Source organism: Hymenobacter seoulensis (genome assembly GCF_054780535.1).
The window spans coordinates 460,689-691,374 of sequence record NZ_BAAGWD010000001.1 but is presented as its reverse complement, the minus strand read 5'-3'; the positions used below and the strand labels follow the sequence as shown (position 1 = coordinate 691,374).

Genomic DNA, 230,686 nt, shown 5'->3' with positions numbered 1-230,686 from the left:
ACTAATCAGCAGCAGGTGGCTAGCAAGTATTGCTGGTGCTAACCCTGCGCCCCGCTTGCCGCCGTTGGCTTTATCATCTAACCTTCTGCACGCCCACTGCTAATGTGCCGGTGTGCACGATACCCCAGCTACCCCATGATACGTCATCTGTTTACTTTGATTTGGAACCGTAAGCGCTCCAACTTTCTACTCATGGCCGAAATCCTCTTGTCGTTTTTCGTCCTGTTTGTGATTAGCTCCTTGCTGGTCAGTAACCTTTACAACTACCGGCAGCCCATGGGCTTCTCGTCGGAAAACGTGTGGGAGTTTGATGTAGACCCGGGCCAGGATACCACTGACCGCAAAGCCACGCTACGCCTGCTGGTGCAGGAGCTGCAGGCCACACCCGGTGTCGCTGCCGTTACCTGGACGAGCTCAAACACTCCCTTCTCGTTCAGCAACATGAACACCGATGAGTACCGCTACAAGGAAACGAAGGCCCCGCTTACCGAGGTATATGACGCCGACGATGACATGGTACGGGTGCTAGGCCAGAAAGTAGTGGCCGGCCGCTGGTTCGACCGCCGCGATGATGCCGCCACTAGGCCCTCGGTGGTTGTAAACCAGAAGTTTGCGGAGGCAATGTTCGGGGAGGAGCCTGCGGTGGGCAAAATACTGACCAATGAGAAGCACGACAAGCAGTGGCAGGTAGTAGGCGTAATTGAGGCCTACCGCTCCGGTAACGACTTTGCGGCCAATGAGCCAGCCATATTTCTGCGGCGCGTGTTGCAAGGCGCCGGCGATGTTGGTCATTTGGAGATGCCTATTCTGCTGGTGCGGGTGCAGCCGGGTAGCGGTGCCGTGCTGGAGCAGCAGCTGGTGCGCAAAATAAAGCAGGTAACCAAAGGCTGGGATGCCAACGTGAATACCCTGGAAGAAAACCGCCAGGACAAAATGAAATTCATGCTGACGCCCCTGATTGCACTCGGGCTGGTTGGCTTATTCCTGATCCTGAACGTGGCGCTGGGGCTGTTTGGTGTGCTCTGGTACAATATCAATCAGCGCAAGGCTGAAATTGGGTTGCGCCGGGCCTTAGGGGCCACCGGTAATAATATTGGGCGGCAGTTTTTGGGCGAAATGCTGGTAGTGACTACGCTGGGCGTGCTAGGAGGGCTGGTGCTGGCCATACAATTTCCGCTGCTGGGCGTGTTTGGAGTGGCATCCACGGTGTATGTGCAGGCCATGATTTTGGCTACTGTGCTGATATTTTTGCTCACGGCAATTTGTGCTTGGCAGCCCAGCCGCATTGCTGCCGGCATTCACCCAGCTGTGTCATTGCGGGAAGAGTAAAGCGCTTCCTTCTGTTTTTAGGCCCCGAGTTGGTCTGGTTTTGAAATGCAGTTTTGCTGCAGCAGGGCCTTCAATCTTTCGCGCCAAATTCCGTCCTTCGCGCTCTACACTATGATACTGATTGTTGACGACGATGTGGCAATACGCACTTCGCTGGGGCTGCTGCTGAAACAGGCAGGCTACCCGGCGAAGGGCGTTGCCACGCCCGAAGAAGCCCTACTCTTTGTGCAGGAAACGCCGCCGCGCCTGGTGCTTATGGATATGAACTACTCCCTGGATACCTCCGGCCAAGATGGCCTGCGGTTGCTAGGGCAGGTAAAGCAGGTAACCCCTCAGGTACCCGTCATCCTGATTACCGGCTGGGGCTCTATATCCTTGGCTGTGGAAGGCATGAAAGCGGGCGCTGCGGAGTTCATCACCAAGCCTTGGCACAACGACTCGCTGCTGCAAACCATCCGGACTATTCTGAGCCTGAGCGAGGCTGAGCCCGAAACCGACCCTAGTGCGCTCAGCCGCCGCCAGCTTGACAAGCAGTATAACTTCCGGAATATTGTAGGCCAGGATGCGCGCCTGCTGCACGTACTACGCAGTGTAGGCCAGGTTGCCGCCACCGATGCCTCCGTACTGATTGAAGGCGAATCGGGAACGGGCAAGGAGCTGATTGCCGAGGCCGTGCACCAGAACAGCCACCGCCGCCGGCAGCCGTTTGTGAAAGTGAACCTGGGTGGTATATCAGCCTCGTTGTTTGAAAGCGAAATGTTCGGCCACCGGCGCGGAGCCTTTACTGATGCTAAAACCGACCGCCAGGGCCGCTTTGAGCTGGCCAATGGTGGCACCATCTTTCTGGATGAGATAGGGGAGTTGGACATGGGCAGCCAGGTGAAGCTGCTACGCGTGCTGCAGGACCGGACCTACGAAGTGCTCGGTGACAGCAAGCCGCGCCGCTTGGATATCCGCGTAATTTGCGCCACCAACCGCAACCTGGCCGAGATGGTGCAGCAGGGGCGCTTCCGCGAAGACTTGTTCTACCGCATCAATCTGATTACAGTACGCCTTCCGGCCCTCCGGGAGCGGCCTCAGGATATTCCGCTGCTGGTGCAGCACTTTGTAGATGGCCTGCGTGCTACCTATAATCGGGCCTCGCTGAAAGTAAATACCCGAGCCTTGCACTGGCTGCAGGAGCAACCGCTGCCCGGCAATATTCGGGAACTGAAAAACCTGGTGGAGCGGGCAGTGCTGGTGAGCGGCAAAGACGAACTAGGCCCCGAAGACTTCCAAGCCCAGTTTCAGCGCGTACCCGTGCGGCAACCCGAGCCCGGCGAACTGCCCGAGCCCGGCACCATCACGCTCGATGAGCTGGAGGCCCAAATGATAAAGCGAACCTTGGAGCATTACAGCGGCAACATCAGCCGCGTAGCCAAAGCCCTGGGCCTGAGCCGCGGCGCGCTCTACCGCCGCCTCGAGAAGTATGCCATTCCGTTTGACGCAGAATAGCGCGTCGAAAACATTGTCATGCGGAGCTTGCGACAGCAAGTCTACTGAAGCTAATCCAGTTGCTTAGCTTCAGTAGACTTGCTGTCGCAAGCTCCGCATGACGTTCTTTGGGTTAAGATCATAGCACCAATTTCCCTTGCATGGCCCTACGCGTTAAGTTTATCCTGTTCGTGGTTATCATTCATGCCGTGCTGATTGTGCTGGCCGCACAGGTAATGCGCACGAACGCGCCATTGTTTGTGGGGCTGGAGGTGCTGCTTGTCATCAGCATTATTCTCACGGTGCAGCTCTATAAAGGGTTTGTGCGGCCGTTTCATTTGATTGCGGCCGGTACAGAGGCTATTCGCGCCAAAGATTTTTCCATGAAGTTTGTGCCGGTGGGCCAACGCGAAATGGACCAGCTCATTGATGTGTATAACCACATGATTGACGAGCTGCGCAAGGAACGCGTTACGCAGCACGAGAAAAGCTACCTGCTGGAAAGCCTGATTCAGGCCTCGCCCGCCGGTGTGTTGCTGCTCACGTTTGATGGGCGCATTGAAGGCGTAAACCCAGCCGCTGAGCGCATGCTGAGGTTGCCTGCCGCGCAGCTGCTAGGGGAGCTGCCCGCCCAACTGCCCGGCGACTGGGGCCAAGCACTAGGTCACCTTTCCGAGCAAGCCCCTCAGGTAGTGCGCCTTTCCGGCATTCAGACGTACCGGGCGCACAGCTCCCGCTTCGTAGATCGGGGGTTTACGCGTCGGTTTATTGTGTTGGAAGAGCTAACGCAGGATTTGATTCGGCAGGAAAAGCAGGCCTATGAGAAGCTGATTCGGATGATGTCGCACGAAATCAATAACTCTATCGGCGCTATTAACTCTATTCTGCAAAGCTTCCATTACTACGCGCCGCAGCTCCGACCCGACGACCAGCCCGATTTCACGGAGGCACTGGATGTGTCCATCAACCGCAATACGCACCTAGCCAACTTCATTGCCAATTTTGCCAACCTTGTGCGCCTGCCCCTGCCGCAGCGCCAGCCCACCGATGTGCATGAGCTGCTGCGCACTATTGAGCGCCTCATGCACGTGCAGGTAGAGCGCCGTCGCATCCGGTGGCACTGGGAGCTGGCTGCCGGCCCCATGGTAGTAGACTTGGACCCCATGCAGCTGGAACAAGCTGTGCTCAACATCTGCAAAAATGCCCTCGAGGCGATTGGGGAGGAAGGCAACGTATGGGTACGCACTACCCAGGAGCCCGCACAGGTTATCATCGAAAACGACGGCCCGGGCATTGCGCCCGAGGTGCAACGCCGCCTCTTCACGCCCTTCTACAGTACCAAGCGCGACGGCCAAGGCATCGGCCTCACGCTCATACGCGACATTCTGCTGCAACACAACTTCACCTTCAGCCTAGAAACGCAGGAAAATGGCCGGACGGCGTTTACCATCCGGTTTTGAATAAGTGTGGGGCTAGTAAAGCAGGACTGAAAAGCTACTCCAGGGTTATACGGCGCATCTGCTTGCCATTCCGCACCAGGTATACTCCGGGCTTCAGGTTGGGTAGTTGCAGGCCTTCTATATCATAGGCTGGGCGGGCGTCGCTGATTACAAGGCGGCCCATGGTGTCAAACACCTGTACAGGCTGATTCGGCTCTAGGCCAGCTGCCCACACGGTGCCGCGGCTGGGGTTGGGCCATACGGTAAACTCGGCAGCAGAGCGGTCCTGGAGGTTGGTAACACGGGTAGCGAAAAAGCGGTCAGCGAAGTAGTCATAATAGGCAGCTCCGCCGGGTACTTCCGTTTCTCCCAGGCGAATGGCCGGCCCTTTGAAGGTGCCGGCAACCAGGGCGTCACCTTGGGGAGTCAGGGCGATGCCTAACCCCGTGTTTTCGCCCTTTTTATTGCCTCCGCCCCCAAGTGCCCAGCGCCACGAACCGGCCGCATCAAGCTGCGCTACCAGCACGTCCGACTTGCCCACGGAAGTCAGTACCGGCAAGTTTCCAAAAGGAACCCTAGCGCCGCTAAAGGAGCCCGTGATGGTTACGTTGCCCGCTTGCCCCAGCGCGATGCCCATGCCTAAGTCATTCTCCGGTCCGCCGCCGCGCACCGCCCACTGCCAGGCACCATTCGTAGTGAGCTTGGCTACCACAACGTCGTTGTTGCGGTCGGGTTTGGGAAGATTCGTAGCACCGAAGGCAGCGAGCTGTCCCGCTACGTTGCCCACCACATACACGCTGCTCGCGGCCTTATCCACTACAAGGTCGTTGCCCAGGGTTCGGGCTGTGCCACCACCTAGTACAGCCCATAGCCAGTTGCCGGCCGGGTCCAGCTTCGTCAAGAACATGCTGCTCCACTCACCGGTTTTGCGGAGGATGGTAGTTCCAAATCGGCCATAGTAGCCTTCTAAACTTCCGGTTACGTACACATTGCCGCGGGCATCGAGGTCGATACCATTGCCGAAGTCGTAGCTACCCTGGCCGCCTTCCACCACTGCCCATAGCCACTCGCCACTAGGGGCCAATTTGGCCACAAACACGTTGTAGGCGCCTTCATTAAAAACGGTAGTAGAGCCAAACTCAACATGATAACCGCGCAGGCCACCTGTTACATACACATTGCCGGCGGCATCCACTACTAGGTCGTTGCCGTAGACAAAGTTATTGGAGTTGTCGCCCAGGGTTTGAGCCAGTTGCAGCCACTGGCCGTTGGCATCCAGCTTGGCCACAAACAGGTTGATGTTGAAGTGCGGGTTTTGAATAGCATAGGCGCCAAAATCGCCTTGCCAACTGTCCGTGTTGCCCGTGATGTAGAGGTGGCCGGCCGCATCTAGCGTAATGCCATTGCCGATATCCTCGCCGCGGCCACCTGCCCGCACGGCCCATTGATATACTCCCTCAGCATTGAGCTTTGCCACGAAAACATCGTAGTCGCCGACAGAGGTGAGGGTAGTAGCGCCTAGGGTCAGGGTTTGCCGGAAAGTGCCCACCACATAGGAGTTGCCGGCCGCATCGGTAGCCACGCCGCGCGCTTGTGCCTGTTGGCTGTAGTCTTTCGGTTTTTCACCGCCCGAAGCCCAGGCAAAAGCCGGAACCTGTGCAACCACAACTTTTGACAGCAGCAAAAAAACTCCTAGAAAAATAAAAACGATACGTAGAGGTTGCGACATAACCTGCCTAAGAAAGAGTGAAAGTATAATACACGCTGAATTCGCTAGGCTTACTAATTACTCTTATTCCAGTAAATCAGGAAGATAGTATTGGGTAGCTAGCGCCTCAGGCGCTGCTATATATGATTACAAATATAATGCCTGCTCGACAGTAGGATTGGCTAGGTCAGAGCAGTTAGGCAACCGGATTACTTCTTTTTGGCAGGAGCAACCGGTTTGCGCGCTGGTGCTGGTTTAGTGGCGGGAGCGGAGGTGCCTTCAGCTACCTGCTGCCCGTTGCGGAAGGTTTTCTTTTCGCGCACCGTTGTGCCATCGGCCCCAAAATACCTCCACACGCCGGTTTCCTTGCCATTTCGAAAGGCCCCTGAAACCTCAGTGGTGCCATCTTCCCGCAACTGACGGAAGGCACCAGTCTTCAGGCCCTTCACGTACGTTGTTTCTGCTTTGAGCTTGCCGGAGGAGTAGTACTCCTGTCCTAGGCCGGTAGGTTTGCCTGCTTCGTACACCAGCTTACTTTGTACTGTGCCGGTAGGGTAGTAGGTGAGCTGCTCGCCCGTTATTTTGCCGTTCACGTACGTTTCTTGCTTCTGCACTTGCTTGCCGCCCGGGTGGAAGGTGCGCCACACGCCGCTTGGCTGCCCATTTTTGTACTGCTGTTCCTCTTTGGGCAAACCATCCTCAAAGTAGCTCGTAATTTTCCGGTCGCGGCCTTGGTTGGCGTACTCTATCTTCTGCTGCACCTTCCCTGATTCGTAAAAGTCTTGCTGAGTGCCCACCAGCACGCCCTGCCGGTAGGTTTGGGTGCTTTTCACCGCCCCGCTTTCATAATACGATTTTGCCGGCCCATCGAGGTTGCTGGTGCCGCCCGCTAGGTTTTTGGCTTGCTTGGTCAGGTCGTCGCCGAGCGGGTTCTTCACGGCGCGGCCCACCAAGGTAGCAGGAGCGTAGGTGCCTTCAGTGCGGAGCTTGCCGGAGCGGTAGTAGCTGCGGTAGCTACCTCGGCCTGTTTTATCGGCCTGCACGTCGGTTTCTACTTGGCCGTTGTCGTAATAGGTTTTGTAGGGGCCAGCCAGCAGGCCTTTGCTATACAGGCCTTCGCTCTGAAGTTGGCCGTTTTCAAAATACGTTTTGGCCGGCCCATTTGCCTGGCCATTCTGATACGTAATTTCCGCTTTGATCTTGCCCGATGGATATAGCTCGCGGATGGCGCCAGCGGGCTGCCCATTGTTCAGGGTGGTTTCCAGCTTTACTTCGCCGCTCGGGTGGTAATAGCGCAAGGTGCCGGTGGGCTGGTCGTTTTCGTAAGTGCCTTCCTGCGCCAGTTTGCCCGAGTCATAATACGTTTTGAACGGCCCCTGACGCACGCCCTGCTGGTAAGTTACTTCCAGCCGGCGGCCTCCGTTCGGATGAAACTCAACGTACGCCGAGTCGCGCTTACCATCGGAATAGCGCGTTTGGGCTTCTAGCTTGCCCGAATAGTAAAATCGCTTGTACGGGCCTTGCATTACGGTATCGGCGGCCACCAGGGCCGAGAAAATTTCCCGTTTGTGCGTGTTAGTCGAGTCGAAGTAGGTAGTAAGGCGGCGCAGCTTTTGGGCTTGGGCCGAGGAAGCAGCTAGTAGCCCCAGTGGGAGCAACCAAAGAAAACGTTTCATAGCGGCAAGAACGAAAGATTAGCGGAGATAGTGCAGACTGCAACGTAGGCCGGCGTAGCATGCTTACAACCTTCGTGCCCACTGCCGCGCACGAAAAAGCCCCGCCGCAAAACTGCAACGGGGCTTTTCTAAAAAAGAGAGACCTAGTACGCGAGGCTTAGAGCTTTTCTAGCACGAGGCTGCTAGCGCCACCGCCGCCATTGCAAATACCCGTCACGCCAATTTTGCCGCCTTCTGTCTGCAGCACGTTCAGCAGCGTGGTCACGATTCGGGCACCGGAAGCACCTAGGGGGTGGCCCAACGATACGGCACCGCCATACACGTTAACCTTTGTGCCTTCCAGGTTCAGCAGCTTGTTGTTAGCCAGTGACACCACCGAAAACGCCTCGTTGATTTCGTAGAAATCAACCTCCGACGCCTCAACGCCGGCATTTTTCAGCGCTTTCGGAATGGCTAGGGCTGGCGTAGTAGTGAACCACTCCGGTGCCTGTTCGGCATCGGCAAAACCACGAATCAGTGCCAGGGGCTTCACGCCCAACTGCTCAGCTTTTTCACGGCTCATTAGCAGCACAGCAGCAGCGCCGTCATTGAGGGTAGAGGCGTTGGCCGCCGTTACCGAGCCTTCTTTGGTGAAAGCTGGCTTGAGGTTGGCAAACTTAGCGAAGTCGGCTTTGGTGTACTCCTCGTCGTCTTCTACCACCGTGCTCTTGCCGCGTACCGTTACCGTTACGGGAATGATTTCATCCTTCTTCTTGCCGGCTTTCGCAGCCGCAGCACTGCGCTCGTAGCTCTGCTGGGCAAAGGCATCCTGCTCCTCGCGGGTGATGCCGTAATGCGCAGCCGTAGCATCGGCAGCGTTGCCCATGGCGTAGTCGTGGTAGGGGTCCCACAGGCCGTCGCGCACGAGGCCGTCAATCATCTGGCCGTGGCCATATTTAGCGCCGAAACGAGCTTTATCGAGGTAGTACGGCACATTCGACATGCTTTCCATGCCACCAGCCAGAATCACATCGGCCTGGCCCAGCATAATAGCCTGGGCGCCGAACATAATGGCTTTCGTGCCCGAAGCACACACTTTGTTTACCGTGGTGCATTCCACAGTATCGGGCAAACCTGCTTTTTTGGCTGCCTGACGGGCCGGAGCCTGACCAAGGTTAGCCGAAATAACATTGCCCATAATTACCTGCTGCACTTCGCTGGCATCAACGCCGGCTTTTTCCAGAGCACCCTTCAGGGCAATGGCACCTAGCTCCGTTGCCGACAGCGTAGACAAGCTGCCCCCGAAAGAGCCGATGGGCGTCCGGACCGCGGCCACGATTACTACTTCTTTGATTTGCATAAAACGAGTGGGTGGGATTGGTTGAATTCAGGTTCAAAGGTAGCCGTTAGTCCAGACATGCCCGAAACGTACCCTCAATTTTGCGGGCACCTCTTAGGCACTTTAAGCCCGGGAGAGGGGTAGTGGAAAGCTACGCGCCTCACGGCTACTACCAGCCGGGCATATCTTTTTCCTTGGGCTTGGTTGCTTTGCGCGGCAGCTGCTGCAAATATTGGCGCTCGGTGGCTTGCAGCGCGTCCAAAATTTGGCGGGCCTGGCCGGTACTGATGTTCATTTGCTGTAGTCGTGCTCGTTGGGTCTGCATGTTGGCCTCGGCATTGCTGGCAGCCTCGGTGCCTCCGCGCCGACTGGTGCCACCAGTTGCTTCCTCACCTGTTTCCTGCTGGCTTAGCCCCCGCACCGAGCCTGGCTCTTGGCCTTGTGCTACACTGCGTTGCTCACCGGCTCCCGGCCGGAAGCTACCATTTGCTGATGAACCCGCGGCAGAAGACGGCTGACGCGGGTTGCGCTGCCCAGTGGCATCAGGCTCCGCCAACGACGCGTTGCGCGGGTTCTGAGGTTGCGTGGGGTCATCAAGCTGGCCCTTCTGATCAGCTCCGGCCCGCGAAGCCGCTGTCTGCTGCTCCTGTTGCTGCGGTCCGCCATCAGTGCCGGGCGGAGGCGGTGGCAGCTGGGGCTGCTTGGCTTGGCGGGCTAGGTAGTCACGCAGCAGCTCGTAGTTCTGGCGGGCATCGGAGTTAGTCGGATTCGCCAACAACGCCTGGCGTAGTAAACTCAATGCCTGTACAAAGTCCTTGCGGCCCGCCGCTAGGCTAGCCAACTGCTGCAACGCCACACTCCGGATAAAAGCCGATTTACTGGTTGATAAGCGGCTATAGTAGCTCTGGGCTTCGGCTGTGCGGCCCGTTTGAGCCGTGGCGTGCGCCAGGTTCAGCCACACGGCGTCCTCTTTGGCGCCAAGTGTAATGGCCGCTTTCTTATAGGCCGCAGCAGCGGTTGTATAATCTTTCCGAGCAAACGCTTGGGCGCCTTGTTGCACGGCTTCATTGCGGTCATGAATGCGCGTGAGGCCACCCCAGGTGCTTAGCAGTAAAATTCCTCCTAGTACTAGGTTTTTCACGGACGAATCACTTTTACAGTTATCAGGACATCCAGTAGCATAAGCACCAGCGCTACTACTAAAGGATAACGGTAGCGGTTATCCGCCACCGAAACAGTACGAACCTGCTCGGCCTGGCCTTCTAAGCGGTTCAGGGCATTCAGCAGTAACGGAAACTCGTTGCGTTGGTCAGTGAGTTCAAAATACTGCCCGCCCGTCTGCTCGGCCAACCGGCGCAGGGGGGTAGGGTTGAGGCGGCTTACGGCTTCGCGGCCCCTAGGGTCGCGCATGTAGCCTCGCCCCCCGGTTTGCGGAATCCGGCTTCCTTCTGTTGTTCCGACCCCTAAAGTAAACACCCGCGCTCCCGAGCGAGCCAGTACCCGCACCGTGGGCTCCAGGTTTTCGCCAAAGTCTTCACCATCGGTTACCAATACTACCGCCGTAGCGCGCGTGGGCACTGCTGGAGCGGCAGCAGGAGTGAGGGCCTGTAAGCGGGTCAGGACCAGTTCAAGCGGCGGAACTAAGTCCGTGCCGCCCGCGGGAACCAGAGAAGTCTGCAACGTCGTCAGAAAAAGCTGTAGGGCTGCTTGGTCGTAAGTGAGGGGGCATTGCACGTAGGCTTCGCCGGCAAACACAATCAGCCCCAGCCTATCAGCTTGGAAGCGGCTGGTAAGGTTGGCGAGTTCGGCCTTTACCTTCTGCAGGCGCGACGGCGCCACATCCGGAGCATCCATCGAGCGGGAAAGGTCTACCAGCAGCCATACATCTTTGCCGGCAGTACGCACTGGGCGTTGGGTAAGCCCATAGGCGGGCCCCAGAATAGCTACGCCTAGTAACCCAAAATACAGCAGCCGCAATCCCAGTTTCCAGCCTAACCGCCAGCCGCGTTGACCCAACGGAGCCGCAAGTCGGCGGGTACGCAAGGCATAACCGAGGTACAATAGAAAAAAAAATACAGCCGCCACCCCCTCGGGGATGCCCGGTGTGTAAGCCCAGTTTAGCACCACGGTAACCACTTATTCCTCACAAGATAAAGTCTTAAAAACAGTAGTCTGTACTAAGTCAAATTTGCTTCCAAAACGAAGTGTAAGCCTCACTTTGGATCGGCAAGATGGAAGATATTTTTTTTGAAAAACGTTTGTTTGTCCATTCTGCTTGTATATTTGCACACCTTTTAACCGGAAAGGCATTCCACCTGGAGAGGTGGGTGAGTGGCTGAAACCAGTAGTTTGCTAAACTGCCGTAGCTCTAAAGGCTACCGGGGGTTCGAATCCCCCCCTCTCCGCTTTGTGCATATTGTTTTTTGATTGCCGATAGTCTAGTCTACGCCTTTCAAACTTCAATTTTTTCGGGGTGTAGCGTAGCCCGGTATCGCGCCTGCTTTGGGAGCAGGAGGCCGCAGGTTCGAATCCTGCCACCCCGACCAACACAATAGCCGTCAGCCCACCTCTGGGGCGGGCGGCTATTTGTTTTTGACCCCGTAGCTCAGTTGGATAGAGCAGCTGCCTTCTAAGCAGCCGGTCATTGGTTCGAATCCAATCGGGGCCACGGTGCTAATTAGCCACTTAACTTTAGAGTTAAGTGGCTTTTTTTGTTGCCTTTGCTTAACACTTGTGGTGTTTAGTATTCCGCGCTCTGCTTAGTTGAAATGAAAAAGCAGGCTTTCCTTAACTGCAAGGGAAAAGTTATGATTGAAATGCCGCTTTTTCCAGTGGTTTGCTTGCGTTAATTCTTGCACTCTAGGCTCTATTTATTGTAAAAGGGAGGTAGTACATTTGAGAAAATAGCAAATTGCTGACAGGTCGGTTCTGGCAGCAGCTGTAGTGGCGCATCACGCCAGATTTTTCAGCGTTGAATGCGTTCAGCTTTTCTCATACCTCTACTTCCCATGAAGAAAACCTTACTACTTTTTTTTGCCGGCAGCCTGCTAATGGCGGGCAACGTCAAGGCGCAATGGGTTAAGCAGCGTTTTTCGTTCTCAGTAGATAGCAATGTGGCGCTGTACACCGATGCGATTGACAATAACACGGCCTGGGCCTTGTCTAATAGGTTTTTAAGCCGTGCATCGGCAAATGAAGTTGCCAAAACATTCGATGGTGGACAAAACTGGACGGTATTTCCGGTAACTGGAGTTGACCCGCAAACGGAAATTATTCAGAGCTTGTCGGCCGTGAGTGCTACTACCGCCTGGGTAGTAACCTTACCAATAAGCATTGGTCCGGGACGAATCCTGAAAACCACCAATGGTGGCTCTACTTGGACTGTGCAGACGGATAAGCTTTTTATCGGCGAGTACAGCTATGCTAATACCATTCACTTCTTTAATGCCAATGATGGGGTAGTGCTAGGTGACCCGGATGGTCTGAATGGCGGAGGGATGGAAATCTACTATACCTCAGACGGTGGCACAACTTGGACTCGTTCCCAAAATGTGCCTATTGGGACGGAAGGAGAGTTTGGCACACTATATCCGCCGGCGGTGTTTGGCAACTCTATTTGGATAGCCAATGACGAGGGCGACATCTTTCGCTCAACCGATAAGGGCGTGACATGGAGCGTAACGCGTGATGTGGCTCCGGACCCCATCGAGAATCTGGCGTTTCGGGATGCGCAGAACGGACTAGCCCTCGTCAGCGACACAAGTGGTACCAAACACAAACTGTTCGGTACTTCTGATGGTGGCGTTACCTGGGCCTCCAAAACTTATTCCGGGCCATTGCGTGGATTCGGGCTTACTAGCGTGCCGGGTACTGGCAACTATCTGTCCGTAGGAGCCCTTGAGTCGACAGGAGATATTGGCTCTTCTTACAGCCGGGATAATGGCCAGACCTGGCTAAACATTGAAAGCAACACGCTGCACCTGTTTGTAGATGCGGCAGGTCCTACTGCGGTTTGGAGCGGTACACTTAATCCTGACAACGGCTACGGCGACGGAGTCAATAAACTGGTGAGCACGGTACTGCCTAACCGCACGGCTACGCTGGTTGCCGGTGCCACCTTGGTGCCTAACCCGAGTGCCGACGGCCGGTTTGAGCTGCAGTGGCCCAGCGCGGCGCATCAAGGCGAGGCCGTGCTGACCGTAACAGATGCACTAGGACGGCAGGTAATACGGCAGCAGCTGAACGCTAGCCAGCTTAAGCAGACCAACCTCAATTTGGGGCAGCAGAAAGCCGGGATATATGAGGTGAAGCTGGAGTCGAAAGCAGGGGTGAGCCACCTGCGGGCCCAGGTGTTGTAAGAGCTGTTTTGAGCAGATTTCAGAAGCCGCCGCTACTTAGGTACCGGCGGCTTTTTTTATGTGGGAGTTACTGGTCAAATCGGCCTTATTGCTGGCAAAAACCGAATATTTTCGGTATCTTTGCCTACTTACGCACTAAGCGCTGAACCAACCGCAACATGAGCGAAACTAAAGAGAAAAAAGCCCCCGCCGAGTACTCCGCCAATAGCATTCAGGTACTCGAAGGGCTCGAAGCCGTGCGCAAACGCCCCTCGATGTACATCGGGGACACCGGTATCAAAGGCTTGCACCACCTCGTGTGGGAGGTAGTTGATAACTCCATCGACGAAGCCCTGGCCGGTCATTGCGACACGATCCACGTAACCATTAACGAAAATAATTCCATCACCGTCCGCGACAACGGCCGTGGTATCCCCGTTGATTTCCACCAGAAAGAAGGCCGCTCGGCTCTGGAAGTGGTAATGACGGTACTGCACGCCGGTGGCAAGTTCGACAAGGACAGCTACAAGGTGTCGGGCGGTTTGCACGGGGTAGGTGTGAGCTGCGTGAACGCACTCAGCCAAGACCTGAAAGTGACCGTACGCCGCAACGGCAAGATGTACGAGCAGGAGTACAAAATTGGTGCTCCCCAGTATCCTGTGCGCGAAATTGGAGAGACCGAGGAACATGGTACCCAGGTTGAATTCCTGCCTGACTCCACCATCTTCACGGAGTCAGTGTACAAGTACGCTACCATTGCTTCGCGCCTGCGCGAACTGGCGTACCTGAACCGTGGCATCCGGATTACGCTCACTGACCGCCGCGAACCCGGCGAAAACGGAGCCGAGTTCCTGGGTGAAGAGTTTTACTCTACGGGCGGCCTAGCCGAATTCGTGCAGTACCTCGACGGCTCGGAGCGCCATGCGCTCATGCCGGCTCCTATTCACGTAATCAGTGAAAAAGGCAGCACCCCGGTAGAAGTAGCCCTGCAGTACAACGACTCGTACCAGGAAAACATCTTCTCCTACGTTAATAACATCAACACCCACGAGGGCGGCACGCACGTAGCCGGCTTTCGCTCAGCCCTGACCCGTACCCTGAAGGCCTATGCCGACAAATCGGGAAAGCTGGAAAAGGCGAAAGTGGAGATTTCAGGCGAAGACTTCCGGGAAGGCCTCACGGCCGTTATTTCCGTGAAAGTGCAGGAGCCGCAGTTTGAGGGCCAGACCAAAACCAAGTTGGGCAACAACGAGGTAAGCGGTGCGGTAAACACTGTAGTGGGCGAAATCCTGAGCCAGTACCTGGAGGAAAACCCCAAGGAAGCCGGCATCATCGTGGAGAAAGTGATTCTGGCCGCTAAGGCCCGGATTGCAGCCCGCAAGGCCCGCGAGATGGTGCAACGCAAATCGGTGCTGGGTTCTACCTCGCTGCCTGGTAAGCTGGCCGACTGCTCGGAATCGGATCCGGAAATCTGCGAAATCTACCTGGTAGAAGGTGACTCGGCCGGTGGAACTGCCAAGCAGGGCCGCAACCGCGCCTTCCAGGCTATTTTGCCGCTGCGGGGTAAAATCCTGAACGTGGAGAAAGCCCAGGAGCACCGCATTCTGGAAAACGAAGAAATCCGGAACATGATTACGGCTCTGGGCGTGAGCTTTGGGGTGCAAGCTGACCTAGAGAAGGGAATTGAGGCCGACGCCAAAGCCCTGAACACGGCTAAGCTGCGCTACCACAAGGTCATCATCATGACCGACGCCGACATCGACGGCTCGCACATCCGGACCTTGATCCTGACCTTCTTCTTCCGCTACATGCGGGAGCTAGTAGACCGCGGCTATATCTACATTGCCCTGCCACCACTTTACTTGGTGAAGCGCGGCAAAGAAGAGCGCTACTGCTGGACCGAGGACGAGCGGATGCAGGCCCAGGAAGACCTAGGCCGCGGCAAGCCCGAAACCGTGAACGTGCAGCGCTACAAAGGCCTAGGCGAGATGAACGCCGAGCAGCTCTGGTCTACCACCATGCAGCCCTCTACCCGTTCGTTGAAGCAGGTAACTGTTGAATCGGCTGCCGAGGCTGACCACTTGTTCTCCATGCTCATGGGGGATGAGGTAGCGCCTCGCCGCGACTTTATTGAGAAAAACGCCAAATACGCGAAACTCGACGTGTAATTGACTTTTCGAAAAGGCCCGCTGCAAAGCGGGCCTTTTTTTGTGCCTAACTTTTCCAATATGAGCCAGCGACAATTGATTTCTTCGGGCGCCCCTTGGGAGGCAATTGTAGGCTACTCGCGGGCAGTGCGCGTGGGCAACCTGGTAGAGGTAGCCGGTACCACGGCGCAAGATGGTGCAATAGTAACCGGTGGCCCAGATGCCTACTTGCAGGCCAAACGTACCCTAGTAAAAATAGGGGAGGCACTGCAGGCCGCAGGTGCGTCGTTGGAGCAGGTGGTGCGTACACGTATTTACCTGACGAATATGGCCGACTGGGAAGCCGTGGGAAAAGCTCATGGTGAAGTGTTTGGCAGCATTCGGCCGGCTGCTACGATGCTGGCAGTTAAGGCCCTGATCAGCCCTAGTCTTCTGGTTGAGATAGAAGCAACCGCTATTATTCCGGATTAACCATACTTGTACGGCCGTTTGCTCGTATTTTGTCCGGTCTTTCTTCCTTAGCATGAAATTATTCAAGTCCGCCGACCTCATTCGCAAAAGCAAGTACATCAGCCGCGACCTGAGCTGGCTGCGCTTTAACTACCGCGTGCTCGACCAAGCCCGCGACGCTGGCCGCTCGCTCTTCGATCGGCTGCGCTTCATGGCCATTACCAGCAGCAACCTCGATGAGTTTTTTATGATTCGGGTTGGCTCGCTGTATAACTATATTGATTACGGTAAGGAGCGCGTCGATTACTCGGGGCTGCGGGAAATGCCGTTTCGGCGGAAGCTGCTGGATTTTGCCCACCGCTTCATCAACGACCAGTCGTTAACGTACCTCAATGAGCTGAAGCCGCTGTTTGAAAAGAATGGCTTCAATGTGCTCAAGATGGAGGAGCTGACGGAGCTGGAGCTGAAAAAGGCCGATGGCTACTTCAAGAACACCATCTTCCCGCTGCTCACGCCCATGGTCTACGACTCGTACCATGGCTTCCCGCTGATGATGAACCAGATGCTCATCTTCGGGGTCGTGACGCTGGCCGGTGGCGGGCTTGATGGCAGCAGCGAAGCCGAGCGCGGCCAAGACCGGCTCACCTTCGTGCAGATTCCGCAAAACCTTTCGCGCTTCTTTGAGCTGACGCGCAAAGACAAAGTCATCTTCGTGCCGATTGAGGAAATTGTGCGAGCTAACCTGCCCAAACTGTTTCGCAACGTCGAGATTCTGTCGGCTAACTTGTTCCGGATTACCCGCAACGGCGACTTCACGCTGGAAGAGTCGGACGACATTGACGTAGACTTTATCAAGGAAATCCAGCTAGGGCTCAAAACGCGCAAGAAAGGCCGCGTGGTACGCCTGGAGGTGGAGCCGAATGCCTCTGGATTGCTGATGCAGGTGCTGCGGGAGCGGTGGAATATTGACAATGGCAACGTCTTCGTTATCAACTCGCTGATTGATATGAAGGGCCTGTTACAAATCCTGAAGCACCCCAACTTTCGGGGAAAGGGTTTCCGCCAGCCAGCTGCCATAACGCCGCTAAGCCTGCCAGAAGGAGCCGAGGACAACCTCTTCGACTACCTCAAAACGCACGATGTACTGCTGCATCACCCCTACAACAACATCGACCCCGTGGTGCGCCTGCTGGAGCAAGCTGCCGAGGACCCGCACGTACTAGGCATCAAGCAAACCATTTACCGCCTTGCCGACGATTCGCGCGTGACGGCGGCGCTACTAAAAGCGGCCGAAAACGGCAAGCACGTGTCGGTACTGTTTGAGGTGAAGGCCCGTTTTGATGAGGAAAGGAATATTCGGGAGGGCGCCAAGCTGGAAAAAGCGGGCTGCTTCGTCATTTATGGGGTGAGCAAATACAAGACGCACACCAAGATGATGATGATCATCCGGAAGGAAGGCGAGAAGGTGACGCGCTACGTGCACATCGGCTCCGGTAACTACAACGAGCAGACTTCCCGCATCTACACCGACGTAAGCCTGCTGACTACCAACGACGTATATGGCCACGACGTGTCCGAGTTCTTTAACGTAATCACGGGCCACTCGCAGCCCGATGATTATGAATACCTGATTACGGCGCCCAAAGACATGCGCCAGCAGCTGATTTCCCTGATTCGGGAGGAGGTGCGCAACGCTAAAAAAGGCCTGCCCAGCGGGATTGTAATGAAGATGAACTCCTTGGAAGACAAGGAGATGATTGACGAGTTCTACAAGGCTAGTAAGGCCGGTGTGCCGATACGGTTTATTGTGCGGGGCATCTGCTGCCTGCGACCGGGCCGCGTAGGACTCAGTGAAAACATTGAGGTGCGCAGCATCGTGGGCGACTATCTGGAGCACGCGCGTATGTTCTATTTCCATCAGGCCGGACACCCGAAAGTATATGCTGGCTCCGCTGACCTGATGGTGCGTTCCTTCGACCGGCGTATTGAGGCGCTGTTCCTGATTGCGAATCCGCAGCTGGCCCTGGAGGCCATCAATATTCTGTATTTCAACCTGAAAGACAACCAGAATACCTACGTGATGCGCGAAGACGGCGCGTACATCCGGCGCCAGCCCGCGCCTGACGAGCCGATATTCAACGTGCACAAGGAGTTCTACCGCAAGAGCTTCGCGCAGGTAGCCGAAACGCAGCTGTTCGATGAGTGGCTGTCCTGCTCAACCATTCGCACATCGTCGGCCGAGGACAACAGCCAACCGTCTGACCCCGCTGGTGAGGAAGTAATGGCGCCAAACGAAATAGTAGCCGCCACTACCCTGGAGCAGGAGCCCGACGCGGAAGCGGCCTTGGAGTAAGGTTTGCGGCCCTGCGGCACCTAGTACTTTTTACATATAAAACCGCCCATCTTCTGCGCCTACAGGGCATTCAGAAGATGGGCGGTTTGGGTGTATAGCAAGCCTAGTAAAAGGCCGGGCGCTTATTCTACTTCCGTGGGGCGGCTTTGCATGGCTGGTTTCGGGCAACCGGGCGTGTGATCGTCGGAGGCGCGGATTTCGTCGAAGTGCTCTTCGAATAGCGTTTGCAGCATGCCATCCTTTAGGCCAATATCCGGCACAATCATCTCCTGGATTTTCGCCCATTCCATGGCCGACAGATAAATGTGGCCGGCTGGCACAATCACATCGGCGCGGTCGGGGTTCAGCAACGCCACATTCACGCGCTCATCCATCGTCATGCTAGTGAGCTGCTCGAGTATGGTGGCGATGCGCTTGCGGGTTACAGGCTTATCGAGCTGGGGCTGGGCCAGGCTGTAGAGCTTGTTGATATTGCCGCCAGTGCCAATGGCGCGCGATACATGGTAGCGGCGGCCATTCTCGGTTACCCACTCTTCCATGCGCTGCCAGGTTTCGCGCATGGCCTCGGTGCTGAGGCCGGCTTCTTCCTGCTGCATGCGCCGGATGCTGCCCACCTCAAACGACTGCGACGCGACTTTGCGCCGGTTGTGGTAGATGTTGAACTCGGTGCTGCCCCCGCCCACATCAATGTGCAGGTAGTGCTTTTTGTCTTCGAGCAGGTTCTCAATGACGCGGTTAATGTACGCTGCCTCGTCCTGACCGTCGATAATGCGGATGTCGATGCCTAACTCCGCACGAATGCGGGCGGCTACTTCGGGGCCGTTTTCGGCGGTGCGCATGGCGGAGGTGGCGCATACCAGATAGTGGTTAGGCGCTACGTCGTGCACTTCCATCAGCAGTTTCAGAGCGTGCAGAAACTTAATGAACTTGTCTTGCTTTTTGGGCGAAATACGGCCCGAGGCAAATACATCTTCACCGAGCCGCAAGGGGTAGCGCACATACTCCACTCGCTTCAGCCGGTACCGGTCGCCGTAGTGGAGTACTGCCGAAATCTGGCACCTTACAGCGTTGGATCCGATATCAATGGCGGCCAGTTTCAGGAGCGGGTAGTCCATGCAGTAATGAAGTGTAACGGAAGGATGACGACGTAAATATAGCCGTTCAGGTCAGGTAGGCCACCTGGTTGGGATAGTAAGCAGAAGTTTGATTTGGCTTTACAGCAAACTGCTACCTAGCAAGACGTCGGCAACTTGCTAATTATCAATCCGAAAACCTAGCCCGAACTGAATCAGGCCATTTTCCGGGGACTTCTGGTACGATACCGACAGGGCCAGCTGATCGGACACTGGCGCGATGTAGAAGCCCGCGCCATACCCATCGTGCCAGCCATCCGGCGAGGAGCCCTTATAGTACACACGGCCTTTATCATAGAAGCCAAACACGCCGTAGGAGAAAGGCAAAAAAGAGGTTTGAACGCGACCGAGGGCTAGGCGCAGCTCCGTATTCAGGTACAGGCTGGCGTCGCCGGTGAAGCGCGTGCGGTAGTAGCCGCGCAGGTTTTCGCGCTGGCCCAGGCTAGTGAACTTGTAGAACGGAATGTCATCGTCGTTGCCGTAGTTGCGGCCGCCACCGCCCTTCACTACCAGGGTCATGGGAATGCCAAGCCGCGCCGTGCCGTAGTATTCCGCGAAGCCCTGCGTGAGGCCGAAGTTGCCCTTGTTGCCATTTAGCTGATGATATGTGTCGTGCTGCACGAGAAGGCGCACGCCACGGCGGGCAAAGTTCTGCCGGTCGCGCAAGTCTACATCCAACAGGGCGTTCACTCCAATCAGACGTTGAAAATCAACGTTGGGGATGCGGTCGTCTGGCACGGGCAGTTGGCCGCGTTCCAGCTGACCCAGGTAGCTGCTACCGGCATAGCTGGCAGTATATTGCTCGTAGCTGGGGCCAATGCGGAACAGGCTGCGCTGCCAGAACTGGCGCTCCGTAAATGCATTCAGTGTGAAGCCTTTGTAGCGTGCCTTGTAGAATTTATCGTCGTAAAGGTCTTGGTCTTTTTGCGTGTCGTTGCCTAGGCCGAAGAAGTTGTAGAACGGAAAGAAATTGCCGTACTCAGTGCGGGCGCCCACATCCCACTTCTTGAAGGCGTAGCGGTGGCGCGTAGCCAACGAAACCTGAAAGTTGCCGCCGCTTGATCCGCGAATGTCGAAGGAATACAAGTTTTTAAAACCAGGTTTGCGGAAGCCCTGGCGCACAAAATCGGCACCGGCACCCACTCCAATACCATCGTTGGCATTCACAATTACAGTTGAGCGGGGCTTGTAGCTATTGTACTCAAACGCCTCCCGGTCGTAGCGGTTTACGTCGGGCCGCGTGGAGGTTCGGTTGTCGCTTTCGGAGCCTAGCTTCAAGTCGGTGTCTGGCACATCGTACACCTTCGTGAGCGTGCGAAGGCCGCTTACCTGGGAGTCATCCGTAATCTGGTCCTTGCCCTTGCCACCCACAATCCTAACCAGCACGCTCTGGCGGGCAGAGCCAGTTACAGTAAACACATCCTTACCATCCAAGCCGTACAGGCTGATTTCCTGGGTTTCTTGGGGCTTGAAGGTGCGGTCGAAAAGTGCGTCGCCTGCCGGCTCGTTGCCTTCTTTGGCTTTATCGAACATCTGCACCCGCACCTGGCCATCGGGCTGGCGCTCTACCCGGAATACTTCGGCTTTGTTAGAGCCTACTACATCCACGCGCTTTGCCAGCAACAGGTAGTAGGTATCCAGCGCCTTTGGTAACTGCTGGGCGCGGGCTTTGAGCTTGCGGTTGAGCTCGTCGGTAGAAAGGGGCTTTAGCTCGGGCGGGAGGGTAGCCGTTGCTTCATCAATGGCGGCGGGCGTGATGCGCTCCTGCATGTAACGGGCTATGTCCTGCCATTGCTCGCGGCTCAGGCTCTGCAGCAGAAACCGGTCGAGGTGGCGGGCCGGCCAGTTTAGGCTTTTCATATCATGGAACTCGCCCTGGAAATCCTCAATGCTGGGCACGGCCCACTCGCGGTTGGCCAGGTACGTCAGCACGCCGTTCCATTTCGTGAACGACTGGTCCCGGTCGCGGGGAATGGGCTTGTACACCGTTTGTTTGCCTTGTTTGTAGCCAGCCCATTTCCAGTTGTCTTCGTGCTTGCCAAAATCGGCCACCAGCATATCGAAGGCACGGGCGCGGCCCAGGGCTACGGCATCAATACGGTTGTCATTGTCTTTGTAGAGCTGGCGGAAAAAGCTGAACGAGCGGCGTACGTCATCGGCGCCGCCAAAGCCCGGCAGGTTGGGCTTGGGGTCAACGGGGCGGTCTTCCAATGTGCCCAACAGGCCGGCATATTCGGCGCGGTAAGGCCCTAGCTGATTGTTATCGGGCAGCACAAACAGGCGCGGCCGCGCGTGCAAAATATCCGTCTTATCGAGCAGGGAACCAGTTACTAGGGCCGAATACGGATGAGCAGTAGGGGTAATATCACGCAGGACATCGGCCGCAAAAGAGTTGCGCAGTTCCGGGGGCAGAATGCGCGTCACGTCTTTGTCCACCGAGCGAAAAACATATTCTGAGGAGTCGGCCGCAATTAGTTTAAGCGAAGTTGTCTGGCGCCCACCCCCGCGGCCAAACGGGCGCAGGCCGCCTTTTTCACTAGCTAGGTTCAGGGTCTGAACCTGCACGGGCTGCGTCCAGGAAGTACGATAGAGGTCACCAAGCCAGAAGCGGGAAGAGCCGGTGCCGGCGTATTGTTTGCCCGCTGCTAGCGTTTGCGTAGGCTGAAAGGGGGCGTCGGGTTTGGTGGCCGCGACACCTTTCGGCGCCGAAGGGCACTCCGGGATAAAGCTGTTCACTGGCACATTCGACAGCCGGGGCTGCTGGCACGCCGACTGGAACAGCGTGGCTGAGTAGGCTTCGCGCGCCGTAGTTCCTTCGCCTGTGAACGTATAAAAGGTGGTTTTTACCGTGCCGTCCTCGTAATACTCAAGTTGGGAAAAGCCTTCGGCTGATGCATTGAACTGGGAATTGTGGTTAGTCCCGACGTGCTGTTTCTCAGCAAAGGACCCCGACACCAGATGGTAGCTGCCCTCGGCCTTCGTTAGCTGCAGGCTGAAATCATGGGCGGCCGCATACACCGCACCAGGGTGTTCTTTCAGCGTATTGAGTATCTCTTTCTGGAACTGCTGATAGGCGGGGTAGGCCATGTCGCGCGGCGAGCCTACATTTTGGCGGTAAGCAGCATAGAGCGTACCTGCCACTGGCGGCAGCAAGTGCCGACTCAGCGGCATGCGGCCACCATACACGCCGTTGCTGAGTACAGGCTGATGACCAATCAGCAGCACATTGCGGCCTTTGGTATCATCGAGCACATCCTGCAGCTGTTCCCGAAACTCCTCTTGAGTCAGGGTTTTGCAGTCGGTATCGGGAGCTTCGGGCCGGTCAAAGGGGTGCGTCCACCAGGGGGTGTTAATGGCTACCAGGCGCACCAGGGGCGCGACATCTATAATTTCGGGGCCGGGGCAGCCGCCGGTTGGTACGAAGGCATTCTGGCCGGGCAGCTTTTCCTCAATATACTTTTCTAGGCGACGTACGCGCTTCAACCCATCGGGGCCGGAGTTAGCCCAATCTTTATCACCGGGCACAAAGTAGAGTTTGCCGTTGGGCAGATTCTGCACTAGCGCAAGTAGGGCATCAATGCGCGCCGTCTGGCTGGTTTGGGTTGAGTCTTTGGGGCTGCCTAGGCCTTCATTGCCAGCAATGTCGCCCAAATGAACTACCGTGAACGGAGTTGTCTGGCGGACCAGGGTCTCGCGCAGGGTCTGTAACCGGGCAGGAGAGAGGGTAGAAGTGGCGGTGTTGCCAAGCAGAAATACGGTGTGGGCCGGCGCCGTTACCTGGGCTGCAGCCGTAAGAGAGGCTGTTAAGGCTAGGCTGGTCAGCAGGGTATGCGGGTAGCGTAGAGGCATAGGAGGGGAGTAGTAGAGCTTGTTCTACGGATAAGCTTGCTTTCAGATTTAATCCGGCTTTAATTTCTGAAACCGGCACCGTAGAGCTTACTGACAGCCTCAGTTTCACCGCTCCGTCAGCCTAGTAAGCAGACCACCCAAACGGCCTCATCACCGTTGCAGGTCTGCCTTATGTGCGTCGTAAGGTGGTGGCTACTTTCGGAACGCCTGTGGTAGCCGGCTCGGAAATGAAGAGCAGGTTAGGCCGAGACGTTACCGGCGGCCGACTGGGGTCAATGATATAAATAGGGGTAGCGGGATGTACGTAATTTACTAGGCCCGCCGCCGGATATACCTGCAGGGAAGTACCCACCACCAGAAATACATCGGCCCTAGCGGCTTCTTCAATGGCCTGCTCCATCAGCGGAACGGCCTCGCCAAACCACACAATATTGGGCCGGAGCTGATGACCTTTTTCGCAGTGCTCGCCCAGGTCAATCCGGTCGGTTTCCATCGGATAAATCAACTGGTCGAAATAGGAGCTGCGGGATTCGAAGAGTTTGCCGTGTAAGTGCAGTACCCTTGTTGAGCCGGCGCGCTCATGCAGGTCATCTACATTTTGCGTTATAATTACTACCTCGAATTCGTCCTCCAAGTGAGCCAAAGCCAAGTGTCCGGCATTGGGCTGAGCGGCTCGGGCGGCAGCGCGGCGCTGGTTGTAAAACTCCAGCACTAAGCCCGGATTTTTGGCCCATCCTTCCGGAGTGGCTACGTCTTCTATGCGGTGCCCTTCCCAAAGCCCATCAGAGCCTCGAAACGTAGCCAACCCGCTTTCTGCTGAAATTCCGGCCCCGGTCAGGGCTACCAGTTTTCGTTTCATAGCTGCCTAGTGAAGTTCAAGTTGACAGGACGATACTTGGGCCCCGAGGGTTTTTGTTTCACGAAGGGCTAGGGTGCTGCGTTATTCAAACCGGCCCAGTTCCTGCCGCCGAAACGTCCATTCCGGGGTGCTGACTTGGCTGGCTGTAGGATCGAGCAGAAACCAGGCGCCGAGGCCAGTGGTATCCCACAAGTTCTGCAATACGTGCATCTGCTGAGCGGGCATGTAGCTTTGGGCCAGCAGCGCAATGCGGCGGCCCGTGCCAACTTGCGTAGCCACATCCAGCACCAGCACTGCATGGCCCGGCGAGCCGCCCCGAATCAGCACGTCGCCGGGCTGCACCGCGGCCAGAGGTACCGGCGTCAGCTCCCGGCTCAGCGACAAGGTGCCAGCATACGTGAAGATCTGGTCGAGGTAGCGCCGGAACGTTGGGTGTGTAGGCGCTTCTTTTGGCCGTACCGCAGGCAGTACTTTTTCGCCCTTCACCTGGAAGCCTGTGCCCTGGTACCAATCCTGAAACCGAATGTCATGGCCGCTGGTAAGGTGGAAATGTACTAGGTCGGGGTTCTGGCTAAAGAGGTACTCCGCCCGCAGTCTGATGACGGCATCGGCGCACTGCTGTAAGTCACGAGTACCTACATCCAGGTTCACTACAGCCGCATGCACATCCTGGCGGTCTTTGGGCTGCCCATTGTAGAGCGAAACCGGCGTGCCAGCGGGCAGCAATGGCAGGAAACGGAGCCAGTGCCCGAAGGAGCCGGGCTGCACCGCAACCCGCTGGTAGCCGTTGGGCACAGTAAAACGAGCCACCACCGTCTGGCGCGAGTTGTACTGCCCAGCCGGCAGCCAGCGGTAAGCGGGCGTACTGGGTGGAGTAGGAGCAAGCGGAAATGAAACGGCTGCATCACCTCCAAGTACTAGGCCGCAAACGGCACCAAACCTCCCTAATACACTTCTCAATTTCATACAGAAAATACAGTATAGTAATCAGCTAATGAAACGTAGCAATCAGCTAGTTAGTACGTGGTAATTTATCATAAAAAAACGCCTCTACTTGCACAGTAGAGGCGTTTGCACTAAATATAGTAAGAAATCTATTTAACCTTGCCAGTTGCCTTCTTGGCCGTAGTTCCAGTAGCCTTTTTGGCGGCTGGTTTCTTAGCAGCGGGCTTCTTGGCGGCAGTTGCTTTTTTCGCCGGCGTATCTGCTTTCTCGCTGGCTTCCGGAGCGGCTTTTTTGGCGAATCGTCCGCCCTTAGCAGGTTTGTCGGGGGTAGCGGCAGCAAGTTCCAAGCAACGCTCTAACGTCAGATCAGCCGGCTCTTCGCCTTTCGGAATCTTCACGTTTTTCTTGCCTGCCACGATGTACGGCCCAAACCGTCCATTGAGTACCTGTATCTCAGGGTTTTCCGGGAATTCCTTGATAAGCCGCTCGGCGTCTGCTTTGCGCTTGGCCTCAATCAGGTCAACAGATTCCTGGGCCGTGATGGTGTGCGGGTCCTGCTCTTTGGTGAGCGAGTAGAACTTGCTGTCGTGGCGGATATAGGGCCCGAACCGACCTAAGGCAGCCGTCATGTCCTTGTCCTCAAACTGGCCTACTATGCGGGGCAGCTTAAACAATTCCAGGGCTTCTTCTACCGTGATGCTTTCGATGAACTGGCCTTTCCGCAGGCTGGCGTACACGGCCTTTTCCTCCGAGCCTTCCTTCGGTTCAATCTGAACATACGGTCCAAAACGACCTAAGCGCGCCGTAATTTTCTGGCCCGTTTCCGGGTGCGTCCCGATTTCGCGGTTGCTGCCCAGCGTGCTACGCTCAATATCTTGGCCACGCTCCACTGTTTCATGAAACGTGCCGTAGAAACCCGCCAGCATATCGGTCCAGAGCTCCTGCCCATCAGCAATGCGGTCAAATTCGTCCTCAACCTTTGCTGTGAACTGATAGTCGACAATCACGGGGAAGTGCTCAACCAAGAAGTCGTTCACAACCATGGCCGTGTCCGTTGGGAACAGCTTGGCTTTATCAGCACCGTAAGTCTCGGTTTTCACTTCGGTTTTCACCGCGTCGCCCTCCAGCGTCAAGACGTGAAACTTGCGTTCCTTGCCTTCTCTCGTGTCTTTTTCTACGTAGCCACGCTTCTGAATCGTGCTGATAGTAGGAGCGTAAGTAGAAGGACGACCAATGCCCATTTCCTCCATTTTCTTCACCAAGGAAGCTTCCGTGTACCGCGCCGCCGGCGCCGCAAAGCGCTCCGTAGCTCGCAGTTGCTGCAACGGTAGTTCCTGGCCCACGCTCAGCGGCGGCAGCCCCCGCGAAAACGACGATTCGCCGTCCTGTTCATCCTCGTCTTTCGACTCGGCATACGCTTTCAGGAAGCCTTCAAACGTGATAACCTCGCCGGTTGCCGTGAGGATAACGCCCGGCTGCGTACTGATGCCAATAGTAGCCACGGTGCGCTCAATCACAGCATCGGCCATCTGCGAGCCGAGGGCCCGCTTCCGGATCAAATCATACAGACGCTGTTCCTGCGAATCGGAGCCCGCTTTCACCAAAGCGAAGTCGGTGGGGCGAATGGCTTCGTGCGCTTCCTGAGCCGAGGCTGACTTGGTTTTGAACTGTCGGGTGTGGGCGTACTCAGCACCGTAGGCGTCCGTAATGGCGTCTTTTGCCGCCGCCAGTGCGTCCTGCGACAGGTTCACGGAGTCCGTGCGCATGTAGCTGATCTTGCCCGCCTCGTATAGCTTCTGCGCTACACTCATGGTTTGAGCTACCGAGAAGCCTAGCTTCCGAGAAGCTTCCTGCTGTAGAGTAGAGGTGGTAAACGGCGGAGCGGGGCTGCGTTTGCCAGGCTTTTTCTCCAGGTTCTCAATGCGGTAGGCCGCGCCAACACAACGCGCCAGAAAGGCCTCAGCTTCTTCGCGGGTTTTGTATCGGGTAGGCAGTTCGGCTTCCAGCACCGCGCCACGCCCGGCGTCAAACTTAGCCACTACGCGGTACGCCGATGATGTTTTAAAGTGGCTGATTTCCCGCTCACGCTCTACAACCAGCCGCACTGCTACCGATTGTACCCGGCCGGCCGAAAGGCCCGTCTTTACTTTTTTCCAGAGTACTGGGCTCAATTCGAAACCCACTAGGCGGTCAAGCACGCGGCGTGCCTGTTGGGCATTCACCAGATTCAGGTCTATTTCCCGGGGTGAGGCAATAGCGTTGAGAATAGCATTTTTGGTGATTTCGCGGAAGACAATCCGCCGCGTCTTGCTATCATTCAGATTCAGAGTTTCCGATAAGTGCCAGGAAATGGCTTCGCCCTCACGGTCATCGTCACTTGCTAACCATACGGTGTCTGCTTCTTTGGCCAGTTTTTTCAACTGGCTGATTATCTCACGTTTATCGGCCGAAACTACATACGTGGGCTTAAAGCCATTGGCAATGTCGATGGCATTGTTATCCTTGGGCAGGTCGCGCACGTGGCCAAAGCTAGACTTGACAATGAAGTCCTTGCCCAGGTAGCCTTCTATAGTTTTGGCTTTGGCCGGAGATTCGACGATGACTAAATTTTTGACCATAGGGGTGGGATACGCTAGGCTTGTTTCGATAGGAAACGGTCAGGGCAGCGCAAAAGTTGAATTTTGCCGCAAAGATGCTGGAATAATCCGGCGTACCATGAGTTGCTCAGCAATATGCACTTTCTACACCTTATAATAAGGTAGCAGGTTTGGCCTGCCAGAGCAGCAACCACTTCAGATTCCGCGGGTTAGTGATTTTGACGAAGTTTTCAGGAAGTATGGCGTCAAAATGCCTCTATCTGCTACCTTTGCTTATTCTGGAACCATGCCTTTCAAGGTTCCGTTTGTGCATCGCCTCGCTTTCGGGGTTTCGCCACCACTCTGCAGTTTATGGCATCAGCTAAGACGCCCAAAACCACCCGCCCGGCAAACGCCACGGATGATACTCTTGAATCGGCTGTTGACGCAGCTATCAACGGCAATGGAACGCCTACGCGTTCCAATGACAACCTGACGCGCAAGCGTGGGGCCGCTGATTCTATGCATTACGCCCAGGACTCTGATTATGTAAATGATCAGCTTAACCGCGTATTGTATGCGCTCGACGCCTTTAAAAAAGGCGACGTCTCGGTTCGCTTAACCAAACAGAACGACGACATCTTCGCTGAAATAGCCGAAGCCTACAACTCCATGGTGGAGATGATTGGTGGGGTAGGCGGCGAGGTGTCGCGCATTTCGAAGGTGGCTGGGGTAGAGGGTAACCTCAAAGCCCGTGCTTCCGCTGATAATGCCGCCGGTTTCTGGCGCGACATGATCAACAATATCAACGGCCTCGTTGACAGCATTGCCGTTCCGGTATTGGAAGTAGGCAAAGTACTGAAGAACATCAGCAAAGGAAACCTGGATGAAACCTTCCAGATTCCGGTGTCCGGTGACTTCAAAGTCATGGCCGAAACCATCAACAAAACCATCGATAACCTGAACCTGTTCGCCGGCGAAGTAACCCGCGTGGCGCAGGAAGTAGGTACGGAGGGTAAACTAGGTGGCCAAGCCAGTGTACCAAACGTAGGTGGTATCTGGAAAGAACTGACGGACAACGTAAACTACATGGCCTCGAACCTGACTTCTCAGGTGCGAGACATTGCTAACGTAGCCACCGCCGTAGCCCGCGGTGACCTGAGCCAGAAGATTACGGTAGATGTAAAGGGCGAGCTGCTTCAGTTGAAGCAGAACCTGAACCAGATGGTGGACTCGCTCAACCTGTTTGCAGGCGAAGTAACCCGCGTGGCGCAGGAAGTAGGTACTGAAGGTAAGCTCGGCGGCCAGGCTAGTGTACCAAACGTGGGTGGCGTATGGAAGCAGCTAACGGACAACGTAAACACGATGGCCTCGAACCTGACGCTTCAGGTGCGGGATATTGCCAACGTAGCAACCGCCGTAGCAAAAGGTGACCTGACGCAGAAGATTACGGTGGACGTGAAAGGTGAGCTGCTGCAGCTGAAGCAGAACCTGAACCAGATGGTGGACTCGCTTAACCTGTTTGCTGGCGAAGTAACCCGCGTGGCGCAGGAAGTAGGTACCGAAGGCCGCCTTGGCGGCCAGGCTTCGGTACCGAACGTGGCGGGCGTGTGGAAGGAACTGACGGACAACGTAAACTACATGGCCTCGAACCTGACCCTACAGGTACGAGACATTGCTAACGTAGCCACCGCCGTAGCAAAAGGCGACTTGAGCCAGAAGATAACGGTAGATGTAAAGGGCGAGCTGCTGCAGTTGAAGCAGAACCTGAACCAGATGGTGGACTCGCTCAATTTGTTCGCCGGCGAAGTAACCCGTGTAGCATTGGAAGTAGGTACCGAAGGTAAGCTCGGCGGGCAAGCTAGTGTGCCAAACGTGGCGGGCGTATGGAAAGAACTGACCGATAACGTAAACTACATGGCCTCGAACCTGACCCTTCAGGTGCGAGACATTGCTAACGTGGCCACGGCCGTAGCCCGCGGCGACTTGAGCCAGAAAATGACCGTGGATGTGAAAGGAGAAATCCTGGAGCTTAAGAACATCCTCAACCAGATGGTGGACTCGCTCAACATCTTCGGTGACGAAGTAACCCGCGTGGCGCGTGAAGTAGGTACCGAAGGCCGCCTAGGTGGCCAAGCTAGTGTGCCCCGCGTAGGCGGTACTTGGAAGGAGCTGACGGATAACGTAAACACGATGGCCTCGAACCTAACCTCTCAGGTGCGAGACATTGCTAACGTAGCAACCGCCGTAGCAAAAGGCGACCTGACCCAGAAGATGACAGTGGATGTAAAAGGCGAGATTCTCGACCTCAAAAACATCCTGAATCAGATGGTGGACTCGCTCAACATCTTTGCTGGCGAAGTAACCCGCGTAGCGCGTGAAGTAGGTACGGAAGGTATTCTGGGCGGTCAGGCCAATGTGCCAAGCGTTTCGGGTACTTGGAAAGACCTTACCGACAACGTAAACACGATGGCCTCGAACCTAACCTCTCAGGTGCGAGACATCGCCAACGTAGCAACCGCCGTAGCCCGCGGCGACTTGAGCCAGAAGGTGACAGTTAACGTACGCGGCGAGCTGTTGCAGCTGAAAGAAAACCTGAACCAGATGGTGGACTCGCTGAACACGTTCGGCGACGAAGTAACCCGTGTAGCGCGTGAGGTAGGAACGGAAGGTCGCCTTGGTGGCCAGGCCGTAGTACCCAACGTACGTGGCACCTGGAAAGACCTAACCGACAACGTAAACACCATGGCGGCCTCGCTGACCTCTCAGGTACGAGACATTGCCAACGTTACCTCCGCGGTAGCCCGCGGTGACTTGAGCCAGAAGGTATCGGTAGACGTTAAAGGCGAACTGCTGGATTTGAAGGACAACATCAACGTGATGGTGGACTCACTGAACGTGTTTGCTGGTGAGGTAACCCGCGTGGCGCAGGAAGTAGGTACCGAAGGCCGCCTTGGCGGCCAGGCCAATGTGCCGAACGTATCGGGCGTGTGGAAAGACCTGACCGACAACGTAAACACAATGGCTGCAAACCTGACAACGCAGGTACGAGGCATTGTGAAGGTAGTAACAGCAGTATCGCAAGGTGACTTGACCCAGAAACTGACCCTTGACGCGAAAGGCGAGGTAGCAGAACTGGCCGAAACCATTAACCGAATGGTGGACGACCTGAACCGACTAGCCGTGGAAGTTAGCCGCGTAGCCAAGGTTGCAGGGGTAGAAGGCAAACTGACCGAGCGGGCCACGGTAACCGACGTATCGGGCTCGTGGAAAGAACTGGTAGACACGCTGAACGGTCTTATCGAATCCATTGCCTCGCCGGTACTGGAAGTAAGCCGCGTGGTACGTGCCATTTCGGAAGGTGACTTGACGCAACAGGTAGAGATTCAGACCACCGGCGACATTCGTGCCATGGCTGACGCTCTGAACCTTGCCGTAGATAACCTCAACGAACTGCTCGGCGAAATCAACGAGTCGTCGCAGATTGTAGGGGAGTCGTCGGAGGAAATGGTGGTGAAAGGGCAGGAGATGAGCCGGGTTACGGTTGACGTGGCCTTGGCCATGCAACAGATGGCGGAAGGTGCTCAAAACCAAGCTCTCAAGACCGATCAGGCCTTTAAGCTGATCGAAGAAATCATGCAGGCCACTAAGGAAACTGCTGGTAAAGCCGATGTCGGTATTAAAGCGGCAATCCTGGGTGAGCAAACCTCACAGCTTGGTCTGAAGACGGTAGCGGAAGTGGTGAAGAACATGGAGGAAATCAGCTCAGCTGCCGCCCAGACTTCTAAAACCATCGAAGTACTTAGTACCCGTTCGCAGGAAATCAGCAAATCGCTGGGCGTAATCACCGATATCGCTTCGCAAACCAACCTGCTGGCACTGAACGCTGCTATTGAAGCAGCCCGCGCCGGGGAAGCCGGTCGTGGTTTTGCGGTAGTAGCCGAAGAGATTCGCAAGCTGGCCGAAGGCTCGCGCAAATCAGCGAACGAAATTGCTACCCTGGTAGAAGACGTAAAGAAGGATACAACCTCTGCAGCATCGGCTATCAGCACCATGGAAGGCCGAGTGTTAAAAGGGAAGAACGCTACGTTCGAAGCCAGCTCGGCCTTTAAGAACATTGCTACCAGCTCTGGTGAAACGCTACGCACTTCTCGCGACATTCTGACGGCTACCGAGGTGCAAAAGACCTCGATTGGCGACGTAGTGAAGTACGTAGAGGAAGTAGTAGCTATTGCCGAGCAAACAGCATCGGGTACGCAGCAGGTAGCAGGCACGGCCAAGCAGCTCTCCACGAGCATGCAGGAACTGACCACCAGCAGCCAGAACCTGACGGATATTGCCGATGACCTGCAACTTGGTTTGTCTGCATTCCAGCTGATGGAAGACGTAGAGCCGGAGCCAGAGCCGGAGCCAATTCGTCGTCGGGTACTAGCCCGCCGCGGGGTTCCAACCCCTCCCGCACCAGTAACGGCAGCTACTACTCGCCAAAATCGGCGGGCTACTGCTGCAGCTGAAGCTGCGGTGGCTCCCGCCCGCAAATCTGCCCGACGGGCCAAGCAAGCAGGCACTCCAGAGGTTACCACTCAGGAGCAAGCGCCAGTTGCGGAAGTCCGGAAGGGTAGTGTCCGTCGGGCCGCTGCCAAAAAGGCGGCTACTGAATCAGATGCTGCAACTGCTGCCAAGGAAGCGCCCAAGGCTCGGCGCACGAAAAGCAAAGCTCAATAAGTCTTGTATCTGAGCTCAGGGCCACAAACATAGAGTTGTGGCCTTGGTGCTTGCGTTATCATATCAGGCATGCCTGAGTCAGAAAAGAACGTCAAACAGGATCCGATTATCCAGCTCATTGTTTTCCGGCTGGGTGGAGAGGAGTACGGCATCCGCATCGAGCAAGTAAAGGAGGTAACTATTACCCCCGAAATTGCCCGTATGCCTAAAACGCCGTCATTCGTGAAGGGAATTGCTAACCTGCGCGGCGATATTATTGCTGTCATCGACTTAGAAGAGCGGTTCCAGCTACGGCCCGGAGGAGAGGAAATGCCCTCTACTTCCTACACTATGGCTATTGAGGCCAAGGATTATACCATCGGTATTATGGTGCGGGAGGTACCGCAACCCCTTTCCATTCCGATGTCTATTATTGAGAAGGCCCCGGAATTTATCCAGGACATGAATATTCATGACAAGTATATCGAAGGGATTGCCAAGGTCGAGAGCCGTATTATTGTTGTTCTAGATATGCTGAAGCTGCTCTCGCCGTCTGAAATCATGCTATTACAGGCCAAAGCGGAATCTTCTACTACCAGCACCCGTACAAAAGCGTAGTTCAGACGTACTGTTCAGCTCCTTTTTCCTCATTCTGCATTCCGCTTTCTTCATGAAAAACCGCATCCTCATCGTCGACGATTCCTTCTACATGCGTACGATGCTTAAGAATATGCTTACCGACGCCGGTTACGAGGTGGTAGGAGAAGCAGCCAATGGGCAGCAGGCTATGGAAATGGCTTTAGCTACTAAGCCCGACCTGATTACACTTGATGTTATTTTGCCCGATAACACTGGCCTTGATGTACTGAAAGGCATCCGCCAAGAGCAGCCAGATGTGAAGGTAGTAATGTGCTCAGCTGTTGGGCAGGAAGTAATTGTAAACGAAGCGTTGGAAAGTGGTGCTACTGCCTACATCGTCAAGCCTTTCTCTGAAGAGAAAGTACTAGAGATTGTAACCAGCGCCCTGCAAGAGTCTGACTCCGAGCCTTCCTAGTACCACTGCTTTGCTTACGCCCCGTAGCCCTGTTAGGTGGCGCGAGGTTTTTCAATACGCGTTTTCACTCTAGTGTCCGTTTTAGCCCCTCCTTTTACGTTACTGCTTGGCACCCTGCCCACCTTCGTGCGGGCAGAGCTGATGCGGCTGTTAAGCCCGGACCCAGACCTGTCTGTGGCCGGCATTGCTGCGTCAGTAAAGGAGTTGCCGGCATTAGCGCGTAAGGTACGGCCGGGGGTAGTGCTCGTGGGGGAAGATTCTCTGCTAAGCCTGGAGTTACTACAGCGTCAGTTCCCGGTTCCTGTACTACTATACAGCACTAGGCCTCCGCTACCGGCCATGCTCCGCGAAGCAGCCCGCCTAGGGGTGTATGACTACATAACCGCCGCCCCCGTAGCCGGAACCGAACTGGCCGAATGGCGTCGCTTGCTAAAGCGAAAACTGCTGGCGGTCCGGCCCAAGCTGGTCGCCCCAAAGGCTCATATACCCACAATCCGTCAAACGATTCTTCCCCTGCAGCCTAAAGGCGTAGTGGTACTGGGTGGCTCAACCGGGGGCGCTCCGGCCGTAGCCGCTATTCTGCGGGGTTTGCCTGCTACCTTTCCATGGGCGGTGCTGGTGGCGGTGCATCTGCCCGAGCATTTTACGGAGTCATTAGTTGAGCGCTTGCGCCGGGCTAGTGCCCTGCCCGTAGTAGCTGCAACCAACGGAAGTCGGTTACAGGCCGGCCAAGTAATAGTAGCACGCGGGGGGCAGAATATGGTGATGAGCGCAGTGACAGACAGTCCGTGGCCGGGTTGGCAAACGCTATTTGCCAACGAAACGACCCTCGATGTGCCCTCAATCGACTTACTGATGCACTCAGCAGCCCGCACTGCAGGCCGTAATGTGCTGGGTGTGGTTTTAACGGGTCTCGGCCAAGATGGTACAAAAGGAGCCGGTACTATTCGTCAGCACGGCGGGGTGGTAGTAGCACAAGACGAAGCCTCATCAGCAGTTTTTGGCATGCCCAAAGCGGTTGTTGCTGCAGGCAACACTGATGCTGTGTTACCACTATCTGATATTGCCGGGTACATTGTGCGCCACGCGCAACCGCATAAAGCGGGGCTGCTAGGTCGCTTTTCTTCGCTTTCTCAATCGGTAACCGCACGATGAAATCGAGAGAGCAAGAGTACCGCGAAATCTTCATGGCTGAGGCGCTCGAGTATTACGACGCCATGAGCCGCCACATTAGTGAGCTGGAGCGCAACCCCACGGATGAGCCTGCGCTGAATGAGCTGTTCCGGCTCATGCACAACCTCAAGTCCAACTCCCGGGCAATGGGCTACAACCCCATTGGCGAGCTGGCCCATCACATGGAAACCATCTTCGGGCTGATTCGCAGCAAGGAGAAAGCCTTTACTGGCTCCGTTGTACCAGTGCTCTTCAATGGCATTGATACAATTGGGGAAATGATCCGGGCCGTTGGTGCTAATGAGGAACTACCCCAGGTAAATCGGCTGATGGAAAACCTCGACCTTCTGGTACGGGGAGAAGAACCAAACTTAGAAGCGGAGGAAGAAGAGGAAGACGCCACGCGTAAAATTGAGCTTTCCGACCTGGTGTACATCCAGATTCGCAAGCTTGACCATTTGCTTAACCTAGTAGGAGAGCTGATCATTGACCGTGACCGGGTTCTGACGCTAGCTCAGGAAATCGGCAACCCGTCTTTGATGACGGCTGCAACCCATCTTTCGCGTATTGCCGACGAGCTGCAGTACAGCGTGATGGATGCGCGACTGGTAGGGGTGGGTTCTCTGTTTAATAAATTTCCGAGGGTAGTACGAGACGTTGCGAATACCGAGAAGAAGGATGTAGAACTGACGGTGGTTGGGGAAGACATTCAGATTGACCGGAATATTCTGCAGATCATTACCGATGCGTTGCTGCACTTGGTGCGTAACGCTATTGGCCACGGACTGGAAACACCCGAAGAACGAAAAGCAGCCGGCAAACCAGAACAAGGTCACCTCACACTTTCAGCCCAAGCCGAGCGCGACGATGTACTTATTCAGGTGCGCGACGACGGCAGGGGCATTGACGTAGCCAGTGTGCGCCGCAAAGCCATTGAGCGGGGCTTAGTATCCGCGGAAGTTGCCCGAACCCTGAACAATGAGGCCGTGCAGGCTTTCTTGTTTGAGCCGGGTTTCTCCATGGCCAGCGAGGTAACTGAAATTTCGGGCCGGGGCGTTGGCCTTGATGTGGTGAAGATTGCCATTGACTCACTAGGCGGTCAGCTGCGAGTAGAGTCCGTACTAGGGCAAGGCACGACCTTCTCGTTAGTGCTGCCCACTTCTATTGCGGTTAAAGGCGCGCTGCTGTTTGAGCTTGACCAGCGCAGCTACGCTATTCCGCTTATGCACACCGATTCGGTGGTGTCCTTGATGCCACGGGATTTTAACGTAGTCGGCGGCGTGCTGCTGACGCGGGTGCAGGATGAAAACGTGCCGGTGGTTTCGCTGCGCCGTTTGCTCCACAACGGCGACGGGCAATTAGCGCCTGCCACCAAAGAAGACCTTACCGGTCGTCAGGATATCATCATTGTCAACTACAGTAACCGCCGGCTGGGCCTGATCGTTGATCGATTCCTGCGGCAGCAGGATATTGTGGTGAAGCCAATGAGTAAACCGCTGGATACCATTGACTTGTTTGGCGGCGTTACGCTGTTGGGTAGCGGGCAAGTGTGCCTGGTGCTCGATGTACCCGCGTTAACTCGACTGTTTCTAGCCAAACGACCGTAATTCACGTATTGCAGACCTGTAGCGGCCGGCTTCGGCTTGCTGCTCTTTCAAATAACTCCTATGGATTTGCACATGACGGAACTGGAGCGGGATATAATCCGCGAAATCCTGAATATCGGACTGGCTCGCGCCGCCGATTCATTCGCGGTTATCGCCCAGGAGAAGGTGTTGCTGGAAGTGCCCAATCTGGATATTGTTTCCGGTAAAACTATCCTAGAAAAGGTGCGCGACCTGCAGTCAGGCCACGTCATCATCCAATCCGATATTCGTGGCGACTTCAACGGCACGACCCTCATGTTTTTCTCAGGGCAACACGTGCAGCGGCTTTCGCGCGTGTGTCTGCGCATGAATACTTCCGATTCCACGCAAATCGATGAGATGCAGGAGTCGTTGCTGCTGGAAATCAGCAATATAATTACCGGAGCGCTGGTAACCCAGTTGGCCAATATTCTGAAGGCCAGCATTTATGGCGCGCCACCTAAGCATCCGCGCGGCGATATGGCCGAGGCCCTGAACAGCCTGCTCCTGAACCGCCCCATGGTGCAGCCGCTTATCTTCTCGGTAGTCACGCAGTTCTCGGATAAAGAAAATTCTGTAGAACTGCCCCTGATGATCTTCTTTGACCGCGACACGTTCGACAAGATTTTGGACATTATCCGTACCTACGATTTTATGGGCGGGCAGCAGGCCGGTTCGTAAATTTGTCAACGCCACGGTTCCGGGCACTTTGTAGTGGCTCCTGACGCCAGGTAGTACGCCAGAATGGCGCTACTACCTGAGGTGCGGGGGCCACTGCCGTTTCTGGTCCATTCATTCCTTCTCCTCTCACTTCATTTGTATGGCTACTTCAGCTTCTTCTCTGGAAGAAAAACTCGCCAATTTTGACCCAAACGCCCTCGGCGACACTGCCGGTGGCGTGTTTGGGCTGCCATTTACGCCTGCTGAAGCGCAGGTAATTATTGTACCTGTACCATGGGAAGTAACGGTATCGTATCGGGCTGGTACGGCTGCAGGCCCGGAAGCTATCCGGACGGCATCGTTGCAGGTTGATTTGTACGACCCAGATTTGCCAGACGCTTGGAAAATGGGTCTGGCCATGGAAGAACCGGATGCCAAAATAGCCGCCGAAAGCCTGGAGCTACGCCCCATGGCGGAAGAGTACATTGGGTGGCTGGAAGAGGGAGAGCCCGAAGAAACCCACGCTACCTACTCGGTGGTACCCAACCGCCTGAACCAGCGCGGTGAGGCCTTGCTAGGGTGGCTTAAAAAGAAAACCGGTGCTCTGCTTGATGCCGGCAAGGGGGTAGTAGTATTGGGCGGCGACCATAGCACGCCGCTTGGCTATCTGCACGCGCTGGCGGAACGCCACGAAGAGTTCGGTATTCTGCAGATTGATGCCCACTGCGACCTGCGCCCCGCGTACGAGGGCTTTGAGTTTTCGCATGCCTCCATCATGTACAATGCCCTGAAGCTGCCGCAGGTGAAGAAGCTAGTGCAGGTGGGCATCCGCGACTATTGCCAGCAGGAAGCAGAGTTCATTCAGCAGAGCAACGGCCGCGTGGCCCTGTTCGCCGACCGGTTTCTGAAGGCGGAAATGCTTGGCGGTAAGTCGTGGAAGAAGGAGTGCAAAAAGATTATTGCCCAGCTTCCGCAGAAGGTATACCTCAGCTTTGACATTGACGGGCTGGACCCCAAGCTTTGCCCCGGCACGGGTACGCCCGTTCCCGGCGGCCTGGAGTTTGAGCAAGCTCTATACCTGATCCGGATGGTAGTACGCTCGGGCCGCACTATTATCGGTTGCGACCTGAACGAAGTAGCCCCCGGCGATACAGAGTGGAATGCCATTGTAGGAGCGCGCTTGCTGTACCACATGGCCAACTGGATGGGCGTTTCGCAAGGACGCACGAAGGCCATTGAAGTGGAGAAATAAGGTGCTACACTTGCACAAGGTGGGAGGCAGCCGAAGAAGAGAGAAATTCGCTCTTTTTCGGCTGCCTCCCACTTTTTTCTGCTTATTACGTACAATATTCAACTCCCTGAATTCTGTACTTCTCTCACCTAACCTCGTTTGTGCCTTATGGGCTTCATTCTCAAGTTTATCCTGTCGGCCATTATCACATATGTGCTGGCCAAATTTCTGCCGGGCTCCCATATTGATGGGTTCACGGATGCCATCATCCTAGTGATTGTGCTGGCCATTCTGAATGCGGTGGTCAAGCCGATTCTGAAGATTATTGGCTTGCCCATCACCATCCTGACGTTGGGACTTTTCCTGTTTGTCATCAATGCCCTTATCGTCATGCTGGCCAGCTACCTGCTTTCCGGCTTTGAGGTGGATGGCTTCTTCTCGGCCCTCATTTTCAGCATTGTGCTGTCACTGGTAACCTCGGTTATTGATATGGTTACGGACCGCGGATAGTACTAGGCCCTGATAAACGACAAACCCCGACTAGTTTAGCGCTAGCCGGGGTTTATCGTTTATCGAGGCCTAGTAAATTGCTTTTTACACAAGTTCTTGCGGCGCCTGGGCGGCCCGTCTGCGGCGCAGCATACGTACAACCAGCAGCAACACGATACCCAGCAATAGGAGGGGCCACGCCGTAACAAGAGCGAGTACCAATCCTGTCATCAGTTCCCAGCCGTTGTAAAACGACGCAGCAAGCCGGCTTCGGAAGGAAAGCACCGGCGCCTCTGGGGCGGGCAACGTCAGGATTTGGAAATAGGAGAGGGTGATGGTGGAGTAGGCCACTTCATCATTGAGCGTTTTCAGGCGGCTTTCCGTCGACTCAATGTCTTCCCTGGTTTCCCCAATCTTGGCCTCGATTTCCAGGATATCAGTTATTTTTTTGGCTTGGCTAAGTAGCGCAATATAGCGCTGCTCTACGGCGCGCTTGGTACGCAGCCTAGCCGACACATCTGCATGCTCAGCCGTCACATCGTCGGTGCTGAGGGTTTTGGACTCCAGCGTGCCTAGTCCGTTAAGGCGCGCCAGCAGGGTTTGAAAGCGCGACGGAGCCACCCGAATTTTCATCTGATGATTCCACCGCCCATTCTCCCGGACTTCAGAGGCTTGTTCTACAAAGGCACCTAGAGCCTGCGTGAGGCTGTCCATACGCGCATTGGCACGAGGCAAATCTTCCACCCGAATGCGTACATCGGCATGGTACACCAGCTTCCGATTGGCTGCCGGCACAGCCGATGCTTGGGCAGCGCCGCTAGCAATGCTCTCTTGCGGGGGCGGCCCGGGAGCTTCCGGGGCAGCAGGAGCAAGAGGAGGAGCTTCAAGTGCCATCACCTGAATGTTCCGGTCTTCTTGTGGGGCTTGGGCTCCATCTTTGTTTTCTTGCTGGCCGCTGCAGGCCGTTAAAGCCGCGCCGGCCAGCGCTGCCAGTAACCTCGTTCGAATACCCATAGTACTATCTGAAATAGAGAACAAGAATCCCCACTAGCTGCCATCAGGTGGATAACGGCACTAGATTCTACTTTAGTATCTGGTTTTTAAGATGCACGGGCGGCAGCGGGGTAGGCCGAAGCCGCTGCGCCACGCCGGTGCCAGCGGTAAGCAGCCCACCCGGTAAAGCCTAACAGCAGAGGCCAGCAATACGCCCCAATTACCAGCACCGAGCCTAACAGGTGCCAGCCAACGCTCCATCCTTCCTGCAGACGCATAAAAAGCGGCGTGGCCGTCGAAAGGTCAGCAGCGCTACGAGGCTGGAAATACGTGAGCTGAAGTGTTGCCAGGGCAGCTTGCTGCGCCAAGAGGTGGGCTTCAGCGGGAGGGTAGTACGAGGTAGTAGTGTCAGCCAAGGTAGTAGCACTGGCACGTAGCTTCGCTAGCTCGGCCACAATGTCCCGGGAACTGAGGTCCTTGCTGTGGACGGTGCCAAGCTGGGTTAGAGCGGCCGTGAGGGCTAGGAACTGCGCAGATGGAACCCGGACGGTGAGCTTCTGCTGATGGCGTCCTGCATCTGTGGTTTCATGGGCATCGGTGAGGTAGGCGCCAAAATGGGTTAGGGTGCTGTCGAGGCCGAATGTAGCTCGTTTGAAATCGGCCACTTCTAGCTCCATTTCGCCCAGGTATATTACCGGGTGCCCGACCGCTCGCCACAAGCGGGCAAGCGGTACATCAGAGGCAGGTGGGCTTGCAGCTGAGGCCGGAACTTGTGCCGCTGTGGCCGCATGTGGAGCGGGAAAGGAAGAATCAGAATCTGCGGACGCGCACTGCGTCAGCATCAGCCCCAACAGTGGGAGCAGATACACATACTTTTTCATCGGATAGGAGGGAAGAAGAATGGGATGAAAAAAGCTGCGCAGCTTCTGGCGGTTTATACCCGGGGGCTGATAACGTAACCCAGCGGCACGTCCTGAAAAACGGCGAAAGTGTTTCCCGGCCGCTGGCCATAACCTAAAACCGCCCGACCCTTTAAGAAAAGGCCGGGCGGTTTAGGAGAAGGTAGGGGGTAGTAACTAATAGGCTAGATGCGCCGAATGTGGGCCCCCAGCGCCGTGAGGCGCTTATCAATGTTTTGGTACCCGCGGTCAATCTGCTCCACATTTTCAATCACGCTGCGGCCATCGGCCGAAAGCGCAGCAATAAGCAACGCTACCCCGGCGCGAATATCGGGCGAGGTCATGGTGATACCGTGCAACTGATTGCGCTTGTCGAGGCCGATAACGGTTGCACGGTGCGGGTCGCAGAGAATGATTTGCGCGCCCATGTCGATGAGCTTGTCCACGAAAAACAACCGTGACTCAAACATTTTCTGGTGAATAAGCACCGTGCCTTTGGCCTGAGTAGCCACCACCAGCAGCACGCTTAGCAGGTCGGGCGTGAGGCCAGGCCACGTATGGTCCGAAATAGTCAGGATGCTGCCGTCGAGGTAGGTAGCAATTTCGTAATTGTCCTGCGCCGGAATGAAGATATCGTCGCCGCGGAATTCGAGCTGAATGCCCAGCTTGCGGAACGTATCCGGAATTAGGCCCAACTCCTGAATCTGACAATCCTTGATGGTGATTTCCGAACCCGTCATGGCCGCTAAGCCAATAAAGGAGCCGATTTCAATCATATCGGGCAGCATGCGATGCTCCGTGCCACCTAGGCGCTCCACGCCTTCAATGGTGAGCAGGTTCGAGCCGATGCCGTTGATTTTAGCGCCCATCCGCACCAACATTTTGCACAGCTGCTGCAAATACGGCTCGCAGGCGGCATTGTAGATGGTGGTTATTCCCTCGGCCAGTACAGCACCCATCACGATGTTGGCGGTACCCGTTACGGAAGCCTCATCGAGGAGCATGTAATTGCCCTTCAGGCGGCCTTCGGTGCTGATGCGGTAGAAGTCTTTACCCTCCAGCGTGAGCTTACCGCCTAGCTTCTCTAAGCCAACGAAGTGCGTATCGAGGGGGCGGCGTCCGATTTTGTCGCCGCCGGGCTTGGGTAGCTGGCACTTGCCGAAGCGCGCCAGCATGGGCCCCAGAATCATCACGGAGCCGCGCAAGGAGCGGCCCTGCGCCACAAACTCCTGCGTATCCAGGTAGTCCAGGTGCACGTCATCGGCCTGGAAGCGGTAGGTATCGTTGGCGAGCTTGCCCACCTTTACGCCCATATCCCGCAGAAGCTCGATGAGTTTGTTGACGTCGCGGATGTCCGGGATATTGGAAATCGTAACGGGCTCATCTGTGAGCAACACGGCACACAGAATTTGGAGAGCTTCGTTTTTGGCGCCCTGAGGCACGATTTCACCTTTCAGCGGCTGACCGCCGATAACTTCAAAAGAGGCCATGAAAAAGGGAGCTGGTAGCGGTAAGCTAGTAGCTGTTGGCTAGTGTAAAAGAAAAAATACGCCGGACTGTGCTCTGCTGCTTTCAGGATGTACCTAAAAACAGCGCGGCTCCTTATTGCGGTGGTTGTTGTGGTTCTTGGCGGCCTTTTTTGCCACCACGCCGCTGTTTGTCGCGGCGGTTATTGTTGTTGCCACCTCCGCGGCGTACGTCTCGGTCCTGCTGTTGGCGGGGCTGAGGCACCACAAACGGCGCGGGCCGAGTGCCAGCGGCAGGCATTGAAAATTCAAACAGATTCTGGGCTTCTACCTGGTCGGCATCTAGCACCAACTGTCCGCCCGATAGCTCTTTCAGGTGCTTCAGAATAGTGACATCCTTGGCGTTTTCCTTGTTGTGCGAGCGGTACAGGAACTTCATGGTGCGGCCAATGACAATGGTTGCCTGCTCACGCTCCGCTGGGTCTTCAATGGTCAGGGCTTTCTCGATGAGCTGGTCAACGGCGCGGCCATAGGCGCGAAGCTTGGGGCCTTTGCTGGGGTAGGCTACTCGCTTAGGGGCTGGCAAATTGGCTTGGGCTACCAGCGGAAATGGCGCATCTACGTCCAGCTCGCCATCAGCCATTTCAAAAATATGATTCCATACTTTTTGCTGGGAATCAGGTTGGTCGCGGAGGGCGGGCTGAATGCGGAAAATAAGCTGCACAATTTGCTGTGCCCGGCGCGTACGCTCGGCACGGTCTTCCACGTCGCGCAGTTGCTGCACGAGCTGGAAGGTGCTCTGGCCGTACTCACGCTGGAGCAGCTCGTGCTTATGAAGAGAAGGTAAGGTCATGAAAATGGTATTCGGAGGGCCAAATATACGCCAAACCTTGCCCCTTTGGCATCCTATTTTGCACAGGAAGGCCAGCGGCAAGGTCAGGCAAGAAGGAACGACGGGCTACAGCCGCGCTGCAAGTATCTAAAGTAACGCGAATATGGCAATTTGGGTACACCTCCAGGTAATCCACCGGCCCACGGAGTACTTGAGTTCCTTACAAATAGCAACACAGTATTCCAAGGGCCGGCGGTTTCAGCTCCCGGCAGGGCTAGTGTACCCGCAGCTTGGCAAAGCTGAGCAGCAGGGTTTTTTCGCCTACTTCCTCAAATAAGATAATGGCCTTGGTAGAGCCTGATACCGTTTCTAGCTTAGAAACGGTACCAAACCCAAACTTGGGGTGCTCCACGCGCTGCCCGGTTTGCAGGTTACTCGTGTCGGAGGGCTTGAAGTCGGCGGGAGGAGAGTACTTGGTAGCTACAGTTTTGCGTGGCGCCGGCGGTACTAGGTTGCTGCGCCGCTCAAACACGTGTCCAAACGGCGACTCACCCGGGCCAGCACTGCCAACAGGGCCCGCCGAGAATTTGAAGTCGACGTATTGTGGGTCGATTTCATCCAGAAAGCGACTTTTCTCGCAGCTGCGCAGGTTGCCCCACTGGTAGCGTGATGTGGCATAGCTCAGGGTCAGCTTCTTCTCTGCTCTGGTAATGGCCACGTAAAACAGGCGACGCTCTTCTTCCAGGTCAGCCCGCGAGGTAATCATCATCTGGCTCGGGAAGAGGTTTTCCTCCATACCCACGATGTACACGTTCCGAAACTCCAGGCCTTTGGCCGAGTGAATCGTCATCATGGTCACCTGCTCACCCTCGCTCTGGGCATCCTTCGTGTCGGCATCGGTTACTAGGGCAATATCCTGCAGGAAGGAGCCTAGCGTTTTATCCTCGCGCTCTGGGTCTTCCACGAAGGCCTTGATGCCGTTGAGCAGTTCCTGAATGTTTTCGTAGCGGGAAAGTCCCTCGATGCTTTTATCGGCATAGAGCTCCTCAATCATGCCGGAGTTTTTGGCAATGAACTTGGCCGCCTCAAACGCGTCGTCCTTCGCGGCTACCGCCGTGTAGGCCTTAATCTTCTCGGCAAAATCGACAATGGGGTTGGCGGCGCGCGTTGGCAAGAACTGGTCGGCGTTGGCTACCACTTCCCAGATGGTGTGGTTCGATTCCTCAGCCGCGTTGATGAGCTTGGCAATGGTCGTATCCCCGATGCCGCGCTTGGGGTAGTTGATAACCCGGCGCAAGGCCTGCTCATCATTGGGGTTTACCGTCAGGCGCAGGTAGGCTACTAGGTCCTTGATTTCCTTGCGCTGGTAGAAGCTCAGGCCGCCCACAATCTTGTACTTGATGTTGAGCTTGCGCAAGGATTCCTCCATGGCCCGGCTCTGGGCGTTGGTGCGGTACAGGATGGCAAAATCATCGTACGACAAGTGGTGGTTCATCTTGTCCTCGTAGATGCTGTTGGCCACCAACTTGCCTTCCTCGTTATCCGAAGCGGCCTTCAAGACCTCAATCAGGGGGCCTTCCTCGTTATCCGAGAATACATCTTTGCGCAGCTGGGCCTGGTTGTTTTTGATAACCGAGTTAGCGGCCCGCACAATGTTCTTGGTAGAACGGTAGTTCTGCTCCAGCTTGAACACCTGCAGCTCCGGGTAGTCTTTTTCAAAGTTCAGAATGTTCTGAATATCAGCGCCCCGGAAAGCGTAAATGCTTTGGGCATCGTCGCCTACCACGCAAATGTTCCGCTCCTTGGCCGCCAGCTTGCGCGCAATCAGGTACTGCGAGTAGTTGGTGTCCTGATACTCGTCGACCATCACGTACCGGAACATGTTCTGGTATTTGTTGAGCACATCCGTGTGGTCCTTGAACAGCACGTTGGTTTGGTACAGCAGGTCGTCGAAGTCCATAGCGCCGGCCTTGAAGCACCGGTTGGCGTACTGCTGGTAAATCACGCCGAGCTTAGGGCGCAACGCGGCCTCGTCATCCTGGCGGATAACGGGGTCGTTGAGGTACTGCTGCACCGAAATCAGCTTGTTTTTCGCGGCTGATATCCGCCCCAGTACCATGTTTGGCTTGTAGAGCTTGTCGTCGAGCTCCAGCTCTTTCAGAATCTGCCCAATCAGCGTTTTGCTGTCCTGAGTGTCGTAGATGGTAAAGGAGCGAGGGTAGCCGATTTTATCGGCCTCGGAACGCAGAATGCGGGCAAAAATGCTGTGGAAGGTGCCCATCCAGAGGTTTTTGGCGTTCGGGCCTACTACCTTCTCAATACGGGCGCGCATCTCTTTGGCCGCCTTGTTGGTAAAGGTCAGGGCCAGGATATTGAACGGGTCAACGCCCTGTTCCAGCAGGTTGGCAATGCGGTACGTGAGCACCCGGGTTTTGCCGGAACCGGCGCCTGCTATAATCATGCAGGGGCCGTCGATTTGCATCACGGCAGCCGCCTGCGAGGGGTTCAATAACGAATGATAATCAAGTGCCATGCGTGTCAGTCAGATCGGAAACTAAGCTTTTTGGCTTGTTAGCAAAGGTAGGGCTTTCGGGTGGGGTAGCGAAACGCCGAAGGGGTAGTACTTCGCCTCCACTGCGGCTCGGCGCAAAGAACAGCGCGGTTCAGCCGCAAAAGGCCCCTAGTCCTAACCAAAGCGCCGACAGATTCGTTGCCAGCGGTTCTGATTCTTACGCTACTGCTGGCCCAAACGCCAGACAACCAAACCGCACAGCATAAGCCACTCTTGTATCTTCGTGCGGTGAATGCTGCTGCTACCCCCGCTAATCTGGTCAAGTTCCCGATTTCCTTGCTCTGCCTTTCCAAAAGCTGGGGCGGATTAGAGCTCAATACTGTGCGCTTTGCTGACTGGATGCAGCGCCGCGGCTGGCCCGTACAGATTATCACGCTAGAAGCTTCACCTATTGCCGCCCGAGCCCAAGAGGTAGGCGTGCCGGTTGTGTTCCTACGCAACCCCTGGAAAGCGGCCGACGTTCCGGCCGCCGGGCGCCTAGCCGGTATCCTGCGGGCTTTCGGCACCCAGGTGCTCTTGGTCACCCGCAACGGCGACCTGGGTTTGGCAGTGCTCTGCAAAACTCTGCGGCTGCCTGCTCTACGGGTGGTGTACCAGCAGCACATGCAGCTGGGCCTGCCGAAGCGCGGACTCCTGCACACGCTGCGCTACCGCGCCCTCGATGCCTGGCTTTCTCCGCTACCCGGCCTAGCGCGGCAGGTGCTGGAAAAAACCTGCCTCGCAGCCAATAAGCTGCATGTGGTGCCGCTGGGCATCGAGCTAGAAAAGTTTGCCGATCCGGCCCTAACCCAAACGCAAGCTCGAGCGCAACTCAACCTAACGTTGCCCGATGATGCTGTGCTACTAGGCCTCATTGGCCGCTTTGATGAAGGGAAAGGGCAGGATTTTGTGGTAGAAGCGCTGGCAGGGCTGCGCCAGCAGTATCCGCAGCTGCACTTGCTGCTGGTTGGCGAATCGACCCGCAACGAGGGCAATGCTTACCGTGAAGCCGTTCTAGGCAGGGTTGAGGCATTAGGCGTAGCTAGTGCCGTGCATGTGCGAGAGTTCACGCCCCATCCGGAGGTAGCGTACCGCGCTATGGATATTTCTATCACGGCTTCCGTTAACGAAACCTACGGCATGGTTACGATTGAGGCCATGGCCACGGGGCTGCCCGTGGTTGCCTCTGCCGCCGGGGGCACACTGGAGATAGTAGAAGACAACAAAACCGGCCTGCTATTTCCGCTGCGCGACGCTGCTGCTTTCGCGCAAGCTATCCGACGGTTGGTGCAGAATAAAGACCTAGCAACACAGCTTGGTCAGCAGGCCCAGGGCCAGGCGCTGGCTACTTACTCGCACCACCGCCAGTGCGAGCTGACGGAGAAAGTGCTGTGGGCGCTGCGGTAATTCAGGTATCTTTGTGCCTTGTTTGCTCGCCCAAGAAGGCACCAGCAGCTGGCAGTAGGTGTTAGCACCCATTGGGCTAGGAAACCCGAGCAAACAGTAGCACATGATTCAGATTCAGAATACCCTGATTTCCGACGACGTTCGGGATAATTTTTTCGTTTGCAACCTCGAAGCCTGCAAAGGTGCCTGCTGCGTAGAAGGTGACCTGGGCGCACCCTTGGAGGACGACGAACTGCAGATTTTGCAGAACGAGTACGAAGCCATCAAGCCGTTCCTTACCGAGGCTGGCCGTCAGGCTATCGAGGCGCAGGGCCTCTACATCAAAGATTGGGAAGGCGACTACAGCACTACCACCATCAACGACCGGGAATGTGCTTACGCTTTGTATGATGAACGTGGCATTCTGAAGTGCGGTATCGAGCAGGCCTACCTGGCGGGTGCTACTAGCTTCAAAAAACCCATCAGCTGCCACTTGTACCCCATCCGGATTACCAAGTATGAAGGCTTTGAAGCCCTCAACTACGACCGGTGGACGATTTGCTCACCCGCCTGTTCCTTTGGCGCCAGCCTAGGGGTGCGCGTGTATCAGTTCCTGAAAGAGCCGCTTATCCGCAAATACGGCGAAGAATGGTACGGCGAATTAGTGCACGAAATCGAGCATACTTCTCCTGAAGTGTAACACACCAATACTGTAGCAAAAAGGCCGGCGCACATGCGTCGGCCTTTTTGTTGTGTTGCCGATAGCCGGCAGTCAGTATGAACTTAGGGTAGAGCGGTTCGGCTTCTGGTAGGGGCTAGTGGTTGGAAAGAAGTTGGGTGCAAAAAAGGGCTAACCACTTGGCTAGCCCCTTTCTGGGAATCACTCACATGTGAAGCTTCAGGCAATTACTGCCACGTATCGGTCCGCGTTTGCGTAGTGCCCGATGGGGTGAAGGTGCGGTTGGAGCCGCCTTCATAGAGCACATTGCCGGCGCCATCTTTACGGATGTATTTGTACTGCACTGAAACGCCGCTGGTCAGGTTCACGGTGCCGCTCCACTTCGGATAGGCCGCGCCGCTGAGCTTGATGGCATTTGACGTGTTCCAGCTGCCTAGCTGAGCCGTGCTGCCCACCACGTACACATCCTGGCCCGATACCGTGTTGCTATAGGTCACGTTAAACGTCACGGCCGTGGTGCCCGTGGTAGGAGGAGGCGTAGTGCCGCCTACCGTGCCGGGTACCCATACGGAGTAGCTGCGCGCATTTACCGGGAATACGCCGTAGCCGTTGGCATCAGTCGTAATGGTGCTGGTGCTGTTGCCGGTTTTGTCGGTGAGGGTTGCGCTCTTGAAGGGGGTAGTAATACCCTTGGTGCGCGCTGAGCCGCCATCGTTCAGCAGCATGAGCAGGCCGGCGTGCGTGGCATCGCCCGAGCGGGAGTAGGCATACACATCGGCGTCGTTTACGCTCGTGTACTCAAAGCCGGTGCCGTAGGCATTAGCCCGCCGAATTTCCGTGAGCTTCTTGATCTGGGCGCCGAGGCCGTAGTTGTAGTAGTCTTTGTAGAAAACGCAGGGGTAGCCTTTCTCGCGAGTCAGGATGTAGGCGTAGGCCAGCATCTTGAGATTGGTAACCGGCGAGTAAAGCGCACCAGGGTGGTCGGTGTCGTGGTTATCTACAAAGGAAACCGACAGCGGGCCATTGGCTTCGGTGAAGCCGGCAAACTGCAGGCCGCGCATATCCCAGCTGCCATTACCGTTGCTCATGTCGGCAAACGTGTAGTGCAGCGGTACATCGAACAGGCTGGTGCGGCCACCGGTAGCGGCGGCGTAGTTTTTCAGCTCGTTCAGGTCGCGGAACCAAGCTTCGCTCACGGCAAAGCGGGTGCCCTTCACGTTATCCAACCACCGGTTTATGTAGCTGGTCTGAATGTGCTTGGTAGCGTCCAGGCGGTATCCATCTAGGCCAAGCTTGTTGGTAATCCAGTTACCCCACGTGATGGTTTCGTTGGCGTTATTTACGTCGGCATACCGGATTTCGGAGCCTAGCAGGTTATCGTACGCGTCGCCGTTGGCGTAAGGCTGGAAATCGTAGGAGTACCACTGATACCAGCCATTATTAGGAGCCTGCTGGGTAGCGCTGAAGTTATACCAGTGCCACTTGTACGAGCTGTAGGTGTTGTTGCGGCCAGGGTACGTGAAGCTGGTGTACACGTTGTACTGGTTGTTCGCTAGCTCCTGGTTATCAGCAAAGGTCAGGTGGTTCATCACCATATCCTCGTACACCTGAATGCCCTGGTTGTGCAGCGCCGTTACCGCCGACTGCAGCTGCCCGATGGTGCCATAACGCGTAGGGATGGTGCCTTTCTGGTTGAATTCGCCGAGGTCGTATCGGTCGTACACGCCGTAGCCTACGTCATTCACGCTGCCGCCTTTGTAAGCCGGTGGTATCCAGAGAGCTGTGATACCGGCTGCCTTTAACTCAGCTGCCTTCGAACCAAGGTTCTGCCACCATGAGCCGGCGGGGTTACTGATGGGTACATCCCAATAAAAACCTTGCATCATTACGCCATTCGCAACAACGGCATTGCTGCTGGTGCTGGCTGTAATTGGGGCCGGGGGAGCCGGCGTGGCTACCTCTTTGTTGCAGGCCGAAAATAGCGTGCCCGCAGTCAGTAGCCCCCATAGGGCCACCACTGATTTTGTTTTCATTCGAGTGGGTGTTTTGGTTGGTAGTAGAAGAACAGTGCAAGTATAGAGGAGCTCAATATTAAATATGTAATACTATTTTGGCTATTCGAAAATTAATAGTGAGTGGTTACTAACCTGAATTTGACCGGTTTTTTAAACGGATTGATGCTTTATTATCCTGTTTTAGTCAATTATTAGTGCAACTTACAAGCAGTAATGTTCTGTTTGCAATCAATGGTGTTGTGTTGATTTAGTGCAATTTATGCTTGACAACAAAAAAGGGTCTGACCCCTATGGATCAGACCCTTTTTAGCTTCTTAAGGAAGTGCCTCTTACAGCTCCGAAAAGTCGAAGGAAGTTTCCAGGAATTTGGTGGTGAAGTCTCCGGCCTTGAACTGCTCGTTATCCATGAGCTTAAGGTGGAACGGAATGGTTGTCTTAACGCCTTCTACCACGAACTCCGACAAGGCGCGCTTCATCTTCACGATACACTCCTCGCGGGTTTGTGCTACCGTAATGAGTTTGGCAATCATCGAATCGTAGTTTGGCGGAATCTGATAGCCCGCATACACGTGCGTATCTACGCGTACACCATGGCCTCCGGGGATGTGCAGCACCGTGATTTTGCCGGGTGAGGGGCGGAAGTTGTTCGCCGGATCTTCAGCGTTGATGCGGCATTCCATGGCGTGCATCTTGGGCGTATAATTCTTGCCCGTAATCGGAATGCCGGCGGCCACCTTGATTTGCTCTTTAATCAGGTCGTAGTTGATAACTTCTTCCGTCACGGGGTGCTCCACCTGAATGCGGGTGTTCATCTCCATGAAGTAAAAGTCGCGGTTAGCATCCACCAGGAATTCGATGGTGCCTACGCCTTCGTAGCCGATAGCCGAGGCGCCGGCAATGGCCGCGGCACCCATCCGCTCACGCAAATCATCCGTCATGAAAGGAGAGGGGGCCTCTTCTACCAGCTTCTGATGGCGGCGCTGAATGGAGCAGTCGCGCTCCGAAAGGTGGCACACATGGCCGTACTGGTCGCCGCACACCTGAATCTCAATGTGACGGGGCTCCACCACGAACTTCTCCAGGTACATGCCATCGTTGCCGAAAGCTGCTTTGGATTCAGTGCGGGCGTCGTTCCAGGCCTTCTCAAACTCGTCTTCGGAGTTGATAATGCGCATACCGCGTCCGCCGCCGCCGGCTGTGGCCTTCAGGATAACGGGGTACTTAATTTCGCTGGCTATTTTCTTGCCTTGCTCTACGGAATCAAGCAGACCAACCGAGCCTGGAATGCAGGGCACCCCAGCTTTGATCATGGTGGCTTTAGCCGAGGCTTTATCACCCATCTGATTAATCATCTCGGGCGTGGCCCCGATGAACTTGATGCCGTTTTCCTGGCAAACCCGCGAGAACTCCGCGTTTTCCGACAGGAAGCCATAGCCTGGGTGAATGGCGTCGGCGTTGGTGATTTCAGCCGCCGCAATCAGGGTAGGGATGCTCAGGTAGCTTTGGGCGGAGCTAGGAGGCCCAATGCACACGGCTTCATCCGCAAACCGAACGTGCAGGCTTTCCTTATCGGCCGTCGAATACACGGCCACCGTTTTGATGCCCATTTCCTTGCAGGTCCGAATTACGCGCAGCGCAATTTCGCCCCGGTTGGCAATCAGTATTTTTTTGAACATGAGTGGGGTCTGGGGGCTAGGGAGCGTGGGGTCTTGAGGAAAAAGGGAAGGGCCTTGCGGAGTTAGGGCTAGCCTTGTAACAAGCGTAAACCCTACTTCCCCAAGACCCCAAGACCCCAATCAATTACATTGGCTCAATCAGGAACAGTGGCTGATCGTACTCCACGGGCGAAGCATTTTCTACCATTGCTTTTACCACACGGCCAGCCTGCTCTGCTTCAATTTCATTGAACAGCTTCATGGCTTCGATAATGCAGATCACCTGACCTTTTTCTACTAGGTCGCCTACCTGCACAAACGCCGGCGAGTCGGGGCTGTTGCTGCGGTAGAAGGTGCCAATCATCGGGGCTTTCAAGGGCACATAGTTCCCACCGGCAGCTTCTGCAGCCGGAGCCGCAGGAGTTGCTGCCGGAGCAGCTGCGGGTGCCGGAGCTGCTGCCGCGGCCGGAGCCGCTGGGGCTGCGGCCGGAGCCGGCTGAGACATCATCCCGCCGCTTACCACTTTCGTGTTGGGCTCGCGCTGAACCGAGATTTTAAATTCGTCGGTTTCGATGTTGACTTTGTTCAGACCCGACTTGGCAATGAAGTCGATGAGTTCCTGGAGTTCTTTGGCTTTCATGGGGGCGACAGTGGGCTTATTGGGCTGCTTACTTGACTCTTTCGACATAGGAGTAGTCGCTTGTCTTGATGCGAATTTTGGTGTCGGTATCAATAAACAGCGGCACCTGAATGCGGGCCCCCGTTTCTACAATGGCGGGCTTGAGCGTGTTCGTGGCGGTATCGCCCTTTAGGCCGGGCTCCGTGTACGTTACCATTAGCTCCACCGTGGTGGGCAATTCGGCCGTAAGGGGCTGCTCTGTTTCGGCGTGGAACAAGATGGTAACTACCTGCCCTTCTTTCATCAGGTCGGCGAAGGGGACCATAGCTTCGGGCAACACTACCTGCTCAAACGATTCATTGTCCATGAACGTGTAGCCGTAGTCGTCCTTGTACAGGTACTGATGGGGGCGCTGCTCTACGCGGGCAGTTTCCACTTTCACCCCAGCATTGAAGGTGTTATCGAGTACGCGGCCGGTTTTAATGTTGCGGAGCTTGGTGCGCACAAAAGCCGGGCCTTTGCCGGGTTTTACGTGCTGAAATTCGGTGATGACGTGCAACTCGCCGTTGTAGTTCAAAACGAGCCCGTTGCGAAAGTCTGCGGTCGTGGCCATGGTGGGAAAGAGAAATTAAAAGAAGAAAATCCAAAGAAAAGTCTGGTGGAAACGACCGGCTCAGCTCTGCATCTTCAACATTCAGAAAGAGAGTTACTAGGGTGGAAACGCAACGTGCCGTCCCGAAAAGTTGGCGGGGCGGCACGTCGGGAGTGCAAGTATAGAGGTTTTCTGGTTTCGCGCCGCCGGAATTAGGCAGCCACGGGTCCAGGCTTCGGATCATACGCCCATTTCAGGTACAGCGCACCCCAGGTAAAGCCGCCCCCAAAGGCCGCAATAATGAGGTTGTCGCCTTTGCGCAGCTTCGACTCGTAGTCGGAGAGGCACAGCGGAATGGTACCGTTGGTGGTGTTGCCGTACTTATGAATGTTGAGCATCACCTTTTCCGGGCCAATACCAACCCGGTTTGCCGTAGCATCAATGATGCGCTTGTTGGCCTGGTGTGGCACCAGCCAATCAATAGTTTCAGGGTTCAACCCATTGCGGTCCGCTACCTGCGCGGCCACATCGGCCATGTTTTTTACAGCGAACTTGAAAACAGCTGCGCCTTCTTGGTGCACGTAATGCTCCCGGTTTGCTACTGTCTCCGCTGAGGGCGGGCGGCGGGAGCCACCAGCTTTCTGGTGCAGATACTGTTCGCCATTGCCATCAGAATGCAGTTCCTGGTCGAGCAGGCCTAGTCCCTCCTGGTTGGGTTCCAGCAACACCGCGCCGGCGCCATCACCGAAAATGATGCAGGTAGAGCGGTCGGTGTAGTCGATGATGCTCGACATTTTGTCGGCGCCCACCACAATTACCTTTTTGTAAGTGCCGGTAGCTATAAACTGTGAGCCCGTCGCCAGCGCATACATAAAGCCTGAGCAAGCCGCCTGCATATCAAAACTGAAGGCTTTAGTAGCCCCCACCGCGGCCGAGATGATGTTGGCAGTAGCCGGAAACACCAAGTCGGGAGTAGTAGTAGCGCAGATGATCAGGTCAATGTCGGCGGCCGAGTTGCCGGTTTTAGCCAGCAGCTGCTCTACTGCTTTTATGCCCATTACGGAGGTTCCCTGGTTGTCGCCCTTCAGAATGTGCCGCTCCTGAATTCCGGTTCGGCTCATAATCCACTCGTCAGTTGTCTCGACCATTGTTTCGAGCTCCTGATTAGTAAGCACGTAGTCGGGCACGTAAGAGCCGACTCCGGTGATGGCAGCGGTAATCTTCATTAGAGAGGGAACGGAAAACGCGGCAAAAGGAAAAGTCCGGCTCAGCTGCCGGACTTGTGTCGCTCTTAAGATTTAAAGGTGGCCTTTATCTGGTCGGCGATGCCAGAGCTAGCCATTTGGTACCCTTGCAACAGCATGTTGCAGATAGCTTGAGGTGTGCTTACTCCGTGCCCGATGATGGCATTATCGTTAATGCCCAGGATAGGAGAGCCCCCAACAGCTTCGTAGTTGAACTGGTCGAGGAAGGGGTCGTGGATGTTCTTTTCGGCGAGGATGTCGTATACCGACTCTGCCATTTTGAGTACCACGTTGCCGGTAAATCCGTCGCAGACAATAACGTCCGCTTTGTCATTAAATAAGTCGCGACCCTCGATATTTCCGATGAAGTGAATGTGCGGATTCACTTTCAGCAGCTGGTAGGCAGCCTGCGTATTGGCGGTGCCTTTGCCTTCTTCTTCCCCCAGGTTCATCAAGCCAACTTTAGGCTTTTCGATGCCTAGTACATGCTGGGCATAGAGGGAGCCTAACTCACCAAACTGCTCCAGCATTTCGGGCTTGCATTCAGCGTTAGCACCTACATCCAGCATGATGCCTAGGCCACCGTGCGTCTTGGGAACAAAGTTAGCAATGGCCGGGCGCATAACCCCCGATACCGCCTTCACGCTGAACATAGCTCCCACCAGCATAGCGCCAGTATTGCCCGCTGAGCAGAACGCTTCTACTTCGCCGGTGGCCAGCATGCGATATCCAACAGCAATGCTGGAATCTTGCTTTTGCTGGTAGGCTTTTGCCGGGTGCTCGCCCATCTCAATGATTTGCGAAGCAGGTACTAGTAAAAGGTCGGTAGCGGCAGCACCATGTTGGGCTAGCAGGGGGCGTACGGCGTCTTCCTGGCCGATGAGCACTATCTGAGCCTTACCGGCTAGCGCTTGAGCGGCCAGTACGGCTCCATCGACGGCGGCCTGAGGAGCAAAATCGCCCCCCATTGCGTCCAGGGCTATCTTCATGAACGGAGAATCAAAGAGGTCCGGGAGAGAAGCTATGCGGGGCACCAAAGCTCCGGATTATTGCCTACCTGCTGAAGCAGCTAGGCAATAATCCGGAGGCCAATGGCATTACCGCCGCATAGGTAAGAAAGCGGCTAGCGAACGACTATTCTTCGTCGTTGTCGGTAGCGACCGGAGCAGCTACGGGAGCGTAGTCTTTGATGGCTACTTTACCGTTCAGGTACAGGTCACCGTCAACTACGTACGCTTTGTGACGCAGGTGCAGTTCGCCGGTCGTCGAGCACATAGTTACGGCTTTCGGAGTCAGTTTGTAGTGGCTACGACGTTTGTTACGGGTAGCGGAGGAGGTCCGGCGCTTAGGATGTGCCATGGTTGAAAAGGGAAATTAAAAGCAAAGAGAAAATTTACAAACGGAAGTCAGCAGGGCGCGCGTCTAGTTGAGGTTGCGCAGCGCATTCCAGCGCGGGTCGTTGTCGTCATCCTCGTCATCTTCGCCTTCCTTACGGGTAGTGAAAATGAGTTTGGCGTCGGCATCGGGGTTTTCATCGGGCTCATTCTGGAAGCGCGGGTGCAGCTTCTTCATGGGCAAGGCCAAGCCGATGTAATCAAAGAGGTGTTGGGCCAGGGGCAGCGTCTGGGTATCGGGCGTGATTTGCAGCACGTTGTCGTCCAGCTCCAGGTTCTGGTCGCCGAAGCGCACCAGCAGCTGCTCGTGCGCTTCCACCTTCTGGTCAAACTCATCCAGGCTACGGTCGCAGATCTGGCGCACGGTGCCGTGCAGGTCAAAATCCACGGTGATGAGGCGCTCGGTTTTGGTAAGCGTCACATCGGCCTGAACGTTGCCATCCGGAATGAGCTCCTGGTCAAACTGCTCAAAAAAAGCCTTGTCCAACGTAAACGCGAAGTGGTGCGTTTTGTCGGCCAGACGGGCAATGTTGATATCGAATTTAGGATCCTTCTTCACGGCTAATTTGTAGCAGGGGGCAAAAGTAGAAAGTTTTCCCCGTTTTGTAAAAGCAGAAGCGCTGTAGAGAGGCCGGCTAGGCGTTTTTAAGAATGAAATCTGGCGGAATGCCCAGTCGCTCATACAACCGCTTGGCCAGATCCAGGGTTACACGGCGCTTTCCGCTCAGGATTTGCGAAAGGCGACCCGCTGGTACTTCCAGCAACTCAGCCAGCTCCTTTTGCTTGAGCCGCATCTGTTGTCGTTTCAGCTCAATCATTTCGGCCAAGGAGGTTGGAAGGTTGGGGATGGGTAGTAAGCCCAACTGGCCTTCGTACATATCAAGGGCCGCAATCAGCTCTCTAAACTCGGCCTCCAGTGTTGCATTCCCCTCAAAACCAGCCGCCACCAATGCATCCAGGCGGCGCAGGGCAGTTCGGTAGTCAGCGGGAGTGTGAAGCGTCATGTAAACAGAAGAAAGAACAGCAACCGCTGCTGTACCCAGGATTGGTGGCTGCAAACTTACCAGCATTATTCCAAAACCACAAACAATGTTTCGATTTTGGAAAGAATCTTTCCGAAAGCGTTAGAATGTGTGGTGCAGTTGCTGAGGTTCCAAATCATACAAACCGCTCCGTCTGCTGTTCAGAGCCGAAGCGGTTTGAATGATTTGGAGGACTAGTGCTGGCTATTCCTGCCGGCCACCACGTGGGGCAGGCCCAGGTATTAGGGGCTTAATTTCGGCCAGGGCTTTGCGTTGGCGCACTAGGTCGCAGGCCATATACAGGGCTTCCCGGAAAGACGTTTCGTCGGCCTTGAACTGGCCCGCCAGGCCATAGGCAGTGCCGTGGTCGGGAGAGGTGCGGATGACGGGCAAGCCAGCCGTGAAGTTGACGCCGCGCTCAAAGGCTAGGGTCTTAAACGGTATCAACCCCTGGTCGTGGTAGAGGGAGAGTGTGGCATCAAACTGCCGGAACTGGCCGGTGCCGAAGTAGCCATCGGCTGGGAAGGGGCCGTAGGTAAGGTGGCCTTCCTGCTGAAACTGCTGCAATACCGGTGTAACGGTTTCGGCTTCTTCGGTGCCTAGTAAACCGTTTTCGCCAGCGTGCGGGTTTAGCCCGAGCACCGCAATGCGCGGCTTCTCGATACCGAAATCCTGCTTAAGGGAGTTCAGCAGAATGCGCAGTTTGGTAGTGAGCAGTTCCTTGGTAATACGGCCCGGTACATCCTTTAGCGGTATATGACCCGTGACAGTGGCTACTCGCAGGTCTTCGCTGGCCAGCAGCATCAGGCTTTCTTTGGCTTCAAAGAATGAGGTCAGAAACTCGGTGTGGCCGGGGAAGCGGAAGTCATCGGCCTGGGTGTTTTCCTTGCTGATGGGAGCCGTAACCAGAGCGTCGAGCAAGCCGGCTTTCAGGTCGCGGGCAGCGGCCAGCAGGCTCTGGCGGGCTGCGGCACCGCTGGCAGCGCTGGGTTGGCCGGGCGTGAGCGAGTAGTCTTCGTCCCAGCAGGTAACAGCATTGTGCTTGCCGGGCGCAATATCCGCGGCTTCGCGCACCTGCCGGAACGTGAGCGGCTCGTGGGTTGCGTCGGCCGGAAAGTCGTCGAAGAGTACAGTGGCCGTGCCGTACACCACGGGCGTGCAATACTTCAGCAGCCGCTGATCAAGAAAGGTCTTATATATGATTTCCGGTCCGATTCCGGCCAGATCGCCGACGGAAATGCCAATGCGTGGAAGCATGGGAGGTAATTAGGATGGAGGGAACAGGTGAGAGCCGGTTACTAGGCCCGCTTTTTCAGGAACTCATACGTGAGGCGCACGGCCGTGCCGGTTCCACCTTTACCACGGTACGAGTCGGGGGCGGTGAGGAAGGCCGGCGCGGCAATATCGAAGTGAACCCACGGGTAGCTCTCCGTGAAGCGCTCCAAAAACTTGCCCGCTGAAATGGCGCCGGCTTCGGCTTTGCCCATGTTGCTGAGGTCGGCAATGCTGCTCTTGATGTGGTCGGCGTATTCATCCCACAATGGAAACTCCACGAGGCGCTCGTGGGTGGTGTTGCCGGCTTGCTTTAGGTCCTGCATCACGTTTTCCTCGGCGGTGCCCATAAACACAATGCCTTCCTGGCCAATGGCACGAGCTGCTGACCCAGTAAGCGTTGCATAATCGAGTACCAACTCGGGGTTGTATTTTTTGGCAAACGCCAGGGCATCGGCCAGAATCAGGCGACCTTCTGCGTCGGTGTTCATTACTTCCACCGTCAGGCCGTTGTACATGGTAATCACGTCGCCGGGGGCCAGGGCGGGGCCGCCGGGGCGGTTGTCGGTGGCCGGTACCAGGCCAATTACGTGCAGCGGAACCTGGTTTTTAGCCAGCGCTGTGAGTACACCTATTACCACCGCCGAACCGGCCATGTCGCACTTCATCAGGTCCATGCTGTTGGGCGTGGGCTTTAGGCTAAGTCCGCCCGTGTCGTACACTACGCCTTTGCCCACCAGCACAATCGGCTTGGCATTGGTGGCGCCGGCGGGCTTGTACTCCATAATGGTGAAGGTAGGCGGCTCGGGGGAGCCCTGGTTTACTGCCAACAGGCCACCCATGCGCAGGGACTCAATGCGGACAAAGTCCAGCACCTCTACCTGAAAACCGGCCGCTTCACCGGCTTCCTCGAAGCGCTGGGCTAGCTGCGTAGCATTGAGGTGGCTGTAGGGCATGTTTACTAGGTCGCGGGCCAGATATACCCCTTGCAAGATGTTGTCTAGCTCCTGCACTTTTTCGGTGCTCAGGTGCGGGCCCACCAGCGTAATAAGTTGGAGGTCGTGAGCTTTTTTCGATTTCTCGTCAGTTTTGTAGCCTTCGAACTGATACGCGGTCAGGGCGATGCCTTCGGCCAGGGCTAGGGCCCCATTGGCGGTCAAGTCGTTAATAAATAGCTCCGGGACTTTATCGGCTTTCAGGCGGGCGTGCAACTGGTGCCCGGCTTTGCGCAGGGCTTCGCAGGTTAGTGCTTCCGTCTTTTTCTCTTCTGCCACCACGTAATAATGGCGGTGCGTGTACTGGTTCACGCTGATTAACTTCTCATCGGCCGTGAGCTGGGTTGCCACGTAGGTGCGGGCTGCCTCGGGCAAATCGGCGGCGGCGCTGATGGGTAGTTCCTTGGTACCGGCCGGCAGAATGAATACGGTATCCGCAAAGGAGGGAAAATCGGCGGCGTATGCGAGGGATAAAGGCATGATTCTAAGTCCGTAAAGCCAGCTGCTACCCCCGTTTGCAGCGCAAAGCGCTGAGAAACGGCCGCTGCCGGCGTATCTTTGGGCGTGAAGGTAGGCCACTTTGGGCATATCCGCTACCTGCTCTCACAAGCTGCGCGGTTGCCTTCTGCAAGCACCCTAGCAAAATCGTTGGGGAACAGCATATACGCGAGAAGGTCTTCCTCCAGCACCCGCTGACGGCCACGTTGTCGGTCAGGCCACCCATTTAATTTTACGCGCATGGATTCCGTCAGAGCCAAAAAGCACCTCGGGCAGCACTTTCTCAACGACCCCAACATTGCCCGCAACATTGTGGAAGCCCTGCGCCTGCCCGATGACGTTAAAGAGGTGCTGGAAATTGGCCCCGGTATGGGCGTGCTCACCCAAACCCTGCTCCAGCACCCCGAGTACGAAACGGCGGTGGTGGAAATTGACCGGGATTCAGTGGAGTACCTGGGCAAGCATTTTCCGGCGCTGGCGGGGCGCATTTACTCCCAGGATTTTCTGAAGATGGACCTAGGCAAGCTCTATGACGGGCGGCCCATCAGCATCATCGGTAACTTTCCCTACAACATCAGCTCCCAGATTTACTTTCAGGTGCTAACTCACCGCCACCAGGTGCGTGAGTGTGTAGGCATGATTCAGAAGGAAGTAGCCGACCGTTTGGCCGAGGGGCCAGGCTCCAAAACCTATGGTATTCTGAGCGTGCTGCTGCAGGCGTTTTACGACATCGATTACTTGTTTACGGTGCCGCCGCACGTGTTTAGCCCGCCGCCCAAGGTGCAGTCGGCCGTCATTCGCCTCACCCGCAACCAAACCCAACAGCTGGCCTGCGACGAAAAGCTATTCTTCCAGGTAGTAAAGCAAGCCTTCCAGACGCGCCGTAAAACGCTGCGCAACGCTCTTAAGCCGTTCGGTATGCTTCCAGAAACTACCACTGACCCCATTTTTGATAAGCGCGCCGAGCAGCTCAGCGTGCAGGATTTTGTGGGCTTGACGCAGCACGTTCAGGAGCACAAGGCAGCCTAGTAAAGAAGTTTTGAAATAAATGGAGCTAGCAGCACTCCGAAGCAAAGCATCAACCTCAGCCTTTTAATGGCTGAAGCCAAACGTATAGATCTAAAATGGTATGAAAACCAGCTATTGGCTTTTTTTGGTTTTTTTCTGCCTAGCTATTTTTCAACCGTTTATCACGACAGGCACCAATAAGCTGATCCATAATTTTCTTTCAGACCGAGCTAAGCTTCGGCTTGAAAAATCAGTTCAGGCAGTATTCCTATTTGTGACCAGCTTTTTGGCTCTGCTCGGTATAGTAGTGCTGTTATCTGGGCAATGGAATGGCCGAATTCTAGAAATGTCGATTTCTGAAAATTGGCTGTTTTCCATTAGCCTGGCCTCCGTGTTTGTTACTGTGGTCCGACTCATTAAAGAAAGGGACACTTTCAACAGAAATCATTAGTTCATCTTTCCTGGCTCTACCGTTTACTATGTCTCTCTGCCTCGTCATCGACGAAATGCACCCGAGCTTGCCTGATTTGCTGCAGGAGTTGGGCGTGGAGCTTCACTACCGGCCTGATTTGCGCCCCACGGAAGTAGCGGCGGCGCTGGCGGCGCATCCGTACGATGGATTGATTGTGCGCTCCAAAGTGCGCGTAACGGCCGCGCTGCTAGCCAACGGGCCGCACTTACGCTACGTATGCCGGGCTGGCGCTGGGGTGGATAACATTGACGAAGAGGCCCTGGCTGCGGCTGGTGTAACGCTACTCAACGCACCTGAAGGCAACCGCGACGCCGTGGGGGAGTATGCTGTGGGTCTGTTGCTGGCTCTGTTCCGAAACATTGTACGCGCCGACCGCGAAGTGCGGGCCGGAGAGTGGCGCCGAGAGGCCAACCGAGGCGAGGAAATAGGCGGCAAAACCATCGGGTTGCTGGGCTACGGCCATATGGGCAAAGCCTTTGCCCGCCGCCTGCAGGCCTTCGACTGCACCGTGCTAGCCTACGACCACGACCCCAACGTGGAGCTTAACCACTATGCCACCCTAGTAAGCTTAACGGAGCTGCAGGAGCGGGCCGAGGTGCTGAGCCTGCACATTCCGTATTCGGAAGCCAACCATCATGTGGTAAACGAAGAATTTCTGGCGGGCTTCCGCAACCCGTTGTGGTTGCTGAATACGGCCCGCGGCGAAGTGCTAGACCACGCGGCCCTGGTGCAGCGGCTACGAACCGGGCAGGTGCGCGGCGCGGCCCTCGATGTGCTCGACAATGAAAAGCTTGCAACCCTCACGCCAGCGCAACAGGCGCGCTTTGAGTACCTGCGTACAGCCCCAAACGTTGTGCTGTCGCCGCACGTGGGCGGCTGGAGCTTCCAGAGCTACGAGCGAATCAACCAAGTGCTGGCGCGGAAGCTACGTGAATTTCTGCGAGGCTAGGGGAGTTGCGCCGGGTAAGAGTGCTTGGCAGGGCACGCGCATTATTTGTCCGGTTTTCGTATATTTGCCTAAACCTGTTCGGGGAGAACGGCCAGCCACGCTGGCCGTTCTCCTTGTTTTTTGAGCTTACATCACCCCACCATGTCTACTATCAACTACTACACTCCGGAAGGTCTTCAGAAGCTGAAGGATGAGCTTCAGGACCTCAAAATCCGCGGCCGGGCCAAAGCAGCAGACGACCTGCGCGAAGCCCGTGACAAAGGCGACCTGAGCGAAAATGCTGAGTACGACGCGGCCAAGGAAGCTCAGGGCCTGCTCGAACTCAAAATCTCCAAGCTGGAAGAAATCGTGGGCAACGCCCGCGTACTCGACGAAACCAACCTTGACCTCACCAAGGTGCTCATTATGAGCAAAGTGAAGCTCAAGAACTTGAAGAACAACATGGTTCTCGACTACACTTTGGTGGCGGAAGAAGAAGCGAATCTGGCGGCTGGTAAAATCTCCGTGAAGTCGCCCATCGGCAAAGGCCTGCTAGGCAAGTCGGCCGGCGATACCGCCGAAATTACCGTGCCCGCTGGCAAGCTGCAGTTTCAGATTCTGGAAATCAGCCGGTAGCGGCGAAATTGTGAAGTCGTGAAACGGTGAGTTACCTGTTTCACCGCACAGAATACACAAAAAAGGGCGAGGCTACGGCTTCGCCCTTTTTGCGTTTTGCCTCGTACTTTGGCTGAACTGAAAGGCGGTTGCTGCTGTAGCCGCTTGCCTACGTTCCTGTTCCACCTCTACTTCACCTTCCTTCATGCCTTCTATTTTCTCACGTATCGTGTCGGGTGAACTGCCTGCCTACAAAGTAGCGGAGGACGACCACCACCTGGCGTTTCTGGATATTACGCCCCTAGTAGAAGGTCACACGCTGGTAATCCCGAAAAAGGAAACCGACTATATTTTTGACTTGCCCCCGGCTGAGCTAGCCGCTTTACACCTGTTTGCGCAACGCGTAGCCAAGGGTGTGCGCGCTGCCGTGCCGTGCAAGCGCATTGGGGTGGCAGTTATTGGGCTGGAGGTGCCGCATGCGCATATACACCTCATTCCGATGCATAACGTGTCGGACATGAACTTCGCCAACCCTAAAATAAAGGTAGCCGAGGTCCGCATGAAGGAGCTGGCAGCGGCCATTGCCGCGAAAGTTCCGGCTGCAGAGCATGGCCATGAGGCAGCTTCTTTGGCGCCTCTGGATACCAAAGGCGGCCGCGAAACCACCGAAGTAAATGAGGCTGCTACCCCTGCCAAGGCTGGCAACGATGCCACACTGGAGCAGCTGCAGCACCTCACCAAGGGCCTGGTATTCATGAGCGAATCGGATGCGCCGCTGGAGCCCGTTATCTTTGATGCGCCCGTCGGCGGAATGACAGATGCCGCCCTGGCCAAGCTAGCCGGCGCACCTGCTGATGCCAAAGTAGAAAAACAGGAGCTTACCTATTTTCTGCGCAACCACACCGCCGACAATGGCGTGCTAGGCAACCCCGAGCAAGCCAACCGCTTTAAGGGCCTGCAGATGTACCTGAAGCAGGAACTCAACAACGTGCAGGTGTACCGGTTAGGCAGCGGCCCGCAAGTGCCCGTGCTGGTGCTGGGCGAAGCGGAAGGGGGCAAGCTGGCCGGATTCAAAACTGTACTCACGGAGACCTGATACGACTAATCAATCCCTAGGTCAGCAAAACGCCCAAACCTTTCAGAAGGGATTTGGGCGTTTTGCTGACCTAGGGATTCAAATTATGTGAAGTAGCTAGTTGCCGTGCCCACTCTACTAGGCCGGCGGGGGCAGCAAACCGGGTTCTGGCTTTTTGCGCTTATCCTGCCTGCGGATGCGGTTTTCCTGCTCGAACACCTTGGTGAGCACCATGAAGTAGGAGAGGAGCAGCGGCCCCAGCACCAGGCCCAGAATGCCAAAGATTTCCACGCCGAGTACTACCCCCGCCAGCGTCACCAATGGGTGAATATCGCCCATGCGGCGGGCCAGCACAATGCGCAGCAGGTTGTCGATGTTCATGATGACCACTACGCCCACAATGAGGATGCCCACGCCCTGGCCCGTGTGCCCCTGCGTAAGCTTAATGATGGCTGCCGGCCCCCATACCAGCGGCGTGCCCAGCACCGGTATAAACGCCATAAAAAAGGCCACCACGCCCCAGAACAGCGCATCGGCAACGCCGAAGATTTGCAGCGTGATGCTGGTAAGCAGCGCCTGCACCAGCGCAATAATGGCCTGCCCCAGCACATTAGCATTCACGTTGTTTTTCAGCGAGTCGCCGAGCTCGTGCATGGTGCTGGGCCGAAACGGTAGGTAGCGCCTGAGGCCCCGCAAAAATCCCGCTTCCTGCACAAACATGAAGTACAGCGTAAACAGCATCAGCCCGATAATGACGGTGAAGTGCAGCAACCCGCTGGCCAAGGACGGAATCCGTTGGCTGAGCCAACTGACACTTTGCTGTAACAAGGTGCGCACGCCTTGCTCGTTAGTGAAGGTGTAGCCGGTCTTCTCCTCGATTTTGTGCAGCACGGCCATAATCTGGCTGGTGTCTTGGCCGTAGGTTTTGATGCGGTCAATCAGCATCAGGCTCAGGGCCATGAATGGCAGAATTATGACGACAAAGGAAAACACCAAGATGCCGATGGTGACTACCTGCCGGTTCCAGTGGCGCCGGTGCACCAGCCCCACAAACCACGGCCGAAACACCACGAACAGAATACCGGCGCCCAGAAAGGCCGTGATGTAGCTGCCCAGCCCCACCAAAATCAGCACGGCTAGGCCTACCAAGCACAAAATCAGTAAAATGTACTGCTGACGGGCGGTGTAAATGTTTTCGGAGGAGGGAGGCATGAATCGGCGCTAAACGCGAAGGGTGAACCAGGCGGTAAAATACGGATTCGTGCTGCCATCAACACACAAAAACGCCCCTTACTGGTTCGGAAGAGGCGCTATATATCGTATTTCCGTAGTATTTACTTTACTCTTCAACCCCAGAGCGCCGGGCCAAGGCCGCTACGGCTAGCCCCATCAGGGCAATAAGGGCAAAAGAAACCCGCAAATTGGTGGCTCCGGCCACCAAACCAATAACGGGCGGCCCGAGCAGAAATCCGGCAAACCCCACCGTGGTAACCGCTGCCAGCGCCACCCCCGGCGACATGGTTTTCGAGCGGCCCGCAGCCCCATATACCAGTGGCACCACCGAAGAAACCCCAATACCTACGAGCATAAACCCGATAGTGGCCGGTATAAAGCTAGGAAATAGCACCGCTATCAGCAGCCCGGCGGCTTCTAGCAACCCGCTTAGTACTAGGGTGCGTTGGCGGCCAAACCGGTCAGCAAACCAGTCGGCCACAAAGCGGCCGCCGGCCATGGTGCTCATGAAGGCGGCAAAGCCCACGCCTTCCAGCGAACTATCGGCCTGAATGACTTTGCGGAAATACACGCCGCTCCAGTCGAACATAGTACCCTCACAGAGCAACGAGCAGAACGCCAGCACTCCCAGCAGCAGCAACGACTTGTCGGGCAGTACGAAAATGGGGGCATCAGCATCGCGCGGAGCATCGGCGGGCAGCAGGTACGGCCGGGCCAGCACCACGCCCGCCACTACCAGGGCGGTTACAAGCAGAAAGTGGGGTAGTGGGGCTACATTGTTGGCAATGAACAACGTAGCCAGCGCCGCACCGGCAAAGCCCGCTAGGCTCCACAAGCCATGAAAGCTGGCCATAATGGACTTGCTGTAGAGCGCCTCCACACCCACGGCCTGGGTATTGATGCTGATGTTGGCCATGTTGCTGGCCAGCCCGAAAAACGCCAGTGCTACCATAAGCAAGGGCGTAGTGCTGGCTAGCCCCAACAATGGCAGAAAAGCGGCGTAGAGCAGCAAGCCCACAATGGTCAGCGGGCGGCTGCCAAAGCGTGCTACCAGCCAGCCCGTGAGCGGCAACGAGGCGATAGAACCCACCGGAACCGCTAGCAGTACCCCGCCCAGCCCCGTATCGGAAAGGCCTAGCTCTTGCTGCACCGTCGGGATGCGGGCCGCCCACGTCGAGAAGCACAGGCCCTGCAACAGAAACGCGACGCTAACCGCCAAGCGGTGCGTGCGCCGGGGGCGTAGTTCAGGTATCGGAAGAGTTTGAGTAAGCATGGGTAGAAAGGGCGAAGCACCGCCGGCTGGTCAAAAAAACACCCATCTAGCCCCTGTGCAGGAGCAAGATGGGTGGGAGATAGGTCAGAGAAGTGCAGGAACGACGCAGTGGGAGGCGTCGGCTGCAAAGGTCGGGAAAATGTGCGGCTTACTTAGTATCCGCAACGGCCCTAATGTACGCGCGGCCCACAGGTTGTGTTGCTGAGGAGCTGTGTCTGAGGTTATTGTTGAAAGATTAGCGCACTGCGCCAGCATCCACTTGGGCTTCCAGCTTTTCTTGTATCGCCAGCGGTAGTTTGCTGAGCAAGTCAAGGCCTGAGGCAGCTTCAATAGCATCTACGCTCACGCGGTATTGGCTCCAGTCGGGACTCACAGATTGGTCGTTGGGGGTGTCAACGGCCAGTATGCGGGCCTGGCCGGTAGCAATTCGCTGCAAATCGTTGGAGCCTTCGGGTAAAATCACGAGCACCTTCCAGACGCGAGCCGGCACCGTTACCCGGCCCTGGTCGATGGTCGTCATGCGGCCGTTCTGGCCAGTGCCTCCTTTGCCATAGCTACCCATGATAATGTACACTTCCTTCCCCTGCTTTACTTGGCCCCGGGTCCATTCTTCCAGGCCGCTCCAGGTGCGCTGGTTGTTGTTGCCAGCCTGCGGAATCATGTTGGTCATCAGGAAGGTAGCCGAGTTGTCGTCGAGCTCCGTGGTGCGGTCGGCGCTGGGGCAATTATGGCCTTTATCGAAGCCCGAGCCCGTGTAGGAGCTGCGCGAAACCTGATAGAACTGGCGGGGCAAAGCCGGGTCGGGGCGGAAGTCATCCTGGCGCGGGGCCGAGCCCATCCAGGCCCGGTTTAGGTGCCAGCTTACCCAGGTGGGTGTGCCGCGCTGGGCATTGTAGCCGATGGTAAACTGGGGCTTGACCAGCAAATAGTTGGTAGGCATGTTCACATCGGCGGTTGCGCCGCTGGGGTTGCCTAGAGCCATGTTGTCGTCGCGGCTGGTTACCACGGCTTCGGCCTGGGCCGTGGTGGCGGAGGGCAGGCTGGAGGATGTCGTGGACTTTGGGCTGGGCGCGGGGCTAGTAGCGCCCGTTGCTACCGAGCCGCCCGCTACCGCCGCGCCGTTGGCGGCTTCTAGGGCAATGTCATCAATGTTCAGGCGGCCCTTGCCTGTATCCGTTTTCCTGATTTCCAGCCGCAGCGCACTAGCTGCGCCCCCCTGAAAGGTTGTTACGATGAGTTTGGGTCCACGCGCCTGCACGGGCTGGCCAATGCGGCGGAAGGTTCGGCCGCCATCTACGCTCCCCCACAGCTCCCAGGTGCTAGCGGGGTCAGAGCCGTAGGCGGCGCTTTTAATCCGGATGGTTTGCACGCCCTGAGGCGCATCGAAGTTCATGCGCAACCGGCCCTGGCCGCGTAGGCGGGCTGCGTGCTGGCCGTTTTTGTGATCTTGGTCGGAGGAGCCAATCAGCGCATCCTCAAAATGCCAGGAGCCAGAAGCCAGGGTTTCATCCCCAGCAGAATATGCGCCTTTCTCCGCGCTTTCAAAGGTTTCCTGAAAGCGGCTGCCGCTTTGGCTGACGGTGCTAGCCCCAGACTCCACCAGAATGGCGGGCGGCCCGTCGTTGGCAGCGGCGGAGGGGCGGGAGGTAGTTTCAGAGGAGTTGGAGGAGCAGCCTAGGGTAGTAAGGCTAAGCAGCAAGCCAGAAAGCAGGAGCGAGGAGAGGCGGCGCATGTGCGAAGTAAATTAACGAGGCGAATGTAGCGGAAGCCGCGGGTTTTGACGAACAGTTGAGGCGGGTTCCGGCTCGTCATCAGGCTGGGTGCGGCCTTCAACTGGGGTTTTTCGCCCTCGGTTAGGGAAAGATTCCTATCCTTGCGGGTGCTGGCTGCGTAGGCACTAGCTGCCTCCAACCCTGAAACTGGCCCGGCTGCTACCCCTTTGACGGGCCGCAACCGTCTGGCTTCTCATTCCATCGGTATGACCAAAACCGTTTTTATTGCTTCTGCCGAGCCCTACAGCGGGAAGTCGCTCGTGGCATTGGGTCTCGTGAATTTGCTGCTCGGGCAGGCCCAGAAAGTAGCGTACTTCAAGCCCATAATTGCCGCCGCCGAACCTCAGGACCCGCATATTGCTACCATCCTCAGCTACTTTAAGCTACCGCAGGCCTACGCCGATACCTATGCCTTCACGCGGCCCGAGGCCCTGCGCCTCATGGAAGATGATGCCCAGGGCGAGCTGATTGATACCATCATTCACAAATACAAGCAGCTGGAGGAGCAGTACGATTTCACGGTAGTAGAAGGCAGCGACTTTCTGGGTCCTGGCACTGCATTCGAGTTCGACGCCAATGTGTCTATTGCCAAAAATCTGGGCGTGCCGGTCATCATGATTATTTCCGGTGATGGCAAAACCACCGCCCAAATCGTGAGCTCCGTCCTGACGGTGCTGCGCAGCTTTGAGGCCCGGGAGGTGCAGGTGCTGGCGGCTGTGGCCAATCGGGTGCCTAGTGCCCAGGTAAACGACGTGCGCGAACTGCTCCGGAACCAGCTGCCCGCCGAGTTGCTGCTGGCCGTAATTCCGGAAGATAGCAACCTGCTGCACCCCACCATGCGCGAGATTCAGCAGGGCCTGCAAGGGAAGTTGCTCTTTGGCGAGGCCGAGCTCAGCAACCAGGTAGATAACTACGTGATTGGGGCCATGCAGCTGCCCAATTTCCTGAACTACCTCAAGGAAAATGTGCTTATTGTAACCCCCGGCGACCGGGGCGATATTATCATTGGGGCGCTGCAAGCCAACTCCTCGGCCAGCTACCCAAGGGTGGCAGGCTTGGTGCTCACGGCCGGCTCCGTGCCCGAAGAACCGATTCTGCGGCTGATTGAGGGCTTGCCGGCGGTAGTGCCTATTCTGGCCGTCACTACGGGTACGTTTGAGACCAGCACCCAGATAGCGGCTATCAAGTCGCGCATCAGCTCCGAGAACCCCCAGAAAATTCAGCTGGCCATCCAAACCTTTGAGCGGCACATGGATGTCCGAGCCCTGCAAGAGCGCATGGCCCGTTACCAGCCTGAGGGAATTACGCCGCACATGTTCCAGTACCGGCTGCTGCAATGGGCCAAAAGAAAGCGCCAGCACATTGTACTACCCGAAGGAAACGACGACCGGATTCTGCGCGCGGCGGCGCTGCTGCTGCATCAGAATATCGTCGACTTAACCATATTGGGTAATCCGCAGGAGGTAGCGGCTTCCGCCAAACGACTAGGCCTCAACCTGCCGCAAAACGAGCATTTGCAGGTGCTCGACCCCGTGCATTCTGACTATTACCCCGGCTATGTGCAGGCGTTTTATGAGCTGCGCAAAAGCAAAGGCGTGAACGAAGACATGGCCCGCGACCTGATGCGCGACGTCTCATACTTCGGGAGCATGATGGTGCAGCAAGGCCACGCCGATGGCATGGTGTCGGGGGCGGTGCACACCACGCAGCACACCATCCGGCCGGCCCTGCAGTTCATCAAAACCAAGCCAGGGGTGTCGGTGGTATCGTCGGTATTTTTCATGTGCCTGCCTGACCGCGTGGCTGTGTTCGGCGACTGCGCCGTGAACCCTAACCCCACGGCCGAGCAGCTCGCTGAAATTGCCATTTCATCGGCTGAAAGCAGCCAGGCTTTTGGCATTGAGCCGCGCATTGCTATGCTCTCGTACTCCTCGGGCACCTCAGGGGCCGGCGCCGATGTAGAGAAGGTGCGCCAGGCCACGGAGCTGGTTCGCCAGCTGCGGCCCGACCTGAAAGTAGATGGCCCCATTCAGTACGATGCCGCCGTGGACCCCATCGTGGGTCGTCAGAAACTGCCCGACTCCGAAGTAGCCGGCCAGGCCAGCGTGCTCATTTTCCCTGATCTGAACACGGGCAACAACACCTACAAAGCCGTGCAGCGCGAAACCGGCGCTTTAGCCATTGGCCCCGTATTGCAAGGCCTCAACAAGCCCGTCAATGACCTCAGCCGTGGCTGCACTGTTGATGATGTGTTTAATACCGTGGTCATTACCGCCATTCAGAGCCAGCAGGGGTAGCAAACAAGGCGCAGGGGGAAGGTCGGTGGGTACACGCTTCCCAGCGTACTTTCCTTTAGCTTGCTGCCCAAATTACCCTAGTACCCCATTTTTGCAACCCAAACAGAGCACTCAACACACCCTATGCCTTCAGGACTTTTTGCTTTACTAGATGATATTTCGGCGTTGGTGAAAGTCAGCGCGGCCAGCCTCGACGATGTGCCGGCGCAGGTAGCCAAAACCACCGGGAAGGTTTCCGGCATTGTAATAGATGACACGGCCGTTACGCCCAAATATGTTGTGGGCCTTGACCCCTCCCGGGAGCTATCCATCATCTTCCAGATTGCCAAAAAATCACTCATCAATAAGCTGCTTATTCTAAGTCCGGCGGCCTTGGTGCTGGGGTATTTCGCTCCTTGGGCTATTACGCCCATTCTGATGCTGGGCGGGGCGTATTTGTGCTATGAGGGGTATGAGAAGGTGCATTCCATGTTCAGCAAGCACCACGAGGTAGATCCTGAAAGTGAAAATGTAAAAACGATTACCCCGGAGGAGCTGGAGCAGGAACGCGTTGCAGGCGCCGTCAGAACCGACATTATCCTGTCGGCCGAAATTATGGCCATTGCCTACAGTCAGGTAACCGGCCAGCCGATTGTGAACCAGATTGTGGTGATGGCGGCCGTGGCCGTATTTATAACGGTGGCCGTGTATGGCTTTGTGGGCATGATTGTGAAGGCCGATGATTTTGGTGTGCATCTGGCCAAGGATAAGCACGGCCCCGCCACCCAGAAATTTGGCCGGGGCTTAGTAAAGTTTATGCCGCATTTCCTGCAAATTCTGAGCTACGTAGGCACTGCCGCCATGCTGTGGGTGGGTGCCGAAATTATTGCCCACGGCATTCCGTTTACCGCCCACTTACTGCACGACCTGGAAGAAGCCCTAGCCGATATGCCGGCAGTAGCCTGGCTGGCCAAGGCCCTAGCCTGTGGTATTGGCGGACTTATCCTGGGTTTCTTTATTGACCAAGTGGTTCGGCTGGTGAAAAAGGTACTGCCAAGCAAAAGCTAAGGGCACTTACACTGCCGCGCGAAACCGGCTCTCACGTTACTTTCCGCATGAACATATTTGTTGTTAACTCCGGTAGCAGCTCCATTAAATATCAACTGTTTCGGTGGCCCACGCAGCAGCCGGTGTGCAGCGGGCTGGTGGAGCGCATTGGGTACTCCAATGCCGTCATCACGCACAAAGTATTTAGCTCCGTTGCCACTCCCGATGCGCCTCAGGAAGTCCGCAGAACGCTGGAGTTGCCCGACCATGAGGCCGGCCTGCGCGAAGTAGTGGCCCTGCTAACCGACCGGGAGCAAGGCGTACTGCGCGACCCCGCCGATATACACGTGGTGGGGCACCGCGTAGTACACGGCGGGGAAAGCTTCGCGGCTACTACCATCATTACCGATGATGTGAAGGCGGAAATCCGGCGCTTGTTTGCCCTGGCCCCGTTGCACAACCCCGCCAACCTAGTGGGCATTGAGGTAGCGGAACGCATTTTCAAGCAGGCCCGGCAGGTAGCCGTGTTTGATACGGCGTTTCACCAGACCTTGCCCGAACCGGCTTTCCGCTACGCTCTGCCCGAAAAGCTGTACACCGAAGAGCGCATCCGGGTGTACGGCTTCCACGGCACCAGCCACCAGTACGTGGCAGCTCAGGCTACTAGCTACTTAGGCAAGCCCAATGCCCGCCTGGTTACGCTGCACCTCGGTAACGGCTGCAGTGCCGCCGCCGTGCGCGCCAACCGCTGCCTCGATACCAGCATGGGGTTTGGGCCACTCAGCGGCCTAGTGATGGGCACCCGCACCGGCGACCTAGACCCTTCTATTGTACTTCACCTGATGGGACAGCTTGGTTACACCGCCGAGCGAATCAGCACCCTGCTCAACAAGGAAAGCGGCATGCTCGGCCTCACGGGCTTTAGCGATATGCGCGACATCACGAAGGCCCGCCAGCAAGGCAATGCCCGCGCCGCTTTGGCCTACGACCTGTACGCGTACCGCATCCGCAAGTACATTGGCGCCTATGCCGCCGTGCTAGGCGGGCTCGATGCCTTGGTGTTTACGGCCGGGGTAGGAGAGAACGACGCGTTGGTGCGGCAACTGGCCTGCGAAGGGCTGGAGTTTCTCGGGATTGAACTCAATGAGCAGGAAAACCAGCAGCGCCGCCCCGGTCTCCGCGAAATTAGCCCCGCAGGTGCCCGCGTGAAGGTGCTGGTAGTGCCTACCAACGAGGAGCTGGAAATTGCCCGGCAATGTGCGGAACTGCTGGCAGGGTAGCGGTCCTTACCCCCGCAGAAAGTCAGGGTACACCTGCAGGCACACGGGCGCCTGCAGCTCCACGCTGGCGCCGGTGGGGGTAAGGCGGCCGGTTTGGGCATCAGCAAAATATGTCACGATGGTATCGGACTGCTGGTGCGCTACTAGCACAATGCGGCCGCTGGTGTCGAAGGCAAAGCTGCGGGGCGTTTTGCCGGGCAGCATTACGTGTTCTACCAAGCGCATGCGGCCACTACCCTCCTCCAGGCTGTAAACCGCCAGGCTGTTGTGGCCGCGGTTAGAGCCGTACACAAACTTGCCGTTCGGCGAGACGTGCACATCGGCGCAGGCATTCCACCCCGAAAAGCCCTCGGGCAGCGTCGAAATGGTCTGGATTTCAGTGAAAGTGCCCTCAGCGGCGTTGTACGCCAGAGCCGTTAGGGTGGAGTTCAGCTCGTTGATGAGGTAAGCGCGGGGCTGGGTAGGATGGAAGGCAAGAATGCGCGGCCCCGCACCAGGCTTGGCCTGAAAAGCCGGCGTGGGCCGGATCTGCCAGGTGCCACGGGCGGCATCCAGGGCGTAGGCGTACACGGTATCGGTGCCTAAGTCCACGGCAAACACAAACCGTCCGGCGGGGTCGGGCAGCAGGCAGTGAGCGCGGGCATGGGGCTGGTCTTTGTGCGGGCCGCTGCCGGTGTGCTGGCCCGTAGCCGAGGCCGGTTGCAGGCGGCCATCGGGCCCAATGGGCAGGGTGCCAACCGAGCCGGTACCGTAGTTGGCCACCAGCGCGTTGCGGCCCGAGGCATCGAGGCTGATGTAGCACGGAATGGTGCCCGCCGAGGCCTGCTGGTTTAGTAGCGTTAAGCCGCCGCTCTGCTTATCAATGGCAAATGCACTCACGCCTCCATTAGGCGTGCCCTGAAAATTATCAACTTCATTCACGGCGTAGAGGTAGCGGCGCCGGGCATCTACGGTCAGAAACGAGGGACTGGCTCCGCCTTTGGCGCCCGTTACGCGGGTTAGCACTCCAGTATCGGGGTTGAGGCGGTAGAGTACAATATTTTCCTGGTCGGCGGGGCCATAGGTGCCCACATACACTAGGCTAGATTGCCGTGTGGCACTAGCCCCCGTGCGGGCGCAAGCCGCCAGCAGGGCACTGCCAGCTAGCCCAAATCCAAGGGTGTACAAGAAATTGCGGCGGCTAGGATTGGATACGGACATAACAAGTAGGAAAGGTGAGCACGGGAAGTAGGATCAGTAGCGTAAAAATGAGGATATAAATGCAACAATGCCTAGTGTGCCGCAACGCCTGGTAGCAATCCGCGTCCTTGGGCGCTACCTTGCTACTTAGCGTTTTTCCCTTTGCCGCCTCTATGATAAAACAACTACCCTCCCGGCTGGTGCTGGCCGCTGCCTTGGCGGGCGCGTCGGTGCTTAGTGCCTGCAACTCCTCCGATAAGCCCACTTCCGGCACGCCCGAAACCGTTGATGCGGACTTCGACCGGTACAAGCAGCGCTTCATTGACTCCTTGTGGTATTATAACCCCGAGTGGGCCTCCTCGGCCGGCTACCACCGCTACGATTCTCTGCTGGTGATACCCACGGCCGGGCGCCGGCAAACGGAAGCGGCGGCTTTGGCGCGGCGCCGCCAGGAAATGGAAATCTTCCAGGTCGAAAAGCTTTCTACTAACAACCAAACCGACTTCCGCCTGCTGGAAAACTACCTGCAGTCGGCCCGCTTTTACGCCGATACGCTCCGCGACTGGCAGTGGAACCCGGCGGGCTATAACCTGGGCTCCTCGGTAGCCGAAATCCTCAATGGCCGCTACCACCCCCTGGAGCGCCGGCTACTGGCCATCAGCAACAAAATAAGCCGCTCGGCCGATTACTACGAGGCCGCTAAGCAAAACATCCGGACGCCCACCCGCGAGCACACCAACCTAGCTATTCGGCAAACCAAAGGCGGGCTGGAAGTATTTGGGAAAGCGCTGCAAGACTCGGTAGCGAAATCGGGCCTGACGGCGGTAGAAAAGAAAGACCTAACCGACCGCATTGCTACTACCAGAATGGTGATGGATGGCTACCTGCGCTTTTTGCAGCAAGAGGTGCTGCCGGCCGGTAAATTCCGCAGCTTCCGCATTGACAAGCCGCTCTTCGACCGCAAGTTTGCCCTGGATATTCAGTCCAGCTACTCCGCCGATGAGGTGTACCGCAAAGCCCAGCAGCACCGCCAAGAACTGCTCCATGACATGGGCAAGCGCGCCGCACGGCTCTGGCCTAAATACTTCCCTGGCCAGCCGGCACCTACTGACTCACTGGCTCTTATCAAGCAGGTTATCGGAAAGCTTTCTGAGCAGCACGCTACCCCCGCTGGCTTTGTGCAGGCCGTACAGGACCAGATGCCGACGCTTGTAAAGTGGGTGGATGACCATAAGCTGCTCACCCAGGACCCTACCAAGCCGTTGGTTGTCCGTGAGACGCCGCTGTATATGCGCGGTAGCGGCGCTGGTGCCAGCATCTCGGCGCCCGGCCCCTACGACAAAGCAGCCAATACCTACTACAACATAGAGCCCCTCACGGGCTGGCCCGCCGCCCAGGCCCAAAGCTACCTGCGCGAGTACAACCAGTACACGCTCCAGATTCTTAACATCCACGAAGCCATTCCGGGGCACTATACCCAGCTGGTGTACGCCAACCGCAGCCCCTCGCTGGTGAAGTCGATTTTTGGCAACGGTGCCATGATTGAGGGCTGGGCCGTGTACACCGAGCGCATGATGCTGGAAAGCGGCTACGGCGGCAACACCGACGAAATGTGGCTGATGTGGGACAAGTGGAATATGCGCGTGACCCTAAACGCCATCCTCGACCATGAGGTCCACGTCAACAATATCTCGGAGCAGGCCGCCGTGGCTATGCTGCAGCGCGATGGTTTTCAGGAAGAAGCCGAGGCCCGCAACAAGTGGCTGCGCGCTACCCTAAGCCAAGTGCAGCTCAGCAGCTACTTCACGGGCTCCTCTGAAATCTATGATTTGCGCGAAGAGCTTAAGAAAAAGCAAGGCGCTGAGTTTGACCTTAAGCGCTTTCATGAGCAGTTCCTGAGCTACGGCAGCGCCCCGGTAAAGTACATCCGGCAGATGATGCAGAATAATAACTAGTGCGCCTGCCTTCTCGTTAAAAAACCAAAACCAGCCTTGGAAAGGAATTTTCTGGGGCTGGCTTTTTGTCTGCAGGAGAAACCTCCACGTCGGCTTTTTTACGCAGCTGATCCTATGATTCTCCACCACTACCTGTTGCATGAAAGTTATTGACACCAACGATGAGGGCCTGCGCACCCTCGTCCACGATTTCCCCCGCGTACTAGCCAAGTTCACGTCGAAGAACTGTCCGATTTGTGACCTGCTGACTCCGCCCTTCGAGAAGATGTCCGTTGACCCTCGCTATGGCAATACCACTTTTCTGCGCCTGAATTCCGACGAAAACCCGGTGGCTCGCAAAATGATGGCTACGAAAGTGGCTCCGTTTTTTGTGGCCTACTGCCGCGGCCGCCTCACGGAGTGCGACACGCTGCAAACCGAAGAAGAAGTACAGCTGATGCTCACGAAACTGCAAAACTGCTCTGATACCACTTTATAACGCCGCCGCACCTAGTGTTTACTAGGGTGCACTGGGCCGCGAAGCCACATTGGGAAACCCGATGTAGTTTCGCGGCCATGTTTTTTATCTTATCTAAAGTTCTGGATTTTTTGCTGTCGCCGGCGGTGTGGCTGGTGGCACTGCTGGTGCTAGCGGCCCTGTTGCGGACTTCGCGCTGGGGCAAACGCTTGCTGCTGGCGGCGCTTGGGCTGGCCCTGGTTTTCACGAATGGTGCGCTCATCAATGAGGTAATGCTGGCCTGGGAAGTGCCGCCGGTGCGCCTCTCGAAGCTGGGCCACCACGATGCTGCTGTGCTGCTTACGGGCATAACTGGCGGGCGCAAAGCCCCCCACGACCGGGTATACGTAACCCAGGGCGCAGACCGCCTGCTGCACACCCTGTGGCTGTACCGGGCCGGGCGCGTGCGCGACATCATAGTTTCGGGTGGCTCCGGGGCTTTATCTGGGGTGAAAACACGCTCCGAGGCCGAGGAACTCCGGATTCTGTTGCGGCTGGCTGGAGTGCCGCCCCAGGATATTCTGCTGGAAACGGAAAGCCGCAATACCCGTGAAAACGCCCTGAACACTAAGGCCCTGTTGGCCCGGCACCCTGAAATCAAGTCCATCGTGCTGGTTACCTCCGCCTTTCATGAGCGGCGTGCCCTAGGGTGCTTCCGGAAGGTAGGCCTGCGCCCGGTGGCTTTCCCGGCCTCGTACTACTCCACTGACCGCCAACCAACACTTTCCTACTGGTTGGTGCCTAGTGAAGAGGCCTTCCGACTATGGAGTATACTGCTGCACGAACTATCGGGGTATGCTGTGTACCGCCTGCTAGGGTACGCCACGTAGCCAACCGTTGCTCCTGGTTCTGGCCTTATACCGGGCTAGTGGGTTGGGCGTGGTGCTGCAGCCACTGCTCAAACTCTGTGGCCACAATGCGTTGCCCTGTGATACCGGTGCTGGCATCAGAAGCCAGGAACATAATGGGCCGCGCCAGTACGGTGGGTGGCAATAAGGTGCCGCGCTGCTCAAAGCTCTCGGGAATCATGCCGGTTTCGGTGGCGCCGCCGGGTAGCAGCATGTTCACATCAATGTGAAAGTCGCGCAGGTCTTCGGCCATAATCAAGGAAAGCGACTCGGCACCGGCGCGGGAAGGTCCGTAAGGAATGAAGCCTTTGCGCTTCATGGTGTCGTGATTCATTGAGATGTTCACAATTTTTCCCCGGCCCTGGGCTACCAGCAGCGGCGCAAAGCCTTTCGCCACCAGAAAATAGCCCGTCAGGTTGGTGTCGAGCAGGTCGCGGAAACCGGCGGCGCTAACTTCATAAAACGGCTGCGGGGTCGTGAGAAAATTAGGGTTGACGGTGCGCATCCCGATGCCCGCATTGTTCACCAACATATCTAGCCCGTCCCAGTTTGCGCGCACCCACTCCACGGTAGCCGCAATAGAGTCTTCGTCACGTACATCCAGCACGCGGGCCGATACAGGGCCTGGCAGGTGCTCAAGCCGAGAAATAGCCTCGTCGAGGGAGTGGCGGCTGCGGGCGGTAATCAGGACGGTGGCGCCGGCTCCGGCTAGGGCCTGCGCCATGGCAAACCCCAGGCCGCTAGAGGCACCGGTAATAACAACTTTCTTTCCAGTAAGTGAGGTAGGCTCCATGCGGTAAACTTGGGTAGAAAGGGGGAAGGCTCGGTATCTGTACGATAGGGAGGTGAGCGGAAGATGTACCAGGCCATAAACTTTTCCGGCCCGCCCCAGGTTTTACCAGCTTCCGCCGCACACTAGAAGCACACGTTGGCCCTTGTTGCCTAGGGTATGTTACGGCATCAACCCTAGCGCGCGCAGCGGGGCCCAATGCTGTACTCGGCATTCTACCTTGATTTACATCCATGACTACATCTCAGCTAGCCAATCTGCCACTTTCTGTGCTCGATCTGGCGGCCATTTTACAGGGCCAGACGCCCGCCGATACCTTCCAGCATAGCGCGCAGCTGGCCCAGCACGCCGAACAGTGGGGCTACACCCGCTACTGGCTGGCCGAGCACCACAATATGGCCAGCATTGCCAGCTCCGCCACCGCCATCCTGATTGGGCATATTGCGGGCGCCACCTCTACTATCCGGGTGGGCTCGGGTGGTATTATGCTGCCCAACCACGCCCCGCTGGTAGTAGCCGAGCAGTTCGGGACGCTGGCCTCGCTATACCCGGGCCGTATTGACCTGGGGCTGGGCCGGGCCCCGGGCACCGACCAGGTAACGATGCAGGCCCTGCGCCGTGACGCCCGCAACTCGGTCAACGACTTCCCCGAAAACGTGCAGGAGCTGCGCACGTATTTGTCGGCGGAAAACCGGACGGCCAAGGTGCGCGCCGTGCCCGGCGAAGGGCTGGATATTCCGGTGTGGCTGCTGGGCTCCAGTACATATAGCGCGCAGCTAGCGGCCATTTTGGGCTTGCCGTTTGCCTTCGCCAGCCACTTTGCGCCTATCTACTTAGAGGAAGCCCTGCGCCTGTACCGCAGCAACTTCCGCCCCTCAGCGCAGCAGGCCACGCCGTATGCCATGGCCTGCATTAATGTTATTGCCGCCGACACCGATGCGGAAGCCGAGCGCTTGGCTACCTCCTTCTATATGTTTGCGCTAGGTATCATTCGGGGCACAACCCACCCGCTTCAGCCACCCATTGAGACGATGAATGGCTACTGGACCGACTACGAGGAAGCCGCCGTACGCCAGATGATGACTTACGTGTTTGTGGGCGGCCCCGAAACCATAGCCCGCAAGCTCGACGCCTTTATCACCAAAACCAAGATGAGCGAGCTGATGGTGGTGTCGCACATTTTCGACCCTGCCGCGCGCTTGCGCTCCTATGAAATTCTGGCGGAGCTAAAAGGGCAGGTGGCGGCGCCGTTAGCTGCTGCGCAGCCAGTGGGCGCCTAGCCCTCACACAGCCGCAAGCTGGCTTTGCGCTAAGCGCCACTATACCAAAACACCCGGCTCTGTAGTCGGGTGTTTTTTGTTGGGGCCGAGGCGTGGGGTTTGACTTGCTCCGGAGGCTAGTGATAGGCGGGGCGTGCCGGTTTCGGGGTGGGAAGTTTATCCAGCGCCAGAATCTGGTCGCGGTAAGATGGGGGCAGCAGCAGGGTTTTCACCCATTGGCTGAGGGTTAGGTGCTGGGTGTGGCGGTACAGCGGCACAATGGGCTGTAGCCAGGAGCGGGAACCTAGCTGGAGCAACTCCCGCACTAGTTTGGGCGCCACCAGGCGCTGGCCTTGCAGCAACAAATGGTAGCGTAACGGGCCCAGGTGTTTTCGGTATTGCTGGTACAGGTCGGTGGTGAAGCGGCTGGGCGCTAGGTCCTGGGTGAGGTGCAACTCTCGGTCAGTGAGCCAGGCAGAGTAGGTAGTGGGTAAGTCCGGAATGCCCATGCGCTGGCCAACCCGCCCAAATACCTCAAACACTTCCGCCCGTTCGGCCACCGTCATGGGCCGTTCCAGCAGCTCAAAGGCCCGAATGGAATAGTCGATGAGCATGTATAGCACGTCGCGGTAGGCCCAGTCCGGAATGCGCTGGCCCCGCTGCGCTTCTACAGCCCCATGAATGGCCGCAATGGTGTCAATAGCCCGCTCGGCGCCGGCTCGGTTGGCAAACACAATCTGGCGGGCGTACTCTACGGTAGAGAACAGTCGGGCCAAGGGGTCGGCGGGAAGGCGGCCCGTGAAGTACAGCCAGTCAACGGCCTTGTTCACGGCAAACTCGGCGGCGGCGCCGGCAAACACAAACAACACAATATCGGCCTTGCCCCAAATAGTGCGCACCACCGAATCTTTCGCAACGAAATACTCCATATTCTTCTACCTGCTTCTGAAACTACCAACACCAACCCATTACAGTAGGTGCTTATTCTGAATGGGATGAGTGAGTTGTTTAGCTATATCCGAAGTAAGCCCATCATGCAGATCCAGCAGTCGGCATGACATTCCTGTGGTTAAGTGTTCAACTTATTTTAGTTATTTGTTGTATTGCAAATAACTTTGAATTGCAAAGTAAACATAATATTGCCAGTTATCTATCCGCTTATCATGGTTAGTAGAAATAGGGTTGGGTATGGGCTGCTCCTGGCCCTGACGATGGTGCTGGGCCTGGCATCTCGCCGGTTCGGGGCATCACTTCCTGCCTGGGTAGCAGCCTATGCCGGCGATACGCTATGGGCACTGCTGGTTTTCTGGCTGGTGGGAGTTTGCTGGCCTCGTTGGCCTAGTAAACGGGTTGCGGTGCTGGCTGCCGGGTTTGCCGTTGCCATTGAGTTAAGCCAGCTCTTCCAGGCGCCGTGGCTACGTGCGCTGCGGCACACAACGCTGGGCAGCCTGGTACTAGGCCATGGCTTTTTGTGGAGCGACCTGCTGTGCTACGCAGTGGGAGTACTCGTTGGGCTAGGAGCAGAGCGGTTGTGGCTGCCCGAAAATGCAAGCCAAACTCCGTCATAATCAGGCAGCCGTACGCCAGTGGTGAGCAAGTGGCCTAGCGAGGGGCCTACTAAAAACAGAACGTCATTCCGAGCGCAGTCGAGGAATCTCGCGTGCTGATGTTGTACTGGTAAATCAACATCAGCACGCGAGATTCCTCGACTGCGCTCGGAATGACAGTTACTTTGGTAACGTCAGTTAAGCGAGATGCTTCGGTCCTTGGCTGAATGCGCTGCTGCTCAGCAGGACAATACTACTGCACGCGAGATAGAGCAGATGAAGCTCAGGAAGACCAGCGGCTTCCTACATGTTACTACCCCCGCCTGAGCCGCCAAGTGGCCTCGGCTGGGGGCAAGGGGTTTGCACAACTGCGGGGGCTAGTACTTACTCCACTTTTTTCTTGGCTTCAGGAGCGCTTTCCTTGGCTATCCAAACTGACTTTTGGTTGACGAACTCCCGAATGCCCAAGTGAGAAAGCTCCCGGCCGTAGCCCGACTTTTTCACGCCGCCAAACGGCATTTCCGGCGCTGACTTCACCATGCTATTCACGAACACCGCGCCGGCCTCTACGCGCCGCGCCAGCTCTTGGCCGCGTTGCACATTGCGGGTCCAGATGGAGCCACCCAGGCCAAAGCGTGAGTCATTGGCCAGCCGGATGGCATCATCGGCGTCTTTAGCTTCCAGAATAATGGCCACGGGCCCGAAGAACTCCTCTTCGTAGGCGCGCTGGCCGGGCTTCACGTGGCTAAGCATCATGGGGCGGAACAAGGCCGTGCCAGGCTTGCTCTGGCCGCCATACAGCTCCACTTTGGCGCCTTGCTTCACGGAGTCTTCTACCTGCTTGGTGAGCTCATCGGCCAGGTCGGGGCGGGCCAGCGGGCCGTATTGCGTGCTTTCCTCGAGCGGGTCGCCGGTGCGGAACGCGAGTAGGTGCGTTTTCATTTGGGTCACAAACTCCTTCACTACCTTCTTTTCCACGATAAACCGCTTGGCCGCAATGCAGCTCTGGCCGGCGTTAATCATGCGGGCCTGGGCGGCAGTTTTGGCAGCCAACTCCAGGTCGGCATCGGCCAGCACAATAAAGGCGTCGGAGCCGCCCAGCTCCAGTACTGTTTTCTTGATTTCGCGGCCGGCCGTAGCGGCCACCTGTGCACCAGCCGGCTCCGAGCCGGTGAGCGTTACGGCCCGTACCCGGTCGTCTTCAATCAGCTTACTTACCAGGTCGGAGCCGATGAGCAAGGTGCGGAAAGTGGCAGGAGGGAAGCCGGCGTCGTGGAAAATCCGCTCCAGGGCCAGGGCGCACTGCGGCACGTTAGAAGCGTGCTTGAGCAGGCCCACGTTGCCGGCCATAAGGGCGGGCGCGGCAAAGCGCACCACCTGCCAGAACGGGAAGTTCCAGGGCATTACGGCCAGCACCACGCCAATGGGCTCGTGGGCAATAAAGCTGAGCTGGGCTTCGGTCTTGATTTCTTCGTCGGCCAGAAACTGCTCGGCGTGGTCGGCATAGTAGTCGCAGGTGAGGGCGCATTTCAGTACCTCAGCCCGGCCATCTACAATAGGTTTGCCCATTTCAATGGCCATCAGGCGGGCCAGCTCATCCTGCCGCTCGCGTAGCAGGTCGGCGGCGCGGTGCATCAGGCGGCTGCGGTACGAGAAGGGGGTAGTGCGCCACTGGCTGAAGGCACGGTGGGCCTGGCCCAGAATGCGCTCTGTTTTAACCCAGCTAAAGGCACGAAAGCGGCGCTCTACGCGGCCGGTGTAGGGGTTGAAAGATTCAATGGCCATAGGAAAAGGAAAGGAATAGGAACTTAAGTGAAAGAGTAGCAACCGGTAAGCCAGCCCTGCTAAACAAGCCTGCTAGGCCAATGGTTAAGCTCAACCGCGGCAACTTCGGCCCGGCAAGGGGCGTAGCAGCAGAACGATAGCGCTTACTATATACTTTGTTCTGTAGCAGCGCGCCGAAATTTAGCTTTATCCTGTACTTTCGTTCCATCTGTGGGGCGGCTACCTGCCGCCTTGCCTCCCTTAGCTGCTGCCCGTGTCTGTTCCTACTCCTGAGTCGGCTGCCCTTGAAACTGAAGTTCTGCTTGTGCAACGTTTGCGCGACCGGGACGAGGGCGCTATGACCATCTTCTACGACAAGTACTCCACAGCCCTTTACGGCGTGATACTGCGCATTGTAAAGAAAGAAGAAATTGCCGAGGACGTGTTGCAGGAGGCCATGGTTAAAATCTGGCACTCCTTTCCCTCCTACGACGCCAGCAAAGGCCGTTTGTTTACCTGGGTGATGAACGTGTGCCGAAATTTAGCCATCGACAAAATCCGCTCGCGAGAGTACCGCGTAGGTAGTCGTACGCAGCCCATCGAAGAAAGTGCAGCGCTGCGCCAGGCCGCCGAACCTTCGTTCCGGCCTGAGCACATTGGTTTGCAGGAAATGACGCGCCAGCTGAATCCGGAGCAGCGGCAAATCGTGGACCTGCTTTATTTCGGCGGATTTACGCAAAGTGAAGTGGCAGAAGAACTCAGTCTTCCGCTGGGCACCGTGAAAACCCGGGCCCGGGCGGCTATCAAAGTACTCTCTAAACTGATTCGGTAATCGTGAACATACAGGAGTATATCGAATCTGGTATCCTTGAGGAGTACGCCCTGGGCGTGCTTAGCGAGGCCGAGCGCGCTGACGTAGAGCGCGTCGTACGGGAACACCCGGAAGTTTCCCAAGAACTCAGCAACATTACCCTTACTCTAGACGCCTACGCTGAAGCGCATGCCATAACGCCTCCGGCTGGTATGCGGGAGCGGGTGCTACAAGGCTGGCAGCAGGCCATTCAGGCAGCGCCGGTGCCCGTAGCGGCAACGCCCCGCATGGTTGCCTCGGCTCCCGAGCCTAGTGCCCCAGTAGCACCGGCTCCCGGTGAGGCTGTAGTACGCCAGATGCCTGTGGAAGACGCCGGCCGCTCTCGTACCCGCTGGATGATTGCTGCCTCGGTAGCCTTGCTGGTGCTGAGCGCCCTAGGCAACTACTTGCTCTATAACCGCCTGAAACAAACTGAAGCCAGCCTCGAAGTAGCCCAAACGCAACAGTCGCGCTACGCGGCTACCCAGCAGGCGGCCCTCAACGAGCGTGACCAGCAACTAGCAGTACTGCGCAGCGCGGCTTTCCGGGCGGTGGAGCTGAAAGGCACACCCAAAGCCCCCGAGGCCTTGGCCCGCGTGTACTACAACGCCAAGACGAAAGCCGTGTATGTGGATGTCCGCAACTTGCCTGCCCTGCCCTCCGGCAAGCAGTATCAGCTCTGGGCTCTTGATAATGGCAAGCCCGTAGATGCCGGGGTGCTGGCCTCTACTACCGCCGCCGGCGACAGTATTCAGCAGATGAAAGACATTGCCAGCGCTCAGGCCTTTGCCATGACGGTAGAGGATGAAGGCGGGGTAGCATCACCCACGCTGAGCACCATGACGGTTATCGGCAACATCTAGCCTAGTGGCTGATTAGCACTACAGCGAGGAGCAGGCAGCCCAGGCAGCCTGCTCCTTGTTTGGCATAAGGAGTGCTGTTTTGGTGTATCTTCCGGCCTACTTTACTCTTATTCCCGTGCACGGAACCATCTTCACGCTCTTAAAACGCTATGTTCAGACGCAGTATGACCATAGCACCTGGCTGCGGCTACTAGAGGCTTCCGGGCTGTCGGCTACCGACTTCGACCACAAGGAGGTGTACCCCGATGAGCACATGTACCGGTTGGTAGGAGAGGCCGCTGTCATGACGGGCCTTTCGGCCGACGAGCTCCACGAGAAGTTTGGCGAATACTTAGTGCCAGACCTGATGTACATGTATCAGAAGCTGGTGAAGCCGGAATGGACCACTCTGGATATGCTAGAGCACACAGAAGGAACCATGCACAAGCAGGTGCGCAGTGAGCACGTGCAGAATGCGCCACCCGTACTGAACGTAACCCGCGTTTCGCCCGATGAACTGTTTATCGACTACGTGTCGGCGCGGCGTATGGGCGCGCTGGCCGTGGGCATTGTGCGCGGCATTGCGGCGCACTACGATGAAGCCGATGCAATACTGGTAGAACCCACCACCAGCGAAAATGGCGAAAAAGTCCGGATTCGGGTGCGGCGCATAAAACCATAGGTTGGGTTTGCGCTTTGCAGTGGGGTAGTAGCTTACGCTGCACCGGGCCGGAAAATCCAGTTGCTGCAGTCCTTCCGTTTATCTTCTAAAGCACACGTTTTATGAGCACGTATTATAACCCCGCCGACTTGGCCAAGTTTGGCAACATCACGGAGTGGCAGCCTGAAATGGGCAACAAGTTCTTTGCCTACTACGCCGAAGTATTCAAGGACGGCGCCCTCACGGAGCGCGAAAAATCCCTGATTGCCCTGGCCGTGGCACATGCTGTGCAGTGTCCCTACTGCATTGATGCCTACACCACCGACTCCTTGCAAAAGGGTGCCGATGAAGCCCAAATGATGGAAGCCGTGCACGTAGCCGCGGCCATTAAGGGCGGCGCGGCGCTGGTACACGGCGTGCAGATGATGAACAAAGCCAAAGAGCTGAGTATGTAATAACCACCGGCGAAGAAGCCTGCGATGGCAAGAATACCGAACCGGCTCCCTCGTTAAGTAGTTAGTAACTCATGACCAAGTCTCTTCAGGCCCGGCACGCCCCGCTCTCCGATACGGCCTACCAGCTCACTGTGCTCACCCAGGCCGATGTGGAAGGTGCGTATCTGCCTTCCTTTGCCAGCAAGCTGCGCGAAAGCGGCCTGCTGCCGTTGCGCGCCACGGGCCTGAGCGTGATGCAGCTGAACGTGGGCAAAATGTGCAACCAAACCTGCCGCCACTGCCACGTAGATGCCGGGCCCGACCGCACCGAAATCATGACCCGCGAAACCATGCAGCTGTGCCTGGATGCGTTGGACCAAACAGAGATTGAGGTAGTAGACCTGACGGGTGGCGCGCCCGAAATGAACCCCGATTTCCGGTGGCTGGTGGAGCAGATATCGGCGTTGGGGCGCGAAACCATTGTGCGCTGCAACCTCACCATCATTGTGGCCAACCCCAAGTACCACGATTTGCCGGAGTTTTTTGCCCGGCACCGGGTGCGGGTGGTTTCGTCGTTGCCGCACTTCTCGGCCGGCCGCACCGATGCCCAGCGCGGCGACGGGGTGTTTGAGCGTTCCATTCGGGCCCTGAAAATGCTGAACGCCGTGGGCTATGGCGTAGAAGGATCGGGCCTGAGTCTGGACCTAGTGTATAACCCGTCGGGGGCGTTTATGCCCGGCAGCCAAGCCGGCCTGGAGCGCGAGTTTAAGCAGCGGCTGGGGCGGGAGCATGGCATCGTATTCAACAACCTGCTCACGATTACCAACCTGCCGGTCAGCCGGTTTCTGGAATATCTGCTGGAAAGCGGCAACTACGAAAGCTACATGGCCAAGCTCGTAGATGCCTACAACCCCGTAGCGGCCGCCAACGTCATGTGCCGCACTACCCTCAGCATTGGGTGGGATGGGCAGCTTTATGACTGTGACTTTAACCAGCAGCTAGACCTAGTAGTGGAAGCCAGTGCCCCGCAGCACATTCGCGACTTTGCTTACGCGCCTCTTGCTGAGCGTGCTATTGTCATCAATCAGCACTGCTACGGCTGCACGGCCGGCGCCGGCTCCAGTTGCGGCGGCGCTACCACCTAGTAGCAGTGCCCTACCGTGCTTACCCATCTTCGGTGGCTACCTATATGAAGCGAAGCACCAGCCTGCTGCTGGGGTTTCTGCTGACTACGGCCCTTACGGCCTGCGGCCAACAGAAAACCGACGCACCCCAAACCCCTGCCATGTCGGCGTACGACCAGATGCTGCGCGTGCTTTACAAGCAAACCGTGCCGGTGGTGCAGCCCGCCGCCCTAGCCCATGATTTGCAACAAAGCCCCCAACAAGTGCTGCTCCTGGATACGCGCAGCCGCGCCGAGTTTGGCGTAAGCCATCTGCGCGGCGCCCGCTTCATCGACTACGACCATTTTCGGGAAACCGACCTGCGCCAGATTTCGCGCACCCAACCGATTGTGGTGTATTGCACCGTAGGAGCACGCAGCGAGCAGGTAGGAACTTGGTTGCAGGAGCAGGGCTTTCGGAATGTGCGCAATTTGTACGGGGGTATTTTTCAGTGGGTGAACGACGGGCTAGGGGTTGTGAATGCGCAAGGTCCTACCACCAAGGTGCACCCGTATTCTGTGCTGTGGCGCCCTTGGCTGAAACAGGGCGTCGCGAGCTACGAGTAACGACGTATCCGGTTTACTAGGTACTTCTCGTCATTAAACCTGTTCATCTTCAGCTCCTGTTACCGCTTCCTTGCTACAACGTGCTCACCTTATCTTGTTTGCCCGGTACCCGGAGCTGGGGCGCGTAAAAACCCGGTTGGCCGCCGATATTGGCGCGGAAGCAGCTTTGGCCGTGTATAAGGGGCTAGTAGCGCACACGCGGGCCCAGGTAGCTCCGCTGGATGTGCACAAAACTGTATGGCTGGCTGAGGCCGGCCCTTTGGCTGACTGCACCGAGCCCTGGCCTGACTACGAGCAGCAACCTCAGCCGCCCGGCGACCTGGGAGCCAAAATGCAGGCCGCTTTCACCCACGACTTCGCCCGCCAGGCTACGGCAGTAGTTATCATCGGTACTGATTGTCCGGGCCTGACCACGGCTCATGTAGCGGAAGCATTTGCGGCCTTGCAAACCCACGATGTGGTGCTGGGCCCGGCCCTGGATGGCGGCTATTACCTGCTCGGAATGAAGCACCTGTGGCCGGAGCTGTTTCAGCAAAAAGCCTGGAGCACCGATACGGTACTCGCCGATACCTTGGCCGATGCCGCCCGCCTGGGGCTGCGGCCCTACCTGCTGCCCGAACTACAGGATATCGACACCGGTGCCGACCTGCTCGCCTGGCAGCAGCAAACTAAGCAGAACATTTAGGGCCGGTTTGCGCGTATTGTAGCCCACTCACTCGTACGCCGATCCTCTGCTTCATGCGCCATGCCTTCCTCGTATCTGTTACTTTCCTGACTGCCTCCGGGCTGCTTTCCTGCCGCCCGGAGCCGGAGCAGAAAGCGGCAGTACAGCCCGCGTCGGCACCTTTGGCAAGCCCGCTAACGCAGCGGGGTGGGCCGTTTCAGCAGCAGTGGGCTATGGATAAGCTCTGGGAAGATGGCAAAGCCGAGGTAGCCACCTATGCCGCTGAGCGCATGATATATGGTGAGGCCCGCCAGTTTGAGTACACCCTGATTACGGTAAAGGAAGAGTTTAATCAGGAGTTCAACGTCAAGACGGATGATTACACGCGCAAAGACAAATTTCCCGTTATCAAGGTCAACCAGTTTTGCAGCATTCCTACCGATAAGTACCCGTATCACTTCCTGACCTCGTTGTTCTTTCGGCGCGACCAGCCCATTCAGCTGCACAAGCTGACCAGCTCCTCGCAGGAGTGGTGCGGCAACACGTTCAAAGCCGTATCCGACAACGGGTTGCAGTATCAGCAGAGCTATTCTTCGTACTGGGATGGGCAGGGCACCGGCCAGCGCCAGCTGCGCCGTGATGCCCTGTTTGAGGATGCCTTGCCGTACACCTTGCGCACGCTTCGCTTTGCACAGAAGCCTACATTCACTACCCACATCTACGAGCTGCAGCAAACCAACCAGGCCGCCGTGCCCCGGCTCTACAAGGCCCAAATTCGCACCGAGGATGCCCAGACGGCTGATACGCCGCAGCCCGCTTGGCGTGTAGTAGTAGTGCTTGATGAGAAAAAGCAGAACACGTACTGGTTTGCCAAAGAGTACCCCAACCTGCTGCTGCGGCAGGCCACCTGGGACGGGCGCTCATTGCTGCTGAAGCAGGTAAGCCGGTACGCCTACTGGTCTCAAACCCCACCCGCCATCGCTCCTCCGGACACAGCTACGGTACCTGATCGGGCCTCCTGAGGCTAAACCGGCCTTGGCGCCAATCGAGGCCTAATACGCCCAGCACTACCATATACTCCAGCCCCACCAACCACAGGTTCTCGGTGTAGGTGCTGGTTTGATACGCAGCATACGACAGCCCCACCACTCCCGACCATACCAGCGCGTAGCGTAGCCGGGTAAACACGCTTAGCATCACCAGCGGCGCGATGTACCACGGATGTACAGTTGTGGCCAGCAGAAAATACAGCGTGAGCAGCAGCAGTAAGGCCCGCGGCAACGAGGCCCAGCTGGGGCGCCGCTCCAGGAACGCTATGGCCAGTCCGCCTGCTGCCGTGGCCAGACCTAGTGCTGGCCCTAGGCTTGCTATTGTGTTGTACCCTTTCAGCCACTGTCCCACGGCCCGGAGCAGGTAGTAAAAACTGGCATTAAACTCAAACGAGCGGAAGTACAGGCTCAGGCTGTTGCCAATATGGCGGCCCAGCTCCGCGGAAAGAAAGGGCGCAAACAATACCACCAGCCCAGCTCCCAAGGCTACTACAAACAATGCCAGCCCGCGCCAGCTCAGGCGGCGCAGCAGTAACGGAAGTAGCAGCAGCGGCAGCAGCTTGGTGGCAACCGCCAGCGCCAGTGCGCCGCCCGCTGCCGCCCGTTGCCCCCGCGCCAGCAGCCAGAACACCAGGAGCAGAAAGCAGATGACCAGTGCCTCGAAGTGTACATTGCCAGTCAGCTCTAGTATCACCAGCGGATTAAGCAGGTACCACAACGCCTGTTGCTGAGGCAATCCGAACCGCCTTAGCAGAGCTAGTAACAAGGCTGCAGAAGCAGTTTCAACCAGCAGAATTACTAGCCGTAACACCACCACAAAGCCCTGCTCAGAAGTTGGAAAAAGCGTGGCTGCCAAGCCAAATACCGCTTGGCACACCGGCGGATATACGGAATAGTAATGTGGTGAATTCAGGCGCGGATACCAGTTGCGCAACTGCTCCAGAACGGCAGGTGGCACGGCTCCTGTACTAGTTGTCGTCTGGGGTTCAACCGCTTTATCAATCAATTCATCGGGCCGAAACTGGAAGGGATTCAGGCCGTGCGTCACGAGAGTGCCATCCCAGCGGAAGCGGTGATAATCGTCGGAGAGCTGGGGTAGCGCCGGGAGCCAGAGCAGGCGCAGAAGCAAGGCCAGTACTAGGCCTTGGCGGAGCGGCAACTCGCTTTTTACTAGTCCAACATACGCCCCAAAGGCCACGGCCACTAACCCTAGCAGCAAGCCAAAACTGGTGCGCGGAGTGGCATACGCCAGCAAGCTGTAAGCGCCCGCACTCAACACAATCAGCAGGCTGCGACTAGCAAAGCTCACGGGCAAGGCAATAGAAGGAAGTGGAAAATCAGAAAGAAACCCTGCCGAGAGGCATCAGGCCGCGTGGCGCCAGGAGTAGTAAAATACCAGACCGTAACCCGTGGCCAGCAGCAGATGCGTAGGCAAAAGCCCGTACTCCTGCAGGTAGATGCCCGCCCCGATGCCCCCCACAAAGTACAAAAACAGCAGCCCCTCTAGCAGCGTGAGGCCACTGCGCAGCCGGCTGGTGCGGTACCGGGTTTGCCAGGCACTTTGCCCCTGGAGCAAGCCTAGCTTCGGGGTGCGGATAAAGGCCGTGCGCTGACCCATAAACCCCAGCACCACGGCCCGTGCGTTGTGTAGCCCCAGGCCCATGGAGAAAGCCAAAAACAACAGCAGGTGCGCCACAAACCCCGGCCCCGAGCGAAGTTGCCGGTCGAGAGCGGCGCGCTGCCAGGCGGTCCGGAAGTAAAACACCAGGGGTACTAACGTAACCAGAAACAAGGAGGCCATATAGAACGCCGGCCGCAGCTCCGGCACCCGGGCCCGCACCACCACGAGCGGCACACTCAGCACCGATAGTAGCAGAATGGCCACGAATACTGAGCTGTTCAGCAAATGGAACGTAGCCTGCAAACGGGTGCGCCACGGGAAAGCAGAGCGCCACACTGCGCCCAGGTGCTTGCGGGCGGTTTCAGCGCCGCCCTTGGTCCAGCGGAACTGCTGCGACTTAAGGGCATCCATGGCGGCCGGCAGCTCGGCGGGGGCCGCTAGGTGCGGTAGGTAGCGGAAGTGCCAGCCCCGCAGCTGGGCCCGATAGCTCAGGTCTAGGTCTTCGGTTAGCGTATCGGCGTGCCAGTTGCCGGCATCCTCAATGCAGGCGCGGCGCCAGATGCCGCCCGTGCCGTTAAAGTTCAGGAAATGTCCGCCGGCTTCGCGGCCCACCTGCTCCACGTAGAAATGCGCATTTAGCCCAAACGCCTGCAGCCGGGTGAGCAGGGAGTCCTCTTCGTTCAGGTGGCCCCACCGCGTTTGGACCACGCCGGTGCGCGTGTGTTCCGCGTCATCCAGAAAGAAGTGCGGCACTGCCTGGCTCAGAAAATCGGGCGGGGGCACAAAGTCGGCATCGAAAATGGCAATCAGCTCCCCATCGGTTAAGGTCAGGCCATGGGCTAGGGCACCGGCCTTAAAGCCCGTCCGGTTGGGGCGCCGCACGTGGTCGATGCACAGGCCCTGGGCCCGGTAGTGCGCCACACGGGCCGCGGCCAGCGCCACGGTTTCGTCGGTAGAGTCATCGAGCACCTGAATATGCAACCGGTCGGGTGGGTAGCTCAGGGCCGCGCAGGCATCAATAAGGCGTTCCACTACATACAGCTCATTGTAAATAGGGAGCTGAACCGTCAGGCGGGGCCAGGTAGCTGGTGGGGCCGGGGTGGGGTGGGGAGGAGCCGCATACGCTTGGCGTGCCAGTCGCGTAAGCTGCCACTGTGCCACGCTAAATCCCAGCAGCAACAGCAGGCACAGGCCATAGAGCACTACCAGCAACAGGGACAAAACAAGCATTACGCGAAGAGAAGTAGAACTAAAGAAGCGGGTTGTAGCCGGGGCAAGGGCTAGTGAAGCAGAAAGGGCACAGGTTATAAATACCGGAAAATCGTCCAGAGAATTTTATAGCCAGCCCCCAGCGTCCCCTTCACCGTGCCTGAAACTTTACTGACCCCAATGCGGCGGCGGTAGCGCACCGGCACCTCGGTGCAGCGTAACCCCAGCTTCGCGGCTTTTAGCTGCATTTCTACTGTCCAGCCATATGTGGTATCCTGCATGCCAATACGCTGCAACGCCTCCCGCCGGATTGCCCGAAATGGCCCCAGATCCGTGAACTTGGCCCGGTACAGCAGGTGCAGCAAGCTAGTGGCCAGCCAATTACCGAAGATTTGCTGGGGCAGCATGGAGCCGGATTCCCGCTCACCCAGGGCCCGCGAGCCGATTACTAGGTCGGCTTCCTGGCGCAGCAGCGGCGCTACCAGTTGCGTCATATCGGCGGGGTAGTCGGAATAGTCGCCATCCAGAAACACCACAATATCAGGCTGCTCCGGAGCCGGCCGGTTAAAGCAGCGGGCCATGCCGGCCAGGCAGGCGTGGCCGTAGCCGGGGCGCGGCTCGTGCACTACCGTAGCGCCGGCCGCCGCCGCCACAGGCCCCGTCTGGTCTGAGGAGTTATTATCCACCACAATCACCTCCCGCACCAGCCCGGCCGGAATTTCAGCCAGCACCCGGGCAATGGATTTCTCCTCATTATATGCCGGAATGATGACGTCGATGACGGGGGGAAGCGGCGCAGTAGAGACGGTCATGAAATTACAGCTTGAGCCCGCAAAGATGCGCAACTGTGCTGCTTTCCTCTTCACGACGCGCCCACAAACCTACTGGGCTCGTCAAATGAACTGCGTCGTAATGAAACAAGGCAACATTTTCTAGAGTTAGTATTATTGAACCTTGCGCATATGGCGCACTCTGGACCTCGCTATTGAGTGTTCGGGCTTACCATTTGTACGTTTGTGGCTGTTGCAGAGCCCTTGCTCTTGTAAGGCTACCAACTAGTACCCCACGAGTTTACTGCCTTGCCATTACCTGTTGTTATGAACACATTGCCTGATTCCCTTATTCCGCCCGACGACCAAGAGCGGCTCCAAAGCCTGCACTACTACCAAATAACTAACACAACCCCCGAGCGCATTTTCAACGAGTACGTGGAGCTGGCTGCGCAGGTGTTTAACCTGCCAATTTCTTTGATTTCACTGATTGATGAGCACAAGGTCTTTTTCAAGGCCAACCTAGGTTTGCCTGGCCTGGAGCAGTTACCCCGCACTGATAGCTTGTGCTCGGCGGCCATTCTGCAGAATCAGGTGCTGTCCTATAAGGATCTGAACGAGAATAGCTGCCGCCTGATTAACCCCGATACAGCTCAAGAAGCGGGGTTGCGCTTTTATGCCGGCGCTCCGCTGCACATGCCTGATGGCAGCAACATTGGCACCATGTGCATCATTGGGCGGGAGCCACGTGAAATTACCCCCGGCGAGGAAAAGCTGCTGATGGCTCTAGCGGAATTGGTTAGCCTCACCATCTCGCTGCGCCAATACTTTCTTTCCAGCAACCGGGAATCAGACTGGCTCGTGACGCAGGCCGAGATTCAGGAACTGCTGCACGACCAGGCCGCCATGGTCCGCTACCTCACTGCCCGCCTCGGAACCCTCACTTACAATGCGGCGGAGTTGGAAGCGGCTCAGAACCGGCTGACCCCGTTGCGCAACCTGCTCACGAAGCGGCTGGCGGAGTTTGCCGGTGTCCTGACCGAATAATCTGATTATCCCTCGTATTTCCGATTCATGTCCGGTTTGTTTCAGAGCGTATTGGAGCGCGCCCGCCAGGAAAAAAAGCTGTTGAGCCTGCGCACCAGTCATACTGAACCTGGCCGCTTTGCCATAGGCTACGTGTTAAGCTTCTCAGAGGAGGTGGTGATGCTGCGCGTCATCAACCGCGACGGGATGCCCACGGCCATCCAATCGTTCAGTATGATGGATGTGTTTCAGCTGACCTTTAACGACCAGTACACCCGGCACGTAGAGTTCAAGGCCGATAACCTGGATAAAGTGTACGGCGGCATGAAGTCGCCGGCTTTCCTGGACGAGCCCGACCTAACGATGCAGCTGATGCTGGAGCGGGCCCTCCAGGCCGGGCAGCTGGTGAATGTGTACACTCACCTGGGCCTGAATTACTACGGTTACGTGCGCCAGTTAAGCCCGGAACAAGTCTTGTGGAGTGCTTCAGCGAGTACGGCACACCCGATGGGCTGACTGTATTTCGCCTCGAAGACATCCGCAATTTTATCTGGAGCAACGAGGATACCCGCGTGCTGGAACTACGCCTGAAACAGAGCGGCGCCGCCCAAGGCTAGCCCCTCCCCAGCCTCAAACCCCTGGGTACTGAGCGCAGGCCTACCAACTCTTTCCCTATGTCCAAATTCTTGTTCGGCCTAGTATTCACCCTGGTGCTACTGGCTTCCACTGCACAGGCTCAAACCGCAGCGCCCGCTTCCTTGAACGCTACCCTCGAGGGCTACGAGTACCCGTATCCGGTAAAGTATTTGTCGCTTTCTCTGGAAAGCCAGCCGGTGCGCATGGCGTATATGGAGGTAGCGGCCGGCCGCAAAGCCAACGGCCGCACCGTGGTGTTGCTGCACGGTAAAAACTTCTTCGGAGCCTACTGGCGCGAAACCATCAAGGCCCTGGCCGCAGCCGGATTTCGGGTTGTAGTACCCGACCAGATTGGCTTTGGCAAGTCAGATAAGCCAGTAATTCAGTATTCGTTTCATCAGCTGGCCCACAACACCAAACGCCTGCTAGATACGCTGGGCGTGAAAAAGGCCGTGATTGTAGGCCACAGCATGGGCGGCATGCTGGCCACGCGGTTCGCCTTGCTGTACCCGGAAATCACGGAAAAGCTGGTGCTCGAAAACCCCATCGGGCTGGAAGACTACCGCCTGGGTGTGCCCTTCCAGACGGTTGACCAAACCGAAGCCACCGAGCTGAAAAGCTCTGAAGAAAGCATCCGGAAGTACCACGCCACATACTACCCCCACGGCTACCCCAAAGCCCATGACGAGTGGCTGCTGCCCCTGGCCGCCCAAACCCGCCACCCCGACTTTCCGAAGGTTGCCCGCGCCAACGCCCTCACGTTTCATATGATTTACCAGCAGCCCGTGAGCTACGAGTTCAGCCGCGTAACAGTACCCACGCTGCTCATCATAGGGCAGGACGACCGTACGGTGGTGGGCAAAGGCCTGATTAAAGACCCGGCGGTACTTGCTAAAATGGGCCAGTACCCAGAGCTAGGCCGCCGCACCGCCGCGCAAATAAAAGGTGCCAAACTGGTTCCACTAGCCGGTGTAGGCCACATTCCGCACCTGGAGGCACCCGCCAAGTTTCAGGCGGCGCTGCTGGCGTTCCTGAAGTAAGAGCTACTTCCGATTGGGGTACGATACTTCACTCACGCACCGAAAGCCAATAGTAGGCGCTGGGCCGCTGTAAGTGCCGCGCGCTTTAATGGTACAGGCTTCCAGCGAATCAAGGTAGCTGCCGCCTTTTGTGACTCCGGGCTCTTGCACCATTTCCGCAGCGTTGCCGAGTTGATGAAAGAGGCCAAACGGAGAGGCCGCATAGGAATAAACATAAACGGGAGTGGGCGCTGCAAGGAAGTAAGGAGCGGTTAAGTCTCGGTGCTGAATAGTAGGAAGTAGCGGTTTTCTACGATTAAATACCTGAATATCCTTTTTAATCTGCTGCACCGACTCAGGGCTCCGAGACCGGGTTTTTAAGTATAAGGCCGCGTTAGGATTCACCTGAACATTCTGTTCCAAGCATGTAGTGCCAAAGGGCTGTCCCGAAACCGCACCGGCTGCATATTCCCATTCGGCCTCAGTAGGAAGCCGGTAAGTCACGCGCACATAATCGGTGGCCAAGGTATCTGGTAATGTATTGGCGCGGTTGGGCTGGCCTTGCCAATAGGCAGTAGTAACTTGGTTGCTTCGCCACTTGCAGTATGCCTGCACCTGCTCGTAGCTGATGCCAACCACCGGGTAAAAATGATAGAAGGGATTAAGGAAGTAGTCCGGTACTGGTAAGGCCGATTTGCTGGGCCACATTTGTGCTGCTAGCGCTGCTTTTCCCTCAAATTCTAACCGACGAATGAACTGTTGCCAGGCTAGGTTGCTTACTTCTGCCTCATCTGGCCGAAACGCCACGCCTGCCAGCAGTACATTGCCTGGGGCGAGCAACGTATTACTAGGCAAGGCTTTAGCGCTAGCCTGTAAACGGGCTAGGGTATCCTTGGTAGTAAACCGACATGCAGCCATTTTAACTACCTGAAAGTCAGGTAGACCTTTGTAGGCGCGCTGGAGAGGGCCTTCTATATCAATGGGGCCCGGTGGAAGGGGTTGCAACTCTTCATCGGGCCAAGCGGTAAGTCCTTGGCCAATAATAGCTAAGCCCGTGTCGGGGCTATAGCGGCCTGGCATGTTACTGGAGGGCGACACTGCTACGCAGCTCACTACTAACCCAGTGATCAGCAATGAGAAGGTATAGGAAAGCAAAATTCGCATAAGCGAAAACTACGGGTTTAACTTAAAATCCGTAGGCTTTCGGCCGAAATAAGCTGCGAGCCTTGGTAGCGGCCGTCCTGCGGGCCGTTTTCGAGGTTGAGTACGCCTCGGGGGCAGACGGTGCTGCACACGCCGCAGCCCACGCACGCCGCCCGAATGATGGGCTCGCCGCGCTGCGCATATTGCTTTACATCAATACCCATTTCGCAGGCGTTAGAGCAGTTACCACAGGAAATGCACTGGCCGCCATTGGTAGTAATCCGGAAGCGAGAAAAGTGCTTTTGCAGCAGGCCTAGGTAGGCTGCCATGGGGCACCCAAAGCGGCACCACACCCGGTTACCTAGCAGGGGGTAGAAGCCCACGCCAATCACTCCCGAAAAAACGGAGCCAATAGCAAAGCCATAAAAGCGCGAAAGGGGCTCGGTAATGGGTTGCAGAAACGGCGCCGCACCCGAAGCTCCCAGCCACAGCAGCGCCGTGAGCAGCACAATAAACACCAAAATGGGGTAGATAAGCCGAACTTCCCAGCGCCAAGCGTTGCGGCTTTTATCGGAAAGATGCCGGTAAGGGTCGCCGGCAGTTTCGGCCAGGCCGCCGCAGCCGCACACCCACGAGCAGTACCAGCGCTTGCCGTAGAAGTAAGTGAGTATCGGCGTGGCCACAAACGACATGACCGCGCCCCAGAACACCATGAACACGCCCAGCCCAGGTCCGCCATCTTTCAGCAAATAGCTGACGGTGCCCGGAAACAGATAATCGTATTTCAGGGGCCAGAAGTAGCTGAAGTAGTATTCGGGTTTTTGCAGGGCTAGTAGTAAGCCGGGCAGCAGAAAGGCAAACCCCAGCTGGAAAAACATCACCGATACCGTTCGGATGCGGTGGTAAGGGGAGTGGCGGTATTTCCAGAGGGCGCGGCCGCCCATTACTAGCACAGCCAGCGTGTAGAAGGTGCCGTAGAGAAACCACTGGTCGGAGGGGCGGTGGCGCAGGGCGTGGCTGGCGGGGTCGAGGGCGTGTACTAGCTGGTTGAGTGGGCCGAAGTTGCCCTGGCCATCGTCGGAGCTAAACCAGTACAGCACCACATAAAACCCCGTGAGTACTACCGCCGTCAGCCAGGCCAGCGCGCCACGGCCGGTGCTGGAACGTAGCCACAGGTTATCCTGGCGCACTCCGGCGGGCTGTCGGCCAAACTTGAACGCGGCCCAGCCCAGGGTTCCGGCACTGAGCAACCCTAGGGCCGCGTAAAAGCACAACCGGGCCCGCACGGCATCGGCATCAAACGCCACAGGTAGCAACAGCAGCAACCCCAGGCCCACCAGGGTCAGGAGCAGCTTTTCAGCGGCTGATACCGGAGTAAGCGGCGCCGCTTCCGATGGAGCAAGAGTACGAGTCAGCATACAGTAGCGAGAGCAGGAAAGGGCAGAGAGGTAAGCCAAGCAGAACGAATTCCGGCAATAGCCTACGGCGGTTGGGCAGGTTGAGAAGCCTAGTGATGGTGGTGCTGGTGCGGATCCTGGGGCTTGCCAAACAGGTTCAGCAACGAGCCGAAAATGTAGAGGCCCAGCCAGCACAGGTACAGCCAGTTGTAGCCCTCGGGCTGAGGCTGTTTCAGCAGACTGATAATTAGTTGCGCGGCCCCACTCATGACAGCGCCCACTAGGGCTATGTACTGAAAGCTGTTGAGGGCGCTGGGCCGATAAAGTTTAGAAAAATCCATGCGGAGCAAGAAATAGAAAAGCCTAGGCCGAAAGATACACCAAACCCAACGGGCGGTCAGGAGTTCAGGGCGCGGAAAGAAAACAACCCTTTGCGGCGACGCAACACTACCTGGTGCTGCGGAAACTGCTGGTTGAAGGCTACCACAATAGCCGCTTCGTAGGTTCGGAAAAACTCGGGGTCGAAGTTGGCGGCGCCCAGCTGAGCCAGCACGGTGGTTACGGGTGTTTGGGCGCGCAACCACTGGTCCCATACGTCGTGGCGCTGACGCAGGCCCAAGGCATTCATGCCCGTTACGGCCAGGCTAGCATCGGCCTTAAAGTTCAGGCGCAATAGGTGCTGGCCGTTGGGGTGTTGCCAGCAGAATGTGTGTTCACCCGTAGGCAGTTGCGGCGGCACGCGGCCATAGGTCTGGAATTCGAGGTCGAAAAACTTAGCCGAGTTGTACCAGGGGCCGCGCTGGTAGGGGGTAGGCTGCCCGCAGATGGTGTGTGCCACCGTTTCGCCTTGGTGGCGGCCGGTGTACCAGAGCTGCTCCACGGCTGCTTCGCCTGCCGGCAGAAAGCGGTGCTGGGCACAGTCGCCGGCGGCGAACACATCCGGCTGGTTGGTTTGCAGCAACTCATCTACCAGAATGCCCCGGTCGGTTTCCACGCCGCCCGTGCGCGCTAGGGTCACATTCGGCTCAACCCCCACGGAAAGCCCCACCCACTGACACGCCATTTCCTGGCCCGCAGTGGTACGTATGGCCCGCACGCGGCCGGCCGCATCCGGCAGTATTTCAGCTAGCTCAGTAGTATAGTGCACCTGGATATGATGCGCCCGCAACTGCCGATGCACGAGCGCGGCTTCCTCGGGCGGCAGCACCGAGCCCCAGTAATGCGTGTCGCGCACCAGTAGCGTAACTTCTATGCCTTTGGCGCTCAGCATCTCGGCCAGCTCCACACCAATCAGGCCACCACCTACTACCACCGCCTGCCGCACGCCATGGGTTTCGCGCGTCATCCGTTCCAGATCAGGCAGCGTTACTAGGCCCTGCACCCCGGCCAAGTCCTGCCCTGGCCAGGCGGCGCGCCGGCCCACGGAGCCCGTGGCTAGCAGCAGCTTGTCGTACAGGATACTAGCCCCCGTACTGAGCTGAACCGTCTTTTGCTCCGGCACAAAGCTAGTGGCCGTGGCGTGCACCAGCTCCAGGCGGTTTTCTTGCCAGAACCAGTCTTCGTAGGGCTTGATATCCTGGAGGCGCATGTGGCCTAGGTACACGTACATCAGGGCGGGCCGGGAGATATGGTGCGGGCTTTCCTCCGATACCAGCGTAATGCGGGCTTCGGGGTGCAGACGCCGGGCCGTGAGGGCGCACGTAACGCCCGTGATGCCGTTGCCGATGATGACCAGATGCATGAAAGCAGAATTATAAAAAGCGGGTAGCTCGCCAAAGCTACGCCGTAAGTCCGGAAGTGGTTCTGGCTGGCTCAGAACTCCAACCTCGGGTAGCAGCAGCCGTACAGGTATAGTATCCACCACTTAAACTGACCCTTGCATGATAACGCCGCAAAACGAAGTCGATAACGATAATGAAAACCAGAACCTGGCGGAAAATACCGCGAACGTAACTCCTTATAACGAAGAGCAGGAAAAGGAGAAAGAGTTTAAAAAGATGATGAGCAACGGCAAGGAAGCCAACGACCCGACGGCGTTTCGCCACACCGGGGCCCGCGGCTACACCCAGCGCTCCGACCAGAAAGACCAGCTCGAGAACCTGCACATTAATGGAGCCGAAGGCGTGCCGCAGGGTGGCAACGAGCACCACGAAGCAGGCGAGCAGGCTAGCGGCCCCGGCTTCGAAACCGAAGGCAGCTATGAGCTGGACCACAAGCTCCGGACCCGTGACCAGGAGTTCGGCGAATCGGCCCCGAGCGGGCCGGCTACCCCAGTGCAGGAGTAAGCCCCGGCCAGCCAGTAGCATACCCCAGCTTACCGCAAACGCCCGTTAGGTTCCAGTAATGGGAACTTGACGGGCGTTTGGTTGCAGAATGTACCTGAAAAAGTGCATTAGAATGCCTAATTGGCAAGAAAACAAATTCCAGAAAGAAGAAATTGAAATTAGGTTAGTGGCAGATTTTGCTTTTATCTTTAAGGGCCGATGCTGTTTTTGTGGCCTTTTAAACTCCAGTTGAAGGTGCTTTGGCAGGTTTCGGTGGTGCAATTCCCACTCTGCTCTTTTTTTAATCAAACCCGGTATGGATGCCAACACTACTACCCCTATTGAAGACCAAGATCAAGCAGCTCAGGAGCTAATCAGCGAGGAAGAAGAGCTTTCCTCCGGCAACAGCCGCCTGGCCCTTATTGTCGGCGCTATTTTGGCGTTGGTTATCCTGGGCTACGTGCTGCTGCCCGCCCAAACTACTCGCCGTATTGCTAACGCTATGCCCATTATGGAGCTGGGCGAAGCTACCGTAACGGGCACCCGCATTAAGGAGGAGGCGCCGAAAGAAGCGGCCGCTGACCAGGAGGAAGACGAGGACAAAACCACCCAAGACGACAAAGAGAAGCTCTCGGCAGCTGCCAAGGCCGCAGCGGCGAAGGCGGCAGCGGCTAAGAGCCCAACCGGTGGGCCCGCTGCTGCTCCTGCCAATGAGCAGCAGGAAGCCGTGGCTGCGCCCGTGGCCGTAGAGGCAGTACCCGAGGCTCCGGCCGCCGTGGAAGCCGCGCCCGCCAACGTAACCGTTTCGGGCCGCATCCTGGACGAAAACGGCCGTCCGCTGGCCGGCGCTACGGTTATGCTGAAAGGCTCGCGCAAAGCAACCGGCACTGATGCCAACGGCAACTACAGCCTCGAGCTACCCGCCGGCGACAACACGCTGGTGTATGGCTACGGCGGCTACGAAGACCAAGAACTGCGCACCCGTAACGTGCATACGCAAAACGTAACCCTGGTTCCGCGCGAAGGCGCCAAGCGTCGTCGTCGCTAGGTCTGGTTAAGCCACAAACCCTAAAAAAACCCGCTGAAATAGTTTCAGCGGGGTTTTTTAGGGTTTGTGGTGTTTTTATGCCCTAGTCGGGAGCATTATCAGCGAAGCGCTTGCGGAATAGGAAGTAGACCGGCACGCCCAGGGCAACTAGCAGCAGCCCACGCCGCGAAAACTCTGCTGTGTCGGGAGCTACCAGCAGGATAATACAGAACGCTGAAGCCAACAGTACATAAATACCTGGTAGCACAGGGTACCCCCAGGCCCGGTACGGGCGCGGCGCCTCAGGGCGGGTGCGCCGCAGTACAAAAATGCCAATGATGGTAATGACGTAAAACAGGATTACCGAGAACATAACGTAGTTCAGCAGCTGGCCATATGAGCCCGAAAGGCACAGCAGGCTGGCCCATAAGCACTGCGCCCACAACGCCCGGCTGGGTACACCAGCGGCATTTAGGCGCGCAAGGCCTCGGAAAAACAACCCGTCCTTCGCCATAGCATAATAAGCGCGGGCGCCGGAAAGAATGATGCCGTTATTCGCCCCAAAGGTGCTCAGCATAATCAGCACGGCCAGCACAATGGCGCCAGCGGGCCCGAGCACGTGTTCGGCCACGGCGGTTGCTACCCTATCATCGGTGGCATACATGATGCCCCGGCCCGCTAGGGTAGTAGCATCGGGTGAGCCAGCGAGCGGCAGCACCAGCAGGTACACAATGTTGGAGAGGATGTACAGGGCCGTTACGATGGCCGTGCCTAGGGCCATACTGCGCACCAAGGTCCGCTCGGGGTTTACAATTTCTTCTCCGGCAAACCCAATGTTGTTCCAGGAGTCAGAGGAAAACAAGGAGCCCGTCATGGCCATACCAATGGCTACTACCAGCCCCGACATGCTCAGGGGCATCGGAGAAAAGGACATGCCAGGGGCGGGGTGGCGCACCGCCGTCCACATATCCTGGAAGTTGGCCTGCACCGCCTCGGCATTCAGGCCCAGGGTAAGGCCGCCCAGAATAAGCAAGGCCAGCGCCACCAGCTTCGTGGAGCCCAGCACGTTCTGGATCAACTTACCGGCCCGCACGCCCCTGGCGTTGATGGCCGTGATGCCGATGATGAGGATAATGGCCAGCAGTTGCACGCTGCTGAACTCAAAGGTGTAGCTGCCGATGCCGGGCAAGGAGATAGGCTCTGCCTTGAAGAGCACGTTCTTCACGCTGAACCACGGCATGAGTACGCCGGTAAACTTGGCAAATGCTACGGCTACGGCAGCAATAACCCCCGTCTGGATGACCAGAAACAACGACCAGCCATAGAGGAAGGCCACTAGTTTGTTATAGGCCTCGCGCAGATACACGTACTGGCCGCCTACTTTCGGGAACATGGAAGCCAGTTCGCCGTAACTGATGGCCCCCGCCATGGTAATCACGCCGGTCAGCAGCCACACCACCAGCAGCCAGCCACTGGAGCCAACCTGCCGCGCAATGTCGGCGGAAACGATAAAAATGCCGGAGCCAATCATGCTCCCCGTCACAATCATGACGGCATCAAACAGCGTAATGGCCCGCTGAAATTGGCCTTGTTTCTCAGACATACAGGAAGAGTAGGAAGTGTTTCAGGCCGGAAGATAGAAAACTGGCTTCCAAACCTGGGCTTTACCGTACAGCTACTTCGTCTACTCCCGCCCGAATCCCTATTTTTGCCCGCCCACCTTTGGTTTCTGCATGTCGCAACGAGTACTGGTATTCTTAACGGGTCTGTTGCTACTAACTGCCCTGGGCTCGTATGTGTACTACCGCCGCACCGTGGCGCGCGTGCCCGTTGACCCCTGGTCGTTGGTTCCGGATAATGCCGTGCTGGTGGCCGTCACGCGCGACCATACCACGCTGGTACGGCACCTGAAGGAAACCCAGCTCTGGGACAACCTCACGGCCGTACGCTACTTCCAGCAAGTTGAGGACAACCTCGTCATGGCCGATAGCCTCACGGGCGGGCGCAACGTGGTGCTGCGTTTCCTAGGCCGAAAGCGGGTCTTAACCTCCCTGCACGTGATGGGGCCCGGCCGGTTTGATGTGCTGTTTCAGGTACCTATTGGCAGTGTACGCGAATACCGGCAAGTGCGCAGCCTGCTGGAGGGGCTGGGCCGAAGCGGCAGCTTTCAGGTAACCACCCGCGAGTTTCTGGACCAGGTACTTACCGAGGTACGGCCCCGGGAAGGCGGTGAAGGCGTTACCATACTCAACTACCGCAATCATTTGCTGCTGAGTGCCAGCCCCACGTTGGTAGAGGCCGTGGTTAGGCGTCTGCAAACTCCCGACGCGCCCACCGTGGCCGCTGAGTTTCAGAACACCGACTACTTTAAGCTGCGCGATGTAGATGCCACGTTGCTGCTGAACCAGCGCCGGCTACCTCACTTGCTAGGGGTGTTTTTCCGGCAAGAGCTAGGTTCCGAAATGACCTCCATTGCCAGCTTGGCCCGCAACGAAATGACGGAAATGCGGCTGGCCGGCAACAAAGTAGCCTTCACGGGCTTCGCTAACCCCGAAACCACCCGCGACGGCCTGCACCAACGCCTGGTTGGGCAGCCCGCCCAACGCCTGCATATGGCCGAGGTGTTGCCCCTGCGTACGGCCCTAGTGGTGCACCTGGGCCTTGGCAAAGCCGCCGTGCTGCGCGGCCCCCGGCCCGCACCCACCCCTGCCGACTCGCTAGCGCCGGCTGTGCAGCCACTGCTCGATAGCCTCACGGCACAACTTAGCCAGGAGGTAGCATTATGCTATCTGGCTACGTCCTCGGCGCGGGTGCGCCCCGGCAAGCTGGCCATTGCCTACACCGCTACCCCGGCCCAGCTAAGCATTCTGTTGGGGCAGCTGCGGCGCCTAGTAGGAGAGAGCCCATCGTTTGTGCGGGTGGGGCCTTACCAGATATACAAGGCTGGTGTGCAAGAGCTGCCGCAGCAACTGCTGGGGCCTATGTTTAAAGGGTTTGCCCAGCCCGTGGTAGCGCAGGTAGGAAACTACGTGGCCTTTGGCGATGACGAAGCTGCGCTGCGCCAGTGGCTGACCGATGTAGCCGCCGGCGAGGTCTGGACCCGCTCCCCAACGCAGGTAGCCTTTCTGCAGGAAACCCAGCCGCTGGCCCGCCTGAGCGTGCTCATGGACACCCGCAACTGCTGGAACCTGCTGTTGCGTGGCTTACAGGAAGAGCGCCGGGCCGGGTTGCTACGCAATGAATCCTTGTTTAAGCGCTTTCCTCAGATCTCTTTGCAGTGGGTGCCCGCCGCCAACGAGCAGGAGCCCGATGCGCAGTACTTCACGCAGTTTGTGCTGCGGCATCCGGCGGTAGGGCCCGCCGTAGCCCGCCCCCAGAATCCGAACGGTACGGGCAGCGTGCTGGATTTTAAACTGCCCCTCAACAGCTCGCCGGAGCTGGTAACGGTAGCGGGCGCCAAGCTGCCCGGCGTGCTGGTGCAGGATACGGCCCAGGTGCTGCACTACGTAACCCCCGACAACGTAGTAGCCTGGTCTGATACGCTGCCCGGGCCGGTGGTGAGCTCTCCGTACCGCATGCCGGGCGCAACAGGCTTTCTGCTGGCTACCCCCAACCAACTATTTCAATACAACAACAGCGGGCAGGTGCAGCCAAATTTCCCGCTGAACCTGCCAGATACGGTGCGGGCTACGTCCTTGAGCGTATCGCCGGCCAGCGGCAAAAGTCCGCAGCGGCTGCTGGTGGCGGGTGCCAGCGGCAACCTGTTCCTTTACGATACGCGGGGGCGGGCATACCCCGGCTGGCAGCCCAAGCAAATGGAGTTCCGGCTGGCCTCGCCGCCCCAGTACCTTACCATTGATGGCCGCGACGTGGTAGTGGTGTTGCTTGAGAATGGCTACATCTATGCCCTCGACCAAAGCGGCAGCACCTACCCTGGCTTCCCGATTAGTGTAGGGGCGCGGCTAGCCGGTGGGGTGCTGGTAGAGGCCGGCACTACCTTGCGCCGCACGCGCCTCACGGTGGTCAGTCAGCACGGCGAGCGGGTCAGCTTTACCCTGAGCGGCGATATTGTAGCTCGCAGCCGGGTAGCCACCTGGAGCCGTACTTCGGTATTTCGGCTTATTCCAGATCAGCAGCAGCGTAGCTACGTAGTGGTGCGCGAAGAAGGCGGGCGACTAGCCCTATTTAGCGCCTCGGGTCGGCAAGTGCTCAGCCAGACGTTCGTGACCTCGGCGCCGCGGTCGGTGCAATTTTTCAGCTTTGGCGCCGGGCGGGAGGTATATGCTCTCACCGAAATTGGGCCGGGCAAGGCATACCTCTACGATGCCCGCGCACGACTCATTGGGGGCCAGCCCTTCGATAGCACGGTACCCCAGGTTGGGCTCACCCACGACCCTAGTACGAATGTGTATCACCTTTTCCGGGTAGTGGCCAACGAGCTCCGCCGCACCGATGTACGCTTGGAGCAGTAGCTGAAAAGCCCAAGGCGGTTCGCGGAATTTACTACCCTAGTAAAACCTGCAAACCGCCTCGGGCTTTTGTCTTTTTAGCGCCTGGAAAGCCAGCCTTTTCGGTAAAAGTACGTGAGCTGCACTATCACAATAAGTGTCAGGACGCCCAGCAGAACCGGATAACCCCACGGACTGTACAGCTCCGGCATGTTGAGGGGGTTGATGCGTCCGTCGGGGGTTTCGCGCTGGAAGTTCATGCCATAGAGGCCCACCACAAAGCTGAGCGGAATAAAAATGCTGCTGATAATGGTCAGGACTTTCATGACCTCGTTGGCGCGGTTGCTCTGGTCCGACATGTAGAGGTCGACGAGGCTGCTCACGGTTTCCCGGTAGCTTTCGGCCAGGTCGAGGGCCTGAATGGCGTGGTCGTAGCAGTCCTGAAAAAACACCTTGATTTCCTCGGGCACTTCCTCCTCCGACATCCGAAGCAGCTCCGCAATCTTTTCCCGCTCCGGATACACGAGCCGCCGAAAACGAACAATATCCTTCTTGATGCGCAGAATCTGGCTGAGCACGCGCCGGTCGGGGCGGCCATGAAAGATGCTTTCCTCCAGCGTTTCCAAGTAGTCGCCGATGGCGGCCATGGTGGGGTAGTAGTGGTCGAGCACTACATCGGTGAGGGCGTAGGCCAGGTACAGCGGCACTCGCCGCCGGATGGAGCTGCGGCCCGAGCGTAACCGCGCCCGCACCGATTCTAGGCAGTCTTCGTAGTCATCCTGAAACGTGAGCACGTAGTTGTCGCCGGTGAAAATAGACAGCTGGTCGTCGTCAATATCGAGGCGAGGGGTAAACTCGGTCATGCGCGAGACCAGAAACAGGCCGTGCGTGGTTTCCTCCACCTTGGCCCGCTGGTAATCACCCAGCACGTCTTCCATTTGCAACGGATGAATTTCAAAGTCATCCTGAATGCGCTGCATCATGGCCAGGTCGTCGTAGCCCCGGATGTCAATCCAGTGTTTCAGCTCCGGGTGTTGTCGGAAAAAGGCCAGCAGCTCATCGTAGCTGGCATATTGGCGCTCTTCAAAAAACGTCTCGCTATAGGAAATCAGAACCAGGCGGGGCGGAAGCGAGTCCTCCCGGATAACTAAGGTGCCGGGGCGCTGGCCTACCTGCTGTTCCCGGGCCTGGCGCGTGGCGTCATGGTCAGCAACACCGCGCCCATGCAGCGGCCCTTCCTCGTCATCGTCAGGAGGGAAGGGTACGAAGGGCGCCTGGGGCGGAGCAGAAGAGGTGGAAGGGGGAGTCATGGGTAGAAAGCGGTAACCAAACAGATGAGGCAGTTTACGGGATTCAGCTTAAAAAGCGTTGTGCCGGGCCTGGTAAATTACGAGGGTAGCGGTAATGCCTGGGGTGGATGCGCGTCCGGTACCTAGCTTGCCTAGGGTAGCAGGGGCCGTAAACCTAGGCGGCCACGCTGGAAATAGTGGTACTTTCGTGCTCCTCTTCGCATAATTGCCCTGCTGTTGTTACCTCCCGCCGATGCTGCCGCTGTTGTGCCGCTACCAGGCCCGAACCCAGCCCACCTCTACGGAGTACGGCTCCTGACGGGCCTGGCGCAGCTGCCCGTCCGGCCCCTAGCATATACCCCTTGGCTATACCTCATGCCGGCTCATTTGGCCCGACAGCAGAGCCCCGGCGAGCGGCTGCATTTCTTTCTGGAAGATGAGGAAGCGAACCTTACGCTGGCACAGCTGCACGTATTTCTGAGTGCCGATGGCCAGCTTGGCCGAAGCCCCTGGCAAGCACCGTTCGGGGCCATTCAGGCGGCGTCGCAGGTATCGGCTGAGGTGTTGACGAGGTTTCTGCAGGAAGTTGAGCGTCAGCTAGCTGCTCGGGGCGTACGCCGCCTCACGTTGCGCCCCCACGCCTTTGCTTACGACGCGCCCGCCAGTGCCAGGCTTACGCAGGTGCTGCAGCGGTTGGGCTATGAGGTGGTACTGGCCGAAATAAACAACCACTTGCCGTTGCAACGCGACTTTGCGCAGCACCTGCACCCCTCAGAACGTCGGCGGCTGAAAAAGTGCGAACGACATGGCCTGCGGTTTGAGCAGGAGCCACCCCTACTTCTGCCTCTGGCCTACGAGTTTTTGCAGCGGTGCCGGGCTGAAAAAGGGCAGGACCTTTCGCTGCCACTGGAGCGGCTACAAGAGCTGTTTCGGGAGTTTCCTGATAACCATTTCCTGTTTTCGGTGCGCGATGCACAGGGTGAGTGGGCCGCCCTCACGGTTGCCATTCGGGTGAACGAGGAGGTGCTGTATAATTTCTACCCGGCTAGTCCGCTGGCTTACAATGCGTTTAGCCCGGTGGTGCTGCTGAATGCTGGGCTTCATGCCTTTGGGCAGGCTAGCAACATGCGCCTGCTCGACCTAGGAACCTCTACGCTGCCCGAGGGCCTCAACCAGCCGCTGCTGCAGTTTAAGCGCCATTTAGGTGGGGTGCCCAGCCTGAAGCTCACGTTTGAAAAGCAGCTGCGATAATATGCACTCGGTTTGAGCCTTTGTACGGCCTAGAGTGTAGGCAGCTGATTGAAGCAGGAGAGGTTTGAGCTGGCAGAAGGGCTAGTGCGGTCAGCGCGGCGTTGGTGCCTGTGCTATCTTGCAGCTCATGGCCGTTCCTGTTGCTCCATCTACTTCTCAGCCTGAAACCCGCGCGGCCGTACTAGGGCGCTTCCTGCGCGGATCGGTAGGCTCCGGAGTGGCAGTAGGAGCGCGCGCGGCCGGTGCGCTACTACTGAACAAGCTACTGGCCGTGTACGGCGGCCCGGGCGGACTCACGCTGCTGGCGCACTTCCAGAACCTGATGGCTTTGTTTACCACGCTGCCCAACGACGGGATTCATGTGGGCGTGGTGAAATACCTGGCGCCGCTACGGCCGGGCTCGGGCCGGTACCGTGCCTGGTTGGGGGCGGGGTTGGTGCTGAATGCCGGGGCTTTGCTGCTGGGTGCGCTGGCCTTGCTGCTGCTGCCAGGTCCATTGGTAGGCGTATTCCAGATGAACTTCGCGTGGACCTTGGGCCTTTTGCTGGGGCTAGTGCTGCTTACCGGGCATGCGTTTGTGGTATCGGTGTTGCTGGCGGCTGGGCGGCTGCAGGCGTATGTAGGACTTACGGTGCTGCTGAGTTTGCTGGGCCCGGCTGCAGTAGCGATGGTACTGGCCGGTAAGGCCTCCATCCCGATAGCGCTGCTAGCCTACCTGTTGGCCCAAGGCCTTACGCTGGGGCCGGCCTTGGTAGTGGCGGGCCGGGCCAAGCTGTTGCCCCCCTTGCGGGGCCGCGTAAGCCGTCAGACTGTGCGCACGCTCGGCCGGTTTCTGCTGATGGCTTTGAGCGTACTGCTTTTCGGAAAATCTATTGATTTCAGCTTGCGCGAAGTGCTTATCCGGCAACTCGGACTGGCGCAAACCGACCTCTGGCAGGCCGTGGCCAAGCTTTCTGATAACTACACCATGGTGTTTTCGGCGGTAATGGGCAGCGTGTACTACCCCCGGTTGGCCGCGCTAAGCACCCAGCCGGCCTTGCAGCGCCAGCTGGTGCGCACCGTGCTCAGTGCCCTAGCGGCTATCCTGGCCGTGGGGCTGGGCGCGCTGTGGCTGGTGCGGAGCTGGCTGCTGCCACTGCTGTTTGATGAGCGCTTTGCCAAAGCCGGCTTCCTGTTGGCACCCCAGTTGCTCGGCGATTGGGCCAAATTCCTGACCTGGACGCTGCTGTTTCTGATGATGGCGCAGGCTAAGGTGGGCCGATATGTGGCAGTGCAGGCAGGCTCGGCGGTGCTGTATGCTGCGCTGCTGGCGGTGTTGCTGCCCCGCTACGGCTTGCTAGGTGCACCCCTGGCGCATGCGGCCCGGTTTGGGGTGCTGCTGGTAGCTAGCGCTGTTTATTTTCGCGGATATCTGCGCCCCTGATGCATGGCTAGTTTCCCCGCTGCTTCTGAGCTTTCTGCCAATTCACCGCTGCCACTGGTTAGCATTGTGGCTACCTGCTACAACCACGCGCCCTTCCTGCGCCCTGCCCTCGACTCCATTCTGGCCCAGACCTACCCCAATATTGAAGTAGTGCTCCTGGATAATGCCAGTACCGATGGTAGCGCGGCCATTTTGCAGGAATACGCAGCGCGTTACCCCCACTGGCATCTCCAACTGCTACCCGAAAATATAGGCCTGTGCCGGGCTTTCAACCTGGGCTACCGGCGCACTTCCGGAGAATTTGTCGTTGATTTTGCTACCGATGATGTGCTGCTTCCTGAGCGCCTCACCCAGCAGGTGGCCTTGTTCCAACAGTTGCCGCCGCATGTGGGGGTAGTGTATTCCGATGCTGAGCTGATTGATGAGCAGGGCCGGCACCTGCGCTACCACATCCGCCGCGAGAACGGCCGCCTGTTTCCGCAGCCGGCTTCCGGGGAGGTGTTTGCCGAAGTGCTGCGGCGCTATTTCATTAGCACGCCTACCATGCTGATGCGCCGCGCTACCCTCGATGCACTCGGTGGTTTCGATGAGACGTTGTATTATGAAGACTTTGATTTCTGGGTGCGCGCCGCTCGCGACTGGCATTTTCAGTTTCTGGATGCCGTAACTACCCAAAAGCGGAAGCACCCGCAGGCCATGTCGGGCACGGCCTACCGCCCCAACGACCCGCACCTGGATTCTACGGTAGCTACCTGCCGCAAAGCCCTGGTGTTGTGCCGTACCGCCGCAGAACGGGAGGCGCTGGCCGTGCGGGCACGCTGGGAAATGCGCCAGTGCGTGCGCCACGGCAGCCATGCACACGCGCTGCAGTTTGCGGAGGTGTTGCGCCAAACCGGCTACTTCACCTTGATTGATCAGCTAGTACCCGCCTGGAGCCGCTGGCGTAGCTAACAGAGCAAGGCTTACTGGATCTGGTACAACGCCACGCGCCCATCCTGGGCTACTAGCCGCCGACTTGGAAACTTCGCCAGCACTTCATCCGCCGTATAGCGAATCACGTTAGGCACCAAATCATCATTACTGAGAATAGCGCGGTTGAGCAGGAGCCAGGTAGGGCGGCCAGCTACCGGCCGAAGCGTGTCGTAGGCAGCGTAGGGCAGAAAACGCAGCCCGGCCGGCACCTGAAAGCCGTAGGAAAAATCGTAGTTACGCAGCAGAAAGTCATCGGCCAGCACCACGCCGCCCGCTGCACCGCGTAGCTCGCGCTGCAAGAGCCGGTGCTGGGCAAAGTACTCCGAGCGGCTGGGTTTGGTAACAAAATACGCGGGCCGGATGCTCAAACTCAGCGCCAGTACTAGCAGGAAAAGTCTGGCAAACCCGGTAGTGCCCGGCCGCAGCCAGGGAAACCGCAGCGCGTATCGGCCACCAAGCAGCGCCACCGCCACCAAGTACAGCCCCGGCAGTCCATACAGCACCGAAAGGCTATTGTGCAGCCAGGCTGCCGCCGCCAGCAGCCCCAGCGTCAGCCAGCCGGCCCCGCGCCCCGTCCGGACGAATTGCTCCGCTCCGAAGCCAGCGGCCAGGCACAGCGGTGGCAGAATGGGCGTGAGCATGCGCGGCAGCAATGAATTGGGGTTGTAGTAGGTGAGGGAGGTGCTGCCTACCCAGTACAGCGCCAGCGAAGTGCCCGTCAGCGCCACCCAAAACCGCACCTCACTGCCCTGACTTTGACGCCATTGGCTGGCGGCTCGTACCGCCAACAGCACCGCAATGCCCAGCCCAATACCCACCAACATAGCCAGCGGCTGCCAGGTGATGCGGGCCCACAAGTCGGAGCGGCCGAGGGAGTAGTTATGGTGCTTGAGCTTTTCGTTGGTGTGCTCTACCACGTGCAGCGGGTACAGCGCGTCGTGGGCTACCAAATAATAGAAAGCAAAGTATAAGGCCAATAAGACAACGCCCGCTAGCAGACTGGCACTCCAGAACCGGAGGTGGCGGCGGTACCATACGTCGCGCACCAGCACCAGCGCATAGAAGGGGAGGTAGTAGGCAATGGTTTCCTTGCTGAGCAGGGCTAGGAAGCTGAGGAGGGCAAAGCCAATACCCCAGCCCACCGGAAAATTCTGCTCAGGGCGCCGGCCTACTACTAGGGCAGTTGCGCTGAATAAAGCAAAGAATAAGAGAATGTTATCGGGGTAAAGGTAATTCGTTAGATTAAGAGTAAAGTAGTGGAGGCCAAGCAGAAGTATAGCCACGCTGGCAGCCACAGGAGCGTGACGCCGGTACGCAAACAAGATAAGCCCGAGGGCCCCGAGCGTGCACAGCAGCGGCCAAAGCGTGGTGGAAAATATGCCAACGCCAAATATGTAATAGAGCAAGGCTACCGGCCCAAAAACCAGGAAGCGGTTGTGCAGCGGATTATGGTCATCGTGGCCGGGAGGCGGGGCCACCTGAAAGGTGCCAGATACCAGCTGATGGGCATAGCGGGCGTAGGCGTGGTCGTCGAAATCGTAAATGCCCTCGTGGGTAAACCAAAAATACACGAGCGTGAAAAGCCCGACGAAAACCAACGTAAGCGTAGGCAGATGAGAGCGTTGCAAGAAACCAAGCTACAGATGATACAAAACCCAAGTTGCTGCTAGCTGCTCAGCAGCCGCCAACCCAGGCCGCAGCAAGTTCCGAAAGAAATTGGGCTGACCGGCAGTGTATTTTGGCCTTATCGGTTTTGGCTACCTTGCGGCTTCTTCCTTAGCTAGTATATGTTTCGATATGAAAGCCAGAATTAATGAGCGTGAGGTGCAGTATTCAATTGAAGGAGACACGCACGCTCCCGACGACCGGGTGCTGCTGGCCCACAGCATTGACCTCTCGGCAGGGACTACGTGGGCGGCTGAGGGCTATGTAGTAGCGCCTTTCTTGGCGCCTGAACAGCAGGAGCAGTTGCGGGCCGGGCTGGAAGAACTAGTGCGCGAAGCTGTGCGAAATACCGGCCTGGAAGTGCCCCCGCACATGTCCATGGCCCTGTACCATCAGTTAATTGGCCATGATCAGGCTCGGCACTTAGAGGTGGTGCGGCAGCTCAAGGAAATTCAACAGGCGAAATTGCCGGTACCCGCCTCGGTGCTCGAGGCCCGGGTAAGTGAGCTTTGCGGCCGGCCAGTGCAGGCCCATAACCCCTTTGAGGAGCTGGAGGTGTTTCATATGCGCCTGGTGCGGCCCGGCCGCTCCGATAATAACCCCTTGCACCGCGACGTATGGCTGCCCGACTACGATGACTGCATCAACATTTACGTGCCCGTTTGCGGCAGCACGTCACAGTCCTCGCTGAGTCTGGTACCCGGCAGTCATTGGTGGCCCGAAAGCCGTACCAGCCGCACGCAGGGCGGGGCCGTGTACAACGGCGCTACCTATACGGTGCCCGCCGTAACCAGCGCCCCCACCGAGCTGCACCTAATTCGGCCCAACCCAGGGCTAGAGGAAGTACTGCTGTTTTCGCCCTACTTGCTGCATGGCGGGGCCGTAAATCTGAACGAGGACGAAACCCGCATTTCGCTGGAAATGCGCTTCTGGCAGAAATAGAACAGCCGGTTTAAAGCTCGCTAGGGCCTAGTAATTAGTTACTTGGCAATGGAAGTGCCGTTGGCTTCTAATTGGTACAGCTCTACACGCCCATCCTGAGCTACCAAGCGCCGGTGCGGAAACCAGCTTAGTACCGAGTCGGGGGAGTAGCGAATAAGCTTGCGCGTCAGCTCGTCGTTAGAAAGGGTAGCCCGGTTCAGGAGCAGCCATGCCTGTTGCTGCGGGCCTAGCTGCACCGAGTCGCGCGACCAGTACCGGCGGTATTGTAGGCCCGGGGGTACTCGAAAGCCATAATAGAAATCATAGTTGCCGATTAGGTAGTCATCAACAAATACTACACCCTGCGCCGGCCCGAAGAGGTGCTGACGGATGATGCGGTTCTGGGCAAAGTGCTCCGATACCGATGGCTTCTGCATAAAGTACACCGGGCGGATAGCCAAGGTGCCGGCCAGCATGGCCATGGTTGCCGCCGCCAAACCGGCCGAGCCTGGGGCCAGCAGAACCGGCCAGCGCCGCCAGCCCACGCCCAGCCCAACCACCAGCAAAAACAGGCCCGGCAGCGCATACACCACCGAAAGGCTGTTGCGTAGCCAGGCCGCCATGCCCAACAGCACTATTCCAGCCAGCAGCAGGGGCCAGCGCTGGTGCTGCCGCAGCAAGTAGCTGAGCCCAAAGCCAGCCGCTAAAGCCAGCGGCGGCAGCAGCGGCGTGGTCATGCGCGGCAGCAGCGTGATGGGGTTGTACTGGCTGAGCGAGGTGCTACCAACCCAGTACAGCAGCAAGGTGCTGCCCGCCAGCGCCAGCCAGTATAGCCGGTCAGAGGAGCTAGCAGGCGGGCGCGGGGTATCGTGGCGGGTTGAAAGCGCGAAACAGGCTAGCAGCAGCATGAGGCCCAGGCCTGTGCCTACCAGAAAGGCAGCTGGCTGCCAGGTGATGCGGGCAAGCAGTGCGGCCCGGTTTCCAACCAGATAGTTGCCTTCTTTCAGAAAGTTGTTGGTGTTTTCGATGAGGTGAACCCGGTAAAGTGCATCGTGGGTGTAGTACTGATAGAAGCCCAGATAAGCCGCCAATAGCACAGCGCCCACCGCCATTGCCACCCCCCAAAACCGTCCGTTCCGCCGGTGCCAAACATCAAGTAGGAGCACGCCGCCATAGAACGGCAGGTAGTATACAATCGTCTCTTTGCTGAGCAGCGCCAGGAAGTTGAGGCCGGCAAAACCGGCTCCCCAACGCACGCTGGTTTGCGAGTTCTTTCGACCTAGTAATAGCGCTGATGAGGTGCATAAGCACCAAAACATCAGTATGTTATCTGGGTATAAGTAATTGGTTAAGTTAAGTGTGAAGTAGTGCAGGTTTAAGAGAAGAATAGCGGTAGCGGCCACTACCGGTTCCTGCCTGCCATACAAACGCCAGATAACAAAAGCGCACCCCAATGTGGCCAGCAGGGGCCATAGCGTCGCGCTGAAAATATTGAGCCCGAACAGCGCGAAGAACACGGCCACCGGCCCGAAAATAAGTGGGCGTTCTTTCAGCGGGTCGTGGAGTAAGCCCAGCGGATCGGGTTCTACGCGGAAGGTGCCGGAGAGCAGTTGGTGCGCGTAGCGGGCATAGAAATAATCGTCGAGGGCATATAGGCCTTCATGAGTCAGCAGGAAGTAGGCTATCGTGAGCAGCACCACCAGTAGTAGCGCTAGCGTGGGAAGGCGGGTGAGGATTCGGTTCACGCTGCCAAGATAGGAGGTGAAGTCGCCTCGACGGGCATAACGAGTGAGGTCAGGAGCCCGCCGCACCCACTAGGGCAGCGTGCCGACCCGCCCCAACTAGCTATCTTGCGTGCTATGATGCTGCGCCGCTTCTCTCTGCTACTGCTGCCTCTGCTGTTACTACTGCTGAGCGGATTGGGACTGGGCGTGTACTACGAAACCAACGACGACCTGGCCATTGTGGCCCTGCTCCGGGGCAATACGGCCGCAGCACCCGTTGAGGATCTGCAGCTCTACTTTCATGGCTATGCCGCCGTGTGGAGCCGCTTGTACCAGGTTTTTCCTGCTGTGCCGTGGTATGCGCTTACGTTGTACGCACTGCTTTATGCCGCAACCGTACTGCTATTTGCGGTACTCCATCGGCTTTTAAGCCCTAAAATCGGTACATGGGCAACCTGGGGCTTTCTGGTGCTTTTCTTTGGCGTGGCGTGGCTGGAGCATGGCTTCTGGTTTAACTATATGAGGGTGCCGTTGCTGCTGGCGGGTACGGGCATTTTGTTTGCCGCGCAGCGCGCGCCGGCCCGGTGGGCTTTGGCGGTGGGGCTGGTTGCTTTTGCGCTTGCCTGGCTGATCAGGCCTAGTGCGGCGGTGTTGGGGGCGCTGGTGGCTGTGCCCGGCGCCTGGTGGCTGGCGCGGCTCCGGGCGGCTCCTGTCTTGGGCTTGGCCGCCGCGTGGGCCCTAGGGGGCGCATTATGGTTGAACCTCACTTGGAGCCCCGCGGCCGCTACCTTCCGGCGCCTCGATGTGCTCAAGTCTAATCTCCAGGATTTTCAGCTGAAGGCTCCGCCACGCCATCAACTTACCGCTTCCGATAGCCTGGCCCTGGCCGCGACCCAACAGTGGATGATGGCTGACTCTAGCCTCGTGAATGAAGCGGTGCTAGCACGGGTGGCACCTTTGCCCAGCCCCAGCTATTTTCTGCAGCACATTGCGCCCAGCAAATTTAAGGCTGTGCTGAGGCAAGTGCCCCGCGACTATTTTCCGATGCTACTGTTGCTAGCCGTTTCGGCAGGCCTGGCCCTGCGGCTGCCGGGGCAGCACCGCGTATTTGGGTTGGTGCAGCTGGGGTACCTAGTACTGCTGCTCGGGCTGGGTACAATCTTGAAGCTGCCCCCCCGGCTTACTCTGCCTTTGCTGGATTTCTGGGTGCTCAGCAACCTGGCGTATCTGTTTCAATCAATAGGAAAAAAGAGTGCGCTAACTCCTGCATATCGGGTGCTGCTAATGGTGCTGGGCGTAGCGGCAGTGCCGTATAGCTACAAAACGTGGCATCGGAGAGCGGTGCTAGGCCAGGAGAGGGCTCAAAACATGCAAATGCGGCAGGAGCTAGGTGTTGGCCTTACCGCAACGTCAGTAGTGGTTTCTGATGCATTTGAGCAGTGCTACAAGGCCCAGTCGCCGTTTGCAGAAACGGTTTTGCCGCCTGGCAAACTGCTATCGGTGGCAGGCTGGCCCACATTGCATCCCTCGCAACCGGCCCTGCGTCAGCACCTCACCGGCACCCGCGACTTTACGGGGGCTTTGCGGCGCCTAAGCACGCGGCCCATTGTAATTTGGCTCCTGACGCCAACCGGGGCCGCCATTCTTAACCGCCAACTGGCGTTGCGTGCCCAACCAAACACGCCTAGGGTGTGGCTGGAGCCAAAGCCCCGCAACGAAATAGGACGTTTCGGCGATGCCCAGCTGTACCAAATGCGTACAGAATTCCCGCTGTAGCAAACCAAGGCCAAAATTTTATAGGGGGCAAAATGACTTATTCTGCTTTGAGCGGGGTATGGAAAATATACCTTTGAGCTCCTATATTCCTCTCTTCACCACCCTTTGCCATGATTACTGCCTCCGTAACCTCTCGTGGGGAAGTGCTTCAGCATATTGAGCCCTTCCTGAAAGAAAACCTGGGTACGTTCCTGAAGAGCGTAGAAAACAGCTGGCAGCCCTCCGATTATTTGCCCGACCCCCGCGACGAAAACTTTTTCTCGGAGGTGAAACTGCTGCGTGAGCGGGCCAAAGAACTAAGCTACGATTTACTGGCTGTGCTCATCGGTGACACCATTACCGAAGAAGCCCTGCCGAACTACGAAGCCTGGTTTCATCAGCTCGACGACCTAGGGCGCGACCCCAACAACGGCTGGGCCCAGTGGATCCGGGGCTGGACTGCCGAGGAAAACCGCCACGGTGATTTGCTGAACCGTTACCTCTACCTCTGCGGCCGCGTGAACATGCGCGAGTTTGAGGTGAGCACTCAGTATCTCATTGCCGATGGCTTTGACCTGGGCACGGCTCACGACCCTTATCGGGCGTTTGTGTACACCAGCTACCAGGAAGCGGCTACCAACCTCTCGCACCGCCGCGTAGGTACGCTGGCTCGCAAAGCCGGCGACGCGCAACTGTCAAAAATCTGCGGCATGATTGCTGGCGACGAAACCCGCCACGCCCGCGTGTACCAGACGTTTGTGGAGAAGATCTTTGAAGTAGACCCATCGGAAATGATGCTGGCCTTCGAGGACATGATGCGTAAGAAAATTGTGATGCCCGCCCACTACATGCGCGAGATGGGCGTGGAGATGGGCAAAACATTCGGCCACTTCACCGATGCTGCGCAGCGCCTGGGCGTGTACACCAGCCAGGACTACACCGATATCTTGGAAGGCCTGATTACTACCTGGAAAGTTGACCAGATTACGGGTCTGAACGCCGCCGCTGAGAAAGCGCGCGACTACGTGATGGCCCTGCCCAACCGCCTGCGCCGCGTAGCCGACCGTATGCCCGTTCCGAAATTGGAATACAAGTTTAAGTGGATTGAGTAGCACCTAGTTTCTGCTACGTGAGTATAAAAAAAAGCCCCGGCCAAGTAGTGGCCGGGGCTTTTTTTATGGTAGTAAGCAAACCAATTAGGGCTTCGCGTCCATTGACTGGCCCATTACCAGCTTGCCCGTGTTGTCGAGGGTGTACTCAACGGTGCGGGTGCTGGGGGTAGCGGGCTGCGTAGCGCTGGCATCAGCGGTGCTAGTGCTGGTTACCGGGAATGTGCGCACCAGTTTGTTGCCGCTGATTTGGTAGGTGTCCTGGCCCGTGTAGCCAATGCCCGCCGTGCCGGCTGGCGTGCCCGGGAACGAAATGGGGGTGTAACCCCGCTCGGCAAACTCAAAAATATAGAGGCCACCGTTGGCGCGCTTGTTATCGGTCATGATAAACAGCTCGGGCTTGCCATTGCCGTTCAGGTCGCCGGAAGCAATGTTGGTTACAGCGCCGCTCACTTCCAGGCGAAGTGGGTCAATGGTTTGAGCTGTGCCGCGGTACGAGCGTACGCTCACTACGCGGGGCTCCTGCGAGCCGAACGTTTTCACCACAAAGCGGTGGTCGCCCTGGGTTATTTCACGGTTAAAGGTTACGTCGCTGTCATCAACAGTAGGCGTTGTAACAACCGTGTCAGAAGAAGCTTCGCTTGTCACCTGGCGCGTTGAGTCGCAGGAGGAAAGCGTGGCGGCTACTGCAGTTGTAGCCAGCAACAGGCGTGAGATAGAAGAAGTAGACATGACGGAAAGAGAATTAGGGAATATGCTGAGTAAGCCTATGGCTTTATGTCAACGGGAGAGAAAGCAGTCAATTTAAACGCAATGTAGATACATTGAGTTGTATTTTTTCTATTGCAATTTCATTAAATGGTTACTGATCAGTAATATATTAACATATCAATGTATAGACAAATATTAGGCCCGTCAAAGTGCTAAAACGGCTATTTTTCTAGCCTACGGCTCAACTCGAACCCCTTTCCAGAAGGCCACCCGACCCTTGATTTTTGCAGCGGCTTCTTTGGGCTCAGGATAGTACCAGGCCGCGTCCTTGTTGAGCTCCCCGTTCACGCGTAGGGAGTAGTAGCTGGCGCGGCCTTTCCAGGGGCAGGTGGTGCCGGCAATGCTATCCTCAAAGAATTCGCGCTTGATAGAATCGGCCGGGAAATAGTGGTTGTTTTCCACTACTACAGTATCATTGCTTTCCGCAATTACGGTGTTGTTCCAGATGGCTTTCATGGGGTTAATGTAAAGTGATGAGGAGAAAAAGGGAGGCAGCTAGGGCCGGGTTTAAGCCGTACGCAGGCCTAGTAAACCGCTAGGCATCAGGCACGGCTAAACCGTTCTGACCGCCTCGGGGCGAACCAACTCCTGGTGCCGGGGCCTGGCCAGTTGCCACTACACTGAACATTGCTACCCCGGCGGTTGTTCTCAAAACTCATTCTCCTATAGTTATGTCCGCAGGCTTTCGTTTTCGGGATTACGTGCCCGAGGAGTCGACCGAAAAAGGTTTCGACTCCCTCTTCAAGATATTCATGCAGCTTATCACCATCACTAGCGGCGACGTGGGTGAGGCCCTTTCGTGGTTAAATGAGCTGGATAAGCAGTACGGCCTCACCGATGATGGCTATGGCATGGGCGATTTCATTGAGGACCTGAAGAAAAAGGGCTACATCGATGAAAACGAGCAGGAGCCAGGTTCCTTCAACATCACGGCCAAAAGCGAGCAAACCATTCGCAAAAGCGCCCTGGAGGAAATCTTTGGCAAGCTGAAAAAATCGGGGCAGGGCAACCACCGCACGCCCCACACCGGCCAGGGCGACGAGCAAAGCACCGATATGCGGGAGTTCCGCTTCGGCGACTCCTTGGACCAGATTTCCATGACGGAGTCCATTCGCAATGCCCAGCTCAACCACGGCCTTGGCACTGGCGAGTTTATGCTCACGGAAGGCGACCTGGAAGTGCGCGAAAATGAGCATAAGAGCCAGACCAGCACGGTGCTTATGATCGACATTTCGCACTCCATGATTCTGTACGGCGAGGACCGCATTACGCCCGCCAAAAAGGTGGCCATGGCTCTGGCCGAGCTGGTAAAGCAGAAGTACCCCAAGGATTTCCTCGACGTCATTGTGTTCGGTAACGACGCCTGGCAGATTGAGGTGAAGGAGTTGCCGTACCTGCAAGTAGGGCCGTACCACACCAACACGGTGGCGGGCCTGGAGCTGGCCCTGGATCTGTTGCGTAAGCGCAAAACGCCTAACAAGCAGATTTTCATGATTACCGATGGCAAGCCTACTTGCCTGAAGGAAGGCAACGGCTACTACAAAAACAGCTTTGGCCTCGACAGGAAGGTTGTAAACAAGACGCTGAACCTGGCCGCTGCTGCTCGCCGCCTGAAGGTGCCCATCACGACGTTCATGATTGCCTCCGACCCGTATCTGCAGCAGTTTGTGGAGGAGTTCACGCAGGTAAACCAGGGCAAAGCCTACTACAGCGGCCTGAAAGGGCTCGGCCACCTCATCTTTGAAGACTACAAGCGCAACCGCCGCAAGTCGGTGTAGGCTGGTGCTATTTACAAACACAAAAGCGTCCGGAGCTGAAAGCCCGGACGCTTTTGTGTTTTAACTCAATCGGTTTGGGGCTAGCGAGAGGCTAGGGCGCCGCCATCTTCCGGGGTAGCATTTTTGATTTTGGGCACCGACTGCAGGTACGCGAAAATGGCATGCACTTCGTCGTCGCTGAGGGTTGAGTACTTGGGCATGGGGTAGGCGAGCGGTCCTTTCGGCGACATTCCAAACTTCACACTCCTGGCAAACTGCTCCTCGGTCCAGTTGCCAATGCCGGTTTCCGGGTCGCCGGTGATGTTGCGCGTTACTACTTCCTGCTTCTCCAGATTCAGCATGCGGTTGCCGCCGCCCAAGTAGCCCTCCGATTTTTCGGGTTCCATCGGATTGTTGGTTTTGAAATCCTTGCTGTGGCAGTCGTAGCACTTGTAGCGGCCCACCACAAGGTAGCGCCCGTAGGCCACCGCGTTTTCCGCTGTGGGAGCCTTTACCTCAGTCGCCGGCATGGGCGTGGGCTTCATCACGCTATTGGTAAGCGCTTTCAGCAGAAACGACGGTTCCTGCTCCTTAGAAGGGGTAGCGTTGGGCTTTACGAGGGCATTGTCAGAGCGCAGAAAGGCAATAACGCTGTTCACGTCTTCATCCGACATCAGGGCAAAGCTGGGCATCACGACGCGGTAACGCCCATCTGGCCCAATGCCCGTGCGCAGCAGCGTGACTAGTTGGGCATCCGTCCAGCGTCCAATGCCGTGGTTGGGGTCTTGGGTGATATTGGCGGCATACACGCGGCCAAACTCCGGCGGAATATCCAGCAGCTCATGCCCGGAAAGAGATTGGGTTTCGCGGTTGAGGTGGCAGTCGGCGCAGGTAGAAAGCACCAGCTTCTCGCCCAACTCTACCCGGCTGGGGGTGCTGGCCACGGTGCGCGGCGTCAGGGCCGGAACATCATAATGCGGAATACCCCGGGTTTGAATAAACAATGCTACCCCGGCGGCCAGCAGCAGTAGCACGGCTACCACTACGCCCACGATTTTTAGTCCCCGTTTCATAATAGTATTGGTTAGTAGCTACTTAAATAAAAATATAGTTTATGTAATATACAAGCAAAATGAGTTTGGAATACCCCAAAACGGAATTGCTATTACCTGCCTAATTTCTTGGTCGAACCAACGGCCCTACTTGGTAGTTGTACTACAAGCAAAGCGCCATCCCAAGCTGTACTATCTAGTAGAGCTTTCGTATACAGAGCGCTACTTACTCCCCTGTATGACTCAACCCGACATCCGCACCCTCGGTGCCCTGAAGAAATCCGGCTATAAGCCCCGCTCCGTAAAGCAGGAGCTTCGCGACAATCTGATTAAAAAGCTCCAGAGTAAGGAAGATGTGTTTCCTGGCATTTTTGGCTACGAGGAAACCGTAATTCCGGAATTGCAGCGCGCCATTCTGGCTGGCCATCATATTAACCTGCTGGGTTTGCGCGGCCAGGCCAAAACCCGCATTGCGCGCCTATTGGTAGGCTTGCTCGATGAATTTATTCCGGTTGTGGAAGGCTCAGAACTGAACGATGACCCGTTGCAACCGCTGTCGGTGTTTGCCAAAAACCTGATTGCAGAGCACGGCGACAACACACCCGTAAGCTGGCTGCACCGTGACGAGCGCTACACCGAGAAGTTGGCTACGCCCGACGTATCAGTAGCCGACTTGATTGGCGATGCTGACCCCATTAAAGCCGCTACGCTTAAGCTGCCGTACTCTGATGAGCGGGTGATTCACTTTGGTTTGATACCGCGTGCGCACCGTGGCATTTTTGTGATTAACGAGCTGCCCGACTTGCAGGCGCGCATTCAGGTGTCGCTGTTCAACATCTTGCAGGAAGGCGACATCCAGATTCGTGGTTTCAAGGTGCGCTTGCCCCTGGATATCCAGTTTGTGTTCACGGCCAACCCCGAGGATTACACCAACCGCGGCTCCATTGTAACGCCGCTCAAAGACCGCATCGACGCTCAGATTATCACGCACTATCCCAAGAGCATTGAAATCGGGAAGCGCATTACCAAGCAGGAAGCTCGTATTAAAGAAGAGCAGAAAGGCATGGTAACCAGCAACGAAATCATACACGACTTGGTGGAGCAGGTGGCCGTAGAGGCGCGCGCCTCGGAGTTTGTGGATGCCAAATCGGGTGTTTCGGCTCGCCTCACCATCTCTGCCTACGAGCAGGTAGTGGCCGGGGCCGAGCGGCGGGCTCTTATCAATGGCGAGAAGAACACCTACGTGCGCGTCGGCGACTTTATTTCGGCGGTACCGGCCATTACGGGTAAGGTAGAGCTGGTGTACGAAGGCGAGCAGGAGGGAGCTGGCATTGTGGCCGAAAAACTTATGGGCAAAGCCGTCCGGACGCTGTTTCTGACTTACTTCCCTGACCCCGACAAAGCCAAAAAGCTGAAAGGCCGCCCGAGCCCCTACAAAACGGTGCAGGAGTGGTTTGGCAGCGGCCATACCGTGGATATGCTGCATGATGCCTCCACGAAAGACTACCGCACCGCCCTCGACCAAGTGCCCGGCCTGCGCGACATCGTGACGGAACTGCACCCTAATGAGGACGTGGAAACCACCTACTTCCTGATGGAGTTCCTGCTGCACGGCCTGGCCGAATACAGCCTGATTTCTCGCAACCGCCTCACGGCCGGCGCGCAGTTCAAAGACTTGCTTTCCTCGATGTTCACTATGCCTAGCTTCGGCGAAGATGACGATGATGAGGAAGACGAAAAGCCTCAGCGCGGCCGTCGTCGGTAGGCCCAAGCCATCGTACTAGGCCCAGAAAAGAAGCCAACCTCTGTATGAGGTTGGCTTCTTTTGTTTGTAGGGGTTGGAAGGCAACTAGAGGCTAGCGCCCGGGAATTGATGGCAGCCTCCGCTACAAACAGCAGCTAGTGAATTTTCCAGGTTGCCGTGCAGGGCGCTGCCGCTTTTCTTTTGGCAGAAGGGGCAGGCGTGCAGGTCGCCATCGGTATCCACGTAGGCAAACCGGTCGGCGGAGCCGCTGCACCCCATGCGCCGCTGGTGGTAGCCGTAGTGATGCACGATAGGCCAGTTGAGGTACTCGTCATTCTGGTTAAGCTTGAGGTAGAAGGCTTCCAGCAACTGCAACTGCGCAGCTGAAAGGGCCACGTCTTGTCCGGCATAATGCCCCGCCTCCTGTGGCTCCAGTACATGAATGAATGACACGCCTAACTGTCGGGCTAGGCGGGCGTAGGCCATCAGGTTGGCTTCGGTGGTGAAGGCCCGGGTTGCGCAAACCGTCAGGCACACTACCAAGCCTGCTTCCTGGGCATGCACCACGGCCTGGATGGCAGCTAAATAAGCATCTGCTGACCCCCGGAACGCATTGTGCTGGGCGGCTTCGTGATGGTCGAGGCTGATGGAAAGACCTGTCAGGCCTGCCTGGCGGAGCTGGCGGGCGTTTTGCTGCGTGACGTGAAAGCCGGAAGTGAACACCCAAAAATCGGTGCCCGACTTGGCAGCACGGAGTACGGCCAGCAAGTCATGGATGCGCAGCATCGGCTCGCCACCACTAAAGAAAATCTGGGTTACCTGCCGCTCCTGAAAGGCCGCAACCATAGCGTGCAAATCGCTGAGCGAAAGGGTCTCGCGCTGATTGAGGGCATCCCATTCAAAACAATGCTCACAGGCTAGCGGACACTTCTTGGTGATGGCCAGAAACACCATTTGCAGGCGGTGCGCATCGGGCCGGAACGGAACCAGGCGGTGCAGCGTGGTATCAAGATAGGTGGAGTACGCCGCCGAGGGCCAGCCCGGCACCTGAAACTCACGGTAGGAGCGGCCGGCTACCTGGGCTACCTTGCGGCGCTGCAGCGGGCCATAATACTGCTGCCGCAACTCTCGGAGTTGGAGTAGTACCCGCCGGAGTTTGCCCGGCGAGGTAAGGTAGCGGCGTAAGGTAGCCAGGGTGGCCAGGCCCAGTTGCAGCCGAATCAGGGTCCGTTTCCAGCGCGAGGCTACTATGGTTGGCGGCAGCGTTGGAAGTGGGGTAGCTAGCACGGTTTTGGCGGGCGCACTATCCAGAAAAGTGAGGTCAGAGATGAGGACGGGTTCCATACAAACTAGCGGCTAGCAACTACTGGGTTCGACTGCTCTTGCACCTGCTGGTACCTTTCCTTAGAGAACTCAATGAAGCGGCCTGGCCGCCGGAACGAGTACAGCTCCGCCAGATTCGGAAGGCCCTCGTAGTTGCGGATGGGTTCGTAGTAGCCTTTGGTGTGCAGGAAGGAGGTAGTGCGTGTGGCGGCCGAAGCAGGGGGTAGTTGCCCTTGATAGGTGAGCCGGACCTCGGTGCCGGGGTGCAATTGCTGCAGGTACTGGCCATCGTCGTGCAGTAGGGCTGGCCGTTGGTCGCGTCCCTGTTCGTCGCGGGCGGTGTGGGGTTGGTAGCGGTCCACCTGCACGGGCTGGTCGGGGCTAAGGTCGAGGGCGGCATAGTCCAGCTCCCAGAACATAAAGCCCGTTTCCAGCTTCACGCGTACGGGTTTGCCCGGCTCCGTAGCCGGTAGGTTCAGCGGTACTACCAGGTCGCGGTAGGCTAGGGGCCCCACGGGCGGAATGGTTTCAACGGGTTGCCACCCCTGGGGCGTTTCCACGGATACGTTCAGGTGAATTCCCTGGTCGAGGGCCCATTGGCGCAGTTCCTGGGGCGGTACATCGTGCTGAGTGCGGGCCCAGGTGGTGTAGTGGGCCCCGAATTTCTTGGTGAACTCGCCATAGAGATAGTCCAGCCAGAGCGAGTTCTGAGCGCGCAGCACTAGCTTGCCTTGCCGGGCGCTGCTAGGGTTGTCAAAGGTCAAAATCAGGCTATTGCGGCTGGTTCCGGGCGTGGGGTCATTGAAGAGCACCACATTTTTGTCGGGGGCTGCTAACTGCTTGGTGTACGGCATGCCCCTGTCCGAAACAGCATGGGTTGGAGTCTGCGGGGTACCTAGCGTATGCACACCACCTCGCTGATCTAGCAATACTTGCATGGTACTAGGGTGCTCCACCACCCAAAGCTCGGCCAAGTTGGTGTACTGCCGCTCGCGCAGCTCATTCGTGATTTTCAGCTGGTACTGCTGGCCCTGGGGTTTCAAATTGGGTAGCGGCATGTAGTCGTCGCGCTCTGAAGGGGCGAAAATGGCGCCGCCGTAGGTTTCGCCCATAAACTGGTAACTCTGGCCATCATAGGCATACACAAACGGGCAGGAGCTTTTGGTTAGGGCAATGATGATGGTCACGACCGTTAGGGCGCCCACAATAACTCCTAGGGTCCCGAACACATACGAAACCGTGGTTTTGCCGCTGTCCTTCTCCACCACATCAAGCTGCTGCACGGCTGAGAGTGGAATGCTGACTTGTTGCCCTTCGCCGGTTTGGTGGCTGCTGATGAAGATGTGCACCAGGTTGAGCACGGCAGCTTTATCGCGCAGTTTAAAACGGGGCGAGGCTTGGATGGGCTTTGAGTACTTAACGAGTGTAGAATCAACGGCGCCTCTCAGGCCTTCCAGTTGCTCATTGACGACGCGCGGGGCAGTTAGCTGCCAGGTTTCAGTGCCTTCATGAATTATGAAATACTTGGAGCTGGCCAGTTGAGAAAGCTCCTCGGGCTTGGTTTCCTGCTTTTGCTTGCGGTAGTAGTTGCAGCCGCCCAGTAGCGGTACCAATGCCAGCAGGAGCACCCAACTAAGCACAGTACTAACCCGCCGGCCTCGGCATACTGCCAGCCACGTGCGGCCCGAAATAGGAGTAAAGACTACCATAGAACAATAAGGCAAAAGGAACCTGAGGTAACACGTAAACTTCAGTGGGCTAGAGTGGGCTGGTAACACTAGGCCTCAGCGAGCTACTAACCTACTTCTGGGCAAGCCGCTGCACCAAACCAAAGTACTTGCATGTAAGACTTTAGCAGACTAGCAGAGCAGGAGGTATCTGGCTGTAATGTAATTGTTTGCATGCTATATTAAAGACTTTATATGTAGTTGGCTGCTAGCAGTGCATACACGGTAGAGCGCTGAGGTTGGCGCAAAAAAAAACGCCCGCCAGAAATCTGGCAGGCGCTGTAACATGTGGTTTGCTGCGAAGAGAAGCCTAGGCTTCGTTCACCACAATTTTCTGGATTTCATCGTTGGCTTTAATCTGGTCGATAACGTCCAGGCCTTCCACTACTTTGCCAAATACGGTGTGGTTACGGTCGAGGTGAGCCGTGTTTTGGCGGTCGTGTACAATGAAGAACTGCGAGCCACCCGTGTTGCGGCCGGCGTGGGCCATGCTGAGGGCGCCGCGCTCATGGTACTGGTTTTCGCCGTTCAGCTCGCAATCAATCTTGTAGCCAGGGCCACCGGTGCCGGGCGTGCCTTTAGCACCATCGCGCGAGTTCGGGCAGCCGCCCTGAATCACGAAATTGGGGATTACGCGGTGAAACTTCAGGCCGTCGTAGAAGCCTTTCTGCGCCAGGTCGGTGAAGTTTTTAACGGTGTTCGGAGCGTCTTTCTCGTAGAACTCCACTTTCATCACGCCCTTACTGGTGTGAATTTCGGCAGTTTTCATCGTTGATAAGTAAATAGGGTGGAACGGGCACGTATACGTGCAGGACCGGCCGGCGGGTATCGCCGAGGGGCAAAGGTAGTTATTTAGCCAGCCTCGGAACATCCGCGCACTGTTCTGGTTCGTAAGCATACTACCCCTAGCGCGCCCAGCGCCACGTGGCATTTCCAGAACCCAACTTCACCACCACCTTTCACTTTTTATGAAACAAGATCTGCGCCTGATTACGCTTTCCCTGCTGTCGGCTGGTATTGTGAGCTTTAGCCTCAGCAGCTGCGGCGACAACACAGCTACTACCGAGACAGCCACTACCACCCAAACCGATGCTACGACCGCGGCTGCCGATACGGCCGGCATGTTGTCGGACTCAGCCCGGATGGGCAAGAAAGAAGGCGTGATGGTGGATGGCGTGGCCATGACGCCCGACCGCACCATTGTGCAGAATGCCGTAATGGCTTCCAGCGTTACTACCCTCGTGAAAGCTGTGAAGGCCGCCGGCCTCGATGGCACGCTCAGCGGGGCAGGTCCGTTCACGGTGTTTGCGCCCACCAACGCCGCCTTCGATAAGCTCCCGAACGGGGCACTGGCTGGCCTGCTCAAGCCTGAAAGCAAAGAAAACCTGAAAGGCGTGCTTACTTACCACGTTATCCAGGGTCGCCTGCTGGCCCAGGATCTGCGCGATGGCCAGGAACTGACCACCGTGAATGGTGAAAAAATAAAGGTTTCGGTGCAAGGCGGCAAGGTGATGATCAGCAACGGCAAAGACGCCCCTGTAACCGTGCAAACCGCCGACGTTATTTCCAGCAACGGCGTTACGCACATCATTGATGGCGTGCTGCTGCCCCTGCCTCCTGCTAGCTAATTACTTGCCTCAGTAGTACTGAAAAGGCCCCGCTGCTACAGCGGGGCCTTTTTGTTGATAGCATTGAATGAGGTTTGGCCGTAGTCGAGACCTAGTAGCTAGGTGTACTACTTAAGTCTAGAGCCCGGCGCCTTCCGCAACGCGCTCGGCAAAGCCGGCCCAGTCATTGGTTTCCTGCTTGGCTACGCTGGTAGAAAGATGGTCGTGGATAATATTGGCAAAGGGCATGGGCACGATGTGGGTGCGGGCCTCATCCAGCACCAGGCGCAGGTCTTTGCGGATGATGGCCGGTGGGGCTCCGACAGGCTGGTAATTGCGCTCGGCAATGAGCTTGCCGTAACTCTTATAGATGGGCACGTTAAATAGGGTAGAGGTGAAAAACTCATACACCTGCTGTCGGTCGAGGCCGCTTTTCTGGGCCAAGGTGAAAGCCTCTGCCATGGCCTCGATGGCCGCGCCCAGCATAAAATTGCCGCACAGTTTTACCACGTTTGCCGCGCCAGGGTCGTCGCCGAAATCGTGCACGCCTTGGCCTAAAGCACCCAGAATGGGTGTAAGCTTTTCGCGGGCGCTGGCCTCACCGGAAGCGGCCAGCCACAATTTGCCGGCTGCTGCAACATCAGGCTTGCCAAATACGGGCGTGGCTACCAAACTGCTGCCATGGCGGGCGTGTTCCTCGGCCAGCCGGCGGTTGGTATCGGGGGCTACGGTGCTGCACGAGGCATGAACGGTTCCGGGGCGCAGGGCACCTAGCAACCCGTCAGGGCCCAGGCACAAGGCATCTAGCGCTTTCTCATCGGTAACCATTGTGAACACGAAGTCGGCGCTTTGCACTGCGGCGGCGGGGGTTGCGGCTACGGTGGCACCTAGCGCCTGCAGCGGCTCGGCTTTGCTGGCGGTGCGGTTATACACAGTGAGATGGTGTCCGGCTTTCAGCAGGTTTTCGGCCATAGCTCGGCCCATGCTTCCTAGGCCCAGAAAGGCAATAGAGTACGTCATCAGAATGATTGAGAAGTCGACGGAGAATAAATTCAGGGCGCGTTACTAGGTGCGCCAGCTGTGCAAACCGCCAACTCTTGCCTCAGGTTACGTCTGCCTAAATATTACTTCCGATTGTCGTCGCCTTGGAGCATGCTCACATAGCTGTCGTAGCGGGGCAGCGCAATTTTGCCTTTGTCCACGGCTTCCCGCACGGCGCAGCCTGGCTCGTGCAGGTGCTGGCAGTTGTGGTAGCGGCACTGGTTGAGTAAGGCGCGCATCTCGGGAAAATAATGCGCCAGCTCGCCGGCCTTCATATCCACTAAGCCCAGCTCCTTGATACCAGGTGTATCAATGAGGTAGGTGCCGGGCCGCACTTCCAGCATTTCAGCGAAGGTGGTGGTGTGCACACCTTTATCAGAAAACTGACTGATTTCCGCGGTTTTCAAGTCGAGGTCGGGCACCAGGGCATTGATTAGCGTACTTTTGCCCACGCCCGAATGGCCCGATAGCAACGACACCTTTCCTTCCAGCAAGGCATCAATTTCCGCAACGCCTTCGCCGGTGTAGGCGGAGCAGCGCAGGCCGGGGTAGCCCACGCGGGCATACATTTTCAGAATCTGGTCCTGATAATCTGCCAGGTCTTCGTCGTATAGGTCCGTTTTGTTGAACAGCAGCGTAACCGGAATCCGATACGCCTCGGCCGTAACCAAAAACCGGTCGATGAAACCAAAGGAGGTAGCGGGCGAAGCCAGCGTTACTACCAACAGGCCTTGGTCGAGGTTGGCGGCTACAATGTGGGCGTGTTCCGCTTTGTGCACCGAGCGGCGAATGATGTAGTTGCGGCGCGGCTCAATATGGTGAATCACGCCAGCGCCCTCGGTTTGCTCTTCCACTGTGAAGTCAACTTGGTCGCCAACGGCTAGCGGATTGCTCACTTTCAGGCCCTGGTTTTTGAACTTACCCCGCAGCCGACACCGATGCAACTGGTTGTTGCCCGTCTCGCGCACGATGTACCACGAGCCTGTGGATTTAACAATAGTTCCGGTCATATACTGATGACGTTGTGACGGTTGGAAAAGCAAGCCTACGGGAAAAAGCGCAGGGTAAAGTACTAGGGCAACAAGCGGGGGCAACCACTGGCTCTCCAATTCAGGGCTGCACTTTTCCTTCCAGCCAGTTCATGATTTTGCCGGTTGCGCCGCTGTGGTCGTGCACGTAGTCTAGGCTCAGGTCCTGCACCGTCAGACGGGCTTCCTCGCGGTGGTACAGCGGTCCGAAGGCCGTCAGGAGCTCATCAGCGGTAGAAATTGGGAAGGCACAGCCCATTTCTACTAGGTCTTGCGCCTCCTGAAACTTGTAGTACGTAGGCCCAAAGAAGAGGGGCAACCCAAATGCTGCCGCTTCCAGCGTGTTGTGCAGGCCTTTGCCAAATGCCCCCCCGATGTAAGCAAAATGCCCAAAGCGGTAGAGCTGGCTCAGCAGCCCCACGTTGTCCATCAGCAGTACCCGCGCCTCCGACACGGTATCGGCGTTGGCCTGCGAGTAGCGCACCACCCGGCCGGGCAGGGTCTGCTCTACCAGCCGCAGATTAGTTTCATTGATTTCGTGGGGAGCTACAATAAACCGCAGACTATCAGCATACTGCTGCAGGAGCGGAGTAAGCGCCGGCAGGTCTTCGGGCCAGCTGCTACCAATAATAAACACAGGAGCCCAGTCGTCGGTAAAGGCATCCACGAGGGGTAGGGGCCGAGACGCTTCTGAGGCTGTGTGCACTACCGTATCAAAGCGGGTGTCGCCAGCCACGCTGGCGTGCGTAATGCCCGCTGTGCGTAGCAATGCTACGGACGCTTCATTCTGGGTGAAGATGTGCGTAAAGCGGCCCAAGATGCGCCGAAAAAAACCGCCCCATGGTCGGAAAAAAGCTTGCTCGGGGCGGAAAATTGCCGATACGCACACGGTAGGCACGTTGCGGCGCTGCAACTCGGTCAGGAAGTGGTACCAGAATTCGTACTTCACGAATATAGCCAGCCTAGGCTGCACCAACTCCAGAAAGGTGCGGGCGTTTTCAGCCGTATCGAGGGGTAGGTAAAACACGTAAGCAGCGCCCGGCCAGTTCTTGCGCACTTCGTAGCCCGAGGGCGAAAAGAAGGTGAGTACAAGCTTATGCTGAGGGTAGCGCGCCAGGTACGCTTCCATCAGGGGGCGACCCTGTTCGAACTCACCCAGCGATGCGCAATGAAACCAGACCAGCGGCGCCGTTTCCTGCTGCAAGGCTTCCCGAATGTGCGCCAGCAACCCGCGCCGCCCCTGTACCCACTGCGCTGCTTTCGGCACAAAGGGCGCTACCAGCCGGAGCAGCAGGGCATACAGCGGGAGAACTAAAGAATATAGAAAACGCAACGTTGAAAACTAGGAAGAAGCCAGAGGGAGAAGTGCATCTGACCCACGGGCGGTTTACCGGCAAAGGTAACCTAGGAAAAATGCACGGCGCAAAAGTACGCGGTTCTGAGGCTTCCGCACGCTTCCACAAAAAAAGGCTCCGGCCGTGAAGCCGGAGCCTTTTAAGCAGTTGAATGCCAAAAGCTAAGTGAGGAAGCTTAGTGAGCCGCCTGCTTGCCGAGGTAGTTGGCTACACCCTCGCGGGTAGCATGCATAGCCTCTTTGCCTTCTTCCCAGTTAGCGGGGCACACTTCGCCTTTCTCCTCAAAGTACTGCAGCGCGTCCACCATTCGCATGGCTTCGTCGATGCTGCGACCTAGGGGCCCGTCGTTTACCACTTGGTGGCGCACGATGCCGTCTTTGTCGATCAGGAACAGGCCACGATACGCCAGGGGCGAGCCTACGAAGGTCATTTCGCCGGCTTCGTTGTAGTCGTAATGACCGCCGAGCACGTCGAAGTTAGCGGCAATCGTTTTGGTAGCGTCAGCTACCAGCGGGTACGTTACGCCCTCAATGCCGCCGTTGTCGCGGGGAGTTTGCAGCCAGGCAAAGTGCGAGAAGTGCGTGTCAGTAGAGCAACCGATAACGGCCACGCCTTTTGCTTCGAAATCGGCCAGACGATCCTGGAACGCTATGATTTCGGTGGGGCAAACGAACGTGAAGTCAGCGGGGTAAAAGTAGAAGATAACGTGCTTCTTGCCCAGGTAACGGTCGAGGGAGAAATCCTCCTCGAATTCGCCGTCGATAACGGCGGTAGCTTTGAACGAAGGAGCGCGCTTACCTACGAGAACTGCCATGTGTTTGGTAATGAAGTGAAAAAAGTGTGTTAAAAGAGAGAGGATATGAAAAGCGCGAAGCCGGTAGTATGGAAGAAGGCCAGCCGTAATGCCACAGCATTCTGGTGGTTTCCACTACGAGTTACTTCGTCACTTTACTACCCGTGATGTGCAGGGAGAAGGAGTGAGGCTGAAAGTCTTGCAGGCCTTTTGCCGCAAAAAACTCCCGAATCAGGGCATCGAGTTGTGGGTCGCAGTAGTCGATGATTTCCTGCGTGTTGGTGCAGAACAAGTGATGATGCTCGGTGCAGTCGGCATCATAGCGGCGGGAAGCGCCTTCGGCCGAGGCCACGCGGCGCGTGAGTCCTGCGGCCACAAATGAGTCGAGGGCCTTGTACACCGTGCCCAGTGAAATAGTCGGCTCCTGGCTGATTGCCTGCCGATGCACCTGCTCAGCCGTAGGGTGCCCCGGCAGGGTGAGCAGGCTTTCCAGGATGACAACCCGCTGACGAGTAGCGCGCAAACCGGCCCCTGAGAGGCGGGTTCGGACGTATCCGGCATCCGGAGCAGGCTGAAAAGAGTCAGAAATGTGGTTCACCAGACAAGAATAATTCTCCGCAAAGATACGTCAGTAAGGCGTAGCGGGGCAAAATTGTTTCCTTTTTGCCCGTTGTTCTGCTAACTCACTTGCACTTAGGAGGGAAGGTTGACGGGCTAGCAGCACCTAGTACTTCCTACTTTCGGACACTTCTGCTAGGCTGCCTCGACACACAAACTGAAACGTCTGGCGAGTGCGCTGCTCTACCAGCAAATCGCGGCCAGTAGTTAGGCGCTTTACGCTGGCGGTATCGTAATTCTTGATGGTATACAGCTCCAGGTCAGTATTGTAGTGGATGGTGAATTGCTCGCGTAACAGCCCCAGCAGCTTTTCCAGCCGGTACGCCGAAAAATCAGTGCACACCGAGAAGCTAATGGCGGAATTCTGCATCAGATGAATCTTGAGTCGCACTTGAGCTAGAGCGCCAAATATCACCTCTAGGTTTTCCTCTGAGATAAACGTGAGGTCCTTCGACTCAAAAGAGATAAGGCACTGGCTGGTTTTGCGGATGAAAGCAGGCACCAGCAGGCCGTGGCGGCAGTCATGAATGCGCGTGCCCTCAGCTGTAGGGTCAAGGAAAGATTTGACCAGCAGCGGAATGCCCCGTACGGCCAATGGCTTAATGGTTTTGGGGTGAATGACCGACGCCCCGTAATAGGCCATTTCAATGGTCTCTTGGTAGCTGATTTCGGGGTAGCGCACCGTGTCAGAGAATATTTTGGGGTCGGCGTTGAGCAGGCCCGCCACATCTTTCCAAATCGTCACGGACTCGGCTCCCAGACAATAGGCCAGAATGGCTGCGGTGTAGTCTGAGCCTTCTCGGCCTAGGGTGGTGGTGTGGCCGCTAGCGGTGCCGCCTAAAAAGCCCTGCGTCACGACGGGGCCATGCAGTAGCTGATCGGGGAGGGTAGCGCGCAGGTTGCGCTCGGTAGTGGGCCAGTCGACGCGGCCTTCGCGCCACGTGTGGTCTGTCCGGATAAGCGGGCGGCAGTCTAGCCACTGCGCCTGCAGGGCCTCGGCTACGATGCGAGTGGCCAATAGCTCACCAAAGCTTACTACCTGATCATACTGCTTATCGAACTCGCTGGGCACTAAGGTAGCCAGGCGGTCTTGCAGCTGCTCCAGCAACTGCTCTAGGGTTGATACTTCAGAGGAGGAGGTTGCGGCAGCAGTAAGGCCTAGTTCATGGGCAACTCCCAAGTGGAATTCGCGCAGCGAAGTTAGCGGTTCACTGTAGTCTTGCCCGGCATGGGCCAACTGAAAGAGCGCTTCCAGAGCATTGGTGGTCTTGCCCATAGCCGACACCACAATGAGCAATTGACCGCTTCCTCCATGATTGTGGACGATGCTGGCCAGATTGCGAATAGCCGCGGCATCTTTCACGGAGGCGCCGCCAAATTTGTAAACTCTGAGTTGATGCGGTTCTTGCATGGCCCAAATGTAGGGCGTCGCGGTGCTTTTTGCCTAGCCCCCTAGTGCTACCCAACCGATACCCGAGCAATTCATATTAAACGAACACTTACTGAGCCTACTTCGTCAAATTGGTTAATTTTGACCTTTCCCACCCCGTTTTTTTCCACCCTATGAACAATCACGACAAGCTGGCGCTGCCCGTTGGCACCACCCTGGACCGCTTTATCATGCGAAAACAGGAGGATTTTCCGTATGCCACCGGAGAGCTTTCGCAATTGCTGCGCGACATTGCCCTAGCTGCTAAAATCGTTAACCGTGAAATTAACCGCTCGGGCCTAATTGATATTGCTGGCGCCTACGGCAACCGCAACGTGCAGGGCGAGGATCAGCAGAAGCTGGATGTGATTGCCAACATCCGGTTTATTCGGGCACTGCGCAACGGCGGCGAAGTCTGCACCATCATCTCGGAGGAAGACGAGGAAATGATTCAGACCGGTAATACCCAGGGCAAGTATGTGGTAGCCATTGACCCCCTGGATGGCTCTTCCAACATCGACGTAAACGTGTCAATTGGCACTATTTTCAGCATCTACCGCCGCGTTTCGCCCACGGGCAGTGAAGGCAATTCCCAGGACTGCCTCCAGACGGGCACTCACCAGGTAGCGGCTGGCTACGTGATTTACGGCTCCAGCACCATGATGGTGTACACCACTGGCAACGGCGTGAATGGCTTCACCTACGAACCTTCCCTAGGCGAATTTTTCCTCTCACACCCTAACATTCATACCCCCAAGTCGGGCACTATCTACTCTATAAATGAGGGCGTGTCTGAGTCGTTTTCGGAAGGTATGAAGGGCTTTGTAGCGTATTGCAAAGAGCAAAACTACTCGGCCCGCTACATTGGCTCGTTGGTGGCTGATTTCCACCGTAACCTGCTGAAGGGCGGCATCTATATGTATCCGACCTCCAAAAAAGCGCCCAACGGCAAGCTGCGCCTCATGTACGAGTGCAACCCGCTAGCCTTTATTGTGGAGCAAGCCGGTGGCAAATCCAGCAACGGCCGTCGTCGTACGCTGGAGCTGGAGCCGCATGACCTGCATGAGCGGTGCCCCTTATTCATTGGCTCCCCCGAAATGGTAGACAAGGTAGAAGAGTTTCTGGCGGCCGAGTTTGCGCACGACGCCGTATTGAAAGGCTAGGTTGCCAAAAGCATTAAAGCCAAAAGGCCGCCCGGTTGTCCGGGCGGCCTTTTTAGTTGATAAAGGAGTAGTACACCTACTCCGATTTCTTTTTAGAGGCTTTCTTGGCGGGCTTGGCGTCGCCAGCTTCGGGGTTTTCCGCCGCATTGGTTTCCTCAGCTGCCGGAATGATGCCGGCCGTGCTCAGGGCTTCGTCAGCGGCCGGCTCGTCCTTCTTGCTAGCCTTCTTTTTGCCGGCAACCGGCTTTTCTTCCGTCGCAGCAGATTCAGCTACGGGTGCTTCATCTTCTTCCTGAGCTGGGGCCTGATACTCAAGGCGCTTGCTCACGGTGTTGTACCACTGCACCAGCTTCTTGATATCCGACATGTACACCCGCTCCCGGTCGTAGTCGGGCATAATTTCGCCCATGAACGCCGTTAGGTCCCGGTCATCCGACTTGTGGGTAACGGCCAGCTCAGCACCGTGCTTTTGGTAAATCCGGTCAAACACTTCCGACAGCGGAACCGTCTGGTCGTAATCCTGGGTGTAGATGGAAATTTCCTGGAGCAAGGACACCTTGTTGCGGGCCGAGGCTACGGAGCGGCTGCCTTTTCCGTCGAGGGCTTCAATGATAACGCCAGCGCGGGTAGGCTTCAGGAGGCGGTATAGACCGGGCATTCCGCTGATGGCGGCAATTTCCTTCAGGTCGTAGGGCATAAGAAAAGGATGCGTTGTTGAAAGTGCGAAGTTACTCAGTTGTGGCGGCTTGGCCCGGGGCCGGCAGCTTAAACGTCACGGGAAGGCTAGTAAGAATGGCGTAATCAGGCTTGTTGAACTTGAGCAGGCGCACTACGCGCAGAGCTTCCTCGCCGCAGCCGCCGCCAATTTGCTTTACCAGCTTAATGCCCGACATCGTGCCATCGGTATTCAGCGTGAAGCTCACAATGCACTGACCCTGAATACGGTTCCGGCGGGCCAGAATAGGATATTTCAGTTCCTTCTCAATGAAGGCATACATGGCCTCCTGTCCGCCGGGGTAATACTCTGCTACCGGAATGGCTTTGGGGCCACGGGCCGGTTCCGCTTGGGCCGGAGCATCGGCAGCGGCGGCCTCCGGAACCGGGCCGTCGGTTTTAACTTTTATTTTGGTTTTCTGGGCTAGCGCCGGGGCGGAGCAGGCCAGCAGGCCGAGGCCCAGGAAAAGGATGGTTTTTTTCATGTGAGAAACGCAGAGAAGACAAGTAAAGCTATGGCCTGATACGGCGGTTCGAGGCAGGCAATTACAGGGCCAATTTACGTATTATCGGCCTCTTGCGCGAGTTGCTGGTTTACTTCTTCAATGAACCCTAGTATTTCGTCGCGGCCTGTTTTTTCCTCTGCCGATGTCACGAAGTGCCTCGGCACTTCATCCCAGGTTTCCCCCATCTTGGCCAGGTAGGCCGTTACGTTCTGGTGGGTACGGCTGCCCGACTGCTTATCGGCTTTCGTGAACGCCATTACGAACGGAACTCCGGCCTCGCCGAGCTGCTCCATAAACTCCAGGTCAACGGCCTGTGGGGTATGGCGCGAGTCCAGGAGTACAAACACGCACGCCAGGTTTTCGCGGTTGCGCAAATAATAATTAATCATGCGCCCCCATTTAACCCGCGAGTCTTTACTAACCCGAGCGTATCCATAGCCCGGCAAATCAACCAAATACCAATTATTATTAATTATGAAATGGTTGATTAGCTGTGTTTTTCCGGGTAGGGCAGAAGTTTTCGCTAGCCCCTTCTGACCCGTAAGCATATTTATAAGAGAGGACTTGCCTACGTTGGAGCGGCCAATAAAAGCGTACTCTGGGAGCGTGGGGGCGGGGCAATCCTCTACACGAGTATTGCTCATCAGAAATTTTGCTTCCTGGATATTCATAGTCAAAACCGAAAACTGGAATGCAAAGGTAGATAATCAATACCCGTTCAGGTGAATCATAATTTTTTTGGGAAAAACCTTGTAGTTTAAGCAGTCAGACTATATTTGTGCGGTCAGCCATGGATTAAAGAAGGATTTTGCATAAAAAATGTAACTCCTTTATTTATCTGCTGCTTATAAACGCAACAAATTGGATGCGACTAAGTCCGTATTATAAAATTTCTATCTTTGCCCGCCAATTACACTGGCCTGGGCAGTGTTTTTGGTGAGTTAGATAAGCGAAAATGCCTCTTTTTTGGCATTTAGCTACTCTTTTTGCCAACCCGTGCTCAACCCTGAGACGGGTTTTCAGTATAAGAGGCAACTCTTGAAAAACGGCTTCCACATACGGTGTAAGACGCTTCTCATTTCCTCCTTCGCAACTCCATATTTCCCTAACCCCTCCACCAATGGACAATTTAGTCAGAAGGTTACTGCAAGTCTCGTGCACCTTCGCGCTGACGGCTGCTGTGGCCCAGCCTGCCTTGGCTCAAAGCACGCGCAAGCAACTGAAGACTGCTAACAAGTTTTTCAACCAGGAAAACTATCGGGCCTCCATTCCCTACTACGAGCAGGTGTTGGCCAAAGACCCTAACAATGCGCAGGCATTGTTCCGGGCCGGCATTTCTTACATGTCATTCGACAAGGAAAAAGCCAGCGACTATATCTACAAAGCGCAGCGTCTGAAAAAGAACGTTTCCAAGGACGTAGAATACTGGCTCGGTCGGGTTGACCACCTGAACTATAACTTCGACGAGGCAATTGCGCACTTCCAAGCGTATAATACCACGCTCAAGTCCAAGGACACCCGTAAGAAGGAATTGGCTCAGTTGATCCAGCACAGCAAAAACGCAAAAGTGCAGTTCAACAGCCCCAAGGATATCTTCGTGAATAACTTGGGCCCCACTATCAACACCCAGTTCTCGGAGCATAGCCCCGTAATCTCGGCCGATGATAAGCTGCTGCTGTTCACCTCACGCGGCGAAAACGTAACCGGAGCGGGCAACGCGGAAGGCAAAAAAGGAGGAAACCTGGCTTCTGACGGCGAGTACTACGAAGACATCTTCGAAGCCAAGCGCATTGACGACCAGAACTGGGAAAAGCCTCGCTCGTTGAGCGGTGTGCTGAACGGCAAAGGCCACGATGCTTCCATTCAGGTGTTCGATAACGACACCAAGATGCTGATGTATCGCCAGGATGAGAATGGCGACATTTTCTACACTGAGAAAGCAGGTGGTGATTGGACAGCTCCTAAGAAGCTGAACAACAACATCAACTCGAAGTCTTTTGAGTCAGACGCTTACATTACTCCCGATGGCCTAACCATTTACTTCTCAACCAGCAAATACTCGGAAGAGGGCACGCTGGACATTTACTACGCCAAGCGTCAGCCCGGCGGTGATTGGGGACCAGCTAAAACAATTGGTGGGGCAATTAACACGCCTTACGATGATGACAGCCCGTTCCTGAGCCCTGATGGCAAGACGTTGTATTTCGCTTCCCGTGGCCATAACACGATGGGCGGATACGATATCTTCAAGTCGGACTGGGATTCAATTGGCAACAAGTGGAGCCGCCCCGAGAACATGGGTTACCCCGTGAACACGCCGGACGACGACACGTACTACCGCCTGAGCCCTGATGGCAGCTACGCCTACCTTTCTTCGTACCGCATCGGTGGTTACGGTGAAAAGGACATCTATACCATCAACTACATCAAGAACGCCACCATCCGGGGCCGTGTGCTTTCCATGCGTGATAGCACCATCATCCCAGGGGTAGAGCTGGTGTTCAGCGGAACGCAGGCCGATAAAACGGCGCTCAGCTACCGTGATGTAACCAAGCCCGAAACCGGTGCTTATCAGGTAAGTGTGCTTTCGGGCCGTACCTACCAGGTAGCTGTGTCAAAAGATGGCAAGAACATCGAGACGCAGGAATTTGCCGTGCCTAACTCGTTCAACGACTCTACCGTTGTTGAAAAGGATTTCTACGTGAACTACGTAGATACCACTCAGAGCCTGTACGCACAGTTCAAGAAGATTTACTTCGATACGGACAAGTATAAGCTGCGCCCGGAGTCGATCAAGGAGTTGACGAACATCAGCAACATTCTGAAGGCTAACCCCGGCGTTAACATCTCGATTGAAGGCCACTGCGACTCGCGCAACACCGACGAGTACAACATTGTACTGGGTCAGAACCGCTCGGACGCTGCGTACAACTACCTGAAGAAGTCGGGTATTGCTGAGACGCGCATGGTGACCGTAAGCTACGGTGAGCGTCGTCCTGCTGCTCCGAACGATTCGCCTGAGAACATGCAGCTGAACCGCCGCGTTGAGTTCCGCGTGATTGTGAAGGAAGGTGATGCAGCTCCTCAGCTGACGAACCCTGCTTCCGGTGCTAACTCTACCAATTCAACTGGTACTACGGCTCCTGCTTCTTCGAACACGGTAACTACTACCCCCTTGGTACCTGGCAAGAGCAAGGCCAAGCTGCCCGACGGCACGAAGGTGAAAACCAAAGTGGACGAAGACAGCGACAAGGTGAAAGTGAAAACCAAAGGCGCCAACGACGAGAAAAGCAAGACCGTAACCAAAGACGGTACCATTGACTCGAAGGCCAAAGAAGCTGACGGTTCGAAAACTAAAGTGAAGACCGACAACGACTAATCAGTTGTTTGGAACCTAGGAAACGGGTCGGGCCAAAAGCCCGGCCCGTTTTTTTTCAACATAATGCTGGGTGAGCCGTTGTTATTGGGCAATTTTGCCTGAGTTACCCCGTTCTCTGCCCTAAGAAGTATGTCCGTAGTACCGTATAAAGATGATGCCGCCGGCAAAAAGTCACAGGTGGCCCAGATGTTTAATAGCATTGCTGGCAAGTATGACTTCCTGAACCACTTCCTGAGTGCGGGCACGGATATCTACTGGCGGCGTAAGGCTGTAAACGAGCTCAAGCAGCTACGGCCGGCTCGCGTGCTCGATATTGCTACCGGTACCGCTGATTTCGCCATTGAAACGCTACGGGCGGCAACCCCCGACGCGCAGATTACGGGCGTTGACATTTCCGAAGGCATGCTGGACGTTGGCCGCCGCAAGCTGCAGCAGAAGGGGTTGGGCCATCGTATTAAGCTAGAGCTGGGCGACTCCGAAAACCTGCCGTTTCCGGATAACCACTTCGATGCCGTGACGGCCTCATTCGGGGTGCGCAACTTCGAGAATCTGGAGAAAGGGCTGGCAGAAATGTGCCGGGTACTACGGCCGGGCGGAAAGATGGTAGTGCTGGAATTTTCCAAGCCTACGGCATTCCCCATGAAGCAAGCGTATAACTTCTACTTCAAGAATATTTTGCCGGTGTTCGGCAAACTGATTTCCAAAGACCGCGCCGCGTACACTTACCTGCCCGAATCGGTGCAGGCCTTTCCGGATGGTCAGGACTTTCTGGCGATTCTACGTAAAGTCGGCTTTACCTCTCCCGCATGGCAACCACTCACCTTCGGCATCAGCTCCATTTACACCGCTCAAAAATAACCCGCCTAGCCCTCGTTGCCCTGGCAACCGCCGCCCTTCCTTTCGGCGCTGAAGCCCAACGCAAAAGCCAAACCTCTGCCAACCGCAGCAAAAGCGGCCAAGTAAAATCGGTAACAACCAACAACCTGCCCGGCTACGATGAGCGCGGGCTGCACTTGGGTATGTACGTAGCGCCCAACTTTTCGCGCTACAAGATTGAACAGGCACCCGGCTTTCAAACTCAAGGAGTGTCATCCAACTCCATCATCAGCCCGGGGTTTTCAGTGGGCTTTCTGGGCGACTTCCGAATTACGGATTATGTAGCCCTGAACTTTGGACCGGGTGTGAGTTTTCTAACCCGCCGTGTAGAGTTTAAGGACCAAGGGTATACTAAGAAGTCCGACAACGACCCGGAGGAAATTGAGACCCAGGAAATAGCCAGCACCCAGCTTGATTTGCCGGTGATGCTGAAACTGAAGTCGCAACGTCGGCGCAACTCACGGGTGTATATCATCGGCGGTGTGAAGCCGAGCTTTAATATTGGCAACCGCCGCAAAGAGCCGGAAAGAAACCTGCTGCAGGCCCAGAGCAGCGACATTGCCATCGAGTATGGAGTAGGGATGGACCTGTTTTATCCTTTCTTCAAATTCTCGCCTGAGCTACGCTTTTCGCACGGCCTCATGAACCTGCACACTAACGGAACCGATGTGTACAGCCGCAGCCTGCAAAGCATGAAAAGCAATACCGTTACCCTGTACCTGAATATCTGGTCGGGTCGCTAACACTTTCCCTCTGGAGATGACAAAAACTGCATTTATCACCGGCGCTTCGTCGGGTATTGGTCGGGCTACGGCCGTGGCATTGGGCAAGGCTGGGTTCCGGCTGGTATTGGCTGGCCGGCGCCTGGAGCGGCTGCAGGAGCTAGCACAGGAGCTAGCTGGTGTGCCAACCCATTTGCTCACCTTCGATGTTCGGGACCGGTCCGCGGTGGATGCTGCCGTGCAAAGCCTGCCCGCCGAGTTTCAGGACATTGATGTGCTGATTAACAACGCCGGCAACGCCCACGGACTAGCCCCCATTCAGGATGGAAACCCCCAGGACTGGGACGATATGATGGATGGCAACGTGAAGGGGCTGCTGTACGTGAGCCGGGCCGTGCTGCCCTCCATGACGCGCCGCAACACCGGCCACATCATCAACATCGGCTCCATTGCTGGCCACGAGACATATGCGAACGGTAACGTGTACTGCGCCTCAAAAGCAGCCGTAGCGGCCCTCACCAAGGGTATGCGCCTGGACTTGCTACCCCATCAGATTCGGGTGGCGGAGGTAAACCCCGGTGCCGTGGAAACGGAGTTTTCGGAGGTGCGCTTTAAGGGCGATACGGAGCGCGCGGCTACCGTGTACAAAGGCTATGAGCCGCTTCGAGCCGAAGACGTAGCCGATGTGATTCAGTTTATGGTAACGCGCCCGGCGCACGTTAACATTGCGGAGGTACTGCTTCTGCCTGCCGCCCAAGCCGCCGCCACTACCATTCGGAAAGACGCTTAGCGTGCTAGGGTAATATAACGCAGAAAGCCGCTCCATCTGGGGCGGCTTTCTGCGTTTTCGCTTAGCACAGTGAGCGAGCCTAGTAACTCGGGGTTGACGCCGCCATCTGGGCTAGTACTGCTGCGTTCAGCGTATGCTTGCCATCGAAGGAAAGCACAGTGGGCTCCACGCCGAGCTGCTGCAGGAAAGCGCGTTGCTGCTGCATGGCTTCTTCAGAAACAAACTCGTCTTCGGTTCCACAGACCAGCGTTACGGGCAGGTTTTTCAGCAGGTGAGTCGCAACGCCAAAGTCCATATCGGGCGGAAAGGCGCCGGCCCATAACACCAAGTGCGCTGGTCGGAACCGGGCGTGGGCCAGCCAGCGGCTTACCGTAGCAGCCCCCTGCGAAAAACCTAGTACCGTTACGGCCGCATCGGGCGCAGCTTGCTGCAAAATGGTTTCCGAAAGCTGGTTGAGGTAGGCTACGTAATCTTCAATTTCGGTGAGGCGGTCTTCCTTCGTCATCCAGGTAGCCCCAACACGACCCCCGGTGCCCTGCAGATAAAAGCGCGAAAGCCCTTCCGGCGCAATAATCACTAGGCCCGAATCAGCTGCCGTAAGGTGCTGAAAGTGCCGGATGAAATAGGCGGCCAGCTGCCCGTAGCCGTGGGCCACAAACCAAACCTGCCGGGTTGCCGCCGAAAGCTCGCCGAGCTGAAAATAGCGGGCTGTGCGCGTAACGGGCAGATGATGCGCTTGTACAGACATGCGAATGTGCAGGATGGAGGACCAAACAGGTTGCTGGTTCAGAAGACCCTAGGCCCAGTAGAACCGCAAACCCCCTTGGGCGCTACGCTTTATTGGGCGGTAGGCAAATCATCAGAAGTAAAGCCGAAAGGCAGCAAATCGGAGAGGGAGGCGAAGCGGTAGATGCTCCCGTTGGGGCCGGGCAGCAGCAGCGGAATGGGCTGTTTCTGCCGGTGCTCATACTCGGCCATCACCTGGCGGCACGCGCCGCAGGAAGTCACGGGCACAAAGTCGCCGTTGGCGGGGCGGGCCGCTACGGCCATGCCTACAATGCGGCGCTCGGGGTGAGCAGCGGCCAAGCCAAACAAGGCGGTACGCTCAGCACAAAGGCCCGATGGAAACGCCGCGTTTTCCTGGTTGGTGCCGCGAAAGATGGAGCCATCATCGAGCAGCAACGCGGTGCCCACATGAAAGTGGGAATACGGGGCATACGCGTAGTCGGTGGCGGCGCGGGCCGCTTGCCAGGTGGTAACTTCGGCGGGTGAGAGGTCGGCTTCGGAGGCCATCACGTCAACGGTGATGGTAAGGTGGAGCGGTTGGGCCATCGGGGGCAGGAAAGGAACGGCCCGGTTCCGACTAGCGGCCCCGGGAAGTGAAAATGGGGCGGTGAATGTACGATTTTTTCGTGGTCAAAGAAGGAACCAGTAAATCATACCGAAAAACTAAACCGCTACCTTCTAATCAAACTCGAACCCGGTTGCCGCCGCCCCTTACCTAGTGTTGAGTGTAGTGGCCATATCCAGCAGCTGCCAACAATTACTGCGGGCCAACTTAAGCGCCTGGCAGGCCACCCGCGCAAAATTCTGATATTGGCGGCTCGTTCTGCATCTTGCTTCCACCCACCGCTTCTCTATGACTCGCATACTGCTTCTTGGCGCCGGCCGCTCGGCTTCTTCTCTGCTGCACTACATGTTGCACCACGCACCTACAGAGGGTTGGCACCTCACGGTAGCCGATGTGCAAACCGCGCACCTACTGCCCGTGCTGGCCGGCCACACTGCCTTTGCGCAGGCCGTCACGTTTTCGATTCAGAACGAAGAGCAGCTGGAAGAGCTGGTGCTGGGCGCCGATATTGTTATTTCGATGCTGCCGGCCTTGTTTCATGCTCCGGTGGCGCGGGCCTGCGTGCAGCATGCGCGCCACCTCATAACGGCCAGCTACGTGAGCGAAGAAATCAGGGCGCTGGATGCCGAGGCGCAAGCTGCTGGAATCACTATCCTGATGGAGTGTGGCCTCGACCCCGGCCTTGATCATATGTCGGCAATGCGCGTGATTGAGGATGTGCGGCAGCGAGGCGGACAGCTCACGTCGTTTAAATCGTACTGCGGGGGCCTGATGGCGCCTGACTCCGAAGGCGACAACCCGTGGAAGTACAAATTCACCTGGAATCCGCGCAACGTGGTGCTGGCCGGCCAAAGCACTGCCAAGTATCTGGAAGAAGGCCGCCTGCGCTTTATTCCGTATCAGCATTTGTTTGCGCGCACTGAGGAGCTGGAAGTACCGGGCTTCGGCAAGTTTGAGGGTTATGCCAACCGCGACTCCCTGAGCTACCGCGCCCCCTACGGCCTAGAAACCATCCCAACTATTCTGCGCGGAACCTTGCGTCGCCCTGGCTATTGCGCCGCGTGGCACGCGCTGGTCCGGCTAGGTCTCACCGATGATACGGTACACCTGGGCAATGAGGCCGATATGAGCTGGCAGGAGTTGTTGGAGGCGTATCTTCCCTTAGCATCGTTGGGGGGCAAATCGGTAGCTGACCGCACGGCTGAGTACCTGCAACTAGCCCCTGCAGGAGACACAATGCAGCGCCTCACGTGGCTCGGACTTTTCTCCGATTCGCCGGTAGGGCAGGCCAACGCTACGCCCGCTCAACTGCTGGAAAAGCTCCTGACCTCCAAGTGGGCCCTGGAACCCCACGACCACGACATGATTGTGATGCAACATCGGTTTGAGTACAACCTGAACGATACGGCCTACACGCACACTTCCTCACTGGTAGTAACGGGAGATGATGCCATTCATACGGCCATGGCCAAAACCGTCGGCCTGCCCGTGGCCATTGCCGTTCGCCGGCTGGCCCAAGGCAAGCTGCAGCACCGGGGCGTCGTCATTCCTACGTTGCCGGAGGTGTACGAGCCCATATTGGCGGAGCTAGAGCAGGAATATGGTATCCGGTTCGTTGAGGAAGAGCGCCAGGTGGAAAGCCCGGTTTTAACTAGCTAGCATTTCTTGCCCAACCGGTACTGTGCAGGTAAAATACGTGTGCAGTTGCGGCGTTGAGAAGCCTATGCGAAATTATTTGCGGCTGCGAAGCCGGGTGCTGGGTCGTCAGGTGCTGGAAATGGGGTGGTGGCGCATACTGGTGCTTGGGCTCTTATTGGGGTTAGCGGTGTTGCGGGCGGGTTTCGTAGCCGCTGCCAGCCCATCAGGCGCATGGCTGATTCCGCTGGCCGCTGCTGGCCTAACGCTCAGCCTACACCGCCAGCGCTCCGACCTTCAGTTTCTGCAACTCACCGCCCCGCAGTTCCGCCGCTGGATGCTGCTGGAATATGCGTTGCTGAGCGTACCGGCAGCTGTGCTCTTGCTAGGCTGGGGGCGCTTGGGTCCGGCCCTACTTACGACGGCATTAACTGCCTTAGTGGCCTTTATGCCACCAGCCACAGCCCGTGCCAGTCGGCAGCGGTTACCCAGCGTGTTCCGGAGCAGTGCGTTTGAATGGGTAGCCGGCGGGCGGCGGCCGTGGTTGGGCCTTAGTTGGCTAGCGCTGCTGGCGGTGGCTTGCAGTTTCCGGAGCACGGCAACCGGTCCGGCAGTGGCTATTGTAGTCTGGCTAGGGCTTCTGCTGGAAGTATACGGCCCCGCGGAGCCCTGGACGTGGCTGCTGCCGGTGCTGCGTACGCCCGGCCAGTGGCTGCGCCGCCGCATGGGGTGGGGGATGCTATACTTTGGGCTTACGGTGGCGCCGCTAGCCCTCATAATGGCTCAAAGCCCCGCTCGCGTGGGCGGTACGCTAGCTTTGCTGCTCTGGTGTGCCGTGGTGCTGAGCATGGTAGTGATGGCTAAGTATGCCTTTTATCCGCACGCCACTTTGGCCCGAACAACCCAAGCCGGTGCCATGGTGGTAGGACTATCTATCCTGGGAAGCAACCCGGCGTATATGGCTCTGCTGATGGCTTGCTTTGGCGGACTACTACTAAAAAGCCACCGGCAGCTGGCCGTGTACTGTCATGATTGAGATACGAGGCCTCCGCAAACGTTTCGGGACAGCACCCGTTCTGCAGCACATCGACCTGACGCTGCGGCCGGGTACGCTGCATGGGCTGGTAGGAGCAAATGGAGCCGGCAAAACCACTCTGCTGCACTGCCTTTACGGGCTCTATACTGACTACGAAGGCACTGTGCAGGAATCAACTGGGCTGCCCATCCGGCAGCATGCCGGCTTGCTACCCTATGAGCCGTACTTCTACCCGCGCATCACTGGCCGCGAGTACGTAGAGTTTTGCCTGCAGGCGCGGGGGCGGCCCGTGCCCAACCTGACCGGGTGGAATTATCTGCTCGAATTGCCCTTAGATCAGTACGCCGAAGAATACTCTGCGGGCATGAAGAAAAAGCTGGCGTTGTTGGCGCTGCTTGTGCAAAACTTCCGCTACCTCATTCTCGATGAGCCTTTCAACGGGCTTGATTTAAGCACGAATCTGTTGGTTATGGAAATACTGCGCCGGCTAAGTGATCAGGGCGTGGGAATTCTGCTGACCTCGCATTTGCTAGGCTCCCTAACGGAGCTATGCCACGAAATAACCGTGCTGGCCGATGGCCAGGTGCTGCGCCACTACGCCGCCCACGAATTCGCCAGCCTACCAACCGACTTGCTCGATGCACTGTACCAGCAAAAGCTCCAGCATTTGAGAGAGCTGTTGCCCAACTCTCTTGCTCAGAAGTAATGGAAGCTGTTCAGGAAGGTACATGACCGTCATGCTGAGCTTGTCGAAGCATCTCTACCGCTAGCTAACTACTGACCTCATGTGAAGCGGTAGAGATGCTTCGGCTCCGCTCAGCATGACCGTTTTCTAGAAGTGCAGTAATTCTCTAAGCAGCCTGATGGCTTCTTGCTAGGTTACAACGCCATGTAAAACGGCCCCAGTAGCTCTTGAAATTGGCGCGTGTAGGCTTCGGTTTCCTTTTCGTGAAGGGCTAGTAGTTCCTCGGTTACTAGGTCTGCCTGCCGCCCAAAGGTGGTAATGTGCCGCAACGGCTTGCTGCCCGGCCGGTGTTGCATAACTCGGCGCACGCTCGGGTAGAGACCGGCAGCCGTGGCATCCTGCTCGAAATGCTGCATTTCTGGGGGGGGCAGTAACACCGTCAGCTGGCCCGCGGGCGCGAGAAAATCAGCCGCGAACTTGGCCAGCTCCGCAAACGTGAGGCTATCTGTGGCGGTGTGGCGGGCCGTGGTGCGCGGGCCATCGGGGGAGCGGAGCGAGTTGCGGAAAAAAGGCGGATTGCAGAGAATGTGGTCGAAGGGAGCAGGGGTTGAGGCCGCCAGCTGGGCTAGGGGCATGGCCCGCAGCTCCAGTCGCTCTGCCCACGGGCTAGCCCTAAAGTTGGCGGCTGCCTGCGCGGCGGCGGCTTCATCCAGCTCCACGGCTACCAGCTGGGCAGTGGGGTTGCGCTGGGCAGCCATCAACGCCAGCAAGCCCGTGCCGGTGCCAATGTCCAGAATGCGCGCCGCACCTTGCACGGGCGCTACTGCGCCCAGTACGCACGCATCGGTGCACACTTTCATGGCGCATTGGCCCTGCTCAATACGAAACTGCTTGAACTGGAAGTAGGTATTGGCCACCTTGGAACAGGAGAAATTACTAGGGTTAGGTTCGGTTCAAACCCCGTTTACTAGGGTCAAAGGAGCCACAAGGTGCTAGGCGCGTTTGGCTTCAATCAGCTCGTAGCCTTCATCAATAAGCAGCGGACCACGGGTGGCACTGCCCACGGCCAGTTGGTCGCACCGCTCGTTTTCGGGGTGGCCGTTGTGGCCGCGCACCCACTTAAAGTGCACGGTGCGCTGCTTATACACTTTCAGAAAGCGCCGCCACAAATCCTCGTTAGCCTTCTTGCCGAAATCGGCCTTGGCGGCCCAGCCAAATACCCAGCGCTTTTCTACGGCGTCTACCACGTAGCGCGAGTCTGTAACTACGGTAATGGGCAGCTCAGGGCGGTTGATGGCTTCCAGGCCCACAATCACGGCCAAGAGCTCCATGCGGTTGTTGGTGGTCAGGCGGAAGCCTTGCGTCAGCTCTTTTTCATGTTGGCCGAAACGCAGAATGGCGCCGTAGCCGCCGGGCCCCGGGTTGCCCCGTGAAGAGCCATCGGTATACAAATGAATCATACTACAGTGGGTTTGAAGCCCTCAGGAGCCTAGTAGCCGGTGCTTGGGGAAATACATGTCGAAGCGCAGGCGCAGGTACTAGGCTCCTGAGGAGCGCAAACCCTAAAAATTACTCTTGAACAATTTAATGGCAATGGCCAGCAGAATCACGCCAAACACGCGGCGCAGAATGTCCTCGCCGGCTTTCCCGAGCTTGCGCTCAATCCAGGCCGAGCTTTTGAGCACCAGATACACAAACACCAAGTTCACGAGCACGCCAGCCAGCACGTTGGGCAGCTGATAGGCCGCCCGCAGTGAAAGCAGCGTCGTCATGGTGCCGGCACCCACAATCAGCGGAAACGCCAGCGGCACAATAGAGCCGGTGGAGGTAAGCGGGTTATGCTTGAAAAGCTCCACGCCCAGTATCATTTCCATACCAATGAGGAAAATGATAATGGCGCCTGCCAGTGCAAACGACTGGAAGTCAACCCCAAACAACGAAAGAATGCTTTGACCCAGGAACAGGAAGGCTACCATCAGCACGCCGGCAACCAGCGTAGCTTTCTCAGACTGAATTTTTCCCTCGCGCTGCCGAATCTGGATGATAATCGGAATGGAGCCCAGAATATCGATGATGGCAAACAGCGTGAGCGTGACGGAGGCTATTTCCTTAAGCGAAAACATGAATCGCGGGGGTTATGCAGAGGGTGGCGCGGCGGGCGCTGGTTTTAAGCGAATTCGCGGGCAAAAAACTGAACCAGTTGTTCAAAAGCAGCATCCGGAATAGCGGGGAAGTTGGCAATGCGCAGGCTCGTTGATTTGAGGTTGCCGTAGCCGCTGCCCAGTTGCAGGCCCTGCGACAGGGCCCGGCGCTTCACTTCCTCAATCAGCGGGGGCGGACCCTGCAAACCGATAACTGTAGTGGAGCGCGCCTCCGGGTTCTGGATAAGTGGTGAGAGCTGCGTGGCCTGGTCAAAGTAGTCGTAGAGCTTGGTAGCCCGGTCAACGAGGTGATGGTGCGTAGTTTTAATGGCCGTGCGGTCGTGGAGGGAGCGGCTCATCAGATATATTCCCAGCACGTTGGGCGTGAGGTTGGTCTGGAAGTTGAGCATCTTCTCGTATTGCGCCATCAGCGAGTTGTAGTGGCTGCGCTCATTAATGCGGCGAATGCGTTCCACGGCTCGTGGCGAGAGTAGCATTACGGAAAGGCCTGCAGGCAACCCAAAGCACTTCTGCACCGAGGCAAACCAGATATCGGCCCTGATATACTTGAGCTGAATGCCCGCCAACGAGGAGGTAGCATCTACCGCCAGCAAAGCATTGGAGGGCAAGCGGTTGTAGATGTTCAGAATAACCCCGTCGCGCAGCTGCGTGGCGTTGCTGGTCTCGTTCTGCGTGATGCACACCAAGTCGGTTTGGTCGTCCATGGCAGGTAGCGTTTTGGCATCCGGCACTTCATCGAGGCCAAACTGAATGCCTACGCTACCTGGGCGCAGGGCCTTGGCGTACTCAAACCATTTCTCCCCAAAAGCGCCATTGTACAGGTGGAAGCTTTTGTTGGGCGTCAAGCTTTGGGCCAGTACTTCCCAGCATTCCGTGGCCGAGCTCATGAAGAACACGGTGTAATCTTGCGGAATGTTGAGCTTATTTTTTAGCTCCTGCACGGTTTGGCGCATGAGCTGCACAAACCGCTCGCCGCGGTGTGGCGCCGAAAGCCAGCCCTCGTCGAAGGCGTCCTGAAGATACTGGCGTACCTGCGGATACACCTGCGAAGGGCCAGGATTGAATGTATACATAGTGAAGGAAGTCTGAGGGAAAGGAAGCGCAAAGGTAGGAACCTCGCGAAGTGGAGTGCTAGGTAAACAGGGAAATGCGCATTGTTATTCTTGCCTGCCTGCAGGCTACAACGAAGCCGTTACTTGGTTTCCTATGTTACTAGCCTCAATTAAACCCGAAACCCTACCCGTTTGGGCCGCTGGCCGTCAAAGTAATGCAGGGCCAGCTTGTAGCTATCCAGCTTGAAGCCGCTGATGCTGCCCACGCAATGGCGCCCTAGCAGGCTTTTCTGCCGGAACTCCTCACGGGCATGCAGGTTGCTCAGGTGCACCTCCACTACGGGCGTATGAATGGCGGCCACGGCATCAGCTAGGGCAATGCTGGTATGCGTGTAGGCGCCGGCGTTCAGCACAATGCCGTGGTAGCTGAAGCCTACTTCGTGCAGCTTATCCAGCAGCTCGCCCTCGTGGTTGCTTTGGAAGTGCTCCAGTGTAAACTGCGGAAAGGCTTCGCGTAGCTCGGGCAGGTAGTCTTCAAACGAGCGGGTACCATAGATGCCGGGCTCGCGCCGACCTAGCAGGTTAAGGTTGGGTCCATTCAGAAGCAGGATTTGCATAGGATAGGGGGTAAGGGGCAGAAGGGCTGGTACCCGAGTTAGGTAAAGGTAGCGGAGAACCGGAGCGCAAGGAAAGACCTTCTGCCGTTAGAACCAATCTGAGTGCACTCTGAAGCGACAATCCCCACTATTTTGCTGCCCCACCCGAATCACAGCTACCTTTACCAGCCTAGATTCCCACTTTTCCTTCCTGAGTTTCCGCCCCGCATGTCAACTTGGTCCATCGCCCTCAAGCAGTTTGAAGGCTACCTTCAGCTAGAAAAATCGTTGTCGCGGAATTCGGTGGAAGCTTATGTGCACGATGTACAGAAGCTGCGCCAGTACCTGGAGCTGGAAAAGCTACCCGCCTCGCCCCAGCAAGTGACCACCCGCATTCTGCGCGACTTTCTGGGCTGGCTCGGGGGGCTGGGCATGTCGGCTACCTCGCAGGCGCGCATTTTATCGGGCATCAAGGCCTTCTACCGCTTCCTGATTATGGAAGACATGCTTTCCCTAGATCCCACGGATACGCTGGACGCGCCCAAAACCGGCCGCAAACTGCCCGATACGCTAAGCTACCCCGAAATAGAGCAGCTGCTGGCCGCTGTGGATTTGAGTACGGCCGAAGGCACGCGCAACCGCGCCATTCTGGAGGTATTGTATAGCTCTGGCTTGCGCGTAAGCGAGCTAACCACGCTGCGCCTTTCCAACCTCTATGCCGGCCAAGGCTTCGTGCGCGTGACTGGTAAGGGCAGCAAAGAGCGGCTGGTGCCCATTGGCCGCGACGCGCTCAAGCACTTAGGGTTTTACCTGCAAGGCATCCGGGCCCACCTCGAAATCAAGCCCGGCCACGAAGACACGGTGTTTCTGAACCGGCGCGGCAGCGGCCTTTCCCGCATTATGGTGTTCAACATCATCAAGGAGTCGGCGGTGAAGGCCGGTATTCAGAAAAGCATTAGCCCGCACACCTTTCGGCACAGCTTTGCTACGCACCTCATTGAAGGCGGCGCCGACCTGCGGGCCGTGCAGGAAATGCTCGGGCACGAAAGCATCACCACCACCGAAATCTACACCCACCTCGACCGAGACTACCTGCGGCAGGTTATCATCGAGTTTCATCCGCGCAGCTAGGCACCTTCGCGCCACCCAGCTAGCCCGCCCGCCTTTCAGCTGATACTGCATGCCCAATACCTTTGCGAAAGCCGCCCGAGCCAACTTCCGCCTGCCCCCGTTGGGCTGGGCGGTGCTGGCCTTGGTGCTGCTGAGCTTGGTGTATGTAAGCAGCTCGGGCAATACGTTCATACTGATTGATGACTGCCTGGACGGGGAGTTGCCGGTGGCGTATGCTCTAGTAAAAGAAGGCAAAGCGCTGGCCTATGGCCCTACCGATACCATTGAGCGGCTGCTGCATGGTGTGCCCCGTAACGCGCTGCGGCCCGGCTTGCAGCCACTCGTCGGGCTGATGAAGGTGTTGCCGCCGCTGAGTGCGTACTTGTGCCATGAGCTTCTGGTGCGGCTGGCGGGCTTGTTGGCCATGTATGCGCTGCTGCGCCGGTACGGCTTTCCGGAGGCTGCCCAGCGGTGGCTTTGTGCGGGGCTGGCCCTGGCTTGGGCTGTGCTGCCTACTTACACCGTGTATGGGGTTTCGGTGCTGGGGCAACCGGCCGTAGTGCTGGCCCTGCTAAACCTGCGCCGGGGTCCCGGCCGCCTCCTCGACTGGTTGCTGCTGGTGGGGTTTGCGGCGTGGTCGGGGCTAGTGATGGCCGGTGTGTTTGTGCTGGCCGGCGCTGGCGTGGCCGTAGCCTGGGATGCCATCCGAAACCGATGCGTAGCATGGCGGCCCGTGCTAGGGCTACTGGTGCTGACGCTCAGCTATGCCGTGGTGGAGTATCCGCTGCTGTATTCCCTGCTAATTGGGAAGCAGTATGTGCCGCATCGGGTAGAATTCGATTTTGACCGGTTGGTCCCGAACGCCGGGGTAGGGGTGGGGCTGGCATGGGCGCGGCGCTACTTTCTGCTGGGGCACTACCACTCGGGGCAGTTTTGGCGGTACGTGCCCCTAGCGGTCGCCGCCCTAGCCCTGCTACTGGCCCCAACCCAATTGGCCCGTTTGCAGCTGCTGAAGCGGTTGGGGGATTTACTGGGGGTGCTGGTGGTACTGGCGCTCGTGTGTGGTTTTTATCCGCATCTGGCTCGGGCGTTGTCCGATGCGATGCCGATTATTAGGGTGTTCAACCTGTCGCGCTTTCATTTCCTCACGCCGCTGCTGTGGTTTGGGGTACTGGGCCTGAGCGTGCGCTACCTGCCCGCCGGGTGGCTGCAGGGCAGCGTGGTGGCCTTACAAGTGGTGCTGGGGCTGGCCCTGAATACGGAGTGGGCCAATAATGCGCGGCGTCTACTTGGCAACTTGCCCGCCTCAGAGCCCACCTACGCCGCCTTTGTTGCCCCCCATCTTTTTGCCCGAATTCAGCAGGATATTTGTGCCCAAACCACCTTGGCGCCAGCCCAGTATCGGGTTGCTTGCCTAGGATTTCCGCCGGCGGTGGCTTCCCTGAATGATTTTTATACCCTCGATGCGTACCAGAACAACTATCCGCTCACGTACAAGCGCACTTTCCGTCCGCTCATAGCTGCGGAGCTAGCTCGGAGCCCCGCGTTGCAAACGTATTTTGATGCCTGGGGTAACCGCTGCTACTTATTTTCGGCCGAGCTGGGCAAGAATTTCCGGGTGGCAGCGTTGCCGGAGCGGGTGGTGCAGCACTGGTACTTCAATTCTAGGGCCTTCCAGCAGTTGGGCGGGCGCTACGTGCTATCGGCTGCTAAACTGGCCCGCCCCGAGGAAAGTGGGCTGCGCCTAGTCCGTGACTACACCTCTTCGGGCGCTTACTGGCACATTTGGCTGTATGAAACGCAGTAGCTGATGTGCTGAGCAGCTGAGAAATAAAGGATAAACTAGAGGTTTACCTCTAAATTGCTTAGCCGCCGGGCTACTCAGTTACTCACCGCAATTGCCTAGATTTGGTCTTTGGCGTGTCTCAATGGCTAAAAATACCTACAAGCAACAACCTGCCGCGGCCCAAGGCCGCACCAACGAACCTCGTCCGGCGCCCGCCGAGCCGCGCTCAGCCCGCAACCAGCCTAAGCCGGTTGCTGCGCCCGAGCCTGTGCGCGAAACCCGCCGCAACGAACCCAAAGCTGCTGCCGCGTCCAAAGCGCCGCGCAAGCCCCTTAAGCTTCCGGCGGTAAATCTCAGCGGGCTTTTTGGCTTTCTGCGCGATCGGCGGTTTCAGCTTTTTCTGGGTTTCTTCTTCCTGATTGGCTCCATTTACCTCACCATTGCCTTCATTTCCTTCCTGTTCACGGGCCAAGCCGACCAAAGCGTGACGGAAGCCGTGGACCGGACTCCGCTCAAGGAAGCGGGACAGGAAACCGGCAACTGGCTGGGGCTAGTGGGGGCTATGCTAGCACAGTTCCTTATCCAGAAAGGCTTTGGTGTGGCGGCTTTCGCGGCCATCCCCATCGTTTTTTTCCTGGGCTATAAAATCGTGTTTCGGCGGGCGGGCGTCTCGTTTACCTACGTGCTGGCCTTGTGCCTGTTCATTATGCTCTGGCTCAGTGTCTTGCTTGGGTATGTGGTGCTCACCGTTCAGAGCCCTGAGGTTGACCCCAGCCTAGCGCACAGCCTCGATTTCCTGTGCGGCGGCGTCGGCTACGAAACCGCGTTCTGGCTGGATAGCCTGATAGGGTGGGGGACGGTGCTGTTGCTAGCCTTCCTGCTGATATCGTTCGTGGTTTTCTTTTTTAACGTAACCAGCCTCAACCTAAACCTGCGCCGTAGCGCTGGCGATGACGAGGAAGAGTCGTTCGAAACGGAGCGTACCGCATTTAGTTCAGCCGCTAGGGGTAACCACGTTTCTAATCCATCTGTGTTTGAAGCGGAGGACGAGCCAGAAGAGGATAATGCGCTGGGCATCACGCTTAAACGCGTAGGTCCGCTAGCTCCGCAAGCTACTGCGCCTGAAGTAGATACAGATGAGCTTGAGGAAGATGATGAGCCGGCGGTAGCGCCACAGCGGACAGGTCCGGTGGTAGCATCGGCTCCGGCGTTTGGCGTTTCAACCAACGGCACGTCATCGGCGGGGGCTGCAGCTACAGTGGCAGCCGGCGGTTTGGGCACGGCTGCCTCGGTGCCACTCAGCGTAGCGCCCGCCGCTAGCGCCGCACTGGCAGCTGCCAGCCTTGCCACGCCTACAGTGCCTAGTGGCCCTAGCTTCTCCTTTGAGGTGTCGGAGGCGGAGCCAGCGGTTAAAGCTGCGGCCACCCAACCAAGTGTTCCAACTCCTTTGTCCTTGGCTGATTTGGTGGATGATGGTACGCCACTACCCCCTTCGGCCGTCCCAACCCCTCCGGTGGCAGTTGCGCCTGCGTCACGGGCCGGGTTGTCGTTTGAGGTAGAGGATGCTACTACTACGCCCGAGCTCGATCCGTCTGCGGGGGCTGATATGGCTGTTATTGCCGTGGAAGATGAGGAAGAGGAAGTAATGCCCACCGGCGAATACGACCCTACCCTTGATCTGCCGCGCTACCAGTACCCTACCCTAGAGTTGCTCAACGATTATGGGGTAGCGAAAGCCCAGGTATCGAAGGAGGAACTGGAAGCCAATAAAGACCGCATCGTCGAGACACTAGGGCACTACGGCATCAATATCGCCAGCATCAAGGCCACTATCGGCCCTACGGTTACGCTGTATGAAATTGTGCCCGATGCCGGGGTGCGTATCTCCAAAATCAAGAGCCTAGAAGATGATATTGCCTTGAGCCTCGCGGCGTTAGGTATTCGTATTATCGCCCCCATTCCGGGCAAGGGTACTATTGGTATTGAGGTGCCGAACGCCAAGAAGGAGATGGTGAGCATCCGGTCGGTGTTTAACACCGAGAAGTTCATCCATACCGAAATGGATTTGCCCATTGCCTTCGGCCGCACCATCACCAACGAGGTATTTGTGGTTGATCTGGCCAAAATGCCCCACTTGCTGATGGCCGGTGCCACGGGCCAGGGTAAATCGGTGGGTCTGAACGTGATTCTGGCTTCCCTGATTTACAAGCGTCACCCCTCGCAGCTGAAGTTTGTGCTCGTCGACCCGAAGAAGGTGGAACTGAGCATCTTCAACAAAATTGAGCGCCACTTCCTGGCCAAACTGCCCGATACGGAGGAGCCCATCATCACCGATACCAAGAAGGTGGTAAACACGCTTAATTCGCTCTGCATGGAGATGGATAAGCGTTACGACCTGCTTAAAGATGCCGGCTGCCGCAACCTGAAGGAGTACAACCGCAAGTTTGTAGAGCGCCGCCTCAACCCCAAGAAGGGCCACCGCTACATGCCCTTTATTGTGCTGGTAATCGACGAGCTGGCTGACCTGATGATGACCGCCGGCAAAGAGGTGGAAACTCCGATTGCCCGCCTGGCCCAGCTGGCCCGCGCCATCGGTATTCACTTGATTGTGGCGACCCAACGCCCATCGGTAAACGTTATTACGGGTATCATCAAGGCCAACTTCCCCTGCCGGATTTCCTTTAAAGTGACCAGCAAAATTGACTCGCGCACCATTCTGGATGCCGGGGGTGCTGATCAGCTCATAGGCCAGGGCGACATGCTGATTTCTCAGGGTTCCGACATCATTCGGGTACAGTGCGCCTTCATCGATACGCCCGAGGTAGACCGCCTTTGCGACTTCGTAGGCGAGCAGCAGGGCTACCCTGATGCGTACCATCTGCCGGAAGTAGTAGGGGAAAGCGGCGGTGGCAACGGCGACCTGGAAGATATGGACCCCGCCCAGCGCGACTCCATGTTTGAAGAGGCTGCCCGCGTCATCGTGACGCACCAGCAGGGTAGCACTTCGCTGCTGCAGCGCCGCCTGAAGCTAGGCTACAACCGCGCCGGCCGCTTAATTGACCAGCTGGAGCACGCCGGCATTGTGGGCCCATTTGAGGGTAGTAAGGCCCGGGAGGTTTTAATTCCGGATGAATACAGTTTGGAACAGTTGTTGAATAGCCTGCCTAAGTAAGAGCTCAACGGCTAGAACTTCGCGCCCAGATTTTGTTCTTCACTTTTACAGCTGGCGCTGACACTTTATCCGAGTTCTACGTTCTTACGCTAAGCTCTCCAATAACACCTCTCTTTTTGCAATGAAAAAATACCTCGCCCTGCTCGCCCTCTCCGTGTCGCTGACCTCCGTGGCCACGGCGCAGCAGGATCCCAAAGCCGGGAAGATTCTGGATCAGATGAGTGCCAAATATCAGGCAATGAAAGCCTTTAAAGCCTCTTTCACCCAAACCCTCGAAAACGATGCGGCCAAAGTGAAAGAGAACTTGAGCGGCGATATTACCGTGAGCGGCCAGAAGTTTCGCTTGAAAATGAGCGGCCAGGAGGTCATCAACAATGGCCAGACCATGTGGACGTACATGAAGTCGGAGAATGAAGTGAATATCTCTGATTACGAGCCCGAAGACCAGGAAATTTCGCCTTCCCAAATTTTTACCCTCTACAAAAAAGGCTACAAGTACGCCTACGTGCAGGAAGCTAAGGACGGTGGTGAGCTAGTGGATGTTATCGAGCTTTCTCCCGAGGACCGCAACAACCCGGTGTACAAAGTGCGCCTGAAGGTGAGCAAGAAAGATAAGTCGGTGAAAAGCTGGCAGATGTTCAAGAAGAACGGCAACCGCTACACCTACCGCATCAGCAAATTCCAGCCCAACGTGCCCACGGATGCAACAACTTTCACCTTCGACAAAGCCCGTTACAAAGGCGTAAAGGTGATTGACCTCCGCTAACAAGCTAGTGGCTCTGCCATCCTGACCGGCCCGCTTCTGCAACATGCAGGAGCGGGCCGTTTTGCGTTGTCAAGCTTCTTTAAGAACTTTCAGTCTTTTATTAAGCTGCGTCAAACGCGCTAAACTGCTACTGTTCTGCTTTATACATTATGCAGGAAGATTTCCTACACTATATCTGGCAACACCAGTATTTTGATAAAACCAACCTACGCACCGAAGATGGCCAACTGATTACGGTGCTGCGGCCTGGCCAGCGCAACCCCGATGCTGGCCCCGATTTTCTGAATGCCCGCCTGCAACTTGGAGAAGTAGAGTGGAATGGGGCCGTAGAGATTCATGTGCGGGCTTCTGACTGGCACCGCCACCAGCACCAATATGACCCGAAGTACGACCAGGTGGTGCTGCACGTGGTGTATACTGCTGATGCGGAGGTAGCGCGCCTCGACGGCTCTCTGATTCCGGCGCTGGCGCTGGCCCTACGCATTGAGAGCGGTCAGTTAGCCTCCTACGAGCAGCTGAAAAACCAACCTCCGGAGGCTATACTGCCTTGTTCGGCCCTGCTACCTCAGGTGTCGGAGCTTACGCGCACCATGATGCTGGACCGGACGCTGCTGGAGCGGGTAGAGCAGAAGGCAGCGGCCATCCTGGATTTGCACCGGCAGCAGGAGCAGGATTGGGAAGCTACCACTTGGCACGTGCTGGCAGCAGCCTTTGGGTTTAAGAAAAATGCGGAGCCCATGGCGCGGTTGGCCAAGGCGTTGCCCCTAACCATTGTGCGGCGGCATCGGCATGATGATCGCCAGTTGGCGGCCCTAGTGTTCGGGCAGGCAGGTTTTCTGGAGGCGCCCGAACTGCTGACTGATGCTTACATACAGGACCTAAGCCGCGAATACAGCTTTCTGCAGCATAAGTATAACCTGCGCGGTACCGCCCTGGTGCCCCACGACTGGAACTTCCTGCGCATGCGTCCGGCCAATTTCCCAACTGTGCGCCTGGCCCAGCTGGTTGGGCTATTGCATGCCCGGCCTGCTCTGTTTGATGCCCTGCTCACAGCCAAGAGCCTAGCGGCGCTGGAGCAGTTTTTTACAGCTTCCTTACCCGAGTATTGGCAAACGCATTACCGACCTGGTAAATCTGGAAAGGTAGCGTTACTAGGTCGGGCTAGCATTCATCTGCTACTGATCAACCTGGTTGTGCCCTTGCGGGTAGCCTACGCCCAGCATGTGGGCAATACCAGCCTGATTGAGGAGGCAGTGAATCTATTGGAGCAGCTGCCACCTGAGCATAACCATATCACCGACGCATATGCTGATGCCGGCTTCCGCCATCGGTCCGCTGCCGACTCGCAGGGGCTGTTGGCCTTGCACAAAGGCTACTGTACGCCACGGCGCTGTGTCGCGTGTGCCATCGGAGCTAGTATCTTGCGGCGTGGTTAGGCTGCGGAAGGAGCAGCTGGGTTTGTATTTTTACGCTCTGTACCGTTGCTGCTAAAGCTCCTTGTTGCCTTTGCGCTAAATCTGACCCTAGTAGGGCTGTTGCTGCGGTGGCTGCCCAGGGTGCGTAGCCTGCCCGGACTAGGGCGGTGGGTGCTGCCAACCCTGCTGCTGAAGCTGGTCGCCACGGCCATTTCCGTAGGTGCGCTAACTGAAGACGCCAAGTATTTTCAGGACTGGGCCAACCGCATGACGGAGCAACTCTGGCATAACCCAGGCGTGTGGCTCCAGATGCTGCCTACCGACGAGTTTCACTGGCAAGGCGAGGAACTGGTGTTCCATGGAATGTCGAATACGTTGTTTCTAATAAAGCTGCTTTCGGTATTTAATCTGGCCAGCCTGGGAAATGCTGCCTTGAGCAGTGTGTACCTTACGCTGTGCAGCTTTATTGGGAGTTGGGAGCTAGTGCGGCAAATACAGCTCCGGTGGCCGAATGCCGTGCCCGGTGCTGCAATTGTAGCTTTTCTACTCTGGCCCACCGTGGTGTACTGGACTTCGGGCCTGACAAAAGAGAGCCTGCTAGTAGCCAGCGGCGTGCTGGTACTAGCCCTCGTAATTCGGCAAACCTACGGCCGCGCCGGCCAGGCGTGGCGGGCATGGCTGCTACTGATGGGTGCTGCGGTACTTCATTTCAAAATGCGGTATTTCTTCGCGGTAGTGCTGTTTGGGGCGCTGGCAGGCCTAGGGGTAATATGGGTAGTGCAGCAGATGGGTGGGGCCCGTTCGCGCCTAGTGCAATTGTTGTTGGTGTTAAGCCTGTTGGGTGCTGGGGCGTGGGCGGCCAGTGAAGTAAGCCCCGCCTTTCGTGCCAACAAATTCACCTCTCAGTTGCAGCGCAACTACACGGAGTTGCTACGCACCTCCCACGGCAAACCCCACATAACGTACAACGATCTGCGCCCCACCACGGAAAGCGTGCTCCGCAATACACCTGCTGCCATTGGGAATGCGCTGGCGCGGCCGTGGGTGTGGGAAGGTTCTTCACCCTTGTACCTGCTGGCCGGGCTGGAAAACCTGGTACTACTGTTGGCTATAGGAGTGGCAGTACTAGCCTGCCTGCGGGGGCAAGCCGGTCAGCTACCCTTCGCGCTGGTAGTGGCCCTAGTAGTGTATTGCTGCCTGATAGCTGCTTTGCTGGGGCTTACTACCCCCAACCTGGGAACCTTGAACCGGTACCGGGTTACCTTCTTGCCGTTTTTGCTGATGCTGCTTTTTCAGAACGAGTATGCCAAGCGGTTACTGCAACGGTTCAAGCTGTAACAGGCGCTGCACATTGGGTTAGCTGGTATGGGATAGGTCCCCGACAGATCTTGTATCTTTGTCGTCCAAAAAATAAACGCATCGGCCCGCTGTGGCCGTTTTCAATAGTATGGAAAATCCTGTAATTATTCTGGGCGCGCAAGCTGTTGGTACGGCCGCGCTTGATGCGTTCCAAAGCAACGACGTGGTAGTGTATTGCCTGCTCGATGATAACGCGGCGCTGCAGAATACCGAACTCAACGATGTGCCCGTAATGGGTAACACCGACGACAAAGAGCTCCTCAAGCTGCTGGGCAAGAAGTGCGAAGTATTTGTGGCTACTGAAGATACGGCCAGCCGCCGCAGCCTCACCAGCATGTTGCGCGAGGAATACGAGGTGGCTCCCGTAAATGCTATTCATGAGCGCGCCAGCGTATCACAGCACGCGTGGCTGGGGCACGGCATTCTGGTAGGAGCCAATGCCGTGGTAGCTGGCACGGCCAAGCTCGGCGACGGCTGCATTCTGGGCCCCAACGCAGTAGTTGACGTGAAAGTGGAGCTAGGAGACTACGCCCAACTAGGTGCCGGCGCCATTCTGAACGCTGAAGTGCTGGTAGGCGAGTTGGCCTTCATCGGGGCCGGAGCCGTGGTAGTAGCCGGCGTGAAAATCGGGGCCAAGGCCCGCGTAGGCGCGGGCTCCGTGGTGGTGGCTGATGTGCCGGCCGGTCAGACCGTTTTCGGCAACCCCGCCCAGAAGGTTTAGTTTTAGAATCTAGACAGGAAGAGCGCCGGACTCGGCCAGTTGTTGGTACTTGCGGCCAGAATGGCCTGAGCTCTGCGTTCCGACATCTTACTTCTACTCATAAAGATGGATTACCTCGTTCTACTGTATTACTGCTACACGCCCATCGAGAACCCCGACCAGTTTCGGGAGGAGCATCATCGGCTGTGTTTGAGCCTGCATTTGCTGGGGCGCATTATTGTGGCGCCGGAAGGCTTGAATGGCACCGTTTCGGGCCGGCGGGCTAATTGTGAGGAGTACATGCGTCTGGTGAAGGCCGATCCGCGTTTTGAGGCGTTGGAGTTTAAGGTGGAGGAAGCACCCGCGCACACCTTCCAAAAGCTGCACGTGCGTGTGAAGCCGGAAATTGTGCACGTCGGTTTGCCTAACATTAAACCCTACGAGCGCACGGGCATTCACTTGTCGCCCACCGAGTTCCGGGATATGAAGGACCAGGACGACGTGGTGGTGCTGGATGTGCGTTCCGATTACGAGCACAACCTCGGCCGTTTCAAAAATGCCATCACCCTCGACATCGAGAACTTCCGGGAGTTTCCGGAGAAGGTGCAGGAACTGGAGCAGTATAAAGGCAAGAAAGTACTGACATATTGCACCGGCGGCATCAAGTGTGAAAAGGCCAGCGCCTTTTTGCTGGAGCAGGGCTTCGAGAATGTGTACCAGCTCCACGGCGGCATTATCAAGTACGGGCTGGAAGCCGGCGGTGAAGATTTTGAGGGCAAATGCTACGTATTTGATGGCCGCGTGGCAGTGGACGTGAACAGTGTGAACCCCAGCATCATCAGCCAGTGCCACCATTGCCACACGCCCTCCGACCGGATGGTGAACTGCGCCAACCCGCACTGCAACGCCCACGTGCCCCTTTGCGAAGCCTGCGCTCAGCAGCTAGAAGGAGCCTGCTCCACTACGTGCCAGGAGCACCCCGAGAAGCGCCCCTACGATGGTACCGGCACGTACCCCAAAAACAGCAACAACTACAATCCCGAGCAAGGGCTGCTATCGTACCGGGCACCAGTGCGTTAAGGTTTTACTAGCCCCGGCCATAGCCCAAACCCAGTAAAGGATCTTTTCTTAGTTGTACGACCATCGTCTCATCGACTCGTATTACTGGGGAAAGATCCTTTGCTTTTTCTTTTTGACCTCCGGCACTCCTGCCTAGGTATCGAAAGCGCGCAAACCCAAACTGCGGTTTTTGCCGTACCATTGCACCTTCCTTTCCCAAAAATCCCCCTGTTATGCCCATCGCCGAATCGGAGCTGATCCTCAATAAGGATGGCAGCGTCTATCACCTGAACCTGCTACCCGACCATATTTCGGAAACCATCATTACGGTCGGCGACCCGGAGCGCGTACCCACGGTAAGCCAGCATTTCGACTCCATCGAGACCATCATTCAGAAGCGTGAGTTTGTGACGCACGTGGGCTACTACCGCGGCAAGCGCCTCACGGTTATCAGCACCGGCATGGGCACGGATAACATCGATATCCTGATGAATGAGCTGGATGCGCTGGTCAACATCGACTTCGTAACGCGGGAGCCGCGCCCGTTGGAGGAGCGCATCAACCTGCGCATTGTGCGCGTGGGCACCAGCGGCTCGTTGCAGGCCGATATTCCGGTAGGCTCGCTGTTGGTATCGGAGCACGCCGTGGGGCTTGATTCGTTGATGCAGTTTTACCCGCTGGTAGAAACCGGCTTGGAAGTAGAAGTAGCCCGCGGTATCCAGCAGCGGTTGCAGCTCGACTACCGCCCGTACTGCGTGCGCGGCTCCGATTTGCTGCGTGAGCAGCTGGGCGCGGGCATGATACCGGGCAACACGCTCACCTGCCCCGGTTTCTACGGCCCACAGGGTCGCGTGCTACGCCTTGATTTGCGCCTAACCAATCTGATTCAGGAGTTCCAGCAGTTCCGCTACCAGAGTGCTGAGGGTGAGTTCCGCCTGACCAACTTCGAGATGGAAACAGCGGGCTATTATGCGCTGGGCCGCATGCTGGGCCACGAGGTGACGTCGTTGAACGCTATTGTGGCCAACCGCGCCACCGGTGAATTTGCTACTAATTCCGAGGAAGTGATAAACAAACTCATTGCCACCACCCTGGAGCGCATCTAATCACGGATTGAAACGGAAGTATCGGATTGCACAGATTCTCTGTGTACTCCTGTAACTACAAAAAAGCCCGCTTGACGACTTGTCAGGCGGGCTTTTTTGTGATTACAGAACGTCGGGGCCATTGGGCTACTAGGTCGCGTTATTGCGCAAACTGCCGAACAACACAGTCGGGCTAGTCAGCGGAAACTCCGTGTAATCCGATACATCCATTCCAATCCGTGATTAATAGAAGTCGAAGCTTAGTACGGCCTTCAGGGGTAGTGATATTCCTGATTTAAGCGTGAGGTATTCTTCGTGTGTGGCCCAAACGGTAGTATACACGCGCTTAATAGAACCATCCGCGGTTTGGAAATAAATATCAAGCTTGCCGTGGTAGGCGTTGCCCAAGGTGGCGGCCCGCTCCGCATCGTGGCGCCGCCGCTGGATTGCAGCCTTATCAGTCAGCACGTCCTCAGCGGCAAAGCGCATGCTGGGAATAGCTTCTTTCTCAATGGTTTCTATGGCCGGATCGGTAGTTTTTAGTTCGGGAATCATGGTCGTAGGGAAATAGGTGATACTCGCAGAACAGGGAAAGGCCAGGAAAGTGCCGCATTCCAAATGAAGAACGAATGAACAGCGGGCTGCCCATATGCTGCCGCTCTACTGTTCCGCTTAGTTTACGCCAATTCCGCCAAAAAGGCCATCGTATCTACACCGTCAGCGTAATCTGATACGCCCGGCTCCTGCGCCCGACCGAAAGAGAAACTGCCCGGATACAACCCGCCCGCCGATACAATGCACTGAGTTTGAGTGGCTACTTCCGTCAGGCGCAGCGCCAGGTCCACCTCGTGGCTGTAGGCATCGTGGTGCAGTACCGAAATAGGGGAAACCAGTTGGGCGCTAGGGGTGAGGAGCAGGAAACCAGAGTCGAGGTGCGGGACGCGGTTCACGAGCATGATGCTCTTGTTGTAGTCGTAGTTGTTCTGATAGCGGTTGTGCTCCAGCACGCGGTGCCACGGCTGTAACGAGTCGAGCAAGGGCGTGAAATCGTAGTGTTCGGGCACGTAGAGCTTGCTCACGTTGCGGCAGCCCAGCCCGTAATAGCGGAAAATATCCTCTCCCAGCATCCCCAGGTCGTGGTCCGTCTCGCGGCCCGTAAGCACGGCCAGGCTGGTGCGGTTGCGGCGGATGATGTTGGGCTTTTTGCCGAAGTAATACTCAAAATAGCGGGCCGTATTGTCGGAGCCAGTGGCAATGAATGCATCGGCCGCGTTGAGGCGGTCGGCTAGCTTGATGTGCTCGGCAAAGCGTGGCTCCAGTTTAGTTAGCTCATCGAGAATCCAGCGCATCAGCACGGTATCATCGGAGCTAAGTTTGGCTAGCAGAATATGGCCTGAGAGCAGCACGCACAGCGCATCATGGAAGCCTACTAGCGGAATGTTACCGGCCATCACCACACCCACCTGGCGGGGTTGCGCGGGCTCAGAGGGGTAGCGGCCAGCCCAGTGGCGCAGGGGCTGTTCGTCCAGCATTTTGGCAATGCCGCGCAGCGCCGAGGTTACGTTAGGCAAATCAAACCAGTTATTTTGGTTGCGGGCGCGGGCCGCCAACGACTCCAGCTCATCGGCGTGGGCTGGGGAGGAGGTAAGCTCCGTAAGGCGCTGGCCTAGGGCCACGAAAGCGGCCAGGCGGTCGGCGTGGGTCATATGGGTACGAAATGAAGACGAATGGGGGAAAATGGATTGCGTAGCTTCGGTCAGTAAACCTTTTGGCTACCCAACAGGATTCCATAGGAGAATACGGAATTCACGCTCAAAATTCTTGTTGAGTACGGCTAATTCCTAATTTTGCCTGTCTGCATCCGGCCGTTGGTTGGTTGCGTATTAGTTAACAGTACTGTTTCCCTACCCTTTAAGACAATTCCAGGCTATGGCCATCATGATAACCGACGAGTGCATCAACTGTGGTGCCTGCGAACCGGAATGCCCGAACACCGCTATTTACGAGGGCGGTGCCCAGTGGCGCTGGGCCGATGGCACCAGCTTGAAAGAAGTGCAAGTTGATGGCGGAGCAACCGTTTCGGGGGTTGCGCCCCAAACGCCTATTTCCGACGAGTATTACTACATCGTGTCGGATAAGTGCACTGAGTGCGTGGGTTTCCACGAAGAGCCCCAGTGCGCCGCCGTGTGCCCCGTGGACTGCTGCGTAGATGACCCCGACTACCGCGAATCGCAGGAGAAGCTCCTAACCAAAAAGCAGTGGCTACACCAGGAGGCGTAAGTTCTTCTGACCACTGTTGTTGAAGAGGAGAGCCGCTGCCGTAGCGGCTCTTCGTTTTTTAAGGGGGTAGTAACCGGTTTTGTGACGTTGGTTGTCTGCCAGCGCGCTAGGCCACTGGTTTCCTGAAACCCGCTGCATTTCCCGGCCCCGCCCGAATTGCCTACTTTTGCCCGTATTCTGAACTGATTCCCTCCGACGATGTCTATCGCCAAAACCTATACCCCCGCCGACGTTGAAGCCAAATGGTATCAGCGCTGGCAGGAGCAGGGCTTCTTCAAAGCCAAAGCCAACCCGCGCAAACAGCCCTATTCGGTCGTGATTCCGCCGCCCAACGTGACGGGCGTGCTGCACATGGGCCACATGCTGAACAATACCATTCAGGATGTGCTGGTGCGCCGGGCGCGCATGCAGGGTAAGGAAGCGTGCTGGGTGCCCGGCACCGACCACGCCTCTATTGCCACCGAAGCTAAGGTAGTAGCCTTGCTCAAAGAGCAGGGAATCGAGAAGAAGGACCTAACCCGCGAGCAGTTCCTGGAGCACGCCTTTGCCTGGAAAGAGAAGTACGGCGGCATCATTCTGGAGCAGCTCAAGCAGCTCGGCGCTTCCTGCGACTGGGACCGCACGCGCTTTACTATGGAGCCCGAGCTGACCGATGCCGTGCTGCGCGTATTCGTGGATCTGCACCAGAAAGGCCTGATTTACCGCGGCGTACGCATGGTAAACTGGGACCCGCTGGGCCAGACTGCCTTGAGCGACGAGGAAGTAATTCCGAAGGACGTGATGGCCAAGATGTACCACTTGCGCTACGAGGTAGTGGGGCAGGAGGGCCAGTTCCTGACGGTAGCTACTTCGCGTCCCGAAACCATTATGGCCGACGTGGCCGTGGCCGTAAACCCCAACGACCCGCGCTACACGCACCTGCACGGCGGGAGTGTGCGCATTCCGCTGCTTGGTCGTGAAATTCCGGTAATTCTGGATGAATACGTAAGCATTGACTTTGGAACGGGCGCGCTGAAAGTAACGCCCGCCCACGACCTGAACGACTACGAGCTGGGCGTAAAGCACAACCTGCCCGTTATCGATATCCTCAACAACGACGGCACGCTGAATGAAAAAGCAGTGCTGTACGTAGGACAGGACCGCTTTGCCGCGCGCCGCAACATTGTGAAGGACTTGGAGGAAGCCAGCCACCTAGTAAAGGTGGAGGAGTACGCCAGCATCGTCCAAACCTCAGAGCGCACCAAGGCCGTTATCGAGCCCCGCCTGAGCATGCAGTGGTTCCTGAAAATGGAGCACCTAGCAAAACCGGCGCTGGAAGTAGTAGAAAACGACACGGTAAAGTTGCACCCTGCCAAGTTCAAGAACACCTACCGGGTGTGGATGGAGAACGTGCGCGATTGGTGCATTTCGCGGCAGCTATGGTGGGGCCAGCAGATTCCGGCTTACTACCTACCCGATGGCACCTTCGTGGTAGCCTTGAACCCAGAAGAGGCGCTGAAGCTCGCTCGGGTACAAAGCGGCAACGACGACCTGCAACTCACGGACCTGCGCCAGGATGAAGACGTACTCGATACGTGGTTTTCGTCGTGGTTATGGCCGATTTCGGTATTTGATGGATTTAAGGATCCTGATAATGCCGACGTCAACTACTTCTACCCCACCAACGACCTAGTAACCGGCCCGGACATTCTGTTCTTCTGGGTGGCCCGCATGATTATGGCCGGGTTGGAGTACCGCCGCGAAATTCCGTTTCGCAACGTGTACCTGACTGGCATTGTGCGCGATGCGCAGGGCCGCAAGATGAGCAAGCAGCTCGGCAACTCGCCCGACCCCTTGGACCTCATCAAGCAGTTCGGCGCCGACGGTGTTCGGACGGGCATGTTGTTCTCGGCCCCGGCCGGCAACGACCTGCTCTACGATGAGAAGCTAGTGGAACAGGGCCGCAACTTCTGCAACAAACTCTGGAATGCCTTCCGCCTCACCCAAGGCTGGGAAGTAGACGCTGCGCTACCCTTCGCCAATGATAAAGCGGTGGAGTGGTTCACGGCCAAGCTGCAAACCACGCTCACGGACCTTGATGAGCACTTCGAGAAGTTCCGAATCAGTGATGCGCTGATGACGGTGTACAAGCTGGTGTGGGACGATTTCTGCTCTGTGTACCTGGAAATGATCAAGCCCGCGTATCAGGCGCCCATTGACCCCGAAACGCTGCGCCACACCACCGGCTTCCTGGAAACGCTGCTGAAGCTGCTGCACCCGTTCATGCCCTTCATCACCGAAGAAATTTGGCATGAGCTGGCCGAGCGTGGCCCCAAGGACTACGTGTGCGTAGCGGCCTGGCCTAAAGCCCCGCTGGTACCCAACAGCACCGAGCTACTGGCCCGCATGGATCGGGCCCTCGACATTGTGGCCGGGGTGCGCAACATCCGGAACCAGAAAGGACTAGGCCCTAACAAGCCATTAACCCTCGCCGCCAAAACCGACGACGTGGCCTTGCTGCAGGACTACGACAGCATCATCCGGAAGCTGGCCGCTCTCACCGAAATTAGTGTAGTAGAGGCCGCGCCGGCTGCTTCGGTTGGTTTCGTGTCGGGCGGTGCCGAGTTCTTCGTGCCCTTGGAAGGCCAGATTGACCTAGGAGCGGAGAAAGAGCGCCTGACCAAGGAGCTGGAATACGCCCAGGGTTTCCGCGACTCGGTGCTGAAAAAGCTGAGCAACGAGAAATTTGTGCAGAACGCCAAGGCTGACCTAGTGGAACGCGAGCGGCAAAAGCTGGCCGACGCGGAATCTAAAATTACGGCCCTGGAGCAGAGTTTGGCGGCCATGTAAGCCTAGTAACAGTCTGCCAAAAAGGCCGCCGCGGTAACGTGGCGGCCTTTTTGTTTGCTAGCCTATTCAGTGAGCTAAACCGTCATGCTGAGCGGAGCCGAAGCATCTCTACCGCTTCGTTGCTGGAGGCACTAGTCCAGGTAAGTAGCCAGCGGTAGAGATGCTTCGACTCCACTCAGCAGGACGTTCTGGAGTTCACTGTGTTGGTAGCAACCTCAGCAGTAGGAAGTAACAATACCAACATTCCACTTTTTCTCTTTCCTTTAGTGTAGTCGTTCACCTTAACTTCTGCGCTATGAACCGAATCTATATCTGGCTGACGGGCCTGGGCGTGCTGCTAAGCGGCACGGCTGCGGCTCAGTCGGCCCCCGCAACTGCCATGCTCAAACCACCCGTAGCGGCTATTAAGCCCAAGCAGCTCACCTCGCCTTTCGGTACCCGCACCGATAATTACTATTGGCTAAATGAGCGCGAAAACCCGGAGGTTATCAGCTACCTCAACGCCGAAAATGCCTACACGGAACAGCAACTGGCACCCGTGAAAGGCCTGCAGGAAAAGCTGTTTCAGGAAATTAAAGGCCGCATCAAGGAGCAAGACGAGTCGGTGCCTTACCGGGACAATGGGTACTACTACTACACGCGCTTTGAGGCCGGGGCCGAGTACCCGATTTACTGCCGCAAGAAGGGTAGCCTGACGGCACCGGAGGAAATACTGCTCAACGCCAACGAACTCGGTAAGGGCAAGGCCTACTACCAGATTGGCGGCTTCGAGGTCAGCGACGACAACCAAGTGCTGGCTTACTCCGAGGACGTGGTGAGCCGCCGCTTGTACACACTGCGCTTCCGCAACCTGAAAACCGGTCAGCTGTATCCGGAGCAGATTATTAACACCAGCGGCAACGCAGCCTGGGCCGCCGACAACAAAACGGTTTTCTATACCCGCAAAGACCCCACCACGCTCCTCGATTACCAGCTCTACCGCCACACGCTGGGCACTGACCCTAAGCAAGATGCGCTGGTGTACGAAGAAAAGGACAATACCTACCGCATTCAGGTGGGGCGCTCCAAATCGCGCAAGTACATCTTCCTGCAGGCCGGCAGCACCATGTCGTCGGAAACTAGGTACCTGGAAGCCGCAAACCCCACGGCTCCATTGAAGGTGTTCCTAGCCCGCGAAGCCGACCATTTGTATGATGTAGAGCATTTCGGCGACCAGTTTTATGTGCGTTCCAACGCCGGTGCTCCTAACTACCGCCTCCTGAAAACGCCTGTTACCAACACCGCCAAAACCGCGTGGCAGGAGGTGATTCCGCACCGCAAGGACGTGTTTCTGGAAAACATGGAGCTGTTCAAGGACTACCTCGTGCTCGGTGAGCGGAAGGAAGGGCTGCTGCAGCTGCGCGTAATTCGGTGGAAGGACAAGCAGGAGCATTACCTCAACTTTGGAGAGCCCACCTACACGGCCGCCATCAGCATTAACCCCGAGTTTGACACGCCGGTGCTGCGCTACAGCTACTCCTCCCTCACCACGCCGGCCTCTACCTACGACTACGACATGAACGCCCGCTCGCGCAAGCTCATGAAGGAGCAGGCCGTGCTAGGGGGCTTCAAGAAGGAAGACTACGTGACGGAACGCGTGTACGCCACCGCTACCGACGGCACGAAGATTCCGATGTCTATCGTGTACAAAAAAGGTTTTCAGAAGAATGGTAGCGCGCCCATGCTGCAGTATGCGTATGGCTCGTACGGCATTACCATGAACCCCACGTTCAGCGCCGCGCGCCTAAGCCTGCTGGATCGGGGATTTGCCTACGTGGTGTGCCACATCCGGGGCGGGCAGGAAATGGGCCGGCAGTGGTACGAAGACGGCAAGAAGCTCAAGAAGAAAAACACTTTCACCGACTTCACCGACTGCTCTAAGTTCCTGATTGACCAGAAGTACACCTCAGCCCAGAAGTTATTTGCTATGGGCGGCTCGGCGGGTGGCCTGCTGATGGGCGCCGTGGTAAACCTGCATCCCGAGTACTACAAAGGGGTAGTGGCGGCCGTGCCGTTCGTGGATGTGGTAACGACCATGATGGATGAAAGCATTCCGCTGACCACCGGCGAGTACGACGAATGGGGCAACCCGAATAAGAAGGAGTTCTACGAGTATATGCTCAGCTACTCGCCCTACGATCAGGTGAAAGCCCAGGCCTATCCCAATATGCTCGTAACTACCGGCCTCCACGACTCGCAGGTGCAGTACTTTGAGCCGGCCAAGTGGGTAGCGAAATTGCGCACCATGAAAACCGACAACAACCTGCTCTTGCTGCACACCGATATGGCTGCCGGCCACGGTGGGGCCTCCGGCCGCTTTAAATCCATTAACGATACGGCCCGGCAGTTTGCCTTCATGCTCATGCTGCTAGGGGTGAAAGCGTAGCCAAGGCTCCTGAACTTAGTACTGTCGCACAAATAAAATAGAAAGCCGCTCCGCCAAGGGAGCGGCTTTTTTGTTTACCCCAACCAAACCCGCCTTAAATATTTCAGGGTCACGTGCCACCCCCGCGGCAAAACTGCGTCTGTGGCTGCGGTTGCCTGGCATTCGTGCGTGCTTTCTAAGGTGTTTGAGGCGGAAATCGGCCGTTTGGTCGGGTTCGTTTCGGCCGCTTTGCCCGAAGGGCTAGGTTTGCGAATACACTATAGCGGCAGATGTTGCCGCTGGTTGGTTGGGTGCTGTTTTCCTCTCAATACATGAAAAAGTTTTTCCTTCTCATTTTACTCACCAGCGGCGGGCATGCGGTGCTAGCCCAAATGCCCGGTGGCGGCGAGCGGCCGGCCGGCGCCACCCGGCCCGCGGGCGCACCGGCTGGTGCGGCCCCTATGGCGCAGCCTCAGGCCGGTAGCGGCCGCATTACGGGCACCGTAACTGATGCCGCTACCAAGCAGCCAGTGCCATATGCCACGGTAGCCCTACTCAACCCCGCTACCGGCAAGCCCGTGGATGGTACCGCCGCAGATGATAATGGCAAGTTTAACCTGCCACGCATTGCTGCCGGTACCTACACCGTCCAGATCAGCTTTATCGGCTACAAGTTGGTAGAGAAACCCGGGGTAGTGATTACCGAGGCCGGCAACACCATTGCCCTGGGCAACGTGACGCTGGAATCAACGGCGCAGGCGCTCGGTGAGGTGCGCGTAGAAGGCCAGCGCAGCCTAGTAGAGGAAAAGGTAGACCGCACGGTGTACAATGCCGAAAAGGACGAAACCACCCGCGGCGGCGACGCTACCGACGTGCTCAAGCGCGTGCCCAACCTCTCCGTTGACCTCGATGGCAACGTGAGTTTGCGCGGTAGCTCCAACATCCGGGTTCTGATCAATAACCGGCCTAGTACCATCTCGGCCAACAGCATTGCCGACGCGCTCAAGCAAATTCCGGCCGACCAGATCAAGACCGTGGAGGTCATTACCTCACCCTCGGCGAAGTACGATGCCGAAGGCTCCGGTGGTATCATCAACATCGTCACCAAGCAGAACAACCTGCAGGGCTTCACCCTCGATTTGCGCTCCAGCGCCGGTTTGCGTGGTTCAGATTTGGGGTTGAACGCAACGTATCGGGTAGGGAAGATGGGCTTCTCGCTGGGCGGGGGTGGCCGGGCGCAGTACAACACGCCGGGCAGCTTCTCCAATGACCAGAAAACCTACGCCGTGCAGGGCAGCAACTTAAGCACCCGTACGCTCTTGAGCCAGACCATTCAGAACGCTGATACCCGCAACCAAAACCTGTTCGGGCGCTACTCCTTTGGCTGGGACTACGACATAAACAAATACAACTTCCTGTCGGCCTCGGTGCAACTCGGCCTGCGCAACGGCACCAACTATCAGGATGGACTGGCTACCAATACGGTCTTCTTTGATGGGCGAGACCCGCTCAGCAGCCTGCGCGACGTGCGGGTAAAAGACAATTCGAACACGCTGGATGCTACCGTCAACTACACCCGCACCTTCGAGACGCCTCAGCGCGAATTAAGCTTGCTAGGGCAGTACAGCCGCAATACCCGCAACAACGACTTCACCAACTACATCCTGACGGGCGAAGGGGCCGGCAACGACATCCAGAACCAAAACGAAAGCTACAACCAGGAGGTAACCATTCAGGCCGACTACCAAACACCGCTGAGCAAAACGCAGCTGCTGGAATTCGGGGTGAAGGACATCATGCGCCAGGTAAACAGCGACTATACCACGCTGCTCAACGGCCAAGAGCAAACGGGCACCAACCTCTCCAACGTTTTCGATTACAACCAGAACGTAGCCTCGGCGTACGCTTCGTACACGCTGAGCTTCCTGAAAAGCTACACCCTGAAAGCTGGCACCCGCTACGAATACACCACCATTGATGCCAGCTTCCTGACCGAGAATGCACCCACGATTCCGTCGTATGGCGTGCTGGTGCCGAGCGTGAATATCTCGCGTAAGCTCACCAACGGCAACGTGTTGAAGGCGGCTTACAACCGCCGGATTCAGCGCCCCTCGCTGCAGTTCCTGAATCCGAATACGCAGTCGGCGAACCCGCTGAACATTACGGTGGGTAACCCAAGGCTGGACCCTGAGTTTACCAACAACTTCGAGCTGGGCTACAACACCTTCATCAAGCAGACCTCGCTAAATTTCAGCGTGTTTGCGCGCAATACCGATAAGTCTATTCAACCGGTGCGCACCCCCTTGGATGGGGGGATAGTGCGGACTACCTACGACAACATTGGCACCGAAAACGCCTACGGCGGGAGCGTGAATGCCAACGTTAACATCAACAACAAACTGACCCTAGGCGGTGGCGCCGACGTGTACTACGCCACCCTCGACAACAACCAGTCGAATGCACTTTTTGCGGCCAGTAACCAGGGTTGGGTAGCCAGCGGCCGCCTGATGGGGGGCTACAACTTCACCAAGGGTTGGGGCCTGCAGGCATTCAGCTTCTACCGCGGCCGCCAAGTGCAGCTGCAAGGCTATCAGGGCGGCTTCGGGGTATATAGCCTAAGCATGAAGAAAGACTTTGCCGAGAAGAAGGGTACCATTGGCTTCGGCGCCGATAACTTCTTCACGCCTTCTAACCGTATCCGCAACGAAATCAGCACGGCCACACTGGACCAAAACAGCGTGAACGTGTTTCACCGCACCAGCCTGCGCGTGAACCTGAGCTACCGCATCGGCAAGATGAGCATGGCCCAGCCCAAGCGCCGGCGTTCCGTCAGCAACGACGACCTGAAAGACGGCGGCGATGGTGGCAACGGTGCCGGCGCTACTCCTGCCCAGGGCACCAGTGGCGGCCGCCCCTAGCAGGCTGCTGAGCATTTCAAAAAAAGCCTCGTTCCATTCGGAGCGAGGCTTTTTTTGTGTGAAACCCAACTGTTGGGCCTGCCTGTCCTAGGTGCCAAACCACCGGAAAGTGTTTTGCTACAAGCAGCTCGGCGTATCCTGGTGGGCTGCTTCTGCGTTCAGGTAGGCTGGTACACTCTTTCCCCAACCATTATATGGCAAACACTTCCTTTTTTCTTTCTCCCTGGTCGGCCAGGCTGCTGAGCGTGCTGCGCATAGTGGCGGGCCTGCTGTTCCTGTTTCATGGCACGCAGAAGCTGTTCAACTGGCCTCCCTCCGATAACGGTGGCGGTGCTACTGGCCTGATGCTGGTAGCCGGCATCTTGGAGTTTGGCGGCGGCTTGCTGCTGCTGATCGGGCTCTTTACACGGCCCGTAGCCTTTATCCTTTCGGGCCTGATGGCCGTGGCTTACTTTATGGCCCATGCGCCGCAGGGTGCGCTTCCCATTGTAAATCAAGGAGAACTAGCCGTACTCTACTGCTTTGTGTTCCTGTACCTAGCTGCTGCCGGCCCCGGCCCCTGGAGCGTAGATGCTGCCAGAAACCGCAGCGTGGTAGATCCGGTGGTATAACAACGCAAGCCAATGCACACAAATCGGGCTTTGAGACGCAGCAGAATCACTAGGTTCCGCTGCGTTTCAAAGCCCGATTAGGTTTACAGGAAGCAGGAGGCTAGTCGCGTACTTTCAGGCTATCGGGCACAGTGCCGCGCGTGGCCTGCACCAATTGGTTCTGCAACTGAAAGTTGACTTGTTCGCAGTCGTTGAAGCGCTTCTGGGCTGTTTCTAGGGCTGTTTCAGCAATTCGCAGGCGCTGGTACAGAAACAGAATCAGGCCCAAGGCAATCAGCAGGGCTACGAGCGGCAAGGTTTTATTCATGGCAGGCAAGGGCTGGAAAAGCGGGAGGGTTGGTTGGTAAGGCGAGCTAGCGCCTCATCAACCAACCCTCCACTGCTTATGTGCTGTAATTAGATAGTCGTGTTCGGGTCGAACTGCTCTAGGTAGTCGGCCACACGGCGCACGAACATGCCACCCAGCGAGCCATCTACCACGCGGTGGTCATAGCTATGCGAGAGGAACATGAAGTGACGCACGCCAATCAAATCACCCTGCGGCGTCTCGATAACGGCCGGCTTCTTCTTGATAGCGCCCACGGCCATAATAGCTACCTGCGGCTGCATGATGATAGGCGTGCCCATCACGTTGCCGAAGGAACCTACGTTAGAAACGGTGTAGGTGCCACCTTCCAGATCTTCGGGCTTCAGCTTGTTAGCGCGGGCCCGGTTGGCCAGGTCGTTTACCTTTTTGCTGAGGCCGTTCAGGTTCAGCTGGTCGGCGTTATGAATGACCGGCACGATGAGGTTGCCGGAGGGCAGGGCCACGGCCACACCCACATTGATGTCACGCTTCTTGATGATGTAGTCGCCCTCAATCGAGACGTTGATCATCGGGAAGTCCTGGATGGCGCGCGCAATGGCCTGAATGAAGATGGGCGTGAAGGTCAGGTTTTCGCCTTCGCGCTTCTTGTAGGCATCCTTATGTTTGTTGCGCCAGTTCACGATGTCGGTCACGTCGGCCTCCACAAAAGAAGTCACGTGGGGCGAAATCTTCTTGGAGTCCACCATGCGCTGGGCAATCATTTTGCGCATGCGGTCCATCTCAATCAGTTCTTGATTTCCGCTAATGGAAGGAACTGATTTAGAAGGTGTTATAGCAGCAGATGAAGACTGGGGTGCTGACGCCGGAGCGGGCTGGGCAGCGGGCTGCGAAGCCGGCGCTTGCGGTGCAGGAGCCACGGCCTGAGGCTGAGCCGCCGGGGTTGCAGCCGCTGCCTGACCTAGGGGTTTCTTGCCAGCTGCTACGTAATCGAGAATGTCTTTTTTGGTAACGCGGCCCTCGCTGCCAGTACCGGGCAGGTACTCCAGGTCGGCCATGGAGATGCCTTCTTCGCGGGCGATGCTGAGCACCAGCGGCGAGTAGAAACGGCCCGTCTGGGGCTGGGCTGCTACGGCTTGCGCAGGGTTGGCCTGCGGGTCGCCGGTCTCGGGGAGATAGGGAACCTCAGCGGTAGTCTTTTCGGCGCCATTGGCAGAAGGAGCCGGAATTTCGGCAGCGGCCGTAGGAGCGGCGGTGCCAGCGCTAGCGGTATCGGTTTCAATAATGGCGATGGGGGCGCCAACGGCCACTACTTGGCCTTCCTGAACCAGAATTTCCTGGAGGATGCCGGCGTGCAGGGCTGGAACTTCGGTATCTACCTTATCGGTGGCTACTTCCAGCACCGATTCATCTTGGTCGATGGAGTCGCCTACTTGTTTGAGCCATTTCAGGACGGTGCCTTCCATGATGGATTCGCCCATCTTGGGCATCGTCATTTCCACTCGTGCCATGCGGTTGGGGGTAGGGTTGGGTTATGGGGTGGGAGGGTTTTGCTATGCGGACTGGGGAGTTGCGGACTCAAAGGTAACAGAAAGCCTCAACGCCTCGCAAAGCCCGGCCGTGTATCCGAAAATGGGTGTAGCTACGGCTGGGGGCTAGTGAGGTTGGTACATGGGCCTTTCGCCGCCAAAATTGCGTGAGAAAAATTGGGTTGTATATTTGCCCCGCGCCCCTTTCACGGGGCACTTATCAAGAAAGGCGGAGGGACAGGCCCTGTGATGCCTTAGCAACCAGTAGCAATACCAGGTGCTAAATCCTGTCTCGGAACAGCTTCGGCTACCCGAGAAAAGATAAGTTACAAGATGTTCCCCGTCTGCAGCGGGTGTAGCTCTTCTGACTTATCGGAAGGGCTTTTTTTGTGCCTTTTCGGTGAGAACTCTTGACTAAGTGCCGAGTGAAATGAGGGCGTTGAGTGCATCAACATCCATTCATAGTCGTCGGTAGGGGGTAGTGCTTGCATGCACCCTAGCGGGCTGACATTCACACAATTGGTATGAGTCGCAAAGATATTCGCATTGGCCTGTTTGGGTTTGGAGTAGTAGGCCAGGGCCTGCACACCGTGCTGGAGCGTACGCCGGGGCTGCGGGCCAGCATCGGGCGTATTGGGGTTAAAAACCGGGAGAAAGTCCGCCCACTTCCGGCGGCCCTGTTCACCTTCGACCGCCAGGAGCTGCTCCAAGATTCTTCACTCAACGTGATTGTAGAGCTGATTGATGACGCCGACGAGGCCTATTTGATTGTGACGGAAGCCCTGCGCCGCGGTAAAGCGGTAGTCACGGCCAATAAAAAAATGCTGGCCGAGCACCTGCCCGAGCTTATTCAGCTACAGCGCGAAACCGGCACGCCCCTGCTCTACGAGGCTGCTGCCTGCGCTAGCCTGCCCGTCATCCGCAACCTAGAGGAATATTACGACAACGACCTGCTAGAGTCAGTGGAGGGCATCATCAATGGCTCCACCAATTACATTCTCACGGCCATGCACCGCGACGCGCTGTCGTTTGCGGAGGCCTTGGGGCAGGCTCAGGCGCTTGGTTTCGCGGAAAGCAACCCGGCTCTGGATGTAGAAGGCCTTGACGCCCGCAACAAGCTCATACTGCTCCTGACGCATGCCTTCGGGTTGGTAGTAGCGCCTGAGCAGCTCCTGACGCTGGGCATTGACCGCCTGAGCCCTTTAGCAACGGCTTACGCCAAAGAGAAGGGCTACGCGCTGAAACTGGTGGCGGAAGGCCGGCGCCTACCCGATGGCACTATTGCGGCGGCGGTGCTGCCTACGCTGGTAACACCTGAGCACGAGCTGGCCCGTGTGCACGACGAGTACAATGGTCTTATCACGCAAAGCAGCTTTGCTGACCGGCAGTTTTTTCTGGGCCGGGGCGCGGGTGCATTCCCCACCGCCTCTGCCGTTCTCAGCGACCTTTCGGCCCTGACCTACGGCTACCGCTACGAGTACAAGAAACTGCATCAGCAGAACGCCCTGGCCTTGGCCACTGCCGCCGAGTTGGATGTGCTGGTGACTTTTACGGATGAAGTTATTCCTGAGGTAGCTGATTTCAGCCACGTGTACGAGCAGTTCCGGTCCAGTAAGCGCGGCCACTACCTTACGGGTACCATTGGGCTAGCACAGCTAGCGCAGGCGGCGTGGCTGCGGGCCCCCGGGGTTTGCGTGGTGCGGTTGCCTAGTCCGTTGCGCGCCGCAAGCGAGGCACCGGTAGTGCCGGATGTAGTGCCCATCCGAGCCCTAACAGAGGCTGAGTAAGCATGAAGATGCCGAGGAACAGACACCACATGTGCTACCTAAGTGGATCTGTGCCTCGGCTTCTTTCTAGAACTACACATGCTAGTCCTTGGGTAAGCTCAGTCGCAGCAGGTTCAAGGCCATGGTGGTGGTGTATTCCAGATTTAGCTGCCGGCCACGGTCAAAGCTGATTTGCTTCGTGACGGTGCGGTGCGCATCAGCGTAGGCAATGCATACCGTGCCAACGGGCTTTTCCGGGGTGCCTCCATCGGGGCCGGCAATGCCGCTGGTTGCTAGGGCCACATCAACGCCCAACTGCTGGCGTAAGCCTTCGGCCATTTCGGCTACGGTGGCTTCGCTTACGGCCCCATGGGCAGCTAGTGTTTCGTGCTTTACACCCAACTGGCGCTGTTTTATATCGTTGGAATACGCAATGATGCTACCCTGGAAATAGCGGGAACTGCCCGGAATGCTGGTAAGCCGATGCGCTAGCAAGCCACCAGTGCAACTCTCGGCGGTGCCTAGGGTAAGGCCGCGCGCTTGCAACTGCTGACCCACAGCTTCTTCCAGCTTGATTTCTCCTACGGCAAAAATATGGTCGCCGAGCAAGGTGCGTAGTTCAGGTAACAGGGCTTCCATGCGGGCCCGCAGGTCGGGCTGGCCATCGTCGTGGCCGGTGAGGCGCAGGCGCACGCCGCCGAGGTACGGCAGGTACGCTAGCTTCACGTTGGGTGGTAAGGCCGTTTCCCACGCTTCTATCTGCTGCGCCAGAAACGACTCGCCCAGGCCCACCGTCTGTACTACTACGTGCTCAATGGCGGGCGTTTGGAAGTGTTGCTGCAGGCGAGGGAGTACCTCATGGGTCATCAGGTACTTCATTTCGTGCGGCACGCCGGGCATGCTCACAAACACGGTTCCCTGGTTCTCAAACCACATGCCCGGCGCCGTACCCACGGCATTGAACAGCACCTCGCAGGCAGCAGGTACCAAGGCCTGTTGGCGGTTTACTTCCAACATAGGGCGGTTGAAGCGCCGAAAAAAGCCTTCGACGTGCTCCAGGGTAGGCTGGTGCATCACAAGCTCGGAGCTGAAATAGCGGGCCAGCACGTGCTTGGTCAGGTCATCTTTGGTAGGGCCGAGGCCGCCCGTCATCAGTACCACCTGGGCACGCTGCCGGGCTAGGTCGAGGGCAGCCACAATCTCATCGGCCCGATCAGAAACGCTGGTAATCTGGCGGACGCGTAGCCCTAGCTTGCCCAGCTCCTGGCCCATAAAAGCCGAATTGGTGTCGATGACCTGCCCATAGAGCAGTTCGTCGCCGATAGTCATGATTTCAACGTCGGGAATGATAGGCATAGAAGGGGGAGTTAGGAGGAGTGCCGGATTTGGCGCAATATTGGCAACTCGTCGGCTAACAACGCCATACTGGCTTTCTGGTTTACCTTTTTTTGTTTTATGACCCCGCTCCGTACCCTGGCCCTCGGCCTCACGCTCACCTTGGCCACCGCGCAACTTGCCGCCGCCCAGACGAAAACCACGACGAAAAAGACGGCCACAACTAAAAAAACTACGGCCGCCAAAAAGAAAGCGCCCGTTAAAAAAACAACAACCGCCACCAAGGCCACTGCTACAAAAGTGGTTACTACCCCCGTTGTAGTAGCTAAAGCCCCGCTTACGGCTGAGGAAGCCAGCGGCGGCCTGCGCGAAGCCCTCAGCCAGGGCGTAAGCCGGGCCGTAGCGCAAGCCGGGGAAACCGACGGATTCAATGCCAACGCCGATATCCGAATTCCTTTTCCGCCCGAAGCAGAGCTAGTAGCCGCTACGCTGCGCAAGGTGCGGGCCGGGGGCTTGGTCGATAATTTTGAGGTAGCGCTGAACCGGGCCGCCGAAACGGCTTCCGCCCAAGCCAAGCCTATCTTCCTGAACGCGGTGCAAAACCTCACGCTGCAAGACGCCCTCACGCTGGCCACCAGCAAGGAAAACGATGCCGCTACCACCTTGCTGTATGAAAAAACGGCTGCTAACCTCCGCACCGCTTTTCAGCCCACGGTTCAGCAGTCCCTGGAGCAAACGGGCGCCATCCGGCTGTATGCTGAAATGGTAGCACGCTACAATAAGATACCGCTCGTGACGCCGCTAAACCCGCAGCTGGTGCCGTATGCCACTGAAAAAACTGTGGATGGTTTGTTTTCTCTGATTGCCGCTGAAGAAGTGCGTATTCGTCAGAATCCGGCGGCCCAGGGCAGCGCCCTACTCAAGCGAGTGTTTGGCAAGTAAACGAGGCCAGTTTAGCAACGCCTCGGGGCTAGGAAATCAGCGGCTGGGCCGAGAGCAAAGTTGGTCCGGTTTCTGCCAAGTATAGCTCAACATCTGTTTTGCAATTCTGTCGCCATGACGTACCGCCACTTCCTTGCATTGCCCTTAATTTTGCTGGGATTAAATTTCAGCGCTTCGGCCCAATTCAGCTTGTCCAAGCTGGGTGATATTCTGCGGAATTCGAAACCTACCACTTCTTCCAGGACCACCCAAACGGGTAGCACCGGCAGCATTACGCAGGATGAAGCGGCTCGTGGCTTAAAGGAGGCTCTGACCCTAGGCATTAGCAAAGGCGCAGACCAAGCCTCCCAGCAGGACGGCTTCTACCTCAACAAGCTCATTCGAATCCCGTTTCCTCCTGATGCTCAGCGGGTGGCTACTACGCTACGTTCCATTGGCCTGGGTAGCCAGGTTGATAAGTTTGAGCTGAGTTTGAACCGTGGTGCCGAGCAGGCGGCCAAAAGCGCTAAGCCCATCTTCCTGACGGCTATCAAAAGCCTCACGTTTAAGGATGTATGGGGAATTCTGACGGGTGAGAAGAACGCCGCTACCAACTACCTCAAGCGCACAACTACGGAGCAGCTCACGGTGGCCTTCAAGCCCATTGTGCAGCAAAGTCTCAACCAGGTGGGCGCTACCCGTTACTATACTGACCTGACCACGCGCTACAACCGCATTCCGCTGGTAAAGCCCGTGCAAACCGACCTGAACCAGTACGCGACCGGCAAGGCTATTGATGGCCTCTTCACGCTGATTGCGCAGGAAGAAGCCAACATCCGAGAAAACCCCATGGCACGCACCACAGAGCTGCTAAAGCGGGTTTTCGGTAAGAAGCAGGGCTAGTAACGTTTCAGTGATAAAAGCAAAAAGCCCGCCCCTGTTAAGGGACGGGCTTTTTTGTTGATACAGAAGCCAAGCGTACTAGGTCCTAGTAATCGTCATAGTCGGAGTTGCGGCTGCTGTTGCGTGAGCTGCCGGAGCGACCGTACTCGTCGGTGTCATCGTCGGAGAAGTCATCGTCATCCAGGTCGTCGAGCGAGCTGAAGCTGGTGCTGCCATCGGGGTCTTCAGTCGCTTCGGCCGTGGCAAACTCGTCTTCCGTCATGCTGGCCAGGTCCAGGGCCTCGTCGTGCGAGGAGCCCGTGTCGCGCCACATCAGGTAGTCGGCGTATTTGGCAGAAAGTTGGTCTTCGGAGTTGCCGCGAGTTTTGCTGCCGCCGGTTTTGGCGAAGTTATCTATCTCGTCATCGTCGAAGAGGTCATCGTCGAGGTCGTCGTCGTATTGTCTCATGGCCTTGCTAGGGGCGGTAAGGGTGAAAAAACGGGATGAAGGCGCCGCGGCGTTTCAGATGCGAAGATACGCGCGGATTACTTGTCAGGGTTACGAAGTGAGCTTCTGGTTCAGCTAAAAAAGCAGGTCAAATCAACTGTTCAGGCACATGCAGCGCTGGAATTTATTTTTGAACGGGAGCAGTTCACTTCCCAAAGCAGAGCTTCCTTCCACCTAAAATAAGCGGTTGTTGCCACATTTGAGGCTAGCGAGCAGCTTGCGCGCCAAAATCAGTAATCAGCAGTTGAGCTTGGCAGAAGTCATATTCCTCCGGCACATTGCTTGAAACCAGCACTGTGCGGCCCGGAAGCGTAGCGTGCACGTGCTCCAGATACCATTCCACGCCGGTGCGGTCAAGGTTCGTTGTCGGCTCGTCGAGCAGGAGCAAGGGGGTAGCTGCATACAGGGCGAGGGCCAGCTTTAAGCGCTGCTTCATTCCGGAGGAAAAATCGCGCACCAGCTTATGCCGCGACTTTTCCAGATACATCAGGCTGATGAGCTGCGTAGCCGTGATGCCCGCCTGTAGTGGCTTAAAGCGGGTATGAAATTGAATGTGCTCCGCTAGGGTAAGCTCCTCAATCAGCTCCAGGTAAGGCGCCGCATACGCCAGCAGCCTAGGTACTTCCTCCACCTCAACCGTCTGGCCCTGCAGCGTATAGGCCACCGTGCCAGCCGTAGGCAAAATCTGCCCCGACAGGGTGTTGAGCAGCGTGCTCTTGCCGGCACCATTGGGCCCCAGAATGGCTGTGGCGGTACCGGGCTCAAAGGTGTGCGTCAGGTTCCGGAAAATCCAGTCGCGGGCAAAGCGCTTACCGAGCCCGGTCGCGGTAATCTGCATAAGTGAGGGAAGAAGGAGTTACGCAAAAGCGGTGACCTAGTACGCCGGAGCCAAGGGCGCCTAGCTACCAGCTCACCGCTCGTGTTGGCTGCTAAAGAAAGACTATTCGCCCGAGCCGTTGCTGCTGCGGCCGTAGCCCTTGATAACGCCCCGACCAGAGTTGCGAATAAAGTTTACTACCTCGTCGCGCTCCGGAGAAGGCGCCAGCTCCAACTCAATCTGCTCTAGGGCGGTGGCATTGTTCAGGCCGCTCATAAACAGCAAGCGGTACAGCTGCTGAATCTCTGAAATTTTCTGATCAGAGAAGCCCCGGCGGCGTAGCCCAATGCTATTGATGCCTGCGTAGCTAAGCGGCTCACGCCCGGCTTTCACGAAGGGCGGTACGTCCTTCCGAATCAGAGAGCCACCCGAAATCATGGCATGAGCGCCCACCCGCACAAACTGGTGAATGGCCGACGAGCCGCCGATGATGGCATAGTCGCCAATTTCAACGTGCCCGGCCACCTGCACCGTGTTGGCCAGAATGCAGTTGTCGCCGATAACACAGTCATGCGCAACGTGCACGTAGGCCATCAGCAGGCAATTGGCGCCCACTATGGTCTTGAGCTTATCCACGGTACCGCGGTTAATCGTCACGCACTCCCGAATCACGGTATTGTCACCAATATGCACGGTGGTTTTTTCACCGGCAAACTTCAGGTCCTGGGGTTGCGCAGCAATAACGGCGCCCGGGAAAATCTTGCAGTTTTTGCCAATGCGGGCCCCAGCCATAATCGTGACGTTGGGTCCAATCCAGGTGCCATCCCCAATTTCCACGTCCTTGTCAATGGTAGTGAACGGCTCCACTACCACGTTTTGGGCAATCCGGGCTTCGGGGTGAATATAGGCGAGCGGCTGGTTCATTCTTGATTGGTTATGAATTACAAGCTAGTCAGCTGAAGGCTAGCGCGGTATGGCAAGGAGCAGCTTAGTAGTTGTAACTCCACAGGTTATGCGGTTTTGCGGACGATGCTAGCGGACATTTCGGCTTCCATGACCACCTTCCCGTTCACGAAGGCTTTGCCGCTCATTTTGGCAATGCCGCGCTTGATGGGGGCCGTGAGGTCGCACTTGAAAATGATGGTGTCGCCGGGCTTTACCATGCGGCGGAACCGGCAGTTTTCAATGCCTAGGAAGTAAGTCCAGTAGTTTTCGGGGTCCGGTACGGTGTTCAGTACTAGAATGCCGCCGGTTTGGGCCATAGCTTCAATCTGGAGCACGCCTGGCATCACGGGGTTGCCGGGGAAGTGGCCCGGAAAGAAGGGCTCGTTCATCGTCACGTTCTTCACGCCCGTTACCGTGTTGGCATCCAGGTGAATGATTTTATCGATGAGCAGGAACGGGTAACGGTGGGGCAGGATGGCGGCAATCTTGTTGATGTCCATCACCGGCTCTCGCGAGGGGTCATATGATGGAATAGGGCTGGTGTGCGCCTCCATCATCTTCTTTTTGATGCGCTTGGCAAACGCCACGTTGGCCGCGTGGCCGGGGCGCGCCGCCAAAATTTGCCCTTTAAGCGGGCGGCCTACTAGGGCCAAATCGCCAACCAAGTCCAGGAGCTTGTGGCGGGCGGGCTCATTTTTGTAGCGCAGGTCTACGTTGTTGAGGATGCCTTCCTTCTTGACGGCCACTTTGGGCTTGCCGAGCATGGTAGCCAGGTCGCTGAGCTCATCGTCGCTAACCACGCGGTCTACTACCACAATGGCATTGCTTAGGTCGCCGCCTTTAATGAGGTTTTGCTTGTAGAGCGCCTCTAGTTCGTGCAGAAAGCAGAAGGTGCGCGACGAGGCAATTTCCGTTGCAAACTGATCAATATGCGTAAGCGAAGCATGCTGCGAGCCTAGTACCGGCGAGTTGTAGTCCACCATCACCGTGAGGCGGTAGCTGTTCAGCGGCAGGCCAGCAATTTCCACGGCCCGGGCGTTATCTACGTAGCGGATTTCGTCGGGAATCTCGAAGTAGTTGCGTAGGGCGTTCTGCTCTTCTAAGCCTACTTCCTGCAGCGGCTTAATGAACTCAAAGCTGGAGCCATCCATAATGGGCGGCTCAGGGCCATCCAGCTGAATCAGGACGTTATCAATCTGAAGGCCAACCAGGGCCGCCAGCGTGTGCTCCACCGTATTTACGCGGGCGCCGTTCTGCTCAATGGTGGTGCCGCGCGAAAGGTCTACTACGTTGTCTACGTCGGCATCCACGATGGGCTGGCCGGGCAAATCGATGCGCTGAAACTTGTAGCCGTGGTTGATAGGAGCGGGGCAGAACGTCATGGTGGCCTGCACGCCCGTATGAAGGCCAATGCCACGCACGGTGACGGGGGCCTTGATCGTATGTTGCTTGTCGTTCATTGGTTGAGTTGTCCGTTGCGAGTTGCCGGTTTCCAGCGCAGTCGGAACACGACTTGGCAACCGGCAACTGGCAACTCACAACTCTGAGGGGTGCAAAGCTAGGGCTTTTCCGCTTCGGATTGGTTGCGCTCCAGCTGAGTTAGACGGCGTTCCAGCTCAGGCAGGTGCCGAAACACGGCGTTGGACCGCAAACTATCGCGGAGGTTGAAGGCCGGGGAGCCCTGCAGAAACACGCCTTCTTCCTTAATGGACTTGCCTACGCCCGATTGGGCCGTAACGGTGGTGCGGTTTGCTAGGGTCAGATGACCGGCCAACCCCACCTGGCCCGCCAGCACGCAGAAGTCGCCGATTTTAGTTGAGCCCGAAATGCCAGCTTGGGCCGCTACCACGGTGTGGCGGCCTATTTCGACGTTGTGGGCAATCTGGACGAGGTTATCGATTTTGGCGCCCTCACGGATAATAGTGGAGCCCATAGTGGCGCAGTCGATGGTGGCGTTGGCGCCCACGCTCACATTATCTTCCAGCACCACGTTGCCAATTTGCGGAATGGTGCGGTAAGAGCCATCAGGCTGTGGCGCAAAGCCAAAGCCATCGGAGCCGAGCACCGCGCCGGCATGAATGGTGCAGCGCGCCCCAATAACGGTTTCGGCGTATACTTTGGCCCCGGCATAGAGAATGGTGCCATCCCCAATTTTGCACCGGTCGCCGATGTACACGTGGGGGAAAATCACCACGTCATTCCCAATTTCACAGTTCTCGCCAATATAGGAGAAGGCCCCGCGGTAGTGGTTGTCGCCGATGCGGGAGCTAGCGCCCATATAGGCGGGCTCCTCCACGCCGCGTTTGCCGGTGCGGGTGGCCTGCTGATAAAACTCCAGCAGGGTCGTAAAGCTGGTATAGGGGTCGTCGACGCGAATGAGGGCAGCGTTGGTGGGCTGCTTAAGCTCCAGCGTACGACTCACGATGACGGCTGAGGCGCCCGTTGTGTACAGATGATGCTCGTATTTGAGGTTGGCCAGAAAGGAGAGGGCACCTGCCTGGGCTTCTTCAATTTTTGCCAGTCGATCAATGCGCTGCGTGGCGTCACCTTCCACTGCTCCGCGCAGTACTTCTGCTATCTGACCTACGGTAAATTCCATCAGGCAAAAGTAGAGAAATATCTATTTCCTGACGTTGGGTGCCGCTGCACTTGTTCGGGGCGCTAGGCCCGCTGCCGCTGCAGTCGGTTCCCAAATCGTTACCCAGCCGTCAGAATAAGCGGAACGGTAAGCTCCGGCAGCTATCCAGCTGGGCAATGGTCGCTGTCCTCTGGCCACTACCAAATAGTCGTAGTGGGCAGGGGGGCTAGCCGAGGCCTCAAATAAGTGCAGCGGGTAACCGGAAACCGTGGCGTAATGATGAAAATAGAGCTTGTGGAACGGCGCTTCAAAGAGAACTTTATGCGGCTTGCGTTGCTCCAGCCACGCATACGTTTGTTTGAGTTGTTGCTCTTGAGCGCGGGCATTGCGCAGGTAGTGGCGGTACAAAACTGTTTGGTAGCTGCCGTACCCTAGTAGCATGAATCCAAGCAGCGGCAGCACCTGCCGGGTTGCCAGCCGTTTGGTGCCTAGTAGCCAATCGGCGGCCAAGGCAGCAGCCAGGAAAAAAAAGAACGTGGCGTACATCAGCACCCGGGCCGAGGCATACACCCGCTGCAAAGGCATAAATAAAAAGGGAAGCAGCACCACAACCAGGGCTGGCACAGCTACACGCCGGTGCGCGGCAGGCAATAGGGGCAATACTCCGAATGATAGGAGCATTACGCCCAGAAAAGCTGCCACACTCAGCCGCTCATGACCAAATAACTCGTGGGCTGGCTGCTGCAAATAGGAGAGATAGTTGGGCCAGAACAAGGAAAGCGGCTGCGGAGCTACGTACTCATTGCCAGTAAGAGCTTGCAAGCCGGAAACGCAAATAATCGGCCCATACAGTACTAGGGTGCCCAGCACGATACACCCGCCCGCTCCGAGCACATGGCCCAGCGCCGCGTAGTCGCGCCGACGCAAAAACACCACCGTCAGCCAAAAGCCTAAGGAAGCCAGCGGGTAGGCATAGGTTGGGATGGTGTACATACCTAGTACGCCCGTTATCACGAATACGCCCCAGCCTAGCCGCTGATAGTGCTTGGAATGCAGAATGGCCAGCGCCGCCAAAAACTGCAGGATGGCCAGCGTAATCAGCAGAAAATAACCGCGCCCCACCACGGCGTAATACACACTCAGCGGGGAGAAGCAAAAAAGGCCCACCGCCAGCGTTGCCACCCGGAAGTTAGTAAGGCGCAGCAGCAGCGCATACGTAACCAGCGTGCCAAACAGGCTCACCACCAGCGTAGGAACCCGCAGAATCAGGACATCATGGTGAGTAAACCAACTCACTACCCAGCAGCTAAGGCTAAACAGGATGTGGTTGTTGGGAATAGGGTAGAAGCTGGTAATAGCTACCGGCCCGCCGCGCACAAAGTAGTCATAGGTTGCTACCTCATCGGTGCCTAGCGGATACACCAGGAAATAATAGATCCGCAGCGCTAGCACTCCTACTAGCACCAAGCCCCCCAGCCACCGTTCCGCCTTCGACAACCGCGCCAGCGCTTCGCCTACACTCGCCAGTGCATGATGAAGTTCCTGCCGGCACACGCGTAGCTCAGGCGCTAGCCTTCGTTTCCATAATAAGTAGGCTATTATTAGGCTTGCCCCTACAACGCAGGCTAGTAAACCAAACCGCAGCTGGGCAAAACGCGCGGCGGTTACCTGTAATACAAACTCAGGTAAGGCGTTGCGCTCATAAATAGCGTGGCGCAAGGCCTGCAAATCAGGAATCGAGACGGAGCTATACAGCAGACTTAGGCTGCCGCTGATACCTAGTAAAAACAGCGCCAGCAACCCCACTGGCAGCGAAGTACTGCCTGACTTAATACGTTGGTTTACAACAAACATACAAGAATACAATGCCCAGCCTCGTGACCAGCGCCGCACTAGGTCGCCTCAAGGCTAGAGCCTAAGGCAGCAGGCCAAACTATAGTAGAGGTTAGAGTATTTCCTTGGGGTAGCAGATGTAGTGTTTCTCTACCCGCTGACTAATTGCCCGAATGTTGGGCAGATCGGAGGCCTCGGCCACGTTTACTACTTTACCGCGCTTCGTGAGTACATCAATTGGGTCCTGGCCGTCGGCATCGTAGGCATTGTTGCTGATGCGGCCCGTGAGCATGAGCTGGGCAGCATCTTTGGCCGGCAGGTGAAAGTGCTCGGAAATCAGCTCCACAATGCCTAGCTGGAAATCGTCGTCAAATGGCTCACTCTGGAGCGTGATTTTAAACAGGTGCCGATCGAGGAGGCTTTGGGCAAGGTAGTTGAGTACTTTATCGGGGTGGTCGGCCCAGAGCTTCACGGCGCCCCACACATCCGTATCATCAAGGCGGGTAAAGCGGCGCAGAATCTCATCGTCCTGCTCAAACTCTTGCTGCGTTACGTTGCGCGACAGAAAGTAGTGCAGGTTAGGCGAGGAGGGCACCTCTATACCGGCCAGCACCAAATCACGCGCCCGCTGCATAATCCGGATGACCATTTGCTCGGCTGAGGTAACGGTTTTGTGCAGGTACACTTGCCAGTACATCAGGCGGCGGCTCACCAGAAAGTTCTCGATGCTGTACACCGCTTTTTCCTCTAGAACTAGGCGTTCATCTACCACCGTCAGCATTTTAATCAGGCGGTCGGCACCGGGGCGGCCTTCCTGCACGCCAGTATAAAACGAGTCGCGGTTTAGGTAATCCAGCCGGTCCATGTCGAGCTGGCTGCTCACGAGCTGGTGGAAAAAGGGCCGGGAATACGTTCCTTCAAAAATCTCAATGGCTAGGTCCAAAGAGCCGTCAAACTGGCTATTTAGCTTGCGCATGAGGTGCAAACTCAGCTCCTCGTGGTGCACATCATGAAAGATGCTGCGCTCCAAGGCATGAGACAATGGGCCGTGCCCTACATCGTGCAGCAGGATGGCCGCCATGGCCGCTTCGCCTTCCTTGGCTGAAATTTTTACACCTTTGTCTTTCAGCGTCCGCAGGGCCAGCGTCATGAGGTGCATGGCCCCGAGGGCATGGTGGAAGCGGGTATGCAGGGCGCCGGGGTACACAAAACTGGTAAGGCCCAACTGCTGAATCCGGCGCAGGCGCTGAAAATACGTATGCTCAATCAGGTCAAATAGCAACTCCGTTGGGATGGTGACAAAGCCATACACCGGGTCGTTAAAGATTTTCTTTTTGTTCATAAAGGGGTGCGCCACGCTTCAGCTGTGCGCATCGGTAAACGTAAGCAGTACGGCACGGTTTAGCTAGTAACACGAGGCCGCGCTCGGCTGAGTGATAATGCCAATTCAGCATTTTTCGGCTTCTTTACGGCCGAGTTGATGCATGAAGTATAGCAGAACCAAAATTTTTAGAATCAAAAAACAGGGATTGGGAGTAAAGCTACTTACGAAACTTCAGTTGCAACCCATAACCGCTATTTCGGCTCTGTAGAGCCTAGTAGTGGCAGGCAGCGCTGAGCAGGCTCGTTCCACCATTCCGGGCGCAAGGGCGCCGGGGTACATTCTACATTCCCTTTCCATGCAACAATACAGCATCCTCTGGGCCGATGACGAAATCGACCTCCTGAAACCCCACATTCTCTTCCTCAAGGAAAAAGGCTACGACGTAACGGGCGTGAATTCCGGCGCCGATGCCTTGGAGCAAATTCAGGAGCAGACCTATGACATCGTGTTTCTGGATGAAAACATGCCCGGTCTCTCGGGCTTGCAAACCCTCACCGAAATCAAGGCGGTGCGCCCCACGGTGCCCGTGGTGATGATTACCAAGAGCGAGGAAGAGCACATCATGGAGGAGGCTATCGGCTCCAAAATTGCCGACTACCTCATCAAACCCGTGAACCCCAACCAGATCCTGCTGGCCGTAAAAAAGGTGCTCGACAACAAGCGCCTGGTAAGTGAGAAAACCAACAGCGGCTACCAGCGCGACTTCCGCCAGCTGGGTATGCAGCTTTCTGACCGCCTGACCCCTAGTGAATGGGCCGAGGTATACAAGAAGCTGGTGTACTGGGAGCTGGAAATCAACGAGACGGAAGGCAAAAGCATGGCCGAAGTCTTCAACATGCAGAAGGACGAAGCCAACACGTACTTTGGCCGCTTTATCACGGAGAATTACGAAGACTGGGTAAACGGCGACGACAAAGACGCCCCGCTCATGTCGCACCAGCTCTTCAAGGAGCGCGTGTTCCCGATGCTCAAGGAAACCGGCGATACCCCCGTGTACTTCCTGCTCATCGATAACCTGCGCTACGACCAGTGGAAGGTGCTGGAGCCCATCATCGCCGAGCTGTTCACCGTCGATTCGGAGGAGACGTACTACAGCATTCTGCCCACTACCACGGCGTATGCGCGTAACGCCATCTTCTCGGGCATGATGCCTGGCGAAATCCAGAAGAAATACCCCAACTTGTGGGTGTGGGACGACGACGACGAAGGCAAGAACATGCACGAGGCCGAGTTCATGGAAATCATGTTCCAGAAAGCCGGTCAGAAGCATAAGTTCAGCTACCACAAGGTTACCAACCTGCAAGCTGGCAAAGACCTGCTGGGCAAAATGGCCAACCTGCACAACAACTATAAGCTGAACGCCATCGTCTACAACTTCGTGGACATGCTCTCGCACGCCCGCACCGACATGGCCATGATTCGGGAGCTGGCCGCCGATGAGTCGGCGTACCGCAGCATCACCAAATCGTGGTTCCTGCACTCGCCGCTGTATGAAATGCTGCAAGTGATTTCGGAGAAGAAGGGCAAACTCATCATCACCACCGACCACGGCACCATTCGGGTGAAGCGCCCCTACAAGATTGTGGGCGACCGGAATACGAACACCAACCTGCGCTACAAGCACGGCAAAAACTTAGGCTTCGATGACTCGCGCGACGTGTACACGGTACGCAAGCCAGAGAACATTTTCTTGCCCCGCGAAAATGTAAGCACCGCCTACGTGTTCACGGTGGGAGACTACTTCTTTGCCTACCCCAACAACTACAATTACTACGTGAACTACTACAAGGACACGTTCCAGCATGGCGGCATATCTCTGGAGGAATGCATTATTCCCTACGTGGTGCTTAGCCCGAAAGGGTAGCTAGTAAACCACCAAAGGCTAGGTACTAGCTGGCCTTTGGTGTAAAAGGCAACTGCCTTATCAACAAAAAAGGGCACTCCTTGGAGTGCCCTTTTTTGTAGCCATAGCCTGTGGTTGCTACTTATTTAGCTCATACAACACCACGGTATGCGGATGGGTATTGTATGGCTTTTCATATAGCTCATCTACCTGGCGGCCCATTTGGCTGAAGATATTCTGCACCTCCGTGGTAGGCGAGAAGTAGTTGGTGTGGTACCACACGGGCAGATGCACGTACTCGCCAATGGCGTTGCGGTTCAGGTAATCGAACACAAACCAGACTCGATTCTTGCCTTTGAACTGCTGCAGCTCCGGTTGCAGGTTGCGCAAGAATTCTTCGGGGCTGTTAGAAATAGCTTTCGGGTTGCTGCCTTGCACAGCCGTGAACTTGAGTTTATACGCGTCTTTGTAGTACTCATAGGCGTGGCTCATATTCCAGAAGATGTACACGGCATCGCCCGGCCGATAGTGCTCATTGATGTAGAGCAGCGGCTCGCGGTTGTTTTCCCGATTTACAAACAAATCGGGGTTAGCCAGCTGGCGCCCGGTGTTAATGCACAAGGGCAGAAACAGCAGCCCCACCAGAACATAAAACAGGAGCTTTTGGCGCGTAAACAGCTCCCGGAGCGCATCAATGCCAAACCCAATAAACAACAGCAGTACCGGGACCAGAAACAGTACAAACCGATTATGAAACGGGTACAGCCGTAACCCCGAGGCTAGCAGCGCAAACAAAATGGGCAGCAACAGGCAGAAGAAGAGAGTCCGCTTCTGGCGGAACATTACCGCCATACCGCCGAGAATCAAACCGACGGGTAGCCAGCCCATCTTAAAGAGGTAGCGCCAGCTGCTAGCCTTCCACTCCTCTAGGCCGCCGTCCAGGTTCAGGAGCAGGCCCAGTGGGTGCACCAGCAGCGTATAAGGCTTTTGGAAATACCACTTCACGTCAGCCAGAGAGCTAGGGGGCAGCGGCATGAAGCCGTCGTATATCTTATCAAAGAAATCGATCAGCCAGCCTGATTGCGGATACTTGCCGATGAACAACACGTACTGCACCCCAAAGCTGATCAGCCAGAGCGTGAACGGAATCAGGTAGCGGAAAAACTTTTTCCACTGGGCTGTGAGTACCCAATGCGCCGACATAGCAATGGCGATGCTGGCAAATACGAAGATGGCCGAAAACGAAAACCACAACGCCACGGCCCCAAGCACGCCCCAGGTCAGGAGCGCGGCGGTGGACATGTCCTTATGGTACCGGACATACCACCACAACGCCAGCGCAGCTACAAACAGCTCGGTGCTATACTGTTTGGCTTCTACGGAGTGGTAGATGCAAGGAGAAGAAAGGGCCAGGATGCCCACGGCTGCCAGCGCGCCCCACTTTTTTAGGAAGTGCTGCGCAACACTGGCAAAAACAAACAACGTACCCAGGCCACACAGCAGCGGAAACAGCCGCAATGACATTTCCTGCTTGCCAAAAAGCAGCACACACAGGCGCGTCATCCAGAGGTAGCCGATGGGGGCCTTCTGCTCGTAGTCGAAGGGTTGGGTGGCCAGCGCCCAGAACCCCATTTTAATGGTGTTAACGTTTAGATAGAGCTCGTCAATAAAGAAGGAACGGTTGTTAAAGAAGTGGAACAGCCGGATGCCCACGCCTAGCGCCAGCAGGATGCCCATTAGTAGGCGGGCGTAGTCTGTCTGGTCGCGGCTTTTGCTGTCTGCCGTGGCTGGGGCCTCGGCGCGCCAGGTGGGCATGGTGGAAGTGGTATAAAGCTTAAACAGGGCCTGCATAAAACGGGGCTACAAGGTTGGGGCTACGAGTACTAGGGCAGGCTAGTCGTTCAACCGGAAGTGGTCGTGCAGGAAGTTGTGCAGCCAGGGAATATCAATGAACATTAGGGCCGTGAGCAGCAGGCAGAAGAGCACCACGTACAGCATAAACCACTTGCGGGTATACAGCTTTTCGGAGCCTTGTACCGGCGAGTCTTTCAGCAGCCCAATGCGCAGGTACCACGAAAACAGCAGGGCAAAGAAAGGAAAGCTGATGAGCAGCTCAACCCGGTTCTTGATCAGGAAGATACCCAGAAAGAATGCCGACGTAATGGCATAAAAGAACATGGAAATAAGCAGGCTGTGCTCGGTGTAAAACTTAAACGAGCGACGATACAGGCCCGCTAGCTCCGGATTATCAATCAACCGGTACTCAGCAAAACGCTTGGTAGCCATCAGGTAAGCGCCACCCATCCAGTACGCAATGATGATGCTGGTGGGCGGGAAGCTGTTGAAGAGCTGCACCACATCAAAGTTGGCAAAAGCCAGCGCCGGCGCCACCGTAAACCATCCCAGCGCAAACCGGATGGGGTTGTTCACCGATTCTGACAGCACATCAATATAGGGCCGCTCCTTGGTGCGGAAAGGCCGCACATTGTACATCAGGCCCATAAACAGCAAAAACGCGGACACCAGCAGAAACTGCATGCTGATGGCGTAGGCCAGCGTAAGCCCAACAACAGCCAGCAAAAACCACTCAGTGTATACCAGCGTTGGGCTTACTACCCGCACCACTGAGGTGCGTTTTTTCTTGAGCGGATGAAACTTGTCGAACTCCGCGTCGAGGTACTCATTGATGACGTAGTTGGCCGAGGCTACCAGGCAGGTGCTCACTACGCCCAGCATCATATTCAACACCAGCGAGCCAGTGAGTGGCGTGCCATACACTACCAGGGCAAACAGCATGCCCGGCCCCATAAACACATTTTTCGCCCAGTTATCGGGGCGCGCAATGGCTATGTAATCCTTTAGGGTAGCGGGCAGCAGTACCTGAGCGTGGTCCTGGTTTTCGGGCTCAAGCAGAATGGAGGTCTGATTCATATGCTACGGAGTGATGGTTGCTGGTAAGATGATGGAGTAGGGTATGATAAAAGGTAAAGTCGGCGAGCGGTTGCTTATCCACGATGAGATAGGGCATGCCGGCTGCTTCGGCACAGGCACCGTCCAGCTCCGGCCGGTCCCCGATGAACAGGCATTGTTCGGGAGCCAGGCCAAGCTGTTGGGTAATATGGAGCAGCCCTGCGGGGTGAGGTTTCAGCCGGTTAATGGCCGCGTCCGTGGAGCTGATGACTACATCAGCCTGTAGGCCAAGAGCCGCGAGCTTATCCTGGGCCGGATAATCGGAGTAAATGGCAATGGTAATTCCGCGGGCCCGCAGCGCGTCAAAAAACTCCTGCACGCCAGGGAAACGGCACACCTTCAGATACGGGGTCGGGTTTTGAAACATCCAGCGGTTTATCACCTCCCGTACCCTAGTGACAGGATAGCGGCCTGCTTGCGCAACCCACCCATACTGGTCCGATTCAAGGTTTTCGCCAGCATAGCCCGCATGTTTTTCCCGCTCCTTCCGAAAGCGACTCAGAATCAGCAGATCTTGAAATTTCCAGGGCCGGCGGCTGTAGTGTGCCAGCAGCGCCCGTAGCATTCGCTTGCGCAGTTTGCCCTGCGCATACAGTGTCCCATCAACGTCAAAGATGACGCATGAAAGACTATTCCATTGAATGTGCACAGGTTGATTCATATCGATAATATTAAATTTAATGATCTGAGAATGCAAATAAAACTTTTGTTAATCTGGTCGTCAACTCCTGGGTTTATCCAGATAATTAGAGTTAATTATCTGTTAATCAGTTATTTAATAACATACAATTTATTATAAAATATATTATATAAACACGGTGTGTTATCGATATGTTTAAAGGCAAGCTCCGCTGTAAGAGGTACATACGAAGCCCATAAGCCTGCGAAGCTCCTCAGGTAGATCAACTCAACCTCAGCTGTAGCCATAGGGGCAAGGCCCAAAAGCCCGCACGGCTGCTGGCTTGAAATAGGCTTTTGGGATTAGCCTCAGGCAGCTAGTAAAGCAGCAGTTGGAGCCATTACGCTCAGTCCAACTCCTGGTTCGCTGAAGTACTAGGCATGGTTCAGGCGCAAACCAAAGGCCCGGTTTCTTCTGAGAAGAAACCGGGCCTTTGGTTTACCGGAGGGGCTAGGCGGTTATTGTCCGCCGGCGCGGCGCTTTTCCTCTTCGGCACCGCCAGTACGGCGGCGGGCTGCTGCTACTTTCTCATTGCCGAAGCGGTAGGAGAAGGAAAGAGTAGCCTGCCGGGAATCCTGGCGCTGGTAGAAGCGCTCCACGTAGGTGGCATAGGAGGAAGTAGCGCGCACGGGGCTGGTGAAAAATAGGTCGCCGACGCTAAACTTCAGGTTGGCTTTCTTATCCCAGAGGCTTTTTTGAACGCCGGCAGTTATTTCTGCATTTGGGCGCACATCTAGGAAGCCATATTGCTCGCGCGCCTGGTAATTGCCATTGAGCTCCGCGCTCCAGCCTTTGCCCAGCACAAAGTTGTGGTTGCTGGTGAGCGTAAACGTAACCCGACCGGCATTTAGGTTGGTACCCGCCAAGTTGCCCTTAAACCGGCTGTAGTAAAACACGCCGTTGTTATATATGCTCCACCACTTGGCTACTTCCACGGGGGCCGTGAGGGTGAGGGCGTAGTAGAGTTGCTTGTCTAGGTTCTGGGTGGTGGAAATAACCTGGGTGCTGTTGGCCGACTCTGGCTGGACAGTGCCAATGAGTGGGTTATCGGTTATGCTGTAAGTGAGGCCTAGGGTGTATTTCTGCTTAAAGGTGTGGTTGAGCTCTATATTATAGCTTGTTTGAGGCAGCAGATAGGGGTTGCCTACGCCGGCCGTATTGGCATCAATAATAACCCGGAACGGATTGAGCTGCCCATACGAAGGGCGGTCGATGCGGCGGCTCAGGGAAAGCGACGTTTCGTGCTTGTCGTTAAGGGTGCGCTTGAGGGCGGCACTCGGGAACAACTGGCCGTAGCGGCGCGCAATGGCGGGCAGGTTGCCGGCTTCTTGCTTTAGTAGGGCGTTGGTTTGCTCGGCGCGCAGGCCGGCCTGCAGCGTGAGCTTGGGCAGCGAGTAGTTGAAGTTGAAGTAGCCGGCCAGAATCCGTTCATCATACCGAAAATGGTTGGTGCGGCCCAGGTCTACGTTGCCTTCGCCATCCGTGAAAACCACGTTGTTATCAGAGTTGACTTTGCTGATTTTGCTGCCGGCTTCCAAACGGAGCTGTTTGGAAAGCGGCTGTACGTAGTCTGCCTTCGCCGATTGGATTACCAGGCGCCCGTCCTGGTCGCCCAGAATTTGGTCGGTGGGCAGGTTGTCGCGGAAGGTAGTGAGCTGCTGAAACCGATTGGTGGTATAGGTGGCGTAATCGGCGTCGGCGGTAAGCTCCCGGTTGCCCAGGCTATCCTTGAATGTATGCTTGAAATTTAGGTTAGCCGCCGTATTGGGGCTTTTGCCGATGCGCCGGTTGGTAGAGTTAAAGGCATCCGTGAGCGTGCGGTCCTGGTCGAAGATGCGCACGTCATTGGTGCCGTTCTGCTCTACACGGTTCGCAAGTCCGCTCACCATGCCCCCAACTACCGTGTTTTTGCCCAAGTTGTAGTCGAGGCCGGCCTTCCAGCTTTGGGAGCGAAAATGCACCGGGCTCCGGTTTTCTTGCTGCGTGATGCGGTAGGGCAGCGCATTGGGGTTGTCACGCTCGCCTTCCCGGTAAAAATTGCGGTCAATGGTAAGTTTGGCAATGCCTTCGCGGTTGGAGTAATTATAGGAGCCAAACAGGTTCAGGCCCTTGCGGCGGTGGTTTAGCGACAGGCCGGAGGTGTACTTATTGTACTGGCTGCGGCCGTAGCTGCCGTTCACGGTGCCATTGGTGCCTAGCCGCTGGTCTTTTTTGAGGTTAATGCTGATAATACCCGCACTGCCGGCGGCCTCATACTTTGCCGGCGGGTTGGTAATCAGCTCAATGTTCTTGACTTGGTCGGCGGGCAAGGCGCGCAGGTAGTCGGCCAGTTCCTGGCCGGTCATGGGCATGCGGCGGCCATCAATGAGCACCATCACGCCCTGGCGGCCCCGCAACCCCAGGTTATCGTTGTTATCGACGGTGACATTGGGAGAGCGGCGCAGTACATCTAGGGCCGTATTGCCGGCGGCCAGCGTGCTGCCTTCTACATTCACAATGGTGCGGTCGGCTTCCCGCTCAAAGGTGGGGCGCTGGCCCGTAACCGTCACTTCCTTTAGGGCAGTGGCCGTACTAGGCTGTAAGGTTAGGCTAAGGGCTCCCACACTGCCGCCCCCGGAAACCTCCAACGGCCCGGCCCAGGCCCGCACAAACCCCACCTGCGACGCCGAAATGAGGTAGCGCCCGGCCGCTGGCAGATCGAATTGAAAGGTGCCTTTCTCGGTACTAAACTCCGTTTTAACCACGGCCGAATCGGCGGCGCGGTGCAGCACAACCGTTGCAAATTCCACGGGGCTACCACTGGCCGCCCGTATCTGGCCGGTTAGGCCTTGTGCGGCTGCCTTACGGCTGCCACCTAGCTGCAGCAACACTACCAGCAAAAGCAGGAGCAACCTATGCTGCTGCCCACGGAGTAACGTTTCCATGTGTCTCTAATAGAATAAGGTGAGAAAGAGGGGAAGGGAAGTCGGGCTACCGTTGCTTGAGAGGGTAGCGCGTGGTACTAGGGAAGGCGGCCGGCCTAAGCGTATTCTCTTGTACGAACTATTTCGTAGTAAACATACGAAATAGTTCGTATATCAAAACAATAGCATCTTGTTTTCTGAATTTTTACTGATTCGGAAACAGGGAAGGAGCTCTTACGAGGCGGTGCAGTTACCGGAAATCTGCTCCAGCAGGTAGCGCAAAGTGTTTAAGTCGTTTTCGCTGAGGCCTTGCAACGCAACGGCCCGGTTATGCAGTACCACCGGCTCCACCGCTTCTAGGGTGCGGTGTCCGGCTTCAGAAACCCGCAACTGGGTGCGGCGCCCATCGTGGGGGAGAGGCTCGGAGGTAAGCAAGCCACGCTCTAGTAGCAGGCGTATCATGCGGGCTACGGAAGCTTGGTCTTTGAAAACACGCTCGGCAATATCAGTTTGGGTTAGGTCATCGGTTTCCTGAATTACCCGCAATACCAGCCACTGGTCAATGGTAATAGCAAGGCCGGCTTTATCAAGGTTGGTTTGGGCCATGCGCCGGTACTGGCGAATGGCTTTATCCAGGGAATAGAAGATGATACTGGAAAGCATGAGTAGTTGTATGATATATCATATAGATGTATGATGTATCATAAACGTTGCCTGGATAGTCATCTTTTTTCTGAAATCTTAACTCACCATAGTTTTTTGGCTCAATCGGCCCTGAGGTGTTAGGTTTGTGCTGGTTCAGCACGGCAGGCACCTCCCAAGAGGATAGGGCGGTTGCCGGCTCCCGAAGGGCTAGTAAAATACCGTTGGGGCTGCGCAATTTCCTTCCTCTCGCACGACTGCGGAAAGCTTATGCACTACACTATTCCCTTCAATAAACCGTATTTCTCTGGTAACGAAACGCGTTATATAGAGGAAGCGGTGCGGTCGGGCAAGATTTCCGGCGACGGAATGTTCACGAAGCGGGTACACACCTTCTTTGAGCAGCAGCTGGGTTTTGAGAAAGTGCTGCTGACCACTTCCTGCACCGATGCTCTGGAAATGGCCGCGCTGCTGCTCAACATCCAGCCCGGCGACGAGGTGATTATGCCGTCGTACACGTTTGTGAGCACTGCCAATGCCTTTGTGCTGCGCGGCGCACGCATTGTATTTGCCGACAGCACTTCCCACAGCCCGCACCTAGATGTGGCTGCGCTGGAAAGCCTGGTTACGCCGCACACCCGCGCTATTGTGCCGGTGCACTACGCCGGCCTGGCATGCGACATGGATGCTATTCAAACGGTAGCTGACGCACACGGCCTGGTGGTGGTAGAAGATGCGGCGCAGGCCATTGCCGGTTTTTACAAGGGTAGGGCCTTGGGCAGCCTGGGGGCCCTAGCAGCCTTCTCCTTTCACGAAACCAAGAACATCATTTCGGGAGAAGGCGGTATGCTGGCCGTTAATGATGCGCAGTACTCGCGCCAGGCCGAAATCATACGGGAGAAAGGCACCAACCGGTCGTCGTTTTTCCGGGGGGAGGTAGCCAAGTACAATTGGGTAGCAGCGGGCTCCAGCTTCCTGCCTTCCGATATACTGGCCGCCTACCTCTGGGCGCAGCTAGAAAACCTGGATGATATTCAGCAGCGCCGGGTGGCGATCTGGCAGCGCTACTACCAGGCCCTAGCCCCACTCAAGGCGGAAGGCGTGGGCCTTCCCTTTGTGCCCACATACGCTACCAACAACGGGCATATGTTTTACCTGGTGTGCCGCAGCCTACCCGAGCGCTCCGCCCTGATTGAGCACTTGCGCCAGCAGCAAATTCTGGCCGTGTTTCACTATCTGCCGCTGCATAACAGCCCCTTTTACGCCGATAAGCACGATGGCCGACCGCTGCCGTGGGCCGAGCACTACGCCGATTGCTTGGTACGGCTGCCGCTGTATTATGAGCTGGATGAAGCCGCCCAGGATACCGTAATAGCCAGCATCCTGAAATTTTACGCTGCCTACTAGGTGCTACCGCCAGCCCAACCCAACGCGCAGGTAACGCCAGATGCCAGGCCCCAATTCGGCTGCCGAAGACGGTTTAAGTTGGTTATTGACCTAGTAAGGCGCGGCGCTTCTCCTCTTCGGCCGCGGTGGTGCGCTTACGGGCTGCTGTTACTTTCTCATTGCCAAAGCGGTACGAAACCGACGCCGTGACCACCCGCGAGTCCTGGGCCATGCGGAAGGTTTCTTCCAGCACTTGGTAGCGGGAGGTAACGCGCAGGGGAGTAGTATAAAAGATATCGGCGGCGTTCAGGCGGAACGTAGCGGCCCCCCGCGTTTTCTGGATGCCCGCGCCGGCCTGCCCATACGCCCGCAAATCCTGAAAGGCATAGCGCTCCGGAGAGTTGTAGCTGCCACTGACCTCAGCGCTCCAGCCATGCCCCAGTGTAAACGAATTGTTCAGGCTGACAATGGCCCCGGGTCGGCTTTTGGGAGCTGGCGAGCCACCCAATTCGCCCTGAAACTGGATGTAAAACACCTCCGCGTTGGCATACAGCTTCCACCAGGGCTTAGGGGCTAGCGGGGCCGTAAGGGAAAGGGCATAGTATTCCTGGGTCCGCAGGTTCACGTCGGTGGCAGCCACCAAGTTATCGGCATCGAGCAGGTACACACTCACGATGGGGCGGTTGGTGCGCGTATAGCTCAGGGCCGTGCTGAATTTCTGGCGGAAGGTATGCGTCAACTCGGCGTGGGTGTTGGTTTCAGCGTAAAGCGTGGGGTTGCCGGTCCGGTAGGAGGTAGCGTCTACGTACGAGCGAAACGGGTTCAGCTGATTGTACGTCGGGCGGTTGAGGCGCCGGCTCAAAGAAAAGGCCAGATCATGCTGGGGCGTAAGGGGCCGGCGCACACTCAGGTTAGGAAACAGCTGAAAATAGTGACGCTCAAACGATACGTCGCCTATTTCCTGGCGGCCTTTGGCATTGGTTTGCTCGGCGCGCAGGCCTAGCGTAACGGTGAGTTGGGGGCGGCTGCGGCTTATGCTGGCATACGCAGCGTTGATGTTCTCTGTGTAACGAAACCGGTTGGTGAGGCCTGCTACCTGTTCGGTAGTGCCATTATAAGTGCTTTCAAACACCACGTCGTTATCCGAGGATACCTCGCTGGCCTTCAGGCCCGCCTCCAGTCGCAACCCGCCTTGCAGTGGGCGCACGTAGTCGGTTTTGGCGCTCCAAATGGTGAGCGTGCCGTTTTGGTCGCCGGTGAGTAGCAGCGGATTCAGGGCGGGCATCTCAAATCGTGTATCGAGGTGCAGGGTCCGGGTAATACCGTAGCGGGCCACGTCGGCGTCGGCGGTTAGCTCAGCAGTGCCCAAGGAGTCTTTGGGAAACAGATGACGCAGCGTGAGGTTGGCAGCGGCGCTAGGCAACAGCAGGTTACGCTGGTTTATGGAGGTGTAGCGCGCTACCAGCTGGTGCTGGGCATCTAGCACGGTGGCTTCGTTCAGGCCTTCGGAAGGCAGGCGGCTGTCCAGCCCACTCACCATAGCGCCTAGCGTGGTGCGCTCAGAAAGCGAGTAGTCGGCGCCGGCGCGCCACGTATGCGACTGTAGGTGACTTTTGGGGGTGTTGAGCTGGGCGCTGAACTGCTGCGGCAGGTCGTTGAGCAGGTAGGTCCGGCTAAACTCCAGCTCCTGAAAATTTTGCCGATCAGCGTAGGCATACGAGCCGTACATGTTCAGCTTCTTGGTTCGGTGGTTCAGGTTCAGCCCCGTCGTGAACTTGCCGTAGCGGCCCCTACCGTAGGCGGCATTTACGCTGCCATTGGTGCCCAGGCGCTGGTCTTTCTTGAGGTTGATGCTGATGATGCCGGCGCCCCCCTGGGCATCGTACTTGGCCGGCGGGTTAGTAATCAGCTCAATGTTTTTGACTTGCTCAGCCGGCAATGTGCGCAGCAGGTTGGCCAGCTCAGGGCCCGTCATCGGGATGCGTTTGCCATCTAGCAGCACCAACAGTCCCGATTGGCCACGCAGGGCCAAGTTATCGTTGGCATCGAGGGAAACGCCGGGGGCGCGGCCCAGCAAATCCAGCGTAGTGCCGCCCGAGCTCAGGGGGCTGCCTTCTACGTGAACGATGGTGCGGTCGGGGAGGCGTTCGAAGGTGGGGCGCTGGCCCGTTACGGTTACGCCCTGCAATTGAGCGGCCGGGCTAGCTGGTAGCACCAGTTGCAGAGGAGCACCGGGAGCCACAGCTGCTTGCAGCGGGCCAACCCACAGCCGGCTGTAGCCTACTTGCGCCGCCGAAACAAGGTAGCGCCCCGCTAGGGGCGGATTCAGCTGAAACCGGCCTTCTGCATCACTGAACTCCGATTTTACGGCCACAGAATCAGTGGCGCGGTGGAGCGTAAGCGTAGCGTATTGGATGGGCGCGCCCGAAGAGGTACGCACCGTGCCCGACAAGGGTGCCAGCGGCACCTGGGCTAACACAGCCAACGGGGCCGCCAGCAGCCCGACACTGAGAAAGGAAAGCCAACCCGCGGGGCGGGAAGTAGGGAAAAGCATAAGACACGTTCCGTTGGCTGTGGAAAAGCGGAAAGTGCAATAGGAAGCAGGAGCACCGGCCGGTGAGGAAAGCCCAGTTACTACCCCTAATTCGTGTTGAAACCAGGGTAGCTCGGCCGGTAAACAGAACAGTTTGCCCGCTGGTAGTCAGGGTTTGAGCTAGCCTACGGGTGGCGGAAGATAGCAAATAACCACCGATGTAGGCACAACAATACGCACAAGCCCCGCACCTGATGCCAGAAAAGGCCCTTTCCAGCGGAAAAAACTACTTCGACCCGATGAGATGCACGCGTACCATACACTCAGGCAACCGACTCTGCATGGCTGGCTTGGTACCTAGCGCTACTAGGTGCCTATAGAAAGCAAACGGCCCTGCTCTTGCCTTCCGAAAAGACACGAACAGGGCCGAAATTCAGTTGCCGCTGTGGTTACTTCAGCGCATCCAGTGCTGCGCGCAAGCGGGGTAGCGAGGCTTCAATCGACTCGAGGGAAGCACCGCCCACCGACATCCGGAACCACGGCGACGAGCCATCGGTACCAAAGGCGGAGAAGGGCACCAAGGCCAGTTTGGCCTCGCTGATGAGGTAGGAGGTCAGCTCCTGGGTAGTGGTAAGCACCTGGCCGCCGGGCGTGGTTTTGCCCAGCACATCCAGCTTAGCTGTGAGGTAAATGGCACCCATCGGTACCATCGAGTCGACGGGGTAGCCATCGGCTTTCAGGGCCTGGAGGCCCTGGTGCAGCGCCTCCAGGCTGTGCTGTACTTTCTGCTTGAAGTGGCTCAGAAACCCATCTACTTCCTGGGTTTGGGGCAGGTATTTGGCGGTGGCCACCTGCTCGGCTTTGGGCGCCCAAGCCCCTACGTGGCCCAGTATCGCCTTCATTTTGTCAATCACCACGCTAGGCCCGAAGGCGTAGCCGACCCGCACGCCGGTAGCGGCCAGACACTTCGAGATACCATCAATATAAATGGTGTACTCGCGCAGCTCAGGGCGCAGATTTACCGGGTCGTAATGCTCGGTAGCGCCAAAGGTCAGCAGCCAGTAAATCTGGTCGTAAAGCAGGTACAGGGGCTTTTCGCCGGGCTGGCGGCGCTTGTTTTCTGAAAGTACTAGGTCACAGATGGCCTCCAAGTCCTCTTTGCTGAACACCGTGCCCGTGGGGTTTAGCGGCGAGCAGAGGGCTAGTAGCGTAGCGCCTTCCAGGTGTGGCGCCAGTTCGGCGGCCGTGGGCATAAAGTTGTTTTCGGGGCGCGTGGGCACCATCACGGCCTGCGCCGACGAAAGGTGGCAGTAGTGGTTGTTGTTCCAGCTGGGCACCGGAAACACCACTTTGTCGCCGGGGTCCACTACGGCTAGGTAGGTAGCGTAAATCAGGGGGCGCGAGCCACCAGCTACCAAGTAGTCATTGGCCGAGTAGTCGAGGCCTAGGCGGGTTTTAGTGAAGGCAGCGGCTGCTTCGCGCAGTACCGCCATGCCGTTGGCCGGCGGGTAGTTGGTGTGGCCGCTTTCGTAGGCGCGGGTTATTTCCGTTTGGAGCTCAGCCGGAATCGGAAAGATGGCCGGATCAAAGTCGCCGATGGTGAGGTTGCAAATCTGCTCCCCCTTCCGGATCATATCGTTTACTTCGTTGCCGATTTTGATGATTTCGGAGCCAATCAGGCTGCCGGCCATTCGGGAAACTTGCATGGTTGGTGTTGGGTTTGGTCGGCCAAATGTATGAAAGTGAGCGGGGATTGAAGCCACAAAATGCCAGAAGCCCTTGCTACTAGGCCCCCAAGAAGCGAAAACCGCTCTGTTCGCTGCCAACCAGTTAAGCAATAGCACAGCGTGCCTGAATCGGCGGTTCATGCGCTACCTTTGCGGCCTATGCTCACCATCGATATTCCAAGCGTACAGGCGCTGCCAGCGGCCGCCGAGCAGGTCCGGGAGGCTATAGCGGGCCATTCTATCATTTGCTTTGAAGGCGAAATGGGCGCCGGCAAAACCACCTTCATCAAGGCTTTGTGCCAGTGCATGGGGGTAGCCGACGACGTCAGCAGCCCTACGTTCTCGCTCGTAAATGAGTACCGCGACGCCCACAATCAGCCGATATATCACTTCGACTTTTACCGCCTCGATAATCCGCGCGAAGCCGAAGGAATTGGCGCGCTAGAGTACTTCGATTCTGGCTATCTTTGCCTGATTGAGTGGCCTAGCCGCATCGAGGCCCTGTTGCCTCCGGACCGGCTGCTCGTCACTATTTCCGTCACCGGACCCGAAACTCGGCAATTAACAATTAGTAAGGAATAATGAATACTTTGTCCGTTAGTGTGTTGACTTTCTGCGGAAGGGCTCACATGCCAAGCGGCCATAGGCTCATTCTACCTGCTTAGTTGTTAATTTTTACTACCTAAGAGAATGCCCGAAGCAGTACCCCCCGGATTTGAGTCGCTGGCCACGAGCCGCGCCTACTTCACGCAGGAATCCATGCTGGCCGTGGAAACGCGGAAGCGGAAGCTGTTTATCGGGCTGCCCCGGGAGACATCGTTACAGGAAAACCGCATTTGCCTGACGCCGGAAGCGGTAAAGCACTTGGTAGAAAGCGGCCACGAAATTCTGCTGGAAAGCGGCGCCGGCGAGCCCAGCAAATACTCCGACCACGATTACTCGGAGGCCGGGGCTAGGGTAGCCTACTCGCCTAAGGAGGTGTACGAGGCCGACATAGTGCTGAAAGTAGCGCCGCCCACCTACGATGAGATGGAGTATCTGCGGGCCGGCCAGACGCTGATTTCGGCCCTGCAATTCGGCTCGCTCACCAGCGAATACATCACGGCCCTGCTGCGCAAAAAGGTGAACGCCATCAGCTTTGAGCTGATTAAGGACCCCTCGGGTACGCGCCCGGTGGTGCGCGCCATGTCGGAAATTGCGGGCTCCACTGTCATGCTGATTGCGGCCGAATACCTGGCCCGTTCCAACGAAGGCAAAGGTGTTATTCTGGGCGGTATTACGGGTGTGCCACCGTCGCAGGTAGTTATTCTGGGCGCCGGTACCGTGGCCGAATACGCTGCGCGGGCTGCTTCCGGGCTGGGTGCCGAAGTGAAAGTATTCGATAACCACCTCTACAAACTGCGCCGCCTGAAGCAGAACCTGGGGCAGCCGCAGCTCTACACCAGCACCCTCGATACGTTTGCCCTGAACCAGCAAATCCGCCGCGCCGATGTGGTGATTGGGGCCCTGAACGCCGAGGAAGGCCGCATTCCGTTCATGGTGGCCGAAGATGCCGTGTCGCAGATGGCGCCGGGCTCCGTGATTATCGACGTGAGCATTGACCAGGGAGGCTGCTTTGAAACCAGCGAGATGACCAGCCACAGCAAGCCCGTGTACCGCAAGTATGATGTGATTCATTACTGCGTGCCCAACATTGCCTCCCGCGTGCCGCGCACTGCTACCAACGCCCTGAGCAACATTTTTACGCCCATTCTGCAGGAAATCAGCCAGCACGGCGGTGTAAACGAAGTGCTGTTCACCAACGAGCATTTCCGCTCCGGCGTGTACGTGTACAAAGGCTCGCTCACCAATGCCAGCATCGCCCGCAAATTCAACATGCGCTACAAAGAGCTAGCCCTCATGATTGCGGTGCGGAACTAAGGCTGCGATGCAACTGGTGGACTAGGATATCAGTGATTAAACTTAATTATTGCTGACACACTGCATAGGGAGTCCTACGACTTCTATCTATGCTCTACTTCGGTTGAATATTATCTACCTCTAGCTTATAGCCAAACATGGTCCTTAATTCAGGTAAGGTGGTCAATCCATAACAGCTTTTTTTACGGCCAGTGAGCAGTACTCGTAACCCTACTACTTGATATTGGGATGGTAGAGGGGAGACAGGTACCAAATAATTGTCAAGGGTGTATTGCCCGCTAGCAAGGTCATTTTCATCAACGATAAGGCAATAAGTATTCGGTTCTGTCCTCGTGACAACCGCTTCTTTGTTTTGATAAGTAGCCAAAACATACTCATCATCGCAGCTTTGATTGGGATGAACGCTTGTGTCTTTTTTGCACCCTGCTGTAAGCATCACAGCGGTTAGTAAGAAAAGTATAGCCAAGTATCTCATAAAAGTTAGTTAAGTGATGTTAACAGGGTGCTGGTATATCAACGGTGTATTCAAGATCCTATGATCGACTGTTTGGTTGCATACGCTAATGCATGCTTAGGAAATATCTAAGATATAAATCGCAAAGGCCTGGCCCTAGCATCGCCTTGCGGAACTAAGAAAAGCTCGTTCTACCGCAAATGCCCGCCAAGCCTGTACGTATGTGCAGGCTTTTTCTTTTGTTTGAATTCCTATCTGAAAACGCGAGGAAACAGCCTTCGTTTCTCTGTGCCAACGAAAATGCCTGATGCCTGACTACTCTAATGCTAGCCTCACTGCCCGTTCTGTTTTAGAATTCGCCTCGGCCGAGGTAGCCGAGGCCATGACCCGTTCGTTTCAGGGGTATTTCGTGCCCATGGAGTTCGATGCGGCCTCGTTTGAGCGGCGCTTCCGGGGTGAGCACCTAGACCCCAGCGTAAGCCGGTTATGGTTTCAGGGCGAAGAGTTGGTAGGGGTGGTATTTATCGCCCGGCGCGGCTGGCAAAGCCGGGTAGCAGCCATGGGGCTGGTGCCAGAGTTTCGGAACCAAGGCTTGGGTAAAACCATGCTGAGTTCGGCTCTCGAAGAAGCCCGCCTGCGCGGCGACCAGAGCATGCTGCTGGAAGTTTTTACCGTAAACGCGCCCGCCATTCGGCTGTATGAGCGGTTGGGGTTCCGGATTACGCGGCAGCTACTAGGGTATCGGCGAGAAGCAGGCCTAGTACCGGTGGCCGTTGATACGCTAACAGAAATGGACCCGCTGGAGCTAGCCCGCACGGTACTGCGCGAAACGAACGAACCAATGCCCTGGATGAGCAGCGGCGAAACCCTACTGAGCGTAACCAAGCCCGCCCGCGCCTTTCGATTGCAGGAGCACGCCTACGCCCTGGTTCGGCCTGATGCTACTAGCCAACGGGTTATGGCGCTGCTGGTACCTAGGGAAAGCAGGCGACAGGGCTGGGGCACGCGGCTGGTACGTGCGCTGGAGGCCCAGTTTCCTGACCAGCCCCTGGTGGTGCCTTCCCTGGTTCCGGAAGGTAGCGGCACCGACTTTCTGCGCGCCTGTGGCTGGCAGCAAACGGAGCTAGCGCTTTATGAAATGGTGTGTCCGCTAGCGCGATGAATACCCGGAAGAAGTGTAATAAGGTGCTTGCCAAACGGGAAGTGCGAATAGCTCATTCCTGCCTAGATATACTACCCGTTAAGGCTGCGTTTCAGTAAAAGCCAGTGACACAGCAGGCCATACACGCATCCGCTCAGACCGAATGTGGCAACGTATAAAACGGACTGATACCAGGTACCTGGTCCGCTAAAATTACTGATCAACACTAAAAAGCTGGTTCCTATACCGAGTGTTGCACCAACCCTCATGCTTTTGTAAGTGCTCTTTGATAAGGATTTCTCCATTATCCCCTGATAAACTGGGTAAGCTAAAAGATACACCCAGCCGCCAAAAATTAGTATGAAGAAATAGAGGTAGACATACCCCTCTCTTAGTGCATCAGAGTAATGCTTAGCTAATACCCACAACAAACCTAGGGCCGCAACGGCAATGCTTATTAGAGTGATGACCAGTAGTAATAGCAGTGTGCGCATGGTATACTTCCTCGTCGTAATAAGCCAGCTATACCCAGAGGCAAGAGCAATTCTTGTGTAAGCAGTTGCACAAGCTACTCGCCAGCCAGCAATAGCACCTTCCAGGCATCCAGCAACCGGCCCTCTTCCAGCAATTTCTGGCCTAGTAACATGAGCTCCTGGCGCTGCTGCGCGGGCTCGTGGCGGTGCTTGTTGAGGGTGTAGCTCACGATGGGCTCTTGGCGGAACGCGGTTACCTCTTCAGAAGAGGGTAGCGCGTGCTGCTCGATGTTGGCCAGGCGGCCTAGGTTGTTGCCCGTCAGGATTTCGGAGGTGCGGATGTGCTCAGGGAGCTGATCGAAGCCGATGCCGAGGTTACGGTTTGGCTTGGGCACCTCGAAGAGGCTAGCGCCCGAGGCCCGGCTGTACCAGTCGCCGCCAAGGCGAGCAATGGCGTCAAGCTTTTCGGGGTCGATGCCAATGCCGGAGGGCAGAATGATGTCTTCGCGGAAATGGGCCAGCACCACGCGGCAGATGACCAGATTGCCGGCGCCGTTGTTGGTGCCCAGGGGCACTACTTGCTCTACCACGCACTCGAAGGCGGCCGGCGCTTCCAGCACCCGCGGGGGGCGCACCTGCTGGCTGGCTACCTCCGTGAAGCCGGCTTTTACAAATTCGTTTACGCCCTTGGCGTACTCGGTGCTGGCCAATGACATCTGCTCTACCATGGCGTAGTCGCAGATATGGATGACGCATTCGGCTACCTCGCGCACGTTTTCCAGGGTGTGCTTCTGGGAGTTGTCGCGCACGCGGTTGGCCGGCGAAAACACCAGAATGGGCGGGTTCGAGCCGAAGCAGTTAAAGAAGCTGAAGGGGCTCAGGTTCACGTTGCCTTCAGCATCCTGGGTGCTCACAAACGCCACCGGGCGCGGGGCCACGGCACCCACCATGAAGGGGTGCCAGTCGCTGGGTTTGAGGTCGGTAGGAACGATGCTGCGGAACGGGGTGGGAGTGGGCATGGGTGGAAGCTAGGTTTACGGCCCGAAATTGCGGCTTTCTCCGCAATTAGTCTTCACTTTCCCACTGCTTGGTCTCACTCCAGTACGAGGCATCTACTGCGGCCCCGACATAATAGCTCAGCTGGAAACCGGGCGCAGACGCAGCCCCCGGTTTCCGGCTGCTGGCTAACTGGTACCGAAACGGACGCTTAAACAACAGCCCCTGCGCCGTGCTGGGCAGGTGCGGTAGGTAAGCAGGAAACAGTTGCGCTGCCTGGTGGGGGTAGCTACCATGCGCTTGATAATATTGCTCCAGGTGGTGTACATAAGCCACGGCGTGCCGCTGGGTTTGGTCGCGCTGCCAGGCATAAATCGGCGGCATGCCCAACAGGCTAGCCAGGCTGGCTACCCCAACCGCGGCCGCAACGGGCCATAGCCGGCGGGCAGTGGCAGGAGAATATATGCGGGCCCACCCGTACACCAGGCCTAGGGCACCCGCTAGGGGGAGTTGCACCATAAACAGCAGCGGCTCACTGCACTCAGTGTGCAGGTAAAGAAGCGCCACCGTCAGTAACAAGCTCAGCTGCCACCACGAATACCCTTTTTTGTTTTGCATAAGTATCGGTATCAACTAACTGAGCATAGAGCACAAGAATACAAACTTCCTTGAAAAGCAGGGCGTAAGGTGTTCTAATCCTGGTAAGACCACTTTTCACTCTGGCTGGAATACGTAGCCTGAAACAGCAGACCTTGGGCATAGCCTAACTCGAAAGCCGAGCCCCCGAGAGCAGTATCGGTAGGTAGCAGCTGATAGAAGAAAGGGGCGGGGTACAACAGCCCAAAGCCGGTTTTGGGTAGCTCCGGTGCATACTGTGGCAGAAGTTGCGCCAGGGAATCAGGGTAGGCTCCGTGCTCGGTGCGGTAGCGCTTCAGCTGCCTGATAACAACCTGGGCCCGCCGTTGCGTGGCTTTATCTTGCAGGGAATGGAGCAGAGAAAAAGCCGGAATTTGCAAAAGCAGAAGCCCTGCCGTCAGCAACGCATATGCTCTCAGAGCGTGTCTTTTCCACCACCCAATCACAAAGCAACCTACTAGCCCGGGCAACACCAGCAGCAGTGGCAGCGGAAAAAGCCAGGTACTGGTTTCAAACTGCAATAGCAGTAACACGGCCAGCACACTGCTTCCGTAAAGCCACAGGTTGCGAGCAGGAGCGGGGCTAGGCGAGGTTGGCACGGAAGAAGTGGATAGGAGCCCAAGATAAAGGCTCAGACAACCAAAAGTAACCGACCAGCATCTAGCTGCTACACTTAGTAAAGGGAATTCGCTATGCTGCTACGGACTATGGTTGTGAAGACGTGCTTGCTGCTGAGTTCGGTTTGTTGCGTAGCGGCACATAGTCCGGCCGATACGGCCCGCTTGCGCCGCCACCTGGTAGCCCTCACAACCACGCCTGAACCGCGCAACTACCTGCATGAAGCCAGTCTCAACCAAGCCGCCGACTACATTACCGCCCAACTACTTGCTGCCGGTGCCAAGCCTAGTGAACAGCCTTATGCGGTGCAGGGCCGCACCTACCGCAACGTACTAGGTAGTTTCGGGCCCGAAACCGGTCCAAGGCTGATTGTGGGGGCGCACTATGATGTGTGCGGTGAGCAGCCCGGCGCCGATGACAACGGGACGGGCGTGGCGGCGCTTCTGGAGCTGGCCCGCCTGCTAGGCCAGCAGCCACGGTTGCCCTACCGCATCGACCTAGTAGCCTACACGCTGGAAGAGCCACCGTATTTCCGGACCAAGCAGATGGGCAGCTACGTGCACGCCAAGAGCCTGCACGATGCCGGCGTGCCCGTGCGCGGCATGGTGGCGCTGGAAATGCTAGGCTACTTCAACGACCAAACCGGCAGCCAGGACTACCCGGTGGGGGCGCTGAAATGGGTATATGGTAGCCGCGGCAACTACGTAACGGTAGCGCAGAAATTCGGCAACGGCCGATTTGGGCGTCAGTTTGCGCGCCGTTACAAAGCCAGCGCTGCGTTGCCGGTGAAGCGTTTTAAGGCGCCCGCCTGGCTGCCCGGCATCGACTTCTCGGACCACCTCAATTATTGGCACTTCGGCTATCCGGCCGTCTTGCTCACGGATACGGCCTTCTACCGCAACAAGCACTACCACGAGCCCACCGACACCCTAAACCGCCTGGATATGCGCCGCTTGGGGCTAGCCGTTGATGCCGTGCTGGCTACCATCCTGACTATGTAATCGAGAAGAGCCGCCAACTCCGAGGGCCCGGCGGCGTACGCAGCAGTACCTGTCTGTCCGTGGCAGCCCTCTTCATGAAAAAACTTTTGCTTCTGCTAGGGTGCTGCGCCCTGGCAACCGCCAGCTACGGCCAAGCCCAGCGCCTGCTCGACCGGAACACCCTCGGCTGGCTGGTGTACGCCGGCGACCATCAGCTCTCAAAAAAATGGGCGCTGCACACTGAGTACCAATGGCGCCGCGTGAACTGGCTGCGCGCCCCACAACAGCAACTGGCGCGGCTCGGGCTGGTGCGGGAGCTGTCGGAACGGGTAAGCGTCTCGGGTGGCTACACCTACTTCCAGGCGCACCGCTACGGCAGTTACCCCACCGTACCTAACCGGCCGGAACCCGAGCAGCGCCTGTATGAGGATATTTCCCTGCTGGACGCGCTAGGCCGACTCACGCTTACGCACCGCTTGCGCCTGGAGCAGCGCTGGCTAGGCTCCCGCAATGAGCAAGGCCGTGGCCCGGTGCAAGACTGGGAGTACCAAAACCGCATCCGCTACCAGCTCTCGGTGCAGTTTCCGCTGCAAGGCCCCACGGTTGAAGATGGCGAATACTACCTCAATGCCTTCGATGAAGTGTTCCTCGGCTTCGGCCGCAACGTCGGCGACAACGTGTTCAACCAAAACCGGCTTTCCGGTGGATTAGGCTACCAGTTCAGCGAAAACACGAAGGTAGAATTGAATTACCTCTACCAAATTAGTCAGCACGCCTTACCGGAGCCTGTTTCGGGTCGGCCGGTATTTGAAATCAACCACGGTTTCCGGCTAAATGTGCTGTATAACCTGGATTTTACGGGAGACTAGTTAGAGCAGCTGACCTACCCACATCCAGCCGGTCTGCACCACCAGATAGCGGGCCCCATCCGGGTATTCGTATTCATAATGGGGGCGGCGGAGGAAATCGTCGGGCCAGCCGTCGGGGTAGTCGTCCGCTTCGTGCCATACTTCATAGGGCTGCGTGCGCCACGTCAATTTATCTGCGCCGGGCAACTCAGCATACTCTATCGGTAAGGGAGGTCTGGCCGGATCGGGCTCATGGTCGCTTTCCAGGTATTGGCGCCTATTCTCCCGAATACTCACAACCACCTCTGAGCTGTGCGCAAACGCAGGCCCTACCAACCAGATAGTGGACACACTAGGCTCTCCTAATGAAGCTAAAACCGGTTGCCAGGCAAAAAAGGTGGTGAGCAGATGCTGCGCCGCTAGCTGCCGTACTAACTTAGGTGGTGTCCGGTGGTGCCAGTGCCACGGGTGCAACCCAAGCAACTCGTGGAAATAATGGCGTTTTAAAAGTGCATCAATAGAAAGGATAGCTGGCTTAATACTGCCAGCCTGTAGCCGCATCAAGTGGCGCTTGCCTCCTCTCACTTTGCTATATGGTCGGTATCTTCCCATTCTGTTGCTTAGTTATGTCTGTATACAATCTTTGCTAAAATAGTATATCTTTACTAAAATGCTATAGCTTTAGTACAGTAACCACTTACTTACCTGCTGATGTCAGTTCCTGTCTGCCCGAAGTGTGATGCCGCTGATGCGACCAAAAGTGGGATTGTGGGCGGCCGGCAACGATTTAAGTGCAAGAACTGCGGCTACCACTTTTCGGTGGCAAAGGCCGGAAAGGAAATCAACTCGTATTACGTCATCAAGGCGCTGCAACTCTATGTGGAGGGCGTGAGCTACCGCGAAATTGAGCGCCTGCTGGGCGTGAGCCACGTTTCGGTGATGAACTGGGTGAAAAAATATGGGGTAAAAGCCCCCCGCCAGACCGAGTACCACCCCACCTATAAAATTCTGAATCAGAAAGAGCTGGCAGAGTTTTTTCAGAAGCCCGAGAATCTGAAGGGGGCAGGGCTGGTCGTCACAGAACTCGGCGATAAGTACATGATGATTCGCTGGGAGCGGTTTCGGCAGGGGTAGAGCTATAGGGTTAGCAGAACTATAACGTGGGCGTGACTTCTGCGCGGGGAATCCTCTACTTAGGGACACCAGTTCGGTGGCGTATGGCTGCTAGCTGCTCGTCCTGATCCATCCCAACCCCAAATCCCCCAAACCCCATGCGAACCACTCGTTACGCGCTGGCCGTGAGTGCCTTGCTTACAGCTGCCGGTGCTACGGCTCAAATACAGCCTCCGCCCGCCGGTGGGCAGCCTGCTCCGCCGCCTGCTGAGCCCGGCAATCCGCCTGTGCCACAGGTTCCTACGGAGTCGGCTCCGTATGGCGCGGGTATGAAGTTCAACCTCTCGCCCGATGGCAGCAAGTACGTGCGTTTCATCACTTGGCACCAAGTATGGTCGCGTTACACTAAGAACAACACCGGCACGCTGCGTGCTCCCGGTAAACCTCAGGACGACCAGCTGGACTTTGCCCTTCGTCGTTCCCGTCTGATTATTCTTTCGCAGCTGAACCCCCGGTTTCTGGTGTACAGCCACATCGGAATTAACAACCAAACGGCTGTAAGTGGTGGCTTTAACCCAACGGTTGATGGCAAGAAGCCGCAGATTTTTGTGCACGAGGCAGTGGTGGAGTACAAAGTGAACCAGTACCTGAACCTGGGTGCCGGCATGCACTACCAGAACGGCCTTTCGCGCATGACGCGCTCCAGCACCATTAACTTCCTTACGCTGGATGCGCCGCTCACCAACTGGCCCACCATTGAAGCCATTGACCAGTTTGTGCGGGGCATTGGCGTATACGGCAAGGGCCGCGTAGGTAAGCTCGATTACGCGTTGTCGGTGAATGAGTCGATGCTGACCAACCAGACGGGCGCTTTCAGCACGCCGCTAGGCCTGGGCACCACCGTAACCACTGGTGCCGCTCCTGACCAGATTACCACCAGCACTGGCAACAACACCGCCCAGTACAACCCCCAGGGCACCAACCACATCTACCAGGGCTACTTCAGCTACGAGTTCCTGGATCAGGAAGCCAACCTGCTGCCCTTTAACGTGGGAACGTACCTAGGCGCCAAGCGCGTGTTCAACATTGGTGCGGGCTTCTTCTACAACAAGGATGGCATGGTGTCGAGGCCCACGAACAGCATCGTGAGCGTGCCCGGCACGGCCTTCACGCCCGCGCAAACCGCCGCCATTGGCACCGAAAAGCACGACATTGCTCTGTTCTCGGCCGACGTGTTTTTTGATACGCCCATCAACAAGGAAGCCGGCACGGCCCTTACAGTGTACGGCGTGTATTACAACTACAACATGGGCCCCAACCATGTGCGCTTCATCGGGGCCTCTAACCCCGGCTACGGCGCCGATGCCCGCCGCGGCAACGCCGTACCGCACTCCGGTACCGGCAACGTAGGCTACGTGCAGGCCGGCTACCTGCTCCCCAAAAACCTGTTTGGCCCCAAGCTCCGGATGCAGCCGTATGCCTCGCACCTGCTAGCCGGCTACGAGGGGCTGCGCACCAGCAACGGCGAGCAGAAAAACGTGAACATCTTCGATGCGGGTGCCAACTTTTACATCGATGGGCACAACGCCAAATTCACGCTCAACTACCGCGCCCGGCCCGATTTCACGAACGTGAACGACGTGAAATATCGTCCGGAAATCACGCTCCAGACCCAGGTTTCGCTGTAAGTGCGCTAGGCCCGGAAGGGGGGCAAAGCGTTGGGGAATGCCCTGCGTTGCTCTGCGCCTGCCCGGCTTATTTCTGACTTCTGGCATCTTCTTTCACCACCACAACTCCCACCACGCATGCACCAGAATTTACCGCAGCGCGACGCCTACGCCGGCGCCGCGCCCCTGGGCGGCGCGTCCTCTGCCGACGATGCCATTGCCCACGACAACAACACCGTCTCGACCAGCAAAATCTGGCAGGTGATTACCGCTTCCTCGGTGGGCACCGTTATCGAGTGGTACGACTTCTACATCTTCGGGTCGCTGGCCGCTATCATTGGGCCGGTGCTATTTGGCTCTACGGGCAAGATTGAAGACACGATTCTGGGCACGCTGGCTGTGTTTGGGGCGGGCTTCGTGGTGCGGCCGTTTGGGGCGCTGTTCTTTGGTCGCATCGGCGACATGATCGGGCGCAAGTACACGTTCCTGCTCACGCTGCTGATTATGGGCGGCGCTACCTTCGTGACGGGCCTCATCCCGAGCTACGATAAAATTGGCATTGCGGCACCCATTATCGTAACGCTGCTTCGCTTGCTGCAAGGCCTGGCCCTAGGCGGCGAGTACGGCGGCGCTACCACGTATGTAGCCGAGCACTCGCCGGACAACCGCCGCGGCTACTACACCAGCTTTATCCAGATTACGGCCACGGCCGGCCTGCTGCTGAGTATTCTGGTGATTATCGTGACGCGTAAAACGATGGGAGAAGCGGCCTTCAAGGAGTGGGGCTGGCGCATTCCGTTCCTGCTCTCGGGCCTGTTGGTAATTGCGTCGTACTATATCCGTCGGAAGCTGCATGAGTCGCCATTGTTTGCTAAGGCGAAGTCAGAAGGCAAAACGAGCAGCAACCCGCTGCGTGAGTCATTCGTGAACCCCGTAAACCGCCGGTTGGTGCTGATTTCGCTGTTCGGCGCTACCATGGGCCAGGGCGTGGTGTGGTACACGGGCCAATTCTATGCGTACTCGTTCATGCAGAACACCCTGAAACTTGACCTGGTAGATGCCAGCTTGGTGCTGTGCAGCGCCCTGATTCTGGCTACCCCGTTCTTCGTGTACTTCGGCTCGCTTTCTGACCGCATTGGCCGCAAGAAGATTATCATGATGGGCCTGCTCTGCGGAGCGTTGTTCACGTTCCCTATCTTCTACGGCCTCAAGCAGTTCGCCGGTCCGCTCTCGGAGGTAACCGCTGCCACCGTGGATGCCACTGGCAAAGCCGTTCCAGCCGTGATGAAGGCCCTCTCGCCGAACCTGTTGGCCATGACGGCCCTGACGTTCTGCCTGGTGCTGTTCGTGACGATGGCTTATGGCCCGATTGCTGCCTACCTCGTGGAGCTGTTCCCGACCAAAGTGCGCTACACCTCGCTTTCCTTACCGTACCACATCGGTAACGGCGTTTTCGGGGGCTTTGTGCCCTTGATTGCCACGGCCCTCACGCTGCGCGCCGCCGCCTCCGATACGCCCTTTATTAAGGAGCACAGCACGCTGGCCGGCCTGATTTATCCGGTAGGTATTGCCCTAATCTGCTGGTTTATTGGCCAAGCCCTGATGAAGGATGTGCGCAACGTGAAGCTCATGGACGAAGAAACCGCGGCCTAGCCCTTCGTTGACTTTGTACTGACATTCCGGTCAGCTCATGAGTTGAGTTGCGGAAGAAAAGTCCGTCGGGCCGGTGGTTCGGCGGACTTTTTCACAACTTACCATTCCCACCGTCTAGGGCCCAGAAAAAGACTAGGCCTCGACCTTGTAGCAACCCTGCCATGGCCAGCCCTTCTTTACAAGAGCGCCCCGAGCAACGCCGCGGCCAGCGTCTGCTGTTTGTAGCGGTGCTGTTTGCGGTGCTGTTTACGTTTCCCTTCCTGGGAGTTGTTGACCAAGAAAGGCTGGTGGCCGGCATTCCGGTGCTGTACCTATATGTGTTTGTGGTATGGGTGCTGCTGGTGCTGCTCACGGGCTGGCTGGTGCGCCGCAAAGAATAAGCCGCTGCGCTACTAGGTGCCCTCAGGCCTCAAACCTGCTCTACCTATTCTGCGCCACCACCTGGCGGTCCGCTTGTCCCTCGTTCTGGTTCTGTTCACCCACTCGCTTCCCACCCTTGAATACGCTGCTCGTCATTGGCTTTTCCTTCGGCTACCTTGCCTTGTTGTTTGGGGTAGCCTATGCGGCTGAGCGACGCTCGGCGGCCCGGCGGAGCCTCGTGAGCAACCCCTATGTGTACGCCCTGAGCATGGCCGTGTACTGCACCGCCTGGACGTATTATGGCTCGGTGGGGCGGGCGGCGCACTTTGGCCTCGAGTTCATCGGGATTTACCTGGGGCCCACCCTGATGGCCCCGGCGGCCTGGCTGGTGCTGCGTAAAATCATCCGCATCTGCCGGTTGCAGCGCCTTACGTCCATTGCCGACTTTATCTCGGCGCGCTATGGGAAAAGTGCTTGGCTGGGCGCCCTCGTAACGGTAGTGTGCGTGCTGGGCGTGGTGCCGTACATCTCGCTGCAAATCAAGGCTATTGCCGCTTCCTTTGATATTTTGACTGGTGGCGACGGCAACATGCTGGCTACCAGCGGCGTGGCGGTTTCCTCGGCCTTTATCACCACGGTAGCCCTCGCGTTTTTTACCATCATTTTTGGGGTACGCTCCATTGAAACCACCGAGCGCCACGAGGGTATGGTGCTGGCCGTAGCCTTGGAAAGCCTCGTGAAGCTGGTAGCCTTTCTGGCCGCCGGCCTATTCGTGACCTATGGCCTGTTTGATGGCTTTACCGATGTATTTGAGCGGGCGGCTGCCCTGCCCGATTTGCGCCGCCTGTTCACGCTGCACGGGGCCGGTACCAGTGGGGCTCAGTGGTTTACGCTGCTGCTGCTGAGCATGGCGGCTATTCTACTGCTGCCGCGGCAGTTTCAGGTGTCGGTAGTAGAGAACGTGAACGAGGACCATCTGCGCAAAGCCATGTGGCTGTTCCCGTTGTACCTCATCGTTATCAACCTGTTTGTGATGCCGCTGGCCTTTGGCGGGCGCTTGCTTGATGGGGCCGGGCAGCTAGACGCCGATACGTTTGTGCTGGCGTTACCCTTGCAAGCCGGGCAGCCCTGGTTGGCGCTGCTGATCTACCTAGGCGGTTTGTCGGCGGCTTCCTCCATGATTATCGTGGAAACCATTGCCCTGAGCGTGATGATGAGCAACCACCTGCTTATGCCTTTGCTGGTGCGCATTCCGGCGGCCCGCGCCGAGGGGCCGCGCTGGTTTGCCTACCTCGGCCAGATAGCCCTGCACAGCCGCCGCTTGGCGGTGGTGCTGGTGCTACTACTGGCCTACGGCTACTATGCCGAGGTGGGCCATTTGCTGCCGCTCGTCAATATTGGGTTGGTGTCGTTTGCGGCGGTAGCGCAGTTTGTGCCGGTGGTGCTGGGGGGGCTGTACTGGAAAGGCGGCACGCGGCAGGGCGCTACGGCCGGTATTCTGGCGGGCTTTGTGGTGTGGTTTTTCACGCTGGTATTTCCCACCATGATTGGTCCTGACCTGCTGCCCGATGCCATTCTAACCGAAGGGCTGTTTGGACTGCACATACTCCGGCCGTTCGCGCTGTTCGGGCTGGAAGGGCTGGATTATTTGTCGCATGGACTGTTCTGGAGCTGGTTTTTCAATTTGGGGTGCTACGTGGGCGTGTCGTTGATGCGGGCACCAACGGCCCTAGAGCAGCACCAGGCCAGCGTATTCGTGGATGTGTTTCGGTATGGCAACGCGTTCGAGGGACCGGCCGGCTGGCAGGGCGTAGCGCCGTTGCCCGATGTGCGCGTGTTGCTCACGGGCTTCCTGGGTAAAAAGCGCACCAACCAGGCCCTGCACGCCTTTCAGGAGCGGTTTCCGGATGCGCATCTTACCGAAGGCGTAACCCCGCCCCAAGCCGACCCCAGGCTGCTGGCTTACGTGGAGAAGCTGCTGGCCGGTTCCATTGGTCCGGCTTCGGCGCGGCTGCTGCTTAGCTCCTCGGTAGGGGTAGAGGATATTAGTTTTGACAACGTAGTGGGCATTCTGAAGGAAAGCCAGCAACTGCTGGAAGCCAACCGCCAGCTCCAGAAACAGCAGCGCCAATTGCAGCGCCTCACCGGTGAGCTGCAAGCCGCTTACGACCAGCTGCAGGAGCTGGATCAGCATAAAGACGAGTTCTTGTACACCGTAACGCACGAGCTGCGCACGCCGCTTACTAGCATCCGGGCCCTGTCGGAAATCCTCACTGATAATCCCGATCTGGAGGAAGAAGAGCGCCACCGGTTTCTGCTGATTATCACCAAGGAATCGGAACGGTTGAGCCGGCTGATTACCCTAGTACTGGACCTGGAGAAGTACGAATCGGGGAAGGCCACGCTGGAAAAAAGCCCCGTGGATGTGGCCGATGTCATTACCGATGCGCTGGAAGCCGTGGGCCAGCTCCTGCGCGACAAGCACCTGCACCTCGACCTCTCGGTGCCGCCGGGTTTGCCGCCCTTATTCGGCGACCGAGACCGGCTGATGCAGGTGCTTATGAACCTGCTCAGCAACGCCATCAAATCGTGCCGGCCCGATGGTACGGGGCGCATTGCGGTGGTGGTGGAAACGCCCGGCGACGCCCTGCGCATCACGGTGCAGGACAACGGCAAAGGCATCGATCCGGATTTTCACCAGCTCATCTTCGACAAGTTTTTCCAGGCCCGCAACCAAACCATGCGCAAGCCCGAGGGCTCGGGGCTGGGGCTGGCCATCACCAAAAAGATTGTGGAGCTGCATGCTGGTCGCATTTGGGTGGAAAGTGCGCCGGAACAAGGCGCGCGGTTTTCCTTTGAGCTGCCCCTAGTAGCTGCCCCCGACCCGGGGCCGCCTGGTACGGCGCCCTAGGCACTTATCGGCCGCAAACCCTCGCCTCACCTACTCAGAGCCCGCCGCCAGCTTCTCAAGTTTTGCTCTGATTTCAGCCCCTGTTCCTTTCGAAAACAACCTTGATTTCCTTCGTCATGCCGACGCCTCCCCATATTCTGATTGTTGACGATGAGCCCAACATCGTGATGTCGTTGGAGTTTCTGATGCGCAAAAACGGCTACCGCGTCAGTATTGCCCGCAACGGCACCGAGGCGCTAGAGGCCGTGGACCACACTCCGTTTGATGTGGTGCTGCTGGATGTGATGATGCCCGACGTGGATGGCTACCACGTGTGCCGGCACCTGCGCCAGCGCCCCGACCGCGCCGCTACCCGCGTCGTGTTCCTGTCGGCTAAAAGCAAGGAAGCCGATATCCAGAAGGGCTACGACGCCGGCGCCGACCTCTACATTCCGAAGCCCTTCAGTACCCGCCAGCTGATGGAAAAAGTGAAAGAACTGATTAAGGCACCGGTGTAAACTGGCTGCGCCTAGGTTCCCGTCCGCCCTCAACCCCTCCCGCCCATGAATGCCTCATCTTACGCCGCCGCGCATGCCGCCAGCCTGGCTACTCCCGCCGAGTTTTGGGCGGAGCAGGCCCGCCAGTTGCATTGGTTTCAGGAGCCGCCCCAACCGGTGCTCAGCCAGGCCCCCGATACGGGTTTCTACCGGTGGTTTAAAGGCGGCCAACTCAACACGGCCTACCTCTGCCTCGATTACCATGTGGAAAACGGCCGCGCCGACCAAGTGGCCCTGGTGTACGACTCGCCGGTAACCAGCACCGTGCGCCGCCTCACGTACCGCGAGCTGCTGAACCTCACGGCCCGGTTTGCGGGCGGCCTGCGCCAGCTTGGGGTCGAGAAAGGAGATAGGGTGATACTTTATATGCCCAACCTGCCCGAGGCCGTGGTAGCCATGCTGGCCTGCGCCCGCCTGGGGGCTATTCATTCGGTTGTGTTTGGAGGGTTTGCACCGCATGAACTGGCCATCAGGATTGATGATGCCCGGCCCCGCGCCATAATCTGTGCTTCGGGCGGACTGGAGGTGGATAAAATTGTTCCGTACAAGCCCCTCGTGGATGCCGCTATCAAGCTGGCGCACCACCAGCCGGAGCACGTGGTAGTGCATCAGCGCGCGTTTGTATCCGCTGATATGCAGCCCGGGCGCGACATAGATTACCAGGAGTTACTAGGTGCCGAGCCTGTGGAAGCCGTGCCGCTCGATGCTACCGACCCATTGTATATTCTGTACACCTCCGGTACCACCGGCAAGCCCAAAGGCGTGCTCCGCGACAACGGTGGCCACGCCGTAGCGCTGAAGTACAGCATGAGCGCCATTTACGGGGTAGCACCCGGCGAAACGTTCTGGGCCGCTTCTGACATTGGGTGGGCAGTGGGCCACAGCTACATTGTGTACGGGCCGCTTTTGCACGGCTGCACGAGCGTCTTGTTCGAAGGCAAGCCCGTGCGCACCCCCGATGCCGGCACGTTCTGGCGCGTGGTGCACAACCACAAGGTGAGCGTGCTGTTCACGGCGCCTACTGCCATTCGGGCCATCAAGAAAGAAGACCCCGAAGGTGCATTGGCCCGCCGCTACGACCTGAGCAGCCTGCGCTACCTCTTTTTGGCCGGCGAACGGTGTGACCCTGCCACCTACGAGTGGGCTGCCCACACGCTGCAGGTGCCGGTAGTAGACCATTGGTGGCAAACGGAGTCGGGGTGGCCGATGCTGGCTACCATGGTGGGGCTCCCCGATATGACACCGCCCCGCGCCGGCTCGGCCGGCCACGCTGTGCCTGGCTACGATGTACAGATTCTGGACGAAGGGGGCCACCCAGTACCGCCTGGCACTACGGGCCTGGTAGCCGTGAAGCTGCCATTGCCGCCCGGCTGCCTGCCCACGCTCTGGCACGACGACGTCCGGTTTCAGCGCGGCTACCTGGATGCGTTTCCGGGTTACTACCTCTCCGGCGACGGTGGATACCAAGACGCGGAAGGCTACCTCTACATTATGGGCCGCGTAGATGACGTGATAAACGTGGCGGGCCACCGCCTGAGCACCGGCGAGATTGAAGAGCTGCTGGCCGCCCACCCGGCCGTGGCTGAGTGCGCTGTGATGGGCATTGCCTGCGCCCTGCGCGGCCAGGTGCCGGCGGGCCTGGTGGTACTAAAAGACGGCCAGAGCATTGCAGAACCTCAACTGGAGCAGGAGCTGGTGCAGCTGATTCGGGAGCAGATTGGGGCCGTGGCCTGCTTCCGCCACGCGGCCGTGGTGAAGCGCCTGCCCAAAACCCGCTCGGGCAAAATTCTGCGCAAAACCCTGCGGCAGTTGGCCGACGGCGACGACCTAGTAATTCCCTCCACAATCGACGACCCCGCCATCCTCGACGAAATCCGGCAGGTGCTGGTGCGGCGCGGCATCGGGCAGGCATTTGAAAACCCGCCGCCCGCCAGCGCCTGATGCCGAGTTTACTAGGCCTTGCTCTAGCCTAAACCCTGGCTACTAGCCTTATTCTGACGCAAAACCATTCACTATACACTCCCTAAACTCCTTATTCCCATGCCTGAAACTCCCTCCAAACACGCCCGTATCCGCACCCTGGAAGAATACCACGAGGCCTACCGCCGCAGCACCGAAAACCCCGAGCAGTTCTGGGCCGATGTCGCGGCTCCCTTCACGTGGCGCCGCAAGTGGGATACCGTCCTGACCTCGGATATGGCAGGTGGCCACAACGAGTGGTTTAAGGGCGCGCGCCTCAACATCACTGAGAATTGCCTCGACCGCCACCTGGCTACCCGCAGCAACAAACTGGCCATCATCTACGAGCCCAACGACACCAAAACCCGCCACCTGCGCCTGACCTACCGCGAGCTGCACCAGGAGGTCTGCAAGTTTGCCAACGTGCTGCATAACAACGGGGTAGAAAAAGGCGACCGGGTGTGCATCTACATGCCCATGATTCCGCAGCTGGCCATTGCGGTGCTGGCCTGTGCCCGCATTGGGGCGGTGCACTCCGTGATTTTCGCGGGGTTTTCGGCCACGGCAATTGCTGACCGCGTGAACGACGCCCAGGCTACTGTGGTGCTCACCGCCGACGGCCTGAACCGCGGCGCCAAGCAAATTCCGGTAAAGCGCGTGGTAGATGAAGCCCTGGAACACTGCCCCAGCGTGCGCCGCGTGATTGTGGTGGAGCACCTGGGCTGGCCCGTGCACATGCATGAGGGCCGCGACGTGTGGTATCATGAGGAAGCCGAAGGCGTGGCCAAAACCTGCCCCGCCGAGGAAATGGATGCTGAAGACCCGCTATTCATTCTGTACACCAGCGGCAGCACCGGTAAGCCCAAAGGCGTGGTGCACAGCACGGCCGGCTACATGGTGTGGGCCGATTACACGTTCCGCAACGTGTTTCAGGTGGAGGAAAACGACATTTACTGGTGCACCGCCGACATCGGCTGGGTAACGGGCCACACGTATCTGCTCTACGGGCCACTGCTCTCAGGAGCTACCTCCTTAATGTTTGAGGGCATCCCGACGTACCCCGATGCGGGCCGTTTCTGGGAAGTAATCGACAAGCACTCGGTCAGCATTTTCTACACTGCGCCTACCGCTATCCGTAGCCTGATGGCCGCGCCCCTAGATAACGTGCTCAGCTACTCTCTGGACTCGTTGCGGGTGCTCGGATCAGTAGGAGAGCCCATCAACGAAGAAGCCTGGTACTGGTACTATCAGCACGTGGGCAAGGAGCGCTGTCCCATTGTGGACACGTGGTGGCAGACGGAAACCGGCGGCATCATGATTTCGGCGTTGGCAGGCATTACGCCCAGCAAACCCACGCACGCCGGCCTGCCGTTGCCCGGCGTGCAGCCGGTTCTGCTCACGCAGGAAGGCAAAGAAATTGAGGGCAACGACGAAGAAGGCTACCTAGCCATCAAGCACAGCTGGCCCGGCATCATCCGGACTACCTACGGTGACCATGAGCGGGCTGTTCAGACATATTTCGCGCCGTACAAGGGCTACTACTTCACCGGCGACGGAGCCCGCCGCGACGCCGATGGGCTCTACCGCATTATTGGCCGCGTAGATGACGTGATTAACGTTTCGGGTCACCGCTTTGGCACGGCGGAAATCGAGAATGCCATCAACCAGAACGCCAATGTGGTGGAGTCGGCGGTGGTAGCCTTCCCGCACGATGTAAAAGGCCAGGGCATCTATGCCTACGTGATTTGCCGCGCAGGTGCCTGCGACAAGGATTCAGATAAAATCCACATCGAGGCCAGCATCATCGAAACCATCGTGGCCGAAATCGGTAAAATTGCCAAGCCTGATAAAATTCAGATTGTATCAGGCCTGCCCAAAACCCGTTCTGGCAAAATCATGCGCCGCATCCTGCGCAAGGTAGCGGAAGGCGAAATCAGCAACCTCGGCGATACCACCACATTGCTTGACCCTTTGGTGGTAGACGAAATTATTAGTGGCCGCAAGTAGACTTCCTTCTACTAGCCCCCACTATGCATCAAAGCCCGACTTACCTAGGTAGGCCGGGCTTTGATGCGTAGTAGGGGCTAGTACGTTAAATCAGATTAGCTGGCAATACCGTGCCGGTTACTTCGCCAAAACCAATGCGCAGACCGTCCCGCTCGCAATAGCCGCGCATGGTTACGGTGTCGCCATCCTGCAGGAACTTACGCTCCGAGCCATCGGCCAGGGGTACGGGGCGGGTGCCGCGCCATGAGAGTTCCAGCATAGAGCCGAGTGAATCCGGGGTGGGGCCGCTGATGGTGCCGGACGCGTACAGGTCGCCAACTTCCATGTTGCAGCCGTTGGAGGCGTGGTGGGCCAGCTGCTGAGCCATGCTCCAGTACATCAGCCCAAAGTTAGAGCGGGATATAGTGGTTTCAGGGCCACCTTCGGGCTGAAGGGCTACCTCCAGGTTGATGTCGAAATTGTGCTCGTCGAGTTGGCGCAGGTAAAGCAACGGCTCGGGTTCTTGTACCGGACCGGCCACGCGAAACGGCTCCAGCGCGTCCAGCGTTACCACCCACGGCGACACGCTGCTACCGAAGCTTTTGCCTAGAAACGGACCTAGCGGCACGTATTCCCAGCTTTGAATGTCGCGCGCACTCCAGTCGTTAAACAGCACCAACCCGAAGATGTAGTCCTCGGCATGTTGCACCGGAATGGTGTCGCCGAGGTGCGTACTGCGTCCTACAACAAAGGCCATTTCCAGCTCGAAGTCCAGCTGCTGCGAAGGACCGAAAGTTGGCGCTGGGGCATCGGGGGCTTTGCGCTGCCCGTTTGGCCGCCGGATATTGGTACCGCTTACTACAATGCTGCTCGCCCGGCCGTGGTAGCCAATCGGGATGTGGCGCCAGTTGGGCAGCAGGGCATTGGCCGGGTCGCGGAACATGATGCCCACGTTGGTGGCATGCTCAATGCTGCTGTAGAAGTCGGTGTAGTTATGGGGCTTTACGGGGCGCAGCATCCGTACTTCGCTCTGCCGAACTAGGCACTCGCGCATGATTTCATCAGAGCGCAGCGAGGCGTTGTCGTGGCGCAGCAGTTCCGATACGCGCTGGCGCACGGCCCGCCATACTGGCCGACCTAGGGCAATAAACTGATTCAGGGAGCGGCGCCGGAACACCTTTGGCATTTTCGGTCCTAGGTCCAAATCCTGAAAGAAGCCGAACTGCGACACGGCATACAAATCCAGCACATATTCACCAATAGCCACGCCCAGCCGCGGTCCGCGCTCCTCTGTTTCAAACACGCCAAAGGGCAGATTCTGAATCGGGAAGTCGCTGCCGGGGGCAATATCAATCCAGGAATGCAGGGAAGGGTCGTTCGGGTTTGCCATCAGGGGTAGGGTAGTGGAAGGAGCCGTAAAGGTAGCGGCGCGGCGGGAATGATGAGGTAGGCGAGGTACCTTGGTGTCTGTCGAAGCTAGTACCTTACAGCTCAGTTAAGCATTCCCATTGCTACCAGTTGCTAAAGAATAGCAAACATCCATTAAATAGAATAATGAAAAGCTCCAGAATTAGAACACTGCTTATTGGGCTGACAGCAGGAGTAGTGTATGCTTTTCTGATGATGCTTGTGGTAAACTCTCAGCATCGAAATGTTTCAGTGGCATATATTTTCGTTTTACCACTTGTGCTGGGGGCAATTCCTGTTTTGTTTTCTACAAAAGAGCAATTGCAACTCTACAAAACAGATTTGCTCACTCCCTGGGCTATAACCATTACATTTTTCTTTTTATCTCTCATAAATGGATTCGAAGGCATGATATGCCTCGTGATAATTATCGGTCCATTTGTGTTGCTTGGTTCGCTGGGGGCGTTTATTTATCGATTACTAAAGCTTAAGCGTAAAAGCAGTAATAATTTGCTGTATATGTCTTTGCTGATGCCGTTAGCAGTACTGCTGCTGGAAAGCAATATGGAGCTTGTGAATCAGGTAGATACTGTTGAAACTAAGGTGGTAATACACGCTAGCCAAGAAAGCATCTGGGAAAACGTCAAAAATGTAAGAAATATCAAGCCTAGTGAAATCGAGCCTCACTTTGTACACCTGATTGGCGTTCCTAAACCATTGGATGGACAACTTAGCCAAGAAGGTGTTGGCGGAGTGAGAAGCATCACGTGGGAAAAGGGTATCAAATTCAGAGAGGTTATAAAGACATGGGACCATGGAAATGGCTTTTCATATGATATTGATGTTGATCCTCAATCAATACCTCCTGAAACGCTCGATGAACATGTAATGATAGGAGGGAAGTACTTTGACGTAATAGCAGGTAGCTATAAAATTGAAAAGTTAAGCCAGGATAAAAGTGTAGTCACTCTAACGTGTACGTATCGGGTTACCACGAATTTAAATTTCTACAGTAAACTATGGGCTGATTTTATTCTGGATGATTTTAACCAAATGATTTTAGAAGTAATTAAAAAACGCAGCGAAGCTTCAGGTCTTAGTTTCAATCAGATATGATATGTAAATAAAAAAACCGGCCTCTCGCAAGAAGGGACGGCTTTTTTATTTTATAGTTATTTCTAAAACTGCGGTGTAGGCACCGGAGTAGGGGGTACAGGATGACCGGCCTGACCAGCGGGTTGCGCCGACATAGTCGTGCAGCTTGGTGGTCAGCCCGCCGCGGCTGTGCCCGAGGGCTTGCGCTCCGTTTCTTTGCGAGCTCCGCTCACATGCTGGTGCGCCCGCATGGTAGTCGAGTCGACCAGCAGCGTATGCAGTGCCTCAGCTACTGCACGGCCTGAAAGACCCGTTGCCACATGCCCGAAGCGGCCCAGCGCTGAAAGTGCGTGTGTATGTCGTGTGCCAGTTGGCGCGCTCTATGGGTAGGGCCCGCTACCGGCCCCCGTTGCGTGCCAGCCAGAGCACGGTCTCCACAAATTGGCGGTTGTCGCGTCCCCGGCCTGGCAGCAATAGCGTGAGGTGCGCCCATTGCGCATCGGTCAGCATAGTTTCCATGACACAAACTACTAATACTGTAACATCTCCTCGTTAGCTGTTGAACGCCACACGCGGCGCAATGGCAGCTTAGGTCTTAGGTACGCGCGGTACAGCTACGGCTCGTCGGCTCTGGCAAGCCTTGCCGACTGGCTATCGCGCAGGCACCTGGTACTATATTAACGAGTGGGAAGCTTGCAGAAAAGTGCTGCCCGTCATCGGCCTAGTGGCAAAGGCCGCGACCAAACAAGCATCAATTGTAGAAGCCATCAACTGCTCGCTGCGTCAAAATGCGCAGTGCGCGTACGCAAAATCCATTCGTTCAGCCGCTCCCTGGCGATGCACCGCGTCCTCATTCAGCTCGTTATCGACGAATACAATTGGCGACTAGAGGAAAAAGGTTAATTGTCTTCTATTTTACCACAACTAAATGTACTTTAGTACAATTGCCTAAGCAAATTTAAAGCTTTACGAAATGGTTTAAGTAAGGTACGCCCTATATGATATTCCATAGAAGCGCTATCAAATAATGCTTTATCATAGTGTATTCTATTAAATCGAAGCATGTCAATAATCGCAGATTCGTTTTTGATAAAAAAATCACTGCGCTGTTCTGTAGATAAATCTTGGCTATCCATAATGACAAAAAATATATTAAATAAATTTTTATACATCTTGGATTGAATATTGTTGTCCATTTGAGTAATAATTAATGATAAAGTCTGAAATAGTCCTAGCATTTGTATGCCCAAAGGTTTTTGACCCCAAGCCCCATCCTTATGTATTCTATAAGTGCCCATAACATTAGGTAGATACTTTATCTTTCCATGCTTTGCGTTGAGCATGTGTAGGTAATAATCAATTGCAGGAGATGATGAAAAATTTTCAGGGAAAACATTAACTAAATTTCTTCTGAATACACAAGAAGCTGATGGTATATAATTGCCTAGTTTAGCTAAATCTTCAATATTAGTCTCGTGCTTTTGAGATGCTAAATTAGATAAATGAGAAGGTTTCGAGCTGTCCTCATATATAACTTGCATATTATGAAAGCATATTGAAAAATCAGAATGAGAATCTAAAAAATCAACTTGTCGTTGAAGTTTATCAGGATCAGTCCAATAGTCATCACCTTCTAGCCAAGCAATATACTCACCTGAACAAGCAGCAAAGGCTCGTTGGAAGTTCAAGCCCATCCCTACATTGGTCTCTGATGTAATTATTTTGATTAAATCAGGGTGCTTTGTTTGATAACTCTCAATAATAGACATTGTGTTATCTGTAGATTTGTCTTCGCCTATGATAATCTCAATATTGAAAGAGGTTTTTTGTAAAATGACGCTATCGATAGCTTGAGAAATAAAAGAAGCATGATTGTATGTTATCATGCAGATACTAACTTTTGGGGTGACCAGCATTTATTGATTATTTATTTGAGAAAATTAAGTTATTTAATTATTTGTCCTCTTTTGATAAAGTGATACTAATATATATTCGGTCATTGTTGTCATCTAAAAAAAACGCATTTTTATAATTGCCGTGGGAAAGTGCGCGGAGTCTATCAATGGCATCGCCCATAGTTAGTTGCTCATGTAAATTTATTTCTAGCAAAGAGTTAAAGTCTTTTTTGAGATTAACATTTCCTTCTGCGTGTGGAATCTTTGCGGCATAATCACCATTAATGATAGATACAATATGTTTCTCAAGTAGAGTTACCTCCATCTTTTGTACCCTATTATAGGCTGTTAATGAGGTGTCATACGAATATAAAGGTACTGCTTGTTGAGCTATGATAGGACCATGGTCTAGTTCAGCGTCAATTTCGTGAATTGTAGCTCCTAAAGGCAACTTATTGATAATCGAAAAAACTTGGGGAAACCACCCTCTGTTAAAAGGGTTCAAACCAGGGTGAATGTTGATGCACCTGATTTTATTTATTAATTCAGTAGGAAAAATCTGTTTGCAATGGGCTGAAATTATTAAATCATAATTATTAATGATATTTTGATAATTTTGACGAACAAGAATAGAATTAATTCCATACTGGTCCATCAATTGTACGTTTGATGGGCTGCAACAGTATGTGAAACTAGTATTTGATAGTTCTGGTTTGCTTTTTACAATTTGTATAAACTCCTTATACAGTGCTGCATTATCTGTTATTACAAGAACTTTATTTGCTGCAAGCATTTTTCTATGTTTAAAGTTGTACTTAAAAAAAATCGGATTTTATAAGTTAAGACATGCCGTGATAATGAACGACTAGTTTGCTCACCCATTTAATTTGATCTATACTTAATTCTTGGTAAAACGGCAAACACAATACTCTGCGAGATATGTCTTCTGAAATAGGACAAGGTTGTCCTATGAGATAAGGTAGTTGATTGAGAGAAGGAAAAAAGTATCGTCTAGTATGAATGCCTTGTGCTGATAATCCTTCCTTGACTTGAATTAACTTATTTTCTGAACCAAATATTACTGGAAAATAAGCAAAATTATATTGTAAACTTTCTTCAGTTGGTTGCGGATATTGTAATGGTAAGAGTTTAAGTTCTTGTCTATATAAAGTCGAAATTTTCTTGCGCTGCTCAATAAAATCCGGGATATGGGGTAAATTACATAATCCCATTGCAGCGTGAAATTCTGAGTTCTTCCCGTTTACTCCTAAAGAAAAATATTCGTCGCCTATATGACCGAACGACTTATATAGCCAAACTTTTTTGGATATTTCTTCGCTATTCGTTATAATGGCACCTCCCTCAATTGTATGAAAAAGCTTAGTAGCATGGAAACTGCATGTACTGATATCTCCAAATGATAATAATGATTTTCCATGTACAGTAGCCCCAAAAGCATGAGCTCCATCATAAATTACCTTGATGTTATAACGATGAGCTATTTCTTCAATTGCTAAAACATCACAAGGATATCCATAAACGTGAGTTGCTAGAATAGCTGACGTGTTTGGTGTGATTGCGGCCTCAATTTTAGATGCATCAATGCAAAAAGTATTGTTCTCTATATCAACGAAAACGGGTCTACAGTTCTCCCAAAGAATTGCTGTCGTTGTAGCAACATATGAGAACGGGGTAGTAATAATTTCACCGGTCAGTCCCAAAGCCTTTATAGCAACCTGTAAGGCGATAGTACCATTCGACATGAATTGTACCTTAGAATTACTTAAAGTTTGGCTGAGATCTGATTCAAGTAGCTGAACAAGAGGTCCATTGTTAGTTAGCCACCCTCTTTCCCATATACCTTCCAAATAGTTTACGTACTCTGACAAAGGAGGCAAGTTTGCCTTCGTGACATTCAGACTCATTGATTTTAAATTCAGTCCCATTGGATAAAAGCATTCTTTATTACTGTCCAAAATTAGGAATAAAATTATTGAACTGGTTGAATCTATGAGATCTGGATTGGATAATGATCTTTCTGTCGTAGTTGAGTATGAAGTGAAATGTGATTGAGTTTCATAGCAGACAACTTCCTATACAAGCATATTGAATACTGACATGATGTATGCGGAAGTAACCTATAGCGGCATCAAGAGCGGTGCACATGGTATCCGTAGTGGTTAAACCACTCTTTGGTATCACGGCTCGTATTCTAATCGACGACCGTTTGGATGACCGCTTCGCGGGTGCGGGCCTGACGGAGCCTGATTTAATGCTTGCTACAAGCCTGTTCAATCGGAGTGAAATCCGGCGAGTAGGGTGGCAGAAACAGCCCGCCGTGCCGGGCCAGCTCCTGCTGCAGTCCACCGTGCTGGTGCACAGGCAAGTCGTCCAACACCAGCACGTCGCCGCAGCGCGAGCACGCGGCCGATGTAGAAGGCGAAGTTGCGCTGGTTTAGCGCGCCCACGCGCCAGCCAGCCGGTGCTCGCGCGTAGCGGCGCGTGTAATCCAAGCGCAGGCCAGTCTCATTCAGGAAATAGAACTGGTGCACGTCTGCCCGACCAGCCGCGTGTTCAATCGGAGGCGCTGTCCGGTGTGGGCCAGCAGCGCCTTGCGCAGTTCTGCCAACTTCGCATCCGGTTGCCGCCCCACCTGAGCCACCAGCCATACCTACGCGGCGGTCCACCCCGACCGGGCATTGCTGCCACCGAACCGTTCTGCCGCTGCCGTCGCACGTATTTGCCCACGAAGACTAGCGGGCTACCACCTGCGCCTGCCGGACCCCCGGCTCGGCGGCAGGTGGGATCGGGGCGTGGTCTGCGCTTTCTTTTGCCAGTTTGACGATGGTCTGGCGCGAGACGCCCGTCAGGCGCACAATCGCCCGTTGCCAGACCCGCTCGACCAGGAGCTTTTCCACCTGCGCGTATTGAGAGGCTTCACGCGCAGCAGCGGGCGTGAACACGGCTTGGGTAGCGACAGCCGTACACTAGTATTTGAGCTGGTCTCTCAGGCTGCCATTCTTGCGCAGGGCCGCGCTGCCGCAAATCGTACGAGTAAGAGTCGCCTGCAGCATTCACCAAGATATGCATCACCTGCTATTTTACCATCGCCCTATCCTCTTTACTGATGACAAAGAGCAAATGCCAACAACTTTTTACTTATCAGTGGGTATGGACAATAATTTTATAGCAAATTCATAAACGGTGTAGCTTCGTTGGCGCAGCGTGCGTAAACTAATTCGTGTAGATACATTATTATAATGTGCGCCAGCGTGTTGTGCCATTGCTGATTGAGCCGGATGCTCAGTAAATAATGATAGCGGTTCGGCTTCGTACGAGTGTAGACGTTTCACCGCTAGTCTGCTGATGGCACGTTCGTGCGGGTTCTGATCACCCTGCGCATGGATCAAGACGGGCTGCTTGACTTGGACACGTGGCTGGTGGACTCGACCACGGTGGGCCACACGAAAGGCGCGGCGGGTGTCGCGAAAAAAAAGCCCAGAGCCTCGGGCGCTACCGCGGCGGGCTGTCCACCAAGTTGCGCGTAGTATGCGACGGGGCGGGCAGGCTGCTGACGCTGCAGTTCTCGGTTAGGCAACGCCACTCAACACATCCGCGCCGTGATTCCCCGCCGCTGCCCGGCGGAAGGGCGCTGTTGCCGCCGGCGCGGACGCCCACCGCGCATTGAGCCACAACGATACGCCCGGCGCAACGTCATCGAATAGTTCTTCGGCTCGCTCAAGGAGCCCCGCCGGGTGGCTACTCGCTACGACAAGCACGACCAACATTTCC

194 protein-coding genes, 3 tRNA genes and 1 riboswitch (1 of these 198 running past the window's edge) are annotated in these 230,686 nt (G+C 56.7%); of the genes, 99 read left to right on the top strand and 98 right to left on the bottom strand.

From position 1 onward, the window contains the following. From ACYVHC_RS03040 to ACYVHC_RS03025, 4 genes are all read left to right on the top strand, one after another. Positions 1–5, top strand: partial view of an ABC transporter permease gene (locus ACYVHC_RS03040; protein ID WP_460612189.1) — the 3' portion only. The gene continues 1,249 nt to the left of window position 1, outside the view; the window shows 5 of its 1,254 coding nt (coding positions 1,250–1,254); the start codon falls outside the window, past its left edge; it ends in the stop codon at positions 3–5. Between the two features lie 187 nt (positions 6–192). Then, positions 193–1,329, top strand: coding sequence for an ADOP family protein (locus tag ACYVHC_RS03035; RefSeq protein ID WP_460612187.1), 1,137 nt, complete (start codon positions 193–195; stop codon positions 1,327–1,329). A gap of 111 nt (positions 1,330–1,440) precedes the next feature. Beyond that, complete coding sequence (locus tag ACYVHC_RS03030) at positions 1,441–2,823, top strand: sigma-54-dependent transcriptional regulator (RefSeq protein WP_460612186.1); 1,383 nt, start codon at positions 1,441–1,443, stop codon at positions 2,821–2,823. Between the two features lie 140 nt (positions 2,824–2,963). Next, entirely contained in the window at positions 2,964–4,262 is a 1,299-nt protein-coding gene (locus ACYVHC_RS03025; RefSeq protein WP_460612185.1) for a sensor histidine kinase, read from the top strand. 34 nt (positions 4,263–4,296) lie between these two features. On the opposite strand, the gene ACYVHC_RS03020 is transcribed toward ACYVHC_RS03025, so the two are convergent. The 5 genes from ACYVHC_RS03020 to ACYVHC_RS03000 all read right to left on the bottom strand — a co-directional run bounded on the left by ACYVHC_RS03020 (position 4,297) and on the right by ACYVHC_RS03000 (position 10,986). Beyond that, a complete protein-coding gene (locus ACYVHC_RS03020; protein ID WP_460612184.1) occupies positions 4,297–5,925 on the bottom strand; it encodes an SBBP repeat-containing protein in 1,629 nt (542 codons plus the stop codon). A gap of 233 nt (positions 5,926–6,158) precedes the next feature. Beyond that, positions 6,159–7,625, bottom strand: coding sequence for a toxin-antitoxin system YwqK family antitoxin (locus tag ACYVHC_RS03015; protein ID WP_460612183.1), 1,467 nt, complete (start codon positions 7,623–7,625; stop codon positions 6,159–6,161). Positions 7,626–7,782: 157 nt separating this feature from the next. Next, positions 7,783–8,964 carry an acetyl-CoA C-acyltransferase gene (locus ACYVHC_RS03010; RefSeq protein WP_460612182.1) on the bottom strand — a complete coding sequence of 394 codons (1,182 nt, stop codon included), beginning with the start codon at positions 8,962–8,964 and terminating at the stop codon, positions 7,783–7,785. Positions 8,965–9,112: 148 nt separating this feature from the next. Beyond that, complete coding sequence (locus ACYVHC_RS03005) at positions 9,113–10,084, bottom strand: hypothetical protein (RefSeq protein ID WP_460612181.1); 972 nt, start codon at positions 10,082–10,084, stop codon at positions 9,113–9,115. Further along, positions 10,081–10,986, bottom strand: coding sequence for a VWA domain-containing protein (locus ACYVHC_RS03000; RefSeq protein ID WP_460612180.1), 906 nt, complete (start codon positions 10,984–10,986; stop codon positions 10,081–10,083). Before ACYVHC_RS03000 ends, ACYVHC_RS03005 begins: the two co-directional genes overlap by 4 nt. Positions 10,987–11,260: 274 nt before the next feature. Here ACYVHC_RS03000 and ACYVHC_RS02995 point away from each other — a divergent pair. The 7 genes from ACYVHC_RS02995 (at position 11,261) to ppk1 (ending at position 18,230) form a co-directional block, all read left to right on the top strand. Then, positions 11,261–11,348: transfer RNA gene (locus tag ACYVHC_RS02995), tRNA-Ser, on the top strand. 64 nt (positions 11,349–11,412) lie between these two features. Further along, positions 11,413–11,489, top strand: a tRNA-Pro gene (locus ACYVHC_RS02990). Positions 11,490–11,537: 48 nt separating this feature from the next. After that, positions 11,538–11,611: transfer RNA gene (locus ACYVHC_RS02985), tRNA-Arg, on the top strand. A gap of 340 nt (positions 11,612–11,951) precedes the next feature. Beyond that, positions 11,952–13,301, top strand: a complete 1,350-nt coding sequence (locus tag ACYVHC_RS02980) for a T9SS type A sorting domain-containing protein (protein ID WP_460612179.1) — start codon at positions 11,952–11,954, stop codon at positions 13,299–13,301. A 158-nt stretch (positions 13,302–13,459) separates the two neighbouring features. Beyond that, complete coding sequence (gene gyrB, locus ACYVHC_RS02975) at positions 13,460–15,448, top strand: DNA topoisomerase subunit B (protein ID WP_460612178.1); 1,989 nt, start codon at positions 13,460–13,462, stop codon at positions 15,446–15,448. A 60-nt stretch (positions 15,449–15,508) separates the two neighbouring features. Beyond that, positions 15,509–15,898, top strand: a complete 390-nt coding sequence (locus ACYVHC_RS02970; RefSeq protein WP_460612177.1) for a RidA family protein — start codon at positions 15,509–15,511, stop codon at positions 15,896–15,898. A gap of 52 nt (positions 15,899–15,950) precedes the next feature. Further along, entirely contained in the window at positions 15,951–18,230 is a 2,280-nt protein-coding gene (gene ppk1 / locus ACYVHC_RS02965) for a polyphosphate kinase (RefSeq protein WP_460612176.1), read from the top strand. A gap of 122 nt (positions 18,231–18,352) precedes the next feature. Here ppk1 and ACYVHC_RS02960 read toward each other — a convergent pair whose 3' ends face one another. The 5 genes from ACYVHC_RS02960 to topA all read right to left on the bottom strand — a co-directional run bounded on the left by ACYVHC_RS02960 (position 18,353) and on the right by topA (position 27,634). Beyond that, positions 18,353–19,345 carry a Ppx/GppA phosphatase family protein gene (locus ACYVHC_RS02960; RefSeq protein ID WP_460612175.1) on the bottom strand — a complete coding sequence of 331 codons (993 nt, stop codon included), beginning with the start codon at positions 19,343–19,345 and terminating at the stop codon, positions 18,353–18,355. A gap of 138 nt (positions 19,346–19,483) precedes the next feature. Further along, positions 19,484–23,212 (bottom strand): BamA/TamA family outer membrane protein, encoded by a 3,729-nt coding sequence (locus ACYVHC_RS02955; RefSeq protein WP_460612174.1) that lies wholly within the window; start codon positions 23,210–23,212, stop codon positions 19,484–19,486. A gap of 169 nt (positions 23,213–23,381) precedes the next feature. Continuing rightward, a complete protein-coding gene (locus ACYVHC_RS02950) occupies positions 23,382–24,071 on the bottom strand; it encodes an SIR2 family NAD-dependent protein deacylase (protein ID WP_460612172.1) in 690 nt (229 codons plus the stop codon). An 81-nt stretch (positions 24,072–24,152) separates the two neighbouring features. Beyond that, positions 24,153–25,037, bottom strand: a complete 885-nt coding sequence (locus tag ACYVHC_RS02945) for a DUF4846 domain-containing protein (protein ID WP_460612171.1) — start codon at positions 25,035–25,037, stop codon at positions 24,153–24,155. A gap of 128 nt (positions 25,038–25,165) precedes the next feature. Continuing rightward, the gene (gene topA / locus ACYVHC_RS02940) at positions 25,166–27,634 is read right to left on the bottom strand and encodes a type I DNA topoisomerase (protein ID WP_460612170.1); all 2,469 of its coding nucleotides are present in this window, start codon (positions 27,632–27,634) and stop codon (positions 25,166–25,168) included. Between the two features lie 330 nt (positions 27,635–27,964). Between topA and ACYVHC_RS02935 the strand changes: the two genes are divergently transcribed. The 8 genes from ACYVHC_RS02935 to ACYVHC_RS02900 all read left to right on the top strand — a co-directional run bounded on the left by ACYVHC_RS02935 (position 27,965) and on the right by ACYVHC_RS02900 (position 38,549). After that, a complete protein-coding gene (locus tag ACYVHC_RS02935; RefSeq protein WP_460612169.1) occupies positions 27,965–32,317 on the top strand; it encodes a HAMP domain-containing protein in 4,353 nt (1,450 codons plus the stop codon). Between the two features lie 69 nt (positions 32,318–32,386). Further along, positions 32,387–32,914 (top strand): chemotaxis protein CheW, encoded by a 528-nt coding sequence (locus tag ACYVHC_RS02930; RefSeq protein ID WP_460612168.1) that lies wholly within the window; start codon positions 32,387–32,389, stop codon positions 32,912–32,914. Between the two features lie 52 nt (positions 32,915–32,966). Then, positions 32,967–33,350, top strand: coding sequence for a response regulator (locus ACYVHC_RS02925; protein WP_460612167.1), 384 nt, complete (start codon positions 32,967–32,969; stop codon positions 33,348–33,350). 72 nt (positions 33,351–33,422) lie between these two features. Then, on the top strand, positions 33,423–34,505 hold the full coding sequence (locus ACYVHC_RS02920; RefSeq protein WP_460612166.1) for a CheB methylesterase domain-containing protein: 1,083 nt from the start codon (positions 33,423–33,425) through the stop codon (positions 34,503–34,505). Further along, positions 34,502–36,130, top strand: a complete 1,629-nt coding sequence (locus ACYVHC_RS02915) for a chemotaxis protein CheA (protein ID WP_460612165.1) — start codon at positions 34,502–34,504, stop codon at positions 36,128–36,130. The genes ACYVHC_RS02920 and ACYVHC_RS02915 overlap by 4 nt, the downstream gene beginning before the upstream one ends. A gap of 60 nt (positions 36,131–36,190) precedes the next feature. Next, positions 36,191–36,829: a chemotaxis protein CheC gene (locus tag ACYVHC_RS02910; RefSeq protein WP_460612164.1), complete on the top strand. Its 639-nt coding sequence runs from the start codon at positions 36,191–36,193 to the stop codon at positions 36,827–36,829. 139 nt (positions 36,830–36,968) lie between these two features. Next, the gene (locus ACYVHC_RS02905; protein WP_460612163.1) at positions 36,969–38,060 is read left to right on the top strand and encodes an agmatinase family protein; all 1,092 of its coding nucleotides are present in this window, start codon (positions 36,969–36,971) and stop codon (positions 38,058–38,060) included. A gap of 147 nt (positions 38,061–38,207) precedes the next feature. Then, positions 38,208–38,549 carry a phage holin family protein gene (locus ACYVHC_RS02900; RefSeq protein WP_460612162.1) on the top strand — a complete coding sequence of 114 codons (342 nt, stop codon included), beginning with the start codon at positions 38,208–38,210 and terminating at the stop codon, positions 38,547–38,549. An 84-nt stretch (positions 38,550–38,633) separates the two neighbouring features. Here the strand turns inward: ACYVHC_RS02900 and ACYVHC_RS02895 are convergent, their stop codons facing one another. From ACYVHC_RS02895 to ACYVHC_RS02875, 5 genes are all read right to left on the bottom strand, one after another. After that, positions 38,634–39,542, bottom strand: coding sequence for a DUF4349 domain-containing protein (locus ACYVHC_RS02895; protein ID WP_460612161.1), 909 nt, complete (start codon positions 39,540–39,542; stop codon positions 38,634–38,636). An 86-nt stretch (positions 39,543–39,628) separates the two neighbouring features. Further along, a complete protein-coding gene (locus tag ACYVHC_RS02890; RefSeq protein ID WP_460613125.1) occupies positions 39,629–40,363 on the bottom strand; it encodes a DUF4349 domain-containing protein in 735 nt (244 codons plus the stop codon). 242 nt (positions 40,364–40,605) lie between these two features. Next, on the bottom strand, positions 40,606–41,910 hold the full coding sequence (gene murA, locus ACYVHC_RS02885; RefSeq protein WP_460612160.1) for a UDP-N-acetylglucosamine 1-carboxyvinyltransferase: 1,305 nt from the start codon (positions 41,908–41,910) through the stop codon (positions 40,606–40,608). A 112-nt stretch (positions 41,911–42,022) separates the two neighbouring features. Continuing rightward, positions 42,023–42,739 carry a DUF4290 domain-containing protein gene (locus tag ACYVHC_RS02880; protein WP_460612159.1) on the bottom strand — a complete coding sequence of 239 codons (717 nt, stop codon included), beginning with the start codon at positions 42,737–42,739 and terminating at the stop codon, positions 42,023–42,025. 253 nt (positions 42,740–42,992) lie between these two features. Continuing rightward, complete coding sequence (locus ACYVHC_RS02875; RefSeq protein ID WP_460612158.1) at positions 42,993–45,251, bottom strand: ATP-dependent helicase; 2,259 nt, start codon at positions 45,249–45,251, stop codon at positions 42,993–42,995. Between the two features lie 252 nt (positions 45,252–45,503). Here ACYVHC_RS02875 and ACYVHC_RS02870 point away from each other — a divergent pair, with 252 nt between their 5' ends. Together ACYVHC_RS02870 and ACYVHC_RS02865 are read left to right on the top strand one after the other, a co-directional pair. Next, the gene (locus ACYVHC_RS02870) at positions 45,504–46,676 is read left to right on the top strand and encodes a glycosyltransferase family 4 protein (RefSeq protein ID WP_460612156.1); all 1,173 of its coding nucleotides are present in this window, start codon (positions 45,504–45,506) and stop codon (positions 46,674–46,676) included. A gap of 103 nt (positions 46,677–46,779) precedes the next feature. Beyond that, entirely contained in the window at positions 46,780–47,355 is a 576-nt protein-coding gene (locus ACYVHC_RS02865) for a DUF3109 family protein (protein ID WP_460612155.1), read from the top strand. Positions 47,356–47,561: 206 nt separating this feature from the next. Here ACYVHC_RS02865 and ACYVHC_RS02860 read toward each other — a convergent pair whose 3' ends face one another. From ACYVHC_RS02860 to ACYVHC_RS02810, 11 genes are all read right to left on the bottom strand, one after another. After that, the gene (locus ACYVHC_RS02860; RefSeq protein WP_460612154.1) at positions 47,562–49,367 is read right to left on the bottom strand and encodes an alpha-amylase; all 1,806 of its coding nucleotides are present in this window, start codon (positions 49,365–49,367) and stop codon (positions 47,562–47,564) included. 311 nt (positions 49,368–49,678) lie between these two features. Beyond that, positions 49,679–51,025, bottom strand: coding sequence for an acetyl-CoA carboxylase biotin carboxylase subunit (gene accC, locus ACYVHC_RS02855; protein WP_460612152.1), 1,347 nt, complete (start codon positions 51,023–51,025; stop codon positions 49,679–49,681). A gap of 124 nt (positions 51,026–51,149) precedes the next feature. Continuing rightward, positions 51,150–51,644: an acetyl-CoA carboxylase biotin carboxyl carrier protein gene (accB, locus tag ACYVHC_RS02850; RefSeq protein ID WP_460612151.1), complete on the bottom strand. Its 495-nt coding sequence runs from the start codon at positions 51,642–51,644 to the stop codon at positions 51,150–51,152. A 28-nt stretch (positions 51,645–51,672) separates the two neighbouring features. Then, on the bottom strand, positions 51,673–52,236 hold the full coding sequence (gene efp / locus ACYVHC_RS02845) for an elongation factor P (RefSeq protein ID WP_460612150.1): 564 nt from the start codon (positions 52,234–52,236) through the stop codon (positions 51,673–51,675). Between the two features lie 191 nt (positions 52,237–52,427). Then, positions 52,428–53,441 carry a beta-ketoacyl-ACP synthase III gene (locus ACYVHC_RS02840; protein ID WP_460612149.1) on the bottom strand — a complete coding sequence of 338 codons (1,014 nt, stop codon included), beginning with the start codon at positions 53,439–53,441 and terminating at the stop codon, positions 52,428–52,430. A gap of 65 nt (positions 53,442–53,506) precedes the next feature. Continuing rightward, positions 53,507–54,448: a phosphate acyltransferase gene (gene plsX / locus ACYVHC_RS02835; RefSeq protein ID WP_460612148.1), complete on the bottom strand. Its 942-nt coding sequence runs from the start codon at positions 54,446–54,448 to the stop codon at positions 53,507–53,509. Positions 54,449–54,593: 145 nt separating this feature from the next. Then, positions 54,594–54,818, bottom strand: coding sequence for a large ribosomal subunit protein bL32 (gene rpmF, locus ACYVHC_RS02830; RefSeq protein ID WP_460612147.1), 225 nt, complete (start codon positions 54,816–54,818; stop codon positions 54,594–54,596). Positions 54,819–54,881: 63 nt separating this feature from the next. Then, a complete protein-coding gene (locus ACYVHC_RS02825; protein ID WP_460612146.1) occupies positions 54,882–55,412 on the bottom strand; it encodes a YceD family protein in 531 nt (176 codons plus the stop codon). Positions 55,413–55,488: 76 nt separating this feature from the next. After that, positions 55,489–55,857 (bottom strand): helix-turn-helix domain-containing protein, encoded by a 369-nt coding sequence (locus tag ACYVHC_RS02820; protein WP_460612145.1) that lies wholly within the window; start codon positions 55,855–55,857, stop codon positions 55,489–55,491. Positions 55,858–56,079: 222 nt separating this feature from the next. Then, complete coding sequence (pdxA, locus tag ACYVHC_RS02815; protein WP_460612144.1) at positions 56,080–57,132, bottom strand: PdxA family dehydrogenase; 1,053 nt, start codon at positions 57,130–57,132, stop codon at positions 56,080–56,082. A gap of 41 nt (positions 57,133–57,173) precedes the next feature. Then, positions 57,174–58,622, bottom strand: a complete 1,449-nt coding sequence (locus tag ACYVHC_RS02810; RefSeq protein WP_460612143.1) for a leucyl aminopeptidase family protein — start codon at positions 58,620–58,622, stop codon at positions 57,174–57,176. Positions 58,623–58,880: 258 nt separating this feature from the next. On the opposite strand from ACYVHC_RS02810, the gene rsmA reads away from it, so the two are divergent. From rsmA to ACYVHC_RS02785, 5 genes are all read left to right on the top strand, one after another. After that, positions 58,881–59,669 carry a ribosomal RNA small subunit methyltransferase A gene (gene rsmA, locus ACYVHC_RS02805; protein WP_460612142.1) on the top strand — a complete coding sequence of 263 codons (789 nt, stop codon included), beginning with the start codon at positions 58,881–58,883 and terminating at the stop codon, positions 59,667–59,669. Between the two features lie 100 nt (positions 59,670–59,769). Further along, positions 59,770–60,099: a hypothetical protein gene (locus tag ACYVHC_RS02800; RefSeq protein ID WP_460612141.1), complete on the top strand. Its 330-nt coding sequence runs from the start codon at positions 59,770–59,772 to the stop codon at positions 60,097–60,099. A 28-nt stretch (positions 60,100–60,127) separates the two neighbouring features. Beyond that, positions 60,128–61,069, top strand: coding sequence for a Rossmann-fold NAD(P)-binding domain-containing protein (locus ACYVHC_RS02795; RefSeq protein ID WP_460612140.1), 942 nt, complete (start codon positions 60,128–60,130; stop codon positions 61,067–61,069). Between the two features lie 141 nt (positions 61,070–61,210). Then, positions 61,211–61,684: a transcription elongation factor GreA gene (gene greA / locus ACYVHC_RS02790; RefSeq protein WP_460612139.1), complete on the top strand. Its 474-nt coding sequence runs from the start codon at positions 61,211–61,213 to the stop codon at positions 61,682–61,684. A 184-nt stretch (positions 61,685–61,868) separates the two neighbouring features. Next, positions 61,869–62,759 (top strand): nuclease A inhibitor family protein, encoded by an 891-nt coding sequence (locus ACYVHC_RS02785; protein ID WP_460612138.1) that lies wholly within the window; start codon positions 61,869–61,871, stop codon positions 62,757–62,759. Positions 62,760–62,876: 117 nt separating this feature from the next. Here the strand turns inward: ACYVHC_RS02785 and ACYVHC_RS02780 are convergent, their stop codons facing one another. The 3 genes from ACYVHC_RS02780 to ACYVHC_RS02770 form a co-directional block, all read right to left on the bottom strand. After that, complete coding sequence (locus tag ACYVHC_RS02780) at positions 62,877–63,950, bottom strand: AI-2E family transporter (protein ID WP_460612137.1); 1,074 nt, start codon at positions 63,948–63,950, stop codon at positions 62,877–62,879. A gap of 127 nt (positions 63,951–64,077) precedes the next feature. Then, on the bottom strand, positions 64,078–65,244 hold the full coding sequence (locus ACYVHC_RS02775) for an MFS transporter (protein WP_460612136.1): 1,167 nt from the start codon (positions 65,242–65,244) through the stop codon (positions 64,078–64,080). Between the two features lie 235 nt (positions 65,245–65,479). Continuing rightward, a complete protein-coding gene (locus ACYVHC_RS02770; RefSeq protein ID WP_460612135.1) occupies positions 65,480–66,976 on the bottom strand; it encodes a DNA/RNA non-specific endonuclease in 1,497 nt (498 codons plus the stop codon). 246 nt (positions 66,977–67,222) lie between these two features. Here ACYVHC_RS02770 and pta point away from each other — a divergent pair, with 246 nt between their 5' ends. The 3 genes from pta to ACYVHC_RS02755 all read left to right on the top strand — a co-directional run bounded on the left by pta (position 67,223) and on the right by ACYVHC_RS02755 (position 71,619). Next, on the top strand, positions 67,223–69,313 hold the full coding sequence (pta, locus tag ACYVHC_RS02765) for a phosphate acetyltransferase (RefSeq protein WP_460612134.1): 2,091 nt from the start codon (positions 67,223–67,225) through the stop codon (positions 69,311–69,313). A 123-nt stretch (positions 69,314–69,436) separates the two neighbouring features. Continuing rightward, entirely contained in the window at positions 69,437–70,360 is a 924-nt protein-coding gene (locus tag ACYVHC_RS02760) for a DUF808 domain-containing protein (RefSeq protein ID WP_460612133.1), read from the top strand. A gap of 47 nt (positions 70,361–70,407) precedes the next feature. Beyond that, positions 70,408–71,619, top strand: a complete 1,212-nt coding sequence (locus ACYVHC_RS02755) for an acetate/propionate family kinase (RefSeq protein ID WP_460612132.1) — start codon at positions 70,408–70,410, stop codon at positions 71,617–71,619. 6 nt (positions 71,620–71,625) lie between these two features. On the opposite strand, the gene ACYVHC_RS02750 is transcribed toward ACYVHC_RS02755, so the two are convergent. Beyond that, a complete protein-coding gene (locus tag ACYVHC_RS02750) occupies positions 71,626–72,819 on the bottom strand; it encodes a lactonase family protein (RefSeq protein WP_460612131.1) in 1,194 nt (397 codons plus the stop codon). Positions 72,820–72,971: 152 nt separating this feature from the next. Here ACYVHC_RS02750 and ACYVHC_RS02745 point away from each other — a divergent pair, with 152 nt between their 5' ends. The 3 genes from ACYVHC_RS02745 (at position 72,972) to ACYVHC_RS02735 (ending at position 76,079) form a co-directional block, all read left to right on the top strand. After that, on the top strand, positions 72,972–74,753 hold the full coding sequence (locus ACYVHC_RS02745; protein ID WP_460612130.1) for a DUF885 domain-containing protein: 1,782 nt from the start codon (positions 72,972–72,974) through the stop codon (positions 74,751–74,753). A gap of 139 nt (positions 74,754–74,892) precedes the next feature. Then, positions 74,893–75,231 (top strand): thioredoxin family protein, encoded by a 339-nt coding sequence (locus ACYVHC_RS02740; RefSeq protein WP_460612129.1) that lies wholly within the window; start codon positions 74,893–74,895, stop codon positions 75,229–75,231. A gap of 77 nt (positions 75,232–75,308) precedes the next feature. Then, positions 75,309–76,079, top strand: coding sequence for a YdcF family protein (locus ACYVHC_RS02735; RefSeq protein WP_460612128.1), 771 nt, complete (start codon positions 75,309–75,311; stop codon positions 76,077–76,079). A 25-nt stretch (positions 76,080–76,104) separates the two neighbouring features. Here the strand turns inward: ACYVHC_RS02735 and ACYVHC_RS02730 are convergent, their stop codons facing one another. After that, positions 76,105–76,890 carry an SDR family NAD(P)-dependent oxidoreductase gene (locus tag ACYVHC_RS02730; RefSeq protein WP_460612127.1) on the bottom strand — a complete coding sequence of 262 codons (786 nt, stop codon included), beginning with the start codon at positions 76,888–76,890 and terminating at the stop codon, positions 76,105–76,107. A 230-nt stretch (positions 76,891–77,120) separates the two neighbouring features. Between ACYVHC_RS02730 and ACYVHC_RS02725 the strand changes: the two genes are divergently transcribed. After that, positions 77,121–78,167: an LLM class flavin-dependent oxidoreductase gene (locus ACYVHC_RS02725; RefSeq protein ID WP_460612126.1), complete on the top strand. Its 1,047-nt coding sequence runs from the start codon at positions 77,121–77,123 to the stop codon at positions 78,165–78,167. 116 nt (positions 78,168–78,283) lie between these two features. Here ACYVHC_RS02725 and ACYVHC_RS02720 read toward each other — a convergent pair whose 3' ends face one another. Further along, entirely contained in the window at positions 78,284–79,075 is a 792-nt protein-coding gene (locus ACYVHC_RS02720; RefSeq protein WP_460612125.1) for an oxygenase MpaB family protein, read from the bottom strand. A 234-nt stretch (positions 79,076–79,309) separates the two neighbouring features. Here ACYVHC_RS02720 and ACYVHC_RS02715 point away from each other — a divergent pair, with 234 nt between their 5' ends. Then, on the top strand, positions 79,310–79,714 hold the full coding sequence (locus ACYVHC_RS02715; RefSeq protein WP_460612124.1) for a ribosomal maturation YjgA family protein: 405 nt from the start codon (positions 79,310–79,312) through the stop codon (positions 79,712–79,714). Between the two features lie 363 nt (positions 79,715–80,077). Here the strand turns inward: ACYVHC_RS02715 and ACYVHC_RS02710 are convergent, their stop codons facing one another. Continuing rightward, positions 80,078–81,478: an NAD-dependent succinate-semialdehyde dehydrogenase gene (locus tag ACYVHC_RS02710; protein WP_460612123.1), complete on the bottom strand. Its 1,401-nt coding sequence runs from the start codon at positions 81,476–81,478 to the stop codon at positions 80,078–80,080. Between the two features lie 253 nt (positions 81,479–81,731). Between ACYVHC_RS02710 and ACYVHC_RS02705 the strand changes: the two genes are divergently transcribed. The 8 genes from ACYVHC_RS02705 to ACYVHC_RS02670 all read left to right on the top strand — a co-directional run bounded on the left by ACYVHC_RS02705 (position 81,732) and on the right by ACYVHC_RS02670 (position 87,659). Continuing rightward, the gene (locus tag ACYVHC_RS02705; protein WP_460612122.1) at positions 81,732–82,289 is read left to right on the top strand and encodes an RNA polymerase sigma factor; all 558 of its coding nucleotides are present in this window, start codon (positions 81,732–81,734) and stop codon (positions 82,287–82,289) included. Between the two features lie 2 nt (positions 82,290–82,291). Next, positions 82,292–83,170, top strand: a complete 879-nt coding sequence (locus ACYVHC_RS02700) for an anti-sigma factor (RefSeq protein WP_460612121.1) — start codon at positions 82,292–82,294, stop codon at positions 83,168–83,170. 115 nt (positions 83,171–83,285) lie between these two features. Continuing rightward, positions 83,286–83,831 (top strand): heme NO-binding domain-containing protein, encoded by a 546-nt coding sequence (locus ACYVHC_RS02695; protein ID WP_460612120.1) that lies wholly within the window; start codon positions 83,286–83,288, stop codon positions 83,829–83,831. A 101-nt stretch (positions 83,832–83,932) separates the two neighbouring features. Beyond that, on the top strand, positions 83,933–84,265 hold the full coding sequence (locus tag ACYVHC_RS02690; RefSeq protein WP_460612119.1) for a carboxymuconolactone decarboxylase family protein: 333 nt from the start codon (positions 83,933–83,935) through the stop codon (positions 84,263–84,265). A 71-nt stretch (positions 84,266–84,336) separates the two neighbouring features. Next, complete coding sequence (gene arsS / locus ACYVHC_RS02685) at positions 84,337–85,389, top strand: radical SAM/Cys-rich domain protein (RefSeq protein ID WP_460612118.1); 1,053 nt, start codon at positions 84,337–84,339, stop codon at positions 85,387–85,389. A gap of 44 nt (positions 85,390–85,433) precedes the next feature. Then, a complete protein-coding gene (locus tag ACYVHC_RS02680) occupies positions 85,434–85,973 on the top strand; it encodes a rhodanese-like domain-containing protein (protein ID WP_460612117.1) in 540 nt (179 codons plus the stop codon). A 70-nt stretch (positions 85,974–86,043) separates the two neighbouring features. After that, on the top strand, positions 86,044–86,658 hold the full coding sequence (locus ACYVHC_RS02675; protein ID WP_460612116.1) for a TIGR04282 family arsenosugar biosynthesis glycosyltransferase: 615 nt from the start codon (positions 86,044–86,046) through the stop codon (positions 86,656–86,658). A gap of 53 nt (positions 86,659–86,711) precedes the next feature. Then, complete coding sequence (locus tag ACYVHC_RS02670) at positions 86,712–87,659, top strand: hypothetical protein (RefSeq protein WP_460612115.1); 948 nt, start codon at positions 86,712–86,714, stop codon at positions 87,657–87,659. Here the strand turns inward: ACYVHC_RS02670 and ACYVHC_RS02665 are convergent. The 3 genes from ACYVHC_RS02665 to ACYVHC_RS02655 form a co-directional block, all read right to left on the bottom strand. Beyond that, positions 87,634–88,995, bottom strand: coding sequence for a glycosyltransferase 87 family protein (locus ACYVHC_RS02665; protein ID WP_460612114.1), 1,362 nt, complete (start codon positions 88,993–88,995; stop codon positions 87,634–87,636). The two genes, ACYVHC_RS02670 and ACYVHC_RS02665, sit on opposite strands and share 26 nt — an antisense overlap. Before the next feature lie 54 nt (positions 88,996–89,049). Then, positions 89,050–90,537, bottom strand: a complete 1,488-nt coding sequence (locus ACYVHC_RS02660; RefSeq protein WP_460612113.1) for a glycosyltransferase family protein — start codon at positions 90,535–90,537, stop codon at positions 89,050–89,052. A 74-nt stretch (positions 90,538–90,611) separates the two neighbouring features. Further along, on the bottom strand, positions 90,612–91,328 hold the full coding sequence (locus tag ACYVHC_RS02655; protein WP_460612112.1) for a glycosyltransferase family 2 protein: 717 nt from the start codon (positions 91,326–91,328) through the stop codon (positions 90,612–90,614). A gap of 285 nt (positions 91,329–91,613) precedes the next feature. Between ACYVHC_RS02655 and ACYVHC_RS02650 the strand changes: the two genes are divergently transcribed. From ACYVHC_RS02650 to ACYVHC_RS02635, 4 genes are read left to right on the top strand one after another with little or no spacing between them, the layout of a single operon-like run. After that, complete coding sequence (locus ACYVHC_RS02650) at positions 91,614–92,333, top strand: GAF domain-containing protein (RefSeq protein ID WP_460612111.1); 720 nt, start codon at positions 91,614–91,616, stop codon at positions 92,331–92,333. Between the two features lie 27 nt (positions 92,334–92,360). After that, entirely contained in the window at positions 92,361–92,828 is a 468-nt protein-coding gene (locus ACYVHC_RS02645) for a hypothetical protein (RefSeq protein ID WP_460612110.1), read from the top strand. Further along, complete coding sequence (locus tag ACYVHC_RS02640; RefSeq protein WP_460612109.1) at positions 92,789–92,929, top strand: hypothetical protein; 141 nt, start codon at positions 92,789–92,791, stop codon at positions 92,927–92,929. The genes ACYVHC_RS02645 and ACYVHC_RS02640 overlap by 40 nt, the downstream gene beginning before the upstream one ends. Before the next feature lie 57 nt (positions 92,930–92,986). Further along, positions 92,987–93,988, top strand: a complete 1,002-nt coding sequence (locus ACYVHC_RS02635; RefSeq protein WP_460612108.1) for an alpha/beta fold hydrolase — start codon at positions 92,987–92,989, stop codon at positions 93,986–93,988. A 3-nt stretch (positions 93,989–93,991) separates the two neighbouring features. Here the strand turns inward: ACYVHC_RS02635 and ACYVHC_RS02630 are convergent, their stop codons facing one another. The 4 genes from ACYVHC_RS02630 to ACYVHC_RS02615 form a co-directional block, all read right to left on the bottom strand. After that, complete coding sequence (locus ACYVHC_RS02630) at positions 93,992–95,131, bottom strand: formylglycine-generating enzyme family protein (protein ID WP_460612107.1); 1,140 nt, start codon at positions 95,129–95,131, stop codon at positions 93,992–93,994. Between the two features lie 17 nt (positions 95,132–95,148). Beyond that, a complete protein-coding gene (locus ACYVHC_RS02625; protein WP_460612106.1) occupies positions 95,149–96,528 on the bottom strand; it encodes a 4Fe-4S binding protein in 1,380 nt (459 codons plus the stop codon). A gap of 89 nt (positions 96,529–96,617) precedes the next feature. After that, positions 96,618–96,848 carry a hypothetical protein gene (locus ACYVHC_RS02620; RefSeq protein WP_460612105.1) on the bottom strand — a complete coding sequence of 77 codons (231 nt, stop codon included), beginning with the start codon at positions 96,846–96,848 and terminating at the stop codon, positions 96,618–96,620. 56 nt (positions 96,849–96,904) lie between these two features. Continuing rightward, complete coding sequence (locus ACYVHC_RS02615; protein ID WP_460612104.1) at positions 96,905–98,248, bottom strand: NAD(P)/FAD-dependent oxidoreductase; 1,344 nt, start codon at positions 98,246–98,248, stop codon at positions 96,905–96,907. Between the two features lie 139 nt (positions 98,249–98,387). Between ACYVHC_RS02615 and ACYVHC_RS02610 the strand changes: the two genes are divergently transcribed. Together ACYVHC_RS02610 and ACYVHC_RS02605 are read left to right on the top strand one after the other, a co-directional pair. Further along, positions 98,388–98,792: a hypothetical protein gene (locus tag ACYVHC_RS02610; RefSeq protein ID WP_460612103.1), complete on the top strand. Its 405-nt coding sequence runs from the start codon at positions 98,388–98,390 to the stop codon at positions 98,790–98,792. Positions 98,793–99,087: 295 nt separating this feature from the next. After that, positions 99,088–99,819 carry a carboxypeptidase-like regulatory domain-containing protein gene (locus ACYVHC_RS02605; RefSeq protein ID WP_460612102.1) on the top strand — a complete coding sequence of 244 codons (732 nt, stop codon included), beginning with the start codon at positions 99,088–99,090 and terminating at the stop codon, positions 99,817–99,819. 82 nt (positions 99,820–99,901) lie between these two features. Here ACYVHC_RS02605 and ACYVHC_RS02600 read toward each other — a convergent pair whose 3' ends face one another. Beyond that, the gene (locus ACYVHC_RS02600; RefSeq protein WP_460612101.1) at positions 99,902–101,401 is read right to left on the bottom strand and encodes an APC family permease; all 1,500 of its coding nucleotides are present in this window, start codon (positions 101,399–101,401) and stop codon (positions 99,902–99,904) included. Between the two features lie 130 nt (positions 101,402–101,531). On the opposite strand from ACYVHC_RS02600, the gene ACYVHC_RS02595 reads away from it, so the two are divergent. After that, positions 101,532–104,270 (top strand): hypothetical protein, encoded by a 2,739-nt coding sequence (locus tag ACYVHC_RS02595; RefSeq protein WP_460612100.1) that lies wholly within the window; start codon positions 101,532–101,534, stop codon positions 104,268–104,270. Positions 104,271–104,344: 74 nt separating this feature from the next. On the opposite strand, the gene corA is transcribed toward ACYVHC_RS02595, so the two are convergent. Continuing rightward, the gene (gene corA / locus ACYVHC_RS02590; RefSeq protein ID WP_460612099.1) at positions 104,345–105,556 is read right to left on the bottom strand and encodes a magnesium and cobalt transport protein CorA; all 1,212 of its coding nucleotides are present in this window, start codon (positions 105,554–105,556) and stop codon (positions 104,345–104,347) included. 216 nt (positions 105,557–105,772) lie between these two features. Between corA and ACYVHC_RS02585 the strand changes: the two genes are divergently transcribed. From ACYVHC_RS02585 to ACYVHC_RS02575, 3 genes are all read left to right on the top strand, one after another. Beyond that, on the top strand, positions 105,773–106,786 hold the full coding sequence (locus tag ACYVHC_RS02585) for a hypothetical protein (protein ID WP_460612098.1): 1,014 nt from the start codon (positions 105,773–105,775) through the stop codon (positions 106,784–106,786). A gap of 127 nt (positions 106,787–106,913) precedes the next feature. Next, complete coding sequence (locus ACYVHC_RS02580) at positions 106,914–108,209, top strand: MATE family efflux transporter (protein WP_460612097.1); 1,296 nt, start codon at positions 106,914–106,916, stop codon at positions 108,207–108,209. A gap of 3 nt (positions 108,210–108,212) precedes the next feature. Further along, positions 108,213–109,160: a glycosyltransferase family 2 protein gene (locus tag ACYVHC_RS02575; RefSeq protein ID WP_460612096.1), complete on the top strand. Its 948-nt coding sequence runs from the start codon at positions 108,213–108,215 to the stop codon at positions 109,158–109,160. A gap of 11 nt (positions 109,161–109,171) precedes the next feature. Here the strand turns inward: ACYVHC_RS02575 and ACYVHC_RS02570 are convergent, their stop codons facing one another. Next, the gene (locus ACYVHC_RS02570) at positions 109,172–110,809 is read right to left on the bottom strand and encodes a hypothetical protein (protein WP_460612095.1); all 1,638 of its coding nucleotides are present in this window, start codon (positions 110,807–110,809) and stop codon (positions 109,172–109,174) included. 169 nt (positions 110,810–110,978) lie between these two features. Between ACYVHC_RS02570 and ACYVHC_RS02565 the strand changes: the two genes are divergently transcribed. Then, positions 110,979–111,788 (top strand): phytanoyl-CoA dioxygenase family protein, encoded by an 810-nt coding sequence (locus tag ACYVHC_RS02565; RefSeq protein WP_460612094.1) that lies wholly within the window; start codon positions 110,979–110,981, stop codon positions 111,786–111,788. Positions 111,789–111,826: 38 nt separating this feature from the next. Here ACYVHC_RS02565 and ACYVHC_RS02560 read toward each other — a convergent pair whose 3' ends face one another. Beyond that, on the bottom strand, positions 111,827–113,512 hold the full coding sequence (locus ACYVHC_RS02560; RefSeq protein WP_460612093.1) for an ArnT family glycosyltransferase: 1,686 nt from the start codon (positions 113,510–113,512) through the stop codon (positions 111,827–111,829). A 114-nt stretch (positions 113,513–113,626) separates the two neighbouring features. On the opposite strand from ACYVHC_RS02560, the gene ACYVHC_RS02555 reads away from it, so the two are divergent. Continuing rightward, complete coding sequence (locus ACYVHC_RS02555; protein WP_460612092.1) at positions 113,627–115,267, top strand: hypothetical protein; 1,641 nt, start codon at positions 113,627–113,629, stop codon at positions 115,265–115,267. Between the two features lie 110 nt (positions 115,268–115,377). Beyond that, positions 115,378–116,358 carry an acyl-ACP desaturase gene (locus ACYVHC_RS02550; protein ID WP_460612091.1) on the top strand — a complete coding sequence of 327 codons (981 nt, stop codon included), beginning with the start codon at positions 115,378–115,380 and terminating at the stop codon, positions 116,356–116,358. Positions 116,359–116,442: 84 nt separating this feature from the next. On the opposite strand, the gene ACYVHC_RS02545 is transcribed toward ACYVHC_RS02550, so the two are convergent. Both ACYVHC_RS02545 and ACYVHC_RS02540 read right to left on the bottom strand, forming a co-directional pair. Further along, positions 116,443–117,087 carry a hypothetical protein gene (locus ACYVHC_RS02545; protein ID WP_460612090.1) on the bottom strand — a complete coding sequence of 215 codons (645 nt, stop codon included), beginning with the start codon at positions 117,085–117,087 and terminating at the stop codon, positions 116,443–116,445. 213 nt (positions 117,088–117,300) lie between these two features. Continuing rightward, on the bottom strand, positions 117,301–117,582 hold the full coding sequence (locus ACYVHC_RS02540; RefSeq protein WP_460612089.1) for a DUF427 domain-containing protein: 282 nt from the start codon (positions 117,580–117,582) through the stop codon (positions 117,301–117,303). A 215-nt stretch (positions 117,583–117,797) separates the two neighbouring features. On the opposite strand from ACYVHC_RS02540, the gene ACYVHC_RS02535 reads away from it, so the two are divergent. Then, on the top strand, positions 117,798–118,904 hold the full coding sequence (locus ACYVHC_RS02535) for a vWA domain-containing protein (protein WP_460612088.1): 1,107 nt from the start codon (positions 117,798–117,800) through the stop codon (positions 118,902–118,904). Between the two features lie 80 nt (positions 118,905–118,984). Here the strand turns inward: ACYVHC_RS02535 and ACYVHC_RS02530 are convergent, their stop codons facing one another. After that, positions 118,985–119,956 carry a c-type cytochrome gene (locus ACYVHC_RS02530; protein ID WP_460612087.1) on the bottom strand — a complete coding sequence of 324 codons (972 nt, stop codon included), beginning with the start codon at positions 119,954–119,956 and terminating at the stop codon, positions 118,985–118,987. Positions 119,957–120,173: 217 nt separating this feature from the next. Between ACYVHC_RS02530 and ACYVHC_RS02525 the strand changes: the two genes are divergently transcribed. Further along, positions 120,174–121,700, top strand: a complete 1,527-nt coding sequence (locus ACYVHC_RS02525; RefSeq protein WP_460612086.1) for a P-loop NTPase family protein — start codon at positions 120,174–120,176, stop codon at positions 121,698–121,700. An 84-nt stretch (positions 121,701–121,784) separates the two neighbouring features. Here ACYVHC_RS02525 and ACYVHC_RS02520 read toward each other — a convergent pair whose 3' ends face one another. The 3 genes from ACYVHC_RS02520 to ACYVHC_RS02510 form a co-directional block, all read right to left on the bottom strand. Further along, on the bottom strand, positions 121,785–123,023 hold the full coding sequence (locus ACYVHC_RS02520; RefSeq protein ID WP_460612085.1) for a radical SAM protein: 1,239 nt from the start codon (positions 123,021–123,023) through the stop codon (positions 121,785–121,787). Between the two features lie 5 nt (positions 123,024–123,028). After that, a complete protein-coding gene (locus ACYVHC_RS02515; protein WP_460612084.1) occupies positions 123,029–124,711 on the bottom strand; it encodes a hypothetical protein in 1,683 nt (560 codons plus the stop codon). Between the two features lie 328 nt (positions 124,712–125,039). Next, on the bottom strand, positions 125,040–125,498 hold the full coding sequence (locus ACYVHC_RS02510) for a peptidylprolyl isomerase (protein WP_460612083.1): 459 nt from the start codon (positions 125,496–125,498) through the stop codon (positions 125,040–125,042). Positions 125,499–125,697: 199 nt separating this feature from the next. Here ACYVHC_RS02510 and ACYVHC_RS02505 point away from each other — a divergent pair, with 199 nt between their 5' ends. Continuing rightward, positions 125,698–126,357 carry a fasciclin domain-containing protein gene (locus ACYVHC_RS02505; RefSeq protein ID WP_460612082.1) on the top strand — a complete coding sequence of 220 codons (660 nt, stop codon included), beginning with the start codon at positions 125,698–125,700 and terminating at the stop codon, positions 126,355–126,357. A 117-nt stretch (positions 126,358–126,474) separates the two neighbouring features. Here the strand turns inward: ACYVHC_RS02505 and ACYVHC_RS02500 are convergent, their stop codons facing one another. The 6 genes from ACYVHC_RS02500 to ACYVHC_RS02475 all read right to left on the bottom strand — a co-directional run bounded on the left by ACYVHC_RS02500 (position 126,475) and on the right by ACYVHC_RS02475 (position 132,582). Then, on the bottom strand, positions 126,475–127,356 hold the full coding sequence (locus tag ACYVHC_RS02500; RefSeq protein ID WP_460612081.1) for an NAD(P)-dependent oxidoreductase: 882 nt from the start codon (positions 127,354–127,356) through the stop codon (positions 126,475–126,477). A 104-nt stretch (positions 127,357–127,460) separates the two neighbouring features. Continuing rightward, positions 127,461–128,387, bottom strand: a complete 927-nt coding sequence (gene rsgA / locus ACYVHC_RS02495; protein ID WP_460612080.1) for a ribosome small subunit-dependent GTPase A — start codon at positions 128,385–128,387, stop codon at positions 127,461–127,463. Positions 128,388–128,487: 100 nt separating this feature from the next. Next, positions 128,488–129,738 (bottom strand): 3-deoxy-D-manno-octulosonic acid transferase, encoded by a 1,251-nt coding sequence (locus ACYVHC_RS02490; protein ID WP_460612079.1) that lies wholly within the window; start codon positions 129,736–129,738, stop codon positions 128,488–128,490. A gap of 197 nt (positions 129,739–129,935) precedes the next feature. Further along, positions 129,936–130,574, bottom strand: coding sequence for a peroxiredoxin (locus tag ACYVHC_RS02485; RefSeq protein ID WP_460612078.1), 639 nt, complete (start codon positions 130,572–130,574; stop codon positions 129,936–129,938). A gap of 121 nt (positions 130,575–130,695) precedes the next feature. Next, a complete protein-coding gene (locus ACYVHC_RS02480; protein WP_460612077.1) occupies positions 130,696–131,151 on the bottom strand; it encodes a Fur family transcriptional regulator in 456 nt (151 codons plus the stop codon). Between the two features lie 126 nt (positions 131,152–131,277). Then, positions 131,278–132,582 (bottom strand): amino acid kinase family protein, encoded by a 1,305-nt coding sequence (locus ACYVHC_RS02475; RefSeq protein ID WP_460612076.1) that lies wholly within the window; start codon positions 132,580–132,582, stop codon positions 131,278–131,280. A gap of 152 nt (positions 132,583–132,734) precedes the next feature. On the opposite strand from ACYVHC_RS02475, the gene fbp reads away from it, so the two are divergent. Beyond that, positions 132,735–133,763, top strand: a complete 1,029-nt coding sequence (fbp, locus tag ACYVHC_RS02470; RefSeq protein ID WP_460612075.1) for a class 1 fructose-bisphosphatase — start codon at positions 132,735–132,737, stop codon at positions 133,761–133,763. A 76-nt stretch (positions 133,764–133,839) separates the two neighbouring features. Here fbp and ACYVHC_RS02465 read toward each other — a convergent pair whose 3' ends face one another. The 3 genes from ACYVHC_RS02465 to yihA form a co-directional block, all read right to left on the bottom strand. Beyond that, positions 133,840–134,460 carry a DUF5606 family protein gene (locus ACYVHC_RS02465; RefSeq protein ID WP_460612074.1) on the bottom strand — a complete coding sequence of 207 codons (621 nt, stop codon included), beginning with the start codon at positions 134,458–134,460 and terminating at the stop codon, positions 133,840–133,842. Between the two features lie 31 nt (positions 134,461–134,491). Next, positions 134,492–134,962, bottom strand: a complete 471-nt coding sequence (locus tag ACYVHC_RS02460) for an energy transducer TonB (protein ID WP_460612073.1) — start codon at positions 134,960–134,962, stop codon at positions 134,492–134,494. Positions 134,963–135,036: 74 nt separating this feature from the next. Then, positions 135,037–135,654, bottom strand: a complete 618-nt coding sequence (yihA, locus tag ACYVHC_RS02455; RefSeq protein WP_460612072.1) for a GTP-binding protein — start codon at positions 135,652–135,654, stop codon at positions 135,037–135,039. Between the two features lie 449 nt (positions 135,655–136,103). On the opposite strand from yihA, the gene ACYVHC_RS02450 reads away from it, so the two are divergent. The 4 genes from ACYVHC_RS02450 (at position 136,104) to ACYVHC_RS02435 (ending at position 140,750) form a co-directional block, all read left to right on the top strand. Further along, the gene (locus ACYVHC_RS02450) at positions 136,104–138,362 is read left to right on the top strand and encodes an OmpA family protein (RefSeq protein ID WP_460612071.1); all 2,259 of its coding nucleotides are present in this window, start codon (positions 136,104–136,106) and stop codon (positions 138,360–138,362) included. A 129-nt stretch (positions 138,363–138,491) separates the two neighbouring features. Then, positions 138,492–139,220 carry a class I SAM-dependent methyltransferase gene (ubiE, locus tag ACYVHC_RS02445; RefSeq protein WP_460612070.1) on the top strand — a complete coding sequence of 243 codons (729 nt, stop codon included), beginning with the start codon at positions 138,492–138,494 and terminating at the stop codon, positions 139,218–139,220. Continuing rightward, the gene (gene porT / locus ACYVHC_RS02440; protein ID WP_460612069.1) at positions 139,169–139,981 is read left to right on the top strand and encodes a porin family protein; all 813 of its coding nucleotides are present in this window, start codon (positions 139,169–139,171) and stop codon (positions 139,979–139,981) included. The genes ubiE and porT overlap by 52 nt, the downstream gene beginning before the upstream one ends. Positions 139,982–139,997: 16 nt before the next feature. After that, the gene (locus tag ACYVHC_RS02435; protein ID WP_460612068.1) at positions 139,998–140,750 is read left to right on the top strand and encodes a Rossmann-fold NAD(P)-binding domain-containing protein; all 753 of its coding nucleotides are present in this window, start codon (positions 139,998–140,000) and stop codon (positions 140,748–140,750) included. Between the two features lie 79 nt (positions 140,751–140,829). Here ACYVHC_RS02435 and ACYVHC_RS02430 read toward each other — a convergent pair whose 3' ends face one another. Together ACYVHC_RS02430 and ACYVHC_RS02425 are read right to left on the bottom strand one after the other, a co-directional pair. Continuing rightward, positions 140,830–141,498, bottom strand: a complete 669-nt coding sequence (locus tag ACYVHC_RS02430; RefSeq protein WP_460612067.1) for an alpha/beta hydrolase — start codon at positions 141,496–141,498, stop codon at positions 140,830–140,832. 89 nt (positions 141,499–141,587) lie between these two features. After that, complete coding sequence (locus ACYVHC_RS02425; RefSeq protein ID WP_460612066.1) at positions 141,588–142,082, bottom strand: cytidine deaminase family protein; 495 nt, start codon at positions 142,080–142,082, stop codon at positions 141,588–141,590. Positions 142,083–142,389: 307 nt separating this feature from the next. On the opposite strand from ACYVHC_RS02425, the gene ACYVHC_RS02420 reads away from it, so the two are divergent. The 3 genes from ACYVHC_RS02420 to ACYVHC_RS02410 all read left to right on the top strand — a co-directional run bounded on the left by ACYVHC_RS02420 (position 142,390) and on the right by ACYVHC_RS02410 (position 145,478). Further along, positions 142,390–143,760: a saccharopine dehydrogenase family gene (locus tag ACYVHC_RS02420; protein WP_460612065.1), complete on the top strand. Its 1,371-nt coding sequence runs from the start codon at positions 142,390–142,392 to the stop codon at positions 143,758–143,760. Positions 143,761–143,824: 64 nt separating this feature from the next. Further along, positions 143,825–144,772, top strand: a complete 948-nt coding sequence (locus ACYVHC_RS02415) for a hypothetical protein (protein ID WP_460612064.1) — start codon at positions 143,825–143,827, stop codon at positions 144,770–144,772. Then, entirely contained in the window at positions 144,765–145,478 is a 714-nt protein-coding gene (locus tag ACYVHC_RS02410) for an ATP-binding cassette domain-containing protein (RefSeq protein ID WP_460612063.1), read from the top strand. Before ACYVHC_RS02415 ends, ACYVHC_RS02410 begins: the two co-directional genes overlap by 8 nt. 173 nt (positions 145,479–145,651) lie before the next feature. On the opposite strand, the gene ACYVHC_RS02405 is transcribed toward ACYVHC_RS02410, so the two are convergent. The 5 genes from ACYVHC_RS02405 to aroQ form a co-directional block, all read right to left on the bottom strand. After that, positions 145,652–146,374, bottom strand: coding sequence for a tRNA1(Val) (adenine(37)-N6)-methyltransferase (locus ACYVHC_RS02405; protein ID WP_460612062.1), 723 nt, complete (start codon positions 146,372–146,374; stop codon positions 145,652–145,654). A 75-nt stretch (positions 146,375–146,449) separates the two neighbouring features. After that, on the bottom strand, positions 146,450–146,917 hold the full coding sequence (gene rnhA / locus ACYVHC_RS02400) for a ribonuclease H family protein (RefSeq protein WP_460612061.1): 468 nt from the start codon (positions 146,915–146,917) through the stop codon (positions 146,450–146,452). Positions 146,918–147,019: 102 nt separating this feature from the next. Then, positions 147,020–147,580 carry a MarC family protein gene (locus tag ACYVHC_RS02395; protein ID WP_460612060.1) on the bottom strand — a complete coding sequence of 187 codons (561 nt, stop codon included), beginning with the start codon at positions 147,578–147,580 and terminating at the stop codon, positions 147,020–147,022. A gap of 44 nt (positions 147,581–147,624) precedes the next feature. After that, positions 147,625–148,692, bottom strand: coding sequence for an aminotransferase class V-fold PLP-dependent enzyme (locus ACYVHC_RS02390; protein ID WP_460612059.1), 1,068 nt, complete (start codon positions 148,690–148,692; stop codon positions 147,625–147,627). Between the two features lie 149 nt (positions 148,693–148,841). Further along, positions 148,842–149,288 carry a type II 3-dehydroquinate dehydratase gene (gene aroQ / locus ACYVHC_RS02385; RefSeq protein WP_460612058.1) on the bottom strand — a complete coding sequence of 149 codons (447 nt, stop codon included), beginning with the start codon at positions 149,286–149,288 and terminating at the stop codon, positions 148,842–148,844. A gap of 207 nt (positions 149,289–149,495) precedes the next feature. Between aroQ and xerD the strand changes: the two genes are divergently transcribed. The 9 genes from xerD to ACYVHC_RS02340 all read left to right on the top strand — a co-directional run bounded on the left by xerD (position 149,496) and on the right by ACYVHC_RS02340 (position 161,740). After that, the gene (gene xerD, locus ACYVHC_RS02380) at positions 149,496–150,398 is read left to right on the top strand and encodes a site-specific tyrosine recombinase (protein ID WP_460612057.1); all 903 of its coding nucleotides are present in this window, start codon (positions 149,496–149,498) and stop codon (positions 150,396–150,398) included. 49 nt (positions 150,399–150,447) lie between these two features. Continuing rightward, on the top strand, positions 150,448–152,184 hold the full coding sequence (locus ACYVHC_RS02375) for a DUF6044 family protein (protein ID WP_460612056.1): 1,737 nt from the start codon (positions 150,448–150,450) through the stop codon (positions 152,182–152,184). Positions 152,185–152,305: 121 nt separating this feature from the next. Next, the gene (locus ACYVHC_RS02370; RefSeq protein WP_460612055.1) at positions 152,306–155,335 is read left to right on the top strand and encodes an FtsK/SpoIIIE family DNA translocase; all 3,030 of its coding nucleotides are present in this window, start codon (positions 152,306–152,308) and stop codon (positions 155,333–155,335) included. Positions 155,336–155,456: 121 nt separating this feature from the next. Further along, the gene (locus ACYVHC_RS02365) at positions 155,457–156,101 is read left to right on the top strand and encodes a LolA family protein (protein ID WP_460612054.1); all 645 of its coding nucleotides are present in this window, start codon (positions 155,457–155,459) and stop codon (positions 156,099–156,101) included. Between the two features lie 149 nt (positions 156,102–156,250). After that, positions 156,251–157,537 carry a DUF2851 family protein gene (locus tag ACYVHC_RS02360; RefSeq protein ID WP_460612053.1) on the top strand — a complete coding sequence of 429 codons (1,287 nt, stop codon included), beginning with the start codon at positions 156,251–156,253 and terminating at the stop codon, positions 157,535–157,537. Between the two features lie 45 nt (positions 157,538–157,582). Continuing rightward, complete coding sequence (locus ACYVHC_RS02355; protein ID WP_460612052.1) at positions 157,583–158,854, top strand: hypothetical protein; 1,272 nt, start codon at positions 157,583–157,585, stop codon at positions 158,852–158,854. Between the two features lie 109 nt (positions 158,855–158,963). Beyond that, complete coding sequence (locus ACYVHC_RS02350; protein ID WP_460612051.1) at positions 158,964–159,596, top strand: LbetaH domain-containing protein; 633 nt, start codon at positions 158,964–158,966, stop codon at positions 159,594–159,596. 105 nt (positions 159,597–159,701) lie between these two features. Next, positions 159,702–160,655, top strand: coding sequence for a rhodanese-related sulfurtransferase (gene trhO / locus ACYVHC_RS02345; protein ID WP_460612050.1), 954 nt, complete (start codon positions 159,702–159,704; stop codon positions 160,653–160,655). Between the two features lie 212 nt (positions 160,656–160,867). Next, positions 160,868–161,740, top strand: coding sequence for a nucleoside phosphorylase (locus ACYVHC_RS02340; RefSeq protein WP_460612049.1), 873 nt, complete (start codon positions 160,868–160,870; stop codon positions 161,738–161,740). Between the two features lie 222 nt (positions 161,741–161,962). Here ACYVHC_RS02340 and ACYVHC_RS02335 read toward each other — a convergent pair whose 3' ends face one another. Continuing rightward, positions 161,963–162,274 carry a hypothetical protein gene (locus tag ACYVHC_RS02335; protein WP_460612048.1) on the bottom strand — a complete coding sequence of 104 codons (312 nt, stop codon included), beginning with the start codon at positions 162,272–162,274 and terminating at the stop codon, positions 161,963–161,965. A gap of 122 nt (positions 162,275–162,396) precedes the next feature. Then, positions 162,397–163,425 (bottom strand): aldehyde dehydrogenase family protein, encoded by a 1,029-nt coding sequence (locus ACYVHC_RS02330; RefSeq protein WP_460612047.1) that lies wholly within the window; start codon positions 163,423–163,425, stop codon positions 162,397–162,399. A 223-nt stretch (positions 163,426–163,648) separates the two neighbouring features. On the opposite strand from ACYVHC_RS02330, the gene ACYVHC_RS02325 reads away from it, so the two are divergent. The 5 genes from ACYVHC_RS02325 to ACYVHC_RS02305 all read left to right on the top strand — a co-directional run bounded on the left by ACYVHC_RS02325 (position 163,649) and on the right by ACYVHC_RS02305 (position 172,761). Then, a complete protein-coding gene (locus tag ACYVHC_RS02325) occupies positions 163,649–163,999 on the top strand; it encodes a 4Fe-4S dicluster domain-containing protein (RefSeq protein ID WP_460612046.1) in 351 nt (116 codons plus the stop codon). Positions 164,000–164,197: 198 nt separating this feature from the next. Beyond that, positions 164,198–166,828, top strand: a complete 2,631-nt coding sequence (locus ACYVHC_RS02320; RefSeq protein WP_460612045.1) for a valine--tRNA ligase — start codon at positions 164,198–164,200, stop codon at positions 166,826–166,828. A 379-nt stretch (positions 166,829–167,207) separates the two neighbouring features. Next, positions 167,208–169,253, top strand: a complete 2,046-nt coding sequence (locus ACYVHC_RS02315; RefSeq protein ID WP_460613124.1) for a S9 family peptidase — start codon at positions 167,208–167,210, stop codon at positions 169,251–169,253. A gap of 311 nt (positions 169,254–169,564) precedes the next feature. Continuing rightward, the gene (locus ACYVHC_RS02310) at positions 169,565–172,150 is read left to right on the top strand and encodes a TonB-dependent receptor (protein ID WP_460612044.1); all 2,586 of its coding nucleotides are present in this window, start codon (positions 169,565–169,567) and stop codon (positions 172,148–172,150) included. A gap of 194 nt (positions 172,151–172,344) precedes the next feature. Next, positions 172,345–172,761: a DoxX family protein gene (locus tag ACYVHC_RS02305; protein WP_460612043.1), complete on the top strand. Its 417-nt coding sequence runs from the start codon at positions 172,345–172,347 to the stop codon at positions 172,759–172,761. A 100-nt stretch (positions 172,762–172,861) separates the two neighbouring features. On the opposite strand, the gene ACYVHC_RS02300 is transcribed toward ACYVHC_RS02305, so the two are convergent. Continuing rightward, positions 172,862–173,068, bottom strand: coding sequence for a hypothetical protein (locus ACYVHC_RS02300; RefSeq protein ID WP_460612042.1), 207 nt, complete (start codon positions 173,066–173,068; stop codon positions 172,862–172,864). A gap of 89 nt (positions 173,069–173,157) precedes the next feature. After that, the gene (locus ACYVHC_RS02295) at positions 173,158–174,576 is read right to left on the bottom strand and encodes a dihydrolipoamide acetyltransferase family protein (protein ID WP_460612041.1); all 1,419 of its coding nucleotides are present in this window, start codon (positions 174,574–174,576) and stop codon (positions 173,158–173,160) included. Between the two features lie 232 nt (positions 174,577–174,808). Continuing rightward, positions 174,809–174,922, top strand: a riboswitch (SAM riboswitch). 196 nt (positions 174,923–175,118) lie between these two features. On the opposite strand from ACYVHC_RS02295, the gene ACYVHC_RS02290 reads away from it, so the two are divergent. Next, entirely contained in the window at positions 175,119–176,381 is a 1,263-nt protein-coding gene (locus tag ACYVHC_RS02290) for a homoserine dehydrogenase (protein WP_460612040.1), read from the top strand. 81 nt (positions 176,382–176,462) lie between these two features. Here the strand turns inward: ACYVHC_RS02290 and ACYVHC_RS02285 are convergent, their stop codons facing one another. Continuing rightward, positions 176,463–177,716, bottom strand: a complete 1,254-nt coding sequence (locus ACYVHC_RS02285; protein ID WP_460612039.1) for a competence/damage-inducible protein A — start codon at positions 177,714–177,716, stop codon at positions 176,463–176,465. 99 nt (positions 177,717–177,815) lie between these two features. On the opposite strand from ACYVHC_RS02285, the gene ACYVHC_RS02280 reads away from it, so the two are divergent. After that, a complete protein-coding gene (locus ACYVHC_RS02280; protein ID WP_460612038.1) occupies positions 177,816–178,637 on the top strand; it encodes a DUF4197 domain-containing protein in 822 nt (273 codons plus the stop codon). A 114-nt stretch (positions 178,638–178,751) separates the two neighbouring features. Beyond that, on the top strand, positions 178,752–179,519 hold the full coding sequence (locus ACYVHC_RS02275) for a DUF4197 domain-containing protein (protein ID WP_460612037.1): 768 nt from the start codon (positions 178,752–178,754) through the stop codon (positions 179,517–179,519). 85 nt (positions 179,520–179,604) lie between these two features. Here ACYVHC_RS02275 and ACYVHC_RS02270 read toward each other — a convergent pair whose 3' ends face one another. The 7 genes from ACYVHC_RS02270 to ACYVHC_RS02240 form a co-directional block, all read right to left on the bottom strand. Continuing rightward, on the bottom strand, positions 179,605–179,967 hold the full coding sequence (locus tag ACYVHC_RS02270) for a hypothetical protein (RefSeq protein WP_460612036.1): 363 nt from the start codon (positions 179,965–179,967) through the stop codon (positions 179,605–179,607). A gap of 244 nt (positions 179,968–180,211) precedes the next feature. Further along, positions 180,212–180,844, bottom strand: a complete 633-nt coding sequence (locus tag ACYVHC_RS02265) for an ABC transporter ATP-binding protein (protein ID WP_460612035.1) — start codon at positions 180,842–180,844, stop codon at positions 180,212–180,214. A 102-nt stretch (positions 180,845–180,946) separates the two neighbouring features. Next, positions 180,947–181,747 carry an acyl-ACP--UDP-N-acetylglucosamine O-acyltransferase gene (gene lpxA / locus ACYVHC_RS02260; RefSeq protein WP_460612034.1) on the bottom strand — a complete coding sequence of 267 codons (801 nt, stop codon included), beginning with the start codon at positions 181,745–181,747 and terminating at the stop codon, positions 180,947–180,949. Positions 181,748–181,833: 86 nt separating this feature from the next. Then, entirely contained in the window at positions 181,834–183,228 is a 1,395-nt protein-coding gene (locus ACYVHC_RS02255) for a bifunctional UDP-3-O-[3-hydroxymyristoyl] N-acetylglucosamine deacetylase/3-hydroxyacyl-ACP dehydratase (protein WP_460612033.1), read from the bottom strand. Between the two features lie 98 nt (positions 183,229–183,326). Next, positions 183,327–184,367 carry a UDP-3-O-(3-hydroxymyristoyl)glucosamine N-acyltransferase gene (gene lpxD / locus ACYVHC_RS02250; RefSeq protein ID WP_460612032.1) on the bottom strand — a complete coding sequence of 347 codons (1,041 nt, stop codon included), beginning with the start codon at positions 184,365–184,367 and terminating at the stop codon, positions 183,327–183,329. A gap of 21 nt (positions 184,368–184,388) precedes the next feature. After that, a complete protein-coding gene (locus tag ACYVHC_RS02245; RefSeq protein ID WP_460612031.1) occupies positions 184,389–186,200 on the bottom strand; it encodes a hypothetical protein in 1,812 nt (603 codons plus the stop codon). Between the two features lie 91 nt (positions 186,201–186,291). After that, positions 186,292–187,521: an HD domain-containing protein gene (locus ACYVHC_RS02240; RefSeq protein ID WP_460612030.1), complete on the bottom strand. Its 1,230-nt coding sequence runs from the start codon at positions 187,519–187,521 to the stop codon at positions 186,292–186,294. A gap of 337 nt (positions 187,522–187,858) precedes the next feature. On the opposite strand from ACYVHC_RS02240, the gene porX reads away from it, so the two are divergent. Further along, entirely contained in the window at positions 187,859–189,427 is a 1,569-nt protein-coding gene (porX, locus tag ACYVHC_RS02235) for a T9SS response regulator signal transducer PorX (protein ID WP_460612029.1), read from the top strand. Positions 189,428–189,544: 117 nt separating this feature from the next. Here the strand turns inward: porX and ACYVHC_RS02230 are convergent, their stop codons facing one another. The 5 genes from ACYVHC_RS02230 to ACYVHC_RS02210 form a co-directional block, all read right to left on the bottom strand. Next, positions 189,545–191,257 carry an ArnT family glycosyltransferase gene (locus tag ACYVHC_RS02230; RefSeq protein WP_460612028.1) on the bottom strand — a complete coding sequence of 571 codons (1,713 nt, stop codon included), beginning with the start codon at positions 191,255–191,257 and terminating at the stop codon, positions 189,545–189,547. Between the two features lie 42 nt (positions 191,258–191,299). Continuing rightward, complete coding sequence (locus ACYVHC_RS02225) at positions 191,300–192,337, bottom strand: UbiA prenyltransferase family protein (RefSeq protein ID WP_460612027.1); 1,038 nt, start codon at positions 192,335–192,337, stop codon at positions 191,300–191,302. Further along, on the bottom strand, positions 192,312–193,037 hold the full coding sequence (locus tag ACYVHC_RS02220; RefSeq protein WP_460612026.1) for an HAD family hydrolase: 726 nt from the start codon (positions 193,035–193,037) through the stop codon (positions 192,312–192,314). Before ACYVHC_RS02220 ends, ACYVHC_RS02225 begins: the two co-directional genes overlap by 26 nt. A 476-nt stretch (positions 193,038–193,513) precedes the next feature. Continuing rightward, positions 193,514–195,979: a TonB-dependent receptor domain-containing protein gene (locus ACYVHC_RS02215; RefSeq protein ID WP_460612025.1), complete on the bottom strand. Its 2,466-nt coding sequence runs from the start codon at positions 195,977–195,979 to the stop codon at positions 193,514–193,516. A gap of 213 nt (positions 195,980–196,192) precedes the next feature. Then, positions 196,193–196,621, bottom strand: a complete 429-nt coding sequence (locus tag ACYVHC_RS02210) for a MarR family winged helix-turn-helix transcriptional regulator (protein ID WP_460612024.1) — start codon at positions 196,619–196,621, stop codon at positions 196,193–196,195. A gap of 249 nt (positions 196,622–196,870) precedes the next feature. Here ACYVHC_RS02210 and rffA point away from each other — a divergent pair, with 249 nt between their 5' ends. Next, positions 196,871–198,007: a dTDP-4-amino-4,6-dideoxygalactose transaminase gene (rffA, locus tag ACYVHC_RS02205; RefSeq protein ID WP_460612023.1), complete on the top strand. Its 1,137-nt coding sequence runs from the start codon at positions 196,871–196,873 to the stop codon at positions 198,005–198,007. A gap of 82 nt (positions 198,008–198,089) precedes the next feature. Here rffA and ACYVHC_RS02200 read toward each other — a convergent pair whose 3' ends face one another. Further along, a complete protein-coding gene (locus ACYVHC_RS02200; protein ID WP_460612022.1) occupies positions 198,090–200,540 on the bottom strand; it encodes an outer membrane beta-barrel protein in 2,451 nt (816 codons plus the stop codon). 428 nt (positions 200,541–200,968) lie between these two features. Further along, complete coding sequence (locus tag ACYVHC_RS02195) at positions 200,969–202,225, bottom strand: pyridoxal phosphate-dependent aminotransferase (protein ID WP_460612021.1); 1,257 nt, start codon at positions 202,223–202,225, stop codon at positions 200,969–200,971. Positions 202,226–202,405: 180 nt separating this feature from the next. On the opposite strand from ACYVHC_RS02195, the gene tsaE reads away from it, so the two are divergent. After that, positions 202,406–202,828 (top strand): tRNA (adenosine(37)-N6)-threonylcarbamoyltransferase complex ATPase subunit type 1 TsaE, encoded by a 423-nt coding sequence (gene tsaE, locus ACYVHC_RS02190; protein WP_460612020.1) that lies wholly within the window; start codon positions 202,406–202,408, stop codon positions 202,826–202,828. A 108-nt stretch (positions 202,829–202,936) separates the two neighbouring features. Further along, positions 202,937–204,166 (top strand): alanine dehydrogenase, encoded by a 1,230-nt coding sequence (locus ACYVHC_RS02185; RefSeq protein WP_460612019.1) that lies wholly within the window; start codon positions 202,937–202,939, stop codon positions 204,164–204,166. A 94-nt stretch (positions 204,167–204,260) separates the two neighbouring features. Here ACYVHC_RS02185 and ACYVHC_RS02180 read toward each other — a convergent pair whose 3' ends face one another. Continuing rightward, positions 204,261–204,632 (bottom strand): hypothetical protein, encoded by a 372-nt coding sequence (locus ACYVHC_RS02180; RefSeq protein ID WP_460612018.1) that lies wholly within the window; start codon positions 204,630–204,632, stop codon positions 204,261–204,263. Between the two features lie 295 nt (positions 204,633–204,927). On the opposite strand from ACYVHC_RS02180, the gene ACYVHC_RS02175 reads away from it, so the two are divergent. Next, positions 204,928–205,782 (top strand): GNAT family N-acetyltransferase, encoded by an 855-nt coding sequence (locus ACYVHC_RS02175; protein WP_460612017.1) that lies wholly within the window; start codon positions 204,928–204,930, stop codon positions 205,780–205,782. Positions 205,783–206,329: 547 nt separating this feature from the next. Here the strand turns inward: ACYVHC_RS02175 and ACYVHC_RS02170 are convergent. The 3 genes from ACYVHC_RS02170 to ACYVHC_RS02160 all read right to left on the bottom strand — a co-directional run bounded on the left by ACYVHC_RS02170 (position 206,330) and on the right by ACYVHC_RS02160 (position 208,465). Further along, entirely contained in the window at positions 206,330–207,253 is a 924-nt protein-coding gene (locus ACYVHC_RS02170) for a flavin reductase family protein (protein WP_460612016.1), read from the bottom strand. 46 nt (positions 207,254–207,299) lie between these two features. Then, positions 207,300–207,848 carry a hypothetical protein gene (locus tag ACYVHC_RS02165; protein WP_460612015.1) on the bottom strand — a complete coding sequence of 183 codons (549 nt, stop codon included), beginning with the start codon at positions 207,846–207,848 and terminating at the stop codon, positions 207,300–207,302. 74 nt (positions 207,849–207,922) lie between these two features. Then, positions 207,923–208,465 (bottom strand): hypothetical protein, encoded by a 543-nt coding sequence (locus ACYVHC_RS02160; protein WP_460612014.1) that lies wholly within the window; start codon positions 208,463–208,465, stop codon positions 207,923–207,925. Positions 208,466–208,558: 93 nt separating this feature from the next. Here ACYVHC_RS02160 and ACYVHC_RS02155 point away from each other — a divergent pair, with 93 nt between their 5' ends. Beyond that, positions 208,559–209,485 carry a M28 family peptidase gene (locus ACYVHC_RS02155; RefSeq protein ID WP_460612013.1) on the top strand — a complete coding sequence of 309 codons (927 nt, stop codon included), beginning with the start codon at positions 208,559–208,561 and terminating at the stop codon, positions 209,483–209,485. A gap of 74 nt (positions 209,486–209,559) precedes the next feature. Continuing rightward, a complete protein-coding gene (locus ACYVHC_RS02150) occupies positions 209,560–210,333 on the top strand; it encodes a DUF2490 domain-containing protein (protein ID WP_460612012.1) in 774 nt (257 codons plus the stop codon). Here ACYVHC_RS02150 and ACYVHC_RS02145 read toward each other — a convergent pair whose 3' ends face one another. Then, positions 210,334–210,663, bottom strand: coding sequence for a hypothetical protein (locus ACYVHC_RS02145; RefSeq protein WP_460612011.1), 330 nt, complete (start codon positions 210,661–210,663; stop codon positions 210,334–210,336). A gap of 360 nt (positions 210,664–211,023) precedes the next feature. Here ACYVHC_RS02145 and ACYVHC_RS02140 point away from each other — a divergent pair, with 360 nt between their 5' ends. From ACYVHC_RS02140 to acs, 8 genes are all read left to right on the top strand, one after another. Then, the gene (locus tag ACYVHC_RS02140) at positions 211,024–211,446 is read left to right on the top strand and encodes a transposase (RefSeq protein WP_460612010.1); all 423 of its coding nucleotides are present in this window, start codon (positions 211,024–211,026) and stop codon (positions 211,444–211,446) included. 137 nt (positions 211,447–211,583) lie between these two features. Beyond that, positions 211,584–213,113 (top strand): hypothetical protein, encoded by a 1,530-nt coding sequence (locus ACYVHC_RS02135; protein ID WP_460612009.1) that lies wholly within the window; start codon positions 211,584–211,586, stop codon positions 213,111–213,113. Positions 213,114–213,230: 117 nt separating this feature from the next. After that, positions 213,231–214,745 (top strand): MFS transporter, encoded by a 1,515-nt coding sequence (locus ACYVHC_RS02130; RefSeq protein ID WP_460612008.1) that lies wholly within the window; start codon positions 213,231–213,233, stop codon positions 214,743–214,745. 161 nt (positions 214,746–214,906) lie between these two features. Then, positions 214,907–215,125: a hypothetical protein gene (locus ACYVHC_RS02125; protein WP_460612007.1), complete on the top strand. Its 219-nt coding sequence runs from the start codon at positions 214,907–214,909 to the stop codon at positions 215,123–215,125. 116 nt (positions 215,126–215,241) lie between these two features. Further along, positions 215,242–218,016: an ATP-binding protein gene (locus ACYVHC_RS02120; protein WP_460612006.1), complete on the top strand. Its 2,775-nt coding sequence runs from the start codon at positions 215,242–215,244 to the stop codon at positions 218,014–218,016. Positions 218,017–218,132: 116 nt separating this feature from the next. After that, a complete protein-coding gene (locus ACYVHC_RS02115; RefSeq protein WP_460612005.1) occupies positions 218,133–218,513 on the top strand; it encodes a response regulator transcription factor in 381 nt (126 codons plus the stop codon). Positions 218,514–218,558: 45 nt separating this feature from the next. Then, a complete protein-coding gene (locus tag ACYVHC_RS02110) occupies positions 218,559–220,493 on the top strand; it encodes a propionyl-CoA synthetase (RefSeq protein ID WP_460612004.1) in 1,935 nt (644 codons plus the stop codon). A 99-nt stretch (positions 220,494–220,592) separates the two neighbouring features. Then, positions 220,593–222,518, top strand: a complete 1,926-nt coding sequence (acs, locus tag ACYVHC_RS02105) for an acetate--CoA ligase (RefSeq protein WP_460612003.1) — start codon at positions 220,593–220,595, stop codon at positions 222,516–222,518. Positions 222,519–222,603: 85 nt separating this feature from the next. Here the strand turns inward: acs and fahA are convergent, their stop codons facing one another. Continuing rightward, entirely contained in the window at positions 222,604–223,887 is a 1,284-nt protein-coding gene (gene fahA, locus ACYVHC_RS02100; protein ID WP_460612002.1) for a fumarylacetoacetase, read from the bottom strand. 164 nt (positions 223,888–224,051) lie between these two features. On the opposite strand from fahA, the gene ACYVHC_RS02095 reads away from it, so the two are divergent. After that, positions 224,052–225,020 carry an SRPBCC family protein gene (locus ACYVHC_RS02095; RefSeq protein ID WP_460612001.1) on the top strand — a complete coding sequence of 323 codons (969 nt, stop codon included), beginning with the start codon at positions 224,052–224,054 and terminating at the stop codon, positions 225,018–225,020. Between the two features lie 152 nt (positions 225,021–225,172). Here the strand turns inward: ACYVHC_RS02095 and ACYVHC_RS02090 are convergent, their stop codons facing one another. The 7 genes from ACYVHC_RS02090 to ACYVHC_RS02060 all read right to left on the bottom strand — a co-directional run bounded on the left by ACYVHC_RS02090 (position 225,173) and on the right by ACYVHC_RS02060 (position 229,857). Further along, positions 225,173–225,319, bottom strand: a complete 147-nt coding sequence (locus ACYVHC_RS02090) for a hypothetical protein (protein ID WP_460612000.1) — start codon at positions 225,317–225,319, stop codon at positions 225,173–225,175. A gap of 76 nt (positions 225,320–225,395) precedes the next feature. Further along, the gene (locus ACYVHC_RS02085; RefSeq protein ID WP_460611999.1) at positions 225,396–225,518 is read right to left on the bottom strand and encodes a transposase; all 123 of its coding nucleotides are present in this window, start codon (positions 225,516–225,518) and stop codon (positions 225,396–225,398) included. A 416-nt stretch (positions 225,519–225,934) separates the two neighbouring features. After that, positions 225,935–226,915 (bottom strand): glycosyltransferase family 2 protein, encoded by a 981-nt coding sequence (locus ACYVHC_RS02080; RefSeq protein ID WP_460611998.1) that lies wholly within the window; start codon positions 226,913–226,915, stop codon positions 225,935–225,937. A 37-nt stretch (positions 226,916–226,952) separates the two neighbouring features. Beyond that, positions 226,953–227,687: a dTDP-4-amino-4,6-dideoxyglucose formyltransferase gene (locus ACYVHC_RS02075; RefSeq protein WP_460611997.1), complete on the bottom strand. Its 735-nt coding sequence runs from the start codon at positions 227,685–227,687 to the stop codon at positions 226,953–226,955. 46 nt (positions 227,688–227,733) lie between these two features. Continuing rightward, complete coding sequence (locus ACYVHC_RS02070; RefSeq protein WP_460611996.1) at positions 227,734–228,840, bottom strand: DegT/DnrJ/EryC1/StrS family aminotransferase; 1,107 nt, start codon at positions 228,838–228,840, stop codon at positions 227,734–227,736. Between the two features lie 323 nt (positions 228,841–229,163). Then, on the bottom strand, positions 229,164–229,292 hold the full coding sequence (locus tag ACYVHC_RS02065) for a hypothetical protein (protein ID WP_460613123.1): 129 nt from the start codon (positions 229,290–229,292) through the stop codon (positions 229,164–229,166). 355 nt (positions 229,293–229,647) lie between these two features. After that, entirely contained in the window at positions 229,648–229,857 is a 210-nt protein-coding gene (locus ACYVHC_RS02060; protein WP_460611995.1) for a hypothetical protein, read from the bottom strand. Between the last annotated feature and the right edge of the window lie 829 nt (positions 229,858–230,686).

What these genes read in the sequence shown, in the direction of transcription:
- ACYVHC_RS03035 (WP_460612187.1), top strand. Translation starts at nt 193, where the DNA reads ATGGCCGAAATCCTCTTGTCGTTTTTCGTCCTGTTTGTGATTAGCTCC.
- ACYVHC_RS03030 (WP_460612186.1), top strand. Translation starts at nt 1,441, where the DNA reads ATGATACTGATTGTTGACGACGATGTGGCAATACGCACTTCGCTGGGG.
- ACYVHC_RS03025 (WP_460612185.1), top strand. Translation starts at nt 2,964, where the DNA reads ATGGCCCTACGCGTTAAGTTTATCCTGTTCGTGGTTATCATTCATGCC.
- ACYVHC_RS03015 (WP_460612183.1), bottom strand. Translation starts at nt 7,625, where the DNA reads ATGAAACGTTTTCTTTGGTTGCTCCCACTGGGGCTACTAGCTGCTTCC.
- ACYVHC_RS03010 (WP_460612182.1), bottom strand. Translation starts at nt 8,964, where the DNA reads ATGCAAATCAAAGAAGTAGTAATCGTGGCCGCGGTCCGGACGCCCATC.
- ACYVHC_RS02980 (WP_460612179.1), top strand. Translation starts at nt 11,952, where the DNA reads ATGAAGAAAACCTTACTACTTTTTTTTGCCGGCAGCCTGCTAATGGCG.
- gyrB (WP_460612178.1), top strand. Translation starts at nt 13,460, where the DNA reads ATGAGCGAAACTAAAGAGAAAAAAGCCCCCGCCGAGTACTCCGCCAAT.
- ACYVHC_RS02970 (WP_460612177.1), top strand. Translation starts at nt 15,509, where the DNA reads ATGAGCCAGCGACAATTGATTTCTTCGGGCGCCCCTTGGGAGGCAATT.
- ppk1 (WP_460612176.1), top strand. Translation starts at nt 15,951, where the DNA reads ATGAAATTATTCAAGTCCGCCGACCTCATTCGCAAAAGCAAGTACATC.
- ACYVHC_RS02960 (WP_460612175.1), bottom strand. Translation starts at nt 19,345, where the DNA reads ATGGACTACCCGCTCCTGAAACTGGCCGCCATTGATATCGGATCCAAC.
- ACYVHC_RS02955 (WP_460612174.1), bottom strand. Translation starts at nt 23,212, where the DNA reads ATGCCTCTACGCTACCCGCATACCCTGCTGACCAGCCTAGCCTTAACA.
- ACYVHC_RS02950 (WP_460612172.1), bottom strand. Translation starts at nt 24,071, where the DNA reads ATGAAACGAAAACTGGTAGCCCTGACCGGGGCCGGAATTTCAGCAGAA.
- ACYVHC_RS02945 (WP_460612171.1), bottom strand. Translation starts at nt 25,037, where the DNA reads ATGAAATTGAGAAGTGTATTAGGGAGGTTTGGTGCCGTTTGCGGCCTA.
- topA (WP_460612170.1), bottom strand. Translation starts at nt 27,634, where the DNA reads ATGGTCAAAAATTTAGTCATCGTCGAATCTCCGGCCAAAGCCAAAACT.
- ACYVHC_RS02935 (WP_460612169.1), top strand. Translation starts at nt 27,965, where the DNA reads ATGGCATCAGCTAAGACGCCCAAAACCACCCGCCCGGCAAACGCCACG.
- ACYVHC_RS02930 (WP_460612168.1), top strand. Translation starts at nt 32,387, where the DNA reads ATGCCTGAGTCAGAAAAGAACGTCAAACAGGATCCGATTATCCAGCTC.
- ACYVHC_RS02925 (WP_460612167.1), top strand. Translation starts at nt 32,967, where the DNA reads ATGAAAAACCGCATCCTCATCGTCGACGATTCCTTCTACATGCGTACG.
- ACYVHC_RS02915 (WP_460612165.1), top strand. Translation starts at nt 34,502, where the DNA reads ATGAAATCGAGAGAGCAAGAGTACCGCGAAATCTTCATGGCTGAGGCG.
- ACYVHC_RS02910 (WP_460612164.1), top strand. Translation starts at nt 36,191, where the DNA reads ATGGATTTGCACATGACGGAACTGGAGCGGGATATAATCCGCGAAATC.
- ACYVHC_RS02905 (WP_460612163.1), top strand. Translation starts at nt 36,969, where the DNA reads ATGGCTACTTCAGCTTCTTCTCTGGAAGAAAAACTCGCCAATTTTGAC.
- ACYVHC_RS02900 (WP_460612162.1), top strand. Translation starts at nt 38,208, where the DNA reads ATGGGCTTCATTCTCAAGTTTATCCTGTCGGCCATTATCACATATGTG.
- ACYVHC_RS02895 (WP_460612161.1), bottom strand. Translation starts at nt 39,542, where the DNA reads ATGGGTATTCGAACGAGGTTACTGGCAGCGCTGGCCGGCGCGGCTTTA.
- ACYVHC_RS02890 (WP_460613125.1), bottom strand. Translation starts at nt 40,363, where the DNA reads ATGCTGACGCAGTGCGCGTCCGCAGATTCTGATTCTTCCTTTCCCGCT.
- murA (WP_460612160.1), bottom strand. Translation starts at nt 41,910, where the DNA reads ATGGCCTCTTTTGAAGTTATCGGCGGTCAGCCGCTGAAAGGTGAAATC.
- ACYVHC_RS02880 (WP_460612159.1), bottom strand. Translation starts at nt 42,739, where the DNA reads ATGACCTTACCTTCTCTTCATAAGCACGAGCTGCTCCAGCGTGAGTAC.
- ACYVHC_RS02875 (WP_460612158.1), bottom strand. Translation starts at nt 45,251, where the DNA reads ATGGCACTTGATTATCATTCGTTATTGAACCCCTCGCAGGCGGCTGCC.
- ACYVHC_RS02865 (WP_460612155.1), top strand. Translation starts at nt 46,780, where the DNA reads ATGATTCAGATTCAGAATACCCTGATTTCCGACGACGTTCGGGATAAT.
- ACYVHC_RS02860 (WP_460612154.1), bottom strand. Translation starts at nt 49,367, where the DNA reads ATGAAAACAAAATCAGTGGTGGCCCTATGGGGGCTACTGACTGCGGGC.
- accC (WP_460612152.1), bottom strand. Translation starts at nt 51,025, where the DNA reads ATGTTCAAAAAAATACTGATTGCCAACCGGGGCGAAATTGCGCTGCGC.
- accB (WP_460612151.1), bottom strand. Translation starts at nt 51,644, where the DNA reads ATGAAAGCCAAAGAACTCCAGGAACTCATCGACTTCATTGCCAAGTCG.
- efp (WP_460612150.1), bottom strand. Translation starts at nt 52,236, where the DNA reads ATGGCCACGACCGCAGACTTTCGCAACGGGCTCGTTTTGAACTACAAC.
- ACYVHC_RS02840 (WP_460612149.1), bottom strand. Translation starts at nt 53,441, where the DNA reads ATGAAGATTACCGCTGCCATCACCGGAGTCGGCTCTTACGTGCCCGAC.
- plsX (WP_460612148.1), bottom strand. Translation starts at nt 54,448, where the DNA reads ATGAAGATAGCCCTGGACGCAATGGGGGGCGATTTTGCTCCTCAGGCC.
- rpmF (WP_460612147.1), bottom strand. Translation starts at nt 54,818, where the DNA reads ATGGCACATCCTAAGCGCCGGACCTCCTCCGCTACCCGTAACAAACGT.
- ACYVHC_RS02820 (WP_460612145.1), bottom strand. Translation starts at nt 55,857, where the DNA reads ATGACGCTTCACACTCCCGCTGACTACCGAACTGCCCTGCGCCGCCTG.
- pdxA (WP_460612144.1), bottom strand. Translation starts at nt 57,132, where the DNA reads ATGCTTCCACGCATTGGCATTTCCGTCGGCGATCTGGCCGGAATCGGA.
- ACYVHC_RS02810 (WP_460612143.1), bottom strand. Translation starts at nt 58,622, where the DNA reads ATGCCTTTATCCCTCGCATACGCCGCCGATTTTCCCTCCTTTGCGGAT.
- rsmA (WP_460612142.1), top strand. Translation starts at nt 58,881, where the DNA reads ATGGATTCCGTCAGAGCCAAAAAGCACCTCGGGCAGCACTTTCTCAAC.
- ACYVHC_RS02800 (WP_460612141.1), top strand. Translation starts at nt 59,770, where the DNA reads ATGAAAACCAGCTATTGGCTTTTTTTGGTTTTTTTCTGCCTAGCTATT.
- ACYVHC_RS02795 (WP_460612140.1), top strand. Translation starts at nt 60,128, where the DNA reads ATGTCTCTCTGCCTCGTCATCGACGAAATGCACCCGAGCTTGCCTGAT.
- greA (WP_460612139.1), top strand. Translation starts at nt 61,211, where the DNA reads ATGTCTACTATCAACTACTACACTCCGGAAGGTCTTCAGAAGCTGAAG.
- ACYVHC_RS02785 (WP_460612138.1), top strand. Translation starts at nt 61,869, where the DNA reads ATGCCTTCTATTTTCTCACGTATCGTGTCGGGTGAACTGCCTGCCTAC.
- ACYVHC_RS02780 (WP_460612137.1), bottom strand. Translation starts at nt 63,950, where the DNA reads ATGCCTCCCTCCTCCGAAAACATTTACACCGCCCGTCAGCAGTACATT.
- ACYVHC_RS02775 (WP_460612136.1), bottom strand. Translation starts at nt 65,244, where the DNA reads ATGCTTACTCAAACTCTTCCGATACCTGAACTACGCCCCCGGCGCACG.
- ACYVHC_RS02770 (WP_460612135.1), bottom strand. Translation starts at nt 66,976, where the DNA reads ATGCGCCGCCTCTCCTCGCTCCTGCTTTCTGGCTTGCTGCTTAGCCTT.
- pta (WP_460612134.1), top strand. Translation starts at nt 67,223, where the DNA reads ATGACCAAAACCGTTTTTATTGCTTCTGCCGAGCCCTACAGCGGGAAG.
- ACYVHC_RS02760 (WP_460612133.1), top strand. Translation starts at nt 69,437, where the DNA reads ATGCCTTCAGGACTTTTTGCTTTACTAGATGATATTTCGGCGTTGGTG.
- ACYVHC_RS02755 (WP_460612132.1), top strand. Translation starts at nt 70,408, where the DNA reads ATGAACATATTTGTTGTTAACTCCGGTAGCAGCTCCATTAAATATCAA.
- ACYVHC_RS02750 (WP_460612131.1), bottom strand. Translation starts at nt 72,819, where the DNA reads ATGTCCGTATCCAATCCTAGCCGCCGCAATTTCTTGTACACCCTTGGA.
- ACYVHC_RS02745 (WP_460612130.1), top strand. Translation starts at nt 72,972, where the DNA reads ATGATAAAACAACTACCCTCCCGGCTGGTGCTGGCCGCTGCCTTGGCG.
- ACYVHC_RS02740 (WP_460612129.1), top strand. Translation starts at nt 74,893, where the DNA reads ATGAAAGTTATTGACACCAACGATGAGGGCCTGCGCACCCTCGTCCAC.
- ACYVHC_RS02735 (WP_460612128.1), top strand. Translation starts at nt 75,309, where the DNA reads ATGTTTTTTATCTTATCTAAAGTTCTGGATTTTTTGCTGTCGCCGGCG.
- ACYVHC_RS02730 (WP_460612127.1), bottom strand. Translation starts at nt 76,890, where the DNA reads ATGGAGCCTACCTCACTTACTGGAAAGAAAGTTGTTATTACCGGTGCC.
- ACYVHC_RS02725 (WP_460612126.1), top strand. Translation starts at nt 77,121, where the DNA reads ATGACTACATCTCAGCTAGCCAATCTGCCACTTTCTGTGCTCGATCTG.
- ACYVHC_RS02720 (WP_460612125.1), bottom strand. Translation starts at nt 79,075, where the DNA reads ATGGAGTATTTCGTTGCGAAAGATTCGGTGGTGCGCACTATTTGGGGC.
- ACYVHC_RS02715 (WP_460612124.1), top strand. Translation starts at nt 79,310, where the DNA reads ATGGTTAGTAGAAATAGGGTTGGGTATGGGCTGCTCCTGGCCCTGACG.
- ACYVHC_RS02710 (WP_460612123.1), bottom strand. Translation starts at nt 81,478, where the DNA reads ATGGCCATTGAATCTTTCAACCCCTACACCGGCCGCGTAGAGCGCCGC.
- ACYVHC_RS02690 (WP_460612119.1), top strand. Translation starts at nt 83,933, where the DNA reads ATGAGCACGTATTATAACCCCGCCGACTTGGCCAAGTTTGGCAACATC.
- arsS (WP_460612118.1), top strand. Translation starts at nt 84,337, where the DNA reads ATGACCAAGTCTCTTCAGGCCCGGCACGCCCCGCTCTCCGATACGGCC.
- ACYVHC_RS02680 (WP_460612117.1), top strand. Translation starts at nt 85,434, where the DNA reads ATGAAGCGAAGCACCAGCCTGCTGCTGGGGTTTCTGCTGACTACGGCC.
- ACYVHC_RS02670 (WP_460612115.1), top strand. Translation starts at nt 86,712, where the DNA reads ATGCGCCATGCCTTCCTCGTATCTGTTACTTTCCTGACTGCCTCCGGG.
- ACYVHC_RS02660 (WP_460612113.1), bottom strand. Translation starts at nt 90,537, where the DNA reads ATGCTTGTTTTGTCCCTGTTGCTGGTAGTGCTCTATGGCCTGTGCCTG.
- ACYVHC_RS02655 (WP_460612112.1), bottom strand. Translation starts at nt 91,328, where the DNA reads ATGACCGTCTCTACTGCGCCGCTTCCCCCCGTCATCGACGTCATCATT.
- ACYVHC_RS02650 (WP_460612111.1), top strand. Translation starts at nt 91,614, where the DNA reads ATGAACACATTGCCTGATTCCCTTATTCCGCCCGACGACCAAGAGCGG.
- ACYVHC_RS02645 (WP_460612110.1), top strand. Translation starts at nt 92,361, where the DNA reads ATGTCCGGTTTGTTTCAGAGCGTATTGGAGCGCGCCCGCCAGGAAAAA.
- ACYVHC_RS02635 (WP_460612108.1), top strand. Translation starts at nt 92,987, where the DNA reads ATGTCCAAATTCTTGTTCGGCCTAGTATTCACCCTGGTGCTACTGGCT.
- ACYVHC_RS02630 (WP_460612107.1), bottom strand. Translation starts at nt 95,131, where the DNA reads ATGCGAATTTTGCTTTCCTATACCTTCTCATTGCTGATCACTGGGTTA.
- ACYVHC_RS02625 (WP_460612106.1), bottom strand. Translation starts at nt 96,528, where the DNA reads ATGCTGACTCGTACTCTTGCTCCATCGGAAGCGGCGCCGCTTACTCCG.
- ACYVHC_RS02620 (WP_460612105.1), bottom strand. Translation starts at nt 96,848, where the DNA reads ATGGATTTTTCTAAACTTTATCGGCCCAGCGCCCTCAACAGCTTTCAG.
- ACYVHC_RS02615 (WP_460612104.1), bottom strand. Translation starts at nt 98,248, where the DNA reads ATGCATCTGGTCATCATCGGCAACGGCATCACGGGCGTTACGTGCGCC.
- ACYVHC_RS02610 (WP_460612103.1), top strand. Translation starts at nt 98,388, where the DNA reads ATGATAACGCCGCAAAACGAAGTCGATAACGATAATGAAAACCAGAAC.
- ACYVHC_RS02605 (WP_460612102.1), top strand. Translation starts at nt 99,088, where the DNA reads ATGGATGCCAACACTACTACCCCTATTGAAGACCAAGATCAAGCAGCT.
- ACYVHC_RS02600 (WP_460612101.1), bottom strand. Translation starts at nt 101,401, where the DNA reads ATGTCTGAGAAACAAGGCCAATTTCAGCGGGCCATTACGCTGTTTGAT.
- ACYVHC_RS02595 (WP_460612100.1), top strand. Translation starts at nt 101,532, where the DNA reads ATGTCGCAACGAGTACTGGTATTCTTAACGGGTCTGTTGCTACTAACT.
- corA (WP_460612099.1), bottom strand. Translation starts at nt 105,556, where the DNA reads ATGACTCCCCCTTCCACCTCTTCTGCTCCGCCCCAGGCGCCCTTCGTA.
- ACYVHC_RS02580 (WP_460612097.1), top strand. Translation starts at nt 106,914, where the DNA reads ATGGCCGTTCCTGTTGCTCCATCTACTTCTCAGCCTGAAACCCGCGCG.
- ACYVHC_RS02575 (WP_460612096.1), top strand. Translation starts at nt 108,213, where the DNA reads ATGGCTAGTTTCCCCGCTGCTTCTGAGCTTTCTGCCAATTCACCGCTG.
- ACYVHC_RS02565 (WP_460612094.1), top strand. Translation starts at nt 110,979, where the DNA reads ATGAAAGCCAGAATTAATGAGCGTGAGGTGCAGTATTCAATTGAAGGA.
- ACYVHC_RS02555 (WP_460612092.1), top strand. Translation starts at nt 113,627, where the DNA reads ATGATGCTGCGCCGCTTCTCTCTGCTACTGCTGCCTCTGCTGTTACTA.
- ACYVHC_RS02550 (WP_460612091.1), top strand. Translation starts at nt 115,378, where the DNA reads ATGATTACTGCCTCCGTAACCTCTCGTGGGGAAGTGCTTCAGCATATT.
- ACYVHC_RS02545 (WP_460612090.1), bottom strand. Translation starts at nt 117,087, where the DNA reads ATGTCTACTTCTTCTATCTCACGCCTGTTGCTGGCTACAACTGCAGTA.
- ACYVHC_RS02540 (WP_460612089.1), bottom strand. Translation starts at nt 117,582, where the DNA reads ATGAAAGCCATCTGGAACAACACCGTAATTGCGGAAAGCAATGATACT.
- ACYVHC_RS02535 (WP_460612088.1), top strand. Translation starts at nt 117,798, where the DNA reads ATGTCCGCAGGCTTTCGTTTTCGGGATTACGTGCCCGAGGAGTCGACC.
- ACYVHC_RS02530 (WP_460612087.1), bottom strand. Translation starts at nt 119,956, where the DNA reads ATGAAACGGGGACTAAAAATCGTGGGCGTAGTGGTAGCCGTGCTACTG.
- ACYVHC_RS02525 (WP_460612086.1), top strand. Translation starts at nt 120,174, where the DNA reads ATGACTCAACCCGACATCCGCACCCTCGGTGCCCTGAAGAAATCCGGC.
- ACYVHC_RS02520 (WP_460612085.1), bottom strand. Translation starts at nt 123,023, where the DNA reads ATGGAACCCGTCCTCATCTCTGACCTCACTTTTCTGGATAGTGCGCCC.
- ACYVHC_RS02515 (WP_460612084.1), bottom strand. Translation starts at nt 124,711, where the DNA reads ATGGTAGTCTTTACTCCTATTTCGGGCCGCACGTGGCTGGCAGTATGC.
- ACYVHC_RS02510 (WP_460612083.1), bottom strand. Translation starts at nt 125,498, where the DNA reads ATGAAAACTGCCGAAATTCACACCAGTAAGGGCGTGATGAAAGTGGAG.
- ACYVHC_RS02505 (WP_460612082.1), top strand. Translation starts at nt 125,698, where the DNA reads ATGAAACAAGATCTGCGCCTGATTACGCTTTCCCTGCTGTCGGCTGGT.
- ACYVHC_RS02500 (WP_460612081.1), bottom strand. Translation starts at nt 127,356, where the DNA reads ATGACGTACTCTATTGCCTTTCTGGGCCTAGGAAGCATGGGCCGAGCT.
- rsgA (WP_460612080.1), bottom strand. Translation starts at nt 128,387, where the DNA reads ATGACCGGAACTATTGTTAAATCCACAGGCTCGTGGTACATCGTGCGC.
- ACYVHC_RS02485 (WP_460612078.1), bottom strand. Translation starts at nt 130,574, where the DNA reads ATGGCAGTTCTCGTAGGTAAGCGCGCTCCTTCGTTCAAAGCTACCGCC.
- ACYVHC_RS02475 (WP_460612076.1), bottom strand. Translation starts at nt 132,582, where the DNA reads ATGCAAGAACCGCATCAACTCAGAGTTTACAAATTTGGCGGCGCCTCC.
- fbp (WP_460612075.1), top strand. Translation starts at nt 132,735, where the DNA reads ATGAACAATCACGACAAGCTGGCGCTGCCCGTTGGCACCACCCTGGAC.
- ACYVHC_RS02465 (WP_460612074.1), bottom strand. Translation starts at nt 134,460, where the DNA reads ATGCCCTACGACCTGAAGGAAATTGCCGCCATCAGCGGAATGCCCGGT.
- ACYVHC_RS02460 (WP_460612073.1), bottom strand. Translation starts at nt 134,962, where the DNA reads ATGAAAAAAACCATCCTTTTCCTGGGCCTCGGCCTGCTGGCCTGCTCC.
- yihA (WP_460612072.1), bottom strand. Translation starts at nt 135,654, where the DNA reads ATGAATATCCAGGAAGCAAAATTTCTGATGAGCAATACTCGTGTAGAG.
- ACYVHC_RS02450 (WP_460612071.1), top strand. Translation starts at nt 136,104, where the DNA reads ATGGACAATTTAGTCAGAAGGTTACTGCAAGTCTCGTGCACCTTCGCG.
- ubiE (WP_460612070.1), top strand. Translation starts at nt 138,492, where the DNA reads ATGTCCGTAGTACCGTATAAAGATGATGCCGCCGGCAAAAAGTCACAG.
- porT (WP_460612069.1), top strand. Translation starts at nt 139,169, where the DNA reads ATGGCAACCACTCACCTTCGGCATCAGCTCCATTTACACCGCTCAAAA.
- ACYVHC_RS02435 (WP_460612068.1), top strand. Translation starts at nt 139,998, where the DNA reads ATGACAAAAACTGCATTTATCACCGGCGCTTCGTCGGGTATTGGTCGG.
- ACYVHC_RS02430 (WP_460612067.1), bottom strand. Translation starts at nt 141,498, where the DNA reads ATGTCTGTACAAGCGCATCATCTGCCCGTTACGCGCACAGCCCGCTAT.
- ACYVHC_RS02425 (WP_460612066.1), bottom strand. Translation starts at nt 142,082, where the DNA reads ATGGCCCAACCGCTCCACCTTACCATCACCGTTGACGTGATGGCCTCC.
- ACYVHC_RS02420 (WP_460612065.1), top strand. Translation starts at nt 142,390, where the DNA reads ATGACTCGCATACTGCTTCTTGGCGCCGGCCGCTCGGCTTCTTCTCTG.
- ACYVHC_RS02415 (WP_460612064.1), top strand. Translation starts at nt 143,825, where the DNA reads ATGCGAAATTATTTGCGGCTGCGAAGCCGGGTGCTGGGTCGTCAGGTG.
- ACYVHC_RS02410 (WP_460612063.1), top strand. Translation starts at nt 144,765, where the DNA reads ATGATTGAGATACGAGGCCTCCGCAAACGTTTCGGGACAGCACCCGTT.
- rnhA (WP_460612061.1), bottom strand. Translation starts at nt 146,917, where the DNA reads ATGATTCATTTGTATACCGATGGCTCTTCACGGGGCAACCCGGGGCCC.
- ACYVHC_RS02395 (WP_460612060.1), bottom strand. Translation starts at nt 147,580, where the DNA reads ATGTTTTCGCTTAAGGAAATAGCCTCCGTCACGCTCACGCTGTTTGCC.
- ACYVHC_RS02390 (WP_460612059.1), bottom strand. Translation starts at nt 148,692, where the DNA reads ATGTATACATTCAATCCTGGCCCTTCGCAGGTGTATCCGCAGGTACGC.
- aroQ (WP_460612058.1), bottom strand. Translation starts at nt 149,288, where the DNA reads ATGCAAATCCTGCTTCTGAATGGACCCAACCTTAACCTGCTAGGTCGG.
- xerD (WP_460612057.1), top strand. Translation starts at nt 149,496, where the DNA reads ATGTCAACTTGGTCCATCGCCCTCAAGCAGTTTGAAGGCTACCTTCAG.
- ACYVHC_RS02375 (WP_460612056.1), top strand. Translation starts at nt 150,448, where the DNA reads ATGCCCAATACCTTTGCGAAAGCCGCCCGAGCCAACTTCCGCCTGCCC.
- ACYVHC_RS02370 (WP_460612055.1), top strand. Translation starts at nt 152,306, where the DNA reads ATGGCTAAAAATACCTACAAGCAACAACCTGCCGCGGCCCAAGGCCGC.
- ACYVHC_RS02365 (WP_460612054.1), top strand. Translation starts at nt 155,457, where the DNA reads ATGAAAAAATACCTCGCCCTGCTCGCCCTCTCCGTGTCGCTGACCTCC.
- ACYVHC_RS02360 (WP_460612053.1), top strand. Translation starts at nt 156,251, where the DNA reads ATGCAGGAAGATTTCCTACACTATATCTGGCAACACCAGTATTTTGAT.
- ACYVHC_RS02350 (WP_460612051.1), top strand. Translation starts at nt 158,964, where the DNA reads ATGGAAAATCCTGTAATTATTCTGGGCGCGCAAGCTGTTGGTACGGCC.
- trhO (WP_460612050.1), top strand. Translation starts at nt 159,702, where the DNA reads ATGGATTACCTCGTTCTACTGTATTACTGCTACACGCCCATCGAGAAC.
- ACYVHC_RS02340 (WP_460612049.1), top strand. Translation starts at nt 160,868, where the DNA reads ATGCCCATCGCCGAATCGGAGCTGATCCTCAATAAGGATGGCAGCGTC.
- ACYVHC_RS02335 (WP_460612048.1), bottom strand. Translation starts at nt 162,274, where the DNA reads ATGATTCCCGAACTAAAAACTACCGATCCGGCCATAGAAACCATTGAG.
- ACYVHC_RS02330 (WP_460612047.1), bottom strand. Translation starts at nt 163,425, where the DNA reads ATGACCCACGCCGACCGCCTGGCCGCTTTCGTGGCCCTAGGCCAGCGC.
- ACYVHC_RS02325 (WP_460612046.1), top strand. Translation starts at nt 163,649, where the DNA reads ATGGCCATCATGATAACCGACGAGTGCATCAACTGTGGTGCCTGCGAA.
- ACYVHC_RS02320 (WP_460612045.1), top strand. Translation starts at nt 164,198, where the DNA reads ATGTCTATCGCCAAAACCTATACCCCCGCCGACGTTGAAGCCAAATGG.
- ACYVHC_RS02315 (WP_460613124.1), top strand. Translation starts at nt 167,208, where the DNA reads ATGCTCAAACCACCCGTAGCGGCTATTAAGCCCAAGCAGCTCACCTCG.
- ACYVHC_RS02310 (WP_460612044.1), top strand. Translation starts at nt 169,565, where the DNA reads ATGAAAAAGTTTTTCCTTCTCATTTTACTCACCAGCGGCGGGCATGCG.
- ACYVHC_RS02305 (WP_460612043.1), top strand. Translation starts at nt 172,345, where the DNA reads ATGGCAAACACTTCCTTTTTTCTTTCTCCCTGGTCGGCCAGGCTGCTG.
- ACYVHC_RS02300 (WP_460612042.1), bottom strand. Translation starts at nt 173,068, where the DNA reads ATGAATAAAACCTTGCCGCTCGTAGCCCTGCTGATTGCCTTGGGCCTG.
- ACYVHC_RS02295 (WP_460612041.1), bottom strand. Translation starts at nt 174,576, where the DNA reads ATGGCACGAGTGGAAATGACGATGCCCAAGATGGGCGAATCCATCATG.
- ACYVHC_RS02290 (WP_460612040.1), top strand. Translation starts at nt 175,119, where the DNA reads ATGAGTCGCAAAGATATTCGCATTGGCCTGTTTGGGTTTGGAGTAGTA.
- ACYVHC_RS02285 (WP_460612039.1), bottom strand. Translation starts at nt 177,716, where the DNA reads ATGCCTATCATTCCCGACGTTGAAATCATGACTATCGGCGACGAACTG.
- ACYVHC_RS02280 (WP_460612038.1), top strand. Translation starts at nt 177,816, where the DNA reads ATGACCCCGCTCCGTACCCTGGCCCTCGGCCTCACGCTCACCTTGGCC.
- ACYVHC_RS02275 (WP_460612037.1), top strand. Translation starts at nt 178,752, where the DNA reads ATGACGTACCGCCACTTCCTTGCATTGCCCTTAATTTTGCTGGGATTA.
- ACYVHC_RS02270 (WP_460612036.1), bottom strand. Translation starts at nt 179,967, where the DNA reads ATGAGACAATACGACGACGACCTCGACGATGACCTCTTCGACGATGAC.
- ACYVHC_RS02265 (WP_460612035.1), bottom strand. Translation starts at nt 180,844, where the DNA reads ATGCAGATTACCGCGACCGGGCTCGGTAAGCGCTTTGCCCGCGACTGG.
- lpxA (WP_460612034.1), bottom strand. Translation starts at nt 181,747, where the DNA reads ATGAACCAGCCGCTCGCCTATATTCACCCCGAAGCCCGGATTGCCCAA.
- ACYVHC_RS02255 (WP_460612033.1), bottom strand. Translation starts at nt 183,228, where the DNA reads ATGAACGACAAGCAACATACGATCAAGGCCCCCGTCACCGTGCGTGGC.
- lpxD (WP_460612032.1), bottom strand. Translation starts at nt 184,367, where the DNA reads ATGGAATTTACCGTAGGTCAGATAGCAGAAGTACTGCGCGGAGCAGTG.
- ACYVHC_RS02245 (WP_460612031.1), bottom strand. Translation starts at nt 186,200, where the DNA reads ATGTTTGTTGTAAACCAACGTATTAAGTCAGGCAGTACTTCGCTGCCA.
- ACYVHC_RS02240 (WP_460612030.1), bottom strand. Translation starts at nt 187,521, where the DNA reads ATGAACAAAAAGAAAATCTTTAACGACCCGGTGTATGGCTTTGTCACC.
- porX (WP_460612029.1), top strand. Translation starts at nt 187,859, where the DNA reads ATGCAACAATACAGCATCCTCTGGGCCGATGACGAAATCGACCTCCTG.
- ACYVHC_RS02230 (WP_460612028.1), bottom strand. Translation starts at nt 191,257, where the DNA reads ATGCAGGCCCTGTTTAAGCTTTATACCACTTCCACCATGCCCACCTGG.
- ACYVHC_RS02225 (WP_460612027.1), bottom strand. Translation starts at nt 192,337, where the DNA reads ATGAATCAGACCTCCATTCTGCTTGAGCCCGAAAACCAGGACCACGCT.
- ACYVHC_RS02220 (WP_460612026.1), bottom strand. Translation starts at nt 193,037, where the DNA reads ATGAATCAACCTGTGCACATTCAATGGAATAGTCTTTCATGCGTCATC.
- ACYVHC_RS02215 (WP_460612025.1), bottom strand. Translation starts at nt 195,979, where the DNA reads ATGGAAACGTTACTCCGTGGGCAGCAGCATAGGTTGCTCCTGCTTTTG.
- ACYVHC_RS02210 (WP_460612024.1), bottom strand. Translation starts at nt 196,621, where the DNA reads ATGCTTTCCAGTATCATCTTCTATTCCCTGGATAAAGCCATTCGCCAG.
- rffA (WP_460612023.1), top strand. Translation starts at nt 196,871, where the DNA reads ATGCACTACACTATTCCCTTCAATAAACCGTATTTCTCTGGTAACGAA.
- ACYVHC_RS02200 (WP_460612022.1), bottom strand. Translation starts at nt 200,540, where the DNA reads ATGCTTTTCCCTACTTCCCGCCCCGCGGGTTGGCTTTCCTTTCTCAGT.
- ACYVHC_RS02195 (WP_460612021.1), bottom strand. Translation starts at nt 202,225, where the DNA reads ATGCAAGTTTCCCGAATGGCCGGCAGCCTGATTGGCTCCGAAATCATC.
- tsaE (WP_460612020.1), top strand. Translation starts at nt 202,406, where the DNA reads ATGCTCACCATCGATATTCCAAGCGTACAGGCGCTGCCAGCGGCCGCC.
- ACYVHC_RS02185 (WP_460612019.1), top strand. Translation starts at nt 202,937, where the DNA reads ATGCCCGAAGCAGTACCCCCCGGATTTGAGTCGCTGGCCACGAGCCGC.
- ACYVHC_RS02175 (WP_460612017.1), top strand. Translation starts at nt 204,928, where the DNA reads ATGCCTGACTACTCTAATGCTAGCCTCACTGCCCGTTCTGTTTTAGAA.
- ACYVHC_RS02170 (WP_460612016.1), bottom strand. Translation starts at nt 207,253, where the DNA reads ATGCCCACTCCCACCCCGTTCCGCAGCATCGTTCCTACCGACCTCAAA.
- ACYVHC_RS02165 (WP_460612015.1), bottom strand. Translation starts at nt 207,848, where the DNA reads ATGCAAAACAAAAAAGGGTATTCGTGGTGGCAGCTGAGCTTGTTACTG.
- ACYVHC_RS02155 (WP_460612013.1), top strand. Translation starts at nt 208,559, where the DNA reads ATGCTGCTACGGACTATGGTTGTGAAGACGTGCTTGCTGCTGAGTTCG.
- ACYVHC_RS02150 (WP_460612012.1), top strand. Translation starts at nt 209,560, where the DNA reads ATGAAAAAACTTTTGCTTCTGCTAGGGTGCTGCGCCCTGGCAACCGCC.
- ACYVHC_RS02140 (WP_460612010.1), top strand. Translation starts at nt 211,024, where the DNA reads ATGTCAGTTCCTGTCTGCCCGAAGTGTGATGCCGCTGATGCGACCAAA.
- ACYVHC_RS02135 (WP_460612009.1), top strand. Translation starts at nt 211,584, where the DNA reads ATGCGAACCACTCGTTACGCGCTGGCCGTGAGTGCCTTGCTTACAGCT.
- ACYVHC_RS02130 (WP_460612008.1), top strand. Translation starts at nt 213,231, where the DNA reads ATGCACCAGAATTTACCGCAGCGCGACGCCTACGCCGGCGCCGCGCCC.
- ACYVHC_RS02125 (WP_460612007.1), top strand. Translation starts at nt 214,907, where the DNA reads ATGGCCAGCCCTTCTTTACAAGAGCGCCCCGAGCAACGCCGCGGCCAG.
- ACYVHC_RS02115 (WP_460612005.1), top strand. Translation starts at nt 218,133, where the DNA reads ATGCCGACGCCTCCCCATATTCTGATTGTTGACGATGAGCCCAACATC.
- ACYVHC_RS02110 (WP_460612004.1), top strand. Translation starts at nt 218,559, where the DNA reads ATGAATGCCTCATCTTACGCCGCCGCGCATGCCGCCAGCCTGGCTACT.
- acs (WP_460612003.1), top strand. Translation starts at nt 220,593, where the DNA reads ATGCCTGAAACTCCCTCCAAACACGCCCGTATCCGCACCCTGGAAGAA.
- fahA (WP_460612002.1), bottom strand. Translation starts at nt 223,887, where the DNA reads ATGGCAAACCCGAACGACCCTTCCCTGCATTCCTGGATTGATATTGCC.
- ACYVHC_RS02095 (WP_460612001.1), top strand. Translation starts at nt 224,052, where the DNA reads ATGAAAAGCTCCAGAATTAGAACACTGCTTATTGGGCTGACAGCAGGA.
- ACYVHC_RS02085 (WP_460611999.1), bottom strand. Translation starts at nt 225,518, where the DNA reads ATGGAAACTATGCTGACCGATGCGCAATGGGCGCACCTCACGCTATTG.
- ACYVHC_RS02080 (WP_460611998.1), bottom strand. Translation starts at nt 226,915, where the DNA reads ATGCTGGTCACCCCAAAAGTTAGTATCTGCATGATAACATACAATCAT.
- ACYVHC_RS02075 (WP_460611997.1), bottom strand. Translation starts at nt 227,687, where the DNA reads ATGCTTGCAGCAAATAAAGTTCTTGTAATAACAGATAATGCAGCACTG.
- ACYVHC_RS02070 (WP_460611996.1), bottom strand. Translation starts at nt 228,840, where the DNA reads ATGGGACTGAATTTAAAATCAATGAGTCTGAATGTCACGAAGGCAAAC.